The sequence below is a fragment of the Kitasatospora sp. NPDC032757 genome, from assembly GCF_055579305.1.
The window spans coordinates 1-226008 of sequence record NZ_JBVINN010000004.1; the positions used below are offsets into that span (position 1 = coordinate 1).

The 226008-nt window shown below is 73.0% G+C and carries 197 protein-coding genes, 2 tRNA genes and 3 pseudogenes (1 of these 202 only partly in view); 126 read left to right on the top strand and 76 right to left on the bottom strand.

From position 1 onward, the window contains the following. Positions 1–158: pseudogene (locus ACZ5WK_RS07670) on the bottom strand (ABC transporter ATP-binding protein); the annotation flags it as partial. Positions 159–565: 407 nt separating this feature from the next. On the opposite strand from ACZ5WK_RS07670, the gene ACZ5WK_RS07675 reads away from it, so the two are divergent. The 3 genes from ACZ5WK_RS07675 to ACZ5WK_RS07685 all read left to right on the top strand — a co-directional run bounded on the left by ACZ5WK_RS07675 (position 566) and on the right by ACZ5WK_RS07685 (position 2158). After that, a tRNA-Leu gene (locus ACZ5WK_RS07675) sits at positions 566–650 on the top strand. Positions 651–790: 140 nt separating this feature from the next. Further along, positions 791–1699: a Bax inhibitor-1/YccA family protein gene (locus ACZ5WK_RS07680; RefSeq protein ID WP_465545969.1), complete on the top strand. Its 909-nt coding sequence runs from the start codon at positions 791–793 to the stop codon at positions 1697–1699. A gap of 81 nt (positions 1700–1780) precedes the next feature. After that, complete coding sequence (locus tag ACZ5WK_RS07685) at positions 1781–2158, top strand: hypothetical protein (RefSeq protein ID WP_465545970.1); 378 nt, start codon at positions 1781–1783, stop codon at positions 2156–2158. 102 nt (positions 2159–2260) lie between these two features. On the opposite strand, the gene ACZ5WK_RS07690 is transcribed toward ACZ5WK_RS07685, so the two are convergent. From ACZ5WK_RS07690 to ACZ5WK_RS07700, 3 genes are all read right to left on the bottom strand, one after another. Further along, the gene (locus ACZ5WK_RS07690; protein WP_465545972.1) at positions 2261–3214 is read right to left on the bottom strand and encodes a hypothetical protein; all 954 of its coding nucleotides are present in this window, start codon (positions 3212–3214) and stop codon (positions 2261–2263) included. Positions 3215–3534: 320 nt separating this feature from the next. Continuing rightward, positions 3535–4755 carry an acetyl-CoA C-acetyltransferase gene (locus ACZ5WK_RS07695; protein WP_465545974.1) on the bottom strand — a complete coding sequence of 407 codons (1221 nt, stop codon included), beginning with the start codon at positions 4753–4755 and terminating at the stop codon, positions 3535–3537. Between the two features lie 120 nt (positions 4756–4875). Continuing rightward, positions 4876–5979, bottom strand: a complete 1104-nt coding sequence (locus ACZ5WK_RS07700) for an SGNH/GDSL hydrolase family protein (RefSeq protein ID WP_465545976.1) — start codon at positions 5977–5979, stop codon at positions 4876–4878. A gap of 224 nt (positions 5980–6203) precedes the next feature. Here ACZ5WK_RS07700 and ACZ5WK_RS07705 point away from each other — a divergent pair, with 224 nt between their 5' ends. The 6 genes from ACZ5WK_RS07705 to ACZ5WK_RS07730 all read left to right on the top strand — a co-directional run bounded on the left by ACZ5WK_RS07705 (position 6204) and on the right by ACZ5WK_RS07730 (position 12100). Further along, positions 6204–7604, top strand: coding sequence for a cystathionine beta-synthase (locus ACZ5WK_RS07705; protein ID WP_465545978.1), 1401 nt, complete (start codon positions 6204–6206; stop codon positions 7602–7604). Between the two features lie 451 nt (positions 7605–8055). After that, positions 8056–8394, top strand: coding sequence for a hypothetical protein (locus ACZ5WK_RS07710; protein ID WP_396320584.1), 339 nt, complete (start codon positions 8056–8058; stop codon positions 8392–8394). Between the two features lie 196 nt (positions 8395–8590). Further along, positions 8591–9892 carry a L,D-transpeptidase gene (locus ACZ5WK_RS07715; RefSeq protein ID WP_465545980.1) on the top strand — a complete coding sequence of 434 codons (1302 nt, stop codon included), beginning with the start codon at positions 8591–8593 and terminating at the stop codon, positions 9890–9892. Positions 9893–10058: 166 nt separating this feature from the next. Then, complete coding sequence (locus ACZ5WK_RS07720; RefSeq protein ID WP_396320586.1) at positions 10059–10613, top strand: SigE family RNA polymerase sigma factor; 555 nt, start codon at positions 10059–10061, stop codon at positions 10611–10613. After that, the gene (locus ACZ5WK_RS07725; protein WP_465545982.1) at positions 10610–11398 is read left to right on the top strand and encodes a hypothetical protein; all 789 of its coding nucleotides are present in this window, start codon (positions 10610–10612) and stop codon (positions 11396–11398) included. The genes ACZ5WK_RS07720 and ACZ5WK_RS07725 overlap by 4 nt, the downstream gene beginning before the upstream one ends. A gap of 207 nt (positions 11399–11605) precedes the next feature. Further along, a complete protein-coding gene (locus ACZ5WK_RS07730; RefSeq protein WP_465545984.1) occupies positions 11606–12100 on the top strand; it encodes a DUF1203 domain-containing protein in 495 nt (164 codons plus the stop codon). A 19-nt stretch (positions 12101–12119) separates the two neighbouring features. Here ACZ5WK_RS07730 and ACZ5WK_RS07735 read toward each other — a convergent pair whose 3' ends face one another. Together ACZ5WK_RS07735 and msrA are read right to left on the bottom strand one after the other, a co-directional pair. Beyond that, on the bottom strand, positions 12120–12485 hold the full coding sequence (locus tag ACZ5WK_RS07735) for a cupin domain-containing protein (RefSeq protein ID WP_396320589.1): 366 nt from the start codon (positions 12483–12485) through the stop codon (positions 12120–12122). A 106-nt stretch (positions 12486–12591) separates the two neighbouring features. Beyond that, a complete protein-coding gene (gene msrA / locus ACZ5WK_RS07740) occupies positions 12592–13260 on the bottom strand; it encodes a peptide-methionine (S)-S-oxide reductase MsrA (protein WP_465545987.1) in 669 nt (222 codons plus the stop codon). Between the two features lie 130 nt (positions 13261–13390). On the opposite strand from msrA, the gene ACZ5WK_RS07745 reads away from it, so the two are divergent. Then, entirely contained in the window at positions 13391–14548 is a 1158-nt protein-coding gene (locus ACZ5WK_RS07745) for a cystathionine gamma-synthase (RefSeq protein ID WP_465545989.1), read from the top strand. Positions 14549–14604: 56 nt separating this feature from the next. On the opposite strand, the gene ACZ5WK_RS07750 is transcribed toward ACZ5WK_RS07745, so the two are convergent. Beyond that, a complete protein-coding gene (locus tag ACZ5WK_RS07750) occupies positions 14605–15084 on the bottom strand; it encodes a MarR family winged helix-turn-helix transcriptional regulator (protein ID WP_465545991.1) in 480 nt (159 codons plus the stop codon). 122 nt (positions 15085–15206) lie between these two features. Here ACZ5WK_RS07750 and ilvA point away from each other — a divergent pair, with 122 nt between their 5' ends. The 3 genes from ilvA to ACZ5WK_RS07765 all read left to right on the top strand — a co-directional run bounded on the left by ilvA (position 15207) and on the right by ACZ5WK_RS07765 (position 18590). Next, positions 15207–16418 (top strand): threonine ammonia-lyase, encoded by a 1212-nt coding sequence (gene ilvA, locus ACZ5WK_RS07755; RefSeq protein ID WP_465545993.1) that lies wholly within the window; start codon positions 15207–15209, stop codon positions 16416–16418. A 209-nt stretch (positions 16419–16627) separates the two neighbouring features. Beyond that, positions 16628–17731, top strand: coding sequence for an ATP-binding cassette domain-containing protein (locus ACZ5WK_RS07760; RefSeq protein ID WP_465545995.1), 1104 nt, complete (start codon positions 16628–16630; stop codon positions 17729–17731). Between the two features lies 1 nt (position 17732). Then, positions 17733–18590 carry an ABC transporter permease gene (locus tag ACZ5WK_RS07765; protein WP_465545997.1) on the top strand — a complete coding sequence of 286 codons (858 nt, stop codon included), beginning with the start codon at positions 17733–17735 and terminating at the stop codon, positions 18588–18590. Between the two features lie 67 nt (positions 18591–18657). Here ACZ5WK_RS07765 and greA read toward each other — a convergent pair whose 3' ends face one another. Both greA and ACZ5WK_RS07775 read right to left on the bottom strand, forming a co-directional pair. Beyond that, positions 18658–19158 (bottom strand): transcription elongation factor GreA, encoded by a 501-nt coding sequence (greA, locus tag ACZ5WK_RS07770; RefSeq protein ID WP_465545999.1) that lies wholly within the window; start codon positions 19156–19158, stop codon positions 18658–18660. 289 nt (positions 19159–19447) lie between these two features. Further along, positions 19448–19864 (bottom strand): DUF4307 domain-containing protein, encoded by a 417-nt coding sequence (locus ACZ5WK_RS07775; RefSeq protein WP_465546001.1) that lies wholly within the window; start codon positions 19862–19864, stop codon positions 19448–19450. A gap of 258 nt (positions 19865–20122) precedes the next feature. On the opposite strand from ACZ5WK_RS07775, the gene mca reads away from it, so the two are divergent. The 7 genes from mca to ACZ5WK_RS07810 are packed head-to-tail and all read left to right on the top strand — an operon-like array spanning position 20123 to position 26056. Beyond that, positions 20123–21028, top strand: coding sequence for a mycothiol conjugate amidase Mca (mca, locus tag ACZ5WK_RS07780; protein WP_465546003.1), 906 nt, complete (start codon positions 20123–20125; stop codon positions 21026–21028). A 48-nt stretch (positions 21029–21076) separates the two neighbouring features. Further along, on the top strand, positions 21077–21268 hold the full coding sequence (locus ACZ5WK_RS07785; RefSeq protein WP_396320599.1) for a hypothetical protein: 192 nt from the start codon (positions 21077–21079) through the stop codon (positions 21266–21268). Positions 21269–21310: 42 nt separating this feature from the next. Then, entirely contained in the window at positions 21311–23374 is a 2064-nt protein-coding gene (locus ACZ5WK_RS07790; RefSeq protein ID WP_465546005.1) for a thioredoxin domain-containing protein, read from the top strand. Positions 23375–23414: 40 nt separating this feature from the next. After that, a complete protein-coding gene (locus ACZ5WK_RS07795) occupies positions 23415–24347 on the top strand; it encodes a GNAT family N-acetyltransferase (RefSeq protein ID WP_465546007.1) in 933 nt (310 codons plus the stop codon). A gap of 52 nt (positions 24348–24399) precedes the next feature. Further along, positions 24400–25215 (top strand): sterol desaturase family protein, encoded by an 816-nt coding sequence (locus tag ACZ5WK_RS07800; protein WP_465546009.1) that lies wholly within the window; start codon positions 24400–24402, stop codon positions 25213–25215. Next, complete coding sequence (locus tag ACZ5WK_RS07805; protein ID WP_465546011.1) at positions 25212–25436, top strand: hypothetical protein; 225 nt, start codon at positions 25212–25214, stop codon at positions 25434–25436. The genes ACZ5WK_RS07800 and ACZ5WK_RS07805 overlap by 4 nt, the downstream gene beginning before the upstream one ends. Continuing rightward, positions 25433–26056 carry a hypothetical protein gene (locus ACZ5WK_RS07810; RefSeq protein ID WP_465546013.1) on the top strand — a complete coding sequence of 208 codons (624 nt, stop codon included), beginning with the start codon at positions 25433–25435 and terminating at the stop codon, positions 26054–26056. Before ACZ5WK_RS07805 ends, ACZ5WK_RS07810 begins: the two co-directional genes overlap by 4 nt. A gap of 8 nt (positions 26057–26064) precedes the next feature. On the opposite strand, the gene ACZ5WK_RS07815 is transcribed toward ACZ5WK_RS07810, so the two are convergent. Then, positions 26065–26997, bottom strand: a complete 933-nt coding sequence (locus ACZ5WK_RS07815; protein WP_465546015.1) for a hypothetical protein — start codon at positions 26995–26997, stop codon at positions 26065–26067. A gap of 264 nt (positions 26998–27261) precedes the next feature. Between ACZ5WK_RS07815 and ACZ5WK_RS07820 the strand changes: the two genes are divergently transcribed. Together ACZ5WK_RS07820 and ACZ5WK_RS07825 are read left to right on the top strand one after the other, a co-directional pair. Further along, complete coding sequence (locus tag ACZ5WK_RS07820) at positions 27262–27921, top strand: papain-like cysteine protease family protein (RefSeq protein ID WP_465546017.1); 660 nt, start codon at positions 27262–27264, stop codon at positions 27919–27921. A gap of 9 nt (positions 27922–27930) precedes the next feature. Further along, on the top strand, positions 27931–28776 hold the full coding sequence (locus tag ACZ5WK_RS07825) for a hypothetical protein (protein ID WP_465546019.1): 846 nt from the start codon (positions 27931–27933) through the stop codon (positions 28774–28776). Between the two features lie 93 nt (positions 28777–28869). Here ACZ5WK_RS07825 and ACZ5WK_RS07830 read toward each other — a convergent pair whose 3' ends face one another. Next, complete coding sequence (locus tag ACZ5WK_RS07830; protein WP_465546021.1) at positions 28870–29529, bottom strand: TetR family transcriptional regulator; 660 nt, start codon at positions 29527–29529, stop codon at positions 28870–28872. A gap of 8 nt (positions 29530–29537) precedes the next feature. After that, a complete protein-coding gene (locus tag ACZ5WK_RS07835) occupies positions 29538–31181 on the bottom strand; it encodes an MFS transporter (RefSeq protein ID WP_465546023.1) in 1644 nt (547 codons plus the stop codon). Between the two features lie 328 nt (positions 31182–31509). Here ACZ5WK_RS07835 and ACZ5WK_RS07840 point away from each other — a divergent pair, with 328 nt between their 5' ends. After that, positions 31510–32094 (top strand): hypothetical protein, encoded by a 585-nt coding sequence (locus tag ACZ5WK_RS07840; RefSeq protein WP_465546025.1) that lies wholly within the window; start codon positions 31510–31512, stop codon positions 32092–32094. Here the strand turns inward: ACZ5WK_RS07840 and trhA are convergent. Then, the gene (trhA, locus tag ACZ5WK_RS07845; protein WP_465546026.1) at positions 32065–32748 is read right to left on the bottom strand and encodes a PAQR family membrane homeostasis protein TrhA; all 684 of its coding nucleotides are present in this window, start codon (positions 32746–32748) and stop codon (positions 32065–32067) included. The genes ACZ5WK_RS07840 and trhA overlap by 30 nt on opposite strands. 276 nt (positions 32749–33024) lie before the next feature. Here trhA and ACZ5WK_RS07850 point away from each other — a divergent pair, with 276 nt between their 5' ends. Continuing rightward, positions 33025–34866 carry a phosphoenolpyruvate carboxykinase (GTP) gene (locus tag ACZ5WK_RS07850; protein ID WP_465546028.1) on the top strand — a complete coding sequence of 614 codons (1842 nt, stop codon included), beginning with the start codon at positions 33025–33027 and terminating at the stop codon, positions 34864–34866. Positions 34867–35034: 168 nt separating this feature from the next. On the opposite strand, the gene ACZ5WK_RS07855 is transcribed toward ACZ5WK_RS07850, so the two are convergent. Further along, positions 35035–36249, bottom strand: coding sequence for a pyridoxal phosphate-dependent aminotransferase (locus tag ACZ5WK_RS07855; protein ID WP_465546030.1), 1215 nt, complete (start codon positions 36247–36249; stop codon positions 35035–35037). Between the two features lie 100 nt (positions 36250–36349). Beyond that, positions 36350–37105 (bottom strand): hypothetical protein, encoded by a 756-nt coding sequence (locus ACZ5WK_RS07860; RefSeq protein ID WP_465546032.1) that lies wholly within the window; start codon positions 37103–37105, stop codon positions 36350–36352. A gap of 128 nt (positions 37106–37233) precedes the next feature. Here ACZ5WK_RS07860 and ACZ5WK_RS07865 point away from each other — a divergent pair, with 128 nt between their 5' ends. Next, positions 37234–37947 carry an A24 family peptidase gene (locus ACZ5WK_RS07865; RefSeq protein WP_465546034.1) on the top strand — a complete coding sequence of 238 codons (714 nt, stop codon included), beginning with the start codon at positions 37234–37236 and terminating at the stop codon, positions 37945–37947. Between the two features lie 133 nt (positions 37948–38080). Here ACZ5WK_RS07865 and ACZ5WK_RS07870 read toward each other — a convergent pair whose 3' ends face one another. Next, positions 38081–39661, bottom strand: coding sequence for a chitinase (locus ACZ5WK_RS07870; protein WP_465546036.1), 1581 nt, complete (start codon positions 39659–39661; stop codon positions 38081–38083). A gap of 405 nt (positions 39662–40066) precedes the next feature. Here ACZ5WK_RS07870 and ACZ5WK_RS07875 point away from each other — a divergent pair, with 405 nt between their 5' ends. The 4 genes from ACZ5WK_RS07875 (at position 40067) to ACZ5WK_RS07890 (ending at position 45624) form a co-directional block, all read left to right on the top strand. Beyond that, positions 40067–40861: an isoprenyl transferase gene (locus tag ACZ5WK_RS07875; RefSeq protein WP_209417189.1), complete on the top strand. Its 795-nt coding sequence runs from the start codon at positions 40067–40069 to the stop codon at positions 40859–40861. A 320-nt stretch (positions 40862–41181) separates the two neighbouring features. Further along, on the top strand, positions 41182–42516 hold the full coding sequence (locus ACZ5WK_RS07880) for a PhoH family protein (protein WP_396320617.1): 1335 nt from the start codon (positions 41182–41184) through the stop codon (positions 42514–42516). Between the two features lie 447 nt (positions 42517–42963). Further along, complete coding sequence (locus tag ACZ5WK_RS07885) at positions 42964–43704, top strand: aggregation-promoting factor C-terminal-like domain-containing protein (RefSeq protein ID WP_465546039.1); 741 nt, start codon at positions 42964–42966, stop codon at positions 43702–43704. A 474-nt stretch (positions 43705–44178) separates the two neighbouring features. Next, positions 44179–45624, top strand: coding sequence for an AI-2E family transporter (locus tag ACZ5WK_RS07890; RefSeq protein WP_465546041.1), 1446 nt, complete (start codon positions 44179–44181; stop codon positions 45622–45624). A gap of 219 nt (positions 45625–45843) precedes the next feature. Here the strand turns inward: ACZ5WK_RS07890 and ACZ5WK_RS07895 are convergent, their stop codons facing one another. Continuing rightward, on the bottom strand, positions 45844–46386 hold the full coding sequence (locus ACZ5WK_RS07895; protein ID WP_396320620.1) for an alkyl hydroperoxide reductase: 543 nt from the start codon (positions 46384–46386) through the stop codon (positions 45844–45846). 5 nt (positions 46387–46391) lie between these two features. Further along, on the bottom strand, positions 46392–46943 hold the full coding sequence (locus tag ACZ5WK_RS07900; RefSeq protein ID WP_148643114.1) for a peroxiredoxin: 552 nt from the start codon (positions 46941–46943) through the stop codon (positions 46392–46394). Between the two features lie 191 nt (positions 46944–47134). On the opposite strand from ACZ5WK_RS07900, the gene ACZ5WK_RS07905 reads away from it, so the two are divergent. Beyond that, positions 47135–48085: a LysR substrate-binding domain-containing protein gene (locus ACZ5WK_RS07905; RefSeq protein ID WP_465546044.1), complete on the top strand. Its 951-nt coding sequence runs from the start codon at positions 47135–47137 to the stop codon at positions 48083–48085. A gap of 9 nt (positions 48086–48094) precedes the next feature. On the opposite strand, the gene ACZ5WK_RS07910 is transcribed toward ACZ5WK_RS07905, so the two are convergent. Further along, on the bottom strand, positions 48095–48721 hold the full coding sequence (locus tag ACZ5WK_RS07910) for a TetR/AcrR family transcriptional regulator (RefSeq protein ID WP_465546046.1): 627 nt from the start codon (positions 48719–48721) through the stop codon (positions 48095–48097). Between the two features lie 156 nt (positions 48722–48877). On the opposite strand from ACZ5WK_RS07910, the gene ACZ5WK_RS07915 reads away from it, so the two are divergent. Next, positions 48878–51064, top strand: a complete 2187-nt coding sequence (locus ACZ5WK_RS07915) for an MMPL family transporter (RefSeq protein WP_465546048.1) — start codon at positions 48878–48880, stop codon at positions 51062–51064. A gap of 184 nt (positions 51065–51248) precedes the next feature. Here the strand turns inward: ACZ5WK_RS07915 and ACZ5WK_RS07920 are convergent, their stop codons facing one another. From ACZ5WK_RS07920 to ACZ5WK_RS07930, 3 genes are all read right to left on the bottom strand, one after another. After that, positions 51249–53087, bottom strand: a complete 1839-nt coding sequence (locus ACZ5WK_RS07920; RefSeq protein WP_465546050.1) for a SpoIIE family protein phosphatase — start codon at positions 53085–53087, stop codon at positions 51249–51251. Between the two features lie 56 nt (positions 53088–53143). Then, positions 53144–53920, bottom strand: a complete 777-nt coding sequence (locus tag ACZ5WK_RS07925; RefSeq protein ID WP_465546052.1) for a class I SAM-dependent methyltransferase — start codon at positions 53918–53920, stop codon at positions 53144–53146. Between the two features lie 583 nt (positions 53921–54503). Next, positions 54504–57482 carry an AfsR/SARP family transcriptional regulator gene (locus ACZ5WK_RS07930; protein ID WP_465546054.1) on the bottom strand — a complete coding sequence of 993 codons (2979 nt, stop codon included), beginning with the start codon at positions 57480–57482 and terminating at the stop codon, positions 54504–54506. 220 nt (positions 57483–57702) lie between these two features. Here ACZ5WK_RS07930 and ACZ5WK_RS07935 point away from each other — a divergent pair, with 220 nt between their 5' ends. Further along, positions 57703–57957 carry a hypothetical protein gene (locus ACZ5WK_RS07935; RefSeq protein WP_465546056.1) on the top strand — a complete coding sequence of 85 codons (255 nt, stop codon included), beginning with the start codon at positions 57703–57705 and terminating at the stop codon, positions 57955–57957. A gap of 465 nt (positions 57958–58422) precedes the next feature. On the opposite strand, the gene ACZ5WK_RS07940 is transcribed toward ACZ5WK_RS07935, so the two are convergent. Then, the gene (locus tag ACZ5WK_RS07940; RefSeq protein WP_465546058.1) at positions 58423–58740 is read right to left on the bottom strand and encodes a hypothetical protein; all 318 of its coding nucleotides are present in this window, start codon (positions 58738–58740) and stop codon (positions 58423–58425) included. Positions 58741–58998: 258 nt separating this feature from the next. Here ACZ5WK_RS07940 and ACZ5WK_RS07945 point away from each other — a divergent pair, with 258 nt between their 5' ends. Next, on the top strand, positions 58999–59757 hold the full coding sequence (locus ACZ5WK_RS07945) for a GntR family transcriptional regulator (RefSeq protein WP_465546060.1): 759 nt from the start codon (positions 58999–59001) through the stop codon (positions 59755–59757). A gap of 122 nt (positions 59758–59879) precedes the next feature. On the opposite strand, the gene ACZ5WK_RS07950 is transcribed toward ACZ5WK_RS07945, so the two are convergent. Next, entirely contained in the window at positions 59880–61571 is a 1692-nt protein-coding gene (locus tag ACZ5WK_RS07950) for a fumarate hydratase (protein WP_465546062.1), read from the bottom strand. 214 nt (positions 61572–61785) lie between these two features. On the opposite strand from ACZ5WK_RS07950, the gene ACZ5WK_RS07955 reads away from it, so the two are divergent. After that, positions 61786–62475: a DUF1707 SHOCT-like domain-containing protein gene (locus ACZ5WK_RS07955; RefSeq protein ID WP_465546574.1), complete on the top strand. Its 690-nt coding sequence runs from the start codon at positions 61786–61788 to the stop codon at positions 62473–62475. Positions 62476–62744: 269 nt separating this feature from the next. Continuing rightward, entirely contained in the window at positions 62745–63125 is a 381-nt protein-coding gene (locus ACZ5WK_RS07960) for a WhiB family transcriptional regulator (RefSeq protein WP_465546064.1), read from the top strand. 114 nt (positions 63126–63239) lie between these two features. Here the strand turns inward: ACZ5WK_RS07960 and glpX are convergent, their stop codons facing one another. Further along, positions 63240–64280 carry a class II fructose-bisphosphatase gene (gene glpX / locus ACZ5WK_RS07965; RefSeq protein WP_148643103.1) on the bottom strand — a complete coding sequence of 347 codons (1041 nt, stop codon included), beginning with the start codon at positions 64278–64280 and terminating at the stop codon, positions 63240–63242. A gap of 236 nt (positions 64281–64516) precedes the next feature. On the opposite strand from glpX, the gene ACZ5WK_RS07970 reads away from it, so the two are divergent. Further along, positions 64517–65032 carry a DUF4245 domain-containing protein gene (locus ACZ5WK_RS07970; protein ID WP_396320634.1) on the top strand — a complete coding sequence of 172 codons (516 nt, stop codon included), beginning with the start codon at positions 64517–64519 and terminating at the stop codon, positions 65030–65032. A 129-nt stretch (positions 65033–65161) separates the two neighbouring features. On the opposite strand, the gene ACZ5WK_RS07975 is transcribed toward ACZ5WK_RS07970, so the two are convergent. The 4 genes from ACZ5WK_RS07975 to ACZ5WK_RS07990 form a co-directional block, all read right to left on the bottom strand. Continuing rightward, positions 65162–65764 (bottom strand): malonic semialdehyde reductase, encoded by a 603-nt coding sequence (locus ACZ5WK_RS07975; protein ID WP_396320636.1) that lies wholly within the window; start codon positions 65762–65764, stop codon positions 65162–65164. A gap of 137 nt (positions 65765–65901) precedes the next feature. After that, entirely contained in the window at positions 65902–66153 is a 252-nt protein-coding gene (locus ACZ5WK_RS07980) for an exodeoxyribonuclease VII small subunit (RefSeq protein ID WP_396320637.1), read from the bottom strand. Between the two features lie 37 nt (positions 66154–66190). Next, a complete protein-coding gene (gene xseA, locus ACZ5WK_RS07985; RefSeq protein ID WP_465546068.1) occupies positions 66191–67405 on the bottom strand; it encodes an exodeoxyribonuclease VII large subunit in 1215 nt (404 codons plus the stop codon). A gap of 40 nt (positions 67406–67445) precedes the next feature. Beyond that, positions 67446–68789 carry an APC family permease gene (locus ACZ5WK_RS07990; RefSeq protein WP_465546070.1) on the bottom strand — a complete coding sequence of 448 codons (1344 nt, stop codon included), beginning with the start codon at positions 68787–68789 and terminating at the stop codon, positions 67446–67448. 87 nt (positions 68790–68876) lie between these two features. On the opposite strand from ACZ5WK_RS07990, the gene ACZ5WK_RS07995 reads away from it, so the two are divergent. Further along, the gene (locus ACZ5WK_RS07995; protein WP_465546072.1) at positions 68877–69851 is read left to right on the top strand and encodes a 4-hydroxy-3-methylbut-2-enyl diphosphate reductase; all 975 of its coding nucleotides are present in this window, start codon (positions 68877–68879) and stop codon (positions 69849–69851) included. A gap of 175 nt (positions 69852–70026) precedes the next feature. Next, a complete protein-coding gene (gene ppgK / locus ACZ5WK_RS08000) occupies positions 70027–70773 on the top strand; it encodes a polyphosphate--glucose phosphotransferase (protein WP_465546074.1) in 747 nt (248 codons plus the stop codon). A gap of 168 nt (positions 70774–70941) precedes the next feature. Here the strand turns inward: ppgK and ACZ5WK_RS08005 are convergent, their stop codons facing one another. After that, complete coding sequence (locus tag ACZ5WK_RS08005) at positions 70942–71649, bottom strand: DUF6542 domain-containing protein (protein ID WP_465546076.1); 708 nt, start codon at positions 71647–71649, stop codon at positions 70942–70944. 113 nt (positions 71650–71762) lie between these two features. Between ACZ5WK_RS08005 and ACZ5WK_RS08010 the strand changes: the two genes are divergently transcribed. The 6 genes and pseudogenes from ACZ5WK_RS08010 (at position 71763) to ACZ5WK_RS08035 (ending at position 76440) form a co-directional block, all read left to right on the top strand. Then, positions 71763–72155: a VOC family protein gene (locus ACZ5WK_RS08010; RefSeq protein WP_465546078.1), complete on the top strand. Its 393-nt coding sequence runs from the start codon at positions 71763–71765 to the stop codon at positions 72153–72155. A 75-nt stretch (positions 72156–72230) separates the two neighbouring features. Beyond that, the gene (gene ychF, locus ACZ5WK_RS08015) at positions 72231–73304 is read left to right on the top strand and encodes a redox-regulated ATPase YchF (protein ID WP_396320643.1); all 1074 of its coding nucleotides are present in this window, start codon (positions 72231–72233) and stop codon (positions 73302–73304) included. Positions 73305–73501: 197 nt separating this feature from the next. Then, positions 73502–73783, top strand: coding sequence for a type II toxin-antitoxin system Phd/YefM family antitoxin (locus ACZ5WK_RS08020; RefSeq protein WP_280725467.1), 282 nt, complete (start codon positions 73502–73504; stop codon positions 73781–73783). Further along, the gene (locus ACZ5WK_RS08025; RefSeq protein ID WP_280668157.1) at positions 73780–74034 is read left to right on the top strand and encodes a Txe/YoeB family addiction module toxin; all 255 of its coding nucleotides are present in this window, start codon (positions 73780–73782) and stop codon (positions 74032–74034) included. The genes ACZ5WK_RS08020 and ACZ5WK_RS08025 overlap by 4 nt, the downstream gene beginning before the upstream one ends. 545 nt (positions 74035–74579) lie before the next feature. Beyond that, positions 74580–74888: pseudogene (locus ACZ5WK_RS08030) on the top strand (SCO7613 C-terminal domain-containing membrane protein); the annotation flags it as partial. 235 nt (positions 74889–75123) lie between these two features. Next, on the top strand, positions 75124–76440 hold the full coding sequence (locus ACZ5WK_RS08035) for a M20 metallopeptidase family protein (RefSeq protein ID WP_465546081.1): 1317 nt from the start codon (positions 75124–75126) through the stop codon (positions 76438–76440). Between the two features lie 46 nt (positions 76441–76486). Here ACZ5WK_RS08035 and ACZ5WK_RS08040 read toward each other — a convergent pair whose 3' ends face one another. Both ACZ5WK_RS08040 and ACZ5WK_RS08045 read right to left on the bottom strand, forming a co-directional pair. Beyond that, positions 76487–77161 (bottom strand): HAD-IA family hydrolase, encoded by a 675-nt coding sequence (locus tag ACZ5WK_RS08040; RefSeq protein ID WP_465546083.1) that lies wholly within the window; start codon positions 77159–77161, stop codon positions 76487–76489. A gap of 65 nt (positions 77162–77226) precedes the next feature. Next, positions 77227–78362: pseudogene (locus tag ACZ5WK_RS08045) on the bottom strand (dihydrofolate reductase family protein). A gap of 170 nt (positions 78363–78532) precedes the next feature. Between ACZ5WK_RS08045 and ACZ5WK_RS08050 the strand changes: the two are divergent. The 23 genes from ACZ5WK_RS08050 (at position 78533) to ACZ5WK_RS08160 (ending at position 111972) form a co-directional block, all read left to right on the top strand. Continuing rightward, positions 78533–79915, top strand: a complete 1383-nt coding sequence (locus ACZ5WK_RS08050; RefSeq protein WP_465546085.1) for a hypothetical protein — start codon at positions 78533–78535, stop codon at positions 79913–79915. Between the two features lie 154 nt (positions 79916–80069). Next, positions 80070–80885 (top strand): methyltransferase domain-containing protein, encoded by an 816-nt coding sequence (locus ACZ5WK_RS08055; protein ID WP_465546087.1) that lies wholly within the window; start codon positions 80070–80072, stop codon positions 80883–80885. A 365-nt stretch (positions 80886–81250) separates the two neighbouring features. After that, positions 81251–82693 carry a DUF4190 domain-containing protein gene (locus tag ACZ5WK_RS08060; RefSeq protein ID WP_465546088.1) on the top strand — a complete coding sequence of 481 codons (1443 nt, stop codon included), beginning with the start codon at positions 81251–81253 and terminating at the stop codon, positions 82691–82693. A gap of 265 nt (positions 82694–82958) precedes the next feature. Next, the gene (locus ACZ5WK_RS08065) at positions 82959–83543 is read left to right on the top strand and encodes an NUDIX domain-containing protein (protein ID WP_465546090.1); all 585 of its coding nucleotides are present in this window, start codon (positions 82959–82961) and stop codon (positions 83541–83543) included. A 380-nt stretch (positions 83544–83923) separates the two neighbouring features. Further along, the gene (locus ACZ5WK_RS08070; RefSeq protein WP_465546092.1) at positions 83924–86593 is read left to right on the top strand and encodes a SpoIIE family protein phosphatase; all 2670 of its coding nucleotides are present in this window, start codon (positions 83924–83926) and stop codon (positions 86591–86593) included. A 221-nt stretch (positions 86594–86814) separates the two neighbouring features. After that, on the top strand, positions 86815–89427 hold the full coding sequence (locus tag ACZ5WK_RS08075) for a SpoIIE family protein phosphatase (RefSeq protein WP_465546094.1): 2613 nt from the start codon (positions 86815–86817) through the stop codon (positions 89425–89427). Positions 89428–89548: 121 nt separating this feature from the next. Then, positions 89549–91330 (top strand): ABC transporter family substrate-binding protein, encoded by a 1782-nt coding sequence (locus ACZ5WK_RS08080; protein ID WP_465546096.1) that lies wholly within the window; start codon positions 89549–89551, stop codon positions 91328–91330. A 263-nt stretch (positions 91331–91593) separates the two neighbouring features. Then, positions 91594–93462, top strand: a complete 1869-nt coding sequence (gene typA, locus ACZ5WK_RS08085) for a translational GTPase TypA (RefSeq protein WP_148643081.1) — start codon at positions 91594–91596, stop codon at positions 93460–93462. Between the two features lie 429 nt (positions 93463–93891). Next, positions 93892–95526: a peptide ABC transporter substrate-binding protein gene (locus ACZ5WK_RS08090; protein ID WP_465546099.1), complete on the top strand. Its 1635-nt coding sequence runs from the start codon at positions 93892–93894 to the stop codon at positions 95524–95526. Positions 95527–95615: 89 nt separating this feature from the next. Then, the gene (locus ACZ5WK_RS08095; RefSeq protein WP_396320656.1) at positions 95616–96560 is read left to right on the top strand and encodes an ABC transporter permease; all 945 of its coding nucleotides are present in this window, start codon (positions 95616–95618) and stop codon (positions 96558–96560) included. After that, positions 96553–97494 (top strand): ABC transporter permease, encoded by a 942-nt coding sequence (locus ACZ5WK_RS08100; RefSeq protein WP_396320657.1) that lies wholly within the window; start codon positions 96553–96555, stop codon positions 97492–97494. The genes ACZ5WK_RS08095 and ACZ5WK_RS08100 overlap by 8 nt, the downstream gene beginning before the upstream one ends. Positions 97495–97513: 19 nt before the next feature. Next, complete coding sequence (locus ACZ5WK_RS08105) at positions 97514–98563, top strand: ABC transporter ATP-binding protein (RefSeq protein ID WP_396320658.1); 1050 nt, start codon at positions 97514–97516, stop codon at positions 98561–98563. Then, the gene (locus ACZ5WK_RS08110; RefSeq protein WP_396320659.1) at positions 98556–99575 is read left to right on the top strand and encodes an ABC transporter ATP-binding protein; all 1020 of its coding nucleotides are present in this window, start codon (positions 98556–98558) and stop codon (positions 99573–99575) included. The genes ACZ5WK_RS08105 and ACZ5WK_RS08110 overlap by 8 nt, the downstream gene beginning before the upstream one ends. Before the next feature lie 173 nt (positions 99576–99748). Continuing rightward, positions 99749–101371 carry a peptide ABC transporter substrate-binding protein gene (locus ACZ5WK_RS08115; RefSeq protein ID WP_465546102.1) on the top strand — a complete coding sequence of 541 codons (1623 nt, stop codon included), beginning with the start codon at positions 99749–99751 and terminating at the stop codon, positions 101369–101371. Positions 101372–101548: 177 nt separating this feature from the next. Beyond that, a complete protein-coding gene (locus ACZ5WK_RS08120) occupies positions 101549–102475 on the top strand; it encodes an ABC transporter permease (RefSeq protein WP_396320661.1) in 927 nt (308 codons plus the stop codon). Between the two features lie 76 nt (positions 102476–102551). Further along, entirely contained in the window at positions 102552–103466 is a 915-nt protein-coding gene (locus tag ACZ5WK_RS08125; RefSeq protein ID WP_465546576.1) for an ABC transporter permease, read from the top strand. Positions 103467–103481: 15 nt separating this feature from the next. Further along, entirely contained in the window at positions 103482–104534 is a 1053-nt protein-coding gene (locus ACZ5WK_RS08130) for an ABC transporter ATP-binding protein (protein WP_465546105.1), read from the top strand. Beyond that, positions 104524–105777, top strand: a complete 1254-nt coding sequence (locus ACZ5WK_RS08135; RefSeq protein WP_465546107.1) for an ABC transporter ATP-binding protein — start codon at positions 104524–104526, stop codon at positions 105775–105777. The genes ACZ5WK_RS08130 and ACZ5WK_RS08135 overlap by 11 nt, the downstream gene beginning before the upstream one ends. 413 nt (positions 105778–106190) lie before the next feature. Continuing rightward, positions 106191–107834 carry a peptide ABC transporter substrate-binding protein gene (locus ACZ5WK_RS08140; RefSeq protein WP_465546109.1) on the top strand — a complete coding sequence of 548 codons (1644 nt, stop codon included), beginning with the start codon at positions 106191–106193 and terminating at the stop codon, positions 107832–107834. 93 nt (positions 107835–107927) lie between these two features. After that, entirely contained in the window at positions 107928–108872 is a 945-nt protein-coding gene (locus tag ACZ5WK_RS08145; RefSeq protein ID WP_396320666.1) for an ABC transporter permease, read from the top strand. After that, entirely contained in the window at positions 108865–109854 is a 990-nt protein-coding gene (locus ACZ5WK_RS08150; protein WP_396320667.1) for an ABC transporter permease, read from the top strand. The genes ACZ5WK_RS08145 and ACZ5WK_RS08150 overlap by 8 nt, the downstream gene beginning before the upstream one ends. Positions 109855–109868: 14 nt before the next feature. Continuing rightward, on the top strand, positions 109869–110960 hold the full coding sequence (locus ACZ5WK_RS08155) for an ABC transporter ATP-binding protein (protein WP_465546112.1): 1092 nt from the start codon (positions 109869–109871) through the stop codon (positions 110958–110960). Continuing rightward, positions 110953–111972: an ABC transporter ATP-binding protein gene (locus ACZ5WK_RS08160; protein WP_465546114.1), complete on the top strand. Its 1020-nt coding sequence runs from the start codon at positions 110953–110955 to the stop codon at positions 111970–111972. Before ACZ5WK_RS08155 ends, ACZ5WK_RS08160 begins: the two co-directional genes overlap by 8 nt. Positions 111973–112030: 58 nt before the next feature. Here ACZ5WK_RS08160 and ACZ5WK_RS08165 read toward each other — a convergent pair whose 3' ends face one another. From ACZ5WK_RS08165 to ACZ5WK_RS08185, 5 genes are all read right to left on the bottom strand, one after another. Further along, a complete protein-coding gene (locus ACZ5WK_RS08165; protein ID WP_465546116.1) occupies positions 112031–113746 on the bottom strand; it encodes an ABC transporter family substrate-binding protein in 1716 nt (571 codons plus the stop codon). Between the two features lie 160 nt (positions 113747–113906). After that, positions 113907–116207: a peptidoglycan binding domain-containing protein gene (locus tag ACZ5WK_RS08170; RefSeq protein WP_465546118.1), complete on the bottom strand. Its 2301-nt coding sequence runs from the start codon at positions 116205–116207 to the stop codon at positions 113907–113909. A 239-nt stretch (positions 116208–116446) separates the two neighbouring features. Next, positions 116447–116908: a DUF6113 family protein gene (locus ACZ5WK_RS08175; protein WP_396320672.1), complete on the bottom strand. Its 462-nt coding sequence runs from the start codon at positions 116906–116908 to the stop codon at positions 116447–116449. Beyond that, the gene (gene mshB, locus ACZ5WK_RS08180) at positions 116905–117891 is read right to left on the bottom strand and encodes an N-acetyl-1-D-myo-inositol-2-amino-2-deoxy-alpha-D-glucopyranoside deacetylase (protein WP_465546121.1); all 987 of its coding nucleotides are present in this window, start codon (positions 117889–117891) and stop codon (positions 116905–116907) included. The genes ACZ5WK_RS08175 and mshB overlap by 4 nt, the downstream gene beginning before the upstream one ends. A 31-nt stretch (positions 117892–117922) precedes the next feature. Then, entirely contained in the window at positions 117923–118117 is a 195-nt protein-coding gene (locus ACZ5WK_RS08185) for a DUF2304 domain-containing protein (RefSeq protein WP_465546123.1), read from the bottom strand. Between the two features lie 313 nt (positions 118118–118430). Here ACZ5WK_RS08185 and ACZ5WK_RS08190 point away from each other — a divergent pair, with 313 nt between their 5' ends. The 4 genes from ACZ5WK_RS08190 to ACZ5WK_RS08205 all read left to right on the top strand — a co-directional run bounded on the left by ACZ5WK_RS08190 (position 118431) and on the right by ACZ5WK_RS08205 (position 123740). After that, positions 118431–120584 (top strand): S9 family peptidase, encoded by a 2154-nt coding sequence (locus tag ACZ5WK_RS08190; protein WP_405361245.1) that lies wholly within the window; start codon positions 118431–118433, stop codon positions 120582–120584. A gap of 209 nt (positions 120585–120793) precedes the next feature. Beyond that, complete coding sequence (locus ACZ5WK_RS08195) at positions 120794–121750, top strand: ABC transporter ATP-binding protein (protein ID WP_465546126.1); 957 nt, start codon at positions 120794–120796, stop codon at positions 121748–121750. Continuing rightward, positions 121747–122469 carry an ABC transporter permease gene (locus tag ACZ5WK_RS08200; RefSeq protein WP_465546128.1) on the top strand — a complete coding sequence of 241 codons (723 nt, stop codon included), beginning with the start codon at positions 121747–121749 and terminating at the stop codon, positions 122467–122469. Before ACZ5WK_RS08195 ends, ACZ5WK_RS08200 begins: the two co-directional genes overlap by 4 nt. Before the next feature lie 8 nt (positions 122470–122477). Next, entirely contained in the window at positions 122478–123740 is a 1263-nt protein-coding gene (locus ACZ5WK_RS08205; RefSeq protein ID WP_465546130.1) for a sensor histidine kinase, read from the top strand. On the opposite strand, the gene ACZ5WK_RS08210 is transcribed toward ACZ5WK_RS08205, so the two are convergent. Beyond that, entirely contained in the window at positions 123737–125155 is a 1419-nt protein-coding gene (locus tag ACZ5WK_RS08210; protein ID WP_465546132.1) for a sensor histidine kinase, read from the bottom strand. The two genes, ACZ5WK_RS08205 and ACZ5WK_RS08210, sit on opposite strands and share 4 nt — an antisense overlap. A gap of 2 nt (positions 125156–125157) precedes the next feature. Then, the gene (locus ACZ5WK_RS08215; protein ID WP_465546134.1) at positions 125158–125823 is read right to left on the bottom strand and encodes a response regulator transcription factor; all 666 of its coding nucleotides are present in this window, start codon (positions 125821–125823) and stop codon (positions 125158–125160) included. Positions 125824–125963: 140 nt separating this feature from the next. Here ACZ5WK_RS08215 and ACZ5WK_RS08220 point away from each other — a divergent pair, with 140 nt between their 5' ends. Together ACZ5WK_RS08220 and murJ are read left to right on the top strand one after the other, a co-directional pair. Then, on the top strand, positions 125964–127121 hold the full coding sequence (locus ACZ5WK_RS08220) for a lipid II:glycine glycyltransferase FemX (RefSeq protein ID WP_465546136.1): 1158 nt from the start codon (positions 125964–125966) through the stop codon (positions 127119–127121). 62 nt (positions 127122–127183) lie between these two features. Continuing rightward, complete coding sequence (gene murJ, locus ACZ5WK_RS08225; protein ID WP_465546138.1) at positions 127184–128770, top strand: murein biosynthesis integral membrane protein MurJ; 1587 nt, start codon at positions 127184–127186, stop codon at positions 128768–128770. 62 nt (positions 128771–128832) lie between these two features. On the opposite strand, the gene ACZ5WK_RS08230 is transcribed toward murJ, so the two are convergent. Then, positions 128833–128967, bottom strand: a complete 135-nt coding sequence (locus tag ACZ5WK_RS08230) for a hypothetical protein (protein WP_465546140.1) — start codon at positions 128965–128967, stop codon at positions 128833–128835. A gap of 91 nt (positions 128968–129058) precedes the next feature. Between ACZ5WK_RS08230 and ACZ5WK_RS08235 the strand changes: the two genes are divergently transcribed. Then, entirely contained in the window at positions 129059–129409 is a 351-nt protein-coding gene (locus tag ACZ5WK_RS08235; RefSeq protein WP_465546142.1) for a hypothetical protein, read from the top strand. 38 nt (positions 129410–129447) lie between these two features. Here ACZ5WK_RS08235 and ACZ5WK_RS08240 read toward each other — a convergent pair whose 3' ends face one another. Further along, positions 129448–130107, bottom strand: a complete 660-nt coding sequence (locus ACZ5WK_RS08240; protein ID WP_465546144.1) for an HAD family hydrolase — start codon at positions 130105–130107, stop codon at positions 129448–129450. 282 nt (positions 130108–130389) lie between these two features. Here ACZ5WK_RS08240 and ACZ5WK_RS08245 point away from each other — a divergent pair, with 282 nt between their 5' ends. Beyond that, positions 130390–130902, top strand: a complete 513-nt coding sequence (locus tag ACZ5WK_RS08245) for a hypothetical protein (protein ID WP_465546146.1) — start codon at positions 130390–130392, stop codon at positions 130900–130902. 90 nt (positions 130903–130992) lie between these two features. After that, complete coding sequence (locus tag ACZ5WK_RS08250) at positions 130993–131628, top strand: response regulator transcription factor (protein WP_465546148.1); 636 nt, start codon at positions 130993–130995, stop codon at positions 131626–131628. A gap of 25 nt (positions 131629–131653) precedes the next feature. On the opposite strand, the gene ACZ5WK_RS08255 is transcribed toward ACZ5WK_RS08250, so the two are convergent. Then, entirely contained in the window at positions 131654–132523 is an 870-nt protein-coding gene (locus tag ACZ5WK_RS08255) for a transglutaminase family protein (protein ID WP_465546150.1), read from the bottom strand. 106 nt (positions 132524–132629) lie between these two features. Beyond that, positions 132630–133649, bottom strand: a complete 1020-nt coding sequence (locus ACZ5WK_RS08260; protein WP_465546152.1) for a GNAT family N-acetyltransferase — start codon at positions 133647–133649, stop codon at positions 132630–132632. A gap of 132 nt (positions 133650–133781) precedes the next feature. On the opposite strand from ACZ5WK_RS08260, the gene fdxA reads away from it, so the two are divergent. Next, entirely contained in the window at positions 133782–134108 is a 327-nt protein-coding gene (gene fdxA, locus ACZ5WK_RS08265) for a ferredoxin (protein WP_030061559.1), read from the top strand. Positions 134109–134128: 20 nt separating this feature from the next. Further along, positions 134129–135289 carry a succinyldiaminopimelate transaminase gene (gene dapC, locus ACZ5WK_RS08270; protein WP_465546154.1) on the top strand — a complete coding sequence of 387 codons (1161 nt, stop codon included), beginning with the start codon at positions 134129–134131 and terminating at the stop codon, positions 135287–135289. Positions 135290–135359: 70 nt separating this feature from the next. Here dapC and ACZ5WK_RS08275 read toward each other — a convergent pair whose 3' ends face one another. Then, positions 135360–136124 carry a hypothetical protein gene (locus ACZ5WK_RS08275; protein ID WP_465546156.1) on the bottom strand — a complete coding sequence of 255 codons (765 nt, stop codon included), beginning with the start codon at positions 136122–136124 and terminating at the stop codon, positions 135360–135362. Between the two features lie 429 nt (positions 136125–136553). Next, a complete protein-coding gene (locus ACZ5WK_RS08280; protein WP_465546158.1) occupies positions 136554–137585 on the bottom strand; it encodes a VldE C-terminal domain-containing protein in 1032 nt (343 codons plus the stop codon). A gap of 140 nt (positions 137586–137725) precedes the next feature. Here ACZ5WK_RS08280 and dapE point away from each other — a divergent pair, with 140 nt between their 5' ends. Both dapE and ACZ5WK_RS08290 read left to right on the top strand, forming a co-directional pair. Then, positions 137726–138799, top strand: a complete 1074-nt coding sequence (dapE, locus tag ACZ5WK_RS08285; RefSeq protein WP_465546160.1) for a succinyl-diaminopimelate desuccinylase — start codon at positions 137726–137728, stop codon at positions 138797–138799. 111 nt (positions 138800–138910) lie between these two features. Beyond that, positions 138911–139720: an LOG family protein gene (locus tag ACZ5WK_RS08290; RefSeq protein WP_465546162.1), complete on the top strand. Its 810-nt coding sequence runs from the start codon at positions 138911–138913 to the stop codon at positions 139718–139720. A 33-nt stretch (positions 139721–139753) separates the two neighbouring features. Here ACZ5WK_RS08290 and folP read toward each other — a convergent pair whose 3' ends face one another. Beyond that, entirely contained in the window at positions 139754–140566 is an 813-nt protein-coding gene (gene folP / locus ACZ5WK_RS08295) for a dihydropteroate synthase (protein ID WP_465546578.1), read from the bottom strand. A 157-nt stretch (positions 140567–140723) separates the two neighbouring features. On the opposite strand from folP, the gene ACZ5WK_RS08300 reads away from it, so the two are divergent. Both ACZ5WK_RS08300 and ACZ5WK_RS08305 read left to right on the top strand, forming a co-directional pair. Further along, entirely contained in the window at positions 140724–141143 is a 420-nt protein-coding gene (locus ACZ5WK_RS08300) for a DivIVA domain-containing protein (RefSeq protein ID WP_465546164.1), read from the top strand. After that, positions 141140–141730: a DNA-3-methyladenine glycosylase I gene (locus ACZ5WK_RS08305; RefSeq protein WP_465546166.1), complete on the top strand. Its 591-nt coding sequence runs from the start codon at positions 141140–141142 to the stop codon at positions 141728–141730. Before ACZ5WK_RS08300 ends, ACZ5WK_RS08305 begins: the two co-directional genes overlap by 4 nt. 51 nt (positions 141731–141781) lie before the next feature. Here ACZ5WK_RS08305 and ACZ5WK_RS08310 read toward each other — a convergent pair whose 3' ends face one another. Beyond that, positions 141782–142582, bottom strand: coding sequence for an enoyl-CoA hydratase-related protein (locus ACZ5WK_RS08310; RefSeq protein WP_465546168.1), 801 nt, complete (start codon positions 142580–142582; stop codon positions 141782–141784). Between the two features lie 297 nt (positions 142583–142879). Between ACZ5WK_RS08310 and ACZ5WK_RS08315 the strand changes: the two genes are divergently transcribed. Then, positions 142880–143047 (top strand): DUF3117 domain-containing protein, encoded by a 168-nt coding sequence (locus ACZ5WK_RS08315; RefSeq protein ID WP_014137929.1) that lies wholly within the window; start codon positions 142880–142882, stop codon positions 143045–143047. Between the two features lie 124 nt (positions 143048–143171). Here ACZ5WK_RS08315 and ACZ5WK_RS08320 read toward each other — a convergent pair whose 3' ends face one another. Continuing rightward, positions 143172–143780, bottom strand: coding sequence for an O-methyltransferase (locus tag ACZ5WK_RS08320; RefSeq protein ID WP_241002579.1), 609 nt, complete (start codon positions 143778–143780; stop codon positions 143172–143174). Between the two features lie 356 nt (positions 143781–144136). Between ACZ5WK_RS08320 and sigE the strand changes: the two genes are divergently transcribed. The 4 genes from sigE (at position 144137) to ACZ5WK_RS08340 (ending at position 147384) form a co-directional block, all read left to right on the top strand. Next, positions 144137–144871 (top strand): RNA polymerase sigma factor SigE, encoded by a 735-nt coding sequence (sigE, locus tag ACZ5WK_RS08325; RefSeq protein WP_396320950.1) that lies wholly within the window; start codon positions 144137–144139, stop codon positions 144869–144871. Further along, a complete protein-coding gene (locus ACZ5WK_RS08330; RefSeq protein WP_465546170.1) occupies positions 144868–145896 on the top strand; it encodes an anti-sigma factor family protein in 1029 nt (342 codons plus the stop codon). The genes sigE and ACZ5WK_RS08330 overlap by 4 nt, the downstream gene beginning before the upstream one ends. 143 nt (positions 145897–146039) lie before the next feature. Next, a complete protein-coding gene (locus ACZ5WK_RS08335; protein ID WP_396320698.1) occupies positions 146040–146489 on the top strand; it encodes a sec-independent translocase in 450 nt (149 codons plus the stop codon). A 211-nt stretch (positions 146490–146700) separates the two neighbouring features. Beyond that, positions 146701–147384, top strand: coding sequence for a hypothetical protein (locus ACZ5WK_RS08340; protein ID WP_465546172.1), 684 nt, complete (start codon positions 146701–146703; stop codon positions 147382–147384). A 70-nt stretch (positions 147385–147454) separates the two neighbouring features. Here the strand turns inward: ACZ5WK_RS08340 and ACZ5WK_RS08345 are convergent, their stop codons facing one another. From ACZ5WK_RS08345 to ACZ5WK_RS08360, 4 genes are all read right to left on the bottom strand, one after another. Then, positions 147455–148615 carry an Mrp/NBP35 family ATP-binding protein gene (locus ACZ5WK_RS08345; protein WP_465546174.1) on the bottom strand — a complete coding sequence of 387 codons (1161 nt, stop codon included), beginning with the start codon at positions 148613–148615 and terminating at the stop codon, positions 147455–147457. Positions 148616–148671: 56 nt separating this feature from the next. Then, complete coding sequence (locus ACZ5WK_RS08350; RefSeq protein WP_465546580.1) at positions 148672–149262, bottom strand: DUF1003 domain-containing protein; 591 nt, start codon at positions 149260–149262, stop codon at positions 148672–148674. A gap of 49 nt (positions 149263–149311) precedes the next feature. Continuing rightward, positions 149312–150595: a magnesium transporter MgtE N-terminal domain-containing protein gene (locus ACZ5WK_RS08355; protein ID WP_465546176.1), complete on the bottom strand. Its 1284-nt coding sequence runs from the start codon at positions 150593–150595 to the stop codon at positions 149312–149314. Positions 150596–150853: 258 nt separating this feature from the next. Continuing rightward, a complete protein-coding gene (locus ACZ5WK_RS08360; protein ID WP_465546178.1) occupies positions 150854–151402 on the bottom strand; it encodes a hypothetical protein in 549 nt (182 codons plus the stop codon). Between the two features lie 187 nt (positions 151403–151589). Here ACZ5WK_RS08360 and ACZ5WK_RS08365 point away from each other — a divergent pair, with 187 nt between their 5' ends. Next, positions 151590–152534 (top strand): DMT family transporter, encoded by a 945-nt coding sequence (locus ACZ5WK_RS08365; RefSeq protein ID WP_465546180.1) that lies wholly within the window; start codon positions 151590–151592, stop codon positions 152532–152534. A gap of 25 nt (positions 152535–152559) precedes the next feature. Here ACZ5WK_RS08365 and corA read toward each other — a convergent pair whose 3' ends face one another. Continuing rightward, positions 152560–153684: a magnesium/cobalt transporter CorA gene (gene corA, locus ACZ5WK_RS08370; protein WP_465546182.1), complete on the bottom strand. Its 1125-nt coding sequence runs from the start codon at positions 153682–153684 to the stop codon at positions 152560–152562. Positions 153685–154143: 459 nt separating this feature from the next. Here corA and ACZ5WK_RS08375 point away from each other — a divergent pair, with 459 nt between their 5' ends. After that, positions 154144–154803: a suppressor of fused domain protein gene (locus ACZ5WK_RS08375; RefSeq protein WP_465546184.1), complete on the top strand. Its 660-nt coding sequence runs from the start codon at positions 154144–154146 to the stop codon at positions 154801–154803. Between the two features lie 69 nt (positions 154804–154872). Here the strand turns inward: ACZ5WK_RS08375 and ACZ5WK_RS08380 are convergent, their stop codons facing one another. The 5 genes from ACZ5WK_RS08380 to ACZ5WK_RS08400 all read right to left on the bottom strand — a co-directional run bounded on the left by ACZ5WK_RS08380 (position 154873) and on the right by ACZ5WK_RS08400 (position 160011). After that, positions 154873–155733, bottom strand: coding sequence for a PHP domain-containing protein (locus ACZ5WK_RS08380; RefSeq protein WP_465546186.1), 861 nt, complete (start codon positions 155731–155733; stop codon positions 154873–154875). A 62-nt stretch (positions 155734–155795) separates the two neighbouring features. Further along, positions 155796–156434: a DUF6758 family protein gene (locus ACZ5WK_RS08385; RefSeq protein WP_465546188.1), complete on the bottom strand. Its 639-nt coding sequence runs from the start codon at positions 156432–156434 to the stop codon at positions 155796–155798. Positions 156435–156749: 315 nt separating this feature from the next. Beyond that, positions 156750–156896, bottom strand: a complete 147-nt coding sequence (locus tag ACZ5WK_RS08390) for a hypothetical protein (protein ID WP_153882781.1) — start codon at positions 156894–156896, stop codon at positions 156750–156752. A 327-nt stretch (positions 156897–157223) separates the two neighbouring features. Next, the gene (locus tag ACZ5WK_RS08395) at positions 157224–158105 is read right to left on the bottom strand and encodes an alpha/beta fold hydrolase (RefSeq protein WP_465546190.1); all 882 of its coding nucleotides are present in this window, start codon (positions 158103–158105) and stop codon (positions 157224–157226) included. A gap of 166 nt (positions 158106–158271) precedes the next feature. Next, complete coding sequence (locus ACZ5WK_RS08400; protein WP_465546192.1) at positions 158272–160011, bottom strand: DEAD/DEAH box helicase; 1740 nt, start codon at positions 160009–160011, stop codon at positions 158272–158274. A 729-nt stretch (positions 160012–160740) separates the two neighbouring features. Between ACZ5WK_RS08400 and ACZ5WK_RS08405 the strand changes: the two genes are divergently transcribed. Beyond that, positions 160741–161469 (top strand): ferritin-like fold-containing protein, encoded by a 729-nt coding sequence (locus ACZ5WK_RS08405; protein ID WP_396320710.1) that lies wholly within the window; start codon positions 160741–160743, stop codon positions 161467–161469. Between the two features lie 42 nt (positions 161470–161511). Here the strand turns inward: ACZ5WK_RS08405 and ACZ5WK_RS08410 are convergent, their stop codons facing one another. The 3 genes from ACZ5WK_RS08410 to ACZ5WK_RS08420 all read right to left on the bottom strand — a co-directional run bounded on the left by ACZ5WK_RS08410 (position 161512) and on the right by ACZ5WK_RS08420 (position 162990). Then, positions 161512–161829 carry a hypothetical protein gene (locus tag ACZ5WK_RS08410; RefSeq protein WP_465546201.1) on the bottom strand — a complete coding sequence of 106 codons (318 nt, stop codon included), beginning with the start codon at positions 161827–161829 and terminating at the stop codon, positions 161512–161514. A 142-nt stretch (positions 161830–161971) separates the two neighbouring features. After that, the gene (locus ACZ5WK_RS08415; RefSeq protein ID WP_396320712.1) at positions 161972–162199 is read right to left on the bottom strand and encodes a DUF3107 domain-containing protein; all 228 of its coding nucleotides are present in this window, start codon (positions 162197–162199) and stop codon (positions 161972–161974) included. Positions 162200–162330: 131 nt separating this feature from the next. Beyond that, on the bottom strand, positions 162331–162990 hold the full coding sequence (locus ACZ5WK_RS08420) for a TetR/AcrR family transcriptional regulator (RefSeq protein ID WP_465546204.1): 660 nt from the start codon (positions 162988–162990) through the stop codon (positions 162331–162333). Positions 162991–163212: 222 nt separating this feature from the next. Between ACZ5WK_RS08420 and ACZ5WK_RS08425 the strand changes: the two genes are divergently transcribed. The 5 genes from ACZ5WK_RS08425 (at position 163213) to moeZ (ending at position 169870) form a co-directional block, all read left to right on the top strand. Continuing rightward, complete coding sequence (locus ACZ5WK_RS08425) at positions 163213–164142, top strand: alpha/beta fold hydrolase (protein ID WP_465546206.1); 930 nt, start codon at positions 163213–163215, stop codon at positions 164140–164142. Positions 164143–164528: 386 nt separating this feature from the next. Then, positions 164529–166133, top strand: a complete 1605-nt coding sequence (locus ACZ5WK_RS08430) for a DUF3492 domain-containing protein (RefSeq protein WP_465546208.1) — start codon at positions 164529–164531, stop codon at positions 166131–166133. 98 nt (positions 166134–166231) lie between these two features. Continuing rightward, entirely contained in the window at positions 166232–167344 is a 1113-nt protein-coding gene (locus ACZ5WK_RS08435; RefSeq protein ID WP_465546210.1) for a hypothetical protein, read from the top strand. 82 nt (positions 167345–167426) lie between these two features. After that, positions 167427–168428 (top strand): NAD-dependent epimerase/dehydratase family protein, encoded by a 1002-nt coding sequence (locus tag ACZ5WK_RS08440; RefSeq protein ID WP_465546212.1) that lies wholly within the window; start codon positions 167427–167429, stop codon positions 168426–168428. A 263-nt stretch (positions 168429–168691) separates the two neighbouring features. After that, on the top strand, positions 168692–169870 hold the full coding sequence (gene moeZ / locus ACZ5WK_RS08445) for an adenylyltransferase/sulfurtransferase MoeZ (protein ID WP_465546214.1): 1179 nt from the start codon (positions 168692–168694) through the stop codon (positions 169868–169870). Between the two features lie 86 nt (positions 169871–169956). Here the strand turns inward: moeZ and ACZ5WK_RS08450 are convergent, their stop codons facing one another. Further along, positions 169957–172713 (bottom strand): flippase-like domain-containing protein, encoded by a 2757-nt coding sequence (locus ACZ5WK_RS08450; protein ID WP_465546582.1) that lies wholly within the window; start codon positions 172711–172713, stop codon positions 169957–169959. A 143-nt stretch (positions 172714–172856) separates the two neighbouring features. On the opposite strand from ACZ5WK_RS08450, the gene ACZ5WK_RS08455 reads away from it, so the two are divergent. The 4 genes from ACZ5WK_RS08455 to ACZ5WK_RS08470 all read left to right on the top strand — a co-directional run bounded on the left by ACZ5WK_RS08455 (position 172857) and on the right by ACZ5WK_RS08470 (position 181462). Then, positions 172857–173213: an MGMT family protein gene (locus ACZ5WK_RS08455; protein WP_465546216.1), complete on the top strand. Its 357-nt coding sequence runs from the start codon at positions 172857–172859 to the stop codon at positions 173211–173213. Positions 173214–173326: 113 nt separating this feature from the next. Continuing rightward, a complete protein-coding gene (locus ACZ5WK_RS08460; RefSeq protein WP_465546218.1) occupies positions 173327–176677 on the top strand; it encodes an ATP-dependent helicase in 3351 nt (1116 codons plus the stop codon). A 139-nt stretch (positions 176678–176816) separates the two neighbouring features. Next, on the top strand, positions 176817–180059 hold the full coding sequence (locus ACZ5WK_RS08465) for a UvrD-helicase domain-containing protein (RefSeq protein WP_465546220.1): 3243 nt from the start codon (positions 176817–176819) through the stop codon (positions 180057–180059). A 191-nt stretch (positions 180060–180250) separates the two neighbouring features. Beyond that, positions 180251–181462: a PP2C family protein-serine/threonine phosphatase gene (locus ACZ5WK_RS08470; protein WP_465546222.1), complete on the top strand. Its 1212-nt coding sequence runs from the start codon at positions 180251–180253 to the stop codon at positions 181460–181462. A 21-nt stretch (positions 181463–181483) separates the two neighbouring features. On the opposite strand, the gene ACZ5WK_RS08475 is transcribed toward ACZ5WK_RS08470, so the two are convergent. Next, positions 181484–182455: an endonuclease/exonuclease/phosphatase family protein gene (locus ACZ5WK_RS08475; RefSeq protein WP_396320723.1), complete on the bottom strand. Its 972-nt coding sequence runs from the start codon at positions 182453–182455 to the stop codon at positions 181484–181486. A gap of 78 nt (positions 182456–182533) precedes the next feature. On the opposite strand from ACZ5WK_RS08475, the gene ACZ5WK_RS08480 reads away from it, so the two are divergent. The 6 genes from ACZ5WK_RS08480 to ACZ5WK_RS08505 all read left to right on the top strand — a co-directional run bounded on the left by ACZ5WK_RS08480 (position 182534) and on the right by ACZ5WK_RS08505 (position 190684). Then, on the top strand, positions 182534–183187 hold the full coding sequence (locus ACZ5WK_RS08480) for a PadR family transcriptional regulator (RefSeq protein ID WP_465546225.1): 654 nt from the start codon (positions 182534–182536) through the stop codon (positions 183185–183187). Between the two features lie 73 nt (positions 183188–183260). Further along, entirely contained in the window at positions 183261–184034 is a 774-nt protein-coding gene (locus ACZ5WK_RS08485; RefSeq protein WP_396320725.1) for an ABC transporter ATP-binding protein, read from the top strand. After that, positions 184031–186913, top strand: a complete 2883-nt coding sequence (locus tag ACZ5WK_RS08490; RefSeq protein ID WP_465546227.1) for an ABC transporter permease — start codon at positions 184031–184033, stop codon at positions 186911–186913. The genes ACZ5WK_RS08485 and ACZ5WK_RS08490 overlap by 4 nt, the downstream gene beginning before the upstream one ends. 186 nt (positions 186914–187099) lie before the next feature. Next, on the top strand, positions 187100–188524 hold the full coding sequence (locus ACZ5WK_RS08495; protein ID WP_465546229.1) for a dipeptidase: 1425 nt from the start codon (positions 187100–187102) through the stop codon (positions 188522–188524). Positions 188525–188592: 68 nt separating this feature from the next. After that, positions 188593–189534 (top strand): NAD(+) diphosphatase, encoded by a 942-nt coding sequence (nudC, locus tag ACZ5WK_RS08500; protein WP_465546231.1) that lies wholly within the window; start codon positions 188593–188595, stop codon positions 189532–189534. A gap of 289 nt (positions 189535–189823) precedes the next feature. Further along, the gene (locus tag ACZ5WK_RS08505) at positions 189824–190684 is read left to right on the top strand and encodes a GntR family transcriptional regulator (RefSeq protein WP_465546233.1); all 861 of its coding nucleotides are present in this window, start codon (positions 189824–189826) and stop codon (positions 190682–190684) included. A gap of 50 nt (positions 190685–190734) precedes the next feature. On the opposite strand, the gene ACZ5WK_RS08510 is transcribed toward ACZ5WK_RS08505, so the two are convergent. Further along, positions 190735–190992, bottom strand: a complete 258-nt coding sequence (locus tag ACZ5WK_RS08510; protein ID WP_396320730.1) for a mycoredoxin — start codon at positions 190990–190992, stop codon at positions 190735–190737. A 268-nt stretch (positions 190993–191260) separates the two neighbouring features. Here ACZ5WK_RS08510 and ACZ5WK_RS08515 point away from each other — a divergent pair, with 268 nt between their 5' ends. The 4 genes from ACZ5WK_RS08515 to ACZ5WK_RS08530 all read left to right on the top strand — a co-directional run bounded on the left by ACZ5WK_RS08515 (position 191261) and on the right by ACZ5WK_RS08530 (position 195135). Further along, positions 191261–193429 (top strand): ATP-dependent DNA helicase UvrD2, encoded by a 2169-nt coding sequence (locus ACZ5WK_RS08515; RefSeq protein WP_465546584.1) that lies wholly within the window; start codon positions 191261–191263, stop codon positions 193427–193429. A gap of 294 nt (positions 193430–193723) precedes the next feature. Next, positions 193724–194203 (top strand): hypothetical protein, encoded by a 480-nt coding sequence (locus tag ACZ5WK_RS08520; RefSeq protein WP_465546235.1) that lies wholly within the window; start codon positions 193724–193726, stop codon positions 194201–194203. A 168-nt stretch (positions 194204–194371) separates the two neighbouring features. Beyond that, positions 194372–194740, top strand: coding sequence for a WhiB family transcriptional regulator (locus ACZ5WK_RS08525; RefSeq protein ID WP_465546237.1), 369 nt, complete (start codon positions 194372–194374; stop codon positions 194738–194740). After that, positions 194737–195135 (top strand): hypothetical protein, encoded by a 399-nt coding sequence (locus ACZ5WK_RS08530; protein WP_465546239.1) that lies wholly within the window; start codon positions 194737–194739, stop codon positions 195133–195135. Before ACZ5WK_RS08525 ends, ACZ5WK_RS08530 begins: the two co-directional genes overlap by 4 nt. 84 nt (positions 195136–195219) lie before the next feature. Here ACZ5WK_RS08530 and ACZ5WK_RS08535 read toward each other — a convergent pair whose 3' ends face one another. After that, positions 195220–196626: an ABC1 kinase family protein gene (locus ACZ5WK_RS08535; RefSeq protein ID WP_465546241.1), complete on the bottom strand. Its 1407-nt coding sequence runs from the start codon at positions 196624–196626 to the stop codon at positions 195220–195222. 431 nt (positions 196627–197057) lie between these two features. On the opposite strand from ACZ5WK_RS08535, the gene ACZ5WK_RS08540 reads away from it, so the two are divergent. Continuing rightward, positions 197058–197654 carry a dihydrofolate reductase family protein gene (locus ACZ5WK_RS08540; RefSeq protein WP_465546243.1) on the top strand — a complete coding sequence of 199 codons (597 nt, stop codon included), beginning with the start codon at positions 197058–197060 and terminating at the stop codon, positions 197652–197654. A 147-nt stretch (positions 197655–197801) separates the two neighbouring features. On the opposite strand, the gene ACZ5WK_RS08545 is transcribed toward ACZ5WK_RS08540, so the two are convergent. Continuing rightward, positions 197802–198200 carry a MerR family transcriptional regulator gene (locus ACZ5WK_RS08545; protein WP_465546245.1) on the bottom strand — a complete coding sequence of 133 codons (399 nt, stop codon included), beginning with the start codon at positions 198198–198200 and terminating at the stop codon, positions 197802–197804. A 92-nt stretch (positions 198201–198292) separates the two neighbouring features. Here ACZ5WK_RS08545 and ACZ5WK_RS08550 point away from each other — a divergent pair, with 92 nt between their 5' ends. Beyond that, positions 198293–199033 carry an SDR family NAD(P)-dependent oxidoreductase gene (locus ACZ5WK_RS08550; protein ID WP_465546586.1) on the top strand — a complete coding sequence of 247 codons (741 nt, stop codon included), beginning with the start codon at positions 198293–198295 and terminating at the stop codon, positions 199031–199033. A gap of 47 nt (positions 199034–199080) precedes the next feature. Here the strand turns inward: ACZ5WK_RS08550 and ACZ5WK_RS08555 are convergent, their stop codons facing one another. Further along, the gene (locus tag ACZ5WK_RS08555) at positions 199081–200169 is read right to left on the bottom strand and encodes a ThiF family adenylyltransferase (protein ID WP_465546247.1); all 1089 of its coding nucleotides are present in this window, start codon (positions 200167–200169) and stop codon (positions 199081–199083) included. Positions 200170–200568: 399 nt separating this feature from the next. Between ACZ5WK_RS08555 and ACZ5WK_RS08560 the strand changes: the two genes are divergently transcribed. Further along, a complete protein-coding gene (locus ACZ5WK_RS08560) occupies positions 200569–201174 on the top strand; it encodes a M48 metallopeptidase family protein (RefSeq protein ID WP_465546249.1) in 606 nt (201 codons plus the stop codon). A gap of 69 nt (positions 201175–201243) precedes the next feature. On the opposite strand, the gene ACZ5WK_RS08565 is transcribed toward ACZ5WK_RS08560, so the two are convergent. Then, on the bottom strand, positions 201244–201831 hold the full coding sequence (locus tag ACZ5WK_RS08565) for an NUDIX hydrolase (RefSeq protein WP_465546251.1): 588 nt from the start codon (positions 201829–201831) through the stop codon (positions 201244–201246). Continuing rightward, positions 201828–203417, bottom strand: coding sequence for a zinc-dependent metalloprotease (locus tag ACZ5WK_RS08570; RefSeq protein WP_465546253.1), 1590 nt, complete (start codon positions 203415–203417; stop codon positions 201828–201830). Before ACZ5WK_RS08570 ends, ACZ5WK_RS08565 begins: the two co-directional genes overlap by 4 nt. A gap of 209 nt (positions 203418–203626) precedes the next feature. On the opposite strand from ACZ5WK_RS08570, the gene ACZ5WK_RS08575 reads away from it, so the two are divergent. From ACZ5WK_RS08575 to ACZ5WK_RS08590, 4 genes are all read left to right on the top strand, one after another. Next, the gene (locus ACZ5WK_RS08575) at positions 203627–204775 is read left to right on the top strand and encodes an NAD-dependent epimerase/dehydratase family protein (protein ID WP_465546255.1); all 1149 of its coding nucleotides are present in this window, start codon (positions 203627–203629) and stop codon (positions 204773–204775) included. Between the two features lie 170 nt (positions 204776–204945). Beyond that, a complete protein-coding gene (locus ACZ5WK_RS08580) occupies positions 204946–205386 on the top strand; it encodes a molybdenum cofactor biosynthesis protein MoaE (RefSeq protein ID WP_465546257.1) in 441 nt (146 codons plus the stop codon). A gap of 182 nt (positions 205387–205568) precedes the next feature. Then, positions 205569–205757: a hypothetical protein gene (locus ACZ5WK_RS08585; protein WP_396320743.1), complete on the top strand. Its 189-nt coding sequence runs from the start codon at positions 205569–205571 to the stop codon at positions 205755–205757. A 42-nt stretch (positions 205758–205799) separates the two neighbouring features. Next, positions 205800–206882, top strand: coding sequence for a YlbL family protein (locus tag ACZ5WK_RS08590; protein ID WP_465546259.1), 1083 nt, complete (start codon positions 205800–205802; stop codon positions 206880–206882). Between the two features lie 40 nt (positions 206883–206922). Here the strand turns inward: ACZ5WK_RS08590 and ACZ5WK_RS08595 are convergent, their stop codons facing one another. Then, positions 206923–207486 carry a PPA1309 family protein gene (locus ACZ5WK_RS08595; protein ID WP_396320745.1) on the bottom strand — a complete coding sequence of 188 codons (564 nt, stop codon included), beginning with the start codon at positions 207484–207486 and terminating at the stop codon, positions 206923–206925. A gap of 211 nt (positions 207487–207697) precedes the next feature. Here ACZ5WK_RS08595 and ACZ5WK_RS08600 point away from each other — a divergent pair, with 211 nt between their 5' ends. The 3 genes from ACZ5WK_RS08600 to ACZ5WK_RS08610 all read left to right on the top strand — a co-directional run bounded on the left by ACZ5WK_RS08600 (position 207698) and on the right by ACZ5WK_RS08610 (position 213171). Further along, on the top strand, positions 207698–210682 hold the full coding sequence (locus ACZ5WK_RS08600) for a UPF0182 family membrane protein (RefSeq protein ID WP_465546262.1): 2985 nt from the start codon (positions 207698–207700) through the stop codon (positions 210680–210682). A 73-nt stretch (positions 210683–210755) separates the two neighbouring features. After that, positions 210756–210829 (top strand) — tRNA-Met (locus ACZ5WK_RS08605). 356 nt (positions 210830–211185) lie between these two features. Next, positions 211186–213171 (top strand): tetratricopeptide repeat protein, encoded by a 1986-nt coding sequence (locus ACZ5WK_RS08610; protein ID WP_396320747.1) that lies wholly within the window; start codon positions 211186–211188, stop codon positions 213169–213171. Positions 213172–213241: 70 nt separating this feature from the next. Here the strand turns inward: ACZ5WK_RS08610 and ACZ5WK_RS08615 are convergent, their stop codons facing one another. Further along, a complete protein-coding gene (locus tag ACZ5WK_RS08615) occupies positions 213242–213661 on the bottom strand; it encodes a Fur family transcriptional regulator (protein ID WP_465546264.1) in 420 nt (139 codons plus the stop codon). Between the two features lie 106 nt (positions 213662–213767). Here ACZ5WK_RS08615 and ACZ5WK_RS08620 point away from each other — a divergent pair, with 106 nt between their 5' ends. Then, positions 213768–215246 (top strand): catalase, encoded by a 1479-nt coding sequence (locus ACZ5WK_RS08620; protein WP_465546266.1) that lies wholly within the window; start codon positions 213768–213770, stop codon positions 215244–215246. Between the two features lie 120 nt (positions 215247–215366). Here ACZ5WK_RS08620 and hisN read toward each other — a convergent pair whose 3' ends face one another. The 5 genes from hisN to ACZ5WK_RS08645 form a co-directional block, all read right to left on the bottom strand. Further along, on the bottom strand, positions 215367–216164 hold the full coding sequence (hisN, locus tag ACZ5WK_RS08625) for a histidinol-phosphatase (RefSeq protein WP_465546268.1): 798 nt from the start codon (positions 216162–216164) through the stop codon (positions 215367–215369). Between the two features lie 197 nt (positions 216165–216361). Further along, entirely contained in the window at positions 216362–216685 is a 324-nt protein-coding gene (locus tag ACZ5WK_RS08630; protein WP_396320751.1) for a DMT family transporter, read from the bottom strand. Positions 216686–216804: 119 nt separating this feature from the next. Then, complete coding sequence (gene rsgA / locus ACZ5WK_RS08635) at positions 216805–217857, bottom strand: ribosome small subunit-dependent GTPase A (protein ID WP_465546271.1); 1053 nt, start codon at positions 217855–217857, stop codon at positions 216805–216807. Positions 217858–217873: 16 nt separating this feature from the next. Next, the gene (aroA, locus tag ACZ5WK_RS08640) at positions 217874–219205 is read right to left on the bottom strand and encodes a 3-phosphoshikimate 1-carboxyvinyltransferase (RefSeq protein ID WP_465546273.1); all 1332 of its coding nucleotides are present in this window, start codon (positions 219203–219205) and stop codon (positions 217874–217876) included. Between the two features lie 196 nt (positions 219206–219401). Then, the gene (locus tag ACZ5WK_RS08645) at positions 219402–220118 is read right to left on the bottom strand and encodes a M50 family metallopeptidase (protein WP_465546275.1); all 717 of its coding nucleotides are present in this window, start codon (positions 220116–220118) and stop codon (positions 219402–219404) included. A gap of 154 nt (positions 220119–220272) precedes the next feature. Here ACZ5WK_RS08645 and ACZ5WK_RS08650 point away from each other — a divergent pair, with 154 nt between their 5' ends. The 6 genes from ACZ5WK_RS08650 to ACZ5WK_RS08675 form a co-directional block, all read left to right on the top strand. Beyond that, positions 220273–221025, top strand: coding sequence for an SOS response-associated peptidase (locus ACZ5WK_RS08650; RefSeq protein ID WP_465546277.1), 753 nt, complete (start codon positions 220273–220275; stop codon positions 221023–221025). A gap of 22 nt (positions 221026–221047) precedes the next feature. Beyond that, a complete protein-coding gene (locus ACZ5WK_RS08655; RefSeq protein WP_465546279.1) occupies positions 221048–221683 on the top strand; it encodes an alpha/beta hydrolase family protein in 636 nt (211 codons plus the stop codon). A 302-nt stretch (positions 221684–221985) separates the two neighbouring features. Then, positions 221986–222729 carry a sigma-70 family RNA polymerase sigma factor gene (locus ACZ5WK_RS08660; protein WP_465546588.1) on the top strand — a complete coding sequence of 248 codons (744 nt, stop codon included), beginning with the start codon at positions 221986–221988 and terminating at the stop codon, positions 222727–222729. Beyond that, entirely contained in the window at positions 222726–223130 is a 405-nt protein-coding gene (gene rsrA / locus ACZ5WK_RS08665; RefSeq protein ID WP_465546281.1) for a mycothiol system anti-sigma-R factor, read from the top strand. Before ACZ5WK_RS08660 ends, rsrA begins: the two co-directional genes overlap by 4 nt. 308 nt (positions 223131–223438) lie before the next feature. Next, the gene (locus ACZ5WK_RS08670) at positions 223439–224869 is read left to right on the top strand and encodes an HD-GYP domain-containing protein (protein WP_465546283.1); all 1431 of its coding nucleotides are present in this window, start codon (positions 223439–223441) and stop codon (positions 224867–224869) included. A gap of 107 nt (positions 224870–224976) precedes the next feature. Beyond that, positions 224977–226008, top strand: the 5' portion of a protein-coding gene (locus tag ACZ5WK_RS08675; RefSeq protein WP_465546285.1) for an HD-GYP domain-containing protein. It continues 267 nt past the right edge of the window; only the first 1032 of its 1299 coding nucleotides appear in the window; it begins with the start codon at positions 224977–224979; its stop codon lies off the right edge, out of view.

Consider the following 226008-nt stretch of genomic DNA (forward strand, 5'->3'; position numbering starts at 1 on the left):
GGGCCCATGATGGCGGTGAACTCGCCCTGGGGGAACGTGACGCTGACGTTGTCGAGGGCGACGACGCGGGTCTCCCCCTCCCCGTAGACCTTGTTAAGGCCGGTGGCGCGGGCGGCCGCCCGGCCGGTACGGACGGCGGTTGCGGTCGGCGTGGTCACGGGGGTGCTCCTTGGGGTCGCGGGGAGGGGGCTGCGGACGGCGCCGGCGGGCGGCGGGAGGTCGTCGGACGGCCGGGCCCCGGGGGGATTCCGGCCGTACCTCCATGCTCGGCCACGTGATCACGGATATTCGTCGCTCCGCCGGACGGTTGGCCTGACCACCGCTGGGCGTACGCCCAGGTAAAGCCCTCATCCTCCGGTATGACACCGACCCTGATCGGATCTCCGTGGCCGGATAGCGCGCTTCGCATGGCCAAATCACGAACTGTTCGTCAGATGGCAAGGAAACATGACAACTTCCCTGGCTGGGAACATGCGAAAGGGCGATGCGGGCGACTAGGCTCAGGGTCGGCCCGGACGGAGTCGGAACAGCACCACCCGTCACCGCCGGAGCCGGTCCACGGGACGCCCGGATGGTGGAACGCAGACACGGGCAGCTTAAAACTGCTTGGCCGCGAGGCCGTGCCGGTTCGAGTCCGGCTCCGGGCACCAATCGACCCGCGGGGGCGCCGATCCGGCGTCCCCGCCGGGTGTCGTTCACCGCATCCTCCTCGCGGCGTATCCCTATTTCTTTGCCAAGCCATTACCCTTGTGGTTCGGGCGGTGCAGCACCGCCACGGAGGGAATGAGCAATGAGAAGCAGCAACCCGGTCTTCTCGCGGGAGGGGTCGTTCACCCGCGAGCCCGGCTACGCGGGTTTCGGCACCACGCAGGCCCCGCCGGCCGGGAGTCCGTACGCGGCCAACCCCTACGGCGGCAGCCCGTACGGCAACAATCCGTACGGCAACAACCCGTACGCCCAGCAGGCGCCGGGGCAGCAGCAGCTGACGGACGACCAGCTGGTGGAGATGTACACCGCGCCGTCGGCCGCTCCGGCGGCGATGGGCCGGATGACGCTCGACGACGTGGTCGCGCGGACGGCCATGACGCTGCTCACCCTGGTGGCCTTCGGCGCGCTGGCCTGGTTCGCGCTGCCGGCCGAGAAGTACGGTTTCGCGCTGGGCGCCAGCCTGGTGGCCTTCTTCGTCGCCATGGCGGTCTCCCTCAAGCGGAGCGTCAGCCCGCCGCTGATCCTGCTCTACGCGGCGCTGGAGGGCTTCGCGCTCGGCGCCGTGACGCACGTCTTCGACATCCTCCTGCCGGGCATCGCGATCCAGGCGGTGCTGGGCACGGCGGCGGTCTTCGCGGCGATGCTGATCGCCTACAAGACCGGCCGGATCAGGGTCACCCCGCGGTACACCCGGATCGGCATCGCGATCGCCATGGGCTTCGTGATGCTGATGATGATCAACCTGGTCGCGTCCATGTTCGGCGCGGACATGGGGCTGCGCTCCGGTCCGCTGGGCATCGTGGTCGGCCTGGTCGGCATCGGCCTGGGCGCGTTCTTCCTCTCGCTGGACTTCGCAGCCATCGAGGAGGCCATCGCGCAGGGCGCTCCGCAGAAGGAGTCCTGGCGGGCCGCCTTCGGGCTCACCCTCTCGCTGGTCTGGATCTACATCGAGATGCTGCGGTTGATCGCGATCCTGCGCGGCGACGACTGATCACCGCACCGCCGAAGCGTTGCCGCCGGGCCCCGGAGCCGTTCGCTCCGGGGCCCGGCGGCTTTTGGCTAGGCTCGTCGCATGCCCGATGCACAGCCCCTGGTCGAAGCCGTCGACTCCCTGGCGGACCGTTTCCGCTCCATGCCGCAGAGCCGCCTGCTGGGCGCCGTGCCCGGCCACCCCTCGCGGGCGGCGGCCGCGCTGGCCCTGGCCGCTCGGCTGGCCGCGACGGCGCAGGGCGCCGAGGGCGGGCCGGTGCGGGAGTTCCCGGACGCCGGGGCCTTCGCGGCCGGCGACCAGCTGGCGGTGGCCGGGCACGACCTGGCGGCCGCTCTGGCGGCGCTGCCGGACACGGCGGTGGTGGCGCTCCCGGAGGCACTGGGCGGGCTCTCGCCGGCCGCGGCGGTGCTCGCCGGGGCGCTGGCCGAGGTGGCCGCCACGGCCGCGCTCTGCGCCTGAACTCCTCGGCGGGGAACGCCGAAGGCCGACCGGATCGGTAACCCCTTGATCCGGTCGGCCTTCTGGTGTGCGGTCAGCCGCCGGTGGTGCCGGCGGGCGGCGTCAGATGCTGGCGACGACCCGGTCGGCGAGCACGTAGACGGCGTCCTCGTCGGTGGAGAAGGTCAGCGAGTACGAGCCGGAGAACCGCGAACCGCCGAGCAGCCGGACGTCCTCGCCGGCCCGGACGGCGTCGATCAGCCGGTAGGCGGCCTCACGGTCGCCGGGGGCGACGCAGAGCGTGGTGCCGTCGGCGAAGGCGTACACGTCCAGGGTGCCGAGCGGGCCGGGGCGCACGTCCACCAGGGCCACGCACTCCTCGGCGAGGGCCGTCAGCCGGGTGTCGGTCCAGTCCCGGGACGGCGCCTGGCTCGGCACGAAGTCGGGGTGCGAGGGGTGGCGGCGCGGGTCGGGTGCGGCCGCCGGCGCCTCCTCGACGGCCGGCTCGGCGTCCAGCAGCCCGGCCTCCAGGCCGGTGGCCAGCAGGTCGGCCTCGCGCCGGGCCCGGGCGTCGCCGCCGGCCTCGGCGGACGGGGCGCCCGCCGGGTGGCCGGGGCGCAGCGGGGCGCCGCCCTCGGGGCCGGGCCCGGCCGGGCCGGTGCCGCCGTCGTTGATCAGGTCCTCCAGCGCGGAGCGCAGCGCCTCGCCGAACTCCGGGTCCATGGTGCCCGCGTTGTCGGCGGCGTCCTGCGGCCCGGTCGGCCGGGGGAAGAAGAGCGGCCACTCGTCGGTGGTGCCGAGCACGCCGGCGAACGGGGAGTCGAACAGTGGCGCGTCCTCGGCCGCGCGGGCCTCCTGCTCGGCCCAGAAGGCCCGGGCCTCGGTGATCTCCCGCTCGCGGTCGGCGGCGAGCGCGTCGGTGACGGCCCGGCGTATCGCAGCTTCGTCGATCGGTGCGGGCGCGGCGGGGGCCGCGGCCTGCGCGTCCAGCCGGCGGGAGAGTCCCCGGAGGCGGAGCAGGACGGCGGTCGACACGGTGATCAGGATCAGCAGCAGGATGGTGTAGACGGCGCTCACGGAACGTACTCCTAGGGAGGAGCGGAACGGGGTTACCTCTCCACACTGCCGCATGCGGGGCTGTTACCGCAGTGGCGAATGTCTAATTTGTCCGAGACTTTCGCTCTTGTCCCCAAATTGTTAGGTAACACCGTTCTACGCTGCGGAGTTGATCCGCTCCGCACTGTCGATTTCCGGTCCGGATTCGGAAGAAAAGAGGGCCGGATCGACCTCTCGGTGTGATCCGGCCCTCAATTACGCAGTGTCACTCCACATGGGTGCTCCGGACCCTTCGGGATCGGTGCTCCGGTGCCGACCGCAGGACGGCCGGCGTCCGCGGTTCAGCTGAGCCGCTCGATGACCATCGCCATGCCCTGGCCGCCGCCGACGCACATCGTCTCCAGGCCGAACTGCTTGTCGTGCCACTGCAGGGAGTTGATCAGGGTGGTGGTGATCCGGGCGCCCGTCATGCCGAAGGGGTGGCCGACCGCGATCGCACCGCCGTTGACGTTCAGCCGGTCCAGGTCGATGCCCAGGTCACGGTAGGAGGGGATGACCTGCGCGGCGAAGGCCTCGTTGATCTCGACCAGGTCGATGTCGCCGATCGACAGCCCGGCGCGCTTGAGCGCCTGCTTCGAGGCCTCGACCGGGCCGTAGCCCATGATCTCGGGGGAGAGGGCGCTGACCCCGGTGGAGACCACCCGGGCGAGCGGGGTGATGCCCAGCTCGCGGGCCTTGGTGTCGGACATGATGACCAGCGCGGCGGCGCCGTCGTTCAGCGGGCAGCAGTTACCGGCGGTCACCGTGCCGTCCGGGCGGAACACCGGCTTCAGGCCGGAGACGCCCTCCAGGGTGACGCCGGCCCGCGGGCCGTCGTCGGTGCTGACCACGGTGCCGTCCGGCAGCGTGACCGGGGTGATCTCGCGCTCCCAGAAGCCGGCCTTGATGGCCGCCTCGGCGAGGTTCTGCGAGCGGACGCCGAACTCGTCCTGGTCGGCGCGGGTGATGCCCTTGAGCGCGGCGAGGTTCTCCGCGGTCTGGCCCATGGCGATGTAGGCGTCCGGCACCAGGCCGTCCTCGCGCGGGTCGTGCCACTCGCCGCCGCCCTCCTCGGCGCGCTTGGCGGTACGGGCCTGGGCCTCGTCGAAGAGCGGGTTCATGGTGCCCGGCATGCCGTCCGAGGTGCCGTTGACGCTGCGCGAGACAGTCTCCACACCGGCCGAGATGAAGACGTCGCCCTCGCCCGCCTTGATCGCGTGCAGCGCCATCCGCGTGGTCTGCAGCGAGGAGGAGCAGTAGCGGGTGATGGTGGTGCCGGGCAGGTAGTCCATGCCCATCTGGACGGCCACGATACGGGCCAGGTTGTGGCCCTGCTCGCCGCCGGGCAGGCCGCAGCCCAGCATCAGGTCGTCGATCTCGCGGGGGTCGAGCTGGGGCACCTTGGCCAGCGCGGCGCCGATGATGTGCGCGGTCAGGTCGTCCGGGCGGACGTCCTTGAGCGAGCCCTTGAACGCCCGGCCGATCGGCGAACGGGTGGCGCTGACGATGACGGCTTCGGGCATGGCGGGCTCCTCGCTGAGTGACCTTCGTACTGTCCTTCGGACTGGGGCGCCCGGGCGGCCGGCCGGCCGTGGGGCCCGGTCGGACGCGGACGTCCGGGAGGAAAGTTACCGCCTGGTAGTTCAGGCGTCACCCGCCCCGGCGTGTGAGCTGGCCGACGTATTCCCGTCCCCTGCCACCGGTTCTGCCGCCGCCGGCGGTTGTACCGGTGCCACCGGGGCTCCGGTCGGTTCCTCCATCGCCCACGCGCCCGGCAGGCCGACCCGCAGCCGGTGCCGCAACAGCGCCCAGCGCCCGGCACCGACCGCCGTCACCTCGCTGCCGGCCCGGCCGGCCGCGGCCGCCGCGGCCACCGCCACCGGGAGCACCGTCTCGCCCGGCACCGGTCCGGCCGGGCGCTCCTCCTCTGGCCAGAGGCCCAGCACGGCGCAGAGCGAGGGCAGCACCGCCATCGCCGCCGTCGCGTAGCCCTGGGCCGAGGGGTGGTAGCGGTCGGCGGCGAACATCTCCGGGCGCGCCGCGAACTCCGGCCCGAGCAGCGAGCCCAGCGACACCGTCCGGCCGCCCGCCTCCACCACGGCGATGGTCTGCGCGGCCGCCAGCTGCCGGCTCAGCCGGCGGGCCACCCAGCGCAGCGGCGGGCGCACCGGCTTGATCGTGCCGAGATCCGGGCAGGTGCCGACCACCACCTCGCAGCCGTTGGCGCGCAGCGCCGCGACCGCCTCGCCGAGCTGGCGCACCGCGAGCTGGGCAGGGCTGTGCCGGGTGACGTCATTGGCGCCGACCATGATCACGGCGATGTCCGGGCGGTGCGGGAGGGCCAGCTCCAGCTGGCCGGAGAGATCGCCGGAGCGCCCGCCGGAGCGGGCCACGTTGACCAGCTGCACCGGCCGCTCGGCCACCGAGGCCAGGCCCGCCGCCAGCAGCGCGCCCGGGGTCTCGCGGGCCCGCAGCACGCCGAGGCCGGCGGCGGTCGAGTCGCCGAGGAAAGCCAGGACGAGGGGCGGCTGCGGGTCGGCGCCGTCGGCGAAGGCCTCCCCGTAGACGCCGTCGGCCTTGGGCGGGTCGCCGTCCAGAATGCCGATGGCCTGGACGGCGAGCCTGCTCTCGGTCACCAGCAGGCCCACCAGACCGACCCCCAGCAGGCCGAGCCCTCCGCCGCCGTACGCCGCCGCCGTGGCGATCCGGCGGGCCACCCGGGCCCGCGACTCCTGTGCCCCTGGCATCCGGTGCCCCCTTCGCGTCCTCGTGCCGCCCCCGGCGGGGCCTCTCCAGCGCACCTGTACACCCCTCCTACCCGCGTTGGCGGCGCGCTACGACGGGGGTGGGCCATCCGTGGCGGAGGGGCGGGCGGGAGGTGAGTGGCGCGAGGGCGGGCTGGGGCCGGTGGCACGCCCTAGGCTTTGCAGTACCGAAAGCACTCGCATGCCCACATCCCGGGAGGACCCCCGTGCGGTACAGCAACTCGATCATCGACCTCGTCGGCAACACGCCGCTGGTCAAGCTGAACAAGGTCACCGAGGGCATCAGCGCGACAGTGCTGGCGAAGGTCGAGTACTTCAACCCCGGCGGCTCGGTCAAGGACCGGATCGCGATGCGCATGATCGAGGCCGCCGAGGCCTCGGGCGCGCTGAAGCCCGGCGGCACCATCGTCGAGCCGACCTCCGGCAACACCGGCGTCGGCCTGGCGATCGTGGCCCAGCAGAAGGGCTACAAGTGCATCTTCGTCTGTCCGGACAAGGTGTCGACCGACAAGATCAACACGCTGCGCGCCTACGGCGCCGAGGTGGTCGTCTGCCCGACCGCCGTCGCCCCGGAGCACCCGGACTCGTACTACAACGTCTCCGACCGCCTGGTCCGTGAGACCCCCAACGCCTGGAAGCCGGACCAGTACTCCAACCCGGACAACCCGGCCTCGCACTACCACTCCACCGGCCCGGAGCTGTGGGAGCAGACGGAGGGGAGGATCACCCACTTCGTGGCGGGCGTCGGCACCGGCGGCACCATCTCCGGCACCGGCAACTACCTGAAGGAGATCTCCGGCGGCAAGGTCCAGGTGGTCGGCGCCGACCCGGAGGGCTCGGTCTACTCGGGCGGCACCGGCCGGCCGTACCTGGTCGAGGGTGTCGGTGAGGACTTCTGGCCGACCGCCTACGACCGCAGCGTCGCGGACGAGATCGTCGCCGTCTCCGACAAGGACTCGTTCCAGATGACCCGCCGCCTCGCCAAGGAGGAGGGCCTGCTGGTCGGCGGCTCCTGCGGGATGGCCGTGGTGGCCGCGCTGGAGGTCGCCAAGCGGCTCGGCCCGGACGACGTCGTGGTCGTGCTGCTGCCGGACGGCGGCCGCGGTTACCTGTCCAAGATCTTCAACGACGACTGGATGGCCGACTACGGCTTCCTGCCGTCGGCCACCGACGAGGCGCACATCGGCGAGGTGCTGGCCCGCAAGGACGCCATCGAGCACGAGGGCATCCCGCAGTTCGTCCACATGCACCCGAACGAGACGGTCGCCGAGGCGGTCCGGGTGCTGCGCGAGTACGGCGTCTCGCAGATGCCGGTGGTCTCCCCGGGCGCCGGGCACCCCGACATCATGGCCGGCGAGGTGATCGGCTCGGTGGCGGAGAAGCTGCTGCTGGAGGGCGTCTTCGCCGACGAGATCCAGCTGACCGACACGCTGGACAAGGTGATGTCCAAGCCGCTGCCGGTGGTCGGCTCGGGCGAGACGGTCACCAACCTGATGAGCGTGCTGGAGAAGGCCGACGCCGCGGTGGTGCTGGTGGAGGGCAAGCCGCAGGGCATCGTCACCCGCCAGGACCTGCTGGGCTTCCTGGCCGGCCGCAGCGCGCACTGACGCCGGCTCAGCCCTCGTGACTGCCGCGGCGGCTGAGACTTCGTCCACGGGCGAAGTGGTACACCGACGTCACCTGCGCGCAGCACGCGCTTAACAACGCCGGGGCATCGTGGTGGTCAACGGCAAGACGCCGAGCGAGGCGACGACAACCGTCCGGGAGCGGCTCCCCGGCGACCGTGGTCGTCTCCGGACACGTCGGTCGGCCCTGACCCGGCCGGCCGTGTCCTCTCCGTAGGGGGCGCCGTCGTCCCGCCCCTGTCCGGCTCCGGCCGGTCGACAGGGTGCGGCGGCTCCTGCGGTCACCACCGCGCCGCTTGGCGCGTCTCCGCGGCTCCCGGGTGGGGGAGCCCCGGCGGAGAAGGCGGGCCGGTCCCTCCCCGGAGGGGCCGGCCCTTCCCGTGTCCGCTTCCCGTGTCCGTTCCCGGGGCCCGTTTCCCGTACGCTCGCACGCATGACCAGCACTGAAACGACCGGCCAGGACGCCCCGCGCTACGTCCGGCTCAGCATCGAGCTCATCGCCGAGATCACCGACGAGGGGGCGCTCAAGGCGGCCGCCCTGAAGCAGGTGGCCGACGACGAGTACCTCGACGACGAGGAGCGCGCCCAGTCCGTCGAGGCCATCGAGGTGGACCCGTCGGGTTCGCTCGCCCACTTCATCGACCCGGTCGCCCTGCTCGGCGACGTCCCGGGCGTGGAGCTCGCCTCGGCGACCTGGGAGTCCGCGCAGACCGAGTTCGACCCCGAGGGCGAGGGCTGGGACGAGTACACGGTGGAAGAGTCCGCCGAGTAGTCACCGCTCTGCCGCCCACCTCCGTCACGGTTGGTGACCGCCCGGTCTGCTGTCTGCAGGCCGGGCATTTTGTCCATATTTGGTGGGAAATTGGGTCATCTCATACGATCGATTTCCGTCGGTGATGGAACCGTGAAGGGGTGGTTTGCGTTTCTGTATCCGTAATGCCCGGGATGATCAGCAGGGAGAACGCGACGTGACGGCACGGGACGCGCAGGGGCGGACGGGCGGAAACAGCTGGAGCCGGCGTGGCGTGCTGGCCGGCCTGATCGGTGCGCCGGTCCTGCTGCTGGCGGCCTGCAACGACACCAAGAGCGGCGAGAGCGGCAACGCCGGCGGCGGGGCCTCGCCGGGCGCGGGCGCGGGCGCTGGGAGCGACTCCGGCGGCGGGAACGCCGTGAGCGCGAGCAGCTCGCCGAAGACCTCCGTGGCCGTCATCACCGTGACCCCCGCCGACGGCGCCACCGCCGCCAGCTTCAGCGACCCGGTCAAGGTCACCGTCGCCGGCGGCACGCTCGGCTCGGTCAAGGTCACCGACTCCACCGGCCGGGCACTCGCCGGCGAGCTCTCCGCGGACGGCACCGGCTGGGCCTCCGCCGCCGCACCGGCCAGCGGCACCAAGTACACCGTCACCGCCTCGGCCACCGACAAGGACAAGCTGGAGGCGGCCGCCAACGCCACCTTCACCACGGCGACCCCCGCCAACACCTTCGTCGGCTACTTCACCCCCGAGGACGGCTCCACCGTCGGCGTCGGCATGCCGGTCTCGATCAACTTCAGCAAACCGGTCACCGACCGCAAGGCCGTCCAGCAGGCGATCACCGTCATAGCCGAGCCGGGCGTCGAGATCGTCGGGCACTGGTTCTCCAGCACCCGTCTCGACTTCCGGCCGCAGGAGTACTGGGCCAAGGGCACCAGGGTCACCGTCAAGCTCCGGCTCAAGGACGTCCAGGGGGCGAAGGGCGTGTACGGCACCCAGTCCAAGGACGTCCGCTTCACCATCGGCCGCGCGCAGACCAGCGTCGCCGACCTCGCCACCAAGAAGCTCACCGTCACCACCGACGGCCGGGTCAGCGCCGTCTACGCGATCTCCGGCGGCGCACCGGACTACCGCACCTGGGGCGGCAGGATGGTCATCTCCGAGCAGTACCAGCAGACCCGGATGAACTCGCAGACCGTCGGCCTCGGCAGCGAGTACGACATCGCCGACGTGCCGCACGCCCAGCGGCTCACCACCTCCGGCACGTTCATCCACGGCAACTACTGGTCCCCGGCGTCGATCTTCGGCGGCCAGAACACCAGCCACGGCTGCGTCGGCCTGAAGGACGCCAAGGGCGGACAGGACCAGAGCGTCGACGGCTACAGGTTCTTCAAGAGCTCGATGATCGGCGACGTGGTCGAGGTCGTGAACTCCGGCGACAAGACCGTCGAACCGTCCAACGGCCTGAACGGCTGGAACCTGGGCTGGGCCGCGTGGAAGGCCGGCAGCGCGCTCTGAGCCTGCTGCGGGGCCCGTCGAACGCCCTGAGCCCCTGCCTGTGCGGGCCCGCCGGGCGCCCTGAACCGCCGCGTGTACAGCGCCCGCCGGGCGCCCTGAACCGTTTCGCCGAAAATTCTCCCCGGGCGGACCGAACCTCATCGGGCGCCCGAGGAGTCGGGTGGGTGTGAAACGCGAGCAGAGACAGCGCCAGGACGCCGAATTCAGCGCGTTCGTCGCCGGCAACAGCCGTCAACTCATCAGGCTGGCCGAGCTGTTGACCGGCGACCCGCACCGGGCCCGGGACATCGTGCAGTCCGCGCTGGAACGCGCCTACCTGCACTGGCACCGGATCACCGCCGACGACCCGACCGCGTACGTCCGGCGGATCGTGGTCAACCAGCACCGCGACTGGTGGCGGCGGCTGCGCAACCGCGAGCTGCCGACCGACCGCACGCCCGAGCGGCCCGGCCGCGAGGACCTCGCCGAACGGCAGGCCCAACAGGCCCTGCTGCAGCAGGCGCTGGCCACCCTCACGCGGCGGGAGCGGTCGGTGGTGGTGCTGCGCTACTACGGCGACCTCAGCGAGGCCGAGACCGCCGCCGAACTGGGCATCGCCCCCGGCACGGTCAAGAGCACGCTCCACCGGGCGCTGTCGAAGCTGCGCGCGCGACCCGAACTCGCCGACCGCGACGGTGGTGCGGCGGGTCTGAACCCGAGGAACATCGAGGTGAAGGTGTGAGCTTCGACAAGCGGCTCGGCGAGCTGCTCAAGGACGAGAACCGGGAGTACCGGGAGGCGGCCGGGCTGGCGCCCGGGCCGATCATCGCGCGGGCGCGCCGCCGCCGGGCCCGGCGGACGGCGGGGGCGGGTGCGGCGGCCATGGCCGTGGCGCTGGTCTGCGGCGTCACGGCGGTCACGGCCGGCGGCGCCCGGCAGACCGGGCAGGTGGCGGGGGCCGCGGGCGTGGCGCTGACGCCGTCGGCCGGGGCGGCCGCCGCCTCGGCACCCACGCCCACACCCACGCCGACCTCGACGGCGTTGCCGCGGTCCCCGGTCCGGCAGCTGGCCCCCGGCGAGAAGTTCGAGTACACCGACGGCGAGCGGATCTGGGTCACGGCGACCGAGAAGTGCGAGGAGTCCCGGGGCGTGGACGGCGTCTGGAGCTCGGGCACGGGGTGCCGGGACTCCACCAGCGACAACCTGGACCACGAGAAGCCCACCATCGGTTACCAGGGCTCGCTCGGTCAGGACCGTGCCGTCCTGACCGGCCTCTACCTCGGCCCGGTGCCCACCCGGGTCGTGGCCTTCACGGGCGGGAAGCCGACGGTCGCCACCGTGGTCACCACCACCGGCATGGAGGGTTGGAGGGCCTACTACGTGGTGCTGCCGGGCGCTCCCGCGCTCGCTGACGGCCGCTCCAGCAGCCCGGCCGTCGCCGCCTACGACGCCGAGGGCAGGCTGCTGGCCGAGCTGCCGGGCCGTGGCGCGGACGGCGCCCAGGAGAAGGCCCCGGCCCGGCTGTAGCACCCGGGGCCTGCCGGAGCGGGTGGAGTCGGCGGGCTCCCGGCGGGCGGCGGTGACGGTCCGACGCACGTCCGGAACGCGACGGCCGAACGCGACCGGCCGGAGGACGCCCGAACGGACGGCCGAACGCGACCGGCCGGAGGACGCCCGAACGCGACGGCCGAAACCCGCCGGACTCGGCGCGGCCACGGCGGCAGGGTGGGCCGTATGACGACAACCACCACGCCCGCCCCGGCCGTCCGCCCGGTCGACGCGGCCGTCCACCGCTCCCTGCTGGTGCGCGACGACGCGGGGCGCCCGCCCGTCCGCTCGACCGACGAGACCGGCGGCGCCCCGCTGCGCTGCTGCCTCACCCGGGCGCTGCCCGGCGACCGGATCGCCCTCGTCGCCTACGCCCCGCTCCGGCGCTGGGCCGCCGAGACCGGGGCCGACCCGGGCCCGTACGACGAGGTCGGCCCGGTCTTCGTGCACGACGGCCCGTGTGCCGGCGCGGGCCCGGCCTGGCCGGCCGCGTTCCACACCGGTGACCGGGTGCTGCGCGCGTACGACCGGCGGGGCCACATCCTCGGCGGCATGCCCGTCTCCCCCGAGACCGCCGAGGCGGGCGCCGCCGCCCTGCTCGCCGACCCGGAGGTGGCCGTGGTGCACGTCCGCGCACTGCAGTTCGGCTGCTTCATGCACGAGGTCCGGCGGGCGCGGTGAGCCCGGTCCGGCCCGGGGCTCAGCGCTTGGCGTAGTCGACGAAGCCCTGCCAGTCGAGGGCGACGCAGGGCTCGTCGCCCACCACCCAGGCGTCGTGACCGGGCGGGCAGATCATGAAGTCGCCGGGGCCGTACTCGGCCTCCTCGCCGTCGTCCATCACGATCTTCATCCGGCCGGAGATCACGTACCCCAGGTGGGAGGCCTGGCAGCTGTCGGTGCCGGCGATCGGCTTGATGTGCTGGGACCACCGCCAGCCGGGCTGGAAGACCGCCCGCCCGACGGCGCCGCCCTCCAGGTTGACCAGGCGCAGTTCGCCCGTGCCCGCCTCGAAGGGGCGGACCTCCTCGGCCTGGTCGTCGAAGTTCCTGCGGATGAGGCCGGCCATCGGTACTCCTCGGGACACGGCCGGCCCCCGTCACCGGGGCTCGGTGACGGGGGCCGGCCCGCTGGTCCTTCCAGTCTGCGCCCGGCCGGGAGCAGCCGCGCAGCGATCAGTCCTGCGGGGTGCGGGCGACGCCGATCGGGCAGCTGGCGCCGGTGCCGCCGAGACCGCAGTAGCCGTTCGGATTCTTGGCGTCGGACAGGTACTGCTGGTGGTACGGCTCGGCCGGGTAGAAGGGGCCGGCCGGGGCGATCTCGGTGGTGACCGCGCCCAGGCCGAGCGCGGTCAGGGCCGGCTGGAAGGCGTCCCGGGTGGCGACCGCGGCCGCCGCCTGGGCGGGCGAGTGGGTGTAGACGGCGGAGCGGTACTGGGTGCCGACGTCGTTGCCCTGCCGGTTGCCCTGGGTCGGGTCGTGCGCCTCCCAGAAGGTCTTCAGCAGCCGCTCGTACGGGATCACCGCCGGGTCGAAGACCACCCGGACCGCCTCGGTGTGCCCGGTCAGCCCGCTGCACACCTCGTCGTACGTCGGGTTGGGGGTGTACCCGCCCTGGTAGCCGACCAGTGTCGTCCAGACGCCGGGCAGGCGCCAGAACGTCCGCTCCGCGCCCCAGAAGCAGCCCAGCCCGAAGTCGGCCACCTCCAGCCCCTCCGGGTACGGCCCGGTGAGCGGGTGGCCGAGCACGGTGTGCGGCTCGCTCAGGGCGAAGGCCGGCGTCTCCCGGCCGGGCAGCGCCTGGCCGGCCGGGACGAGTGAAGTCTTGTGGCGGTTGAACAGCACGGCCTGCTCCAACTGGTCGGAAAAGGTGGCAAGGGTGACGCAGGGTGCAACGCGGACGGCGGCCCCCGGATTCCGCGGGCGTCGGGGATTCCGGAAGGCACCCCGCCGTTCGCCCACTACGCTCGGAGGCATGACCGAGCACCAGCTTCCCCAGGGCTTCGAGACTCTCGCCATCCACGCGGGTCAGGAAGCAGACCCCCAGACCGGGGCCGTCGTCACGCCGATCTACCAGGTGTCCACCTACAAGCAGGACGGGGTGGGCGGCCTGCGGGGCGGCTACGAGTACAGCCGCAGCGCCAACCCGACCCGCACCGCGCTGGAGGAGTGCCTCGCGGCGCTCGAAGGCGGCGCGCGCGGGCTCGCCTTCGCCTCCGGCCTGGCCGCGGAGGACACCCTGCTGCGCACCATCCTCAAGCCGGGCGACCACATCGTGATCCCCAACGACGCCTACGGCGGCACCTTCCGGCTCTTCGCCAAGGTGCTGACCCGCTGGGGCGTCGAGTTCTCCGTCGCCAACACCCAGGACCTCTCGACCGTCCGCGAGGCGCTGCGCCCGAACACCCGCGCGGTCTGGGTGGAGACGCCGTCCAACCCGCTGCTGGGCATCACCGACCTGGCCGCGCTCGCCGAGATCGCGCACGGCGCCGGCGCGCTGCTGGTGGTGGACAACACCTTCGCCAGCCCCTACCTGCAGCAGCCGATCTCGCTGGGCGCGGACGCGGTCGTGCACTCGACCACCAAGTACATGGGCGGCCACTCGGACGTCGTCGGCGGCGCCCTGGTGCTGGCCGACGCCGCCCTCGGCGAGGAGGTCGCGTACCACCAGAACGCGATGGGCGCGGTGTCCGGCCCGTTCGACGCCTGGCTGGTGCTGCGCGGCATCAAGACCCTGGGTGTCCGGATGGACCGCCACAGCTCGAACGCGGAGAAGGTCGCCGAGCTGCTGGCGGGCCACCCCAGGGTGAGCCAGGTTCTCTACCCGGGCCTGCCCGAGCACCCCGGCCACGACATCGCCGCCAAGCAGATGAAGGCGTTCGGCGGCATGGTCTCGTTCCGGGTCAACGGCGGCGAGGAGGCGGCGGTCGAGGTCTGCAACCGGGCGCAGCTGTTCACCCTCGGTGAGTCGCTGGGCGGTGTCGAGTCGCTGATCGAGCACCCCGGCCGGATGACCCACGCCTCGGTGGCCGGCTCCGCCCTGGAGGTGCCCGCCGACCTGGTGCGCGTCTCGGTCGGCATCGAGTCGATCGACGACCTGCTGGCCGACCTCACGCAGGCGCTCGGCAAGTAGCGGCCGGGTCCTGTCCGGCCGGTCGCGTCGATCCGCCGAGATCGGCCGGACAGGACCTAACCGCCCTGCCGGCCCGCCGTGTACGACTCCATGGAGTGGTTGAAGCGGGCCAGCAGGGCGCAGAACGCGCGCTGCTCCTCGGGTGGCCAGCCGGCCATCAGCCGGCGGGCCAACTCGGCTCGCCCGGCGCTGACTTCGGCCAGCCGTCGGGTGCCGACCGGGGTCAGCGCGAGCCGGACGGCGCGGCGGTCGGCCGGGTCCTGGACCCGGCCCACCAGCCCGGCCGCGACCAGCGGGGCGACCTGCCGGGTGACGGTGGAGGAGTCGACGCCGAGCGCGTCGGCCAGGGCCTTGACGTTGACGGGCCCGTGCCGTTCCAGCCGGTCGAGCAGCAGATAGGCGGCCCGGTCCAGCGCGCCCACCGCGTCGGAGCTGCGGACCTGTTCCATTCGCCGGGCGAACACCGCCAGCTGGTACTGGAGTTGGGTGTGCACGGGGTCGGTGCGGTCGGTGGCCTGGGGCGAGGTCGTCGTCATCGCGGCTCACGATCGTCGTGCGGTGAGGGAGGCTCAGGACCAGCAGCGTACGCGGGCCGGGCGGGCCCGGGAACAGGCCCGACATCCCGGGTTGGCGGCGTCACCCACCGTAGGCTGGCGGTATGCACAGCTGGCCGATCACCATCGACGATGTCCGCGGCGCCCAGAAGATGCTCGCCGGGGTCGCCCGGGTGACGCCGATGGAGGGGAGCCGGCACCTGTCCGCGATGATCGGTGCGCCGGTCCACCTGAAGTGCGAGAACCTGCAGCGCACCGGCTCGTTCAAGCTGCGCGGGGCGTACGTGCGGATCGCGGGACTCTCGCCGGTGCAGCGGGCCGGCGGGGTGGTCGCGGCAAGCGCCGGCAACCACGCCCAGGGGGTGGCGCTGGCGGCGTCGCTGCTCGGGGTCCGTTCGACGGTCTTCATGCCGGTGGCCGCGCCGCTGCCCAAGGTCGCGGCGACCCGCGAGTACGGCGCCGAGGTCCGGCTGCACGGCGCCAACGTGGACGAGGCCCTGCAGGCCGCGCAGCGGTACTCGGAGGCGACCGGGGCGGTGTTCATCCACCCCTTCGACCACTGGGACGTGGTCACCGGCCAGGCCACCGTCGGCCTGGAGATCCTGGAGCAGTGCCCGGAGGTGCGCACCATCCTGGCCGGCGTGGGCGGCGGCGGGCTGCTGGCCGGGATCGCGGCGGCGGTGAAGCCGCTCCGCCCGGACGTGCGGGTGATCGGTGTGCAGGCGGCGGGCGCGGCCGCGTACCCGCCCTCGCTGGCGGCCGGGCGGCCGGTGACGCTGGAGCACTTCGCCACCATGGCGGACGGGATCATGGTCGGCCGGCCCGGGGACATCCCGTTCGAGGTGGTCAACACCCTGGCGGACGGCGTCCGTACGGTGTCCGAGGACTCGCTCTCGCGCGCCCTGCTGCTGGGCCTGGAGCGGCTGAAGCTGGTGGTGGAGCCGGCCGGGGCGAGCCCGGTGGCGGCGCTGCTGGAGCAGCCGGAATCCTTCGAGGGCCCGGTGGTGGCGGTGCTCTCCGGTGGCAACATCGACCCGCAGCTGATGCAGCGGGTGCTGCGGCACGGCCTGGCGGCGGCCGGTCGCTACCTGTCGCTGCGGGTGCGGCTGGCGGACAAGCCGGGATCGCTGGCGGACCTCCTCGGGGTGCTGACCCGGGTGGACGCCAACGTGCTGGACGTGGCGCACGTGCGGATCGACCCGCAGCTGGGGCTGACCGAGGTCGAGGTGGACCTCCACCTGGAGACCAAGGGGCCGGAGCACTGCGCGGCGGTGCTCGGTGAGCTGCGGGACGCGGGGTACGTCGTCTCCCGGTAGGTCCCGCGGCTCGCGCGGGCCGGGGAACCGTCAGTGACCTCCGTCGCCACGGCGGAGCCATGCCTCTTGACGCGATGTATCGCGTGCTACCAGACTCGCGATACATCGCGTCCTGTCGCCGTGTGGCCGGAAATCGAGTCGCCCGCACGGCTTGATACGGGGCAGAGTGGGACAGATCGCTCATATCGCCCGAGGAGATGAGGCAGGCCATGGCGCCAGCCATCCAAGCCGAGAACCTGGTGAAGACCTTCGGCGACGTACGAGCCCTGGACGGCGTCAGCCTCGACGTTCCCGAGGGCACGGTGCTCGGGCTGCTCGGCCCGAACGGCGCCGGCAAGACCACCACCGTGCGCGTCCTCACCACCCTGCTCCGACCCGACTCCGGCCGCGCGGTGGTCGCCGGCGTCGACGTTCTCCAGCACCCCAACCAGGTCCGCAGCATGATCGGGCTCTCCGGCCAGTACGCCGCCGTCGACGAGTACCTCACCGGCTTCGAGAACCTGCAGATGGTCGGCGAGCTCTACCAGATGAGCGCCCGCGAGGCGAAGGCACGGGCACTGGAACTGCTGGAGTGGTTCAACCTCACCGAGGCCAAGGACCGCACCGCCAAGACCTACTCCGGCGGCATGCGCCGCCGCCTCGACCTCGCCGCCGCCCTGGTCGTCCGCCCGCCGGTGATGTTCCTGGACGAGCCGACCACCGGCCTCGACCCGCGCAACCGGCTCGCGCTCTGGGAGGTCATCGAGACCCTGGTCGAGCAGGGCACCACGCTGCTGCTCACCACCCAGTACCTGGAGGAGGCCGACCGCCTCGCCCACGACATCGCCGTGGTCGACCACGGCCGGGTGATCGCCCGCGGAACCGCCGACCACCTCAAGGCGCAGATCGGCGGCGAGCGGATCGAGGTCGTGGTGCACCGCGCCGACCTGGTCGGCGACGCGGTGGCCGCGCTCTCGGAGTTCGCCCTGGGCGAGCCGGCCGTCGAGAAGAACACCCGGAAGATCACCGTCCCGGTCAGCGGCGGCGCCCGGGTGCTCGCGGACGCCATCCGCGAGCTGGACGCCCGCTCGATCGAGATCGACGACATCGGCCTGCGCCGGCCGACCCTGGACGACGTCTTCCTCTCGCTCACCGGCCACGTCACCGAGGCCGAGGAGGAGGAGAAGGGTGCCGCCGGCAAGGGCGGCAAGGGCGGCCGGGGCCACGGCGGACGCGGCAGGGGCCAGACCGGGAAGGACGACGACGACGGCGCCGCCGGCGAGGGCGGCCGGGGCCCCGGCCAGCAGGCCGTCCCGGCCGGCAAGGAGCTGTGAGATGACGACCGCCACCGAGCACGCCATCGGCGGCGCGGTCCCCAAGCAGCGCCGGGGCGCGGCCGCCACCCTGCACGACTCCTGGGTGGTCGCCAAGCGCAACCTGCGCCGGATGACCCGGATACCCGAGATCGTGGTGTTCGGGCTCATGCAGCCGGTGATGTTCGTGCTGCTGTTCTCGTACGTCATGGGCGGGGCCATCCAGATCCCCGGGACGCAGGCCAGCTCGTCCACGTACATCCAGTTCCTGATGGCCGGCATCTTCGCCCAGACCGTCACCTTCGCCACCGCCGGCGCCTCCGCCGGCATCGCGGAGGACATGACCAAGGGCCTGGTGGACCGGTTCCGCTCGCTGCCGATGGCCCGCTCGGCCGTCCTGGTCGGCCGCACCCTGGCGGACCTCGTCCAGACCGCGTTCACACTGGTCGTGCTGGCCCTGGTGGCACTGGCGGTCGGCTGGCGCATCCACAACGGGGTGCTCAGCGCGCTCGGCGCGTTCGGGCTGCTGCTCCTGCTCGGCTACGCCTTCTCCTGGATCGGCGCGCTGATCGGCCTCTCGGTGCGCAGTCCCGAGGCGGCCACCTCGGCCGGGCTGATCTGGCTCTTCCCGCTGACCTTCATCTCCAACGCGTTCGTGCCGATCAGCTCGATGCCGGGATGGCTCCAGGGGATCGCCTACTGGAACCCGTTCAGCGCCACCGTGCAGGCCTGCCGCGACCTCTTCGGCAACCAGGTCGGCCCGGTGGACAGCGCCTGGCCGATGCAGCACGCCGCGCTGGTGTCGGTGCTCTGGTCGCTGCTGATCACCGCGGTGTTCTCCTGGCTGTCGGTGCGCAAGTACCGCTCCGCCGTGGGCTGACGCCCGGCGTGCACGTGCGAGGGCGGCCGTGGGGTCCCTCCACGGCCGCCCTCGGTGCGTCGGCGGGTCAGCCGTTGTGCGGCTTCACCTCGGTGATCGTCACCGAGGCCTGCTTGCCGTTCGGCAGCTCGTACGTCGCCTCTTCGCCGACCTTCTTGGTGTCGATGGCGCGGCCCAGCGGCGACTGCGGGGAGTAGACGTCCAGGTCGTCGCTGCCGGCCATCTCGCGCGAGCCGAGCAGGAAGGTCATGGTGTCGTCCTCGTCGCCGTCGAAGGCGACCGTGACGACCATGCCCGGGGCCACCACGCCCGAGTCCGCCGGGGCCTCGCCGACCTTGGCGCGCTCCAGGAGCTGGGTGAGCTGGCGGATCCGCAGCTCCTGCTTGCCCTGCTCCTCCTTGGCCGCGTGGTAGCCGGCGTTCTCCTTGAGGTCACCCTCTTCGCGCGCCGCCTCGATCTTCTGGGCGATCTCGATGCGCCAGGGGCCGGTCAGGTGGTCCAGCTCGGCCTTGAGCTGGTCGTAGCCGGACTGAGTGAGCCAGGTCACGTGGTCGCTGGTCTGGGTCACAGGTGCTCCTCGTAGGTGCTGGGGCTGTGCTGAGGGTGTGAGTCGTCAGCAGGGGTGGTGGTGGAGATATCGGTCGTAACTACAAAGCAACGCCCGCTCCCGTACCTCTTGGTGCGGAAGGGGCGAAACCACGAGCCTAACAACTCCCGCCGACAAGCGGGAGAGTCGTTGGCGCGTCATTGACGACAGCATTGCGCCGAGGTGTACAGGACCGGTGTGGCAGGACTCCTCTACGGATTCCCGCTCTCCAGATCGAATATGCGCCCGGGCGTGCCGCGATCGCCAGTCATTACTTCGCCGGCGTGCATCCCAGCAGCTCGGCGGTGGTGCCGCGGGCGGTGGTCCGCAGGCTCACGGTGGCGTCGTAGCTGCCGCCGTCCTTCGGGACGGGGAAGTCGGCCATGCCGACCACCGCGCCGTCCTCGCCCTGCGAGCGGACGGTACAGCTGCCCGCCGTGCCGTCGCTCTTGCGCACCGCCAGGTGCAGCTTCATCTCGCCGTCCGAGACCGCCTCGAAGGAGGGGACGGTGCCGTTGATGGTGGTCTCGCGGATCAGGTAGGAGCCGCCCAGCCAGGCGAGCAGGCCCAGTGCCAGGACGCCGCAGACCGCGCCCACCACCTTGAGACGGCGGTCGGCCTCGCGGTCGCCGTGCCGTCCGTAGCGCCCCTCGGGCAGCTGTGCAGCGGTGGTGGTGCCAGAGCTCATCGAACTCAGTCCTCTCGTGGGAGGCCCGCCTGGGTGGTGCGGGGAATGCGACGCTCCTCCAGTCCGTCACTATAGGAGGGGCACGCCCGCGGCCGGTCCGGCGGGGGCGGGGCTCGGCCGTGTCGGCGGCGTGGCGATGTGGCGCCGCGGCGTACCGGGCGGCCGGTCCCGCGGTGACGTGGTCCCGAACCGAACGGCTCGGACGGTGGGCAGACCGGACTTCGCGGGAGCCCAGACATTGTGGAAGGAACGCAGGCGTTGACTGAGCAGTTGCGACTCATGGCGGTGCACGCCCACCCGGACGACGAGTCCAGCAAGGGCGCGGCCACCATGGCCATGTACGTCGACCAGGGGGTGGACGTGCTCGTGGCCACCTGCACCGGGGGGGAACGCGGGTCGGTCCTCAACCCGAAGCTTCAGGGGAAGCCGGAGATCGAGGAGAACATCCACGAGGTCCGGCGCAAGGAGATGGACGAGGCCCGCGCGATCCTCGGGATCAAGCAGGCCTGGCTGGGCTTCGTCGACTCGGGCCTGCCGGAGGGCGATCCGCTGCCCCCGCTGCCCGACGGCTGCTTCGCCCTGCAGGACGTCAAGGAGGCGGCCGAGCCGCTGGTCCGGCTGATCCGCGAGTTCAAGCCGCAGGTCATCACGACCTACGACGAGAACGGCGGGTACCCGCACCCGGACCACATCATGACCCACAAGATCACCATGCTGGCCTTCGACGCCGCCGGTGACCCGGACGCCTACCCGGACGCCGGCGAGCCCTGGCAGCCGCTGAAGCTCTACTACAACCACGGCTTCCCGATGGGCCGGATCCGCGCGCTGCACGCGTACCTCACCGAGCACGGCCACGAGTCGCCGTACGGCGAGTGGATCGAGGGGTGGGAGAAGAGCGGCCGCAAGGAGCGCGAGATCACCACCCGGGTCCGCTGCGACGACTGGTTCGAGACCCGGGACCGGGCGCTGATCGCGCACGCCACCCAGATCGACCCCGACGGCCCCTGGTTCCGCGTGCCGCTCGAGGTCCAGCGCGAGGTCTGGCCGACCGAGGACTACGAGCTCGCCCGCACCCTGATCGACGCCGACCTGCCGGAGGACGACCTGTTCGCCGGCCTGCGCACCCCCACCCTGGCGGTCGAGGCCGCCGACACGCGCGACTGACCCACCCCCGATGGCCCGGCTCCCCGTGAGCCGGGCCACCATAGAGATATGAGCGCCCCCGTGAACCTCACCCACATCGCCGCCGAGCTCGCCCTCGACGAGACCAAGGTGACCCCCGGCCTGCTGGGCTTCGTGGTCTTCGCCGCCCTCGGCGTGGCCACCTGGTTCCTGGTCAAGTCGATGAACAAGCAGTTCAAGCGCGTCGACTTCGTCGAGGAGCCGGAGACGCCGAAGGAGTGAGACGGGGCCCCCGTCCGCGCGCCGATGCGCAAGGATGGGGGCATGCCGAACCGTCTCGCGGACGCGACCTCGCCCTACCTGCTCCAGCACGCCGAGAACCCGGTGGACTGGTGGCCGTGGGGCCCCGAGGCGTTCGAGGAGGCGGAGCGGCGCGGGGTGCCGGTGCTGCTGTCCGTCGGCTACGCCGCCTGCCACTGGTGCCACGTGATGGCGCACGAGTCCTTCGAGGACGAGGCGCTGGCCGGGTACGCCAACGAGCGGTTCGTCGCGGTGAAGGTCGACCGCGAGGAGCGCCCGGACGTCGACGCCGTCTACATGGAGGCGGTGCAGGCGGCGACCGGGCAGGGCGGCTGGCCGATGACGGTCTTCCTCACGCCCGACAAGGACCCGTTCTACTTCGGGACGTACTTCCCGCCGGAGCCCCGGCACGGGATGCCGTCCTTCCGCCAGGTGCTCGAAGGAGTCGACGCCGCCTGGCGCGACCGCCGGGACGAGGTCGGCGAGGTCGCCACCCGCATCCGGGCCGACCTGGCCGAGCGGGCCTCGGTCTACTCGGCCGGCGCCCACCACCCGCCGGCCGAGGCGGACCTGCACCAGGCGCTGGTCACGCTCAGCCGGGACTTCGACGCCCGGCGCGGCGGCTTCGGCGGCGCGCCCAAGTTCCCGCCGTCCATGGTGATCGAGTTCCTGCTCCGCCACCACGCCCGCACCGGCTCCGAGGCGGCCCTGGAGATGGCCGTCCGCACCGGCGAGGCGATGGCCCGCGGCGGCATCCACGACCAGCTCGGCGGCGGCTTCGCCCGGTACTCGGTGGACGCCGGCTGGGTGGTCCCGCACTTCGAGAAGATGCTCTACGACAACGCGCTGCTGCTCCGCGCCTACCTGCACCTCTGGCGGGCCACCGGCGCACCGCTCGCCCGGCGGGTGGCGCTCTCCACCGCCGACTTCCTGCTGCGCGAACTGCGGACCCCGGAAGGCGCGTTCGCCTCGGCACTGGACGCCGACAGCCTCGACCCGGCCACCGGGAAGCCGGCCGAGGGGGCGTACTACGCCTGGACGCCCGGGCAGTTGGCCGAGGTGCTGGGGGAGGCCGACGCCGCGCTCGCGGCAGAGCTGTACGAGGTGACGGCGGAGGGGACGTTCGAGCACGGCGCCTCGGTGCTGCAACTGCTCGCCGACCCGCAGGACGAGGAGGCCGCCGAGCGGATCCGGGCGAAGCTGTTCGAGGCCCGCGCAGGCCGGCCCGCCCCCGCCCGGGACGACAAGGTGGTCGCCGCCTGGAACGGCCTCGCCATCGCCGCACTCGCCGAAACCGGCGCCCTGCTGGACCGCCCCGACCTGGTCGAGGCCGCCGAGCGCGCCGCCGACCTGCTGCTCGCCGTCCACCTCACCCCCGAGGGCCGGCTGCTGCGCACCTCCCGGGACGGCCGGGCCGGTGCCAACGCCGGCGTCCTGGAGGACTACGCCGACACCGCCGAGGGCTTCCTCGCGCTGTACGCCGTCACCGGCGAGGCGGAGTGGCTGGAACTGGCCGGCGGCCTGCTGGACACCGTGCTCAGGCACTTCGCCGACGAGGCGTCCGGCGCGCTGTACGACACCGCCGACGACGCCGAGGAGCTGATCCGGCGGCCCCAGGACCCGACCGACAACGCCACCCCGTCCGGGTGGACGGCCGCCGCGGGCGCGCTGCTCACCTACGCCGCGTACACCGGTTCGGCGCGCCACCGCACCGCCGCCGAGCGGGCGCTCGGCATCGTCGGGGCACTGGCCACCCGGGCACCGCGGTTCATCGGCTGGGGCCTGGCCGTCGCCGAGGCGCTGACGGACGGCCCGCGCGAAGTCGCCGTGGTCGGCCCGGCAGGGGCGACGGCGACGGCCGCACTGCACCGGGCGGCACTGCTGGGGACGGCGCCGGGCGCGGTGGTCGCACTCGGCGGGCCGTCCGGGGAGGACGGGGTGCCGCTGCTGGCCGGCCGGCCGCTGGTGGGCGGGGAGCCCGCCGCGTACGTCTGCCGGCACTTCGCCTGCGACGCGCCGACCACCGATCCGGCGGCGCTGGCCGAGCGGCTCGGGGCACTGCCGGAGCTGAGCGGCCCGGTCGGGTAATTCGGTTGGTCCCGGTCCGGCGGGCGGGCCAGAATCGGGCATGACCTGGACATTGACGACCTCCCTCGACGAGTTCCGCGCCCGGGCCGGCGACTTCCTCGACGCCCGCCCGGCCGAGAACACCGTGCTGCTCACCGTGGTCGACCGGCTGGTCAGGCGTGGGCTGCACGTCTTCGGGGAGAGCGCGCCGGTCTTCGGCTGGTGGAGCCGCGAGCCGGGCGGCCCGGTCGAGGGCGCCTTTCTGCGGACGCCACCGTTCGAGCCGCGACTCGGCGTGATGCCGGACGCGGCGGCCGCCGCGCTCGCCGGTGAACTGGCCGCGGCCGGGCCCGGGTTCGCCGAGGTCCCCGGGGTTTCCGGCGGCGAGTCGGCGGTCCGGGCGTTCACCGCCGCCTGGCAGGCCGCCACCGGCGCCACCGCGTCCCTCCGGTTCAAGCAACGGCTGTACCGGCTGGGCGAGTTGACCGACCCGCCGCGCCCGCCCGCCGGCCGCCACCGGGTCGCCACGCCGGCCGACCGCGAGGTGCTGATCGAGTGGTACGAGGCGTTCGCGGTCGAGGCCACCGTCGAACTCCCCAACATCCCGGGCACGGTGGACGAGCGCATCGCCGACGGCCTGCTCCACCTCTGGGAGGACGGCGGCCGCCCCGTCGCGATGGCCGGGAACAGCCCCGTGGTCGCCGGCATGACCCGGGTCGGCCCGGTCTACACGCCCGTCGAGGCACGCGGGCACGGCTACGCCAGCGGCGTCACGGCGGCCGCCTCGGCAGCCGCCCTCGCCCGGGGCGCGGCCGAGGTGCTGCTCTACACCGACCTCGCCAACCCGACCAGCAACTCGATCTACCAGAAGATCGGGTACCGGCCGGTGGAAGACTGCCTGACGCTGGACTTCGCGGACTTCGCGGACTTCGCGGACTTCGCGGACGTCCCGGATGTCGCGGATGTGCCGGACGTCGCGGACTTCGTGGGCTGATCGGGTCTGCGGGCCGGTGGGGCCGGGTAAGCCGGGTGAGGGGGTGACCGCGATGGGGGACGGGCTACTCGTCCGGGCAGGCAGGCTGGGCCCGGGGGAGGTGGTGGCCGGCGCGCTCGCCGCCAACCTGGGACTGCTGGTGGTCTCACTGGTCGCGGGCGGGCTGCTCGTCCGGCGGTACGGCGAGCGGCGGGTGACACCGCCGCCCCCGCCGCCCGACCGGCGCGAGGTGCTGCTCGCGGCCACCGCCGTCCTGCTCAACTCCGTCGTCGGCGTGGCCGGCTGGGCGCTCTGGCGGGCCGGCTGGATCCGGCTCTCCGCGGACACCGGACTCCGCGCCGCGGCCGACCTGGTGGTGTTCACCCTGGTGATGGACGGCCTGATGTACGGCGGTCACTGGCTGGCCCACCGCCGCCGGCTCTACCGGCTGGCCCACGAACTCCACCACGGCTACCCCGACCCGCGCCCCGCCACCCTCTTCGTGCTGCACCCGCTGGAGGTGCTCGGCTTCGGCGGCACCTGGCTCGCGGTGCTCTGCGTTCGGGAGATGTCCGCCGTCGCCCTGCTCGGGTACATCGGCGTCAACCTGGTCTTCGGCCTGCTGGGGCACCTCGGCGTCGAACCGTTCCCCGCCCGGATCCGGCGGCGCGCGGTCTTCCGCTGGGTCGCCCTGCCGATGTTCCACGCCGGCCACCACGCCGACCCGGCCGTCAACCTGGGCTTCTACACCACCCTGTGGGACCGGCTGTTCGGCACCATCGACCCGGCCTACGACACCCGCCGCACCACCGAATGGCCGGCACCCGCCGGCCGTCAGTCGATCGCGCGGACCCCGGGCGACAGCTCGGCCCGGCCCTGGCAGTCGTGAAGCACGACCTGCTCAACCCGGACGAGGGCTGGTACGGGAGGGACCCGGCCAGCGCGTCGTTCGGCGCCCAGCGCTTCGCCGTGGACGACTTCGGCCAGACGACGGACATCATCGGGGCGCACACCAAGTACCTGACCCCGGAGGGCGGCGGCCCCTCGCTGGGGAACATCGCCTCCATCGTGACCCGCGGCTGCGACGTCGTGCGGGTGGAGGGTCGATGAGGTTCCGCTGGAAGGTGGTCGTCCCGCTCGTGGTGGTGGTCTCCGTGCTGATCACCGGAGTGGGATTGTTCTACAACGGATACGGGCCCATGGCATTGCGGGACAAGCGTGTCCTGCACCTGAAGGACCCGGCGGTGGCGAAGGACCGGATCGACGAGTTCCTGCGCGCCACCATGGCCGGAATCTCGCCGCACGTGGCCTTCCTCGGCGGCGACTACCAGGTGACGCGCGAGGAGGACCACTGGGACGGCGAGCCGAGCCTGAAGTCGCGGCTCTTCGGAGCAGTCGCCATCCGTACCCGGATATCGCAGGTGAAGCTCCCGGGCTTGCTCGACCAGATCAGCCGGAACTGGGAGAGCCTGGGATGTGGCCCGGTGGACCGGACGGAGACCGGGCAGTACAGCCCGGGACTGGCCTCCCTCGGCTGCGCGACCTTCGACGACCTGTTCGTGGGGCTCAGCGCGTCCTCTGACGGGTCGTACAACAGTATCTCCTTCAGTGCGGAACTCGACTTCGTGCGGTACCGGCCCGCTGATGAGTACGGGCCGATGCCGTCACTGCCCCGGGGGTCGACAGGCGAGCGCGGCGGCGACCTGGACGACCCCTACTGGTCCCACTGACCTCTCCGCTACTCCCAGTCCCACCGGACGCCCAGCAGGCACGGCTGCAGGGCGGAGGCCACCAGGTGCACGCACCGGTGGCCGTCGAGTGTCAGCTCCTCCGTCTCGTACGGCTTCTCGCCGGGTGAGTGCAGCGCGAAGCGGTGGCAGCGGACGGGGAGGGCGGCGGGGTGGAAGGTGACCTGGAGGACGTACTGGCCGGCGCCGGAGTTGAAGCCGCGGACGTACTCGCTGCTGGGGGTGGGGGTCGGGGCGTCGTCGAAGCCGTAGCCGAGGAGGTGGGTGTCGCCGGCGCGGAGGCGGCGGTCGAGGAGGAGTTCGGCGACGAGCAGGTCGTGGGCGGGGTCGCGGCGGATGCGGCCGGGGCGGCAGTTCTCCTCGGCGCGGACGCCGACGCGGTCGATGTCGCAGCCGGGGTCGCCCTGGTAGATGGCGAGGTAGCGGTCGATGCCGTCGCGGTGGGCGCGCAGGGCGTGCTGGGAGTCGCGGCGGACGAGGTGGCGGTCGGGGCCGATGCGGATGCGTTCGATGTGGGTGATGGTGTGCAGGCCGGTGTCGCGCGGGCTCGCGATGGTGGCGAGCAGGTCGTCGACGGCGGTGGCCGGGGTGATGAGGTCGCGGTAGGGGCGGACGGGTGGGCCGGCCGGGTCGGCGGGGGTGGCGCGGCGGGGGCCGAGGAGCCGGGTGAGGGAGTGTGCGGGGAGGTCGAGGACGTCTTCCAACGCTCTCACCGCGCGGAGGGATTCGGCGCGTTCGGGGCGGCGGCGGCCCTGCTGCCAGTAGCTGAGGCTGGTGATGCCAACCTGGACGCCGCGTTGGGCGAGGTGTTCGCGGACGCGGTGCAGGGCGAGGCCGCGGGCGGCGATGGCGGTGCGCAGGGCGAGGTGGAACGGGCCGGTGCGCAGGGCGGTGGCGAGGTCCGCCTGTTCGCTGCGTTGCATGGCGGCCTCCTCGGGGGCGGGCCGGGCAGGTTCCGGTTGGTCGTGAATATTCACATGCGGAGGGCGGTTTGTCACCGGCGGTGGCGTGCCGCGCGGTGGTTCCGGGGGTGGCGTTCACACCTGGGCGGGGTCGTTCACACCTGTGGACGGGGATCGCGAGGGCCGTTGACCAGGTTCTGTCAACGGCGGGATGCTCGGTGACGCGATCCGGACCGCACCCCCACACTTCTCCACTCCTCTGCCTGTGCAAGGAGGAACGCCCCCATGTCAGTTCCACGGATACGCCTGCGCCGTGCGGTCTCGGTGCTCGCGCTCGGCGTGCTCGGCCCGGCGCTCACCGTCGCGGCCGCCGCCCCGGCCTCCGCCGCCCCCAACGGCGCGCCGGCCCCCACCGCGCACGTCCGCCCGGCAGGTGCCTCGGGCAGTACGGCCGACCTGGCCGGCACGTACAAGAAGCTCAACATCACCATGCAGCAGCAACAGCAGACCAACTGGTGCTGGGCGGCGAGCGGCAACACCATCGCCACCTGGTTCGGCTACAGCTACAGCCAGAACCAGTTCTGCAACGCCGCGTTCGGCCGGTCGACCAGCTCCAGCTGCCCCAACAGCCAGGCCACGCTGGGAGATGTGCAGAACGGCCTGAGCTGGGTCGGCATCAACCCCGGTTCGTACGTCACCGGGTACCTGCGGTACAGCACCGTGCAGACGGAGGTGAACGCCGACCGCCCGGTCGAGACCCGGATCCAGTGGAGCTCCGGCGGCGGTCACATGCACGTGGTGTACGGGTACGACACCTCGAACAACTGGGTCTACTGGGGTGACCCGTGGCCGTCCAACTACCGCTACAACTGGGCGGACTACAACTACTACGTGTCCAACGGCACGTTCTCCTGGACCCACTCCCTGTACCGGATCGGCGCGTGAGGGGCGACCATGACCAGCATCCGTAACGCGGCCGTGGCCGTCCTGATCGCCGCCGGCCTCGGTCTGGCCGTCACCCCGGCGGCGTACGCCGGCGGCGGGGCCGGTTCTCCCGCACCGGTCACCGGTGCCGAGCTGGCGCAGGCCCGGGACGCGGCCCAGAACCCCGCCGTCCTGGACCAGTTGGGCCACTTCTTCGCCCGCAAGGGCGTGCCGCCGACCAAGCAGCTGACCATCGGCGCGGCCGAGGAGGCGCAGGCGGCGAGCGCCGCCGCGCCGAGGCTGTCCGGCGACACCGTGCCGGTCTACACCCTGGACGCGGCCTTCGTGGCCGGGACCCCGGGTGCGCCGGTGGCCAGGGCCGAGTTCACCGCCAGCAAGGCCGTCTCGGCGGACGGCCAGGTGGCCTCGGTCTGGACGGCGAAGCAGGGCAACACCTGGCGGGTCGTCAACATCGCCTCGGGCGGCGACGAGAGCGACTACGCGGCGCAGGCGGCCGGCGGCGGCGGCGGGACGGCGTTCCGCGAGCCGCAGCTCAACGCCTGGTACGTGCTGCGGGACGGCCGGGTCCTGCCGTTGGACGACGAGGCGCGGCGCTCGGTGGGCGCGGCCGGGGTGAGCCTGGCGGCGTACCAGAAGCTGGTCCAGCAGCGGTACGGGGACAAGCTGCCCGGTTCGGCGTACGACCGGGCCGGGAAGGGCGGCGGCTACCAGCCGGACGCCACCGTGCGGGAGGCGGCTGCGGAGGGCGGCGGTACCGCGCTGCCCACCGTCACGGCGGCCGCGGCCCTGGGCGTCACCGCGCTCGCGGGCGCGGGTGTCGCGCTGCGGCGGCGGGCGGGTGCCCGGCGCGGGTAGCGCCACCGGGTGAGGGGCGGCGGGGTCCGGCGCGGCAGCCGGGCCCCGCCGTCGCACGCCCGGCCGCACGGCCCGCCCGGACCCCCGCGCCGGCTACAGCCCGGCGAACCCGCGTTCCAGGAAGGCGAAGGTGTCGTCGACGAGGTCCGCGAGGTCCAGCGTCCCCTCGCTCTCGGCCCATCGCAGCGCCGCCTCGGTGGTGGCCGCGCCGATGGCGGCCGCGGTGATCCGCATCTCGAAGGTCGGCTCCTCGACGCCGGTCCGGCGGGTCAGCACGTCCAGGTAGAGCAGCTGTGGGTTGCTGGCGTCCTCGTGCATCCGGGCGCGCAGCGCGGGCACGTCCTTGACCAGCCGCATCCGGATGAGCAGTTCGTCCTGCTCGTGCTGCGACAGTTCGCGGATCAGCCCGATGAGGGACTCCCGGCAGGAGTGCAGGAACGGTTCGTCGGAGGGGCGGGCCAGCAGCGCGGTGACCATCGCCGGGTCGTACTCGTCGGTGAGGACGAGGTCCTCCTTGGTGCCGAAGTACCGGAAGAAGGTGGACTGCGAGACCTCGGCCGCCGCTGCGATCTGCTCCACGGTGGTGTTCTCGTAGCCCTGTTCGGCGATCAGCCGGTACGCCTCGCGGCGGATCGCCTGGCGGGTCTTCAGCTTCTTCCGCTCGCGCAGCGACAGCGGCGCCTCCAGCATCGCCTGGACCGGGTTGGCCGGTCCTGCTGCCGGGGGTGCCGTTGTCGGCCGCGTTGCGTTCATACCTTCGATTATCCGTGATCGGAGGCCGGCACGGAGGCCGTCCCGGACGGTGACCCCGGCTGCGACCCCGCATCGGCGGCGGCCGCCTCCCGCACCTCGGCCGCCTGGGCCGCGGCCTCGGCCGCCTCCTGCGCCTCCGCCGCCGCGCGCGGCTCGGCGCTCGGCATCCTCAGCGCGACCAGCACCGCCGACAGCACCGCGATGGCCCCGGAGGCCAGCAGCACCACCGTCATGCCGTGGACGTACGCGGCGTGCGCGGAGGCGGCCAGCGCCCGGTCCCCGGTGGCGGTGGCCACGGCGTCGGCGGCGACCACCGACTGTTCGGCCTTGTGCGCGGCCTCGGCGGGGAGCGCCGCGGTGTCCAGCGAGCCGCGGTACGAGCCGGCCAGCAGGCTGCCGAAGACGGCCACCCCGATCGCCCCGCCGACCTGGCGCAGGGTCTGGATCAGCCCGGAGCCGACGCCGGCCCGGGCGGGCGGCAGGGTGAGCAGGGCGGAGGCCTGGGCGGTGATCAGCGACAGGCCCATGCCCAGGCCCAGCAGGGTGAGCCAGACCGCGGCCAGACCGTAGCCGTCGGAGATCGCGGTGCGGCTGCCGAGCAGCAGGGCGGCGGCCAGTACGGACAGCCCGACGGAGATCACCGCGCGGGCGCCGATCCGGGTGACCAGCCGGTCGCTGAGCTTGGCGGCCACCATCAGCCCGAGCATCATCGGCATCAGCCGCAGGCCGGTGCCGAAGGCGTCGGCGCCGAGCACGCTCTGGAAGTAGAGCGGCAGGACGAAGAAGGCGCCGAACAGAACCAGCGAGACCAGCGTCGCGGCCACCGCCGACCAGCGGAAGGTCGGGTCGGCGAGCAGGGTGAGGTCGAGCATCGGGTCCCGCTGGCGGCGGCTGCGCCGTACCAGGGCGGTGAGCGCGACCAGCGAGCCGCCGAGCATGCCGAGCACCAGCGGGTCGGCCCAGCCGCGGTCGGGGCCCTCGATGATGCCGAAGGTGAGTGCGGCCAGGCCGCCCGCGCCGAGCACGGCGCCGAGCAGGTCGATCCGGGGCGCGGCGGGGTTGCGGGTCTCCGGGAGCAGCAGGACGCAGGCGACGATGCCGATGGCGGTCAGCGGGATGTTGATCAGGAAGACCGAGCCCCACCAGAAGTGCTGGAGGAGGAAGCCGCCGATCAGGGGGCCGAGCGGGGCCCCGGCCGCCAGTGAGGCGGCCAGGACCGCCGTGGCGCGGCGCTGCTCGCCGGACGGGAAGAGCCCGGGGATCACCGCCATGGACATCGGCATGACCAGCGCGCCGGCCATGCCCATCGCCGCGCGGGCGGCGATCAGGGTGCCGGGGCTGTCGGCGAGCATGCCGACCGCGGAGGAGAGGCCGAACAGGGCGAGGCCCACGGTGAGGGTCCGGCGGCGGCCGAACCGGTCGCCGATCAGTCCGGCCGGGAGCATCGCGGCGGCGAAGACCACGGTGTACGAGTCGACGATCCACTGCTGCTGCCCGGTGCCGGCCTGCAGTTGGGAGGCCAGGGTGGGCAGGGCCACGTTGAGGATCGTCATGTCGAAGCTGATCACCAGGACGCTCAGCGCGACGGCGACCAGCGCCAGCCAGCGCCGCGGGTGCGGCCCGGGCGGGGCGGGGGCGGGAGCGGCGGACACGGGCAACCTCCGGAAGCCGGTCGGAAGGGCGTGAAAGGTTCTCTCAAATGACAGTAACTCCCAAAAGATGGCGACCGTCAAGACGTCGGGATGTGGCCATTGCGTCACGCTCCGTCATGTGTCCTGGAAGTGCTGGTTCCGCACATGGAATTGACGCAACGTTGATCTGTCGTTCGCCGCTTCGGGGCGCCTGCGGGTGACTGTCGGTAGATACGATGTGGCAATCGGTCAGTGCAGGCCGACGCGTGCCGAGAGCGGAGAAGGGGTGGGGCGGCAGGAGCCGACCACTGGCCCGGCGCAGGAACCGGCGCGGGGAAGGGGAGTCCGAATGGCAGACAGGGAGTCGACCGCCCAGATCTGGGGCGCGGCGGTGGTGGTGGGATCGGCGCTGGCCGTGGTCGCCGCCTATCTGATCAACGGCGCCCCGCTGGTGCTGGCGGTCGCCGGGGTCGAGGTGCTGCTGCTGATGGCGTACGTCGGCCGCCGCTGGCGGTTGCTGCGCCAGCCCGTCGCGCCGCGTGGCCACCAGTCGGCCGGCGGGGCCCCGGACGCGGCTCACTGCGAGCGCTGCCGCCGGGCCCGCGAGGCACTGGACGCCCGGCAGGCCCGGCAGGCCCGCTCCCGCCCGTCCGTCGACGGCCCGTACGTCGACTGCTCCGGCGCCGACCGTCCCTACGCCGACCGCTCCAGCGCGTCGCCCGAGCACGCACCGCGTGAGGGTGTACCGCGCGAGGGCGCACCGCACGAGCGGGTCACGCGCGAGCGCTCGGCGGACGCCCGCCCCGACCACGGCCACCCGCCGCGCCCCGCCTCGGAGTGGACGGCGGAACGGGCGGCCACCCGGTCATCGGACCGGCCGGCCGCCCGTCATGGCGTTCCCGGCTCAGCCGGCCGCGCTGTACGCCACCAGTGAGACCCCGACGTACTGCACGATGAAGGCGCCGAGGGTGAAGGCGTGGAACACCTCGTGGAAGCCGAACCAGCGCGGTGACGGGTTGGGCCGCTTGAGCCCGTACACGACCCCGCCGACGCTGTAGAGCACCCCGCCGACGACCATCAGCACCACCACGGCGACCCCGCCGGTGTGCAGGAACTCCGGCAGGAAGAACACGGCGGCCCAGCCCAGCGCTATGTACACCGGTGTGTACAGCCAGCGCGGTGCGCCGACCCAGAAGACCCGGAACGCGATCCCGGCCAGCGCCCCGCCCCAGGCCACCCAGAGCAGCACCTGCTTCGCGGCACCGTCCAGCAGCAGGATGGTGAACGGGGTGTAGGTGCCCGCGATGATCAGGAAGATGTTCGCGTGGTCGAGCCGGCGCAGGACGGCGTCGCCGCGCGGGCCCCAGGTGAAGCGGTGGTAGACCGCGCTGACCCCGAACAGCAGCCAGGCGCTGACCGAGTAGATCGCGCAGGCGGCCTTGGCGGACGTGGAGCCGGCCTGGCAGATCAGCACGATCCCGGCGGCCACCGTGGCGGGGAACATCGCGGCGTGCAGCCAGCCGCGCCATGTCGGCTTGCTCTCCGTACGCTCCGTGATCTCCACGAGCTCAGCAGTCATGAGCAGCATGCTACCTGCTACCTACGGAGCCGTAGGTTACTGCCGCGTAGGAAGTGGTGCTCATCACTACTTGGACGTTTTGGAGTGTTCGACTCCAGGGTGCGGGTGCCCCGACTGGGCCGAAGGCGATGCCTTACTCGCCAGTAACCAGACTGAATGTAGTAAAAGATGCGTCAATTTCACCGCTGTGCCGTATTCGAGCCTTGAGGCCGGAGCTACGCTGCAAGCACCCTCAAACCCCCGCTACGCCGCCTCCCTGCCGAGATGGCGTGAAACGGAGCGATCGTGTCGTACGAGAACCTCGCTCTCAGCGCATCCGCGCCCACCCGCCACAAGCGTCTGCTGGCTTGGGTGAGCGAGATCGCGGAGCTCACCCAGCCGGACCGCATCGAGTGGTGCGACGGTTCCGAGGACGAGTACCACCGCCTCGCGGACCTGCTGGTGGCCCAGGGCACCTTCAAGAAGCTCAACGAGGAAAAGCGCCCCAACTCCTACTACGCCGCCTCGGACCCCACGGACGTGGCGCGCGTCGAGGACCGCACCTACATCTGCTCCGAGCAGGAGAAGGACGCCGGTCCGACCAACAACTGGAAGGCCCCCGCCGAGATGCGGGCCGTCTTCCAGGGGGAGAACGGTCTGTTCCGCGGCTCGATGAAGGGTCGCACCATGTACGTGGTGCCCTTCTCGATGGGCCCGGTGGGCTCCCCGCTGGCCGCGTACGGCGTCGAGATCACCGACTCCGCCTACGTCGCCGTGTCGATGCGCGTGATGACCCGCATGGGCCAGGCCGTGCTGGACCAGCTCGGCGAGGACGGCGACTTCGTCAAGGCCGTGCACACCGTCGGTGCCCCGCTCGCCGAGGGTCAGGCGGACGTGCCGTGGCCGTGCAACAGCACCAAGTACATCTCGCACTTCCCGGAGACCAGGGAGATCTGGTCCTTCGGCTCCGGCTACGGCGGCAACGCCCTGCTCGGCAAGAAGTGCTACGCGCTGCGCATCGCCTCGACCATGGCTCGCGACGAGGGCTGGCTGGCCGAGCACATGCTCATCCTCAAGCTCACCCCGCCCGCCGACGACAAGGGCCAGGCAGAGCCCAAGTACGTCGCGGCCGCCTTCCCGTCGGCCTGTGGCAAGACCAACCTGGCCATGCTCCAGCCGACCATCCCGGGCTGGAAGGTCGAGACGATCGGCGACGACATCGCCTGGATGCGCTTCGGCGCCGACGGCCGCCTGTACGCCATCAACCCCGAGGCCGGTTTCTTCGGCGTCGCCCCCGGCACCGGCGTGGACACCAACGCCAACGCCATCGAGACGCTCTGGGGCAACACCGTCTTCACCAACGTCGCCCTGACCGACGACGGCGACGTGTGGTGGGAGGGCCTCACCGACGAGCCGCCGGCCCACCTGACCGACTGGCGCGGCAACGACTGGACGCCGGAGTCCGGCACCCCGGCGGCCCACCCGAACGCCCGCTTCGCGGTCCCGGCCGCGCAGTGCCCGACCATCGCCCCCGAGTGGGAGGACCAGGCGGGTGTGCCGATCTCGGCCATCCTCTTCGGTGGCCGCCGCGCCACCGCCGTCCCGCTGGTGACCGAGTCCTTCAACTGGCAGCACGGCGTCTTCCTGGGCGCCAACATCGCCTCCGAGAAGACCGCCGCCGCCGAGGGCACCGTCGGCGAGCTGCGCCGCGACCCGTTCGCGATGCTGCCCTTCTGCGGCTACAACATGGGTGACTACTTCGCCCACTGGCTGAAGGTCGGCGCCCAGGCGGATGCCGCCAAGCTGCCGAAGATCTACTACGTGAACTGGTTCCGCAAGAACAGCGAGGGCAAGTTCGTCTGGCCCGGCTACGGCGAGAACAGCCGCGTGCTCAAGTGGATCGTCGAGCGCCTGCAGGGCGCCGGCGAGGGTGTCGAGACCCCGATCGGCGTGCTGCCGACGGTCGAGGGCTTCGACCTGGACGGCCTGGAGCTGTCGAAGGAGGACCTCGACCTGCTCTTCACCGTCGACGCCGACATCTGGCGCCAGGAGGCCGCGCTCGTCCCGGCCCACCTGGAGCTGTTCGGCGACCACACGCCCACCGAGCTGTGGGACGAGTACCGAGACCTGGTCGCGCGCCTCGGCTGAGCCTGAGCCTCAGCCGAGAGCAATCGGCGGTGCGTGGCACGAATCGCGCACCGACCGAGCGACAGGACGGCCGGAGCCCCGCCGGACGATCTTTCCCCGACCAAGGAGATCGTCCGGACCGGGACTCCGGCCGTAGCGTTTTCACCGAGGAGTGCCGCAGCGGCGCCGTCAGGGCTGGGTGTAGCCGCCGAGGAAGTCGCCGATGCGGGTGACGGCGTCGGTGATCTCCTCGGCGCGGGGGAGGGTGACCACCCGGAAGTGGTCCGGCTCGGGCCAGTTGAAGCCGGTGCCCTGGACCAGCAGGATCCGCTCGGCGCGCAGCAGGTCCAGCACCATCTGGGCGTCGTCCTTGATCTTGTAGACCTTCGGGTCCAGCCGGGGGAAGGCGTAGAGCGCGCCCTTCGGCTTCACGCAGCTGACCCCGGGGATCTCGTTGAGCAGCCGCCACGCGGCGTCCCGGGACTCCAGCAGCCGGCCGCCGGGGAGGACGAGGTCCTTGATCGACTGCCGCCCGCCGAGCGCCGCCGCGACGGCGTGCTGGGCCGGCATGTTGGCGCAGAGCCGCATCGAGGCGAGCACCGTCAGGCCCTCGATGTAGCTGCGGGCGCGGTGCCGGTCGCCGGAGAGCACCATCCAGCCGGAGCGGAACCCCGCGACCCGGTACGCCTTGGAGAGACCGTTGAAGGTGACGCAGAAGAGGTCCGGGGCCAGGGTGGCCAGCGGGATGTGCTCGGCGTCGTCGTAGAGGATCTTGTCGTAGATCTCGTCCGCGTAGACCACCAGTTTGTGCCGGCGGGCGATCTCGACCAGGCCCTCCAGGACCTCGCGCGGGTAGACCGCGCCGGTCGGGTTGTTCGGGTTGATCACCACGATCGCCCTGGTCCGGTCGGTGACCTTGGCCTCGACGTCGGCGAGGTCCGGGTACCACTCGGACTGCTCGTCGCAGCGGTAGTGCACGGCGGTGCCGCCGGCCAGCGAGACCGAGGCGGTCCAGAGCGGGTAGTCCGGCGCCGGGACGAGCACCTCGTCGCCGTCGTCCAGCAGCGCCGTCATGGCCAGCTGGATCAGCTCGGAGACGCCGTTGCCGAGGAAGACGTCCTCGACGGTGAGGCCGTGCAGGCCGCGGTCCTCGTAGTGCATCACCACGGCGCGGCGGGCCGCGAGCAGGCCCTTCGAGTCGCCGTACCCGTGCGCGGACGCGAGGTTGCGCAGGATGTCCTGGAGGATCTCCGGGGGCGCGTCGAAGCCGAACACGGCGGGGTTGCCGGTGTTGAGCTTCAGGATGCGGTGGCCCTGCTCCTCCAGCCGCATCGCCTCGTCGAGCACCGGGCCGCGGATGTCGTAGCAGACGTTGGCGAGCTTGCTGGACTGGATGACCTGCATGTCTGCCTACTTTAGGGGCACCGCGGGGCGGCCCGGCGCGCATGCGGGGAGACGCGCCGGACCGCCCGGGAGGGGCCCCTTCGATCGAGAGGCGAAGCTGTCAGCCGACCTTCCAGATCAGGGGCTCGGTGTCCAGAACGCTGCCGAAGACGAGGAACTTCGGCGGGGTGTTGGTCGGGACGAGATAGACGGCACACTGCTGCTGGGTCTGGCCGTCCGCCAGGGTGCCGGGCTTCTTGCCGGAGTCGCACTGCGGGATCGACTTCAGGATGGTCGGGGCCGGCAGGGCGCCGCCGGTGCCCGACGCGTCGGACTTCACCTTGAACCGCATCATGAAGTACTCGTCGGTGAGCGGGGCGCCGGTGCGGTTGGTGAAGGAGACGGTCACGTAATACGGCGTCCTGCCCTCCACGTCGGCCGGCTTGAAGTTGAACGACGCGATCTCGGCGGCGGTGCCCTTGACCACGGAGACCGGGGTGACGTCGGCCTTGGTCTTGCCGAGGTAGCTGCCGGTGGCGGTGGGTGCCAGCGGGTTGTCGTAGCTGATCTTGCTGCCGCTGCCGCCGCCGGCCCCGCCGATCGGGTTGCCGCTGGTGGCGGCCGAGGGGACGGGGTTCGGGGTCGAGCCGCCGCCGCCCGTGCCCGCGCCGCCGCCCGCGGTGCCGGCCGGGTCCCCGCCGGTGGCCGACGGTGCCCCGGTGGCGGCCGGGGTGCCGGTGACGGCCGCGGTCGCGCCGCCGGTGCCCGCCGCGCCCGGGTCGGCCGGGTCCGCGTTGTCCGGCCCGCAGGCCGTCAGCAGCAGGGCCAGGGCCGCGAGCGGGACGGCCGCGCGCAGCGTGTTCTGAGTGTTGGTCACAGTGATTCCCCGTGGATGATGTGGTCGGTGCGGTGCCCGGACTCCGATGGCACCGCAGGGGTCCGACGCCGATGAGCGCGGACCGGTTCCCGGAGGGCCGGTCCCGGCGGTGAGCGAGAGGGGGCACCGTGGCCGTCACGGTACTCGGTGCGGTGCTGGCCGGTCTGCTGGTGGCACCGGCGCTGCGCGGGCTGGTGGTGCGGTACGCCGTGCCAGAGGGCCAACCGTGGTGCACCGCCTGCCCGTTCTGCGCCCGGGAGCTGCGCGGCCTGCCGCCGACCGGGCGCTGCCCGGGCTGCCGGGAGCGGCTGGGCCCGCGGTCCTGGCTGGTCGAGGCGGTGACCGCGGCCTCGGCCTCGGCCGCGCTGAGTGCGGCCCACCCGGGCGACGCCCTGCTGCTGCTCTGGGCGGCCGGGCCCGGTGTGGTGCTCGGCTTCACCGACGCCCGGGTGCGCCGGCTGCCGTACCCGCTGAGCTGGACGCTGGCGGCCGGACTGGCGTTGCTGCTGGTGGTGCTGGAGCTCGTGGACGGCCGCCCGGGCGTGCTGCTGCGCTGCCTGCTGGTGGGGCTGGCCGCCGCCGCGCTCTTCGAACTGCCCGGCTGGTTCGGCCTGATGGGCGCCGGGGACACCGTCCTGGCGCTCGGTCTCGGTGCGCTGCTCGGCCGGTACGGCTGGTCGGCGGCCTTCACCGGGCTGTTCTCGGCCGCGTTCCTGGCCGGGCTCTGGGCGATCGCCCGGGCCGTGGCCGCCCTGGTCCGGCGGCGGCCGGTGCGCGGCCTGGACCTGCCGATGGGGCCCTTCCTGCTGCTCGGCACGCTGGCCGCAGTACTTCTCCGGTAGGACCGGCAGGAAGCGTGCGGGGAAGCGGACGGGCCCGCCGTACCGGTCAGGTACGACGGGCCCGTCGGCGGCGCGCGGGCCCCACCCTCAAGGAGCGGCGCGCCGTGGGTCCGTCAGCGACGGACCCCGCCGGTTACGGCATCTGGTGGACGAACGGGCCGACCGCGTTGGAGAACGCGTTCCCGTTGTTGGCGTCCCAGTTGGTGGACCAGGTCATCGCGCCGCGGATGGTGGGCCACTTGGCCGGCGGGACGAAGCTGCCGCAGTTCTTGCCGGTGGCCAGGCAGTCCAGCGCGTTGTTCACCACGGTCGGCGAGACGTAGCCGCCGCCCGCCGCCTTGCTGGAGGCCGGGAGGCCGATGCCGACCTGGTCGGGCCGCAGACCGCCCTGGATGTGGGTGCAGACCTGCGAGGTGATGAAGTCGATCGTGCCCTGGTTGTAGACCTTGCCGTCGCAGCCGTTCATGCCGCCCGAGTTGTAGAACTGGGTGTTGACGACGGTCAGGATGTCCTTGGTGTTGAGCGCCAGCTGGAAGTAGGCGCCGGCGGTGCTGTACATCCCGATGGTCTCCGGGGCCATCGTCAGGATGAAGTTCGGGCCGACCTTGGCCTGCAGGCTGTGCAGCGCGTTGGCGAGGTAGGTCGCGTTGACGCCGTTCTCCAGGTCGACGTCGATGCCGTCGAAGCCGTAGTCCTTGATGATCGCGTAGGCGCTGTCCACGAACGCGGCCGCGGCGGTGGCGTCGTTGACGGTGATCGCGCCGTTCTGGCCGCCGATGGAGAGGATGACCTTCTTGCCGGCCGCCCGCTTGGCGTTCACGTCGGCGCGGAACTGCGCGTCGGTGTAGCCGCCGAGGGCCTTGGAGAGCGCCGGGTCGAGGGTGAAGCTGATCGCGCCGGCCCTGGTGGGCACGGCGTCGGCGAAGGAGACCGCGATGATGTCGTACGCGCTCTGGACGTCGCCGAGCTTCTGGACGGTCGCGCCGTTGTCGAAGTTGTGCCAGTAGCCGGTGACCACGTGCTTGGGCAGACCGGTGGCCGGCGGCGGGGTGCTGGTCGCGGTGGCCGTGGGGGTCGGCGTCGCGGTCTGGGTCGGGGTGGCGGTCGCCGTGGGGGTGGCGGTCGCGGTCGGCGAGGCGGTGGGGGTGGGCGTCGCGGTCGGGCTCGGGGTGGAGGTGCCGCCCGGGCCGTTCAGCACGACGTCGTCCGCGAGGTAGGCGCTCTGGCCGTACCAGCCGTGCACGTACAGCGTGATGCTGGTGACGTTGGCACCGGTGGTGAAGGTGGAGGAGAGCTGGTTCCAGCTGTTCTGGTTGGACCAGCTGCTCGGGTCGGTGCCGCCGGTGCCGCGCGCACCGAGGTAGACGTACGGGCCCTGGACCCAGGCGCTCAGGCTGTAGCCGGTGTTGGGCAGCACGCTGACGGTCTGGGTGCACTCGGCGGTGTCCGCGGCGCCCGGAGTGGCCTGGAGCGCGCCGTTGCCGGAGTGGACCGGGGTGGAGACGGTGGTCGCGGCGCCGGTGCACGACCAGCCGCTCAGCGAGCCGGAGTCGAAGCCGCCGTTGGCGACCAGGTTCCCGCCGGCCGCGCTGGCGCCGCCGGCGAAGAGGGCCAGGCCGCTGCCGGCCAGGGCGAGGGCGGTGGCGCCGGCGGCGAGGGCCGGAAGGGTGCTGCGCCCGCGCTTGTGCGCGGGCTGGTTCGGCGTACGGGCCATGGAGGTGGGCTCCTGGGGGAGGAGCGGCCGCCGCGGTGGGGGGCGCGGCGGCCGCGTGTGGGGGAGGGGAGGTCCGCAGTACTGCCTCGGGTGGGGCGGGGATTCGGTGCCTGTTCCGCCCTGGGTCAAAAGCTGGACTAGACCATTGCTGGTCGTCAAGCATCGATCGTCGGCTTACGGATTCCTTAAGGAATCGGATACCGTTCCGTAGCCGTCGCCCCGGCGGCTGTGCGGTGGGCCGGTGGGCGCCTTCCGGCCACCCCCGCCACACCGGTCGCAACAGACTCCGCACAGGACCGTGACCGGACCGCTACCTGCGGCTTTACCCACCGCGTCCGCGCGGGAGTAGGCTGCGCCGGGGGTTGTGACGTACCCCGGTGAAGAGTTACGGAGGGGCCGAAAGCCATGGGTCTGCGCGATGTCGTCGAACGCACGCCGGGTCTGCGCACCCTGCTGGACGGTATGTACGGCCTCTACGGGCGCCGGGTCGAGGTCCACCTCGCCCGCACCCCGCACCACATCGGCGTGATCCTCGACGGCAACCGCCGCTGGGCCAAGGCGACCGGCGGCTCCACCGCCTACGGCCACCAGCGCGGCGCCGACAAGATCAGCGAGTTCCTCGGCTGGTGCGACGAGACGCACGTCAAGGTCGTCACGCTCTGGATGCTCTCCACCGACAACCTCTCCCGGCCCGCCGACGAGCTGGTCCCGCTGCTCGGCATCATCGAGGACGCCGTCACCGGCCTGGCCGCCGCCCGCCGCTGGAAGGTCAACCCGGTCGGCGCGCTGGACCTGCTGCCCCAGCACACCGCGGACGTGCTCAAGAGGGCCGCCGAGGAGACCGCCGGGATCGAGGGGATCACCGTCAACGTGGCGGTCGGCTACGGCGGCCGGCACGAGATCGCCGACGCCGTCCGCTCGCTGCTCCAGGAGCACGCCGGGCGCGGCACCTCGATCGAGGAGCTGGCCGAGATCCTCGACGTCGAGCACATCGCCGAGCACCTCTACACCAAGGGCCAGCCCGACCCGGACCTCGTCATCCGCACCTCGGGCGAGCAGCGGCTGTCGGGCTTCCTGCTCTGGCAGAGCGCGCACAGCGAGTTCTACTTCTGCGAGGCGTACTGGCCGGCCTTCCGCAAGGTCGACTTCCTGCGGGCGCTGCGCGCGTACGAGGAGCGGCACCGGCGGATGGGGCTCTGACCCTGCGGGATTCCCGGGGGGAGTCACCGGGCCGAGCCGCGGGGCGCCGGGGGGCCGAGCGTGGGGAGCATCCGGGCCGAGCCGCGGGGCGCCGGGGGGAGTCACCGGGCCGAGCCGCGGGCGACCGCACCGTAGGAGCTGGCCTACCCGGGCCCGGGGCGAGGCCAAACGTTCACCGGCAATGATCCGTCAGTTCGCCGGGGACGCGAATGCACCGCCCCTCGCCTGGGAATACTCCCGTCAGACCGGCCCCGAGGCCACCGGGGCAGCGGGGGCCGGCTTGCCGCGGATGACGCAGGGTCATCCGCCCTGGAGGCCTAGTGGTCAGTTCCAAGAGCCGCCGGACACCAGACCGGCGCACGTACGTTCTCGACACCAGCGTGCTCCTGGCGGACCCGCTCGCCATGACCCGCTTCGAGGAGCACGAGGTCGTCCTGCCGGTGGTCGTGGTCACCGAGCTGGAGGCCAAGCGGCACCACCCGGAGCTGGGCTACTTCGCCCGCCAGGCGCTGCGACTGCTCGACGACTACCGGATCCGCTTCGGCCGGCTCGACGAGCCGATCCCGGTCGGCGAGCTCGGCGGCACCATCCGGGTCGAGCTCAACCACTCCGATCTGTCGATACTGCCGGTCGGCTACCGGGCCGGCGGCGGCGAGGCGGACGCCCGGATCCTGGCGGTCGCCCGCAACCTGCAGGCCGAGGGGTACGACGTCACCGTCGTCTCCAAGGACCTCCCGCTGCGGATCAAGGCCAGTTCGGTCGGCCTGCTCGCCGAGGAGTACCGGGCCGAGCTGGCGGTCACCTCGGGCTGGACGGGCATGTCCGAGCTGCACGTCCCGGCCGACGACGTGGACGCGCTGTTCGCGGCCGGCCATGACGCCGCGGTGGACATCGAGGGGGCCGCCGAGCTGCCCGTCCACACCGGACTGGTGCTCAGCTCCGAGCGCGGCCGGGCGCTGGGCCGGGTGACCGGCGACGGCAGGGTCCGGCTGGTGCGCGGGGAGCGCGAGGCGTTCGGCCTGCGCGGGCGCAGCGCCGAGCAGCGGGTCGCGCTGGACCTCCTGCTCGATCCGGAGGTGGGCATCGTCTCGATGGGCGGCCGGGCCGGCACCGGCAAGTCCGCGCTCGCCCTCTGCGCCGGGCTGGAGGCGGTGCTGGAGCGGAGGCAGCATCGCAAGGTGATGGTCTTCCGGCCGCTGTACGCGGTCGGCGGCCAGGAGCTCGGCTATCTGCCGGGCTCCGAGTCGGAGAAGATGAGCCCCTGGGCGCAGGCGGTCTTCGACACCCTCTCCGCCGTCACCACCCCGGACGTGATCGAGGAGGTCATCTCCCGGGGCATGCTGGAGGTCCTGCCGCTGACCCACATCCGCGGGCGTTCGCTGCACGACGCCTTCGTGATCGTGGACGAGGCGCAGTCGCTGGAGCGCAACGTCCTGCTGACGGTGCTGTCCCGGATCGGCCAGGGCTCGCGGGTGGTGCTCACCCACGACGTGGCGCAGCGGGACAACCTCCGGGTCGGCCGGTACGACGGTGTGGTGGCGGTGGTGGAGAAGCTGAAGGGGCATCCGCTGTTCGCGCACATCACGCTCACGCGTTCCGAGCGTTCGCCGATCGCGGCGCTGGTCACGGAGATGCTGGAGGACATCCACCCGTGATCCGCCTCGCAGGGTCATAGTCGGACAATACGGTCAATTTCGGGCGTGGGGCCCGCTCCTGACGGGGCGGGCCCCCGCCCCTTTCATCACATCGAGTGCTTTCTGTCCGGAGAACTCCGGTGCGGTGAATGTGAGATGCGCCACGCAACAGGGAATTGCGTCGACAGTGCCCGGTGCGGCATGGTGAGGGTTCTGTCAGGCCCCGCGTACGGCATGACAGGGCTTCCGGGCAACCGGTGGCCCCGTCCGGACGGTCCGCCAACTCCGGTGGGTGGACGCACAATTGAACACCGATGAGTCGTACGCCGCCCGATCTCAACGCCTGGTCGCCTCACGTCGGCCGGCGCCGGGTCAGTACCTCCCGTGACCAGCACCGTACGGAGGGCAGCGCCAAGGGGCATGTTGCGTCCGCACGGTCACGCGTGGGCGATGCTGGAAGGAAACCATGTGACTCGGATCTCGGTCCGGGGAGTTGCTGTGGCCTCCGCCACCGCCGTCACCGCCGTCGGTGCCGTCGTGGGTATGGCCTCGGGCAGCGAGGGCAAGACGACGCAGACGGTCGATGTCGCCGGCGCGACCCTGCTTGCCGAAGTCCCCTCTGGCGCCCAGGCGCAGACCATCAGCGACAACATCGGCACCCAGGCCTCCGCCCAGCAGGCCGCTGCCGACGCCGCCGCCAAGGCCGCTGCGGAGCAGAAGGCCGCCGAGGAAGCCGCGCGCCAGAAGGCCGCCGCCGACGCGCAGGCCAAGGCCGACGCGCAGGCCAAGGCCGACGCGGACAAGGCCGCCAAGGCGGCCGAGGAGAAGCGGAAGGCCGACGAGGCCGCCGCCAACCGCTCCAAGGCCCGCTCGGCGATGGCCGCCACCGACACGTCGGCCCCGCCGGTCTCGGTCAGCCCCGGTTCGGTCCAGGCGCTCGCCCAGCAGATCGTCGGCAGTGACGCGCAGTTCCAGTGCTTCAGCCAGATCGTGAAGCGCGAGAGCGGCTGGGACTACACGGCCACCAACAAGAGCTCCGGCGCCTACGGCCTGGTCCAGGCGCTGCCCGGCTCCAAGATGTCCTCGGCGGGCGCCGACTGGCGCACCAACCCGGCGACGCAGATCAAGTGGGGCCTGGACTACATGAACAGCCGCTACGGCAGCCCCTGTGGCGCCTGGTCGTTCTGGCAGTCGCACCACTGGTACTAGAAGAGCCGGTACCGAAACCGCTGTCCGACGCAGCCCCCGACCGCTCGACTCGCGGCCGGGGGCTGCGTCGCGTTCCCATGCCGGCCGGACCGGCCCGGGGGCGGGCCGCGCCGCCCGGGCTGCGCTGACCAGTGCGCTCGCGGGCGGTGCGGTCCTGGGTGCGGACGCGGGGCGCGGGAAGGGGTCCTGGTTGCTTCCTGCACCTGCCGGTCCGCCGACGGATGGCTCCGGTTCTCGTCCGGAGTCCTCCCCGCTGCCCGGCGCCTGAAACGCCCCGGATCAGGAGGTTTTGTCCTGGTACGGCGCCGAGGTACGCGGCCCGTCCGGCCGTTCGCCCCGGTACCGATCGCGGCCAACCCACCCGCCCGCCGGACTCGCCGGGCACCGGGCGGGTAGTTTCATTCCTGACGGCCGTGGCGGTACACGGCGTACCGCCGGGCACGGCGGCCCAGCGGGGGAGCGGTGGTAGCGAGAATGGCGCGGGGCGGGAAGGCCTTCAAGGCCATGGCCAAGGGCGCGGCCGTGGTGGCGAGCGCGGTCGCCGTGATCGAACGGCGCCGGCGTGCCGCGATCGCGGCCGACTTCCACGAGCCGCCGGTCGAGGTGGTGCCGCTGCCGGCACCGGCCGCGGTTCCGGCCGCTCGGCCGGCACCTCGCGAGGAGGCCGCGCCCTCGGCCCCGGCCGCCCCCGTGGCGCCGGCCGCACCCACCCCCGCACCGGTGCCCGCCCACGGCGCGTTCGGGCGCGAACTCCACCCCGGACGTCCCGCCACTCCGGCCGAGGCCGTGCCGTGGGGCCTGCGGGTGGCCGCCGAGTCGACCTGGCGGCTGCTGCTGCTCGGCGCCGCGCTCTACGTCGTCTTCATGGTCGTCGACATGCTGCGGCTGGTCGCCTTCGCCGCTCTGGCCTCGCTGCTGATCTCCGCGCTGCTGGAACCCAGCGTCTCCTGGCTGCGCCGGCACGGCGTGCCGCGCTCGCTGGCTGCCGGCGGGGTGTTCATGAGCGGCCTGGCCGGGATCGGGCTGGTCGGCTGGTTCGTGGTCTGGCAGGTGACCACCAACCTGTCCGACGTGACCAGCAAGGTCCAGGACGGTGTCGCCACCCTCCGGGACTGGCTGATCACCGGTCCGCTGCACCTGACCGAGCAGCAGATCAAGGACTTCGCCGACCAGATCACCAAGGCGATCAGCACCAACACCGATCAGATCACCTCGGTCGGCCTCACCGGCGCGCAGATCGCGGTCGAGGTGCTCACCACCGTCCTGCTCGCCTTCTTCACCACCTTCTTCCTCCTCTACGACGGCGAGCGGATCTGGAGCTGGGCGCTGCGCGGTCTGCCCCGGCACTCCCGTTACGCGATGGCCGGCGCCGGACCGAAGGCCTGGGCGACCCTCACCGCGTACGTCCGGGGCACCGTCTGCGTGGCCTTCATCGACGCGGTCTGCATCGGCATCGGCATCCAGCTGCTCGGCGTGCCGATGGCGCTGCCGCTCGCGGTGATCATCTTCCTGGGGGCCTTCGTCCCGCTGGTCGGCGCGCTGGTCACCGGGACGGTCGCGGTGCTGATCGCGCTGGTCACCACCTCGCCGTGGACCGCACTGATGGTGCTGGTGGTGCTGGTCGCCGTCCAGCAGCTCGAGGGCCACATCCTCCAGCCGCTCATCCTCGGCCGGGCCGTCCGCGTCCACCCGTTGGGCGTGGTCCTCGGCGTGGCCGCCGGCTCGATCATCGGCGGCATCGGCGGCGCCATCGTGGCCGTCCCGCTGATCGCGGTCACCAACACCGTGGTCACCCACCTGCGCCGCCGCAACGAGGCCGGCCAGGCCGTCTTCACCGCTCTCGAAGCCGCCCGCGAAGCCGCCGTCGCCCGGGCGGGCCACCCGGAGGCGCCGGCCCAGGCCGCCGCCGGCAAGCCCTAGCGAAAAGTGCCGGCGGTGAAGAGGCCGGCGAAGGGCGGCGCGACGACGGCGCCCACCAGAGCCGCCTGACCCGCCGCGGAGGCCTTCACGGCCCGGGCCCAGCGGCGGGCGGGCACGCCCGTCCGCCGGTCGGCGCCGGTGCGGTTGCGGCGCGAAACGCCGACGGGCCCCCGCCGGACGGTCGGTCCGGCAGGGGCCCGCTGGGTGCGGCGTGGGCCGTCAGACGGTGACGGCGGCCAGGGCGGCCTCGGAGTCGAGGACGCCGGCGACGGCCTGGAGGACGGCGGCGATCTTGATCGAGGTCTGGATGACCTCGCGCTCGACGCCGGCCTTGCGGAGCACGGCCTCGTGCGAGTCGAGGCACTGGCCGCAGCCGTTGATGGCGGAGACCGCGAAGCACCAGAGCTCGAAGTCGATCTTCTCGACGCCCGGAGTGCCGATGATGTTCATCCGCAGGCCGGCCCGCATGCTGCTGTACTCCTTGTCGGAGAGCAGGTGCGTGGTCCGGTAGTAGACGTTGTTCATCCCCATGATCGCGGCCGCGCCCTTGGCGGCGTTGTACGCCTCCGGGGAGAGGTTGGCCTTGGCCTCGGGCTCCAGCTCGCGCAGCACGGCGGCGCTGCGGGTGGCCATCGCGCAGGAGAGCACGGTGCCCCAGAGCTGCTGGGCGGGGAGGTCGGAGTTGCCGATGACCGCGCTCAGGTTGAGCTTGAGGTCCTTGGCGTAGTCCGGGAGGGCGGACTTCAGGTCGTCGAGAGCCATGATGGTCAGCCCGCCAGCAGGGCCTGGGCGTCGAGGGTGTCCTCGCCCTTGGTCCAGTTGCACGGGCACAGCTCGTCGGTCTGCAGGGCGTCGAGCACCCGCAGGACCTCCTTGGGGTTACGGCCGACGGAGCCGGCGGTCACCATGACGAACTGGATCTCGTTGTTCGGGTCGACGATGAACACCGCGCGCTGGGCGGTGCCGTCGGCGGCCTCGACGCCGCAGGCGCGCATCAGGTCGTGCTTGACGTCGGCCAGCATCGGGAACGGCAGGTCGCGCAGGTCCTTGTGGTCCTTGCGCCAGGCGTGGTGCACGAACTCGGAGTCGCCGGAGACGCCGAGGATCTGGGCGTCGCGGTCGGCGAACTCCTCGTTCAGCTTGCCGAACGCGGCGATCTCGGTCGGGCAGACGAAGGTGAAGTCCATCGGCCAGAAGAAGACGATCTTCCACTTGCCCTCGTAGGACTTGTGGTTGATCTCGGCGAAGGCGTTCGCGGCGTCCAGGTCGACGCAGGCGTTGAGTTCGAACTCGGGGAACTTGTCACCGATCGTGAGCACGTTCGCTTCTCCTGAAGTGAGACTGAGGGGAGTTTGTCCGGATTGCGGACACGTCCCACGATTCCACATCGTGGACTGATCAGGGAAATAGCTAGACTCGATGTGTCTGATCGGAGAGACCTATCAATACCCCCACGCCTCCCTCCCGCCCCACGCCCCGCAGGCCCGCCGCCCGCAAACCCGAGACGCCTGTGGCAAGCGCCACAGTCCGCAGCCCCCGCCCGCCGACGGTCGCCCAGCTCAGGGCTTTCGTCGCGGTGGCCGAGCACCGGCACTTCCGGGAGGCGGCGGCGGCCAGCGGGACCAGTCAGCCCGCCCTGTCGGGTGCGGTCGCGGCGCTGGAGGAGTCGTTGGGCGCGCAGCTGGTCGAGCGTACGACGCGGAAGGTGATTATCACCCCGCTGGGGGAGCGCGTGCTCGACCATGCGCGCCGGGTACTCGCCTCCGTGCAGGCGCTCACCGAGGAGGTCGACGCCGCCCGCCGGCCGTTCACCGGGCCGCTGCACCTGGGCGTCATCCCGACCGTCGCCCCGTACCTGCTGCCCGACGTACTGCGGCTGGTCCGCGACCGGTATCCGGATCTGGAGCTGCACGTGCACGAGGAGCGCACGCCCTCGCTGCTGGAGGGTCTGGCCGGCGGGCGGCTCGACGTCCTGCTGCTCGCGCTGCCGGCCGGAGGGGGCTCGCCGACCCGGGACATCCCGCTGTTCGACGAGGACTTCGTCCTGGTCACCGCGCCCGACCACCCGCTCGCCGGGCGGACCGGCGTCCCGCGGGACGTGCTGCTCGACCTGGACGTGCTGCTGCTGGAGGAGGGTCACTGCCTGCGCGACCAGGCCCTCGACATCTGCCGCGAGGTCGGCGCCGACGCGGCCGGCTCCACCACCCGGGCGGCCGGCCTCTCCACCCTGGTCCAGCTGGTCGCCGGGGGGCTCGGCGTCACCCTGCTGCCCGCCACCGCGCTGGACGTCGAGGCGGGCCGCACCGACCGGCTGGCCGCCGTCCGCTTCGCCGCGCCCGCGCCCGGCCGCCGGATCGGGCTCGCCACCCGGCCGGGCTCGGCCCGCAGTGCCGAGTACGACCGGTTCGCCGCTTCGCTGCGCGAGGTGCTGGCGGAGCTGCCGGTCCGGATCGTCGAGTAGCCGGCGGCGTCAGCCGGTCCGGGCCGGCGCGCCCAGGCAGAGGCCGACCGTACCGGCGACCAGCAGGTCCAGGGCCCGCAGTGCCTCCTCGTCGGGCTCCACGTGGCCGGGCCGGAAGACCAGATGGCGGCCGCACAGGCCGTCGAAGCCCGCCAGGAACTGGATGGCGATGTCGTGCGCGGGCAGGGCCAGCGTCAGGCCGTGCGCATCGGCGAGGGCGGTGAGCATGTCCGCCGCGATCCGCTCGGTCTCGGCCTGGAGTCCGCGGATGATCTCCCTCAGCTCCGGGTCGCGCATCGCCAGCGTCTCGACCTCGGCCAGCAGGATGCACCGGCCCGGTTCGGCGACGGTGCTGGTCCAGAGCGCGTGCACCAGCGTCCGCACCTGTTCCCCGAACGGTCCGTCGCCCGGGGAGGCGGCGTGCACCTGGTCGATGAAGTCGGCCATCAGCTGCTCGACCACGGCCCGGTAGAGGTCCTTCTTGGTGCCGAAGGTGTAGTGCACCGTCGCCTGCGCGACGCCCAGCTCGGCCGCGATGGCCCGGGTGCTGCCGGCGGCGACGCCCTCGCGGGTCATGAGGTCGATCGCGGCCCGGATCAGCTGCGGGCGTCGTTCGGAGGCGGGGACATGGGCCATTGAGCCAGGGTATCGCCATGGTCAAGCAACCTGGTCGGCCGAATTGGTCGTTCGCTCCTGTCGGTCGACTTTGTCAGGTGAACAACTTGCGCGTACCGTGGGCCGGGACCTGTTCAGGCACCTGCCTGCCCGACCGATCAGACCGAGGGGTCACCCATGGCCACGTACCTCTACCGACTGGGCCGCTACTGCTTCCGGCGAAGGCGGGCCGTGCTGGCCGTCTGGATCGCGGTGCTGATCGCGGTCGGCGGAGCCGCCGGGGCGTTCGCCGGCAAGACCAGCGACGAGTTCAAGGTGCCGGGCACCGAGGCGCAGAGCACCCTGGACCGGATCAAGGACACCTTCCCCGCGCAGGGCCACGGCTCCGCTCAGGTGGTGTTCGCCGCCCCCGGCCCCGGCGGTATCGCCGCACCGGAGGCGGCCAAGGCCGTCACCGAGGCGGTCGGCCGGATCGCCACCGCCCCCGGCGTCTCCGCCGCGCCCGACCCCTACGCCACCGGCGCGGTCTCACCGGACGGCAAGGTCGCGATCGCGCTGGTCTCCTTCGACCGCAAGCTCGGCGACATCACCGAGCAGCAACGCGACGCGGTGAAGGCGGCCGCCGAACCGGCCCGCGCGGCCGGGCTGACGGTGGCCTTCGGCGGCGACGCGTACAACAAGATGGCGCAGGTCGACGGCGGCGAGGCGGTCGGGCTCGCGGTGGCCGGGGTGGTGCTGGTGATCACCCTGGGCTCGCTGGTCGCCGCCGGGCTGCCGCTGCTGACCGCCCTGGTCGGCATCGGCGTGGCGATGGCCGGGCTGCTGGCGCTCTCCGGCTCGTTCGAGATCATCAGCACCGCGCCGGTGCTGGCGCTGATGGTCGGCCTGGCCGTCGGAATCGACTACGCGCTGTTCATCCTCTCCCGGCACCGCCGCCACCTCGCCGAGGGGCTGGAGCCGGGCGAGGCCGCCGCCCGCGCCAATGCGACGGCCGGCAGCGCGGTGGTCTTCGCCGGCCTGACCGTGGTGGTCGCCCTGGCCGGGCTCGCCGTCGCCGACGTGCCGTTCCTGACCGTGATGGGCCTGGCCGCCTCGGGCGCCGTCGTGGTGGCGGTGCTCGTCGCGGTCACCCTGCTGCCCGCACTGCTCGGCTTCGCCGGCCGCGCCATCGACCGGCTGCCGGTCCGGCGACGGGCGCCCGAGCCCTCCGGCCGGCCGACCCTGGGCGAGCGCTGGGCGACCTTCGTGGTGCGCCGCCCGCTGGCCGTGCTGCTCGCCGGCTTGACCGCACTGATCGCCCTCGCGGTGCCCGCGGCGAGCCTCAGCCTGGGACTGCCCGGCGGCGGCTCGCAGGCCGCCGGCACCGACGCCCGCAAGGCGTACGACCTGATCAGCGACGGCTTCGGCCCCGGCTTCAACGCGCCGCTGGTGGTGGTCGTCGACGCGAAGGGCGCCGAGCGGCCGGAGCAGGCGGTGCAGGGTGTGGCGGAGAAGCTGTCCTCGCTGAAGGGCGTGCAGACGCTGCTGCCCCCGGCCGTCGACCGGCCCAGCCGGACGACGCTGCTGACCGTCATCCCGCAGACCGGCCCGGACCACGCCGACACCAAGCGGCTGGTCAACGAGATCCGCGACCAGCGCGACGGGCTGCAGGCCGCGACCGGCGCGCGGATCGACGTCACCGGCACCACGGCCGCCAACATCGACGTCTCCGCCAAGCTCGGCGACGCGCTGCCGCCGTTCGTCGCGGTGATCGTCGGCATCGCGGTGGTGCTGCTGGCGCTGGCCTTCCGCTCGATCCTGGTGCCGCTGAAGGCCGTGGCCGGCTTCCTGCTCAGCATCACCGCCTCGCTCGGCGCCGTGGTCGCCGTCTACCAGTGGGGCTGGCTGGACGGGGTGATCGACGTGCCCAAGGTCGGCCCGGTGGTGAGCTTCGTGCCGATCCTGCTGATCGGGGTGCTGTTCGGGCTGGCGATGGACTACGAGCTCTTCCTGGTCTCCGGGATGAAGGAGCACCACGCGCACGGCATGGCGCCGCGGGACGCGGTGGTCGCCGGGGTGAAGAACGGCGCGCGGGTGGTCACGGCGGCGGCGCTGATCATGGTGTCGGTGTTCGGCAGCTTCGTCTTCGGCCACGACCCGATCGTGCAGCCCATCGGCTTCGCGCTGGCGGTGGGCGTACTGGTCGACGCCTTCGTGGTGCGGATGGCGCTGGTGCCTGCCGCGATGGCGCTGTTCGGCCGGGCGGCCTGGTGGTTCCCGAAGAGCCTGGAGAAGGTGGTGCCGCGGGTGGACATGGAGGGCGAGCAGCTGATGGCCCGGCTGTCGGAGCCGGCCGAGCCCACGAAGGTGCCCGAGCGGGTCTGACCCCGGCGCGCCACCGCCTCACCTCACGACCGCGGCTCCCGGCGGCCTCGCCGGGAGCCGTGGTCGCGTCGCGCCTCGGCGGTTGTTCCATGCGACGCCACGCCGCGCCAAGCCACGGCGGCCGCGCCCAGCACGACGGCCGCTGCGCTCACGGCACCCGCGCCCGCCACGGCGCCCGCCGCCCTCAGGGCAGCCGTTGCTCGAACCAGACCACCTTGCCCGTGCCCAGCCGGGTGGCGCCCCAGCGCTCGGCGCAGCGGGCCACTATCTGCAGTCCGCGCCCGCGTTCGTCCTCCGGCCCGGTCCGGCGCGGCCGCGGCAGCAGCGGGCTGTCGTCCCCGACCTCGCAGCGCAGCCGGGTGGTGCGGACCAGGCTCAGGGTGACCGGCCGGGTGGCGTGCTGGACGGCGTTGGTGACCAGCTCGCTGACCATCAACTCGGTTGCCTCGCTGAGCTCTTCGAGCCCCCAGCGGCGCAGCGTGTGGGCGGCCAGCCGACGCGCTCGCCCCGGGGTCTCGTTGCGCGGCTGGAGGTACCAGTGCGCGACGTCCCCGGCCGGGATGCCGTCGAAGCAGGCGGCGAGCAGCGCGATGTCGTCGCCGCGGTCGCCCGGCGGCAGGATCCGCAGCGCCTCCTGGCAGAGCTGCTCGGGGGCCTGCGGGTGCGCGCTGGCGAGCCGGGCGCGGAGCAGTTCCAGCCCGTCGCTGAGCGGGCGGCTGCGGGTCTCCACCAGGCCGTCGGTGAAGAGCAGCAGCGCGGAGCCGGGCGGCGCGGGCAGCTCGACGGAGGAGAAGTCGACCCCGCCGACGCCGATCGGCGCGCCCGAGTCCAGTTCCAGCAGCTCGGCGGTGCCGTCCGGCCGGACCAGCACCGGCGGCACGTGCCCGGCGTTGGCGAGCACCACCCGGTTGGCGATCGGGTCGTAGACCGCGTACACGCAGGTGGCCAGGTGCTGTTCGCGGCCGAGCCGCTGGGCCTGCTCGTCCAGGTGGTACAGCACCTCGTGCGGCGGCAGGTCGAGGGCGGCCAGGGTCTGGGCGCTGGTGCGGAGCTGGCCCATGATGGCGGCCGAGGTGAGCGAGTGGCCCATCACGTCGCCGACGATCAGCGCCACCCGGTTGCCGGGCAGCGGTACCGCGTCGTACCAGTCGCCGCCGACCTGGGCGCCGCGCTCGCCGGGCAGGTAGCGCTGGGAGAGCCGGACGCCGTGCGACTGGGGGAGGCGCAACGGCAGCATGCTGCGCTGGAGTTCGTTGGCTATCTCCCACTCGCGGGCGTATCGCAGGGCGGTGTCGACGGCCAGGCCGGCCTGGGTGGCGAGGTGGGCGGCGGTCGCGGTGTCGGCGGGGTCGAAGCCGGGGCGGCCGGTCTTCTCGGGCGGCCGCCGGATCAGCACCAGCAGGCCCAGGACGGCCTTGCGCCCGCGCAGCGGCAGGGCGAGCACGGAGCTTCCCGCGCCGAGGCGGGCCAGCCCGCGGGCGCCGTACAGCTCGCGCAGCAGCTCGGTGGTCCGCTCGGTGGCGCGGTCGGCGGGCCCGTCGGGCCCGCGCTCCGCGCCGAGGACGGCTGCCTCGGCGGGGCGCCGGCTGAGCAGGATGTGTGCGAGCGCGCCGCCGCGGATGACCGGGGTGGCCGGCCCGGTGTCGGCCGTGGAGCGCGAACCGTACCGGGTGCCGTGCCGCGAGCCGCGGTGGTCGTCGCCGGTGGTGGGCCGGCCGCGGCGGCCCAGCCGTGTGCCCAGGCTGTGGTGGATCCGCAGCTCGTCGGGGAACCCGGGCTCGCGCTCGACGTTGGGCAGCGGGTCGCGCAGGTGGACGACGGCGGCGTCGGCGAGGGTCGGCACCAGCACCCGGCAGATGTTGCGCAGCGTCGCGGCCAGGTCGAGGGCGCTGTTGATCCGTCGGGTGGCGGAGTCGATGTAGGTGAGGCGCTCGGCGACCTCGCCGGCCGGAAGAGGCGGCGGACGGCGCTGGCCCGGAAGGGCAGGCGGCTGTCCGGCCTCGGGTTTGAGCTGGTCGCGCACGGCTGCCTGTCCTGGGGAGTGGTGTGGGGAGCTGGTCTTTCCGGGGCGAACTGGTCTCAGCCGACGCGTCGACAGCACAGGAACAGTTGCTCCTCCGGCGGCAGCGAGGTGCTGGCCGGAGCGTACGAGTACCCCGACCGATCCTCGACGGCGAACCCGGACTCCACCAGAACCCGTTCCAGATCCTCCCTCAGATACCCGCTGATCCGCAGCTCCCGTCCGAGGAACGGGAGTGGAACGTGATCCAGGTCGGCCTCGACCATGCCGAGCGCCAGCAGCCCGCCGGGCCGCAGGAGCTCGCGCAGCCGGGTGAGCACGACGGGGATCTCGTCCTGGGGGAGCAGGATGAGGGAGAAGAAGGCGGTGACGGCGGCGAAACCGCCCCGCCCGCCGGGGCCGAGCGCGGGGAGGTTCCAGGCCTGGCCCGCCCGGTCGGTGGCCAGGTCGTACATGTCGATGCGGTGGAAGACGGGGGCGTACGGCGCGAGCGGCCCGCGGCGGGCCCCCTCGCGGGCCAGTGTCAGCATCACGTCCGAGAGGTCCACGCCGGTGACGCGCATCCCGGCGGTGGTCAGCTGCCGGACGGTCGGGTCGCCGGTGCCGCAGCCGACGTCCAGCACGGCGGCACCCGGTTCGAGCTGCGCCAGCAGCCGGCGCCCGCAGGCGAGCTGCCCGCCCTTGGCCGGGAACGCCTCGCCGTACCCGGCGCCGATGGTGTCGAAGGCGACGGCCTGCAGGGCGCGCTCGGCGCGGCGGCGCAGGACGTCGGGCTCGTCCCCGCCGTCCGCGTCCTCGTCGAGGGGGAACGGGTCGGATATCTGTCCGGTCGTCACGATTGAGAGGCACCTTTCCACCCGGGCCTCCGGTCGGCTGTACTCGGCGTACGAGGCCGGGCCGCCGTTCGTCCCGGCGCCCGTGCTGCCTCGCCGGCCCGCTGCCGGTGGCGGTACGTCACGCTCCCCGCGTCACACTGACTGCACTCAGACACGCTGCACAGAGACACTCTGCACCGTGGGAGCACCGCCGCGCTGCCGTTTCCGGATGCTCGACCGGACAAGTGCACTCGTGTGTACTGGCATCTGAGAATATGCGTGATCACTCCGCCATGGGGTCCGTTTCCGGCCAACTCGCGACAGTTGGGCGCTGTGACCCGGGTTGCGGAAGCACGAGGTCGCGGCCCGGGGTGGTGCGGCCGGTGCCCGCGCGCCGCACGGCGCGTCGGCTCTGCGCGTCTGACCTGGGGTTTTCCGCCTCCCGGCGCCGACAAGCCGACGTTTATCGAACGTCAATCGGTCCGGTGCACAGTGGAATCCAGCGCCGGGGAAGCGTTGAGGGTGCTCCCGCAGCCGGGGGGCTGCGGGGGCACCAACGCTGACGGGGGAGACTCCGCGGGGGACACGGGGGAGTGGCGGAGGTCTACGGCGCGGGGGGAGAGAGGGGCTCGGTGTGCTGCTGGGAGATGAGGTCCGCCACGGGGGAGGCCTCCGGCACACCGAGCCGCGTGAAGATCGCGTGGGCCTCCTGCAGACACGCGAGGCCACGGGCCGGCTGGGCGAGGCCGAGCAACGCCTCGCCCAGCGCGGCATTGGCGAGGCCCTGGCAGTAGGCCCCGTCGATTTCCTGGGCGATGGCCAGCGACACACCTGCCGCCTCCGCCGCCTCCGCGATCCGCTCGCTCGCCAGCAGACTCACCGACAGCCGGGCGAGCGCATAGCCCTCGCGCAGCCGGTTCTGCTGGGACTGGTAGAGGGCGTGTGCCTCGCGCAGATGCTCCACCGCCTCGGCCGGTGACCCGGTCGAGGACAGGACCACGCCGAGCTGGTAGAGGGTGTCCGCGAGACAGGGACCGTTGGCGGAACGCCGGGCGGTGACCGCTGCTTCCTCCACCGATCTGACCGCGGCCTCACTCTGACCGGCGTTGAGCTGGGCACGGGCGATGTTGCCGAGCAGCCTGGCCTCGCCGATGGGGAAGCCGATGACCCGGCTGATCGCGAGGGCCTGTTCGAAGAACGGCAAGGCCTCGGACGCGCGGTTGGAGACGCTGAGGACGATTCCGAGGATGTTGGCCACCATCGAACGCAGCACGGAGACGTCGTTCGCACCCTGCAGATCCAGACTCGCCCGCAGCGAGTGCTCGGCGCCCTGGAAGTTGTTGGCGAAGTACTCCAGCGTCCCCAGGGCGAAATGGACCCGGGCCAGGGCCTGGGTGTCGCCGTGCGACCTGGCGTTGGAGTTGGCGGTCTCCAGCAGGCGGCGCGTCCGCGGGCCGTGCGTCGGGTCCTCGACAATGCTGTTGAGCGCAATCAGCAGGTCGAGAGCGGGCCGCAGAAGCCTGGACGGCCCGTTGACGGCGGCCTCCACCGTGCTGAGCATCATGCCGACCTCGGTGCGCAGCCACTGCTGAGCCGTCGCGCCGGTCGTCAGGGCGAGACCGGGCGTCTTCAGACCGTCGAGCGGCTCGGGCAACTGGTCGTCCGGCTCGATGGCCTGGGCCGCATTGCGCATGGTCGGCAGGACGTGCTCCAGCAGCCGGAGCACGGCCCGCTCCTGCTCGGCCACGTCGGCCGACTTCTCGTTCTGCCGCTGGGCGTAGAGCCGCAGCAGGTCGTGATACCGGTAGCGGCCAGGGGTGAAGCATTCGAGCATGTTCGCTTCGACCAGCGACTCCGCCAGGTGCTCGGCGTACGTCTGGTCCTCCCCGAGGAGCGCGGCCACCGCGTCGAGCGGGAGATCCGGGGTGTCCACGACGGAGAGCAGACGGAACGCGCGGGCCTCGTCGGGCCGGAGCTGGCCGTAGCCGAGGCCGATGGTCGTCTCGACCGCGAGATTGCCTAGCTGCAGCTCGTCGAGCCGGCGCCGTTGGTCCGCTAACCGCCGGGCGAGGTCGGAGACGCTCCACCTCGGTCGGCTGGCGAGCCGTGCCGCTGCGATGCGGACCGCGAGCGGAAGGAAGCCGCAGGATGTGACGACGGCCAGTGCCGCTTCCGGTTCGGCGGCAACACGCTGTTCGCCCACGATGGCGGAGAAGAGCGCCAGGGCCTCCCGCGGAGTCATCTCCTCGACGTCGACCAGGTGGGCACCCGGGATTCCGGCGAGCCGGGAGCGGCTGGTGGCGAGCACGGCGCAGCCGGAGACGCCCGGGATCAGCGGCATCAGCTGCTCCGCGTCCTGCGCGTTGTCCAGCAGGATCAGCATGCGTCGGCCGGCCAGCAGGGACCGGTAGAGCGCTGCACGCTGCTCCAGCGAATCGGGCAGTTCGGTCGCGCCCATGGCGTGCAGGAAGTCGCCGAGCACGACAGCGGGGTCCGCAGGCGACGCGCCGGCGCCCCGCAGGTCGACGTACAGCTGGCCATCCGGGTAGTCGGACCGCACGCTGTGTGCCACGTGCACGGCCAGGGTGGTCTTGCCCACGCCACCGATGCCGGCCAGCGAGGTGACCACGACGGCCTGGCCTGTCCCACTGCACAGGGTGGCGCGCAACTCATGGACGAGCGCGGCTCGTCCGCTGAAGTCCGAGACGTCGGCCGGGAGCTGTGCCGGGGCCGGGACGGACACGGCGGCGTCGTCCTGGTGCCGGGCCTGCGGCCGCTTGGGAAGGGGCGGCGTCAGCGAGGGGTCCCCGGCGAGGATCCGGGCGTGCATGGCCGAGAGGCCGGCGCCGGGCTCGACACCGAGCTCATCGATCAGGAGCTTCCGTGTGTCCGTGTAGACGCCGAGCGCCTCGGCCTGGCGGCCACAGCGGTAGAGCGCGAGCATCAGCAGTTCGCGAAGCCGCTCCCGGAGCGGATGTTCGGCGGTGAGCGAGGTCAGCTCGGAGACGACCTCGGTGTGCAGGCCGATCTCCAGGGCGGAGGCGCAGCACTCCTCCCACACCGAGACGTGACGCTCGGCCAGGCGGACCCGCTGGGTGTCGGCATAGGGCCCCGGCATTCCGGCGAGGGCCCGGCCGCTCCACAGGTCCAACGCGGACACCAACAGGCGGTGGGCCTCGAACAGCTCGCCCTCGGTCCTGGCCGTGGCGGCCTGCGAAACCGTGCTCTCGAAGACCGAGAGGTCGAGCGCTTCGGGCGGGATTCGCAGGGCGTAGCCGTCTGTCACCGAAATGAGGATCTCCGCAGGTGCGCGAACCTCACGATGCGGTTCGATGACCGCCCGGAGACGGGACACGTAGGTGCGCAACGCGGCGATGGCCTGTGGCGGGGGGCGGTCCCCCCAGAGGCCGTCGACCAGATCCTGTGTCGCGACCGGACGGCCCTGCTGGAGCAGGAGCGAGGTGAGCACCGCTTGCTGCTGCGGGGAGCCCAGCGCGAGCGGCTGCGAGCCGCGCCATGCCTGCACCGGACCGAGCACCCGGAAGCGCAGCGCTGAACTGTGCGGCGTTTCCTGAGGCTCCATGAATTCCCCCGATGACCTGTGGCGGTGCCTTGCACGTACAAGGCGTTCGGCGGTCCCGCTGCGGTCGCATCAGCTTAGGCGGACGGCTGCAAACGCCGGAGATCAGGACCAGCGTCGCGGTGTTTATAGGACATTTAACGGCTCCTACGATACTGTCCCGGCGCCTAGGTCGAGTCGGTCGGGCGCGAGTAGATCCCGATGACCTGAAAGGCAGCCAGCCATGGCCGAGATTGAGCCCACCAACGCCGCGACCCCGTCGGCCGACACGAAGACCGCCGAGGCTGCGGCGACGAAGACGGCCGACGCCCAGGTTGTCGCCGAGGCCGCGGGTGAGGTGGCCGGGTACATCATCCCCGCGGACGAGAAGCACGAGGACCCGCAGGAGCCTTTCGGCGGCGAGGTCACCGAGCCCGAGCACGCGGACGGCAAGCCGGGCGAGACCGTCCCGCTCGGCGCGATCAACGCGCACCCGTAGTCCCGGCCACGCCGGCGCCCGCCCCTCACCCCCCGCTCCACGCGGGGTGGGGGGCGGGCTGCTGTCCCCGTACCTCCGCTGGGGCGGGAGGCTCATCGGCTCGTCCGGGGACGGGCCGGACGGCCGCGTGCTTGTTCGGGCCGCCATGGATCGGGCACACCTCAGACTGCTCACACGCGCAATGCGCGGATGACGGGCGCCGGAATTCGTATGCTCCGGGCGGTACGCGTGGGTGGCCGCGGTTCTGGGAAGTTCCCGCTTGCGGTCGCGGTCAATCGGGCGTGATTCGTCAGAAACATCGACTTCATCCCCAGAGATATCCGGTTGACCGGATTCTGGCGAATGATCACCAATGGCCTCGGAGGCCGGAAGGCTGGTGGTCAGGCCGAGTCGTCGTCCCTGCCGGTTCTGCCCTTGGCGGGCGGAGCGGCGGTCGTCGGGCATGGCGCCACAGCCGCCCCCGCGTCACGCCACCTGGCCCTCGTTGAGGCGGGAGTCCCGGTTGCGGGCGGCGAGCCGGGCGTGCAGGCGGGCGTGGTCGTCCGCCGCCGGGGCCCGGGCCGGGGCCGGGTCGGGGTCTGCGGGGTCTGCGGGGGGCTCGGCGGGCGCCGGGGAGACGTGGTCGGGCCGGGTGGTCCACTCGCGGCCGCCGCCCGGGGGGCGCAGGTAGAGCTCGCCGCCGAGGGTGTCCATGTAGATGCCGGTGCGGCCGGTCCTGGCGTCGAGGACGAGTTCACCTGTATGCGGCCGGTAGGCCGCGGCGTTGCGCTTACGGGTGCTCACCGCAGTGCTCCTTGCTCTGGCACGGGCGCGGCGGTGGATGCGCCGGCCCTGGTCGCTGTCGGTGCTCGTGTTCTGCTCGGCGACTACCCAGCATCTCTAGAGAAGCTAATATCTCTAGAGATGTCAACGCCCTGACCGGTCTGACCGTCTGACCGGTCGGACCGGCGTACTGGCGCGTACCGGCGTACTGGCGCGTAGCGGCTTACCGGCGCCCCCCGGGCGCGCCTACGATTTCTGGCGAGGAAGAGGGAGCGAGCGATGGTCGGCAGCAGTGGCGGGAAACAGCCCAAGTACCAGCGGATCGCCGACACGCTCAAGGCGGCCATCGACGCCGGCGAGTACCACGCCGGCGACCGCCTGCCCGGCGAGAACGACCTCATGGACGCGTACGGCGTCGCCCGCATGACGGCCCGTCAGGCGCTCGGCGTGCTGCAGAGCGAGGGCATCGCGGAGGCCCGGAAGGGCGCCGGGGTGTTCGTCCGGGACTTCCGGCCGCTGCGGCGGCGCGGGATCCAGCGCCTCGCCCAGGGGCAGTGGGGGTCCGGCCGGTCGATATGGTCCGCGGACATCGACAACCGGACGCTGGTCGTCGACCAGGTCTCGGTCACCGAGCAGGCCGCGCCGGACCATGTGGCGCGGGTCCTGGGGGTCGACCCCGGGGCGCCGATGTGCGTGCGCCACAGACGCTTCGTGCTGGACGGCAAGCCGGTGCTGCTCTCCACCTCCTACCTGCCGGCCGGGCTCGTCGCCGGGACGGCCATCACCCGCGAGGACACCGGCCCGGGCGGTACCTACGCGCGTCTGGCGGAGATCGGCGCCAAGCCGGTGCACTTCCGTGAGGAGGTCCGCTCCCGGATGCCCAGTGCCGAGGAGAGCACCCGGCTGGAGCTGTCGACGGGCACGCCGGTCATCCTCATCTGCCGGACGGCCTTCGCCGACGAGGGCCAGGTCGTCGAGCTGAACGAGATGACCCTCGACGCCGCCTCCTACGTCCTGGAGTACGACTTCGACGCGTGAGACCGACGGCCGGCGTCTGGCCGGGTACGGGTGCCAGTGGCCGGCCGAATCGGCCTGCCCGACGGAACCGCCCCGGTCGCGGGCGGGCGACCGGGGCGGCAGGTGTCGGAACGGAGCGGGGACTACTCCTTGGAGCGCACCCGCAGGCTGGTGATGAGCGGGCCCTCCGTGGTCTCGCGGAAGAAGTCGTTGCCCTTGTCGTCCACCACGATGAAGGCCGGGAAGTCCTCGACCTCGATGCGCCAGACGGCCTCCATGCCCAGCTCGGCGTACTCCAGGACCTCGACCTTCTTGATGCAGTCCTGGGCGAGGCGGGCCGCGGGGCCGCCGATGGAGCCGAGGTAGAAGCCGCCGTGCGCGGCGCAGGCGTCGGTGACCTGCTTGCTGCGGTTGCCCTTGGCGAGCATGACCATGGAGCCGCCGGCGGCCTGGAACTGGTCGACGTAGGAGTCCATCCGGCCGGCGGTGGTGGGGCCGAAGGAGCCGGAGGCGTAGCCCTCGGGGGTCTTGGCGGGGCCGGCGTAGTAGACCGGGTGGTCCTGGAGGTACTTGGGCATGCCCTCGCCGGCGTCCAGGCGCTCCTTGATCTTGGCGTGCGCGATGTCGCGGGCGACGACCAGCGTGCCGGTGAGCGAAAGGCGGGTCTTCACCGGGTACTTGGACAGCTCGGCGCGGATCGAGGACATCGGCTGGTCGAGGTCGATGCGGACCGCGTCGTCGGCGCCCCCGGCGGAGCCGCTGACCAGCAGGTGCTCGTCCGTGGTGTCCGGCAGGTACTTCGCCGGGTCGGTCTCCAGCTGCTCCAGGAAGACGCCCTCGGCGGTGATCTTGCCCAGGGCCTGGCGGTCGGCGGAGCAGGAGACGGCCATCGCGACCGGCAGCGAGGCCCCGTGGCGCGGCAGGCGGACGACGCGCACGTCGTGGCAGAAGTACTTGCCGCCGAACTGCGCGCCGATGCCGATCTTCTGGGTGAGCTCGGTGACCTTGGCCTCCAGCTCGAGGTCCCGGAAGCCGTGGCCGGTCTTCGCGTTGCCCTCGGTCGGCAGGTTGTCCAGGTAGTGCGCGGAGGCGTACTTGGCGGTCTTCAGCGCGAACTCGGCGCTGGTGCCGCCGATCACGATCGCCAGGTGGTACGGCGGGCAGGCGGCGGTGCCGAGGGAGCGGATCTTCTGCTCCAGGAACGAGAGCATGCTCGCCTCGTTCAGGATGGCCTTGGTCTCCTGGTACAGGTACGACTTGTTGGCCGAGCCGCCGCCCTTGGCCATGAAGAGGAACTTGTAGGCGTCGCCGTCGGTCGCGTACAGCTCGATCTGCGCCGGAAGGTTGTTGCCGGTGTTCTTCTCGTCCCACATGGTGACCGGGGCCATCTGGGAGTAGCGCAGGTTCAGCTTGGTGTACGCGTCGTACACGCCCCGCGCGACGGCGGCCTCGTCGCCGCCCTGCGTCAGCACGTTCTGGCCGCGCTTGCCCATGACGATGGCGGTGCCGGTGTCCTGGCACATCGGCAGGATGCCGCCGGCCGAGATGTTGACGTTCTTCAGCAGGTCCAGCGCGACGAAGCGGTCGTTGGGGCTGGCCTCCGGGTCGTCCAGGATGCGGCGCAGCTGGGCGAGGTGGGCCGGGCGGAGGTAGTGCGAGATGTCGTGCATCGCCTCGGCGGTGAGCAGTCGCAGGGCCTCGGGCTCGACCTGGAGGAAGGTGCGACCGCCGGCCTCGAAGGTGGAGACACCCTCGGAGGTCAGCTTGCGGTACGGGGTCGGGTCAGCGCCCAGGGGGAGGAGGTCGCTGTACTCGAAATCCGGCGTGGGAGCCATGGGGGCGGTCCTTAGTGTTCCAGTGTGTCCGGCTGCGTCGGCGAAGCACCCTCAAGGGTAGGACCCGGCGAAACGTCGCACGCGGACAGGTCCGCCTGCGTGACCAGGGTCACTCGGACATGCGTACGGGGCTTGCCCCGATGGCTAGTCTTGGCCCGTGGACAACTCGCCGTCGAGGGACGACCAGGACGACCAGGGGCAGGCGCCCGTACCGATGACCAAGCCGGAGCCGGCGCAGCCCGCCCGGGCCGGCCACGCCCCGGTGGCGGAGGCCGAGATGCGGGCCTCGGACGCCGACCGTGAGCGGGTGGCGGAGCTGCTGCGCGACGCCTACGCCGAGGGCCGGCTGGACGCGGAGGAGCACTCCGAGCGGATCGAGGCCGCGTACGGGGCCAAGACCCTGGGTGACCTCGTGCCGCTGACCAGGGATCTGCCGGTGCACCGGTCGATCTCCTTCGACAAGACCCCGCTGGGCGAGCCGGGCCGGCGCCCGGACGGCCCGGTGCGGCTGCCCGCGCGGCAGGAGGCGCCGACCATGGTGGCGATCTTCGGCGCCGCCTCCCGCAAGGGCCGCTGGCGGGTGGGTTCGCAGCTGCGCGCGGTGGCCGCGTTCGGCGGGGTCGAGATCGACCTGACGGATGCCGTCTTCGAGTCGCCGGAGGTGGTCATCGACGTGGTGTCGATCTTCGGCGGGGTGGAGATCAAGGTGCCCGAGAACGTCAGCCTGGTCGGCCACGGCGTCGGCATCTTCGGCGGTTTCGACGTCAAGGAGCAGACCGCCGCCGACCCGTACGCGCCGGTCGTCCGGGTCAAGGGCGTGGCGGTGTTCGGCGGTTGCGAGGCGCGGCCGCGCAAGGGCAAGAAGCTCAAGGAGTGGGTGCGCAAGCAGCTCGGCACGGAGTAGACCGGGCCGGCCCAGCGGCCGGAAGGGTGCCCGGGTGGGAGCAACTCCCGCCCGGGCACTCGTCGTTGCGTCGGGTGCACTCTGTAGTCGATTGCGTGCAGTGTGCATGAATCACGGTGCGGCGGGGTAGTTCCTCACGCACATCGCTTCTTGTACGGCTGCGCACCGGAGGCGGCCTGAGGCCGGCCCGGGGGGTGTATCGCGGGGGCTCGCAGCCGGGCAGGGGTGCGAGCTTCCCCGTGTCCGAGAGCCTCGTCAGGAGTACGGCCGTGCTGCATCCGATCGAGTCCCGCCCCACATCGTCCGTTGCCGCCGCCCAGGTGCTGGAGCGCCGGCCCGGTGCCCAGCCGCAGGGTGACGACGACCCCTGGCACACCGGCGCGGCGTGCCGCAGGGACGAGGTGGGGCTGTTCTTCGCACCCTCCAAGGAGCCCACGGCGGCCCGGCTTTCGCGGGAGGAGCAGGCGAAGCAGGTCTGTGCGCGCTGCCCGGTGCTACTGGAGTGCCGGGAGCACGCGCTGGCGCAGCCGGAGCCGTACGGCGTCTGGGGCGGGCTGACGGCCGCCGAGCGCCGGGTGGTGCTGGCCCGCCGCCGGCGCCGGGAGACGGAGCTGCGCGAGGCGGCCCGCCCCAGCCGGATAGCGGGCTGAGCGGGGCGCGACGGCCGGGCCGTCGGCGACGCACGCACACGCGAACGCCCGCGGCCTCGGCGAAGGGGGATTTCGCCGAGGCCGCGGGCGTGGCCGACGCGGGTGCGTCCGGGATCAGTTGGCGCGGTCGAAGTCGATCGCGCTGTAGGCCCGCAGCTTGGACAGCTTGTGGGTGGAGTGGATCTCCCGGATGGTGCCGCTCTTGGAGCGCATGACCAGCGAGCTGGTGGTGGCGGTCTCCTGGCGGTAGTGGACGCCGCGCAGCAGCTCGCCGTCGGTGATGCCGGTGGCGACGAAGAACACGTTCTCGCCGCTGACCAGGTCGTCGGTGGTGAGCACGCGGTCCAGGTCGTGGCCGGCGTCGAGGGCCTTCTGGCGCTCGGCCTCGTCCTTGGGCCAGAGCCGGCCCTGGATGACGCCGCCCATGCACTTCATCGCGCAGGCGGCGATGATGCCCTCGGGGGTGCCGCCGACGCCCATGAGCAGGTCGACGCCGGTGCCCTCGCGGGCGGCCATGATGGCGCCGGCGACGTCGCCGTCGGAGATGAACTTGATCCGGGCGCCGGCCTCGCGGATCTCCTTGACCAGGCCCTCGTGGCGCGGGCGGTCCAGGATGACGACGGTGACGTCCTCCACGGCGCTGCCCTTGGCCTTGGCGACCCGGCGGATGTTGACGGCCGCCGGGGCGGTGATGTCGACGAACTCGGCGGCCTCGGGCCCGGCGACGAGCTTGTCCATGTAGAACACCGCGCTGGGGTCGAACATCGTGCCGCGGTCGGCCACGGCCAGCACCGCGACGGCGTTGTTCATGCCCTTGGCGGTCAGCGTGGTCCCGTCGACCGGGTCCACCGCGACGTCGCACTCGGCGCCCGTGCCGTCGCCGACCCGCTCGCCGTTGTAGAGCATCGGGGCTTCGTCCTTCTCGCCCTCGCCGATGACGACGACACCGTTCATGGAGACGGTGGAGACGAGCGTACGCATGGCCTTGACGGCGGCGCCGTCGGCGCCGTTCTTGTCGCCGCGGCCGACCCAACGGCCGGCGGCCATGGCGGCCGCCTCGGTGACCCGGACGAGTTCGAGCGCGAGGTTCCGGTCGGGAGCCTCGGGCGCGACCTCCAGGGCACTGGGGAGGTTGTGCGGGTACTGCGTGGTCATCGTCGTTACCTCTCTGTACGCGACGGCCAGTGAGCGCCCGACTACTGCCAGGTCGAACGCCGTGGTGAGGGTTCTGCGATCGTATCTGCCCACGAGATGACTGTCTGTGGCGCGGGTCGCCACCCCCGGTCGGAAACGGCGGGTTTGCCCCTGTTCACCCGTCCGGGGCCACCCCGGGTGCGGGTGGTCCGGGACGGATGAGTCACCATGTGGGGGTGGCTGGAGAGAGCAGAGGCATGAAGGGCCGGCAGACGGTACGGGACATGGTCCTGTCGATGCTGGCGGTCGGCGCCGTGGTCTGGATCGGGTACCTGTTCCTGCCGCACGACGCGAGCGGCGACGGTGTCCACACCAAGGAGTACCGGGTGGCCGCCGCCTCGGCGAAGCGCGCCGCGCCGTACCCGCTGCTCACCCCGGAGGGTCTCTCCGACCGGTGGCGGGCCACCTCGGTGAGCTACGACCCGGCGTCGCTGGGCAAGGGCAAGGGCAACGCCTGGCACCTGGGCTTCGTCACCCCGTCCGGCCAGTACGCGGCGATCGAGCAGAGCGACGTCGACCGCGCCGTCCTGCTCGACTCGGCGGTGGCCGGCGGCAAGCCGGACGGAACGTCGGAGGTGGCCGGGCAGTCCTGGGAGCGCGTCGCCGGTCCCAAGGCGCGCGCCCTCGCCGTCCAGAGCGGCGGCGCCACCACGCTGGTCACCGGCACCGCCTCCTACGAGGAGCTCGCCGAGCTGGCGCAGGCCCTCAAGTAGGCCCCCGGGCCCCGGGGGAGTGGACGGCACCCGGGGCATCGCAACGAGCGTGAGCGGACGGGAAGGGCCCCGCACCGGTGGAACCGGTGCGGGGCCCTTCCCGTCCGCTCACGCGTCATCGCATCGCGATCAGACGGTGGTGACGACCTCGTCGTAGGCCAGGCGCGGCGAACGCGGGAACCAGGCGTCCTCGCCCGGCTTGCCGATGTTGACCACGGCCAGCACCGAGTGCTCGCCGTCGCCGAAGAACTCCTTGTCGATGCCCTCGGCGTTGTAGCCGGTCATCGGGCCGGCGGCCAGGCCGGCGGCGCGGACGCCGATGATGAAGTAGCCGGCCTGCAGGGCGCCGTTCATCGCGGCCGAGGCCTCGCGGGCCGGGCGCTCGCTGAAGAACATGTCCTTGGCCTGGGGGAAGTGCGGCAGCTGGGTCGGCAGCTCCTCGTGGAACTCGTTGTCCACGGCCAGGATGGCGACCAGCGGGGCGGCGGCGGTCTTGGCCTTGTTGCCGTCCGCCATGTGCTGGACGAGGCGCTCGCGACCCTCGGCCGAGCGGACCAGGACGACGCGCAGCGGCTGCTGGTTGAAGGCGGTCGGGCCGAACTTGACCAGCTCGTAGATGGCCTGGATCTGCTCCTCGGAGACCGGCTCGTCGGTGAAGGTGTTGGCGGTGCGGGCGTCGCGGAACAGCAGGTCCTGAGCGGCGGCGTCGAGTACCAGGGCGTCGGTGGTCATGCTTGTCTGCACCTCATGCGTCATACGGGACAGGGTTCGTGTGGACGACCGACCGTGGCCGATCACCTGTTCCCAACATGTGTGAACATTCAACTGTTCCCGGGTGTCGACGTGATCTCCGTCACCCTTCCGTCCGCCTACTCCCCGGCCGGCTCGCCCTCCTCGGCGGCCAGCGCGGCGTCCAGCCGGGCCCGGGCGCCGTCCAGCCAGCGCTGGCAGACCTTCGCCAGCTGCTCCCCGCGCTCCCAGAGCGCCAGCGACTCCTCCAACGACGTGCCGCCGTTCTCCAGCTGCCGGACCACCTCCAGCAGCGCGTCCCGGGCGTGCTCGTACCCCAGCGCGTCGTCCGGCGTCCCCGGTGCGGCCTGTGCCTCCTGCTGATCTGCCATGGGAGCCAGCGTAGGGGCTGGGGCCGACAGCGGGCCGCTACGGCCGGGGATCGGCCGTCACACCGAAGCCGCCGCCCGCCACCCGGGCGTGCAGCGCGTCGCCGGCCGCGACCTGCGCCGGGTCGGTCACCACCGAGCCGTCCTCCCGCTGGAGCACCGCGTAGCCGCGCTCCAGGGTGGCCGACGGGGAGAGCGCGACCACACGGGCCAGGGTGTGCCCGAGGTCGCTCTGCGCGTGGTCCAGCCGGTGTCCGAGGGTGCGCCGGGCGCGCTCCACCAGGGCCGCCACGTCCTGGCCGCGCCCGTCCAGCATCCGGTGCGGCGCGGCCAGCGCCGGGCGGCTGCGGACGCCGTCCAGCCCGTGCTGCTCCCGGTCGACCCGGCCGAGCACGTGTCGCCGGGCCCGGTCGCGCAGGTTGCGGACCTTGGCCAGCTCCTCGCCGACGTCCGGAACCACCCGTTTGGCGGCATCGGTCGGGGTGGACGCGCGCAGGTCGGCGACGAAGTCCAGCAGCGGCTGGTCCGGCTCGTGGCCGATCGCACTGACCACCGGCGTCCGGGCCGCCGCGACCAGCCGCACCAGCCCCTCGTCCGAGAACGGCAGCAGGTCCTCGACGCTGCCGCCGCCGCGGGCCACGATGATCACGTCCACCTCGGGGTGCTCGTCAAGCTCCCGCACCGCCGCGCTCACCCGCTCCACCGCGCTGACGCCCTGCACGGGGACGTTGCGCACCTCGAAGCGGACGGCCGGCCAGCGCCGCCGGGCGTTCTCCAGGACGTCCCGCTCGGCTGCCGAGCCGCGCCCGGTGACCAGCCCGACGCACTGCGGCAGGAACGGCAGCGGCCGCTTCCGGTCGGCCGCGAACAGGCCCTCCCCGGCGAGCCGCCGCTTCAGCTGCTCCAGCCGGGCCAACAGCTCGCCCAGCCCGACCAGCCGGATCTCCGCCGCCCGCAGCGAGAGCTGGCCGCGCGCCGCGTACCACTCCGGCTTGGCGTGCACGACGACCCGCGAGCCCTCCTGCACCACGTCCGCGACCTGCTCGAAGACCGAGCGGAAGCAGGTCACGGTGAGCGAGACGTCCGCCTGCGGGTCGCGCAGCGTCAGGAAGACCACGCCCGCGCCCGGCCGCCGGCTCAGCTGGGTGATCTGCCCCTCCACCCAGACCGCGCCGAGCCGGTCGATCCAGCCGCCGATCAGCGCGGAGACCTTGCCGACCGGGAGCGGGGCTTCGGGAGAGCTGGTGTTGGCCATGCGTACGAGGCTAGCGGCGCAGGCCGACAGCGCGGTCGGTTCAGCGGCGGATGCCGACCGCGGAGGCTCCCTGGACGACGAGCACCAGGAGCCCCACCCCCAGCCAGACCGCCCCCGCGATCTGCGCCGTGGGCGAGGCCTCGTAGACCACCGCCCCGATCACCGCGATGCCCAGCACCGGTACCACCACGTGCCGCAGCCAGTCCCGCGAGCCGTGTTTCACCACGTACCAGCCGATCACCGAGGCGTGCAGCAGCGCGAAGGCGGTCAGCGCGCCGATGTTCACCACCGAGGTGAGCCGGTCCAGGCCGTCGTCCCGGCCGGCCGCCCAGACCGCCGCGCCCATCGTGATCACCGCCGCCACCAGCAGCGCCCGGCGCGGCACCGCGCTGGCCGGGTCCACGGTGCCCAGGGCCCGGGGCAGCCGGCCGTCCCGGGCCATCGCGTAGACCAGCCGCCCGGCCGCCGCCTGCCCGGCCAGCGCCGCGAACGCCGCGCCGATCGCCTTGGCGGCCGCGACCAGCACGTGCAGCCAGCGCCCGATGCCGCTCTCCACGGTGTCGTAGAAGGCCGAACCCTGGGCGGCCGGGTCGGCGGCCAGCTGCTGCGGGGTCGTCGGCTCCAGCAGCGCCGCCAGGTAGGTCTGCGCCATGAACAGGACCCCGGCCAGCAGCAGGCACCAGAGCACGGCCCTGGCCACCGCCGCCGACGAGCCGACCGCCTCCTCCACGAAGGTCGCGATCGCGTCGAAGCCCAGGTAGGAGAGCACCGCCACCGAGACCGCCGAGATCACCGCCGTCAGCGAGAAGCCGCCGACCGCGGTGAAGGGGGTGTCCCAGCCGCGCTGCGCGCCGTCCCGCACCAGCACCACCACGGCCGCCACCAGGAACACCGCCAGCACCGCGATCTCCATCGCCAGCACCGCGAGGCCGACCGCCGCCGCCGTCCGCACGCCGGCCAGGTTGAGCGCGGTGGTCACCACCACGGCCAGCGCCGTCCACACCCAGCGCGACACGTCCGGCACCAGCGAGTGCAGCGCGATGCCGGAGAACAGGTACGCCACCGCGGGGATCAGCAGGTAGTCGAGCATCGCCATCCAGCCGGCGATGAACCCCGGCCCCTCGCCCAGACCGGCCCTCGCGTAGGCGAAGACCGAGCCGGTCTGCGGCACCGCGCGCACCATCTGGGCGTACGAGAAGGCGGTGAAACCCATCGCGACCGTCGCCGCCAGGTAGACCGAGGCCACCGCGCCGTGGCTCTTGGCGTCCAGCACGCCGAACACGCCGACCGGCGCCATCGGGGCGATGAACAGCAGCCCGTACACCATCAGATCGCGGACACTCAGGCTGCGCCGCAGGCCGCCGGCGTCGACTCGCTCGCTCATAGATTCCACATTTGAGCATCGGCGGCCGGTTCCGGTCCGAAAGCGCCTCCCGTCGGCGCGGCTCGCCTCCGCCCGTACGATGGAGCCATGTCCAACACCGCGCAGCGCCGTGTCCTGCTCGCCGCCCCCCGGGGCTACTGCGCGGGCGTCGACCGCGCCGTGATCGCCGTGGAGAAGGCCCTGGAGCAGTACGGGGCGCCGATCTACGTCCGCAAGCAGATCGTCCACAACAAGTACGTGGTGCAGACCCTGGAGAAGCAGGGCGCGATCTTCGTCGACGAGACGGAGGAGGTGCCCGAGGGTTCGATCGTGGTGTTCTCCGCGCACGGCGTCGCGCCGTCCGTCCACGACGAGGCCAAGGCCGGCAAGCTCGCCACCATCGACGCCACCTGCCCGCTGGTCACCAAGGTGCACAAGGAGGCCGTCCGCTTCGCCGACGAGGGCTTCGACATCCTGCTGGTGGGCCACGACGGCCACGAGGAGGTCGTCGGCACCATGGGCGAGGCACCGGACCGGATCCACCTGGTGGACGGCGCCGAGGACGTCGCCAACGTCGAGGTCCGCGACGAGTCCAAGGTGGTCTGGCTCTCCCAGACCACGCTCTCGGTGGACGAGACCATGGCCACCGTCGGCGAGCTGAAGAAGCGCTTCCCGCTCCTGGTCAGCCCGCCCAGCGACGACATCTGCTACGCCACCCAGAACCGGCAGGTCGCCGTCAAGCAGATGGCGCCCGAGACGGACCTGCTGATCGTGGTCGGCTCCAAGAACTCCTCCAACTCCGTCCGCCTGGTCGAGGTCGGCCTGGAGTACGGCGCCAAGGCCGCCCACCTGGTGGACTTCGCCGACGAGATCCAGGAGGCCTGGCTGGAAGGCGTCACCACGGTCGGCCTGACCAGCGGCGCCTCGGTGCCGGAGATCCTGGTCGAGGGCGTCCTGGACTGGCTGGCCGCGCGCGGCTACGGCGACGTGTCGACCGTCAAGACGGCCGAGGAGCACCTGACCTTCTCGCTGCCCAAGGAGCTCCGCCGCGACCTGCGGTCCGAGGCCGCGGGCAAGCTGTAACCGCGGCATCCGGAAAACCCGGCCCCCTGTGGGGTGCCGGGTTTTCTGCTGTGCGCGGCCGGGTGTGCTCTCGTAGTTTTGTGCCCAGGTGTGCACAGGCCTGTGGACAACGCCGACCGTGGCGCCCGGCCGGCCCGTGCGCGACGGTTTCGGGTTACGGCGGAGGGCGGTCGTCATGACGGCGGTATTCGGTGTGGACATCGGCGGTTCGGGCATCAAGGGCGCCCCCGTCGACCTCGGCCGGGGCGTGCTCGCCCAGGAGCGGTACAAGGTCCTCACCCCGCAGCCCTCCGCCCCGGAGGCCGTGGTCGCCGCCGTCCGCGAGGTGGTCCGGCACTTCGGCCACCGGGGCCCGGTCGGGCTGACCTTCCCCGGAGTGGTGGTGAACGGCCAGACCAGAACCGCGGCCAACGTCGACAAGGGCTGGATCGGCCTCGACGCCGAGGGGCTCTTCCGCGAGGCGCTCGACCTGCCGGCCACCGTCCTCAACGACGCCGACGCCGCCGGCTTCGCCGAGCTCAGCCACGGCGCCGGGCGCGGTCAGGCGGGCGTGGTGCTGGTCCTCACCTTCGGCACCGGTATCGGCAGCGCCCTCTTCGTGGACGGCACCCTGGTGCCCAACACCGAGCTGGGCCACCTGGAACTGCGCGGCAAGGACGCCGAGCGGCGCGCCTCCTCGGCGGCCAAGGAGCGGCACGGGCTGACCTGGGAGCAGTGGGCGGGCCGGGTCGACGAGTACCTCGACCTGGTGGAGATGCTGTTCTCACCGCAGCTGATCGTGATCGGCGGCGGGGTGAGCCGCAAACACGAGAAGTTCCTGCCGTTGCTGCGCGAGCGCGAGGCCCGGATCGTCCCGGCGGAGCTGCGCAACGACGCCGGGATCGTCGGGGCGGCCATGGCGGCGGCCCGCGCGTCCGCCTGACCCGGTTGCCGGGGTCCTCGCGAGGGGCCGGTCCTGGGTGAGGGCCGGTGCTGTGCGCAGAGGGGCTGTGGTGCGGTGCGACGAGGGTGGCTGTGGTGCGGCGAGCGCTGGTGCCGTGCGCCGCGTGCCGGTGCCGTGCGCCGAGGGGGTGGCCGGGTGGCCGCCCCCTCAGCGCACCCGGTGGAGCCGCCGCTGCGCCACAAACCGGGCGAGGACGATCACCGCCGCCAGACCGGTGCCGGAGAAGAGCCAGCCGGCCCGCAGCGCCAGGCCCGTCGCCAGCGCCACCACCTGCGCGGTCACCCCCGAGGAGGCGACCGGGCCGAGCAGCAGCAGCGAGACGGCGAAGGCGATCGGCCCGCTGATCGGCGCGGCCAGCAGGTCGGCGAAGCGCACCCGGACGGCCAGCTGGAAGCAGACCACCAGGTAGCCGATGCCGAACAGCACCCCGAGCCCGCCGAAGACCAGCCGGTCCAGGCCGGCCACCGCGACGGTCGCGACCAGCGCGGCCACGCCGGTGCCGACCGCGGTCAGCCGGGTCGGCCGCCCGGTGCGCCGGCGCCCGTAGAGGCGGCCGTTCGGGCGGCCGCCACCGCGTTCGCCGGTGCGTTCGGAGGTCTGCCCGTCCGCGCGCTCGCCGGTCCGTTCCCCGGGGCGCGCACCGAACGGCAGACGCAGCCGGGGCCGGGTGCCACCGGGGCGTAGCCGGTCGGGCGCGCCGGCCACGGGGCGTAGCCGGGAGGCGGGGGCGGCGGCGGCCCCGGCCGGCTCGGCGGTCTCGGGGGCCCGCCCGGGCCCGGGGACGGCGGCCCCGGCCGCGCCGTTCGGCGGACGGCGTCTGGGCCCTGGCGGCTGGGTTCGGATGCTCTGCTCCACCCACCCAACGTACGGTCCGATCATCGCCACACTGTGTAATGGTCGTCGGGACCTTGCTCCGTGTCTTCGAACGGAGTACTGATGTGATCGTCGCTCAACTCCACCGGGGACGTATGACCAGCGAGTTCGCCTTCGAACGGCTGCACCACGTGCAGCTGGACATCCCGGCCGGCGCGGAGGACGAGTGCCGGGCCTTCTGGCACGGCGTGCTCGGCATGACCGAGCTGGCCAAGCCCCCGGTGCTGGCCGCGCGCGGCGGCTGCTGGTTCCGGGGCGGCGGGGTCGAGGTGCACCTGGGTGTGGTGCGGGAGTTCCGGCCGGCCCGCAAGGGGCACCCGGGCATCCAGGTGCGGGCGCTGGACGCGCTCGCCGAGCGGCTGGCCGCACATGGTCATGAGGTCGTCTGGGACGACAACCTGCCCGGGCACCGCCGCTTCCACTCCAGCGACCGCCTCGGCAACCGCCTGGAGTTCCTGGAGCCGCTGCCGGCGGCGGCCGGCGCCTGATTCGCTGCCCGTAGACTGGGGGATCGGCCCGCACGGTGCCGACCCAACTCCTCCAAGCCCACGGGACTGCGCTTCATGTCGCTCACGATCGGAATCGTCGGCCTGCCGAACGTCGGCAAGTCGACCCTGTTCAACGCCCTGACCAAGAACGACGTGCTGGCGGCCAACTACCCGTTCGCCACCATCGAGCCGAACGTCGGCGTCGTCGGCGTCCCCGACGCCCGACTGGCCAAGCTCGCCGAGATCTTCGGCTCGCAGCGGATCCTCCCGGCGACCGTGGACTTCGTGGACATCGCCGGCATCGTGCGCGGCGCCTCGGTCGGTGAGGGCCTGGGCAACAAGTTCCTGGCGAACATCCGTGAGTCGGACGCGATCTGCCAGGTCATCCGGGCCTTCGTCGACCCGGACGTGGTGCACGTCGACGGCAAGGTCTCGCCGAAGGACGACATCGAGACCATCAACACCGAGCTGATCCTCGCCGACCTCCAGTCGATCGAGAAGGTGCTGCCCCGGCTCCAGAAGGAGGCCCGCCTGAAGAAGGAGTCGGCCGCCACGCTGGCCGCCGCCGAGGCCGCCCAGAAGATCCTGGAGACCGGCAAGACCCTCTTCGAGGCGGGCTTCGACGCCTCCTCGGTGCGCGAGCTGCACCTGCTCACCACCAAGCCCTTCCTCTACGTCTTCAACGTCGACGAGGACGAGCTGGTCGACGAGGAGTTCAAGGAGGCCCAGCGCGCCCTGGTCGCCCCCGCCGAGGCGATCTTCCTGAACGCCAAGATCGAGTCCGAGCTGATCGGCATGGACGAGGACGAGGCGCTGGAGCTCCTCCAGTCCATGGGCCAGGAGGAGACCGGCATGGCCACCCTCGGCCGGGTCGGCTACGAGACCCTCGGCCTGCAGAGCTACCTCACCGCCGGCCCCAAGGAAACCCGCGCCTGGACCATCAAGAAGGGCGCCACCGCCCCCGAGGCCGCCGGTGTGATCCACACCGACTTCCAGAAGGGCTTCATCAAGGCCGAGGTCATCTCCTTCGACGACCTGGTCGAGACCGGCTCCATCGCCGAGGCCCGCTCCAAGGGCAAGGCCCGCATCGAGGGCAAGGACTACGTCATGCAGGACGGCGACGTGGTGGAGTTCCGCTTCAACGTGTGACGATTTGCATACTTTGCGCTAGATGACCTGTCGACTGTGCAGGTCAGATGGGGTCCACTCTCTCGGGGGTGGGCCCCTGACTTGTTCCCGTGCTGACCTGGTGCTGACTTCTCCGGGTCGGTATCGCACTGAATGCCCCACTGGCGATCGCCGTGAGTGGTACGTTATTCGGTACCACTCTCGAAGGGTTTCCTGCCATGTCCATCACTGCGAGCGAGGCCCGCAAGGATCTCTTCCCGCTCATCAAGAAAGTCAATGACGATCACGAGGCCATCGAGATCGTCTCCAAGCACGGGAATGCCGTCCTCGTATCCGCCGAGGACTACGCCGCCCTGCGCGAGGGCTCCTATCTGCTGCGCTCGCCCGCCAATGCCCGTCGCCTGCTCAAGGCGTACGAAAACGCTCTCGGTCGCATCAACCTCGCCGAGCGCGAACTGATCGACCCCGATGCGGCGGATGCGGGGCAGGGCGCCGCGTGAGGCTCGTCTTCGAGGATCAGGGCTGGGAGGACTACACGTCCTGGCTCAAGAGCGACCGCAAGATGCTCGCCCGGATCAACAAGCTCATTGAGGACGCTCGCCGTGATCCCTTCGCCGGGATCGGCAAGCCCGAGCCGCTGAAGTACCATCTGGCTGGCGCCTGGTCACGGCGGATCGACGACGAGCATCGCCTCGTCTACCTGGTCACGGATGAGGAGATCATCATCCTCGCTGCTCGCTATCACTACTGATCGTCCTCTGGTGAAGGTCGTCCCACCGTGCTGATTCCGTGCTGACTTGGACCGCCAGGATCAACGTTTCCGCAGGTCGCAGCGTTGTGGTGGAAGTTCCGCTTCAACGTCTGATCGCGCGTGCGCCCCGGGAGGGGGCGGGGCTCCGGGGGAGCGCCGCCCCCTCCCGTGTGCTCCGGCAGGCGGGGCGGGGCAGATGAGTATGCGTACTCATGTGCCGGGCGGGGCCGGTCGGCAGACTCCGGGATATGGAGAGTCAGCCTTCGGACCGGCCCGAACAGCCCGGTGACGGGTCGTCGTTCGCCGGGGTGCCCGGCCAGGATCCGGGGTGCCCCGACTGCGGTGCGGGGCTCGGCGTGCGGCCGCCCGTGCGCTGTCCCGCGTGCCGGCTGCCGCTGCGCGGCGCGGTGGCGGGGCGGCTCTGGCAGGTGGAGAAGGGGCTGGAGGCGGTCGAGCGGCGGCGGCTGGTGCTGCTGGAGGAGCGGGCCGGGCTGCTCGACCAGCTCCGCGCGCGCCGCTACGGGCCCGAGCCGGAGCCCGGCGCGCCCGGTGTGGTCGCGGTGTGGGCCGACGGGCACTGGCTGCGTCCGCTGCTGCTGGGTGCCGCCGCGGCGGTGGTGACCCTGCTGGGGGTCAGGTACCGGTTGCAGGGCCCGCTGCTGCTGGGTGGTGCGGCGCTGCTGCTGGTCGGCGTGCACGAGCTGGCGCCGACCGTCGTCCAGGTGCTGGGCCTGCTGCCGCGCTGGGTGCCGCTGGCCGTCGTGGGGCTGCTGCTGCTCGCTGTGGGGGCGACGTACGAGCAGCGGCTGCGGGATGCCCGCCGCCTGAGGGCGAGGCTCGGCCGGCTGGGCTGACGGGCCGGGTGCCGGCGGAGGGCCAAAACGGAACACTATCTCTCACTTTGCCTCCACCGCAGGCGAGTTGACTATTTCATGTGATCATTTGAGTGGCTGCTGACCGGCATCTCGGGGGCGGGCGTCCGGCCGTGACCGCACCGGCGTCGTCACCCCGGGCGGTTGCCGTCCGTGCCCTCACCGCTCGTCGTCGCGACGCGCGGGCAGCTACTCAGCACGATCACAGGGGGAAGTCATGACTCGTTCGCACAAGCCTGCCCTGAGCCGCCGCACGTTGCTGGGCGGCACCGCGGCCGCCGGGGTCGGCGCCGTCCTGGCGTCCGGCACCGATGCCGTGGCGGACTCGGGCCGCCGCCGCAACCCGATCGACCAGGCCGCGGTCGACGCCGTCGCCGCCCGGCTCGACGCCGACCTGATCGCACTGCGGCGCGAGTTGCACCGCAACCCCCAGACGTCGGGGGAGGAGAAGTTCGCCGCAGGGGCGGTGGCCGACCGGCTCCGGGCGGCGGGCCTGAGCGTCGAGTCGGTGGCCGGGACCGGGGTGGTCGCGGTGCTGAAGGGCGCGCGCCCGGGGCGGACGGTGGCCTACCGGGCCGACATGGACGCGGTGCCCGGGGACGGCATCACGCCCCCGCTCCGGGACCGCCCGGCGGCGCACGTCTGCGGCCACGACATCCACACCACGGTGGGGGTCGGCGTCGCCCAGGCGCTGGCGAGGCTCCAGCCGCGGCTGAGCGGCACGGTGGTCTTCCTCTTCCAGCCCGGCGAGGAGTCCCTGAAGGGCGCCCAGGCGATGATCGACGCCGGGGTGCTGGAGCGGAAGGGCGTCGAGGAGATCCACGCCCTGCACTGCGGGCCGTACCCGGTGGGGCAGTTCGCCGTGACGCCGGGCAGCGGGCTGCCGGGCCAGGACTGGGCCACGGTCACCCTGACCGGGCCGGACGCGGTCGCGGCGGCGGGCCGGCTGAAGGCCGAGATCGGCGGGCTCTCCACGGTGGCCCCGCCGCCGCTGCCGCCGGCTTCGTCGGACGCCTATCTGGAGCAGATGGTCGCGGACGTGCAGACGCCGGACGGGCCGCTGGCCCGGTTCGTGGTGATCCGCGGCAGGGCGGCGGACAAGCCGGACGCCGAGGGCCGGGTCGCGGTCGACGTGACGTTCCGCTGCTGGCCCGAGCAGCGCAACACCGAGATCCGGGAGGAGATCCGCCGGCTGGCGCAGCCGTACGGCGGGGCGGTGACCTTCCCCAAGCCGCCGTTCCCGGCCCTGGTCTGCCCCGCGGACGACGCCAACGCGCTGGCCCGGCACCTGCGCTGTGAGCTCGGCCCCGGCTCGGTGACGGTGAACCGCGCCGCGTTCCCGTTCAACGGGGAGGACTACGCACTGTTCCTGGACCGCGTCCCGGGCACCTACACGTTCCTCGGGGTCCGCACTCCCGGCGCCGCGATCACGACCAGCTACCCGCACTACGAGACCTTCACGCCGGACGAGCGGGCCATCGGCGTCGGCGTCCGGGCGATGGCCGGCTGGCTCGCCACCCGCACCCGCCGGTAGGCGGTCGCGGGGCCGGCGCACCGGCGCCGGCCCCGCGGTGGGGCCGTCAGGCGATGCGGACGGTCAGGGTGCCGTCGCCGGACGCCGTGACGGTCACGCCCTCCAGGGTGGCGGCGTGCGCGGTCGGGCGGTGGGCGGCGGCGCGCGGGCCGACGCCGACCACGGGGATGCCGGCGGCCCGGGCTGCGGCGATGCCGGCCTCGGAGTCCTCGAACGCGAGGCAGTCGGCGGGCGCGAAGCCGAGCGCGGCGGCGCCCTTGAGGAAGCCCTCCGGGTCGGGCTTGCTCGCGCCGACCGACTCGGCGGTGACCAGGACGGACGGGAGCGGCAGGCCGGCGGCGGCCATCCGGACCCGGGCGAGCGGCTGGTCGGCCGAGGTGACCAGGGCGTGCGGGAGGCCGGCCAGGCCGGCGAGGAAGGCGGGCGCACCGGGGACCGGGACGACGCCCTCGGTGTCGGCCTTCTCCTCGGCGAGCATGCGCCGGTTGTCGGCGAGGTTGACGGCGGCCGGGCGCTCGGGCAGCAGGACGGCCATGGTCGCGTGGCCCTGGCGGCCGTGGGCGATCCGGAGCACCTCGTCCGGGTCGAGGTCGTGCTCCTGGGCCCAGCGGCGCCAGCAGCGTTCGACGACGGCGTCGGAGTTGACCAGGGTGCCGTCCATGTCCAGCAGGAGGGCGCGGGTGGTCAGCACGATGGGGGCGACGGTGGCGGCGACGGGCATGGGGCGGCTCCTCGCGGGCGGGGCCCAGAGAGTGCAAGTGAATTGTTCAATTCAGATACAAAATATCAGCCCAGCAGGTGGGCGTTGACCGCGCGGGCCTCCTCGGCCAGCTCCGGCAGCTCCACCACCTCGACCCCGGCCGCCTCCAGCAGCGCCGTCCCCTGGGTCTCGGCGACGAAGGTGTCCGGCTCACTCCAGGCGACCACCACCCGCGGGACGCCCGCCGCCAGCAGCAGCCGCGCGCAGGGGTGCGGCCGGGAGGCGCGCTGCCCGCAGGGCTCCAGGGAGCTGTAGACGGTCGCGCCGCGCAGTCGCGGGTCGCCGGCCGGGAGCTTGGCCAGGGCCGCCTCCTCTGCGTGATCGTGCGGGTCGGACTCCCGGCTCCAGCCCTCGGCCAGCACCTCGCCGTCCGCGCCGACGATCACCGCGCCGACCGAGAACGCGGTCTCGGAGGGCGGGCAGCGGCGGGAGAGCTCGACGGCCCGCCGCAGGAACCGGAGGTCGGTCGGGTCGGTGGTCACGGGGCGGGCTCCTTCGGGGCGTACCTGAGCAGGACGACGTCGCCCACCGTACGTGCCTCCAGCAGCCGCATCCGGCGGGCCGGGCCACCGGGGAACGCGGCGGGGTGGACGAAGCGGGGCGCGTCCGCCTGTCCGACCAGCAGCGGGGCGACGGCCAGCTGGAGCTCGTCGGCCAGGCCCTGGGCCAGGAACTGGGTGTGCACGCTGCCACCGCCCTCGACCATCAGCCGGCGCACCCCGCGGGCGCCGAGGTCGTCCAGCACCGCACCCAGCCCGACCGCGCCGCCCAGCGCCACCACCTCGGCCAGGCCGTCCAGTTCCGGGCGCAGCACCGCGGCGCCCGCGTCGGTGGTGTAGGCGAGGCGGTCGCCGCCGGTGTGCCAGAAGCGCAGCGACCGGTCGAGCCCGCCGCTCGCGCTGAGGGTGACCTTCAGCGGGTACTCGGGCCGGCCGGCGGCGAGCCGGGCGGCCCGCCGGGCGGGGTCGTTGACCAGCAGCCGGGGGTTGTCCGCGCGCAGCGTGTTGCCGCCCACCAGGATCGCGTCACTGGCGGCGCGCTCCTCGTCCACCCGGTCGAAGTCGGCCGGGTTGGAGAGCAGCAGCCGCTCGGGGGAGGCGTCGTCGAGATGCCCGTCGAGCGACATCGCGGCGCTCAGCAGGACGAAGGGGCGGCCGGGCATGGGGGAGACCGTTCTCTCGGGGGCCCGTCCACCGTACGGCCCGGGCACGGCCGGTGGTCCGTCGAGGGCTGCTGTTCGTCCGGCGGCCCGCTGCCGGAGGGGCGGCGTTCGCCGAGGGGCTCCACCCTGGTCCGGACCTCGCACCGCCCCCACGTCGAAGGGCTGTCCCCGTGTCCCGTCTCTCCCGCGGCCTGCTGCCGCTGGCCGTCGCCGTCGCCGCACTGCCGGTGCTCGCGCTGCCCGCCGGTTCCGCCGCCGCCGTGACGTACGGAACCCCCACGATCACCCTCTCGGCCGGCTACCTCTCCGGCGCGGTCGGCGCCACCGGCGACCCGATGGTCACCGTCACCGTCGCGCAGAGCGGAGCTTCCGCCTCCGCGCTGTCGGTGGCCGCCTCGGCGAGCAGCCGCAGCTCGGTCGCCCGCACCGGCGACGTCACCGTCACGGGAACCACCGGCACCCGCACCCTCGCGGTCGCCGCGCAGGGCGTCGGCTACACCGACCTGACCGTCAAGGTCACCGGCCTCGGCGGCAAGACCGCGACGAAGACGCTGCACTACGCGGCCTCGTCCGCGGTCCAGTTCTCCGCCGCGAGCCGGTACTTGACCGGCTCCAGCGACGCCTCGGCGGCGGTGGACGCGGGCGGGGGCTACGTCGTGGTGGCCGACGACGAGTCCAACGTGCTGCGGCTGTACGACCGCAACGCCTCGGGCGCGCCCGTCCGCACCTGGGACTTCAGCTCGGCGCTCGGCGTCTCCAAGGAGATCGACATCGAGGGCGCCACCCGGGTCGGCAACACCGTCTACTGGACCGGCTCGCTGGGCAACAACAAGGACGGCGAGATCAAGGCCGACCGGCGCACCGTCTTCGCCACCACCGTCACCGGCGCGGGCGCGGGCACGCAGCTCACCCTGGCGGGCAAGTACACCGGCCTGCGCGACGACCTGATCGCCTGGGACCGCGCCAACGGCAACCGCTACGGCTTCGCGGCGGGCGCGGCGGCCGGCCAGGCGCCCAAGCAGATCGACGGATTCAACGTCGAGGGCCTGGAGTTCGCCCCGGGCAGCTCCACCACCGCGTACGTGGGCTTCCGTGCGCCGCTCACCCCGGCGGTCACCGGGGGCCGGGCGCTGATCGTGCCGGTCACCAACTTCTCCTCCCTGCCCGGCGGTTCGGCGCGCGCCACGTTCGGCACCCCGATCGAGCTGGACCTCGGCGGGCTCTCCGTCCGCGACCTGCGGCGCAACGCGCTCGGCCAGTACCTGATCGTGGCGGGCTCCTGGGCGGCGGACGACAACTCCGACCCGTACGCGCTCTACCGCTGGGACGGGCAGCCCGGTTCGCAGCCGGTCAAGGTGCTGGACCTGCCGACCACCGACGCGGGCGGCTGGGAGGCCGTGCCGGACTTCCCGGACCTCACCGCCCCCGGCGCCCGGGTGCAGCTGATCACCGACGACGGCTCCGCCGACCTGTACGGCGACGGCACCGAGGCCAAGGACCTCACCCACCCGGAGTGGAAGAAGTCCCGCAGCACCTGGTTCACCCTCAACTAGGCGTACCGGCAGGGCGAGAGCCTCCGACCGCAGGCCGGCCGGGGGCTCTCGTGCATCCTAGGGTGACCGTCATACGAGACGAGCCTTCTCGTCATGCGGGACGGATAGTAGCGTCGGAGGCGTCGGAGAACCGAGATCTTCTCAGGGGGACGTCATGACCGGACCGCAGCCCGCCGCCTACACGCACGGCCACCAGGAGTCCGTGCTGCGCTCGCACCGCTCCCGTTCCGCCGCCGACTCGGCCGCCTACCTGGTGCCCCACCTGCGGCCCGGCCAGGCCGTGCTGGACGTCGGCTGCGGGCCGGGCACGATCACCGCCGACCTGGCCCAACTGGTCGGCCCCGCCGGGCGGGTGGTGGCCGTGGACACCTCGGCCGAGGTGCTGGAGACGGCGGCCCGGCACGTCGCCGGGCGGGGTCTGTCCAACGTGCGGTTCGAGGTCGCCGACGTGCACGGACTGCCGTACGCGGACGGGGAGTTCGACGTGGTGCACGCCCACCAGGTGCTGCAGCACGTGACCGACCCGGTGGCCGCGCTGCGGGAGATGCGCCGGGTGACCGCGGAGGGCGGCCTGGTCGCGGCCCGGGACGTCGACTACGAGAGCATGACCTGGTACCCGCAGGTGCCCGAACTGGACCGCTGGCTGGAGCTGTACCGGCGGATCGCCCGGAGCAACGGCGGTGAGCCGGACGCCGGCCGGCGGCTGCTGTCCTGGGCCCGGGCGGCGGGCTTCGCCGAGGTCACCGCCTCGTCCAGCACCTGGACCTTCGCGTCGCCGGAGCGGCGGGAGTGGTGGGGCGGCATGTGGGCCGACCGGACGGTGGCCTCCAGCACGGCCGGGACGGCGGTGGCCGAGGGGTTCGCGGACCAGGCGGAGCTGGAGCGGATCGCGGCCGGCTGGCGGGGGTGGGCGACGGCCGAGGACGGCTGGTTCGCGATGCTGCACGGGGAGGTGCTGGCGCGCGGGTAGCCGGGCTCGGCGGCCAGGGAAAAGGGCGGGAAGGCGTTCGGCAAGATCGGGTAAAGTCGCGCGTCCGTTCCCATCGCAGGGGTGTGCTCCGCCGGCGGAACGTTCGAGTCGAACTGCCGAGCTGATGCCCGTGACCGCCGGGCGGGGGAGTCCACGTGTCCAAGCCCGATCCCGACGCTCCCGTCCCTGTGCCGGACGTTCCCGGGGAGGCCGTTCCCGACGCGCCCGTCCCTGCGCCTTCCGTTCCCGCGCCGGACGTCGCTGCGCCGGACGCTCCCGCGGCCGAAGGCCCGGGTCCGGACGTTGCAGCGGCTCCTGCCGAGACTGTTCCTGCCCAGCCTGTTCCGGCGACGGACGCCCCCGCCATGGACGCCCCCGCCATGGACGCCCCCGCCATGGACGCCCCCGCCATGGACGCCCCCGCCGCGGATGCTCCGGCGCCGGCCGACCGGGTGGAGCTGACCAAGCCGGCCACGGCGGACGCGGAACCCCCGGCCCCGTACGCACCCGCAGTGCCCACCGCACCCGCACCGCCCACCGCACCCGGGGCGCCCACCGCCCCCACCGGATTCGCCGCACCCGCGGACCCCTGGGCCGCCCCCGCCCCGGCCATGGCAGGCGCCCCCGCCGGCGCCCCGGCGCCGCCGCCGCCGTTCCCGGGCCCGCCGCCGGCCGCCTCCGGCTGGGCCGCCGTCCCGCCCGGCTCGATGTCCGGCTTCCAGCCCGGCTACGCCTACCCGCAGGCCCCCGGGGCCACCAACGGCTTCGCCGTCGCCGCGCTGGTCACCGGCCTGTTCTGCATGTGGCCGATCGCGCTCGTCCTCGGCATCGTCGCGCTGGTCCAGATCCCCAAGCGCAACGAGCGCGGCCGCGGCATGGCCGTGGCCGGCGTGATCCTCGGCGTCCTCGGGGTGCTGGCCACCCTGCTGGCCTTCCTCGGGGTGCTGGCCGCCGGCGTCGACGCGTCCGACCGCGCCGACCGCCCGGCCCGCGCCCCGAAGGCCCCGCCGGGGGCCGTGCTCTGGTCCTCGCTCAAGGCCGGCGACTGCTACAACCCGCCCGGGAACGCCGCCGGCTCCGCCCCCGAGGACGGGGACCAGACGGTCTTCTGGGTGCTGAAGGTGCCCTGTGCGGTTCCGCACCACGGCGAGGTGGCCGGCACCGCCCGGATCCCGGACGGCGACGGCCCGGCCTATCCGGGCGAGACCCGCGTCCGCGACCTCGCCGCCGACCTCTGCGGCCCGGTGCTCGACGACTACGCCCTCGACTACTGGGCCGTGCCGGACGGCATGGAGGAGGTCTACCTCTACCCCAGCCGCGGCAACTGGAAGTCCGGCGAGCACGACGTCACCTGCACCTACGAGGACCGTGACGCCCAGCACCGCGGCAGCGTCCGGACCGACCGCGCCGGCCTGAGCCCGGCCCAGCTCGCCTACCTGGAGGCCGCCCGCGCCTTCAACACCGCGTACTGGAACGAGCCGGACGGCGAGGTCGCCGGGTCGCGCTCCGAGTACCTGGCGTGGGCCCGGCAGATGGCGGACGCCTCCCGCAAGGAGGCCGACGAGCTCTCCAAGCGTTCGACGGCCTGGCCGGAGGGCGCCAAGGCGAAGGTGGCCGAGTTGGCCGCCGCCCAGCGCGAGGCCGCCACCGCCTGGGACACCGCGGCCAAGACGGCCGACGGCGCCGCGCTCGAACGCGAGGTGCGGCGGGCGAAGGCGATGGTGACCAAGTCGGCCAAGCTGACCTTGGACATCCGCCGCGAGCTGGGCCTGTCGACGGGCGAGCAGGTCGGCGACATCCAGGTCTGACCCCGCGCCGCCCGCGCCCCTCCCGGCCGGGAGTGCCGCCCACCGGTGGCCCCGGCCTGCCGGAGCGGCCCTCACCGGCCGTGCTTCCTTACCCGCCGTTAACAGGGACCGTACCTGCCGGTAGCGAGCCGGGCGTAGCGTCCGGTGGACGCGGCCCCCGACCCGACCCCCACGCGGGCCGGGGCCGCTTCCGCGACGCGGGCCGGGCCACTCCCCTCGACCCGCGCCTGCGAGCGCCCGGGGAGTACCCCCTACGCTCACCGGCATGGACACCTTTCGGGTGATGCGGCAGGACGACAACGGCAACCGCTTCCTGGTCGCCACAGGCCTGGACCGGGCCGAGGCCGAGCGGATGGCGGCGGAGTTCGAGGCGCGCGGTCACAAGCAGCTGTACTGGGTGGAGAGCGCGGGCCCGACGAGCGCAGGTCCTAAGGTCGGGGCCATGGAGAACCGGATCGTCGTCGGCGGCGCGCTCATCCACCGCGGCCTGGTGCTGGCCGCCCGCCGCAGCGCACCGGCCGAGGTGGCCGGGCGCTGGGAGTTCCCGGGCGGCAAGGCCGAGCCCGGCGAGACCGAGGTGCAGGCGCTGGAGCGGGAGCTGCTGGAGGAGCTGGGCGTCCGGGCGAGGGCCGTGGAGCGGCTGCCCGGTGCGTGGCTGGTCCGGCCGGGCCTGGAGCTGCACCTCTGGGTGGCCGAGCTGCTGGCGGGCGACCCGCGGCCGCTGGAGGACCACGACGAGCTGCGCTGGCTCGGCCCGGAGCAGCTGGACGGCGTCGACTGGCTGGACCACGACCGGGCCGTCCTCCCGGACATCGCCCGGCTGCTCGAAGCGGCGCATACGGCCCCCTGACCGCGCGCGGCCGCCCCTTGACCGCGCACGGCCCCCGGCCGGGCCGCCGTACGCCTGCCGCCCGTCCGTCGGCCAACCCGCCCGCCACCCGCCCGCGCGAACGCCCGGACGGGAGCCCGAGCAGCCGGCGCCGCGACGCGCAATACGCCAGGTAGGTCAATCGGAAAAGCCGACCCGGAAGCCGGGATAGCCTGGGTTCTGCTGGGTATGTCACTTTTCGGCACTATTCGTCACCATCGGTGAGCCGCCCCAGCCGGCGCCGCCGATCCCGACCAGAGCCGGAGGCCCCGTCGGTGTCGAATACCGGTAACGGCGGCGGGGGAGCGCGGCGCACGGGCACCGGGGGGAGCGCAGCCGCGCGCGCCCGGCTGCGTCGTGGCGTGCGCCCAGCGCCGCCGCAGCCGCCGGTCGGCCGCCGCCGCGGCGGGGAGAACGCGGCCCCCGACGCCCCGCCGCCGGACCAGCCCGCGCCGTCCCTGGTGGTCGCCGACGCGTCCCCTCCGGCGGGAATCCGGAGCCGCCCCGGGCGGCCCTTCCCCGGGGGCCCCGGCGGGGAGCCGGGCGGCCCCGACGACCGCACCGAGGGCACCCTGCTCGACGTGGTCAAGGTCGCCATCGCGATCCTCGACACCGCCGGCCGGGTGGTCCTCTGGAGCCCGGCCGCCGAGGAACTGCTCGGCTGGCCGAACGAGCTGCTGGTGGGCCGCCGGATCGACGAGCTGATCCCGGACGAGGAGCAGGTCGCCCGGATCCGCGCGGCGATCCAGGACACCCTGCGGCACGGACGCTGGGCCGGCCCCGCCGAGCTGCGCGACCGCGACGGCGCCCCCGTCGCCCTGGACGCCCGGATCTCCCTGCTGGTGGACGGCGACGGCACCCCGTTCCTCCAGGTCAACCTGGCTGAGGCGGCCGCCGTCCGGGCCGTCGAGCGCGACCTCGCCGTCCGCGACGCGCTGTTCGAACAGTCCCCGCTGGGCATCGCCGTCCTCGACACCGAGCTGCGCTACACCGCCGTGAACCAGACCCTGGCCGCGATGAACGGCATGAGCACCGAGGACCACGTCGGCCGCACCACCGGCGAGACCCTGCCGGAGCGGGCCGCCGACGAGATCACCGCGATCCAGCGGCAGGTGCTGGCCACCGGCGAGCCGGTCATCGACGTCACCCTCGCCTCCCCCGTCACCGCCCGCTCCGGCTACCGCTCGATCTCCTACAGCCGGATGACCGACCGGGCCGGCCGGGTGCTCGGCATCTCCGGCACCGTGATGGACGTGACCGAGCGGTACCGGGCGGTGGCCAAGGTCGAGCACGCCCGGCGCCGGCTCTCGCTGCTCAACGAGTTCGGCTCCCGCGTCGGCGACCTGCTGGACGCCTCCCGGATCGCCCAGGAGCTGGCCGGCGCCGTCGTCCCCCGGCTCACCGACCACTCCGCGGTGATCCTGCTGCAGGCCGTCGCCCACGGCGACGACCTGCCCCGCCACGGCCACGACCGTCGCACCTCGCTGCTGCAGCTGGGCACCGCCTCCGTCCAGGACGGCCCCGAGGTGGAGGTGATGCTGCGCCGCGGCGCCCGGATCACCTTCGCGGAGGACTCCGCCTGCGGCCGGGTGCTGCGCACCGGCGTCCCGGAGCTGCTCTCCGGCGCCGACCAGCTGGACGACGTCACCTACCCCGGCGACCCGAAGATGCAGGCCGCCCACGACCTGGGCGTGCACTCGATGCTGGTGGTGCCGCTGCGTGCCCGCGGCATCGTGATCGGGCTGCTGCTGGTCAGCCGGGCCGGCTACCGCGAGGGCTTCGACCGCGACGACCTCGCCTTCACCGTCGAGCTGGCCGACCGGGCCGGCAGCTCGCTCGACAACGCCCGGCTCTACGCCCGCGAGCGCACCGCCGCGCTGACCCTGCAGCGCACCCTGCTGCCGCAGCAGGTCCCGCAGCCCACCGGCGTCGAGGTCGCCTACCGGTACGTGCCCGGCAGCAGCGGCACCGAGGTCGGCGGCGACTGGTTCGACGTCATCCCGCTGCCCGGGGACCGCACGGCGCTGGTGGTCGGCGACGTGATGGGCCACGGCCTGCGGGCCGCCGCCACAATGGGCCGGCTGCGCACCGCCGTCCGCGTCCTGGCCGCCCTCGACCTGCCGCCGGACGTGCTGCTGCGCCACGTCCACGAGCTGGCCGACGACCTCGCGCAGGGGCCGGACGAGGCGCTGCTGGCGACCTGCATCTACGCCGTGTTCGACCCGGCCACCGCCCGGCTGACGGTCGCCAAGGCCGGCCACATCCCGCCGGTGCTGATCGTGCCGGGGGAGGGGGCCGAGGAGCCGACCCGGACCGGGGGGCCGCTGCCCGGTGGCGCCGGCCGGATCCTCGACCTGCCCTCGGGCGCCCCGCTCGGGGTCGGCGGCGTCCCGTTCGAGGCGGTCGAACTGAAGATTCCCGAGGGCAGCCTGCTCGCCCTCTGCACGGACGGCCTGGTGGAGTCCCGGGACAAGGACCTCGATGTCGGCCTCGGCCGGCTGATCACCGTCCTCCAGCAGCCCCAGGCCTCGATCCAGGCGGCCTGCGAAGCGGTGCTGGACACCATGGAGCAGGGCCGCGAGCCGGACGACGTGGCGCTGCTGCTGGCCCGTCTCGGCCACGGCCAGGCCGGCACCCCGACGGCCGGCTGGACGCTGCCCGCCGAACCGACCGCCGTCTCCCGGGCCCGCCGGCTGGTCCGCGCGACGCTCGCCGAGTGGAGCGTCGAGGAGCTGACCGACACCGCGGAGCTGCTGGTCAGCGAGCTGGTCACCAACTCCGTCCGCTATGCGAGCGCACCCATCGGCGTACGGTTGACGCTGGGCGAGACGCTGCTGGTCGAGATCTCCGACCCGCTGCCCGACCCGCCCCGCGAGCGCCACGCGGCCGAGGCCGACGAGGGTGGCCGGGGCCTGGAACTCGTCCGCCGGCTCGCGCTCCGCTGGGGCGCCCGGGCGGAAGGCATGGGCAAGGTCGTCTGGTTCGAGCAGCCGCTGCCGGGTAATGAGCCCGAGGAGCCGGGAGACGAGTAGGACGCGAGTAGAACGGGGCTGCATATGCCATCGGGAGGCCGGGGGGAGCGCGCACTCCGGCAGGGGGCGCGAGCGTGGCATTGTGGTTGCGCGGGCGGTAGGACAAAAACCTTCGCCCGATCTGATGTTGTGATGTTGAGGGCGTGTGAACGTACCCCTCGATGATGAATACTCGGTCTTCTCGGCATCCGGACGGTCGCGGGTTTGGAGGGGTCGGTCCGTTGAACAGCACCCCGGCGCGTAATGCGCCGAGCAGCAGCGGTCATGCCGCTGTGCCCGGGCAGGCCGGTTCCCCACACCTGCCCGCCCCAGCGGCCCCCCGGGCCGCACCCGCCGGGCAGGGCCGTGCCGCCCGCCCCGGGGTCGGCGCCGACCAGTGGGGCGCCGGGGACCCAGGCTCGATCTACGAATACATCCGGGTCGCCACCTTCGCGATCGGCCCCGACGGCCGGATCAGCCAGTGGAGCGACCGGGCCGCCGAGTTCTTCGGCCTGCCCGCCGCCGAGGCGGTCGGCTCCGACCCGATCACCACCTTCGTGCCACGCGAGCTCTGGCAGCGCGGCCGCGCCCGGCTGGAGCGCACCCTGGCCGGCGAGGAGTGGGTGGGCACGGCGCCCTACCGCGACGCCACCGGCGGGGAGGGGCTCGCCGAGCTCTACCTGATGCCCGACAGCGCGCTGCCCACCGCCGGCGCCACCTGTCTCGCCGTCGACCTCGGCCGGCTGCGCCGGATCGAGACCGACCTCGCCGCCTCCGAGGCCGTCTTCGGGCAGACCCCCACCGGCTTCATCCTCTTCGACGACCGGCTCCGGCTCCAGCGCGTCAACGACGCCTTCGCCTCCGGGATGGGCCTCGCCCCCACCGACCTCGAAGGCCTCACCGCGCACGACCTCTTCCCGCAGTCCGAGGCCGACCGGCTCACCGCCGCGCTGCGCAAGGTCGTCGCCACCGGCCAGCCCGTCTTCGACCTGCGCTTCCACTCGGCCGTCCCCACCCGCGAGGGCAACCGGCTCTGGGCCGTCTCGCTGTACCGGCTGAACGGCTCGGCCGGCCAGCCGATGGGCGTCGCCGGCCAGGTCTCCGACGTCACCAGCCGGCACGTCGCCGAGCGCGAGGCCGACGGCGTCCGCCGCAACCTCGCCCTGCTCAACGAGGCCAGCGCCCACATCGGCTCCACGCTCGACCTGGAGACCACCGCCAAGGAGCTGCTGGACGTCGTCGTCCCGCCGTTCTGCGACCTCGCCACCGTCGACCTCTACACCGCGCTGCTCTCCGGCGAGACCGTCCCCAGCGCCGGCCGGTACGGCGACGGCGTGCTCACCGACGGCAGCGGCGAACTGCGCCGGGTCGCCGTCTCCAGCGTGGTCGGCGGCGCCTCCTCGGTGCTCGGCTCGGTCACCGGCCTGCCCATCGCCGAGGCCGGCGGCACCCTCTGCTACCCGCGCCGCTCCCCGCACGCCCGGGCGCTGCGCACCGGCCGCAGCGTCGTCCCCGAGCCCGGGCCGGACCCGCTGCTGCGCTCCACCCTGATCGTCCCGCTGGTCGCCCGCGACCAGGTGCTCGGGCTCGTCCAGCTCTCCCGGGCGATCGGCAGCGAGCCCTTCGACGCCCGCGACGTCGCCATCGCCGAGGAGCTGGTCGCCCGGGCCGCCGTCTGCATCGACAACGCCCGGCTCTACCGCCGCGAGCACGAGCGCGCCCTGATCCTCCAGCGCAGCCTGCTGCCCCCGGGCAACCCGGCCGCCAGCGGCCTGGAGATCGCCTGCCGCTACCTGCCCAGCAACAACAACACCGAGGTCGGCGGCGACTGGTTCGACGTCATCCAGCTGCCCGGCAACCGCACCGCCCTGGTCATCGGCGACGTGATGGGCCGCGGCCTGCGTGCCGCCGTCGCGATGGGCCAGCTGCGGACCGCCGTCCGCACCCTGGCCATGCTCGACCTCGACCCCGCCGAGGTGCTCACCGCCCTCGACGAGATCGCCCGCGGCCTCGGCGACGACTCCGCGCCCGCGAGCTCACCCACCCCGTACGGGCGGCTCACCTCGACCGCCGACGAGGAGGCCCGCGAGGTCTACCTCGCGACCTGCGTCTACGCGGTCTACGACGCCGTCACCCGCCGCTGCGTCTTCGCCAACGCCGGCCACCTGCCGCCCGTCCTGCTCAGCCCCGGCGAGCCCGCCCGGATGCTCGACGTGCCGCCCGGCCTGCCGCTCGGCGTCGGCGGCGAGCCGTTCGAGGAGGTCGAGCTGACCCTGCCGGACGGCGCCGTGCTCGGCCTCTACACCGACGGTCTGGTGGAGAGCCGCAAGCACCAGCTGGACGAGGGCCTGCGCGCCTTCCGCACCGCGCTGTCCGCCGATGGCAAGGGCCTGGAGGACCTCTGCGACCACGTCCTCGGCGAGCTCAACCCGCACCACGGCGAGGACGACATCGCCCTGCTGATGGCCAAGGTGCACGCCTTCCCCGACGACGCCGTCGGCAACTGGTTCCTGCCGCCCGAGCCCACCTCGGTGGCCAAGGCCCGCGAGCTGGCCTGCAGCTGGCTGCTGGCCCGCGGCCTGGACGAGCTGGTGGACACCACCGAGCTGCTGGTCAGCGAGCTGGTCACCAACGCGCTCCGGCACGGCCGCGGCGAGATCCGGCTCCGGCTGCTGCGCGACCGCTCCATGGTCTGCGAGGTCTGGGACGACGGCTACGCCCAGCCGCGGCAGCGGCGCGCCCAGGAGACCGACGAGGGCGGGCGCGGGCTCCAGCTGGTCAGCCTGCTGGCCGAGCGCTGGGGCAGCAGGCGCACGCCCAAGGGCAAGATCGTCTGGTTCGAGCTGGCCCTGTAGGCGGCAGCCCCACGCCCCGGAGGCGCGCGGGCGGGTCACAGTTCGGCTGTCCGGGTGCAGTCGCCCGGCGGCCGCCGTGTCGCCGGGCCGGGCCGCGCCCCGGCGGCGTTCCATGGCCGCCATGCGCGTCCGCCAGCTCACCGCCCCAGCCGCCGTCGCCGCGCTGGTGCTCGCCGCCGGGGCCCTGGCCGGCTGCTCCGGCGCCCCTGCCCCGGCCCGCACCCCGGCGCCCGTCCCGGTGTCCGCCGCCCCCACGGCCGTCACCGGCGACGTCAGCCCGCCCGACCGCAGCGCCGTCGGGGACGGTGGCACGCTGCGCTGGGCGCTGGACGGCGTCCCCGCCACGCTGAACCTCTACCAGCCGGCGGCGACCGCCGACTCTGCGCTGCTCGCGCACGCCCTCTACCCCGCGCTGTTCCGGCCGGACGAGCACGGCCGGCTCGTCCCCGACCCGGACTACCTGGCCGCCGCCGAGTCCACCCCGCCCGGGCAGCTGCCACAGGTCGTCACCTACCGGCTCAACCCGCACGCCGTCTGGAGCGACGGCACCCCGCTCTCGGCCGCCGACTTCACCGCCCAGCGGGCCGCCCTCTCCGGCCTCGACCCCGCCTACACCGGCAGCCGCCCCGCCGGGTACGACGCGATCGACTCGATCACCCCGGGCGCGGACCCGTCCGAGATCAGGATCGTCTTCCGGCGGCCGTACGCCGAGTGGCGGTCCCTCTTCGGCCCGCTCTACCCCGCCGCCGTGACCTCCTCCCCGGCCGCCTTCAGCCGGCCTCTGGCGGGCGGTCCGCCGGCGACGGCGGGTCCTTTCGTGATCTCCGGGCCGGGCGGGTACGACGCGGCGGGCGGGCGGGTCACCCTGGTGCGCAACCCGCTCTGGTGGGGCGACCCGCCCAAGGCCGACCGGATCGACTTCCTCGCCACCCCGGCCGAACGGCGGCTGGACGCGCTCGGCCAGGACCTGCTCGACATCGCCCCGCTCACGGCGGCGGTCGACCGGGCCCCGGCGCCCGGCACCTCGGCCGACCGCGCCGAGGCCGCCGACCAGGCGCTGCGCCGGGCCGAGGCACTACCCGGGATCACCGTCCACCGGGCCGCCGCCGCCTCGCTCACCCAGCTCACCCTCAACGCCGGCCGGGAGCCGCTCACCGACCCGGCCGTCCGGCAGGCCCTCGCCCGGGCCGTCGACCGGCGGCGGGTCGCCGACGCGGCGCTCACCCCGCTCGGGCTCGCCGCCGCCCCGCTCGGCAGCCACCTGCTCGCCGGCGACCAGGACGGCTACCGGGACAACAGCAGCGCCCTCGGCACCGCGGACCCGGGCCGGCTGCTGGACGCGGCCGGCTGGAAGCGCCCGAAGGGCGGCGGCACCCGGACCAGGAACGGGCACGAGCTCTCGCTCTCCCTGCTGATCCCCTCGGGCTCCGCCACCGCCCGGCGCGCCGCCGACGCGCTGGCCGCCGACCTCGCCGGGACGGGCATCGCCGTCCGCCCGGTGGCGCTCCCCGCCGAGGCCCTCGTCCGCACCGGCCTGGCCGCCGGCGACTACGACCTCGCCCTCTTCTCCTGGCCGGCCGGCCCCAACCCGGCGGTCGACCAGCGCCCCGTCTACGCCAAGCCCCGGCCCGGAGCGGACGGCGCCCTGGAGACCGGCACCAACTACGGCCGCACCGGGACGGAGGAGATCGACCGCCTCTTCGACCGCGCCGCCGGGGAACTCGACCCCGCCGCCCACCTCGCCCTGCTCCAGGAGGCCGACACCCGGATCTGGCAGCTGGGCCACTCGGTGCCGTTGTTCCAGCGCCCGGAGCTGGTCGCCGTCCGGGAGGGTGTGGCGGGCGCCGGGGTCTGGGGTTTCGGCTGGCCGCGTTTCCAGGACGTGGGCCTCCTCACCGGCTGACCGGGGCGCCCGATCCGGGCACGCGCACGGCGTCCGCCGGGTGAGCGGCGTGTGATCCACCTGTGATCTTGATCCCGACCGACCTGCTCGTTTCTGCCCACCTGGGCGGTTCCCCGTACGATAGGAGGAAGCCGTGGCATGTCCTGCCCGGCGGGTGGACCGGTAGTAGCAGGCGGAACGGGCGGCGGCGATCGACAGGGATCGCCGGTCGGCGTCTCGCGGCCGGGCGCCGTAACCCACGATTCCGGGAGAATCCGCTCCGCATGCCCACGCGCAATGACATCCGCAACGTTGCCATCGTCGCCCACGTCGACCACGGCAAGACCACGCTGGTCGACGCCATGCTGAAGCAGGCCGGCGCCTTCGCCGCCCACCAGCACCTCGACGACCGGATGATGGACTCCAACGACCTGGAGCGCGAGAAGGGCATCACCATTCTCGCGAAGAACACCGCCGTCAAGTACCACCCCAAGGAGGGTGGCGCGCCGATCACGATCAACATCATCGACACCCCGGGCCACGCCGACTTCGGTGGCGAGGTCGAGCGCGGTCTGTCGATGGTCGACGCGGTCGTGCTGCTGGTCGACGCCTCCGAGGGCCCGCTGCCGCAGACCCGCTTCGTGCTCCGCAAGGCGCTGACGGCCAAGCTGCCGGTCATCCTCTGCATCAACAAGACCGACCGCCCGGACTCCCGGATCGACGAGGTCATCAACGAGACCTACGACCTCTTCCTGGACCTCGACGCCACCGAGGACCAGATCGAGTTCCCGATCGTCTACGCCTGTGCGCGTGACGGCGTCGCCTCGATGACCAAGCCGGAGAACGGCACCGTGCCGGCCGACAGCGACTCGCTGGAGCCGTTCTTCTCCACCATCCTGGAGCACGTCCCGGCCCCGACCTACGACGAGGACGCGCCGCTCCAGGCCCACGTCACCAACCTGGACGCCGACAACTTCCTCGGCCGCATCGCGCTCTGCCGGGTCGAGCAGGGCGAGCTGCGCAAGGGTCAGCAGGTCGCGTGGATGAAGCGGGACGGCTCGGTCCAGCAGGTCAAGATCACCGAGCTGCTGATGACCGAGGCGCTCACCCGCAAGCCGGCCGAGGTGGCCGGCCCCGGCGACATCTGCGCCGTCGCGGGCATCCCGGAGATCATGATCGGCGAGACCCTGGCCGACCTGGAGAACCCCGTCGCGCTGCCGCTCATCACGGTGGACGAGCCGGCCATCTCGATGGTCATCGGCACCAACACCTCGCCGCTGGTCGGCAAGGGCGGCAAGGGCCACAAGGTCACCGCCCGCATGGTGAAGGACCGCCTGGACCGCGAGCTGATCGGTAACGTCTCGCTCCGCGTGCTGCCGACCGAGCGTCCGGACGCCTGGGAGGTCCAGGGCCGTGGCGAGCTGGCGCTGGCCATCCTGGTCGAGACCATGCGCCGGGAGCTGTTCGAGCTGACCGTCGGCAAGCCGCAGGTCGTCACCAAGGTCATCAACGGCAAGACCCACGAGCCGGTCGAGCGGATGACCATCGACAGCCCCGAGGAGTACCTCGGCGCGATCACCCAGCTGATGGCGACCCGCAAGGGCCGCATGGAGACCATGACGAACCACGGCTCCGGCTGGGTCCGCATGGAGTTCATCGTCCCGTCGCGCGGCCTGATCGGCTTCCGGACCCAGTTCCTGACCGACACCCGCGGCACCGGCATCGCGCACAGCATCTTCGAGGGCCACGAGCCGTGGTTCGGCGAGCTGCGGATGCGCAACAACGGTTCGCTGGTGGCGGACCGCGCGGGCGTCGTGACGCCGTTCGCGATGATGGGCATCCAGGAGCGCGGCACGCTCTTCGTCGAGCCCACCACCGAGGTGTACGAGGGCATGATCGTCGGCGAGAACTCGCGCCAGGACGACATGGACATCAACATCACCAAGGAGAAGAAGCTCACCAACATGCGTGCCGCTTCCTCCGACACCACCGAGAACCTGGTGCCGCCGCGCAAGCTCTCGCTGGAGCAGTCGCTGGAGTTCTGCCGCGAGGACGAGTGCATCGAGGTGACCCCGGAGACCGTGCGCATCCGTAAGGTCGTCCTCGACCAGAAGGAGCGTGGCCGTTCGGCTTCGCGCGCCAAGAAGGCGTGATCCCGGGTTTAAACAGCCTTTGGCCTGAATCGATCGCCCCCCTTTCCAGTGGAGAGGGGGGCGATCGTTTTCAACTACTCCAAGTTGTCGACGCGCGTATAAACGGAATAGCGCTTACCACGGCAAGGTGTCCGCTGAGCGAACGTGACAGTCCGTCATTCATGACGACTGTCCGTTTAATGCCTGTCTGAGTATGTCTTATATGTCCGATTTTCGAAACTTACCGACCGTTCATGTGACCTAATTGAGATCGGCATTGGTCACTTTCGTGTCCGTGCGTGACACATAGTGGGTGCAGTCAGGCTCGGGTCAAGGGTTAACGCGCAGGGGTGCGCGCCGAAACCACGAGCGCGGACGGCACAACGGAAGCGGCGTCAGCCGCCCGCGGTGCTCTCCTCGTTGGAAAGTCGATTTCAGGAGGCATCCCCCATGCGCGGTGCAACCCAGACCAAGTGGCTCGTTGCGGCGACCGCGATCGCCCTTGCGGCGACCGCTTGCAGCACCAGCTCGAAGAGCAATGACAAGGCTGCTTCCGGCGGCGGCTCCATCGCCGTCCAGCTCGGTGAGCCGCAGCACGGTCTGGTGCCGCAGAACACCGCGGAGTCCGAGGGCACCGAGGTCGAGAACGCCCTCTTCGCCGGCCTGGTCGACTACGACTTCAAGACCAACGCCCCGACCCTGCGCGTGGCCGAGTCGATCGAGTCCGCCGACAGCAAGGTCTGGACGATCAAGCTGAAGGACGGCTACACCTTCCACAACGGCGAGAAGGTCACCGCCAAGTCCTTCGTCGACGCCTGGAACTGGGGCGCCAACCAGGACAACGCCGCCGAGGGCCTCCCGTTCTACGCGAAGATCGAGGGCTCCGAGGAGCTGGCTCCGGGCAAGGACAAGAAGCCCACCGCCAAGGAGCTCAAGGGCCTGAAGGTCGTCGACGACAAGACCTTCACCGTCACCCTGTCGGCGCCGTTCTCGCAGTTCAAGACGATGCTCGGGTACAACCCGTTCTACCCGCTGCCGTCGGCGTTCTTCGCCGACCCGAAGGCCTTCGGCGACAAGCCGATCGGCAACGGCCCGTTCGAGATGGACGGCAGCTGGGAGCACAACAAGCAGATCAAGGTCAAGCGCTACGAGAACTTCCCGGCCTCGGACGGCAAGGCGAAGCTCCAGGGCGTCACCTTCAAGATCTACGACAACCTGGACACCGCGTACAACGACCTGCGCGCCGACAACATCCAGGCCACCGACAAGCTGCCGATCTCGGCCATGTCGACCGTCAAGAGCGAGTTCGGCGACCGCTACATCTACAAGCCGGAGTCCGGCGTCGGTTACATCGGCTTCCCGATCTCGACCAACCCGGCCGCGTACGGCAAGCCGGAGATCCGCAAGGCGATCTCGATGGCGATCGACCGCGAGGCGATCACCAAGACCATCTTCTCGGGCACCCGCGTCCCGGCCGACGACTTCGTCAACCCGCTGATCCCGGGCTACCGCAAGGGCGCCATGGGCGACGCGGCCAAGTACGACCCGGTCAAGGCCAAGGAGCTCTTCACCCAGGCCAACGGTGTTCCGAACAACACCATCGAGCTGGGCTACAACGCCGACGGTGGCCACAAGGAGTGGATCGAGGCCGTCGGCAACCAGCTGAAGAAGAACCTGGGCGTCGAGGTCACCTTCAAGCCGTTCGAGAAGTTCGGCAAGATCCTGGACGACCTGCAGGCCAAGCAGTACTCGGGCGCCTTCCGCATGGCGTGGTCGATGGACTACCCGTCGATCGAGGACTACCTGCGCCCGATCTTCTCCAAGGTCGCGATCGAGAACGGCTCGAACTACGGCGGTTACGTCAACGACAAGTTCGAGACCCTGCTGGACCAGGCCGACCAGGCGAAGACGGACGACGAGGCCATCAAGCTGTACCAGCAGGCCGACGACATCCTCGTCCAGGACCTGCCGTACATCCCGGTGTACACCTACATGTCCTCCGCGGCCTACACCAAGAAGATCAAGAACTTCGACACCGACGCCCAGGGTCGCATGAACCTGGCCAAGGTCGAGCTCGCCGGCTGATCCGGTAGTCAGACGATCGGGGGCGGGTGGACCGGACTACAGTCCGAGTCCTCCCGCCTCCCTTCCTTGTCCGAAAGTATGGAGGTCTGATGGGCCGCTATGTCATCCGCCGACTGATACAGGCAATCCCTGTCCTGCTCGGCGCGACGCTGCTGATCTACGCGCTGGTTCACTACCTGCCCGGTGACCCGGTGCAGGCACTGGCCGGCGAGAAGCGAGCCGACCCGATCGTGGCGGAGATGATCCGCCAGAAGTACCACCTGAACGACCCCTTCCTGCTCCAGTACTGGAACTACATCTCGGGGGTCTTCCAGGGGAACCTCGGTGAAAGCCTGACCGGTCGCTCCGTGACCGACATGATCAGTGAGGCGTTCCCGTACACCGTCAACCTCGCCTTCGTCGCCTTCATCATCGAAGCGGTCATGGGCGTGCTGGCGGGTGTCATGGCGGCCCTTCGCAAGGGCAAGTTCATCGACCAGCTGGTCCTCATCAGCACCCTGTTCGTGATCTCGATCCCGGTCTTCGTCACCGGCTTCGTCCTCCAGCTGCTGCTGGGCGTGAAGCTGAAGAACGACTACGGCTTCGACTTCTTCCCGGTCTCCTTCAACGAGGAGGACGGACTGCGGGCGTACCTGCTGCCGGCCTTCGTGCTGGCGTCCACCTCGCTCGCGTACGTCGCCCGACTGACCCGCACCAGCCTGATGGAGACCATGCGCGCGGACTACGTCCGTACCGCGGTCGCCAAGGGCCTGAAGCGCCGTCGGGTGATCGGCCGTCACGCCCTGCGCAACGCGCTGATCCCGATCGTCACCTTCCTCGGTGCCGACCTGGGCGGCCTGATGGGTGGCGCGGTCATCACCGAGAAGATCTTCAACATGCACGGCATCGGCGGCCTGCTCGCCCAGTCCGTGTACCAGAAGCAGGGCACGGTGATCGTCGGCATGGTCACCCTGCTGGTGATGATCTACCTCATCACCACCCTGCTCGTGGACCTGCTGTACGCCGTGCTCGACCCGAGGATCCGCTATGAGTGACACCATCACCGTGGGCAGCGAGGCCCCGTCCGAGGACAACAGCCCGAAGACCTCCCCGGAGAAGAAGCAGAAGCCGGAGCGGGTGGCCAGCCTCTGGACGGACGCGCTGCGCGACCTGCGCCGCAACCCGGTCTTCATCATCGGTGCCGCTCTGGTGCTGTTCCTGCTGGTCATGGCGGCCGTTCCGCAGCTGTTCACCGACGGCAGCCCGACCGCGAACGGTGCCTGCGACCTGGCCGACTCCCTGAAGCGCCCGAGCGCCGAGCACTGGTTCGGCTTCGACGTGCAGGGCTGCGACGTCTACACCCGCACGGTGTGGGGCGCCCGCAACTCGATCATCGTCGGTGTCCTGACCACGCTGCTGGTCACCGTGGTCGGCTCGCTCCTCGGCCTGCTGGCCGGTTGGAAGGGCGGGATCACCGACTCGATCCTGTCGCGCTTCACCGAGATCTTCTTCTCGATCCCGCTGCTGCTCGGCGGCATGCTGATCATGTCGATGCTCGGCAAGGGCAACGCCTACACCGTGTCGCTGGTCATGGCCGTCCTCGGCTGGCCGCAGATCTTCCGCATCATGCGTGCCTCGGTGATCTCCAACAAGCACAACGACTACGTGATGGCGGCCCGCGCGCTGGGCGCCAGCAGCGGTCGGATCACCTTCCGGCACATCCTGCCGAACGCCATCGCGCCGGTCATCGTGGTCTCGGCGATCAGCCTGGGCGTCTACATCGGTGCCGAGGCGGCGCTGTCCTACCTCGGCATCGGCGTGCAGTCCCCGGAGATCTCCTGGGGCCTGATGATCAGCGATGCCTCGGTCCGCTTCCTCGCGGCCCCGCACGTCCTGCTCTTCCCGTCGGCCGCGCTGAGCATCACCGTGCTGGCCTTCATCATGCTCGGCGACGCGGTCCGCGACGCCCTCGACCCGAAGCTCCGCTGAGAGAAGAGGTGACGACCCGATGACCACCGTGATCGAGAAGAACCAGAAGAGCGGCCGGCTCGAAGTTGGCACCCCGCTGCTGGAGGTCCGCGACCTCCACGTGGAGTTCCACACTCGGGACGGCGTCGCCAAGGCCGTGAACGGCGTCAACTACTCCGTCGCCGCCGGTGAGACCCTGGCGGTGCTCGGCGAGTCCGGCTCCGGCAAGTCGGTGACCGCCCAGACCATCATGGGCATCCTCGACATGCCGCCCGGCAAGATCAGCCAGGGCCAGATCCTCTTCCGCGGGCAGGACATGCTCGCGATGAAGGAGGAGGAGCGCCGGCTGATCCGCGGCCAGAAGATCGCGATGATCTTCCAGGACGCGCTCTCCTCGCTGAACCCGGTGATGACCGTCGGCGCCCAGCTCGGCGAGATGTTCCGGGTGCACCGCGGCGCCTCCAAGAAGGAGGCCCGGGAGAAGGCCATCGAGCTGATGGAGCGGGTGCGCATCCCCGCCGCCAGGCAGCGCGTGGGCGACTACCCGCACCAGTTCTCCGGCGGCATGCGCCAGCGCATCATGATCGCCATGGCGCTCTCCATGGAGCCCGACCTGATCATCGCCGACGAGCCCACCACCGCCCTGGACGTCACCGTCCAGGCCCAGGTGATGGACCTGCTCGCCGAGCTGCAGGACGAGTACAACATGGGCCTGATCCTGATCACCCACGACCTCGGCGTGGTCGCCGACGTCGCGGACAAGATCGCCGTCATGTACGCCGGCCGGATCGTCGAGACCGCCCCGGTGCGTGACCTGTACGCCAACCCGGCGCACCCCTACACCAAGGGCCTGCTCCGTTCCATCCCGCGCCTGGACCAGAAGGGCCAGGAGCTGTACGCGATCAAGGGTCTGCCCCCGAACCTGCTGAAGGTCCCGGCCGGCTGCGCGTTCAACCCCCGCTGTGACGTCGCCACCGACCTGTGCCGCACGGAGATCCCGAAGCTGCACCAGGTGACCGACAAGGACGGCAAGGAGCTCACCGGCCGCCGCAGCGCGTGCCACCTCTGGAAGGAGACCCTCCATGGCTGAGCCCATCCTGGAGGTCAAGGACCTGGTCAAGCACTACCCGCTGACCCAGGGCATCCTCTTCAAGAAGCAGGTCGGCGCGGTCAAGGCGGTCGACGGCATCTCCTTCGAGCTGGCGAAGGGCGAGACCCTCGGCATCGTCGGCGAGTCCGGCTGTGGCAAGTCCACGCTGGCCAAGGTGCTGATGAACCTGGAGCGAGCCACCTCCGGCGAGGTCCTGTTCAAGGGCGAGGACATCTCCAAGCTGTCCGGCGCGGCCCTCAAGGCCGTCCGCCGCAACATCCAGATGGTGTTCCAGGACCCGTACACCTCGCTCAACCCGCGCATGACGGTCGGCGACATCATCGGCGAGCCGTTCGAGATCCACCCCGAGGTGGCTCCGAAGGGCGACCGCCGCAAGGCCGTCCAGGACCTGCTGGACGTCGTCGGCCTGAACCCGGAGTACATCAACCGGTACCCGCACCAGTTCTCCGGCGGCCAGCGCCAGCGCATCGGCATCGCCCGCGGCCTCGCGCTCAAGCCCGAGATCATCATCTGCGACGAGCCGGTCTCCGCCCTGGACGTCTCCGTCCAGGCGCAGGTGATCAACCTGCTGGAGCAGCTGCAGAGCGACTTCGAGCTGTCGTACATGTTCATCGCGCACGACCTCTCCATCGTCCGGCACATCTCCGACCGCGTCGGCGTGATGTACCTGGGCAAGATGGTCGAGATCGGTACCGACGAGGAGATCTACGACAACGCGACGCACCCGTACACCCAGGCGCTGCTCTCCGCGGTGCCGGTGCCGGACCCGACGGCGCGCGAGAGCCGTGACCGGATCATCCTGACCGGCGACATCCCCTCGCCGGCCAACCCGCCGTCCGGCTGCCGGTTCCGCACCCGCTGCTGGAAGGCGGAGGAGCGCTGCTCCACCGAGGTCCCGCTGCTGGCGGTGCCGGAGGTGCTGAGCGGCCCGGCCAAGCACCAGTCGGCGTGTCACTTCGCCGAGGTCCGGGAGACGGCCGCCGCCGTCTGATCCCGAGGCGTTTCCCGGAAGGGCCCGCAGCCGTCGTGCTGCGGGCCCTTCCGGCGTTCCGTCAACTCCACGCAGGGCCTGCTGCACCCATCCGGGGGTACCCGGCTCGCGCCGCCGCGCGGGCGCGCTTCTCATGGGGTGTGATGCGACACACACCTTGAGGAGGGACCTCCATGCCCGCAGCCCCCCGTGCTCGATGGGTCCTCGCCGGTGCGACATCCGTGGCCCTGGTGGCCAGCGGGTGCAGCAGCAGCGGCGGAGGCGGAAGCAGTTCGTCGGACAGCAGCAAGACCTTCAGCTACCAGAGCAGTGAGCCGCAGAACCCGCTGCAGCCGGCGAACGCCAACGAGACCGGCGGCGGGCGCATCCTGCAGAACCTCTTCAAGGGCCTGGTCGACTACGACCCCAGCAACGCCCAGATCCGGATGCAGGTCGCGGATTCGATCGACACCAGCGACTCGCAGACCTTCAACGTCACGCTGAAGAGCGGCTGGACGTTCCACGACGGCACGCCGGTCACGTCGACCAACTTCGTCGACGCCTGGAACTGGGGCGCGACCACCACCAACAACCAGATCAACAGCTCCTGGTTCTCCGACATCGAGGGCTATCAGGACGTCCACCCCGCCAGCGGCCAGCCGACCGCGACCAAGATGTCCGGGCTGACCGTCGTGGACAACACGCACTTCACCATCAAGCTGCGGGGCAAGGTCTCGTACTTCGAGTACAAGCTCGGGTACATCGCCTTCTCGCCGCTGCCGTCCGCCTTCTTCAACGACCCGACCGGGTACGGGCAGAAGCCGGTGGGCAACGGCCCGTACCAGTTCGTCAGCTGGGACCACAACCAGCAGGTGGTCACCAAGGCCTACCCGAACTACCAGGGCGTGGACAAGCCGAAGAACGGCGGCGTCGTCTTCAAGATGTACAGCACCGCCGAGGCCGCCTACGCCGACCTGCAGTCCAACAACCTGGACGTGATGGACCAGGTGCCGCCGTCGGCGCTGGCCACCTACAAGAGCGACCTGGGCGACCGGGCGATCGACTCCCCGCAGGGTGCCATTCAGAACGTCGGCTTCACGCTGTACCAGGCGGACTGGGCCGCGCCCGAGAAGGCCCAGGTCCGCCAGGGCATCTCGATGGCGATCGACCGCGACACCATCACCAAGACGGTGCTCCAGGGGTCGCGCGCGCCCGCCAGCGCCTGGGTCGCCGAGGGCGTCGAGGGGTACAAGGCGGGCCAGTGCGGTGAGTTCTGCACGTTCAACCCGGACAAGGCCAAGCAACTGATCGCCCAGGGCGGTGGCATCCCGGGCAACAAGCTGACCATCACCTACAACGCGGACGGCGGCCACAAGGAGTGGGTCGACGCCGTCTGCAACTCGGTCCGACAGAGCACCGGGGCGGACTGCACCGGTGACCCGAAGCCCGACTTCAAGACCGCCCGGGCGGCGATCACCGGCCACCAGATCGACGGCATGTTCCGGACGGGCTGGGTGCAGGACTACCCGCTGAACGCCAACTTCCTCGCCGACGTCTACCGCACCGGCGCGGCGTCCAACGACTTCGGCTACAGCAGCCCGCAGTTCGACAAGCTGTCCACCCAGGCGGACCAGGCGGACAGCGTCCAGGGCTCGGTGACGGGCTACCAGCAGGCGGAGGCGGTGCTGGCGACCGACATGCCGGCCATCCCGCTCTGGTACTACCGCACCAACTCGGGCTACTCCAACAACGTCCAGAACGTGACGTTCGACTCCTTCGGCAACCCGGCCTGGACCCAGGTCGAGGTCAAGGGCTGATCCCCCCTCCCCGCCCGGCACCGGGCTGCGGCACCTCCCGGCCGCCAGGCCGGGGGCGAGGGGCCCGGCCCCGCGCGGCCCCGCCCTCCCCGCACGGGGGGCGGGGCCCGGGCACTCGGTCCAACGGCCCGCCGCACCCGGTCACGGGCCGACCCGTCACCTAGGAAGGAGGCTCGGATGGGAAGTTACGTGCTGCGGCGGGTGCTGCAGATGATCCCGGTGTTCTTCGGCTCCACATTCCTGATCTTCCTGATGGTCTACACGCTGCCGGGCGACCCGGTCGCGGCGCTGTTCGGGGACAAGGCCGCCGACCCGGCGGTGGTGGCCAACCTGAAGCACCGGTACTACCTCGACCAGCCGCTGTGGAAGCAGTACCTGCACTACATGGGGAACCTGTTCCAGGGTGACTTCGGGACGAGCTTCACCGGCCGCTCGGTCACCGACATCATGGCGGACGCCTTCCCGGTCACCATCCGGCTGGCCCTGATGGCCTTCGCCTTCGAGCTGGTCGTCGGGCTGGCACTCGGTCTGATCTCCGGCCTCAGGCGGGGCAGCATCGAGGACACCCTGGTGCTGGCCCTGACCCTGGTGGTGATCTCGATCCCGGTGTTCGTGCTCGCCTACATCGCCCAGACGATCTTCGCCACCAACCTGGGCTGGGTCACCCCGACGGTGCAGGACTCCACGGACCTCTCCCAGCTGATCCTGCCCGCGATCGTGCTGGGTTCGCTCTCCCTCGCGTTCGTCGCCCGGCTCACCCGGACGTCGATCGGGGAGAACCTGCGGGCCGACTACATGCGCACCGCGGTCGCCAAGGGCCTGCCGCGGCGGACCATCATCTCCCGGCACCTGCTGCGCAACTCGCTGATCCCGGTGGTCACCTTCCTCGGCACCGACCTCGGCGCGCTGATGGGCGGCGCGATCGTGACCGAGGGGATCTTCAACGTGCAGGGCATCGGCAACGTCCTGTACCGGGCGATCAACCAGAAGGAGGGCCCCACCGTGGTCGGCATCGTGACCGTCCTGGTGATCGTCTACCTGGTCGCCTCCCTGATCGTCGACCTGCTCTACGCGGTCCTGGACCCGAGGATCCGCTATGCCTGACCTGCATGACGAGGGCGAGTTCAAGCCGCATTCGGTGCCCGGTGTCGACCACCTCGACTACGCCGGCGAGCAGGGCATGGCGGTCGAGCAGGAGACCCTGGTCGAGGGCGACCCGGCCAAACGGGAGGAGGCCCGCAGCCTCTGGGGCGACGCCTGGCGGGACCTCCGCCGGCGGCCGGTCTTCCTGATCTCGGCGCTGCTGATCCTGCTGCTGATCGTGATGTCGATCTTCCCCTGGGCGTTCACGGACGCCAACCCGCGCAAGGCCGACCTGATCCACGACTTCCTCAAGCGCCCGGACTGGACGGACTTCTTCGGCGCCGGCTGGTTCGGCTACGACGGCCAGGGCCGGTCGATCTACGCCCGGGTGATCTACGGGGCCCGGGCCTCGATCACCGTCGGCATCTTCGTGACCCTCGGGGTCACCCTGCTCGGCGGGCTGACCGGCATGGTCGCCGGGTACTTCGGCGGCGCGGTGGATGCCGTGATCTCCCGCGTCGTCGACATCTTCTTCGGCATCCCGCTGCTGCTCGGCGCGCTGGTCCTGCTGGGCGCCTTCTCCGCCCGCACGGTGTGGAGCGTGGTGATCGCGCTGGCGGTCCTCGGCTGGACGCAGATCGCGCGCGTCATGCGCGGCGCCGTCCTGACCGTCAAACAGGCCGACTACGTGATGGCCGGCCGAGCACTGGGCGCGGGCACCGGGCGGCTGATGCTCCGGCACATCCTGCCGAACGCGGTCGCGCCGGTGATCGTCGTCGCCACCATCGCCCTGGGCGGCTACATCGCGACCGAGGCCACCCTGAGCTTCCTGGGCATCGGCCTGCAGGACCCGACCATCTCCTGGGGCATCGACATCGCCTCCGCCCAGAAGGTGATCCGGACGGCCCCGTACGTGCTCTTCTTCCCGGCCGCGGCGCTCTCCATCACGGTGCTGGCCTTCATCATGCTGGGCGACGCGGTCCGCGACGCCCTCGACCCGAAGCTTCGCTGAGCGAGGGGACTCATCGTGACCACAGCTGTCGACACCGGCAAGCCGAAGCGGGAGGAGCCCTACGAGGGGCCGCTGCTGGACGTCCGCGACCTGCACGTCGAGTTCGTCACCCGGGACGGGGTGGCCAAGGCGGTCAACGGGGTCAACTACAGCGTCCGGGCGGGGGAGACGCTCGCGGTGCTCGGCGAGTCCGGCTCGGGCAAGTCGGTGACCGCGCAGGCGATCATGGGCATCCTGGACATGCCGCCGGCCCGGATCCCCCGGGGCGAGATCAGGTTCCGGGGCCAGGACATGCTCAAGATGGGCAAGGAGGAGCGGCGGCAGATCCGCGGGCAGAAGATCGCGATGATCTTCCAGGACGCGCTCTCCTCGCTCAACCCCGTGCTCACCGTGGGGTTCCAGCTCGGTGAGATGTTCCGGGCCCACCAGGGGACGTCGCGCAAGGAGGCCAAGGAGAAGGCCGTCGAGCTGATGGAGCGGGTGCGCATCCCCGCGGCCAGGCAGCGGGTGAACGACTACCCGCACCAGTTCTCCGGCGGTATGCGCCAGCGCATCATGATCGCGATGGCGCTGGCCCTGGAACCGGACCTGATCATCGCCGACGAGCCCACCACCGCCCTGGACGTGACCGTCCAGGCGCAGGTGATGGACCTGCTGGCCGAGCTGCAGGCCGAGTTCCACATGGGCCTGATCCTGATCACCCACGACCTCGGCGTGGTGGCCGACGTCGCGGACAAGATCGCGGTGATGTACGCGGGGCGGATCGTCGAGACGGCGCCCGTGCACGAGCTGTACGCGCGGCCGGCCCACCCGTACACCCGCGGCCTGCTGGACTCCATCCCGCGCCTGGACCAGAAGGGCCAGGAGCTGTACGCGATCAAGGGCCTGCCGCCCAACCTGCTGCGGATTCCGCCGGGTTGCGCGTTCAACCCGCGCTGCCCGCGGGCCCAGGACATCTGCCGGGGCCAGGTGCCGGAGCTGTTCCCGGTCACCGAGGACGACGGCCGGGAGATGGCCGGGCGGGGCAGCGCCTGCTTCTTCTGGAAGGAGACCCTCCATGACCGCTAACGGGGCCAGCGCACTGGGGCCGGCGGTGCCGGAGGACGTCGCGTTCGCACGGGAGGTGGCGCCCGGCGAGCCGATCCTCCAAGTCCGGGACCTGATCAAGCACTTCCCGCTCACCAGGGGCGTAGTCTTCAAGAAGCAGGTCGGCGCGGTGAAGGCGGTGGACGGGGTCTCCTTCGACCTGGTCCAGGGGGAGACGCTCGGCATCGTGGGGGAGTCCGGCTGTGGCAAGTCCACGCTGGCCAAGGTGCTGATGAACCTGGAGCCGGCCACCGGCGGGTCGGTGCGCTACAAGGGTGAGGAGATCTCCCGGCTCTCCGGTGCCGGGCTGAAGGCGGTGCGGCGCAACATCCAGATGGTGTTCCAGGACCCGTACACCTCGCTCAACCCGCGTATGACGGTCGGCGACATCATCGGCGAACCCTACGAGATCCACTCCGAGGTGGCGCCAAGGGGGGACCGCCGCAAGGCCGTCCAGGACCTGCTGGACGTGGTGGGTCTCAACCCCGAGTACATCAACCGGTATCCGCACCAGTTCTCCGGCGGCCAGCGCCAGCGCATCGGCATCGCCCGCGGCCTCGCGCTCAAGCCGGAGGTGATCATCTGTGACGAGCCGGTCTCCGCGCTGGACGTCTCCGTCCAGGCGCAGGTGATCAACCTGCTGGAGCAGCTCCAGGGGGAGTTCAACCTCTCGTACATGTTCATCGCGCACGACCTCTCGATCGTCCGGCACATCTCCGACCGCGTCGGTGTGATGTACCTCGGCAGGCTGGTCGAGATCGGCTCCGACCTGGAGATCTACGACCACGCGACCCATCCGTACACCCAGGCGCTGCTCTCGGCGGTGCCGGTGCCGGACCCGACGGCGCGTGAGTCGCGGGACCGGATCGTGCTCACCGGGGACGTGCCCTCGCCGGCCAACCCGCCGTCCGGCTGCCGGTTCCGCACCCGCTGCTGGAAGGCGCAGGAGCGGTGCACGGTGGAGGTGCCGCTGCTGGCCGCGCCGGTGTGGCTGGAGGGGCTGGCCCGGCACGACTCGGCGTGTCACTTCGCGGCGGAGCGCGACATCGAGCACGGCGCGGCGGAGCGCGACATCGAGCACGGCGCGGCGGAGCGCGAGACCGGGCCCCGAGCGAAGGGGCCCGAGGCGGGGCCCAGCGCGGCCGAGCCCGATGCGGGCCAGCCCGGGACCGGCCGGAGCGAGGACGGCGGGGGCCCGACCCCGCCGGCGCCGGAAACCGGTTGACACCACCGTCCAGATCCCGAACCAAGGGCGCGCCCTCCCAGCGGAGGGCGCGCCCTTGCGTTGTCCTGCGGAAACACCGGAATTCCTCCGGCCGAATTTGATCATTACGCTCCGTAAAGCATCGAATACCGGAGAATATTGTTCGTTATCCGGAAAGTGGAGTGCGGGACTCCGTGCGCGATATGCAGGAATTTGGCGAGCAATGTCACGACTTGGTCTGAGCATGTAATTGAAAAGAGATGTGACGTGGATTCCGCCGGAGGGGTCCGGTGATCGATAGTTGCTCTGCGCGTATCAGTGGTCACCTCGCCAACTGTGCGGATCGGCCCTGAGATGTCGACCTTCGCCATGCCCGGCACACCGACTGGCGGGGCGCCGTTCGTTCGTAAGCCCCTAAATCGAGGAGCAGTTGAATGAGGCTCACCAAGACGATGCGTTGGACCGCGCTGGCGGCCTGCACCGCGCTCGCGATCTCCGCGTGCAGCACCGGCAGCGACAAGAAGTCCTCGGACCAGGCGAACGGGTCCGGCAAGAAGGGCGGCTCGATCAGCATCGAGTCGGGTGAGCCGCAGCACGGACTGGTGCCGCAGAACACGGCCGAGTCCGAGGGGGCCCAGGTTCTCGCGGCACTCTTCGCCGGCCTGGTCGACTACGACAACAAGGACAACTCGCCGAAGCTGCGGGCCGCCGAGTCGATCGAGAGCAGCGACGCCACCACCTGGACGATCAAGCTCAAGGACGGCTACACCTTCCACAACGGTGAGAAGGTCATCGCGCAGAACTTCGTCGACGCCTGGAACTACGGGGCGAACCAGGACAACGCGCAGGAGGGGCTGCCGTTCTTCGACAAGATCCTCGGTTCGGACGAGCTGGCCCCGGGCAAGGACAAGAAGCCCGCCGCGGACAAGCTCAAGGGCCTCAAGGTCGTCGACGACAAGACCTTCACGGTCACTCTCAAGGCCCCGTTCTCCCAGTTCAAGACCATGCTCGGCTACACCGCGTTCTACCCGCTGCCGAAGGCGTTCTTCGCCGACCCGAAGGCCTTCGAGGACGCGCCGATCGGTAACGGCCCGTTCCAGATGGACGGCAAGTGGGAGCACAACAAGCAGATCAAGGTGAAGCGGTACGAGAACTTCCCGGCGGCCGACGGAAAGGCAAAGCTGGATTCCGTCACCTTCAAGATTTACGACAAGCTGGAGACCTCGTACAACGACCTGCGCGCGGACAACATCCAGATCACCAACAAGCTCCCGATCTCGGCGATGTCGACCGTCGCGCAGGAGTTCGGTGACCGCTACATCTACAAGCCGGAATCCGGGGTCGGCTACCTCGGATTCCCGATCTCGACCAATCCGGCGTTCGGGAAGCCGGAGATCCGCAAGGCGATCTCGATGGCGATCGACCGCGAGGCGATCACGAAGACCATCTTCTCGGGCACCCGCAAGCCCGCCGACGACTTCATCAGCCCGATCATTCCGGGTTACCGGCAGGGCGCACTCGGCGACGCCGCCAAGTACAACCCGGCGAAGGCGAAGGAGCTCTTCACCCAGGCCGGCGGCCTGCCCGGGAACACGCTGGAGATCGGCTACAACGCGGACGGCGGCCACAAGGAGTGGATCGAGGCCGTCGGCAACCAGCTGAAGAACAACCTCGGCGTCGACGTCACCTTCAAGCCGTTCGAGAAGTTCGGCGCGATCCTCACCGCACTGGGCGACCACAAGTACGCCGGGGCCTTCCGGATGGCCTGGCAGATGGACTACCCGTCGATCGAGAACTACCTGCGGCCGATCTTCTCCAAGATCGCGATCGACAACGGGTCCAACTACGGCGGCTACGTCAACGAGGACTTCGAGGCCCTGCTGGCCCGGGCCGACAGCGCGAAGACCGACACCGAGGGCATCAAGCTCTACCAGCAGGCCGACGACATCCTGATCAAGGAACTGCCGTACATCCCGGTCTACACGTACATGACCTCGGGTGCCTACACCAAGGCCGTCAAGAACGTCGTCATCGACGCCCAGAACCGCATCGACCTCGCCAACGTCGAACTGGCCTGACCGCGACCCAGCTGACCGGCACGAGCTGACGGGCGGCGCGGGTGATCCCCGCGCCGCCCGCCACCGGCGTGCCCCGAGCCACGAGGAGGCCGCATGGGCCGCTATGTGGTCCGCCGGATCATCCAGGCCATACCGGTGATTCTCGGCGCGACGTTCCTGATCTACGCACTGGTCTTCCTGCTGCCTGGCGATCCCATCACGGCACTGGCCGGTGAGAAGCGCCAGGACCCTGCCGTCGTGGCGGTGCTGCGCGACCGCTACCACCTGGACGACCCGTTCTTCGTCCAGTACTGGGACTACCTGGTCGGCCTGTTCAAGGGCGACTTCGGCGAGGACTACCGCGGCAACCAGGTCGTGGACGTCATGAAGACCGCCTTCCCCTACACCATCAACCTGGCGGTGACCGCGCTGGTCATCGAGATGGTGGTGGGCATCACCGCGGGCGTGGTCGCCGCACTGCGGCGCGGCAGGTTCATCGACAACGTGGTGCTGATCTCGACCCTGATGGTCATCTCGATCCCGGTCTTCGTGATCGGCTTCGTGCTCCAGCTGATCCTCGGGGTGAAGCTCAACACCGACTACGGCATCGACTTCTTCCCGGTCTCGTTCAACGAGGAGGCGGGCTTCCGGTCCTATCTGCTGCCGGCCTACGTCCTCGCCTCCACCTCGCTGGCGTACGTCGCCCGGCTCACCCGGACCAGCCTGATCGAGGTGATGCGGGCGGACTACGTCCGGACGGCGGTCGCCAAGGGGCTCAGCCCGATGCGGGTGGTGGTCAGGCACGGACTGCGCAACGCGCTGATCCCGATCGTCACCTTCCTGGGCATGGACCTCGGCGGGCTGATGGGCGGTGCGGTGATCACCGAGGGCATCTTCAACATCCCCGGGGTCGGGCACCAGCTCTTCCAGTCCGTCTACCTGCGCGAACGCACCATCGTCGTGGGCATCGTGAGCGCCCTGGTGCTCGTCTACCTGTTCGCCAACCTGGTGGTCGACCTGATGTACGCCGTCCTGGACCCGAGGATCCGCTATGAGTGAGCCGACGAAGAGCGAGGACACGAGGGTGTCGGTCCCGGGGCAGCCCGGCTCCGGGTCCGCCGCGAGCGGGCCCGCGGCGGAGGCCGCCACGCTCACCAAGGACGGGAAGGGCGGCAAGGGCGGCGAACGGGTCGCCAGCCTCTGGACCGACGCCTGGTACGACCTGCGGCGCAACCCGCTGTTCCTGATCGGCGGGTTCCTGGTGCTGTTCATGGTGGCGCTGGCCGTCGCCCCGCAGCTGTTCACCGACGGGGACCCGAGGGCCGGCGGCTTCTGCAACCTGGCCGACTCGCTGAAGCGGCCCAGCGCGGACCACTGGTTCGGCTTCGACGTCCAGGGGTGCGACATCTACACCCGGACGATCTGGGGCGCCCGCAACTCGATCATCGTCGGCATCCTGACCACCACCCTGGTGGTCGCGGTCGGCGGTCTGCTCGGCCTCTGGGCCGGCTGGATCGGCGGTCTCTGGGACAGCGCGCTCTCCCGGGTCACCGAGATCTTCTTCGCCATCCCGCTGCTGCTCGGCGGCATGCTGATCATGTCCACCTGGGGCAAGGGCAACGCCTGGACGGTCTCGGCGGTGATGGCCGTGCTCGGCTGGCCGCAGATCTACCGGCTGATGCGTTCGGCGGTGCTCTCCAACAAGCACAACGACTACGTGGTCGCGGCCAAGGCGCTCGGCGCCGGCACCGGACGGATCGTCACCCGGCACATCCTGCCGAACGCGGTCGCCCCGGTGATCGTGGTCTCGACCATCAACCTGGGCGTCTACATCGGTGCCGAGGCCGCGCTCTCGTACCTCGGCATCGGCATCCAGTCCCCGGCGATCTCCTGGGGTCTGATGATCAGCGACGCGCAGTCCCGCTTCCTGACCGCGCCCCATGTGCTGCTCTTCCCGGCCGTCGTGCTGAGCATCACCGTGCTGGCGTTCATCATGCTCGGCGACGCGGTCCGCGACGCCCTCGACCCGAAGCTGCGCTGAGGAGGGCCGCGGAGATGAGTGACGCGACGAAGCTGTCGAAGGGTGCGGTACCCCGCCAGAACGCGGTGGAGGTGGTCGGTGGCGGCCGGGAGAGCCTGGTGCCCGGCACTCCGCTGCTGGAGGTCGAGGACCTGCACATCGAGTTCCACACCCGGGACGGCGTGGCCAAGGCCGTCAACGGGGTGAGCTACGCGGTGTCGGCGGGGGAGACCCTGGCGGTGCTCGGCGAGTCCGGTTCGGGAAAGTCGGTGACCGCGCAGGCGATCATGGGCATCCTGGACATGCCGCCGGGGAAGATCACCTCCGGGTCGATCCGGTTCCGGGGCGAGGAACTGCTCACCATGAGCCCCAAGGCGCGCCGGGCGGTGCGTGGCCGGAAGATCGCGATGATCTTCCAGGACGCGCTCTCCTCGCTGAACCCGGTGCTCAGCGTGGGCTACCAGCTCGGTGAGATGTTCCGGGTGCACCAGGGGGCCTCGCGCAAGGAGGCCCGGGAGAAGGCCGTCGAGCTGATGGAGCGGGTGCGCATCCCCGCGGCCAGGCAGCGGGTGAACGACTACCCGCACCAGTTCTCCGGCGGTATGCGCCAGCGCATCATGATCGCGATGGCGCTGGCCCTGGAACCGGACCTGATCATCGCCGACGAGCCCACCACCGCGCTCGACGTGACCGTCCAGGCCCAGGTGATGGACCTGCTCGCCGAGCTGCAGGCCGAGTTCAACATGGGGCTGATCCTGATCACCCACGACCTCGGCGTGGTGGCCGACGTCGCGGACAAGATCGCGGTGATGTACGCGGGCCGGATCGTCGAGACGGCCCCCGTGCACGAGCTGTACGCGCGGCCGGCCCACCCGTACACCCGCGGCCTGCTCAACTCGATCCCCCGGCTGGACCAGAAGGGCCAGAACCTCTACGCCATCCAGGGCCTGCCGCCGAGCCTGCTGCGGATCCCCGAGGGCTGCGCCTTCAACCCCCGCTGCGACCGGGCGGTGGACCGCTGCCGCACCGAACTCCCGCGGCTGGTACCGGTGCTGGACGCCGACGGGGCCGACCTGCCGGGCCGCCGCAGCGCCTGCCACCTCTGGAAGGAGACCCTCCATGGCTGAGCCCATCCTGGAGGTCCGGGATCTGGTCAAGTACTACCCGCTGACCCAGGGGATCGTCTTCAAGAAGCAGGTCGGCGCGGTGAAGGCGGTGGACGGGGTCTCCTTCGAGCTGAAGAAGGGGGAGACGCTGGGGATCGTCGGCGAGTCCGGCTGTGGCAAGTCCACGCTGGCCAAGGTGCTGATGAACCTGGAGCGGGCCACCTCCGGCGAGGTCCGGTTCAAGGGCGAGGACATCACCCGGCTCTCCGGTGCCGGGCTGAAGGCGGTGCGGCGCAACATCCAGATGGTGTTCCAGGACCCGTACACCTCGCTCAACCCGCGTATGACGGTCGGCGACATCATCGGGGAGCCGTTCGAGATCCACCCGGAGGTGGCGCCGAAGGGGGACCGCCGCAAGGCCGTCCAGGACCTGCTGGACGTGGTGGGCCTCAACCCCGAGTACATCAACCGGTATCCGCACCAGTTCTCCGGCGGCCAGCGCCAGCGCATCGGCATCGCCCGGGGGTTGGCGCTCAAGCCGGAGGTGATCATCTGTGACGAGCCGGTCTCCGCGCTGGACGTCTCCGTCCAGGCGCAGGTGATCAACCTGCTGGAGCAGTTGCAGAGCGAGTTCGAGCTGTCGTACATGTTCATCGCGCACGACCTCTCGATCGTCCGGCACATCTCGGACCGGGTCGGCGTGATGTACCTCGGCAAGCTGGTCGAGATCGGGACGGAGGACCAGATCTACGCCCATCCGACCCATCCGTACACCCAGGCGCTGCTCTCCGCGGTGCCGGTGCCGGACCCGACCGGGCGCGAACAGCGTGAGCGCATCCTGCTCAGCGGGGACCTTCCGTCGCCGGCCAACCCGCCGTCCGGCTGCCGGTTCCGCACCCGCTGCTGGAAGGCGGAGGAGCGCTGCTCCACCGAGGTCCCGCTGCTGGCGGTGCCGTCCGTGCTGACCGGGCCGGCCGCGCACGAGTCGGCGTGCCACTTCGCCGAGGTGCGGGACGTGATCGGCGCGGGCTGAGCGCCGTCCGGTGGCCGGGCCGGGCACCGGGGTCGTACCGACTCCGGTGCCCGGCCTGTCACTTGGTGAAGCCGACGTTCTCCCAGACGATGTCGGACAGGCCCTGCGCGCCGATGTTGGCGAGGTCGGCGCGGGCGCCGTACAGCTGCGGGCGCTGGTAGAGCGGCAGGACGCCGGCCACCTTCCACAACTCGCCGTCGGCCTGGTTGATGGCCTCGAAGGCGGTGGCGGCGTCGGTCGCGCCGGAGGCCCGGTCGAGGGCGGCGTCGACGGCCGGGCTGCCGGCCTGGGACTGGTTGGTGCCGCCGTTCTGGGCGAAGTTGGCCCGGTTGCCGCTGGCCGGAAACGGCGTGCCGAGCAGCGAGTAGGCGGCGAGGTCGAAGTCGTGGCGGTTGACGTACTTGTCGAAGAACTCGTTCGGGTTGGCGGTCACCGTGGTGACCTTGACCCCGACGTCCTTGAGCATCCTGGTGGTGACCTCGGCCTCGGTCTGGGCCTGGGTGACGCCGGCCGGGATGACCATCCGCAGGTTGAGTTCCTTGCCGTCCTTCTTCCGGACGTCGCCGTCGAGCTTCCACCCGGCCGCGTCCAGCTTCCGGACGGCCTCGGCCGGGTCGTAGCGGCTGAGGCCGAGGGAGTTGTCCCGGTAGGCGTTCTGGTTGGCGACCAGCAGGTGGTTGTTGAGGGTGACGGTGGGCCAGTCCAGCCCGTTGAGGTCGGAGCGGGTGATCGCGTCCCGGTTGATCGCCTGGAAGACGGCCTGGCGGACGGCCGGGTCGGTCAGCAGGGGGCTCCTGCTGTTCAGCGTGAACTGGCGGAAGTCCGGCCCGCCGGCGCGGCGGACGGCGGCGCCCTTGGTGCTCTTGATCAGCTGGTAGCCGGCCACGTCCGGGCCGTTGTTGAAGAGGTCGATCTGCCCCTTGGCGAAGGCCGCGGCCATCGCGTTGGGGAGCACGGCATGGAAGACGATCCGGTCCAGCAGCGGCTTCTCGCCCCACCAGGCCGGGTCGGCGACCAGGGTGACGGTCTGCGCGGCCTTGTCCAGCTTCTCGACCTTGAACGGTCCTGCGGTGACCGGGATCGCGTCCAGGTAGGCGGTGTTGAACAGCTCCGGGGTGGCGAGCCGGCTCGCCGGCATCAGCGGGGCGTTGGCGGCGCCGTTGAACATCGACTGCCACTCGGAGAACGGCCGCGCGAAGGTCATCACGGCCTGGAAGTCGTCCTTGCCCCTGTCGACCGCCGCGACCAGCTCGAAGCCGGTGCTGCTGGACGCCTTGTAGGCCGGGTCGGTGCCGTTCAGCGCCCGCCAGTTGGCCTCGATGTCGCGCCAGGTGATCGGGGTGCCGTCGGACCACCGGGCCTTCGGGTTGAGCGTCCAGGTGACGACCTGGCGGCCGTCCCGGACCTCGGAGCGGGCGTCCTGCAGATAGGCCGGGTTGACGGTCTGGGTGCCGGCCGCGTCGGAGCGGAAGAAGGTCGGCATCAGCGGCTTGGTGACGGTGATGGTGGAGGACTCGCTGCCGTCGGCCTGGACCGGCGACCACTGGCTGGAGAGCTGGGCGATCGCGACGTTCAGGGTGCCGCCCTGGCGCAGCTCCCCGCGGTCGTGCGGGTTGACGTCGACGGTGGTGAGCTTGGGCGTCTCCAGCGTGGTCGGCAGTGCCCGGGAGCCGTCACCGCTGTCGGCTCCGGAGCCGCAGCCGCAGAGCGTCAGCGAGACGGCGGTGAGGCAGGCGAGCAGGGCCGTGCGGCGTGACAGGGGGCGGCGGCCCATGGCGGTTCTCCCGGTTCAGGTGTGACAGGCGGTGCGGGTGGTGTGGCGTCACATCTTGCTGACCGGGGAGCAGAGTTGTCGAGGGGCGGGACCGGCCCCCGGTGACTCCACGGGCCGGCCCGCCCCTCGGCGGTGCCTGTTCAGGCGGTGGTGGGACCGCTCAGGCGACGGTGAACTTGAAGGTGCGGTCCTTGTCGCCGGTCTTGTCCAGCACCGAGGTGATGGCGTCGGCGACGTCCTGCGGGGTGATCGCGGCGGTCTGGCCGTTCTTCTTGATCTTCACCTTGTCGAACACGGTGCCCAGCTGGCCGCCCAGCGCGTCGAGGTCCCACTTGGGCACGATCTTGCCGGAGGCGTCGGGCACCAGGGTGAGCGTCTTGGGGGCGGTCTTCGGGCCGAAGTCCCAGGTCTTGACGCCGGCCATGATGTGGATCCTGCCGTTCACCGCGGACTTGCCGAGGCTGTCCGCGGCGGCCTGGAGGGCCTGCGGGGAGATCTTCGGCTGGGCGGCCGTGACGGTGAGCGTGACGGGCTGCTCGGGCTTGCCGGCGGCGCGGTCGCGATAGGCCTGCTCGACCTGGTCGACGGCGGAGGCGGAGTCCACCGCCTGGCCGGCCTTGCCGGGCACCACGATCGGCTCGCCGTTGTCGCCGAACTTGACGTAGCCCTCGGCCAGGCCCTGCCCCGAGCCGGCGGCCAGCGCCTCCAGGGCGGCCTTGAGCTTGGCCCGGTCCACCTTGACCTCCGGCGGTACGGCCTTCTCGTCGCCCTTCAGCGAGGTGATCACGTCGACCGGGCTGTACGAGTGCTGGGTGAGCTTGTCCACGGTGGCCGTGGTGTCGAAGCCCAACCCGGCGACGGCCGGGTCGAGGTCCAGGGTCTGGTCGCCGACCTTCAGCTTGACCGGCTGCTGGCCGGCCTTGCCGACGCTGTCGTCGAGCTGGTGGATCGCCTGGTCGCGGTTGCTGCCGCCGATGTCCGTGCCGAGCACCACGGTGCCCTTGGGGATGTCGGACTGGTTCAGCATCAGGCCGGTGCCGTACGCGGCGGCGCCCAGGAAGAGCACACCGCCGACGCCGTAGACGCCGAGCTTGACGAGCTTCTTGCCGGTGCCGCCCCGCTTGGCCTTGGCCGCCCCGGTCTTGGGGGCCGCCGGCTTGCCGGGCGCGTCCGGCCGGGGGCCGGGCGCGGGGACCGGCACCGCGGCGGGGCCGGCGGGGGCTTCGCCGTCGGGGCCGCCGTGTGCGCCCGGGCGCGGCTGGGCGGGGGAGGTGTTGAAGGGGTCGGCCGGGGCTGCGGGCTCGCCCTGGCGGCCGGGGGCGCCGGGGAAGAGGCCGCCGGGGGCGGCGCTGCCGTACGGCTCGGCGCCGGCCGGGGGCCGCTGGACCGCGAACGGGTCGGTGCCGGCCGGGGCCGAGGCGAACAGGCCCTGCTGCGGGCGGCCGTTCTGCGGGGCGCCGTGCGAGGGCAGGCCGTTCTGGGGCAGGCCGGATATGGCGCCGGGCGGCGGGGTGTCCTCGCGGATCGGCTCGAAGCCGTCGACCGAGGTGTCCTCCGGGTTCGCCGCGGCCGGCGCACCGCCGGCCGGCCGGCCCTGGCCCTGGGGCTGCGGACGGCCGCCACCCTGGGGGTTGCGGCGCGGAAGGTCGCGGCTGGGGGCGAAGGGGTCGGCGGGCGCACCGGGGGCGAACGGGGCGTCCTCGTACACACCGGCGTCGTCGGCCGGGGCGTCGCTGCCGCCGCCGAACGGCGAGGCGGGCGCACCGGTGGGGCGCGGGGCGGGGGCGGCGGCCTGGGCGGGCAGCGGGCGGCCGCCCTGGCGGGCCGCACCGGGGCCCTGCTGCTGGCCACGGCCGGCGTTCTTGGGGCGCGCGCCGTTCGGGCGGGCCTCGGTGCCGGCGGCGGGCGTGGCCGGTCCGGCGGCGGGGGCGCCCGGGGCACCGGCCGGGACCGCGGCGGGGGCGGTCTCGGCGGCCGAGCCCTTCTTCTGGCGCGGCCGGAACCAGGCGCCGGTGGACTCGGACTCCGAGGTGGCCGGCGGGATCTCCCACTCGGGCGGCAGGTTCGGCGGGGTCGCCGTCCGGGCGCTGCCGTCCATCACCCCGAGCACGGGGGAGGCCGGTGCGGCCGAGCGGTGCCGGGGACCGGCCGGCTCGGGGGCGGCCGGCGGGTTCTCCTCGCCGGGGCCGTCCTCGTTCTTGACGGTGGAGCGGACCACCACCGGCGGGATCGGACGCGAGCCGGGGATGTTGATCCGGACCCGCGTGGTGAGCGTGGTCTCGGTCTTCGGGGCCTCGTCCTCGTCACCCGGCGCCGAACCCTCGACGGCACCGGCACCGGCACCAGCACGGTCGCCGCCGGGGAATCCCGGTGTGCCGTAGGGCGGGGTGCCCGACGGGTAGGCGTCCGGGCCCGTGCGCCGAGGCGTCGGGTGGGCGTTCTCAGATTCGCGGCTGCTCAATGCTGCTCTGCTCCGGGTTCGCGGGCGGGCCGTGCGGCGCGACCGCGGTTCGTGGGCGCCGGGCCTGGCGGGATCGGCGGTCGGGTACGGCGTTCTGCCGCACCACCATACTGGGAAGAACTGAGCGGTGAACCGGTTCGGATAGAACCTGATACGTCCGGTTCCTCCGGTATGAGAGTACGGCCGTGTGGTCCTGACTGCTCGTCCTACGCGGTACGGTACGCGGCCCCGCGGGGCGGTCAGCGCGGGGGGCCGGGCACCCCGGGGAACCAGCTGCTCCGGGTCGGCAGGGTGGCACAGATCACGCCCAGGATCGATCCGACGAACAGCCAGGCGAGCGACGTGGCATTGGTCCAGAGCACATTGTCCCCTTCCGGGCGAGGGACCATCAGGAGCAGCAGGGCGAGGAACCAGCCGGCCGCCGGCGCTGCCGCGCCGAGCCGGGTGCCGGTCACCCGCAGGCCCGCGTAGAAGGTCGCGGCGGTCGCGGCTAGCGCCAGCAGGACTCCCACGGGCGGCCACAAGGCCTGCACAAATGCTCCGCAGACCGACACCGCGATGCCCAGCAGAAAGAACAGGACATAAGCCGCGATCCGCCCGGCCCGAGGGGGCTGGGGCTCCTTCAGGCGCTCCGCCCGGGTGCCGAGGACGGTCACCGTGATCGAGCGGCGGGGCGCCTTCGTCTCGGTCGGCTCGGTCATCGGGCGCTCTCCTCGACGGTGTGGGCTGCGGTGCTGTCGTTCGCGGTGCTGTGGGCCGCGGTGCCGTGGTCCGTGGGGGTCCCGTCCGCGCTGTTGTCGCCGGCGGTGGTGTCCAGGCCGGCGAAGAGGTCGTCCTCGGGCCGCTCCGGCCCGGCCTGGCCGCGTACCAGCTGGTAGTACTCGGTGGCGATCAGCGGCTGGCCGAGGTTGTTGGAGAGCGCGAACGACGCGCCGTCCACGGTGATCTGGGTGGCGTGCGCGGCCATCGCCGCCGCCTTGGGGGCGGCGTAGGCGGAGCCGTCCAGCACGGTGGTGACCACGGCGTCGTCCACCACGCCGGGGACGTCGGCCTGCTGCGCGACGCCGGGGTGGCGCGCCTCGGCGGCGGTCTTGGCGAGGCCCTGCTCGATCACCGAGCGGGGCATCCGGTTCCAGTACACCTTGGCGATCCGCCAGGCCGGTCCCAGCCCGGGCCGGTACGCCGGGTCGGCGGCCAGCTCGTACGCGCGCATCGCGACCCGGTGCGCCTGGATGTGGTCCGGGTGCCCGTAGCCGCCGTTCTCGTCGTAGGTGACCAGCACCTGCGGCCGCACCTCGCGGACCACCGCGACAAGGTGGCCGGCGGCCTCGTCCACATCGGCCTGCCAGAAGCAGCCGGGCGCCTCGTTGTCGGGGACGCCCATCATGCCGGAGTCGCGGTACCGGCCCGGGCCGCCGAGGAAGCGGAAATCGGCGACGCCGACCGCGCGCATGGCGTCGGTCAGCTCGCCGATCCGGTGCGGGCCGAGGGTGTCGTCCCGGTCCGCCGTGAGGTGGGCCAGCTCCGGCGGGATCACCTCGCCGCCCTCGCCGAGGGTGCAGGTCACCAGGGTGACGTGCGCGCCCTCGGCGGCGTACCTGGCCATCGTGGCGCCGTTGCCGATCGACTCGTCGTCGGGGTGGGCGTGGACCAGGAGGAGGCGGCGGCCGGTAGTCACGGTCATGGGAGGAAGCCTAACGACCGGCGGCAGGGAGCTAGAGCTTCAGGCCGTTGATCATCCCGGCGAGGTTGCTGGTGACCTGGCTGATCGAGGGGGCGATGGAGCTGGACGCCAGGTAGAAGCCCAGTAGTGCGCAGACGATCGCGTGCGAGAGCTTCAGGCCGGAGCGGCGGATCAGCACCACCACGATGACCAGCATCAGCATGGCTGCGGAGATGGACAAAGCCATGTCGGTTCACACCCCTTCTCGGGTGCGCCACCCCCTCGGGGAGGCGGCGGTCGGGACCGTGGGGACCTGCGGTCGGGTGACCGCGGCCCGGGACGGGGCTTGACGATCACTCGTTGGACCAGTCATACCCGATGGGTGAGGGGCGCATTACGTTCAGTGAGTCTGCACGCGCCGGGGCATTGTTGTACGGCGGGGGCGTACGGGCCGGTCGGAAGGGGTGCGGGCCCGTTCGGTGCACACTTCCGGGCGATGCTCCGAACGAGTGATCACAATCCGCCGGCGGTGGCACCGGAACGTCATAAGGTCTGGTGCCATGACCTCCCACACCCCTGCGGACACCTTCCCGAGGCAGTACGCGCGCACCCTGCGCTACACCGTCGGCGCGCCCCGGTCGTTCTCCGTCGCATCCGACGGTTCCCGGGTCGTCTTCCTCCGTTCGCGCTCCGGCAGCGACCGCGCCAACCTGCTCTGGACCCTCGACACCGCCACCGGCGAGGAGCGCATCGCCGCTGACCCGGCCGTCCTGCTCGGCGGCGGCGAGGAGGACCTCTCGCCGGCCGAGAAGGCCCGCCGCGAGCGCAGCCGCGAGGGCTCGGCCGGCATCGTCGGCTACGCCCTGGACGGTGCCGGCGCGCTGGCCGCCTTCGCCCTGTCCGGCCGGCTGTTCACCGCCGACCTGGTCGCCGGCACCAGCACCGAGCTGCCCGCCGAGGGCCCGCTGCTGGACCCGCGGCTCTCCCCGGACGGCACCTTCGTCGCGTACGCCAACACCGCCGGCGAGCTGCGGCTCACCCGCACCGACGGCACCGCCGACTGGGCCTTCGCCGAGCCCGACGGTGCGAACGTGAGCTGGGGCCAGGCGGAGTTCATCGCCCAGGAGGAGATGGGCCGCGACCGCGGCTTCTGGTGGTCCCCCGACAGCGACCGGCTGCTGGTCGAGCGGGCCGACGACAGCCCGGTGCGCCGCTGGTGGATCGCGGACCCGGCCAACCCCGGCAGCGAGCCCGCCGAGATCGCCTACCCGGCCGCCGGCACCGCCGACGCCGAGGTCGGGCTCTGGTCCCTCGGCCTGGACGGCACCCGGGTCGAGGTCGACTGGGACCGCGCGGCCTTCCCCTACCTGGCCCGGGTGCACTGGTCGACGGGCGGCGTGCCGCTGCTGCTCGTCCAGGCCCGCGACCAGCGCAGCCAGCAGATCCTCGGCGTGGACGTGGAGACCGGCGCCACCGAGGTGCTGCACGAGGAGCGCGACGACGCCTGGCTGGAGCTGTTCCAGGGCGTCCCGGCCTGGACGCCGGACGGCAAGCTGGTCCGGATCGGCGACGAGGGCGGGGTGCGCGCGCTGGTGATCGGCGACCACGCCGTCACCGGGGCCGACCTGCACCTGCGCTCGGTGCTCGCCGTGACGGCCGAGGAGGTCTTCTTCACCGCCTCCGGCGGCGCCGAGGAGACCGACCCCGAGCCGGGCTGGATCGCCGCCGGCCGGATCGGCCACGACGGCAAGCGGCTCGGCTGGGAGGCTTCCAACGGCCGGCCGTTCACGTCCGTCACCACCGCCGTGCACGCGGGCGGGATCACCGTCCGTGCCACCGCCGAGCCCGACCTGCCCGGCACGCTGGTCCAGGTCGCCCGCGACCTGCCGGAGGGCGTGGTGGTCGACGACGTCGCGACCATCGAGTCCTACGCCGAGACCCCGGTGATCACCGCCCGCCCGGTCTTCCGCTACGCCGGCGAGCGCCGCATCCCCGCCGCCGTCTTCCTGCCCACCGGCTACGACCGGGAGCGGGACGGCCTGCTGCCCGTCCTGATGGACCCGTACGGCGGCCCGCACGGCCAGCGCGTCGTCCAGGCGCACAATCCGCACCTCAACTCGCAGTGGTTCGCCGACCAGGGCTTCGCGGTGATCGTCGCCGACGGGCGCGGCACCCCCGGCCGCGGGCCGGCCTGGGAGAAGTCGATCGCCTTCGACTTCGCCGGTGCCACCCTCGACGACCAGGTGGACGCGCTGCACGCGCTCGCCGAGGAGTTCCCGCTGGACCTCGAGCGGGTCGCCATCCGCGGCTGGTCGTACGGCGGTTACCTCTCCGCGCTGGCCGTGCTGCGCCGCCCGGACGTCTTCCACGCGGCCGTCGCCGGCGCCCCGGTGACCGACTGGGAGCTGTACGACACCCACTACACCGAGCGCTACCTCGGCCACCCCGCCGAGCGGCCCGAGGTGTACGCCGCCAACTCGCTCAGCGGGTACGCGGCCGGGCTGGAGCGCCCGCTGATGATCATTCACGGCCTGGCGGACGACAACGTGGTGGCCGCGCACACCCTGCGGCTCTCCTCGGCCCTGCTGGCGGCCGGCCGTCCGCACACCGTGCTGCCGCTCTCCGGCGTGACGCACATGACCCCGCAGGAGGAGGTCGCGGAGAACCTGCTGCTGCTCCAGGTCGACTTCGTGAAGAAGTCGCTGGGGATCTGACCCCCCCCGACCCTGCTGACCACCACCCCTGCTACCCCCCAACCCTGCTGACCTGCGGCTTCGGCGGCCGGTGCCCGTGACCCGGGTACCGGCCGCCGGCATGACATCCGTCATGCGGAAGCCACGACGGCGGGCACTGCCGCCGTACCGGGCCGGCGCGGGACGCTGAGGTGGTGCGAACGACACCAGCAGGGGAGAGGACCGGGGCGATGGTCACAGAGGTGGCTGCCTTCCGGGGCGTCAGCAAGAACTACGGGCGGGTGCGGGCCGTCGACGGCCTGGACCTGGTGCTGAGGCCGGGAGAGACCGTCGCCCTGCTCGGCCCGAACGGTGCCGGCAAGTCCAGCAGCCTCGACCTGCTGCTCGGCCTGCGCGAGCCGGACCACGGCACCGTCGCGCTGTTCGGCGGCGCCCCGCGCGACGCGATCACGGCCGGCCGGGTCGGCGCGATGCTGCAGAGCGGCGGGCTGATGGCCGACGTCAAGGTCCGCGAGCTGGTGAAGCTGGCCTGTGACGTCCACCCCCGCGGCCGGGCCGTCACGGAGGTGCTGGCCGACGCCGGGATCACCGAGCTGGCCGAGCGCCGGGCCGACAAGCTCTCCGGCGGCCAGGAGCAGCGGGTGCGCTTCGCCCTGGCGATCGCCGGCGCCAACGACCTGATCGTCCTGGACGAGCCCACCACCGGCATGGACGTCTCCGTCCGGCAGGCGTTCTGGGCGAGCATGCGGGCGCAGGCCGACGCCGGGCGCACCGTGCTGTTCGCCACCCACTACCTGGAGGAGGCGGACTCGATCGCCGACCGCGTCCTCGTCCTCCACCGGGGACGGCTGATCGCCGACGGCACCTCCGCCGAGATCAAGGCGAAGGCCGGCGCCCGCCGGATCACCTTCGAACTGCACGACGTGGACGGCCCGTTCGAGGAGTCGCTGCTGCGCACCCTGCCGGGCACGCTGGCGCTGGACGTCAGCGCCCGGGTGCCGGGGGTGCGGACGGTCCGGATCCGGACCGCGGACGCCGACGCGGGCGTCGCCGGGCTCTACCGCGCGGGCCTGTACCCGCGCGGCCTGGAGGTCACCGGCCTGGGCCTGGAGCAGGCCTTCCTGACCATCACCGGCGAGCAGGACGCCGCCGGCACCAACCGGTTCGCGACGGAGGCCGTGCGATGACCACCCTGATCCAGCTGGAGATCACGCGCACCCTGCGCAACAAGAAGTACCTGCTCTTCACGATCCTCTACCCGGCGCTGATGTACTTCTTCTTCATCAACGCCTACGGCACCGACAAGGTCGCCGGCGGCCTGCCGGTGAAGACCTACTTCATGGTGTCGATGGCCACCTTCGGCGCGGTCGGCTCGGTGCTGACCGGCAGCGCGCAGCGGATCTCGCTGGAGCGCAGGAGCGGGTGGACCAGGCAGCTGCGGCTGACCGCGCTCCCCGGCCGGGCGTACACCGTGGCGAAGATCGCCTCCAGCGCGGTGACCACCCTGCCCGCGATCCTGGTGGTGTTCGCGGTCGGCGCGACCCAGGGCGTGCGGCTGAGCGCGGGACAGTGGGCCGGCCTGGCGGCCGCGCTCTGGCTGGGCAGCTTCGTCTTCGCGGCGCTCGGGGTGGCGTTCGGCTACGCGGCGGCGCCGGACTCGGTGCAGACCATCGTGATGATCGCCTACATGGCGATGGCGCTGTTCGGCGGGACGTGGTTCCCGGTGACCGGCACGCTGGAGAGGTTCGCGCGGTTCGACCCGGTGTACCTGTACAACAGGCTCGCCACCTTCACCCAGCCCGGGCACTCGCTCGACCTGGTCGCGGTCGCCGGGCTGGCGGCCTTCCTGGTGGTCTTCGTCGCCGCCGCGGCCGGGCTGTACCGCCGTGACGCCCGGCAGGCATGATGACCCTCATGCCCGACACGCCCCGTACCCACCGAACCGACGAACAGCCGGAGGCGGGGACGGGGCGCGTGTCGTTCATGAACGTCCCCGGCGCTCCGGTGGAGACCAGGCGGCAGCTGCTGGTCAAGGTCAGCTGGATGCTGCTCTGGATGGTCTACCTGGCCTACCCGGTGGGCGACCTGCTCCAGCACAAGCACGGGACGGTCGCCACCCTGGCCGGCTGGATCGCCCTGGCCGCCTTCGTCGCCGCCTACGTCAGCCTGGTGGTCTTCCGCTCCCGGCCCGGCTCGCCGCCGCGCGCCGCCCAGGCGGTGGTGGCGATGATGGCCGTCATCGCGGTGGTCACCGCCTTCGGCCTCGGCACCTCCTGGCTGACCCTGTTCACCTACGCCTCGGTGGCGGTCGCGATCATCGCGCCGCCGCGGTACGGGATCGCCGGGGTGGGCGGGATGGCCGGGCTCACCGTGGCGGTCGGGCTGCTCAGCCACGCCGACCCCGGAGCGATCCCCACCATCGCGCTCACCGCCTTCCTCTCCGGCGCCGCCATGACCGGGCTGCAGCGGCTGGTCACCACCATGCGGGAGCTGCGCGAGGCGCGGGCCGCCGTCGCCCACCTCGCCGCGTCCGAGGAGCGGCTGCGGCTCGCCCGGGACCTGCACGACCTGCTCGGGCACTCCCTCTCGCTGATCACGCTGAAGAGCGAGCTGGCCGGGAGGTTCATGGACGGCGGCAAGGACGAGGCGGCGCGGGCGCAGGTCGCCGACATCGAGAAGGTCGCCCGGCAGTCGCTGATCGACGTCCGGGAGGCCGTGACCGGGTTCCGCCGGCCCACCCTGCCGGTCGAACTCGCCGCCGCCCGCACGGCGTTGGCGGCCGCGCAGGTCCGGCTGGAGGCGGCGCCCGAGCTGGTGGACGCCTGGCCGGGGCTGGCCACCGAGGAGGCGGGCGCGCTGGCCTGGGCGCTGCGCGAGGCGGTCACCAACATCGTCCGGCACGGCGAGGGCGCGACGCTCTGCACCGTGCGGGGGGACGAGGCGTGGGAGGGCGGCGGTGAGCGGTACGCCGTCCTGGAGATCACCGACAACGGGGCCGGGCCGGGCAAGTCGGCGCCGGGGAACGGGCTTTCCGGCCTGGACGAGCGGTTGGCGCTGGTCGGCGGCCGGCTGGAGACCGGGCCGGGCGAGCGCGGGAGGGGCTTCCGGCTGCGGGCGCTGGTGCCGTTGCGGACGGTGTCGGCCCCCACCGTGGGTCAGGCGACCAACATCTCCTAGGGGTCGGGGAGTTCGAGGAGGAAGCGGGCGCCGCGCGGGGATGGCGCGACCCGCAGGGTGCCGCCGTGCCGGGTGGCGATGTCGGCCGCGATGGCCAGCCCGAGGCCGCTGCCGCCGGCGTCCCGGCTGCGCGCCTCGTCGAGCCGGGTGAACGGTTCGAAGATCCGCTCGCGGTCCTGCGGCGGCACGCCCGGCCCGTCGTCGCGGACCTCCAGGACGCAGCCGTGCGCCGTCCGGCGGGTGGCCAGCACGATCTCGGACGTGGCGTGCCGGCGGGCGTTGTCGAGCAGGTTGCGGACCAGCCGGTGCAGCCGGAGGCGGCTGCCGCGCACCGGCAGCGGGTCGGGCGCGTCCACCACCAGCACCGGCCGGCTGCCGATCACCGGGCGGTACTGGTCGGCGAGTTCGCGCAGTACGGCGGAGAGGTCGACGGTGGTGTCCGGGCCGGTCGCGGCCGGGTGGGCGCCGCGGGCCAGGAAGAGCAGGTCCTCGGTGAGCCGCTGGAGCCGCTCGACCGAGGTCAGCGCCTCCTGGGTGGCGGCCGGCCAGTCGGTGCGCTCGGGGTGGGCCAGCGAGACCTCCAGGTTGGTGCGCAGCGCCGCGATCGGGCTGCGCAGCTCGTGCGAGGCGTCCGCGACGAACCGCTGCTGCTGGACGGACGAGCGCTCCAGCCGGTCCAGGGTGGCGTTGGTGGTGGTCGCCATCCGGGCGATCTCGTCCCCGGACTTCGGCACCGGCACCCGGCGGTCCAGCCGGTGCTCGCCGATCTCGGCCAGCTCGGCGCGGATCGCCTCCACCGGCCGCAGCGCGCGGCTGGTCGCCACCCAGGCGATCAGGGCCACCAGCAGCGCGGCGGCCGGCACGCCCGCCCGGAGCACCGGGTCGATGGTGTGCAGGGCCGCCTCGGCGGCGAACGGGGTGGCCAGCACGTACACGGTGACCGGGCCGAGCGGGGGCGTGGTGGGGCCGGTGGTGTCGGTCACCCGGTAGTACATGCTCCAGCTGCCCATCGCGGCGAAGGTGCGCCCCGAGTACCGGTTGGCGGCGGCCGGGCTGGCCGGGCCGACGGTGATCCGCTCGCCCTCCGGCTGCCAGTCGGCGGGGGCGAGCGCCGGGGCCACCGGCGGCAGCGGGGCGGCCAGGCGCTGGGTGGTGAGCGGCCCGCCCAGGGTGAGCAGCCGGCCGTCCTTGTCGAGCACGAGGTAGGGCATCAGGTCGCTGTCCGGCAACTGCTGGCCGAGCGTGAAGGCGCGGCCGATCTCCCGCGCCTGGTACTGAGCCTCCGACTCGGCGGCGGCCAGCTGGGCGTCGTACATGTGGCCGCGCAGCCACCAGGCGCCGACGCCGAGCAGCAGCAGCGCGGCCAGGCCGGCCGCGAGCGAGGTGCGGACCCGGGTGGAGAGCCGGCCCAGCACCGTCAGGCCTCCAGCCGGTAGCCGGCGCCGCGGACGGTGCCGATCGAGTGCCGGCCGAAGGGCGCGTCCACCTTGCGGCGCAGCATGCTGATGTACACCTCGACGATGGACTCCTCGCCGTCGAAGGCGATGTCCCAGACCTCGTCGACGATCCGGCGCTTGGACAACACCTCGCCGGGGTGCTGGGCCAGGAACCGCAGGACGGCGAACTCGCGTTCGGTGAGCGTGACTTCGGCGTTTCCGCGGCCGCAGCGGCGGGCCGCCGGGTCCAGCCAGAGGTCGCCGACCCGCAGCAGCGCGCCGGGCGTCTGGCTGCGGCGGAGCAGGGCGCGCAGGCGGGCCAGGAAGACCAGGTAGGAGAACGGCTTGACGAGGTAGTCGTCCGCGCCGGTGTCCAGGCCCTCGGCCTCGTCGTACTCGCCGTCCTTGGCGGTGAGCATCAGGATCGGGGTGGTGTCGCCGCCCTCGCGCAGCGCCTCGCAGACCTTGTAGCCGTTCAGGCCGGGCAGCATGATGTCGAGGACGATCGCCCGGTAGGCGTGCCGCTGTGCCAGCCGGAGGCCGGTCAGGCCGTCCGGGGCGAGGTCGACGGTGTAGCCCTCCGCCTCCAGGCCGCGGCGGACCGCGGCGGCGACCTGGGCGTCGTCCTCCACCACCAGAATCTCCATGCGGATCAGGATGCCACCCGGCCGCGGAACGTTCCTTAAGCGGTCTTCAGCTTTCTCAGCCTCGCTTCAGGCACCCCGGCGCATGCTCTCGCCGTCCGCCGGCGCTCCCCGCCGGCGCCCTGAGCGAGAGGGGATCGCCGATGACCGTCGTCGTCCCGGAGGCCGCTGCCGCCTGTCCGGCGGACACCGGACCGCTGCGGGTGGTGCCGATACCGGCGGCGGAGCACGCCGCCTGGATCGCCGCCCACGGCGGCACGACCTTTCTGCAGTGCCCGTCCTGGGCCCGGGTGAAAGCGGGCTGGCGGGCCGAGAGCCTGGCCTGGACCGGCGCCGAGGGGCGGACGGTCGCCGTGGCGCTGGTGCTGTACCGGGACGTCCGCGGGCTGGGGCGCAGCTTCGCCTACCTGCCGGAGGGCCCGGCGATGGACTGGGCCGGGCCGGACCTCGGCCGCCGGCTGGATCCGCTCGTCGACCTGCTGCGCTCGCGCGGCGTCTTCACGGTGCGGATCGGCCCGCCGCCGGCCCACCGGATCTGGGAGGCGGCGACGGTCCGGGCGGCGGTGCGGGGCGGCTCGGTCTCCCGGCTCTCCGAGGTGCTGCCGGACGCCGTCGACCCGGTCGGTGCGGCGACCGGCGAGCGGCTGCGGGCGCTCGGCTGGCAGCCGGCCGGACGGGACACCCAGCCCCGGTTCACCTTCCGGCTGCCCCTCGCCGGGCGTGAACTCGGCTCCGTCTGGGAGGGGTTGAGCCCGGAGTGGCGGCGCAACGTCCGCCGGGCGCGGGCGGCGGGCGTGTCGGTCGCCGAGGGCGCGTTCGAGGATCTGGAGTGCTTCTACGCACTGGTGCAGGAGACCGAGCGGCGCGGCTGCTTCGACCTCGGCCGCGGACTCGCGTACTACCAGCGGCAGTTCACTGAGCTCAACGCCGAACTGCCCGGCCGGATGCGGCTGTTGCTGGCCCGCCATCGTGGTGAGGTGCTGGCCGCGCACACCCTCGTCACGGTCGGCCGGCGGGCCTGGTACCTGACCGGTGGATCGGCCACGCAGGGGCGGCAGGTGCGGCCCGGCAACGCCCTGCAGTGGTCGATGATCCAGGCCGCCCACGGGCTCGGTGCCGACGTGTACGACCTGCGCGGCGTCCAGCCCTCGCTGGACCCCTCCGGGCCCGACTACGGCCTGCTGCGCTGGAAGCTCGGCGCCGGCGGACAGGTCGTGGAGGGCCTCGGGGAGTGGGAGCTGCCGCTGAACCGGCCGCTGCACGCGGCGTTCCGACGCTACCTGGCACGGCGGCAGGGGTGAGTCGTTTGAACGCAACTCTGGCCGAGCACACCGTAGTTGGGGCCGACGGGGGGAGGCCGCCCGTGCAGCGTCTGCGCCACCGCAAGCCGCGCCGTCGGATACCGCCCAGTCTGGTGATGGCCGCCGGCACCATCGTCTCCCGGGCCACCGGCTTCGTCCGTGCGGCGCTCGTCGTCGCGGTCCTCGGCTCCGGCCTGCCGGCGGACGGCTACAACGTCGCCAACACCGTGCCCAACATCCTCTTCGTGCTGCTCATCGGCGGTGCGCTGAACACCGCCCTGGTGCCGCACCTGGTCAAGGCGGCACGGGAGTCCGAGGACGGCGGGGCGGCCCACATCAACCGGCTGGTCAGCCTGCTGGTGACGGTGCTGGTCGTCATCACGGCGGTGGTCGTGCCGGCCGCGCCGCTGATCGTCCGCGCCTACACCTCGTACGGCGGCGAACAGTTGGACCGCACCGTGCTGCTGGCCTACCTCTGCCTGCCGCAGGTGTTCTGCTACGGCCTGTTCACCGTGCTCGGCCAGGTGCTCAACGCCCGGCAGCGGTTCGCGCCGATGGCGTGGGCGCCGGTGCTCAACAACCTCGTGGTGATCGCCGTCTTCGGCTCGCTGCTGGGGACCGGCTCGCCGACGCAGGCGCAGCTGGCGTTCCTGGGCGCGGGGACGACGCTCGGCGTGGTCGTCCAGAGCGCGGCGCTGCTGCCCTGCCTGCGCGCCGCCGGGGTGCGGCTGCGCCCGCGCTGGGACTGGCGCGAGGCCGGGCTCGCCGACCCGCTGCGCGCCGCCGGGTGGACGCTGCTGCTCGTCCTGACCGACCAGGCGGGCTACTGGGTGGTGACGCGGCTCTCCACGGCGGTCGGCGCACACGCCGAGGCGGCGGGCGTGGCCGGGGGCGTCGGCTACACCGCCTACAGCAGCGCGTACCTGCTCTGGATCGTGCCGCACGGCGTGATGACGGTGTCGCTGGTGACGGCCGTCCTGCCGGGCATGAGCGCGGCGGCGGCCCGGGGCTCGCTGTCGGAGGTGCGTGACCTGGCCTCGCGGGCACTGCGGACGGTGGCCGTGGTGACGGTGCCCGCCGCGTGCGGACTCGCCGTACTTGCGCCGCAGTTGGCGAAGGTCGCATTCGGGCACGGGAAGGCCGGGGAGGCGGACGTGCGGGCCATCGGATGGATGCTGACGGCCTTCGCGCCCGGGCTGGTGCTGTACTCGGCGGCCTACGCGCTCACTCGCGTCCTCTACGCGATGCGGGACAGCCGGACGCCGTTCCTGCTCAACCTGCTGCCCGTCGCGGCGGCGGCCGCCGGCTCGCTGCTCTGCTACGCGTGCCTGCCGCTGCGCTGGGCGGTGACGGGCATGGCGGCCTGCTACGGGGCATCGTTCCTGCTGGCGGTGGGCGGGGCGGCGCTCCTCCTCCGCCGGCGACTGGGTGCCCTGGGCTCCGCGAGGATCCTCGGCACGCACGCCCGGCTGCTCGTGGCCGCCCTGCCTGCGGGCGCGGCCGCGTGGGCGGCGTCGCGGGCGGTCGGGCCGGCGTGGGCGGGCCTGGCGGTGGGAGGTCTGGCGCTGGCCGCGGTGTTCCTCCTCCTCGGCCGGCTGCTGCGCGTGGAGGAGGTGGCCGTGCTGACCGCGCGCCTGCGCCGTCGGTAGGGCCGCTCGACCCGGCCGGGGCCGCCCAGGCGGCCCCGGCGCCGTTGTGCCCCCGTCGCCGCTCAGGGCTCGATCACGGGCGCGCTGAAGACGTGGGCGACGGCGGCGTTGCTCACGGTCTCGGCAGTCCAGCGGAGGGCGTCATCGGAACCGCCCGCGGCGAGCCAGTCGGGGCTCCCGTCGAGCGGTGCCGGCATCCGCGACGGTGGGTGTGCGGCCTTCGGTGCACTGTGCCGGAGGGGAGCGCCGCCCCCGGAACCATGCGGCTGGACGAGGCGTGTACCGATCATGTCCACTGCTCTCGTTCTTGGAATCGACCCGCACGCCGTCCCAGGCACGGACGGCGACGCCCTTCGCGCAGCCCTCGACGCCGAGCTCGCCCGCTTCGGCGACCACGGCATCGACGCCGCCATGACACTGATCGCCCTGGACGAGTCCGCCGAAGCCACGGTGATCGCGGCCCTGACCTCGCGTGAGTGGGACGTCGTGGTCATCGGCGGCGGCATCCGCAAGACCGAACAACTCCTCCCGCTCTTCGAGCAGGTCGTCAACCTGACCCGCCGCCATGCTCCGAGTGCCGCGATCGCCTTCAACACCAACGGGGGCACCAGCGTCGAGGCCGCCGAGCGCTGGCTCTAGCGGTGCCGGCGGAGTAGGAAGTCGGCCAGTCCGACTTCCTACGCCGCTCCCCCTCCCGCGAGCAGCTCCGGCAGCTTGCGCATGTCGTGGAACACCACCGTCCCCGGGCCCTCCAGCAGCTCGGCCGCCGTCAGGCCGCCCGCGTATCCGAAGGCGCGCATGCCGGCGGCGCGGGCGGCCTGGACGCCGGGGCGGCTGTCCTCGACCACCGCGCAGGCGGCCGGGTCGACGCCCATCTGCCGGGCGGCGTGCAGGAAGAGGTCCGGGGCGGGCTTGCCGTGGGTCACTTCGGTGGCGCTGTAGATGCGGCCGGCGAACCGCTCGTAGAGGCCGGTGCGGCCCAGGGTGTGGCGCATCTTCTCGTGCGAGCCGCTCGACGCGACGCAGGTCGGCAGGTCGATCGCGTCCAGGGCCTCGGGCAGTCCCTCGATCGCCTCCAGTCGGGTGTCCACCTCTTCCTGGTGGAGTTGCTCGAACCGCTCGCACCAGAGCGCCGCCGTCTCCGCGCCGAGCCGCTCCGCGACCTGCGCGCCGATCGACGCCTGGGACCGCCCGATGAACCGTGCGACGACCTCCGCCTCGGTGAGCGGCCACCCCAACTCGGCGCCTAGCGCGACCTGGACGCGGGCGGCGATGCGCTCGCTGTCGACGAGCACACCGTCGCAGTCGAATATCACGAGTTCTATCGGCTTGATCATCCCCGCAGCCTAGAACGCCCGGACTCCGTGGGCTCGCAGCGCCCGGGTGAACCACTCGGACATTGCAACGTGCGGTCGTCCATGGCTCCACCTTCGCGTCTCCCCCCACGGGAGACTCAAGCGGATCCGCCGGGCGAACGAGTCCGGTGTTCGGGCGGGCGGCGACCACGGCGGGGGGTGCCCGCCGGCCGGTCGGTGAAGACGGGCCCGGACACCCTGGTGACGGCGCCGGCCCCGCAACCGATCTTGTCTCCGGCTGCCGGACGTCCCTAGGCTGACCCGATGGGCCTCTTCGACGCATTGACCGGCACCAAGCACCCCGGCGGCGGTGTCGCACCGCGTTCCGCCGAGGACGTCCGGGCGGCGCTGCTCGGTCTGAACGGGCCCGACGTGCCGTACGTCGTGCGGAGCGGCACTGCTGCCGAGGGTGCCGACCTGGTGGCGGAATGGCGGATCAGGGATCCTGCCTGGCGTACGTTCTTCGCCCGGACCCAGCCGGACCGGGTCGTCCGGACCCGGATGCGTCTGGTCCCGGCGCGCCACGAAGTCCGCGCGCTCGACGAGCAGCTGGAGGTCACGTGGGTCGGGGACACACCGAGGCTGGCGCCGTCGCGCGAGTACTCCCGTGGGCAGGTCACCGCGGTTTCCCGGGAGTGGAAGGTCGAGCGCGGGGCTGACGGCCGTCCGCGGACGACCGAGGTGTTCCGCTTCGACTCCGCGGAGATGAAGGACCCCTTGCGGGCTGCGGTTCTCGGCGCGGGGTGGACGTGGCGCGGAGCGGTCTTCAGGCTGTGACCGGCCTGCGGGAGGGGCACGCGGCCGCGGGCCGGCGCCGGAGCGCAGGCCCGGCTCCGGTCCGACCGGGCACTACTAGGGTCAGATCCCATGACTGAGATTCAGAACGATGCCGCTCCCTCCGTCCGCGTGCTGCTGGCGGAGGACCAGGGCATGGTCCGGGAGGCGCTGGCCGCGCTGCTCGGGCTGGAGGGGGACATCGACGTCGTCGCACAGGTGGGCCGGGGCGACGAGGTGGTGGCGGCGGCGGTCGCCAACGACGTGCAGGTCGCGGTGCTGGACATCGAGATGCCCGGGATGACCGGCATCGAGGCGGCGGCGCTGCTGAAGAAGGAGCGGCCGCAGACCAAGGTGGTGATCGCGACCACCTTCGGGCGGCCCGGCTACCTGCGGCGGGCGATGGAGTCCGGCGCGGACGCCTTCCTGGTGAAGGACGCCCCGGCGTCCGAGCTGGCCCAGGCGATCCGCCGGGTGCTGCGCGGCGAGCGGGTGATCGATCCGGCGCTGGCCGCCGCGGCGCTCGCCGAGGGGGCCAACCCGCTGACCGCCCGCGAGCGGGACGTGCTGGCGGCCGCCTCGGACGGCGCGGTGAACGCGGACATCGCCCGGCGGCTGCACCTGTCCGAGGGGACGGTGCGCAACTACCTGTCGATGGCGATCCAGAAGACCGAGGCCCGCAACCGCACCGAGGCGGTCCGGATCGCCCGCGAGAAGGGCTGGCTGTAGGAGTCCGGGGCGGACGGGCCAAGCCCTAGTTCAGCCGGTGCCGGGCCGCCCGGGCGTCCAGGCGGACCCGGGCCGCGGTGTCCGGGTCGAAGGCGTCCAGGATCTCCGCGTACGCGTCCATCTCGGCCGAGCCGGCGAGGAAGTCGCCGGTGCGGACCAGCAGCTCGGCCCGCTCCAGCCGGAGCTGGGCCGGGTGGCGGGGGAGGAGCAGGGCGAGTTCGGTGGCCCAGAGCTGGGTGCGGGCGTGTTCGGGGCGCTCGGCGGCCCAGGCCCGGATGTTGCCCAGCACCCGGTGGACGATGTCCAGGGGCTGTGCGGGGGTGAGCATTTCGGGCGTGAACGGGTGCCCGGTCCGGCCGGCCAGGGCGGCCGCGTCCTCCGGGTCGAGCAGCCGCCCGCCGTGGAACGGGTCGGCGAGGACGTAGTCGTCGCCGCCCGGGCCGCCGACCGCGACGATGAAGTGGCCGGGCAGGGCGACGCCGTGGACGGTCAGCCCGGCCCGCCGGGCGACGGCCGTCCACACCAGCGAGAGCATGATCGGCAGCCCGCGCCGCCGCCGCAGCACCTCCGGCAGCAGCGAGGACTCCAGCCGCCGGTAGTCGGACTGCCGCCCGTGGAACCGCTCGCGCCCGCCCAGGACGGCGGCCAGCAGCGCGGCGGTCTCCTCCGGCCCGGCCGGCGCGCGTTCGGCGACGGCCAGCCGGACGGCGGCGGCGTGCCGCTCCAGCGCGGCCTCGCAGGCGGCCAGCAGGGCCTCCAGGGTGGGAGGGTCCTGCGGGTCGTCGGGGTCCGGGGCGGGGGTGTGTTCGGCGGCGGCGAGCAGGCAGAGCAGCACCGGATCGGGGTGCTCGGCCCGGGCCTCGGTCCGGAAGCGTGCTCTGCTCTGCTCGGTCACGGTGGCTGCGACGGCTTTCGTACGACGGGCGGACAACAGACGGGCGGACAACGGGCGGACGGGAAGGCAATCGGACGGACGGGCGGACGGAACCCCCGGGGGAGTCCTACCCCTGGGGAAGGCGGGCGTAGTGGTAAGTGTGACTGGTCGTGAAGCCAAGTCCGTCATAGAGCGCGTTCGCACCGTCGTTCTCGGCCTCGACCTGGAGGTACGCGCCGGTGGCGCCCTCCTCCGCGGCCCGGGCGGCGAGCACGGCCATCAGCGCGGTGGCCAGGCCCGCGCGGCGGGCGTACGGGGCGACCTCGATCGCGCCGAAGCAGGCCCAGGGCCCGTCGATGACGCAGCGTCCGATCGCCAGCGGCGGCTGCCCGGGGGTGCCCGGCACGGTGGCGAACCAGACCGACGGGCCGCCGTGGATCACCCGGCGCGCCGCCTCCTCCACCGCGGGGTCGTCCGTCACCCGCCGGTACAGCGACATCCACTCGGCGCCGGCCGTGCGTGCGAGCCGGACCCGCTCCACCGCGGAGGAGGCCCCCAGCCGGGCCAGCGGCGCCAGCCCGGCGACCCGCACCAGGGTCGGTGAGTACGCCGCGCCCCGCCGGTCCAGCTCGGCCCGCAGCGCCTCGGGCGAGCCGGGCGTGGAGACCTCGACCCAGGCCGGCAGCCCGCGCGCCGCGTACCACTCCTGCACCGCGGTGAGCGCCACGCCGAGCGGCATCCCGGGGTCGCCGAGCGCCTGGACGGAGTTGGCCCGCCGGGTGAACCCGGACGAGGCGCGCAGCGTCCACGCGCCGAGCGGCTCCTGCTCGACGGCCGGCCAGCCGCGGGCGGCGATCCGCTGGAGCTCGACCGGCGTGGTGGGCGGCAGGGGGGCGCGCCGGGCCGGGAAGAGCGGCACCACTTTGCCCGCGACCAGCAGTTTCTCGTCGAAGGAGACCGGACCGCCGCTGCGCGGGGCGATCGTCAACCCATGATCGTCCCACGATGTGAGCACGCCGATCGCATCCCGGAACATCGGCCGGCCGTCCACGAACTCCGCGACACGCCGGATGGACACGCGTCGTCCCACGTCAGAGCGATCTATCCGGACCTCCGGGCGATCCTGGACCGGTCCTCCAGCCGCCATCTGGGCACCTCCTGTGCATTTGCCGTCTCCGACCCGCGATACTAGGGGCGGGCATCGACGACGCCGCGCTCACCCGCGCACGCGAGCAGAACAGAATGGGCCGCCAGGGCCCTTCCGAGGAGGAACGACAGCGTGACCTACGTCATCGCGCAGCCTTGTGTCGACGTCAAGGACAAGGCGTGCATCGAAGAGTGCCCGGTTGACTGCATCTACGAGGGCGAGCGATCGCTCTACATCCACCCGGATGAGTGTGTCGACTGTGGCGCTTGCGAGCCGGTCTGCCCGGTCGAGGCGATCTTCTACGAGGATGACACTCCGGAGGAGTGGAAGGACTACTACAAGGCGAACGTCGAGTTCTTCGACGACCTCGGTTCGCCCGGTGGTGCCTCGAAGCTCGGCCTGATCGAGCGCGACCACCCGTTCATCGCCGCTCTGCCGCCGCAGAACGCCGACCACTGACGATCGGTGGCAACTGAGCTGTGAGCACCAACGACAGCACGCACGCGCCGTTCCCGGGTCACCCGGGGGCGGCGCGCCGCGTTTCCGACCTCCTGCCGGTCTTCCCCTGGGACAAGCTGGAGCCGTACAAGCGGACCGCGCTCGCCCACCCCGGCGGGCTCTGCGACTTCTCCGTGGGCACCCCGGTGGACCCGGTCCCCGAGGTGATCCAGAAGGCGCTGGCCGCCGCCACCGACACCCCCGGGTACCCGACGGTCTGGGGCCCGGTGGAGCTGCGCGAGGCGATCGCCGGCTGGCTGCGCCGCCGGGTCGGCGCCGAGATCGGCCCGCAGGCCGTCCTGCCGACCGTCGGCTCCAAGGAGCTGGTGGCCTGGCTGCCGACCCAGCTCGGCCTCGGCCCCGGCGACCAGGTCGCCTACCCGCGCCTCGCCTACCCGACCTACGAGGTGGGCGCGCGGCTCTGCGGCGCCGAGCCGGTCGAGTACGACTCGGTGGACGAGCTGGACGGCTCGAGGGTGCGCCTGCTCTGGGTCAACTCGCCCTCCAACCCGACCGGCCGGGTGCTCGGCAAGGACGAGCTGCGCCGCGCGGTGGAGTGGGCCCGGGAGCACCGGGCGCTGCTGGTCAGCGACGAGTGCTACCTGGAGCTGGGCTGGGAGGCCGACCCGGTCTCCGTCCTGCACCCGGACGTCTGCGGCGGCCCCGACGACGGAAGGCAGCACGAGGGCCTGCTGGCCGTCCACTCCCTCTCCAAGCGCTCCAACCTGGCCGGCTACCGCGCCTCCTTCGTGGCGGGCGACCCGGTGGTGGTCAGGGAGCTGCTGGAGGTCCGCAAGCACGGCGGCATGATCGTCCCGGCGCCGGTCCAGGCGGCGACGATCGCGGCGCTCGCGGACGACGCGCACGTGGCCGAGCAGCGTGAGCGGTACGCGGCGCGGCGCTCGGCGCTGCGGGCGGCGCTGGAGGCGTACGGATTCCGGGTGGAGCACTCGGAGGCGAGCTTGTACCTGTGGGCGACCCAGGACCGGCCCTGCTGGGAGACGGTGGCCGAACTGGCCGGGCTGGGCATCCTGGTGGCGCCCGGTGACTTCTACGGGCCGGCCGGCGAGCGGTTCGTCCGGGTCGCGTTCACCGCGACCGACGAGCGGGTCGCGGCGGCCGTGGAGCGGCTGCGCGGCTGAGCACCCGCACAGTGAAGGGGGCCGGCGTCCGGAACGGGACGCCGGCCCCCTTCACGTCGGGGCGGGAGGATCAGCCGATCGGCAGGCCGCCGAGGCCGCCGCCGCCGATGGCGCCGAGCAGGCCGGTGGTCGGCGAGAGGCCGGACAGCGGGGAGTTCGGGCCGAGGTCGGTGCCGCCGAGGCGGTTGGCCGAGCCGTGCTCGGCCAGGCCCAGCACGTCGGCGCCGGGCAGGGCGGAGGTGGCCTCGGTCGGCAGCGCACGGTCGAGCGCGCCCAGCGGCAGCGCGTCGGTGACGTCGGCGCCGGGGACGGTACCGGTGAGCGCCTCGGTGCCGGGCAGCCCCTGGGTCAGGCCGGCGGTCTGGGAGAGCCCGCCGACGGGGTTGGCGCCGGCCCCGGCGCTGCGGCCGGCCGCGCCGTGGTCGCCGGTGACGGCCTCACCGAGCTTGCCGGCCAGCGTGGACGTGGCCTTCGGGGTGATGGCGGAGAGCTGGCCGGTGGTGGCGGCGGTCTTGTCGACCGGAGCGGTCAGCGGGCCGGCCTTCTCGTTCGCCTCGGGGAGCTGGTGGGCGACGATGTTGCCGGTGGCGTCGGCGGTGGCCGGGACGCCCGCGGCGACGCCGGTGTCACCGGCGGCCTGGCCGAGCTCGTGGGTGGTGTGCTGCAGGGTGGACCCCGCGTCGGTGTCGGTCAGCTGGCCCAGCGGGGCGGCCAGGTCCGACTTGGGCAGCAGGGCGTCGGCGGCGGACGCGGAGCCGGCCGCGACCAGCGGGGTCGCGCCGGCCGCCACGAGCAGCGCGGCCTGGGCGATCCGACGCGTGAGGGGGTGAGACATGGGGCTCCTCGAAGGGTCTGGGTCCGTCCCGTCCGCCGGGCGGACGAGGTTATTACCGCTTGAGAAGCCAGAAGGTTTCGGCCGGAGCAAGGAAAAGGACCGGCCGACGATCGGATCGTATGTGCGACGCCGGGGCGCGACGGCCGGCCTGCCGGCGAGGTGAAGACGGTGCGGGCCAAGGGCAGAGACGGTTCTGCACCCCGGCCTGCCGCAACGGACCGGTCGTCCAGCGAAGTTGACCGCAATCACCCGTTCAGCGGCAACCCGGACACCAGTGCGTCAACGCCCGGGGAGCGCCGTCACCGCGCCACCATCCACCGCACCACCGTCCGCCGGGCCACCGCCGCCCCGGCTCCCGAGCCTGCGGGGCCGCTACGCCCGGACAGGCCGTTACGCCCGCGCGCACCGCCGCTGAGCCTCCGCGCGCCGCTACGCCTTCGCCGGCGCAGCCAGCGAGACCAGCACCAGCTTGGTCGAGGTGCCGGTCGGCTGCGGCTTCCAGCCGTCCTCGGACTTGGCCTTGCGCCAGATCTTCCCGTCGTACGCGACCGTCTCGATGCCCAGCTGCTGGGCCTGCGTCACCGCCCAGTGCGCCACAGCCCAGCCGTTCTGCCGCTCGGCCTCCGGGCCGGCGTCGGTGCTGGCGGCCGGGTCCGGGGTGAGCGAGACGGCGCTCTCGGCGCCCTTGATGGAGGAGCTGTAGCCGGTGGCCGGCGTCACCGTCCGGCCGAACTCGCGGCGCACCCGGTCGCTCAGCACCTGCGCCCGGTCCGGCCGCAGGGCCGGGGTGGCGGAGGCCGCGGCGGCGGGGACGGCCGAGGCGGCCGGCGAGGCGGTGTCGTCCGCCTCCTCAGGCGCGGCGAAGTCGTGCACCACGCAGTTGAGCGCGGCCGGCTCGCGGCCGGTCAGTGCGGAGGCCAGCAGGGTCGCCTTGGTCTCGTGCTTGGCGTAGGCCTGCGGGTAGCCGCTCTTCTGCACCTGCTGGGCCGCGTCGGTCAGCGGCAGCCGGGTGTAGCCGGGGACCTTGACCAGGCCGTCGAGGAACTTGTTGGTCGCGTAGACCGGGTCCATGATCTGCTGCGCCGTGCCCCAGCCCTGCGAGGGCCGCTGCTGGAACAGGCCGACCGAGTCCCGGTCGCCGCCGGACAGGTTGCGGATCTTGGACTCCTGCATCGCCGTCGCCAGCGAGATGGTCACCGCGCGGTCCGGGAGGCCGCGTGCGTGCGCGACGGCGGCGATCGTGGCCGCGTTGGCCGCCTGCGGCACCTCCAGCGTGCCCTCGCCGGCCGGCGTCTTCACCGCGCAGCCCTCGGGGGCCAGCAACTTCTGGTCGCGCAGCCAGAACAGGCCCACCGCGACGACCGCGAGCACCAGCAGTCCGATCAGCACCGCGCGCAACGGCCTGCGGCGCCGCCCGGGCGTCGCGTCGCCGCCCTGCTCGCCGCTCTTCTTCCTGGCCACCGCCGCCCCTCTCCACCGTGCTTCTGATCCGTTACCGTACCCACTCGGACGGATGTGCGGCGCCCGCGGTTCTCCGATTCGCGCCCGCACCCGCCCGTGGTCCACGGCCGGACCGGCCCGCAGGACTAGGCTGGACGACCATGAGCAGCCCGAAGACGCCCCTGGACCTCACCCTCGACGGCGGTGCGCTGACCGCACGGCTCGTCGACTTCCCGTCGGTCAGCGGCGACGAGCAGGCGCTCGCCGACGCCGTGGAGGCCGCCCTGCGCGCCTACCCGCACCTCACCGTCGACCGGCACGGCAACAACGTGGTCGCCCGGACCACCCTGGGCCGCGCCGAGCGCGTCCTGCTCGCCGGCCACCTGGACACCGTGCCGATCGCCGACAACCTGCCGTCCTACGTCGAGGGCGACCTGCTCTACGGCTGCGGTACCTCTGACATGAAGTCCGGTGTGGCCGTCCAGCTCCGGCTGGCCGCCACCCTGACCGAGCCCAACCGCGACCTCACCTACGTCTTCTACGACTGCGAGGAGGTGGAGGCCCACCGCAACGGCCTCGGCCACCTCGCCGCGCAGCACCCGGACTGGCTGGCCGCCGACTTCGCCGTGCTGATGGAGCCCAGCGGCGCCACCGTCGAGGGCGGCTGCCAGGGCACCCTGCGGGTGCAGATCCGGCTGACCGGTGTGCGCGCCCACGCGGCCCGCAGCTGGCTCGGCGACAACGCCATCCACCACGCCGCCGAGGTGCTCGGCCGGCTCACCGCGTACCGGCCGCGCCGGGTGGAGATCGACGGCCTGGAGTACCGCGAGGGCCTGAACGCCGTGCGCATCGACGGCGGCGTGGCCGGCAACGTCATCCCCGACGAGTGCGTGGTGACGGTCAACTTCCGCTACGCGCCGGACCGCAGCGAGGCGGACGCCGAGAAGCACGTCCGGGAGGTCTTCGACGGCTTCGAGGTGACCGTCACCGACTCCTCCCCGGGCGCGCTGCCCGGGCTCTCCCAGCCCGCCGCGCAGGCCTTCCTGGCCGCGACCGGCGGCGTCGCCCGGGCCAAGTTCGGCTGGACCGACGTCGCCCGCTTCAGCGCGCTCGGCGTCCCCGCGGTCAACTACGGCCCCGGCGACCCGAACCTCGCGCACAAGCGGGACGAGCACTGCTCGCTCGCCGCCATTGCCGAGACCGAGAACCGGCTCCGCGCCTGGCTGACCAGCTGACCGGTCCGATGGGCGGACCGGAGGATCAGCAGCTGAACGCCATCTTCCGGTCGCCCAACCGACCTTCCACCGTTGCCTGAAAACGGGGATCAACGGGCGTAGGGTTTCGTCATGACAGGCACTGGAGACGAAAAGCACTACGGTCACGGTCCCGAGCAGGTGGGCGGTCCGCGCCCGAAGAAGGCATGGCCCGAGAAGCAGAAGGGCCCGGTGCTGGTGCGCCGGGACCAGGTCGGCGAAAGCACGACGGACCAGCGCCTGCTGGACACCACCGGCCCGACCGACTGGCTCCACACCGACCCGTGGCGGGTGCTGCGGATCACCTCCGAGTTCGTCGAGGGATTCGGCGCGCTCGCCGAACTCCCGCCCGCGATCAGCGTCTTCGGCTCGGCCCGGACGTCGGTCGACTCGCCCGAGTACGCGGCCGGCGTGGCCATCGGCCGGGCGCTGGCCGAGGCCGGCTACGCGGTGATCACCGGTGGTGGCCCGGGCGCGATGGAGGCGGCCAACCGCGGCGCCTCGGACGCCGGCGGCCTGAGCGTCGGCCTCGGCATCGAGCTGCCCTTCGAGCAGGGGCTCAACGAGTTCGTCGACCTCGGGCTGAACTTCCGTTACTTCTTCGTCCGCAAGACGATGTTCGTGAAGTACGCGCAGGGCTTCGTGGTGCTGCCCGGCGGCCTCGGCACGCTGGACGAGCTGTTCGAGGCGCTGACCCTGGTCCAGACGAAGAAGGTCACCCGGTTCCCGGTGATCCTGTTCGGCAGCGAGTACTGGGGCGGCCTCGTCGACTGGCTGAAGAACACCCTGGTCGCGCAGGGCAAGGCGGCCCCGCACGACCTGGAGCTGTTCCACATCACCGACGACATCGACGAGGTCATGAAGATCCTCGCCGACGCCCGCCGGCCGGTGAACGAGATCTAGTGAACGAGATCTAGGTGAACGAGGTCCAGCGGTTCACGCCAGCCCCCGGCGGGCCACCGCCGGGGGGCGGGTGCCCCGGATCGAGGCGACCATGTCCAGCACCTGCCGGGTCTGCGCCACCTGGTGCGCCCGGTAGACCTGCGCGCCCAGCCAGGCCGAGACGGCGGTGGTGGCCAGCGTGCCGAGCAGCCGCTCGTCCACCGGCTTGTCCAGCGTCTCGCCGACGAAGTCCTTGTTGGAGAGCGAGACCAGCACCGGGAACCCGGTCGCGGTCATCTCCGGCAGCCGCCGGGTCGCCTCCAGCGAGTGCCGGGTGTTCTTGCCGAAGTCGTGCCCCGGGTCGATGATCACCGCGTCCCGCCGCACGCCCAGCCCCACCGCCCGTTCGGCCAGCTCGACGGTCACCCGCAGGATGTCCGCCATCACGTCCTCGTAGCCGACCCGGTGCGGCCGGGTGCGCGGCTCGGCGCCGCCCGCGTGGGTGCAGACCAGGCCGACGTCGTGCCGGGCGGCCACCTCGGCGAGCTTCGGGTCCACCCCGCCCCAGGCGTCGTTCAGCAGGTCCGCGCCGGCCTCGCAGACCGCCTCGCCGACCTCGTGCCGCCAGGTGTCCACGCTGATCACGGCCTCCGGGTGGCGCTTGCGCAGCTCCGCCACGAACGGCACGGTGCGGCGCAGCTCCTCCTCGACCGTGACCTCGTCGCCCGGCCCGGCCTTCACCCCGCCGATGTCCAGGATCGCGGCGCCCTCGGCCATCGCGCGGTCGGCCGCGGCGAACGCGGCCTCGTCGGCGAAGGTGGCGCCCTTGTCGAAGAACGAATCCGGGGTGCGGTTGACGATCGCCATGATCACCAGCTCGTCGTCACCGAATTCCCGTGGTCCCAGGCGCAGTGCCACCGATGTCTCCTCCACAGCTGCTGCGGGTGCGATGATGGCCCCCGGCCTCTCGGGAACCATGATCCCACCAGTACGGGGGCCGGCCGGGAAGTCGGGAGGACAGCACGTGTTCTGGGTGATCGTGGTGGCCATGGCCGTGGTGGTCGGCGGCGCCGCGCTGGTGGCGCTCGGAGGGGGCGGCTCGCTGCCGGAGGCGGTGCAGGACCGGATCGCCGCCCGGTTGCCGCAGGACCGTCCGTTGAGCCGGGACGACGTGGACGGCATCCGGCTGCCGATGGCCGTCCGCGGCTACCGGATGGACGAGGTGGACGACGTCCTCGACCGCCTGGGCGCTGAACTCGCCTACCGGGATGCCCGGATCGCCGAGCTGGAGGCCGTCGCCACGGTGCGCGGCGCCGTCGAGGCGACCGCCGGCCCGGACGCCGGCGCCGAACCGCTGCCGGGCCTGGAGGAGTTCGCCAAGGTGGTCGAGCCGGCAAGCCTCACCAAGCACCCGGAGGGCACCGGTCCGGCGGCCGACCAGTGAGCGCGGACGGCGCCGTGATCGGCCCGGACGGCCTGCGCCGCTGCGCCTGGGGCGACTCGACGGACGACTACCGGGTCTACCACGACACCGAGTGGGGCCGCCCGGTGCACGGCGACGACGCGCTGTTCGAGCGGGTCTGCCTGGAGGCCTTCCAGTCCGGCCTGTCCTGGATCACCATCCTCCGCCGCCGCGAGGGCTTCCGGTCCGCGTTCGCCGGCTTCGAGATCGGCAAGGTCGCCGAGTTCGGCCCGGCGGACGTCGAGCGGCTGCTCGGCGACACCGGGATCATCCGCAACCGCGCCAAGATCGAGGCGTCCATCGCCAACGCCAGGGTCGCCCGAGAACTCGACGGCGGCCTGGACGCGTTGATCTGGCAGTACGCCGGCGACCCGGACCGGCCGGCCCCCCGCAGCCTGGCCGAGGTGCCGGCCGTCACACCCGAGTCGACGGCGCTGGCGAAGGCGCTCAAGAAGGCGGGCTTCCGCTTCGTCGGCCCGACCACCGCGTACGCCCTGATGCAGGCCTGCGGCCTGGTCGACGACCACCTGGCGGACTGCCACGTCCGCCAGGCGCTCCGCCGCCCTTAGGACGCGCCCGACGCTCAGCGCCGGGCGCGGAACGTCGGACGTGCCCGGGCCCTAGCGGCCCAGGTACGTCGGCTTCTCCTTGGCGATGAAGGCGCGGACCGCGATCCGGTGGTCCTCGCTCTCGCCCGCCAGGGTCTGCAGCTCGTCCTCCTTGTCGAGCAGCTCGTCCAGCGAGTGCGAGGCGCCGTACGCCAGCGACTCCTTGAGCGCGCCGAGCGCCACCGTCGGGCCCTCGGCCAGCTCCTTGGCGAAGACCCGCGCGGTGGCGGCCAGCTCGGCGGCCGGCACCACCTTGGTGGCCAGGCCCAGCTCCATCGCCTCGGTGGCCTTCACCGTGCGCGGCAGCATCAGCAGCTCGGTCGCCTTGGCGTGCCCGACCAGCCGGGGCAGTGTCCAGGAGGCGCCCGAGTCGGCGGTCAGCGCGATCCCGGCGAAGGCGGTGTTGAAGCCGGCCGTGTCCGCGATGATCCGGAAGTCGCAGGCGAAGGCCAGCGAGGCGCCCGCGCCCGCCGCCACGCCGCCGACGGCCGCCACGGTCGGCTTGCGCATCCCGGCCAGCGCCCGCACCAGCGGGTTGTAGTGCTCGGCGACGGTCTTGAGCGCGCCCTCCCCGGTCTCCTCGGCCCGCTTCAGCAGGCCCAGGTGCTCCTTGAGGTCCTGCCCGACGCAGAAGGCCCGCTCGCCGGCGCCGGTCAGCAGCACCGCCCGCACCGCCCGGTCCTCGGCGGCGGCGGCCACGGTGTCCCGCAGCGCCACCTTGGTCGAGACGTCCAGGGCGTTCATCGCCTCCGGACGGTTGATGGTGATGACGGCCAGGCCGCCGTCCAGCTCGTACAGCACGGAATCGGACATGGGCGAGGGGCTCCCTTGTGATCGTCGCGGGTCGGTCGTGTGTCAGGATGCCGGAGCACACGGCCGGGTGGGGAGTGTGAGGTATCGCACCTTTCGGTGGCGTGCGGACCGGCGCCGCGCCGGGGCTTATGGCTGGAAATGTGCCGCTTGAGGCCGGTCCGGCCCTGGTTGCACCGAGAGTGATGTTGGTCATCAGGCCGTGGCATGCGGGATAATGGCTTCCGATCAATGCGTTCGATACCGGCGGTGGACGGACTGCCGGTGCGTAGCTGAGCGGTTGCAGGAAGGGGAACGAGCATGGCGGCCATGAAGCCGCGGACGGGTGACGGCCCGCTCGAAGTCACCAAAGAGGGGCGGGGCATCATCATGCGCGTTCCGCTCGAAGGCGGCGGACGCCTTGTGGTGGAGCTCACGCCTGACGAGGCCGACGCCCTCGGCGAGGCCCTGAAGAAGGCCTGCGGCTGACCGCAGCGGGTGCTCGCCATCTCCTTGAGATGTGCTGCCGGGCCCGGGTACGACGAATTCGTCTGCCCGGGCTCTGTGGTTCCCGGGGCCGACCTGGAGTGCTCCCTGGCCCGACAGGGGGTGCTCAGCGCTTCACGGCGCAGAGCAGCCCGTCCGAGACCGGCAGCAGCGCCGGCAGCAGCGACTCGCTCTCCCGGACGTCCCGGACCAGGTCGCGCACCGCGTGGGTCTGCGGGTCCTGGAGCTCCGGCTCGGCCAGCCGGCCCTCCTGGAAGACGCCCTCGAAGCAGACCATCCCGCCCGGCCGCAGCAGCCGCATCGACTCCGACAGGTACTCCCGGGACTCCGCCGGGTCCCCGTCGCAGAACACCAGGTCGTACTGGCCGTCCGCGAGCCGGGGCAGAACCTCCAGTGCCCGGCCCGGTATGAACCGCGACCGGTTGGCCGCGAATCCGGCCGCCTGGTAGGCCTCCCGGGCCAGCTGCTGGCGCACCGGCTCGGAGTCCACCGTGGTGAGCACGCCGTCCGGCCGCATCCCGCGCAGCAGGTAGACCCCGGAGACGCCCGTCCCGGTGCCGATCTCGGCCACCGCCTTGGCGTCGAGCGCCGCCGCCAGCAGGCGCAGACAGGCCCCGCCGCTCGGTCCGATCGCCTTGATGCCGGTCCGCGCGGACTGTGCCCGGGCGTACGTCAGCACCGCATCCTCGCCGACATAGGTGTCGGCGAGGGCCACGCGGGCGGGCCCGAACTCGCTGATGGCTGCCTCTTTCGGAGCCCCGGGCGGTGGCCCGGCGCGGAGCGGATGTCGAAGCGGATGTCGATATTTCCTGCCACAGATTACTGGCCGGGCGGGAACCGCGTACGGCGGCGGGCCGTTGGGTGGAGCAGGGACCGGGTGAGCCGACATCCCCGGGCCCGCAATCCGGGCTTGACGGCCCCGGGCACTTTTATCCGGGCTTGACGGGTGAGGTGGATATGGTGGTGGCCCTGCTGGGCAGAAGAGCCGACCGAGGAGGTGTGGCCGAGGGCGACGTCCCTGTGCGGCGGCACATCCGCAGCACCACGTCGGCCCGTACGCCGAAGCCCGTGATGAACCAGCCTGCGCACTCCCCCCTGGACCAGCCGGCCGCCGCGACGCCGGCCGCCGGTACCACCGAGGCCCCCGCCGCCCTCGCGAGCTTCGCCGAGGGTCCCGACGCGCAGACCTGGACTCCGCCCACGTGGGAGGAGATCGTCGAGGCCCACAGTGCCCGCGTCTACCGCCTCGCCTACCGTCTGACGGGCAACCAGCACGACGCCGAGGACCTCACCCAGGAGGTCTTCGTCCGGGTGTTCCGTTCGTTGTCGACCTACACCCCCGGCACGTTCGAGGGCTGGCTGCACCGGATCACCACCAACCTCTTCCTGGACATGGTCCGCCGCCGCCAGCGCATCCGCTTCGACGCGCTCGGCGAGGACGCGGCCGAGCGGCTGGCCTCCCGCGAGCCCAGCCCGGCCCAGCACTTCAGCGACACCCACTTCGACGCCGACATCCAGCAGGCGCTGGACACGCTGGCCCCCGAGTTCCGTGCCGCCGTGGTGCTCTGCGACATCGAGGGCCTCTCCTACGAGGAGATCGCGGCCACGCTCGGCGTCAAGCTCGGTACCGTCCGCAGCCGGATCCACCGCGGTCGCTCGCACCTGCGCGCCGCGCTCAAGCACCGCGCTCCCGGCGCGGCCCCCGGCCGCGAGCGCCGGGGCGGCTCCGAGGAGCCGGTGCCGGTCGGCGTCGCCGCCGGCGAGGCCCCCGGAGCGCCGGGCGGGCGCGGACGGAGGCGATCGTGAGCGGAACCGGCCGGTCTGGGCCGGGCCGGTCGGACGCGACCGGCAAGGCCGCCAACCGCCGGGGCGGCTGGCCCCAGCTGGGCCGCCGCGGCCAGGACGGCACCGACGTGCCCGTGCCGCCGGCCACCGCCCTGCCGGGTGATCCCGCGCTGCGCGCGGTCGCCGTCCGGCCCACCGAGCACACCGAGGAGCACCACCTCGGGGAGCGGCTCTCCGCCTTCGTCGACGGCGAACTCGGCCACGACTCGCGCGACCGCGTCCAGGCCCACCTGGCGACCTGCCCGCAGTGCCTCGCCGAGGCCGACGAGGGCCGCGCCGTCAAGCACCTGCTGACCCGTACCGACACACCCGGCCCGTCCTCGGGGCTGATGGCCCGGCTGATGGCCGTCGGCGCCCTCCCGGACGACGTCCCGGACGAGCGGCCGCCCGCCGCCGACCGGTCGCGCCGGGACGACGACGACCTGCCCGGCGGCGGCCTCCCCGCGACCGGCGGCACGCTCGGCGGCAGCCGGCTGAACGGCGGCTCCTTCGGCCGCGGCGCCGGCGCCTCCTTCGGCGCGGGCGCGCTCGGTGCCGACGCGCCGGTGCCGGGCATCGACCCCCGGGCGTTCGGCCGCGGCGGTTCGGTGCTGCGCCCGCTGATGGGCCGCCGCAGCGGCCGCCCCGAGGCCTCCGCCCGTCCCGAGCCGGCCGCGGCCGCCGCGAGCCCCGCCGTCGTCCGGCAGGCCCCGCCGCGCGGGCGCCGGTTCGTCTTCGCCGCCGCCGGGGCCTTCTCGGTCGCCGCGGTGACGCTCGGCGGCGTCGGCGGTTTCACCGCGCAGAGCGAGGACCAGCACGGCACCTCGGTCAGCCCGGCGGTCGGCGGCACCGGCCGCAGCGGCGGGCTGGTCCCGATGACCGCGCAGGTCCCGGTGGACTTCCCGGTCCGCCCGGTGGCGGCCACCCGCGGCGCGACCCCGCCGTTCGACGCTCCGGACCGCACCCCCAGCTCCGGCCTGGCCGGTCTCCACCACGAGACCCGTTAGGCACACCGGGTCACCTCGGCCTCGGTCGCCGGCCACGGCCATCGGCGGGTCTTCACCACGGCTTCATCACATCGTGGGCCGTGGAACCGCCGGTGGCCATTACGCTGTTAGGAACCGTTGTCCGACGAGCTGAGGGAGCTTAGGTGTTCAGCGACGTAGGCGGACTGGAGATCCTGACCCTGGTCATCATGGCCATCGTGATCTTCGGCCCGGACAAGCTGCCGAAGCTGATCCAGGACACCATGGGCTTCATCCGCAAGGTCCGGTCCTTCGCCGACAGCGCGAAGGAGGACATCCGCAGCGAGCTCGGCCCCGAGTTCAAGGACTTCGAGTTCGAGGACCTCCACCCCAAGACCTTCGTCCGCAAGCAGCTCATGGGCGACAACCCGGACCCGCTGGGCCTCAAGGAGATGCGGGACTCCCTCGACATCCGCTCGGTGCTGGACGACAAGCCCGCCGCCGCGGTGAACGGCCACGGCCGCACCGGCACGGTCAGCATGGACAAGTCCTCCGCCGCCGCCCCGGCAGCCGCCTCGGCGGGTGCTCCGCTCGAGCCCGGCGAGCGCCCCCCGTTCGACCCCGACGCCACCTGATCGCGCGTCCGCACCACGACACCACCGCCCCGCCCGGCCGCACGGCTGAGCGGGGCGGCGGCGTCCGCGCCGCTATTGTGCTGATTGTTCCCGCTGTGCCGTCGGTCACTTCCGGTCCCCTTCGGACCGAAGACGCACGGCGGAGACGCCGCGGTGCGCCACCATGGGAGCGCGCTGCGGCAGGAATACGTGCGTTTGAGGAGGCCCGGGGATGGACGCGACGAGTCATGCGGTGGGGACGGCCACGGCCACGGCCGGTGGCCGGGTGGTCGGCGGCCAGGCCGGCCCGGCGGACCCGCTGGTGCCCTACCTGTCGGCGGACTTCCCCTGGTACGGCCTGGACGACGGCTGGGCCGGCCACCGCTACCTGATGCAGGCCGGCGCGGGCGGCCCGCGCACCGGATCGGCCCCCGGCAGCGTCGACTACGGCTCCCTCGGCCACGGCGAGGAGCCGGCCCGGCAGTACGAGCCGCGCGACATGCGCAAGTTCGCGGTCGTGGTCACCGTCGCCCGCCGGGACAGCCGCCGCAGCGCCGACAACACCGGCACCCTGGAGGCGACCTCCGCCTCCTCCGCCGCCTGGCTGGCCGGCTCCGGCCTGCTCGCCTCGACCTGGCCGGGCCAGCTGGACCGCACCCTGCGCCAGGACTGGCTGGACCAGCAGTCCGCCCTTGCCTGGGACCTCGCCGACGACCTGGCCGGCCCCGACTGGTCCACCCTCAGCCTCCCGGTGAACGGCCTGCCGCAGCCCTTCCGCTACCGCGAATCCGAGTACGGCTGGGTGCTCGCGGGCGAGGCCCCCGGCGTCCTGCTCGGCGCCTACGGCCGCGGCGTCAGCGCCTACGGCGCCGGCTTCTCCACCGTCCCCGACCTGACCGCCTACACCCGCTCGTAGCCCGGACGGCACGAGGGGCCGGACAGCACGAAGGGCCGGGCGCAGGCCCGGCCCTTCGAGGTGTGTCCGATCAGAACTTGTTCTTCGGGGTGAGCCCCAGGGAGAGGCCGGAGAGGCCGCGCTGGCGGCCGCCGAGCTTGCCGGCGACGGCGCGCAGGGCGGCGCCGGCCGGGGAGTCGGGGGCGGCGAGCACGACCGGGCGGCCGTCGTCGCCGCCCTCGCGCAGGCGGACGTCGATCGGGATCGAGCCGAGCACCGGGACGGTGGCGCCGACGGTCCGGGTGAGCGCGTCGGCGACGGTCTGGCCGCCGCCGGTGCCGAACACGTCGATCATCTCGTCGCAGTGCGGGCACGGCATGCCGGACATGTTCTCGATCACGCCGACGATCTTCTGGTGGGTCTGCACCGCGATGGTGCCGGCCCGCTCGGCCACCTCGGCGGCGGCCATCTGCGGGGTGGTGACGATCAGGATCTCCGCGTTGGGGACCAGCTGCGCCACCGAGATCGCGATGTCGCCGGTGCCGGGCGGCAGGTCGAGCAGCAGGACGTCGAGGTCGCCCCAGTAGACGTCGGCCAGGAACTGCTGCAGCGCGCGGTGCAGCATCGGGCCGCGCCAGACCACGGGGGCGTTGCCCGGGGTGAACATGCCGATCGAGATGACCTTCACGCCGTTCGCCTGCGGCGGCATGATCATGTCCTGGACCTGGGTGGGCTTGCCCTCGACGCCCAGCATCCGCGGCACGCTGTGGCCGTAGATGTCGGCGTCCACCACGGCGACCTTGAGGCCGTCCGCGGCCATCGCGGCCGCCAGGTTCACCGTCACCGAGGACTTGCCGACGCCGCCCTTGCCGGAGGCGACCGCGTAGACGCGGGTCAGCGTGCCGGGCTTGGCGAACGGGATCTCCCGCTCGGGGGCCCCGCCGCGCAGCAGCTGGGAGAGCTCCTTGCGCTGCTCGTCGCTCATCACGTCGAGCTCCACCTCGACCCCGGTCACACCGGGGACCCTGCCGACCGCCTCGCGGACGCGGGTGACGATGGTGTCGCGCATCGGGCAGCCGGAGACCGTCAGGTAGACCGCGACGCGCACCGCGCCGCCCTCGGCGATCTCGACCGATTTCACCATGCCGATCTCGGTGATCGGGCGGTTGATCTCCGGGTCGTTGACGGTCGCCAGCGCCTGGCGTACGGACTCCTCCGTGACGCCGGCCGCGACCTCTGTCTCGTTGGCCATGCCTTGATGGTACGGCTCCGGGCGTACCGGTTAACCCGGCGGTAGCGTGCCGCCGGTCACAGCACCTCGGACGTCTCCCGGCGCTCGTCGATCTCCTTGAGCAGGGACTGCAGTTCGGAGCGGATACTCCCCAGCTCCGAGGCGATGAAGGCCCGGGTGGCGACCTCGCCGAGGCCCTGGCGCAACGCGGCCACCTCGCGGGTCAGGTACTCGGTGTCGGCGATGTTGCGGTCGCTGCGGGCGCGGTCCTGCTCCATGTTGACGCGGTCCCGGTCGTCCTGGCGGTTCTGCGCGAGCAGGATCAGCGGCGCGGCGTACGAGGCCTGGAGCGAGAGCATCAGGGTGAGGAAGATGAAGGGGTAGTCGTCGAAGTGGACCTGGTCCGGCAGCACGGTGTTCCAGCCCACCCAGATGACCACCACGATCGTCATCCAGACGATGAACCGCCCGGTACCGAGGAAGCGGGCGATCCGCTCCGAGAGCTTGCCGAAGGCCTCCGGGTCGTACGTCGGCAGGGTGATCAGGCCCGGGCGGGTCGTCCGCGGCTGGTCGAGCCGGGAGCGGGCGGGGCCGCCGGCCGAGGGCTCGCGCCGTTCGCGGGCACCCTCCCGGGCGCGCAGTTCGCGCAGCTGGCGCAGTTGCCGCAGCTCGCCCTGCAGGCGCTGGCGGGGACTGTCGTCCCGCCGGCCCTTGCGGTCAGCGTCCACCGGTGACCTCCCTCTCGTCGGCCGGCCCGTGCAGGGCGGCCTCGCGCCAGTCCTCGGGCAGCAGGTGGTCGAGCACGTCGTCGACGGTCACCGCACCGACGAGGTGGTCGGCCTCGTCGACCACGGGGGCGGCGACCATGTTGTACGTCGCGAGGTAGCTGGTGACCAGCGTCAGCGGGGTGTCCGGCGGCAGCGGGTCGAGGTCGTCGTCCACCAACGAGCCGACCAGGGTGTACGGGGGCTCGCGGAGCAGCCGCTGGAAGTGCACGGTGCCCAGGTACTTGCCGGTCGGGGTCTCGTTCGGCGGGCGGCACACGAAGACCTGCGCGGCCAGGGCCGGCTTGTTGTCGGAGACCCGCACCCGGGCGAGCGCCTCGGCCACGGTGGCGTCCGGCTCCAGCACGATGGGTTCGGTGGTCATCAGACCGCCGGCGGTGTTCTCCTCGTACTTCAGCAGGCGCCGGACCGGCTCGGCCTCCTCCGGCTCCATCAGCTGGAGCAGCCGCTCGGCCTCGTCGCCGGGCAGTTCGGAGAGCAGGTCGGCGGCGTCGTCCGGGTCCATCGCCTCCAGGACGTCGGCGGCGCGCTCGTCCTTCAGCTTGCCGATGATCTCGACCTGGTCGTCCTCGGGCAGCTCCTCCAGGACGTCGGCGAGCCGCTCGTCGTCCAGCGCGGCGGCCACCTCGGCGCGGCGCTTGGAGGAGAGGTGGTGCATGACGTTGGCGAGGTCGGCGGCGCGCAGCTGGTCGAAGGTGGCGAGCAGGTTGGCGGCGCCCTGGTTCTCCTCGGGGAGGGCGAAACCGGTGACGTCCTTCCAGTCCACGGTGATCGTCTCGCCCTTGGCCTTGCGCAGCCGGCCGACCCGGCCGACCTGGACGAAGACCTTGCTGATCTCCCACTCGCGCAGCCGGGACTGCACCATCGCGACGTCCAGGACGGTGACCTCCTGGCCGGTCTTGTTCCAGGTGACGGTGCGGTCCAGCAGCTCGCCCAGGACGAGGGTCTCGGACGGGCGCTGCTCGAAGCGGCGCATGTTGATGACGCCGGTGGTGAGCACCTGGCCGGACTCCAGGCTGGTCACCCTGGTCATCGGCAGGAAGATCCGGCGCCGGCCGATCACCTCGACCACCAGCCCGAGCACCCGGGGCGGGCGGCCGCCGAGGCGGAGCGAGACCACCACGTCACGGACCCGGCCGACCTGGTCGCCGTTCGGGTCGAAGACGGCGACGCCGGAGAGGTGCGAGATGAAGACCCGGCTGCCTGCCCCTGCCATGGACTCCCTCGCCTCGTTCGACCTGCTCGGCGCCCGCTTCGACCTGCTCGGCGCCCGCACGGGCGCGGGGGAGCGCCCCGCGGCCAAGGCTACCCGGGCACTCCGGGCCCGGCCCGGCGAGGCACGGCCCGCGGCCGGGGCGCGTGACCTGCGGGGGAGCCGGCTCCGCGGCCGCACAGGGGGCCGGCCCGGCCGGCTTCCTGCCGCGGGGGGATCCAGGGGGCCCAGGGGAATCCGGGAGGATCCAGGGGGTGGGGCTCAGCCCTTGCGGCGCTTGAGGAGCAGCTTGGGCAGCCCGGCCGGGATGGGCATCCGGGTGGTCGCGGGGGTGGGCATCGGGGCGGCGGCGTGCGAGGTGTCCGGCATGGCCCCGGGGTGCTCGGCCAGCGCGCCGGCCGGCTCCAGCCGCAGCACCCGGCACTCGCGGGCCCAGCGGTCGGCGATGGTGTCGGTGTCGGGCGCGTTCAGCCGCTTGCCCTTGAGCTCCTCCACGGCGCCGAGCCAGGCCTCGCCGCCCGGCGTCAGCTCGGTGACCCGGGCCGGCCAGCCGGTCAGCCGGCCGCCCTTGTCCTTGCTGCGCACGGTGACCACCGCGCCGACTCCGGCGGCGAGCCCGTGCAGCGGCTGCTCGCCGCCGTCGCCGACCACCACCACCGCGCCGTCGTACCAGGCGTGCCAGAGCGCCCGGCTCTGCTCCTGGCCGTCCGCGCGCACCCAGAGCAGGCCGGACTTCTTGGCGGCCTCCTCCAGCAGAGCCCGGTCGAGGAAGTCGTCGGCGGTCACGGCTGCGGCAGGCGTACGGTCCATGGCGGACAGCGTAAGGCCTGGGGGCGTGTCGTCGGAGTACTGCCTGCCTGGCGGACACCGCTGCCCCGGCGACGCGCCCGCAGGACGCCCACGAGACGTCTCACTCGTCGGGCGACAGTGCCATGGCGGCCCCATGGGCCTTACCTTAGGATCCGCCCACACCCTCACGACGAGCCAGAGGAGCGCCGTGCCCGCCGCCCGGCCCGAGACCGCCGCCCCCGCCGATTCCGGCCGCACCGCCACCGCGGCCGGCCGGGCGCCCTCGCACCCGCTCCCCAAGCTCGACCTGCTGCTGCTCGCCGTCTCCGTCTCCGGCATCTCGCTCTCCGGGCCGCTGATCAGCGCCACCGCCGCCCCCGCCCTGGCGATCGCGTTCTGGCGCAACGTCATGTCGGTGGGCGTGCTGGGCCCGTACGCGCTGCTGCGGCACCGCGCCGAGCTGCGCGGGATCGGCGGACGGGCGCTGCTGCTGGCGGTGGCGGCCGGTGCGCTGCTCGCGGTGCACTTCGCGCTCTGGATGCCCAGCCTGCGGATGACCTCGGTGGCCTCGGCGACCGCGCTGGTGACCACCACCCCGCTCTGGACCATCCTGCTGATGCGGCTGTTCGGGGTGCGGGCGCCCAGGCTGGTCTGGACCGGCATGTCGGTGGCCTTCGCCGGCGTGCTGGTGCTCACCGGCGTCGACATGTCGCTGTCCCCGCGCGCCATGCTCGGCGACGCGCTGGCGCTCGGCGCCGGTCTCGCGGCGGCCGGGTACATGCTGCTGGGCGCCGAGGTCCGCAGGACCGTCAGCACCACGGCGTACACCCTGGTCTGCTACGCCACCACGGCGGTGGTGCTGCTGGTGATCTGCCTGGCCGCCGGGACGACGATGAGCGGCTGGCCGGCCGGGGTCTGGTGGCAGATCGTGCTGCTGATGGTCACCGCCCAGTTGCTCGGCCACTCGCTGAGCAACCGGGTGGTGCGCACCCTGGGCCCGTCCGTCACCTCCACCGCGATCCTGCTGGAGACCCCGGGGGCCGCGCTGATCGCCGCGCTCTGGCTCGGCCAGTGGCCCCCGGTGGCCGCCTACCCGGCGGTGGTGCTGATCCTGCTCGGCCTGGTCCTGGTCGCCCGCGGGGGCCGCAGGTAGCGCTCCGGCGGCCCCGGGCGGGGCGCTACAGCCAGCCGTTGCGGCGGAAGCCGCGGTACATGCCGATGCAGATCAGCACGACGCTGCCGAGCACCATCGGGTACCCGTACTTGTGGTGCAGCTCCGGCATGTAGTCGAAGTTCATGCCGTAGACGCCGGTGATCATGGTGGGCACGGCGAAGATCGCCGCCCAGGCGGTGATCTTGCGCATGTCCTCGTTCTGCGCCACCGAGACCTGCGCCAGGTTGGCCTGGAGCAGCGAGTTGAGCAGTTCGTCGAAGCCGTGCACCTGCTCGGTGACCCGGGCGAGGTGGTCGGCGACGTCCCGGAAGTACTTCTGGATGTCCGGGTCGACCAGCCGCTGCAACGGCTCGGAGAGCTGCTGCATGGGCCGCAGCAACGGCGCCACCGCCCGCTTGAACTCCAGCACTTCGCGCTTGAGCTGGTAGACCCGGCCGACGTCGGTGCCCCGGCCGCCCTTGTTGGAGAAGACGTCGAACTCGATCTCGTCCACGTCGGTCTGCAGCCGGTCGGCGACCAGCAGGTAGTTGTCCACCACCTGGTCGGCGATCGCGTGCAGGACCGCGGACGGGCCCTTGGCGAGCAGCCCGGAGCCGTCCGCGTCGGCCTCCAGCCGGTGCCGCAGCTCCTGCAGCGAGCTGTGCCCGCCGTGCCGGACGGTGATCACGAAGTCCCGCCCGGCGAAGACCATCAGCTCGCCGGTCTCGACCACCTCGCTGGTCGGGGTGAGCTGGTCGTGCTCGACGTAGCGGATCGTCTTGAAGACGGCGAACAGGACGTCGTCGTACCGCTCGACCTTGGGCCGCTGGTGCGCGTGGACGGCGTCCTCGACCGCCAGCGGGTGCAGGCCGAAGCGCTGGGCGATGCCCTCGAACTCGGCCTCGGTCGGCTCGTGCAGCCCGATCCAGCTGAACGATCCTGCACCGTCCGGCAGTTGCTGCGAGGCCTTGACGAGGCGGGCCGCCTCGCGCGGGCTGCAGCTCTCGCCCTGTCGCCGGCCGTGCTGGTAGACGGCGCAGTCCACCACCGCCGAGGTGGACGCGCCCGGGTGGATCGAGTCGAACAGGCCGGCCGCCGAGCGGCGGCGGTTGGTGCGGACGGCGGCGCGCAGGCTGTTGATCATCGACATGGCAGGCTCCCTGGGGCAGGAGCCGCCGCACGGCGGCGCGGTGACAGAAGTGGCCGTGGTGCGACGGCGAAGGAACACCGGTGGAAGGGCGCCTGCGGTCGGTCCTCGGCCTTGCTGGGGCACGCGCTGGAACGACCGGACGCCGGTGAGGGTGCTCTCCCGGGCCGGCCCGACACTGCCTCGGTCGTCTCGACGGACGCGGCGGGCCCAGCTACTGCTGGGGCTGTTTCAGCCTGCGTGACGAGGGGTACGGGGAAGGCGTCCGGGCCGGGTAGAGCTGCCGGTACTGCATGGTCGGCTGGTATCCACCGCAACCACCTCCTTCACGCCGCTGCCCCGGAGGAGGTAAGCATCCCCGGTGGCCAGTCGCTCACACTAACATCTGACCGGGCATTGCCGCTGCGGCGTTCCCGTGACGCTCGTGACAACCGGGCGGGTGCCCCGGGTTACGCTCACGGCATGGCGCACGACTTCCCGCTCTTCGGCGACCCTTCCTCGGCTTCCGGCGGCGGTTCCCACGACCCCTCCGGACTCTCCCGGGAGGCGGTGCTGGCCGCCGTCGAGGCCCGGCTGCTGACCGCCTTCGGCGAACCGAGCGGCCGCGCGGCGGTCACCTTCCTCGGCGCGGACCGGATCGAGGTGCTGCGCTTCGGCCCGGACGCCGACGGCCTGGTCCGCTATGCCACGCTCGGGATGGCCGCCGCACCGATGGCCGACCCCACCGCGACCGTCGCCGACCAGGTCCGGGGCCCGCGCGCCGAACTGGTCCTGACGGTCCGTGGGGCGCGCGACAGCGTGCTCAGGACCTTGGCCACCTTCGCCGCGACCCCGCAGGTGGAGGGCCTGGTGGTGGCCCCCGGCGGCTCGTTGGACCTCGGCTCCCCGCTCTGGGACGGCGCGCCGTTCACCTCGGTGCTGGCCGCCGAGCCGGGCGGCCTGGTGCCCGATCTGGAACTGGACGAGCCGGCCGACCCGGTCCGGTTCCTGCCGTTGCTGCCGATGACGCCCAACGAGGCCGGCTGGAAGCGCGTGCACGGCGCGGCCGCCCTGGAGGAGCGCTGGCTCCGGCACGGCGCCGACCTGCGCGACCCCGACCGCCGCGCGGTACCGCTGGACTGACACCGGCTCAGGCCTGGCCCGGCGAGCGTCCGGGCGCTTCCGTACCCCGGCTCGCGCGCCGGGGAGGGCCTACCCCCCGATCGGCTTCGCGCCGGTGGCCTGCGCCACCAGCGCCTCGTAGACGGCGGGATCGGTGGTGTGCTCGCCGAGCCGGACGGTCTTGCGGCTGCCGTGGTAGTCGCTGGACCCGGTGGTCAGCAGGCCGAGCTCGGCGGCCAGCCCGCGCAGGTGCTCCCGGGCCGGCTCGTCGTGGTCGACGTGGTCGACCTCCAGTGCGGCCAGCCCGGCCGCCGCGAGGTCCGCGATCACCCGGTCGGAGACGGTCCGCCCGCGCTTGACCGCGCCCGGGTGCGCGAAGACCGGCACCCCGCCGGCCGCCCGGACCAGCCGGACCGCCTCGACCGGGTCGGTCTCGTGCTTGCGGACGTCCGCCCGCCCGCCGTTGGCCAGCCACTGCGGCGTGAACGCGTCCGAGACGGTGGCCACCACGCCGGCCTCGACCAGCGCGCTGGCGATGTGCGGCCGGCCCACCGAACCGGCGCCCGCGATCCGCTCGACCTGCTCCCAGCTGATGTCCGCACCCAGGGCGCGGCACCGCTCGACGATCGCCCGTCCGCGCCGGAACCGGTCGGTGCGCACCAGCTCGCGCTCCTGCGCGAACGCCGGCTCGGCCGGGTCGAACAGGTAGGCCAGCAGGTGCATGCTGATGCCGTCCACGACGCAGGACAGCTCGGCGCCCGGGACGAGGGTCAGCCGCGTGCCGGCCGGCAGCGCGTGCACCGCCTCGGCGGCCTCGGCATGGCCCCCCACCGTGTCGTGGTCGGTCAGCGCCACCACGTCCAGACCCGCGGTGACCGCCGCCGCGACCAGCTCGGCCGGGCTGTCGGTGCCGTCGGAGGCGTTGCTGTGGGCGTGCAGGTCGATGCGCACGGAAGTCGGCTCCTGGGGTGGGCGGCGGGGTGCCGCCCAGGATAGTGCGGCCCCCGCGGGGCTCAGCCGAGCAGGCGGGGGGAGAGGGCCCCGCAGGGGAGCAGGTCCAGCTCGGCGCCGGCCTCGCGCAGGTCGGTGATGACCAGCTCGTCGTACATCACCAGCGCCGACTGTTCGGGCCAGGCCACCGCCCAGAGCCAGAGCCCGCGGGCCTCGCCGACGAAGACCGCGCGGTCGGGCGGTGCGTCCGGGACGTGGAACATCGGGGTGGGCCGCCCGGCCGCCATCAGCTTGGCGTCGGCGGGCTTGTAGAGGGCGACGGACTCGCCCGGGTCCGGGCCGGCCAGCCCCGCGTAGCGGGCGCCGAGCCCGACGCCCAGCTCCTCGGCGACCAGCACCAGCTCCCCGAAGCCGCCGAGCGGCGCCGGGCCGGAACAGGCGACGGCGGTGGCTCGGGCGCCCGAGACGTCGTCACCGACGTGCGCGATGCCGGTGTAGAGCCAGCCGACCGGGAGCGGCCAGGGCAGCCAGACGGGGACCTGTGAACGGGCGACGGCGACGCCGAGCGCTTCCACGCTCGGGGGCAGCACCGGCTGCATCGGGTGCACGTCCCCGTGCCGGTCACACTGCCAGGTGTCTGAGAACAGACCGGGGGCGCGGACCCGACCGGCGCACCTCGGGCAGCTTGGCTCGCCCCTCATAGCCGACAACGCTCCTCCCTCCGGACCGCCGCGTCAAGGACGATCACCCGTACGGAGGGCGCCGCGGCACCTGTCGGTGGCGGGCGTCCGTCCGGCGCCGGGTGGGCGCGGTGCGGGCGGCTCCCGGTAGGGAATGTCCAGCGGCGGGCGGCGGCAAACGTCCGTCCCGCGGGCCGGGGAGGCCCGGACGCACTGACGCCCCGTCATCGGCGTTCGCGGCGACGGGGCGTCAGTCGGGTATCGGAACGTCGGTATCGGACGTTCCCGGGTCTTCGGCGGCGGGTGAGGGCTCCCGGTCGGAGGCGCCGCGCTGGGTCAGACGGTCGGGCACGGACGGATGAGCAGGCGCTCGCCGGTGCGGGCGGCGGCCTGGACGAACTCGCGGACGGTCTCGGCGTCGGCGATCAGTCGGTCGGTGGCGGTGCCGTTGGCGTCGTCCAGTCGGAGGATCTCGAAGCGCATGGGCGTCTCCTTTCCTGGCCCCGCGGTGCGGGGCGGTTGTGGCTGAGTCGGTATCAGCCCTTTCGGGGTCTGTCGCGTCGAACGGTCGACGGTCTGCTGCGGCAAAAGGGCTCCCCCCTGCTTGCCCAGGACCTCCGGTCCCGCGTGAACCACGGTGTCGTGGTGCTGCTACCGGGTCATTGCTCGCCCGTAAAGTCCTGGTTTCGGCTGATTCGCGCCGACGTCGGGGTCGACGATGATTCCCGGACAGAATCAAATATTACCGTAACTAACGAATTTTGTCCCGTGCTGACCGCCGGCCGGGCCGGTGGGAAGCACCGGAACCTGCTAGGCCAGGCTCCAGAAGCCGGCCAGCGCCTCGGCGGTGGCGGCCGGCTGCTCGGCGTTGGGGGAGTGGCCGGCGTCCTCGACCACCACCCGGCGGGCGCCCAGCCGTTCGGCCATCTTCGTCTGCTCCGGGACCGGCCAGGCGTAGTCCCGGACGCCGGAGAGCACCAGGGCGGGCAGCGCCCCGGCCGCCGCGGCCAGCTCGTCCACCCGGTCCGGCGCGTCGACCAGGTGGCCGCCGGTGGTCATGAGCGCCTGCGGCACGTTGGCCAGCCAGCGGCGGTGCAGGAACCCGGTGACCTCGGGGGTCCGGTGGCGGGCCGGGTCGCCCGAGCCCTCCTCCATCTGCTGGAGCACCTGCCAGATCTCCTCCAGGCTCATCGTCGGCAGTACCGAGATCAGCAGCTTGGTGCGCTCCGCCTCGCCCGGCTCGATCGCCCCCGGCCCGGTGGACATCAGGGTCAGCGACCGCCAGGGCAGCGGCCCCTCGGCGGCGGCCGCCAGCACGGCCTCCCGGACCACCTGGCCACCGAAGGAGTGGCCCAGCAGGTGCAGCGGGCCGCCGTCGGCGGCCAGCACGGCGGAGAGCGCCCGGACGTCCGCGCCCAGGGCGTCGACGGCGTAGGCGGCGGGGTCGTCGGGGCCGCCGGTCTCGAACTGGCCGCGCTGGTCGACCGCGGTCACCCGGTAGCCGGCCGCCGCGAGCGGCTCCAGCAGCGCGATGAAGTCCTCCTTGCTGCCGGTGAACCCGGGCACCAGCAGCGCCGACCCGCGTACCGCGCCGGCCGGTTCGGCCCGCAGGGCGGCGAACTCCCCGCGGGCGGTGGCCACTCGCAGCGCACGCGCACAACGGGGGAGGGTGAGGAACGGCGGCGTGCTCATGGGCGGATCTCCTGTGGCTCTCCTGTGACCCGGACGGACTGACCGGCCGGTAACCCTGAGCCTAGGGGGTGGGCGTGACGCACCCCGGGGCGTGAAACGCCGGAGGGGGTGGCCCGCCCCGACGTGCGGGACCGGGCCGCCCCCTCCGGGCGGTGCCTCAGGTGCGTCAGCTCTCCGGCGTCGCCTCGGTGGCCTCGGCGGCCGGGCGGCGGGCCCTGGTCCGGCGGCGCGGGGCCGGGGACTCGGCCGGGGCGTCCGCGGCGGCCTCGGGCGCCGCAGCGCCCTCGGCGGCCGGCTCGGCCTTCGCCTTGGCCCGGCTGCGGGTGCGGCGGGCCGGCTTCTCCTCGGTGGCGGTCGCGGCCGTGGCCGTCTCGGCGACCGCGGCCGGAGCCTCGGCCACCGCGGCGACGGCGCTCTCGCCGGCGGCGGCGCTGCGCGGACGGCGCCGGCGGCGGCGCGGAGCCGCGGCCTCGCCCTCGGCACCCTCGACGGCCGGAGCCGCAGGGGCCGCCGGGGCATCGACCACAGCGGCGCCCTCGACGGGCGCGCCCGTCACCGCGTCGGCCGCGAGCGCGCTGCCGGCACGGGTGCGGCGGCGCTCACGGGTCCGGCGGGCCGGCTTCTCCTCGGGGGTCTCGACGGCGGCGGGCTTGCCGGAGCCGCCCTTCGCGGCGGCCCGGCCACGGCCGCCGGCCGAACGCGAACCGCGTCCGCCGGTCTCGCCGAGGTCCTCGACCTCCTCCGCGCCGAGCCCGGCCCGGGTCCGCTCCGACCGCGGCAGGACACCGGTGGTGCCCTTGGCGATCTTCAGCAGCTCGTACAGGTGCGGCGAGGTGGAGTAGGTCTCCTCCGGCTCGTTGAACTTGAGGTCCAGCGCCTTGTTGATCAGCTGCCAGCGCGGGATGTCGTCCCAGTCGACCAGGGTGACGGCGGTGCCGGAGGCGCCGGCCCGGCCGGTGCGGCCGATCCGGTGCAGGTAGGTCTTCTCGTCCTCGGGGCACTGGTAGTTGATGACGTGCGTGACGCCCTCGACATCGATGCCGCGGGCCGCGACGTCGGTGCAGACCAGCACGTCGACCTTGCCGCTGCGGAAGGCCCGCAGCGCCTGCTCGCGGGCGCCCTGGCCGAGGTCCCCGTGGACCGCGCCGGCCGCGAAGCCGCGCTGGGTCAGCTGGTCGGAGACGTCGGCGGCGGTGCGCTTGGTCCGGCAGAAGATCATCGCCAGGCCGCGGCCGTCGGACTGCAGGATGCGCGAGACCATCTCCACCTTGTCGAGCGAGTGCGCCCGGAAGATGTGCTGGGTGGTGTTGGCCACGGTGTGGCCGGTGTCGTCCGGCGCGGCGGCCCGGATGTGGGTCGGCTGGCTCATGTACCGGCGGGCGAGGCTGATGACCTGGCCCGGCATGGTCGCCGAGAACAGCAGGGTCTGCCGCTTGGCGGGCAGCATGGTGATGATCTTCTCGACGTCGGGCAGGAAGCCCAGGTCGAGCATCTCGTCGGCCTCGTCGAGGACCAGCGCGCGGACCTTCGACAGGTCCAGCTTGCGCTGCCCCGCGAGGTCGAGCAGGCGACCCGGGGTGCCGACGATGATGTCGACGCCCTTCTTGAGCGCCTCGACCTGCGGCTCGTAGGCGCGGCCGCCGTAGATCGCGAGCACGCGGACGTCGCGGACCTTGCCGGCCGTCTGCAGGTCGTTGGTGACCTGGGTGCACAGCTCACGGGTCGGGACAACGATCAGCGCCTGCGGGCCGTCGGAGAGCTGGTCCTCGGTGGCGCGGCCGGCGTCGATGTCGGCGCGGACGACGACGCGCTCGATCAGCGGGAGGCCGAAACCGAGGGTCTTGCCGGTGCCGGTCTTGGCCTGGCCGATGACGTCATGGCCGGTCAGCGCGACCGGGAGGGTCATCTCCTGGATGGGGAAGGGGTGGATGATGCCGACGGCCTCCAGGGCCTCGGCGGTCTCCGGGAGGATCCCCAGGTCCCGGAAAGTGGTCTTGGTGGGTTCAGCGGTGGTGGACAGGGTGCTGCCTCTTCCGTGTGGTGGGGCCGAGAGCGAGAGAGCGGCGGGCAGCCGCGCGGCTGCGTACGGGCCAGGGGCCCTGAATACAGCTGCGCGGACGCACAACCGCGCCGGTCCCTGCGGCCGGCCGGTGCGCGCGGCCCGGTCAAGGGGCGCGTCTCCGGCGGCGTCGGGGAGGATTTCCCGTGAGGGACCTGCGCGGGACCTTGCGCCGGGCGGCGCGGTCCGCGGCGGCCCTCGCTCGGCCACTGATGCGGTGCCAAGGCTTGAAGTCCAAGCCATGGTCGGAGCCGATCGGCTCTCCGACCGGGCATCCGCGTACGTGAGTACCCGGCTTCCGGTACGGACACGTCCTGAGGGACGGTCCCGCTACGGAGCGGGCTTGCCCGGCGCACCGAGACGTCGGTGACACCGTGCGAGCACTACGGGCCTCCCTACCACCATACCGTGACGGGCCGACTCGAACACGTGACGCGCATGACATCGCTGCTCGGAGGGCCTGCGGGGCGGCGGGAGGCCTGCTCGCGCGGTGCGCGGCGGCCGGGCCCGGGGCCGGGGCGGCCGGTGGCGCACCATGCGTGTGCGGGAGGGCGGTCGGCACTAAGGTGGCAGGTCATGGAGACCCATGGTGAGACGCAGGACGACGGGGCCGGTTCGATCGGGGACTGGGCGAGCTGCTCGGCCGACCCCGGCTACCGGGCGGCCGTGCTGGATCTGCTCGGCGCCCTCGCCTACGGCGAGCTGAGCGCCTTCGAGCGGCTCGCCGAGGACGCCAAGCTCGCGCCGGACCTCGCCGACAAGGCTGCGCTGGCCCGGATGGCCTCCGCCGAGTTCCAGCACTACCAGCGGCTGCACGACCGGCTCGACGAGGTGGGCGCCGACCCGCAGGAGGCGATGCGGCCGTTCGTCGAGCCGCTGGAGCTGTTCCACCGGATGACCGCGCCGTCGGACTGGCTGGAGGGCCTGGTCAAGGCCTACGTGGGCGACGCGATCGCCACCGACTTCTACCGCGAGGTGGCCGTCCGATTGGACGACGACACCCGCGACCTGGTCCTCGGCGTGATGTCGGACACCGGGCACGCGCAGTTCGCCGTCGACAAGGTGCGGCAGGCCATCGAGGCCGACCCGCGGGCCGGCGGCCGGCTGGCGCTCTGGGGCCGGCGGCTGATGGGCGAGGCGCTGAGCCAGGCGCAGCGGGTGGTCGCCGAGCGGGACGCGCTCTCCAACCTGCTGGTCGGCGGTATGCACGTACAGGGCTTCGACCTGGTCGAGGTCGGCAAGATGTTCAACCGGATCACCGAGGCGCACACCAAGCGGATGGCCGCGCTGGGCCTCGCGTCCTAGGCCTGGTGGATCGCGGGCCCGGCGGGATCGGGCCTGCGGCCGTCAGGCGGGCCGGTGCCGGCGGTGGGCCCCGGCGCGGTGCGGGTGGTGCCGGTGGGCGGGCTGGCGCCCGGCGGCGAGGTCGGGCCGGGCCAGCACCGAGGTGAGCAGGGCCGAGGCGACCGCCGAGACCGCGATGCTGACCGCCGGGAAGCCGCCGTCCATCGTGAAGTGCGCGATCACCCCGGCGAGCAGCGCCGAGACCAGAGCCGTCCCCATCGTCAGCCCCCGCCCGGCCGGGAAGTACGCGGGCAGTGAAAGCAGCGCGGCGGCGCCGACGATCAGGCCGACGAGGGCGAAGGCGAGCATCTCGACCAGCAAGGGTGCCTCCCCGGGGCGGGTGTGCGGCGCTCGGGCGGCCGCACTGTCGCCGTACCCCGGTCCTCCCGGCCGTACACGCCGATGCCGCAGAACGCAGCGGTGCCCCGTTCCCAGGGGAGGGAACGGGGCACCGCGGTACAGCTCAGAGCGTGCCGAACCCGACCTTGCGGGCGGCCGGCTCGCCGATCTCCACGTACGCCAGGCGCTCGGCCGGGACGATGACGCGGCGGCCGTGCTCGTCGGTCAGCGCGAAGAGCTTCGAGGGGCCCTCCAGCGCCTTGGCGATCGCGCTCTCGACCTCATCGGCAGTCTGCGAGCTCTCGATCACGATCTCGCGCGGCGCGTTCTGCACGCCGATCTTGACCTCCACGGCTTCCGTCCCTCCGGGGTTGCAGCCATCCACGCGCGGTTCCGGACCGCCTGGGACAGGCGATCGCGGCGACCGCGCCGTACGGCTTCACCATAGAGCACCGGATCAAGGCCGAGGCGAAGGTCGATGGATCACTGCTCGGCGGAGCCCTCGGCCTGCTCGGAGCCGGGGTGCATCGGGAAGCCCTTCAGGCCGCGCCAGGCCAGGCTGGCGACCAGCCGGACCGCCTCGTCGCGCGGGATCTCCAGGCCCTGGGAGAGCCAGTAGCGGGCGGTGATCTGGGCCAGGCCGCAGACGCCGGCGGCGAGCAGCTTGGACTCGGCCTCGGGGAGGTCGGTGTCCTCCTGGATGACCTTGCTGACCAGCGTCGCGCTGGCCTCCGAGGCCCGCTCGACGCGCTCGCGCACGGCCGGCTCGTTGGTCAGGTCCGACTCGAAGACCAGCCGGAAGGCGCCGGACTCGCTGGAGACGTAGTTGAAGTACGCCTCCATCGTCGCGGCGACCCGCAGCTTGTTGTCGGTGGTCGTCGACAGGGCGTCGCGGGTGGACTCGACCAGGGCGTCGCAGTGCTTGTCCAGCAGCGCCAGATAGAGCTCCAGCTTTCCGGGGAAGTGCTGGTACAGCACCGGCTTGCTGACCCCGGCGCGATCGGCGATGTCGTCCATGGCGGCCGCGTGGTAACCCTGCGCGACGAACACCTCCTGGGCGGCACCGAGCAGTTGTTCACGGCGGGCGCTTCGCGGCAGGCGGGCACCGCGCGGGCGCTCCTGCGCCTCCTGGATGGCCGTCACGGCGCTCCTCACTTCACGGGTTGTTCGGGGCTGGCAAGATGACCGATTCTACTTTTCGGTAACCGCGTTCGCGCTTGGCGAGCGGAAGAAAAGCACGGAGCCCCCTTGTCAGGAGCCCACAATACGGCGCTGACCATGGGCAACGGCAGTGGTGTGACAAGAGCTGAGACGGTCGGTCCCGCCCGGGGCCCCGCCGCCGGGGGCTCACTACCATCGTCCACCATGAGCAGCGCTGAGCAGCAGATACGCACAGAGGCGGGGGAGCCCGCACCGTTCCGTACGGTCGAGGTGCCCGGTGCGGCGCTGGCGGTCCACCGGCCCGCCGCGGACGCGGGCACGGCCGAGGGGCGGGAACCGGCCCTCTTCGTCCACGGGCTCGGCGGCTCGGCCGGCAACTGGACGGCGCTGATGGCCGCACTCTCCGGCCTGGTCGACGGCGAGGCCGTGGACCTGCCCGGCTTCGGCCACTCCGCGCCGCCCGCCGACGGCAACCTCACCGTCTCCGGGCACGTCCGGGCGGTGATCGGCTACCTGGAGGCGGCCGGGCGCGGCCCGGTGCACCTCTTCGGCAACTCGCTCGGCGGCGCCGTCTCCGTGCGGCTCGCCGCGCTCCGGCCGGACCTCGTGCGCAGCCTCACCCTGATCTCGCCGGCGCTGCCCGAGCTGCCGCCGCAGCGCACCGCCTGGCCGACCGGCCTGCTCGCGGTCCCCGGCGTCCCCGCGCTGCTGCGCCGGCTGCCGGCGAACGGGCGGAGCGCCGAGGACGCCACCGAGGGGCTGCTGCGGCTGATCTACGGCGACCCGCTGGGCCTGTCGCCGGCCACCCGGGCCGAGGCGGTGGCGGAGTACCGCCAGCGCAGCGAGGTGCCGCACGCGATGGAGGCGCTCATCGGCTCGGCGCGCGGGATCGTCTCCGCCTACACCGAGCGCGGGGACCAGGCGCTCTGGCGGCAGGCCGGGCGGGTGACGGCGCCCACGCTGCTGGTGTACGGCCTGCGGGACAAGCTGGTCTCCTACCGCTCGGCGCGGCGGGCCTGCAACGCCTTCGCGGACGCCCGGCTGCTGGTGCTGCCGGAGTCGGGGCACGTGGCGATGATGGAGCACCCGGAGCAGGTGGCCCGGGCGGTGCGGGAGCTGCTCGCGCGGGCCTGAGGGCAGGCGGGGGCGCCTCGGGGCGGACCCGGGAAACCGGGCGACCAGGGCGTGGGTGAGGGCGCGGACCGGGCACAGCGGTCCGCGCCCCGGTTTTTTGGTGCGCTGTAACGCCCCGGCCCGGGGCAAGGTCACGCCGGTTCACTCGTTCAGGTGGCAGCCAGGCATGTGACCGATGGATCGCCGGAGGCCGGTCCTACCTTTCTGCTGTCGGACCGAACACATGTGGGGGAGTCGCGGCCGCCGAGCATCCGGAAGGCGGCCGCAAGCAGGGGTACCGGCGTGCGGCTCCGCGGTCCTCATGCCCATTCGAGCAGCAAGCCCTTGCCTGCACCGCCCCTGTTGAGGGGGCAAGCCCCGGCAAGGGGTAGCAAAGGAGGTCTCCCGTGCGCGTCGCCCTGCTCACCGAAGGTGTCCGCATGAGTCCGGAGCGTGGCACCGGCACCTGGTTCGACCGGCTGGCCGAAGGCCTGCAGGAGCACGACTTCGAGTTGTACGTGCTGGCGGGCTCGGGGGTCGGGGCCGGTGCCCGGGGCCGCTGGCTCGGGGTGCACGAACTGGCCCTCTGGGGACGCCGGCCGGTTGGCCGGCTGCCGGGGGCCCTGCGCAGACGGCAGTACGGGCGGGCGTACGAGGAGCTGGTCCGGGCGCTGGTCATGCCGGGGGAGCGGACCGCGTTCGGCGCCGGGCTGTACCGGCTGGCGGCGCTCGCCAGGGAGGACGGCGCGCTGCCGGCGTTCCTCGCCTCGGCGCACGCGCGGCGCACGCTGGAGCGGGTGTGGCGCTCCCCGGGCGCCGACACCTCGGCCGGGCAGCCGCTGGTCTGCGACGTGCTGGTCGCGGCGGACCTGCTGGAGCAGTGTCTGCGGCCGCTCTCCGCGCCCTGGTACGGCGCCGGACCGGGCGGCCTCGGCGGCGCCGATCTCTGCCACGTGGTCGGCGGCGGCCCGGCCGCACTGCCCGCGCTGGTGGCCAAGCAGATGCACGGGGTGCCGTTCGTCGTCACCGAGCACGGTCTGCACCTGCGCGCGCAGTACCTCGGTTACCGCGAGGCGCCGTACCGGTGGCCGGTCCGGGCGCTGCTGCTCTCGTTCTTCCGGGCGCTCACCGAGGAGACGTACCGGCAGGCCGCGATACTGACCCCCGGCAGCGCCCACGACCAGCAGTGGCAGCGGCGCTGCGGGGCCGACCCGGCGCGGACCAGGGTGGTCCACGAGGGCACCCCGGCGGTGGCCCGGGCGGCGGCCGGCCCGGAGCCCGCCGAGCCGACCCTGGTCTGGGCGGGCGCACTGGAGCCGGGCCGTGACACCGAGCTGATGCTGCACGCCTTCGCGCGGGTCCGGGCCGAGCTGCCCGCGGCGCGGCTGGTGGTCCACGGCGAGGAGGCCGTCCGCGGCTACCGGGCACACTGCGAGGCGGTCGCCGGGCGGCTGGGGGTGGCCGGTGCGGTGGAGTTCGCCGGGCGGCCGGAGTCGACCGCACGGGCCTGGGAGGGCGCCACCGTGGTGGTCTTCTCGGCGCTCTCCCAGCGCAGCCCCCGGCTGCTGGCCGACGCGATGCTGAGCGGCCGGGCGGTGGCCTCGACCGATGTCGGGGTGGTCCGGGAGGTGGTCGGGCCGACCGGGCTGCTCGTCCCGCCGCGTGACCCGCAGGCGCTGGCCGGTGCCTGCCTGGCGCTGCTGCAGGACGAGGAGCGGCGGGCGCGGCTCGGCCTGGCGGGGCGGCTGCGGGCGCAGGAACGCTTCGCCGTCGAGCCGGTGATCGCGGCGTTCCGGGAGATCTACCTGGAACTGGTCTCGCAGTGGCCGGCCTTCCCGGCCGCGGCCGGCGGTGCGGCGGGCGCGCAGCCGCGCCCGTTCGCCCGGCCCGCCGAGTACTGGCTGGCGGACCGCCGGGGCGAGGGCCTTGAGGGCGCGGAGTGTGCGGAGGCGGCCGGGGACGCTCCGGAGGCGGCGGCCGACCGGCCGGGCGCCCTCGCGGAGGCGGTCTGATGGCGGGCGGCGGTCCGGCGGCCGGGGCCACCGGGGCTTCAGCGGTGCCCGGGGCACCCGCGGCGCCGGGGCTCTGCGGTGATCCGGTCCGGGAGGTGATGGCGGAGCACCGGGAGCTCTGCGAGTCGGCTGTCGACCCGCTGGACCTCGCCGTCCGGCTGGAGGAGGCCGGTCTGGGCCAGGAGGCGGCGGCGCGCTGCCGGCACGCGGATCTGTTCGGGCTCGCCGAGGAGCTGTACGCCCGGGTGCCGCGCCGACCGGCCGCGGCCCCGGCGGCCGACGAGGCGGAGGAGGGCCGGCCGAGGCGCTACGGCGCGGCGTTGCGGGCGTCGGTGTGCGCGGGGCTGCCGGTCGCGGCGGCGGCCGTACTCGGTGGCCGGTGGCCGGTGCTGCTCCCGGCGGCCGCCGCGCTCACGCTGCTGCGGGCGGGATCGGCGTTTTCGGCGGCGGGACCGGCGGGACCGGCGGCGTCGGAAGCTTCGGAGGCGACACCCTCTGCACCCGGCCCCGTCACCGCCACCGCCGTCGACCTCGGACCCGGCCCGCCCCCCGCCTCCTGGCAGGGTGCGCCGCACCCGGCCGGGCCGCGGCGGTGGCGGCCGGACGCCCTGGGCCACGGGGCCGGGGTGGCCGGGCTGCTGCTGCTCCCGCTCGCCGGGGCGACCGGCGGGGCCGGGGACGGCCGGGTGACGGCCGCGCTGGTGCTGGCGGCGGCACTGTCGGCCGGGTCGGCCGAGTGGGCAGGGGGCTGGTTCCGGCACATCGGCCGCGGCCATCTGCGGACGGCGGGCACGCTCGCCGAGTTCCGCGCCCGGATGCGGCCGGTGCTGCCGGTGGCCGTGGTCCTGCACCTGGCCGTGCTGGCGGCGCTCAGCTTCGCCGCGCTCGCCGTGCTGACCGCCGTCGCCCCGCGTCCCGGGCCGGGCCACGACGGCGGGCTGCTGCACCTGGTGGCCGAGCGCGCCGGTCCCGTCCAGTGGGCGGCGCAGGGCGTGCTGGGCCTGCTGCTGGTGCTGCCCGCGGTGCTGGCACACTGCGGCCGCGGCGGCCTGGCCGCACTGGGCGCGCTCGCCGGGGCGGTGGCCGCCGGCGTCCCGCTCGCGCTGGGCCGGTCCGCGGCGGCGGCCGGGCTGCTCGGCGGCGGGGCCGTCGCGCTGGCGCTGCTGGCGTACGCGTGGCCGGTGCTCGGCCGGGCCGGGGCGCACCGCTGACTCTTCCTGCTCGTCAACGCTCTGTCCGTCAACTCTGTCCGCCAGGTCGTCCCCGACCTCGCTTCGTGGAAGGACACCCCCGATGAGGGTGCTGCTGCTGGGTGCCGACGGCTTCATCGGCCGCCGGGTCACCGATCGTCTGCTCGTGGACCAGGAGTTGCAGGTGACGGTGCTCGGTCGGCGTGACTCGGCCGACATCCGCTTCGACCTGACCGCCGGCAGTCCGGGCGCGCTGGCCCGGTTCCTGGACGCGGTCGCGCCGCAGGTGGTGATCAACTGTGCGGGCGCCACCTACGGCAGCTCCCGCACCCTGATCCGGGCCAACACGCTGGCCGTCGCCACCGTCTGCGAGGCGATCCGGCGCAGCCGGGAGCCGGCCCGGCTGGTGCACGTCGGGTCGGCGGCGGAGTACGGGCCGGTGCCGGGCGGGGTGCCGGTGTCGGAGAGCGCCGAGCCGCGGCCGGTCGGCCCGTACGGGGTGTCCAAGCTCGCCGGGACGGAGCTGGTGCTGGCCTCGGGGCTGGACGCGACGGTGCTGCGGGTGTTCGACGTGGTGGGGCCGGGGGCCCCGACGGCCTCGCTGTTCGGGCGGCTCGCCGAGGGGCTGCGGCGGGCGCTGGAGCGGGACGAGCCGCAGGTGCGGATGCCGGACCTGTCCGGATACCGGGATTTCGTGGACGTCCGGGACGTCGCGCGGGCGATCCGGGCGGCGGCGGTCTCGGCGGCCACCGGAGTGATCAACATCGGCAGCGGGCACGCCGTCCGGGCCCGGGAGGCGGCCCAGCTGCTGGTCCGGGCATCCGGCTTCGAGGGGGCGATCGTGGAGGAGAACCGGCAGGTCCTGCTGCCCGCGCAGGCGGGCGGGCCGGTCGAGCACGGCGTCCCGCACCTGGGGCAGCACCACCTGCCGGGGCACCGCTCGCCGGAGCCCCGGCAGGCCGAGGGGCGCGGCCCGTCGGGCGAGCCGGTGCCGTGGCGGCAGGCGGACGTGCGGACCGCCCGAGACCGTCTCGGCTGGCGGACACAGGTGCCGCTGGAGGAGTCGTTGGGGGACGTCTGGCTGGAGACGGCCTGCCGGGTCTGACCTCCGGCGGCCGGCGCGGCAGGGGGCGGCAGGGGGCGCCAACGGCCCAGCGGTGGCGGGCCGCAGCGCCGCTGACCGGCCCGGGAACGGTGCGACCGGCCGGTCCCAGCATCCGACGCAGCCCGTCTCGCCAGTCGGACGGACTGTCTCGGAATACCGGGGCGGCATGACACTGTTGGCGTAGCAGAGCCACCTCGGTGGCGTCGCAACAAGCCACAAGAGGTTGGCCCTGGCCACCTGAACCGACGACCATCGGAGTCCCCGTGTCGCTGCCACCCCTGGTCGAGCCGGCCGCCGAGCTCACCGTCGACGAGGTCCGCAGGTACTCCCGCCACCTGATCATCCCCGACGTGGGCATGGCCGGGCAGAAGCGGCTGAAGAACGCCAAGGTGCTGTGCGTCGGCGCCGGCGGCCTCGGTTCGCCCGCGCTGATGTACCTGGCTGCGGCGGGCGTCGGCACGCTCGGCATCGTCGAGTTCGACGTGGTGGACGAGTCCAACCTGCAGCGTCAGATCATCCACGGCCAGTCCGACATCGGCCGCTCCAAGGGCGAGTCGGCGCGGGACTCCGTCAAGGAGATCAACCCCTACGTCGACGTGATCCTCCACGAGGAGCGCCTCGACAACTCCAACGTCATGGAGATCTTCTCCGGCTACGACCTGATCGTGGACGGCACCGACAACTTCGCCACCCGTTACCTGGTGAACGACGCCGCGGTGCTGCTCGGCAAGCCGTACGTGTGGGGCTCGATCTACCGCTTCGACGGCCAGGCCAGCGTCTTCTGGGCCGAGCACGGCCCCTGCTACCGCTGCCTCTACCCGGAGGCCCCGCCGGCGGGCATGGTCCCGTCCTGCGCCGAGGGCGGCGTGCTGGGCGTGCTCTGCGCGTCCATCGGTTCGATCCAGGTCACCGAGGCGATCAAGCTGCTGGCCGGCGTCGGCGAGCCGCTGGTCGGCCGGCTGATGATCTACGACGCCCTGGAGATGAACTACCGCCAGGTGAAGGTCCGCAAGGACCCGAACTGCGCGCTCTGCGGCGAGAACCCGACGGTCACCGAGCTGATCGACTACGAGGCCTTCTGCGGCGTCGTGTCGGACGAGGCGCAGGCCGCCGCCGCCGGTTCGACGATCACCTCGAAGCAGCTCAAGCAGTGGCAGGACGACAAGGAGGACATCTTCCTGGTCGACGTCCGCGAGCCCGGCGAGTACGAGATCGTCAACATCCCCGGCGCGGTGCTGATCCCGAAGAACGAGTTCCTGATGGGCGACGCCCTGGAGTCGCTGCCGCAGGACAAGAAGATCGTGCTGCACTGCAAGTCGGGCGTGCGCTCGGCCGAGGTGCTGGCCGTGGTGAAGTCGGCCGGCTTCGCCAACGCCGTCCACCTGGGCGGCGGCGTGCTCGGCTGGGTCAACCAGATCGAGCCGCACAAGCCGGTCTACTAGAGGACCCGGCCGGTCTGCCAAGACCGCGGTACCACCCGGGAAGGGCCCGCTCCGGCGGGCCCTTCCTCGCGTTCGCGGCCGGCCGGCTAGAGCGCGCCCCTGCGCTGGAGCACGTTGTAGGAGATCCAGCCGGGCAGGACCGGCAGCCAGAAGGTGAGCGCCCGGTAGAGGAAGACCGCCGGGGTGGCGACCGCCGGGGGCACGTCGGCGACGGTGAGCGCACCGATCAGGGCGACCTCGACCGGGCCGATGCCGCCGGGGGTGGGGATGGCGGAGCCGGCCGCGTTGGCGGTCAGGAAGACCACCGCGACCGCCGAGAAGCTGATCGAGCCGCCGAAGGCCTGCACCGAGGCGTCCAGGCAGGCGGTGAAGGAGAGGGTCAGCAGCAGGATGCCGCCGAAGCCGGTGACCAGCTTGCTGGGCGTCTGCATCAGGTCGAGCATCCGCGGCACCACGCCGAAGAACAGCGAGCGCAGCCGGTTCAGCACGAACCGCCGCAGCGGGGCGACGGCCGCGACCACCAGGGCGAGCACGGCGGCGGTCAGCACACCGATGATCACCGCGCGGGAGGCGGAGAGGTCCCCGTTGGTCTGGCTGCCGGTGATGAGGCCGAAGCTGAACAGCAGCAGCAGGTGCCCGGTCAGGCCGGCCAGCTGGGAGGCGCCGACCGAGGCGACCGCCTGCCCTGAGCGGATACCGGCCTTCTGCAGGTAGCGGGTGTTCAGCGCGATGCCGCCGATCGCGGCCGGTGCGACCAGCTTGACGAAGGACCCGGCCAGCTGGGCGGCGACGGTGCGCCGGAACGGCAGCTTCTCCGGGACGAAGCCGGTCAGGCTCATCGACGCGGCCACGTAGCTGAAGGCGGCCGCGGCGAGGGCCACCGCGGCCCAGGCCCAGTTCATCTGGGACAGCTTGAGCTGGGCCGGCTTGATGGTGGTCAGCGCCAGGTAGGCGGCGAAGGTGAGCGCGATGACCATGATCAGGGTCTTCGGCTTCAGCCGCTCCAGCTTGGCCGTCTCGGTCGGCGCCTCCGGGGCGATCTGGAGGATCTGGCCGCGGATCCGGCTGAGCAGGTCCTCGCCCGCGGTCGCGATGTCCTCCTCGGCCTGCTGCTGGGTGCGCTCGCCGGCGGCGACCTGCTCCAGCGCCCGGGCCCGGGCGGCGGTCTTGCGCTCCTTGGTGAGCTTCCTCAGGTCGACGCGGGTGGAGCGGCTCATCCCGACCGGCTGGAGCAGCGGCAGCGCCTGGGCGACCCGGTCGGCGCCGAGCACGGCGTTGGCGGTGGCGACCGCCCGCTCCGGGCCGATCCGCAGCGCGAAGGTGGTGAGCAGCTGAGCGACGTCGATGCGCAGGGTCAGGTCGGTGGCGGCGATGTCGCCGCCGGAGAGGTTGACCAGGCAGGCCGTCTTCTCGTCGACGACCAGCAGCGACTCGCCGGTGAGCCGGCGGTGGGCGATCCGGCGCTCGTGCAGGGCGCCGACGGACTCCCAGAGCGAGGCCATCACCTGGTCGGTGACCTCCTCGTCGGCGAGGTCGTCCAGGGGGCGGCCCTCGACGTTCTCGTACACCAGGATCGCGGCGTCCGGGCCCAGCTCGGAGGTGGCGACCAGTTGCGGGGCGCGGGCGCCCGAGGCGGCGGCCGCGTAGGCGATCAGCGCCTCCTGCTCCAGCGCCTGGCGCAGCGACTGGGGGCTGCGGCGGACGGCCACCGAGCGCAGTCGCAGGCGTCTCCAGGCCCGGTAGAAGAAGCCGGAGGCCTGCTGTTCGCGGTCGATGATGTGGACGTCCAGCGGCGGGCCGCTCTGCTGGGCGACGAAGTAGCGGCGGGTGCCGCCGGGCGCGTCCGCGGCGCGGTGGGCGCTGGCCGGGGTGAAGCCGACCTTGCGCAGCCCGATCATCAGGTGCTGGCCGGTGGGCCGGATGTTCGGCGAGCCGATCGCGTACAGCGTGCCGTAGGCGACGGACCAGCCGATGAGGACGGTGAGCAGCAGCGAGAGCGGCGTGGTGTAGCCGCCGAGCAGCTCGGTGATCCCGCTGAAGACCACCACCACCCAGAGGGCGACCCGCCAGCGCGGCCGGCTCGACATGCCGACCGCCGTCATGTAGGCGATCACCGGGGCCAGGTAGCCGTGCACCGGGTCGGTGAGGGTGCCGTTGCTGTCCAGCGGGAGCCGGGTGAGGGCGTCCCGGATGTGCTCGGAGGCGCCCTCGGCGACCCACCAGTCGATGCCCAGCGAGACGCCGTAGGCGAGCACCGAGGCGAGCACGCCGTCGGCGACCCGCAGGCCGTCGCGTTTGATCAGCCGCTCGACCGCGAAGGCGAGCGGGACGGCGAGCACCGCGACGCTGGAGACCAGGCCGGTGATGGTGGAGAGCACCGGGGAGAAGCGGGGCGCGTTGGAGGCGATGTCCAGCTCGATGCCGGTGGTGGTCGAGGTCGCCACGCCGGCCAGGACGAACACGGCGACTATGCCGAAGACGCCGGCCAGGAAGCGGATCAGGTCGGACGGGCGGTGCGCGCGGGCGGCGAGCAGCGGCTCGTCGACGTCCAGGTGCGGGGTGTCGTCGTGGGCGTCAGCGGCCTCGGCGGCCTCGGGGGCTTCTTGCCCGTCGAGCGGCGTGGGCTGCTGGGCCGGGACGCCGGTCGGCGTAGGCTCGGCCGCGGGGGCCGGAGCGTGTTCGGGCGCCTCGGCCTCGGCGTCGGTCGGCTGCGGGGTCTTGATCGTCCGGTCCTTGATCAGGGAGACTTCCGGGGACGGCTCGGCGGCGGGCGTACCGCCGGCACCTGCGGGCATGGCGTCGGAGGACTCGTCGGAGTCCTCGTCCACGCCCACGTCGGCCATCCCGGTCATCTGGTCTTGTCCTCGTATCACCACTCACCGCCCCGAAGATGGTGGCATGCCGCGGCGCCCCGTGCTGGACAGGGGGCGGATCGGGCGCGGCGGATCGTTCGCACGGGTCCGCGCGTCCGCTCCTATAAGGAAGGATGCCGCAGGTGACGGACGCTGACGACGACGGCGACCGGGGCGCACTCCCGCCCTTCGCCGAACTGGTGCTCGACCTGGCCGAGCGGATTCCACCCGGCCGGGTGATGACGTACGGGGACGTTGCCGAGTACCTCGGCCAGGGCGGCCCCCGGCAGGTCGGGCGGGTGATGGCCCTCTACGGCGGCGCCGTGCCGTGGTGGCGGGTGATCCGTGCGGACGGCCGGTTCCTGCCCGGGCACGAGCACCGCGCACTCGCCCACTACGGCGAGGAGGGCACCCCGCTGCGCGAGCTCGCCGACCCGCCCCGGGTCGACCTCCGACGGGCCCGCTGGGACGGCGGGTCCGCGGGGGATTGAGCCGAACCCGGTGCGCGGGCGGGAATGACGGGGCAGGATCGTAGGCTCGATACCGACGGGTCCCGAGCGGGCCCGCCTTTCCGTGGCCCGCAGCACAACCCCCCAGGACATTCGTGAGCTCCCCCTACCGTCTGGTGCGCAGCCCTCTCGCACAGCCCGCCCCTCCCGTGCTGGACGAGTACCAGCGCGCCGTGGTGGAGCACGCGGGCGGCCCGCTGCTGGTGCTCGCCGGGCCGGGGACGGGCAAGACCACGACGCTGGTGGAGGCCGTCGCCCGGCGGATCGAGCACGGCACCGACCCCGAGCGGATCCTGGTGCTCACCTTCAGCCGCAAGGCCGCGATGGAGCTGCGGGACCGGATGTCCGCCCGGCTCGGCGCCGCCTCCGGGCACCGGGCGAGCGCCCCGCAGGCCACCACCTTCCACTCGTTCAGCTACGCCCTGCTCCGCGCCCACCAGGACCCGCGGGACTACGCCGAGCCGCTGCGGCTGCTCTCCGGCCCCGAGCAGGACGTCATGGTCCGCGAGCTGCTGGCCGGCGGCGCCGAGGACGCGCGCCTCGCGGCAGCCGCCGGCGGCGCGGCCGCGGGCGGCAGGATCGCCTGGCCGCTCGACCTGCGCGCCTGCCTGACCACCCGGGGCTTCGCCGACGAGGTCCGCGCCGTGCTCGCCCGCAGCCGCGAGCTGGGCCTGGGCGAGGGCGAGCTGGAGCGCTTCGCCGAGGGCGTCCAGCGCCCCGACTGGGCCGCCGCCGCCCACTTCCTCGCTGACTACCTGGACGTGCTCGACCTGCGCGGCGTCCTCGACTACGCGGAGCTGGTGCACCGCGCCGTCCTCCTCGCGGAGCGCCCCGAGGTCGGCCAGGAGCTGCGGCAGCGGTACGACGTGGTCTTCGTCGACGAGTACCAGGACACCGACCCGTCCCAGGTCCGGCTGCTGCGCCGGCTGGCCGGCGAAGGACGCGAGCTGATCGCGGTCGGGGACCCGGACCAGTCGATCTACGCGTTCCGCGGCGCCGACATCAACGGCATCCTGGAGTTCCCGCACACCTTCCGGCAGGCCGACGGCGGCCCCGCCGACGTCAAGGTGCTCCGGGTCTCCCGCCGCTCCGGCGCCGTCCTGCTCGCCGCGTCCCGGGAGCTGGCCCGGCGGATGCCGATGGGCCGGCTGCCCGCCGGGAAACTCGCCCAGCACCGCGCCCTGCTGCCCTCCCGCGAGGGCGGCCGGGTCGAGGTCTACACCTACCCCACCCCCGGCACCGAGCTGGACTCGATCGCCGACCTGCTGCGCCGCGCCCACCTGGAGGACGGCGTGCCGTGGGGCGAGATGGCCGTCCTGGTCCGGGCCGGCGCCCGCTCCATCCCGGGCGTGCGGCGGGCGCTCGGCTCGGCCGGCGTCCCGCTGGAGATCGACGGCGACGACCTGCCGCTGCGCGAGGAGCCGGCCGTCGCCCAGCTGCTGCTGGCGCTGCGGGTCTGCGCCGAGCAGGCCCACCGCGACAGGCACGCCCCCGACGTGCCGGACCCGCTCACCACCGACCTGGCCCACACCCTGCTCACCGGCCCGCTCGGCGGCATGGACGGCTCCGACCTGCGCCGCCTCGGCCGCGTCCTGCGCGAGGAGGAGCGGGCCGCGCTGCGCGCCGACGGCCGGCCCGCCGCCGTACCGCGCCCGGCCGGCGAGCTGATCCGCGAGGCCCTCGCCGAACCCGAGCGGCTGATCGCCCTCGACCCCGCCCACGCCCGGCGCGCCCGCGACCTCGGCACCCTGCTGCGCAAGGTCCGCGAGCGCCTCGCCGGCGGCTGCACCGCCGAGGACGCGCTCTGGGAGCTCTGGGACGGCAGCCGCCGCTGGCGCGAGCGCCTGGAGCGGGCCGCACTGCGCGGCGGCGCCGCCGGCCGCAACGCCGACCGGGACCTCGACGCGCTCTGCGCCCTGTTCGAGACCGCCGCCCGCGCCGAGGAGCAGGTCACCGGCCACCGCAGCGCCCTCGACCTGCTGGCCGAGCTGGAGGCCCAGGACATCGCGGCCGACACCCTCACCGTGCGGGCCGTCCGCCCGGAGGCCGTCCGGCTGATGACCGCGCACCGCTCCAAGGGCCTGGAGTGGCGCCTGGTCGTCGTCGCCGGCGTCCAGGAGGGCCTCTGGCCGGACCTCCGCCGCCGCGGCTCGCTGCTGGAGGCCGACCGGATCGGCCGCGACGGGCTCGCCGAACCGCTCTCCCCGGCGGCGCTGCTCGGCGAGGAGCGCCGGCTCTTCTACGTCGCCGCCACCCGGGCCAAGGAACGGCTGATCGTCACCGCCGTCAAGGCGCCCGCCGACGACGGCGACGAGCCCTCCCGCTTCCTGCGCGAGCTCTACCGCGAGGACGTCGACCCGCGCACCGGCCGGGTGCTGCGCCGCACCCCGCCGGCCACCGTCGAGGACGTCACCCACCGGCCGCGCCGGCCGCTCTCCGTCCCCGCGCTGGTCGCCGAGCTGCGCGCGGTCACCGTTGACCCGGCCCGCGCGCCCGAGCTGCGCCGCGCCGCCGCCGAACGCCTCGCCACGCTGGCGCTGGCCGCCGACGAGGACGGCCTGCCGCTGGTGCCGGCCGCCCACCCGGACCGCTGGTGGGGCCTGGACGACGCCACCGCCGCCCCCGACCCGTTGCGCAGCGCCGACCTGCCGGTCCGGCTCTCCGGCAGCGGCCTGGAGCAACTGGAGAACTGCTCGCTGCAGTGGTTCCTGGACAAGGAGGTCAAGGCGCGCGGTTCCTCGTCGGCCGCCCAGGGCTTCGGCAACGTGGTGCACGCCCTCGCCGACGAGGTCGGCTCCGGCCGCACCCCCGCCGACCTCGCCGTCCTGATGGAACGGCTGGACACCGTCTGGGACGCGCTGGCCTTCGACGCACCGTGGAAGTCCCACCAGGAGAAGACCGAGGCACGGGCCGCCCTGGAGCGGTTCCTGCACTGGCACGTGCTCCAGCGCGGCCGCGACGTGGTCGCCACCGAGCACGGCTTCGACGTCACCCTGGACGCCGGCGGCGTCGCCGTGCGGATCCGCGGCTCGATGGACCGGGTCGAGAAGGACGAGGCCGGGCGCGCCTACGTGGTCGACTTCAAGACCGGCAAGGAGGCGCCGACCGACAAGTCGCTGCCCGAGCACAAGCAGCTGGCCGTCTACCAGCTCGCCGTCCGCGCGGGCGCGCTCAACGAGCTGCCCGGGTTCGACGGCCGCGCCCCCGAGTCCGGCGGCGCCGAGCTGGTCCAGCTGCGCAAGCCCGACAAGGGCACCCCGGACGCGCCCAAGGTGCAGCGGCAGGACCCTCCGGAGGGCGAGCCGTGGATCGAGAACCTGCTGGCCGACGCGGCCGGGCGGGTGCTCGCCGAGCGGTTCGTGCCGCAGACCGGCGGCGGCTGTGACCGCTGCTCGTTCCGCCGCAGCTGCTCGGCCCAGCGGGACGGCGCCCAGCTCGTGGAGTAGCCGGCCGGGCAGGGTGGTCCGCCGGACCGGATGGTCTGCCGGACCGGCCGGCTCCTCGGGCCGGGGAGTGCGGGCCGAGTAGTGAGGGTCACCCCGGCCGGGCGCCCGACCTGTCGGTACCCCCCGTTAACGTTGCGGGGTGACCGCCGTGCTCGACCACCCCGACCAGCTCAAGGAGCTGCTCGGCATCCCCTTCAACCGGGAGCAGATGGCGGCCATCGGCGCCCCGCTGGAGCCGGCCGTGATCGTGGCCGGCGCCGGCTCCGGCAAGACCACCGTGATGGCCGCCCGGGTCGTCTGGCTGGTCGGCTCCGGCGCGGTCAGGCCCGAGGAGGTGCTCGGCCTCACCTTCACCAACAAGGCCGCCGGCGAGCTCGCCGAGCGGGTCCGCTCCGCCCTGCGTCTCGGCAGGCCGGGGGTAACCCCGGCCGAAGGCTGGGGGAGAGCCGCCGAACCGGACGAGGAGCCGCTCGGCGAGCCGGAGATCTCCACCTACCACGCCTTCGCCGGCCGGCTGCTCAAGGAGCACGGCCTGCGGATCGGCATCGAGCCGGACGTCCGGCTGCTCGCCGACGCCACCCGGTTCCAGCTCGCCGCCAAGGTGCTGCGCACCGCCCGCGGGCCCTTTCCGGCCCTCACCGGCACCTTCGCCAACCTGGTCGCCGACCTGATCGCGCTCGACGGCGAACTCGCCGAGCACCTGGTCGAGCCGGACACCCTGCGCGCCTTCGACGAGGAGCTGCTCGACACCCTCGCCACGGCCAAGCTCACCAACGACGACCTGCGGGCCGTCCCCGGCGCCGCCCGGGCCCGGCTGGAGCTGCTCCGCCTGGTCGAGGACTACCGGCGGCGCAAGGCAGCCGCCGGGCTGATGGACTTCGGCGACCAGATAGCGGCCGCCGCCCGGCTCGCGCAGCAGCGTCCCGAGGTCGGCGAGCTGCTGCGCGGCCAGTTCCGGGTCGTCCTGCTGGACGAGTACCAGGACACCTCCGTCGCCCAGCGGCTGATGCTGGCCGGTCTCTTCGGCGCCGGCCCGGACGGACGGGCCACCGGCCACGCGGTCACCGCCGTCGGCGACCCCTGCCAGGCGATCTACGGCTGGCGCGGCGCCTCGGTGGCCAACCTGGACGAGTTCCCCCGGCACTTCCCGAGGGCCGCGGGCACCCCGGCCGCCCGGTACGCGCTGAGCGAGAACCGCCGCAGCGGCGGGCGGCTGCTCGCCTTCGCCAACGAGCTGGCCGCCCCGCTGCGCGCCATGCACGAGGGCGTCGAGGCGCTGCGCCCGGCCCCCGGCGCCGAGCTGGACGGCTTCGTCCGCGCCGCACTGCTGCCCACCCACGCCGAGGAGATCGACTGGCTGGCCGACTCGGTCGCCCACCTCGTCCGTACCGGTACCGCGCCCGGCCGGATCGCCGTGCTCTGCCGGGGCGGCGCGGCCTTCCCCGACATCCACGCGGCGCTGGTCGCCCGCGAGGTGCCGGTCGAGGTGGTCGGCCTCGGCGGGCTGCTCCAACTGCCCGAGGTGGCCGACCTGGTGGCGGTCTGCGAGGTGCTCCAGGATCCGACCGCCAATGCCGCGCTGGTCCGGCTGCTGATCGGCCCGCGCTGGCGGATCGGCCCGCGTGACCTGGCCCTGCTCGGCCGGCGCGCCGCCGATCTGGTCCGCACCGCCCGGCCCGAGGGCGTCGAGGCGCTGGCCGTCGCCGTCGCCGAGACCGACCCGACCGAGGTCGTCTCGCTGGCCGACGCACTGGAGACCTTCCTCGACCCTGACCAGCCCGACGAGCTGGCGTTCTCCGCCGAGGCCAGGCTGCGCTTCGCCCGGCTCGCCCGGGAGCTGCGCGAGCTGCGCCGCTCGCTCGCCGACCCGCTGATGGACGTGCTGCACCGGGTGCTCGCCGTCACCGGCCTGGAGGTCGAACTCGCCGCCTCCCCGCAGGCGTTGGCCGCCCGGCGCCGGGAGACCCTGCACGCCTTCCTGGACGTCGCGGCCGGCTTCTCCGACCTGGACGGCGACCCGGGCCTGTCGGCCTTCCTCGGGTTCCTGCGCGCGGCCCAGGAGTACGAGCGCGGCCTCGACAGCAGCCTGCCCGGCGGCGAGGACACCGTGAAGGTGCTCACCGCGCACAAGTCCAAGGGCCTGGAGTGGGACGTCGTCGTCGTTCCCGGCCTGGTGAAGGGCGCATTCCCGTCGTCCACCGCGCGCGAGCGCTGGACCAGCACCAAGCGTGTGCTCCCGCACGCCCTGCGCGGTGACACGGCCACCCTGCCCGACGTGCGGGGAGGCTGGAACAGCAGGTCGATGGCCGCCTTCAAGCAGGCACTGGCCGAGCACTCCGGCACCGAGGAGCTGCGCCTGGGCTACGTCGCCTTCACCCGGCCGCGCTCGCTGCTGCTGGCCTCCGGGCACTGGTGGGGGCCCAGCCAGAAGACGCCGCGCGGCCCGTCCGCCTTCCTGGAGCAGCTGCGCGAGCACTGCGAGCAGCCCGGCGCCGGTGAGATCGAGCACTGGGCCGAGCAGCCGCCCAAGGGGGCCGAGAACCCGGCGCTGGCCGCACCGGTCGAGCGCCCCTGGCCGCTGCCGCTGGACCCGGCCGCGCAGCACGCCCGCCGCCGGGTCGCCGAGGTGGTGTACCGGCGGCTGGCCGGGCAGCCCGCCCCCGAGCCGGAGCCGATGGCCGCCGAGGACCGCCGCCAGGTGGAGTCCTGGGACCGTGATCTCACCGCGCTGGTGGGCGAGTTGGAGCGGTCCCGGCGCAGCGTGCGGGAGGTGCCGCTGCCCGCCGCGCTCTCCGCGACCCAGCTGCTGCGGCTCGCCGCCGACCCGGACGGCTTCGCGCACGACCTGGCCCGCCCGATGCCGCGCCCGCCGCAGCCCGCCGCCCGCCGGGGCACCCGGTTCCATGCCTGGGTGCAGTCCCGCATCGAACCTCTGCTGCTGATCGAGCCGGGCGCCCTGCCCGGCGCGGACGACGACGGCATCGAGGACGAGCAGGACCTGGAGCGGCTCAAGGAGGCGTTCCTGCGCACTCCGTACGCGAACCGGGAACCGTACCGGGTCGAGGCACCGTTCCAGCTGGTGCTGGCGGGCCGGGTGGTGCGCGGCCGGATCGACGCGGTCTACCGCGAGAGTGACGGCCGGTCAGAATCGGGCGGCGCGTCACGCTATGAAGTGGTGGACTGGAAGACGCACCGCGAGGAGACCGCCGACCCGCTCCAGCTCGCGGTCTACCGGGTGGCCTGGGCCGAACAGTTGGGCGTCCCGGTGGAGCAGGTCACGGCGTCGTTCCTGTACATCCGCAGTGGTCGGATCGAACAACCCGCAGGACTTCCCGGCCGAAAAGAGTTGGAACGGCTCCTGATCGGGAACAGTGAAGAATGAGTCACGGAGAGCATTCAAGTCATCACGGCAACGGGCGAAACCTGTGCGTAGTGCACGTTTCGTGCCTATTGTGGGGTCGGTAACCGGTCAACCCCCGTACTCCGGCCGCCAGCGAGGCCCGCATTCCCTAACCCTCAGTCATCACCGCAGGTGCCCACGGGCATCGGCGTCTTCTGCTGGAGAGACCGAAGTTGAGCGCGACCGGATGGATCAGAGAGCGGTTCGCCGGGCCGACCCCGGGGGCCGCTCCGGGCGCGACCGGCACCTGGCCGAGGACGGCGCTGTCGCTGCCGTTCATCGGCATGGCGCTGGTCGTCGTCCTCGACTACTTCACTGACGCCGCGGTGACGGTCGAACCGGCCCTCACCGCCGTCCCCGCGCTGGCCGCCGTGGTCAGCCGCCGAACCTGGTACCCCCTCGCGATCGGCCTCTGCACCGAGGCCGCCGCCTTCCTGATGGCCTTCCACAACGACGTGCTCGGCGAGTCCGTGCACAGCGCCACCGTCTTCGCGATCGTGCTGGTCGCCGCGATCGGCTGGGTCAGCGCCACCCTGCGGCTGCGCCAGGAGAAGGCGCTCGCCGACGCCCAGCTGGTCGCCTCGATCGCCCGCCGGGTGCTGCTGCGGCCGGTCCCCGACCGGGTCGGCACCGTGCGGGCCGCCGTCCACTACGAGGCCGCCGCCGCGCACGCCCGGATCGGCGGCGACCTCTACGAGGTGGTGAACACCCGGCACGGGGTCCGGGCCGTGGTCGGCGACGTCCGCGGCAAGGGCCTGGGCGCGGTGGAGACGGCCGCCGCCGTGCTCGGCGCCTTCCGCGAGGCCGCCCACCAGGAGCCGGCGCTGGAGCGGGTGGCCGGCTGGCTCGCCGTCAGCCTCGACCGGGCCCTGCACGAGAACGACCACCCCGGGGTGGAGGAGGAGTTCGTCACCCTGGTGCTGATCGGGGTCCGGCCCGACGGCACCGCCGAGATCGTCAACTGCGGGCACCCCTCGCCGCTGCTGCTGCGCGGCGACGAGCCGGTCCGGCCGTTGGAGCTCGCCGAGACGGTGCCGCCGCTCGGCGTCCTCGACCCGGCCGACGTCCGGCCGCCGGTGCACCGGATCCCGCTGCGGCACGGGGACCGCGTGCTGCTCTTCACCGACGGCGTCATCGAGGCCCGCAACCGGGCCGGCGCCTTCTACCCGCTCGCCGAACGGCTGCCGCACTGCGCGGACGGCCGCCCGGCGGACGTCCTCCAGCGCCTGCACGAGGACGTGGTCCGCCACGTCGGCCGCCAGCTCGGCGACGACGCGGCCATGCTGCTGCTCCAGTACGACCCTCCCCCCGCCTTCGGCCGGGGGGACCCGCGGGCGGCCGGGGCTCAGCTGCCGCACCAGAACGGCCTGCTGACCCGGCACTGACGGTTCGCTCCCGAGGCCGCCCTACAGCGACACCCGCACCACCAGCGGGCGGTGGTCCGAGACCGCCGTCCGCGGGGCGGCCGCCGGGCCGACGGCGGTCCGCGGCACGCCCACCGCCAGCACGTGGTCGAACTGCACGGCCGGCCGGTGCGAGGGGTAGGTGGGGGTGCGCGCCAGGTCGTACCAGCCCTGGAGCCGGGCGCGCGGCTCCCGCACCCGCCGCCGGCGCGGCTCCACCAGGACCGGCCGGGCCCGCCGTGCGGCCCGCAGCTCGCGGACCCGCGCCCGCGGCGCCGTCCGGTCCAGCGCGGTCGCCCCGCCGAGCACCGTCCGGGGCACCGCGCCGATCAGGTTGAAGTCCCCCAGGACCAGGTACGGCTGCGGCAGGTCGGCGATCCACCGCCGGATCCCGGCCAGCTGCGCCATGTTCCAGCCCGGCACGAACGACAGGTGTGCCGCCACCACCGTGAACGGTCCGCGCTCGCCCTCCAGTACCGCTGCCAGGGCGGCCCGAGGCTCGTCCGGGACGGGCGTCAGCCCGCGCCGCCCGGCCACCCGCAGCGGCAGCCCGAACGGCGCCGGGGCGAACCGGCGGGCCCGCCAGTGCCGCACCGGCAGCCGGGTCAGCAGCGCGGTCCCGTACGCGGGCGGGGCGTCGTCGCCGAGCTCGCCCGGCCCGTACACCTGGATCCCGGCGGGCTCCGACGGCTCCCGCACCCAGCCGGCCACCGGCGCCGGCCGGCCGTGCAGGGCGGCCGCGAACCGCCAGTCCGCGGCGCCCATCGCCTTGGCGGCGACGGCCGTCTGGTCGGTGGTGCCGGAGCGCGGCTGGTACCGGTCCACCTCCTGGAGCGCCAGGACGTCGGCGTCCAGCGCGGCCACCGCCTCGGCCAGCGGCCCGCCGGCGTCGGCCGGGTAGGGCCGTGGGGCGCCGTCCGGGGCGAGCGGCTGACCGTGCAACAGATTGAAGGTGGCGATGCGCAACTGGCTCACACCGCACGACGGTACCCGCTCGCCGGGGGAGGGGGCGCCGCTTGAGCCCGACGGGCATACCGGGTATACATACTCGGTATGTCGATCCGCCACGGTCTGCTCGCCCTGCTCGACCAGGGCCCCCGCTACGGCTACCAGCTGAGAACCGAGTTCGAGGCGCGCACGGGCGCCACCTGGCCGCTCAACGTCGGCCAGGTCTACACGACGCTGTCCCGGCTGGAGCGCGACGGCCTGGTCGAGCCCGCCGGGGAGGACGACGAGGGCCACCAGTTCTACGCCGTCACCGACGCCGGCCGCGCCGAGCTGCGGGCCTGGTTCGACACCCCGGTGCCCCGGACCAGCCCGCCGCGTGACGAGCTGGCGATCAAGCTGGCCATGGCGGTGACCGTCCCCGGGGTGGACGTCCCCGCCGTCGTCCAGGGCCAGCGCCGCCACAGCGTCAAGGCGCTCCAGGACTACACCCGGCTCAAGGGCCGGGCGCTGGCCGGCGAGACCCGCCCCGGCGGCCCCGGCCAGCCGGCCGGCCCCGGCGCCGACCTCGCCTGGCTGCTCGTCCTCGAACAGCTCATCTTCCAGACCGAGGCCGAGATCCGCTGGCTCGACCACTGCGAGACCAGGCTCGCCCAGCAGGCCGAGATCGAGCAGGCCAGGGCCGCCGAGGCCCGCAAGGCGGAGCCCGAGCCCCGGTCCGGGCCCACCGCCCGGATCGGGCGCCGCCGCTCCAAGGCCTGAACCCCGTCCCGACCTCACGAACCACCGGCCCCGGCGGTCAACCCGCCCCGGGCCCAGAACAGCAGGGGGAAGCGTGTCCCACACCGATCCGACCAGGAGCGCCACCCAACCGGTGCTGCACCTGGACCACGTCACCCGGGTCCACGGCCAGGGAGCGGCCGAGGTGCAGGCGCTGCGCGGGGTCGACCTCAAGGTCCACCCCGGTGAGTTCGTCGCCGTGATGGGCCCCTCCGGCTCCGGCAAGTCCACCCTGCTGACCCTCGCGGGCGGCCTGGACAGCCCGACCGAGGGCCAGGTCCTGGTCGAGGGCGTCGCCCTCGGCGGCCTCAACCGCAAGAAGCTCGCCGAGGTCCGCCGCCGCTCGGTCGGCTACGTCTTCCAGGACTACAACCTCATCCCGGCGCTCACCGCCGCCGAGAACATCTCGCTGCCCCGTGAGCTCGACGGCCTCTCCGGCCGCGCCGCCCGCCGCGAGGCCCTCACCGCCCTGGAGGAGCTCGGCATCCCCGAGCTCGCGGACCGCTTCCCCGACGACATGTCCGGCGGCCAGCAGCAGCGCGTCGCCATCGCCCGCGCCCTGATCGGCGACCGCCGCCTCGTCCTCGCCGACGAGCCCACCGGCGCCCTCGACTCCACCACCGGCGAGGCCGTCCTCGCCGTCCTGCGCGCCCGCTGCGACGCCGGCGCCGCCGCCATGATGGTCACCCACGAACCCCGCCACGCCGCCTGGGCCGACCGCGTCGTCTTCCTGCGCGACGGCCGCATGGTCGACGAGAGCGTCAGCCAGGACGCGGGCAGCCTGCTCGTCTCCGCGGCCACCAACGCGATGGGCCCGGTGGCGGAGTGAGGCTCAGCGCCTGGCGGGTCGCCCTGCGTATCGCCCGCCGTGACGCCCTGCGCGCCAAGGGCCGCAGCGCCCTCGTCGTCGCCATGGTCGCGCTGCCCGTCCTCGGTGTCACCGGCGCCGACGTGGTCTTCCGCAGCGCCGAACTCGACCCCGGCGAGCGGATCGTCCGCACCATGGGCCGGTCCGACGCCGAGATCCGGATGATCGAACGCGGCTCGGTCATCCTGCAGGCACCGGACCCGGACGACGCCTTCAAGCACACCAGCGCCGACGACGCCCAGAAGGGGAACGGCCGGCCCACGTACACGCCCGAGCAGCGCCGCAGCCTCGACACCGAGCCCGCCGAGCTCGTCAAGCAGCTGCTCCCGGCCGGCTCCACGCTCGTCCCGGTGCGCCAGGGCCCGTACACCGCCACCAGCACCGCCGAGGGCCTGCTCAGCGTGCAGACCGTCGAGGCCGACCTCAACGACCCGGTCTGGAAGGGCCGGATCAACGTCGTCGAGGGCCGCGCCCCGAGCGCCGGCCACGAGGCCGCCGTCACCCGGGACTTCCTCGACCGCTCCGGCCTCAAGCTCGGCGACCGCACCTCCCCGCGCGGCCTGGAGGCCACCCCCTTCACCATCACCGCCGTCGCCGAGTACCCCGGCGAGCTGAAGGCCACCGGGCTGATAGCCCGCCCCGGCACGCTGGTCGACCAGCTGATGAAGCTGCCCGGCGCGGGCAAGGGCATGGGCCGGTCCAACCTGGGGGAGGAAAGCCGCTGGATGGTCAAGCTCCCGTCCGGGGCGGCGATCGACTGGCCCAAGGTGACCGAGCTCAACAAGTACGGCTTCACCGTCGCCTCCCGCAGCGTCCTGCTCGACCCGCCGGCCCGCTCCGAGGTGCCGCTCTACGCCCACGAGGACCAGGAGACCGGCGGAACCCGGTACCTCGACAAGACCTCCGTCGTCATCCTCGCCACCGTCGTCGGCATGGCGCTGCTGGAGATCGTGCTCCTCGCGGGCCCCGCCTTCGCCGTCGGGGCCCGGCGCTCCCGGCGGCAGCTCGGCCTGCTGGCCGCCGGCGGCGGTGACCGCGCCAACGTCCGCGCCGTCGTGCTCGGCGGCGGCATCGTCCTCGGGGTGACCGGCGCCGCCCTCGGCCTGGCCGTCGGCGTCGGCCTGGTCGCGCTGCTGCGCACCCGGGCCGAGAGCTACTCCGGACAGCGGTTCGGCCACTTCGACCTGCAGCCGCTCGACCTGCTCGGTGTCCTGGCGATCGGCCTGGTCACCGGCCTGCTCGCGGCCGTCGTCCCCGCCGTCCAGGCCTCCCGCCAGGACGTCGTCGCCGCGCTCACCGGCCGCGACTCGCTCAAGCCGCCGAGCCGCAAGCTCGCCCTGCTCGGTCTGGTGATGCTGGCCGGCGGCGCCGCGCTCGCGCTGCTCGGCGCGACCAGCGGCTTCGGCAACCGCAGCATGGCCGTGCTCGGCGGCTCGGTGATCGCCGAACTCGGCATGGTCGCCCTGACGCCCTACCTGGTCGGCCTGTTCGGCCGGATCGGCCGCTGGCTGCCGCTCGGCCCGCGCCTCGCCCTGCGCGACTCGGTCCGTCACCGCGGGCGCACCGCCCCCGCCGTGGCCGCCGTGATGGCCGCCGTCGCCGGCTCCGTCGCCGTCGGCATCTACACGGCGAGCGATGACGAGCAGAACCGGCGGGAGTACATCGCCGCCGGCCCGGCCGGCGCGGTCACGCTCAGCAGCGGCTGGGGCTCGGCCTCCGACGGCAAGCTGTTGCCCCAGCTGCGCGGCGCCGTCGAGACCAGCATCCCCGACCTCGGCCCCCGCGCCGACGTGCAGCGGGTCGACCTCCCGGGCGACTGCGACAGCACGAGCGCCAGCTGCGGCTACGTCAGCACCGCGATGCCGAAGGAGCTGCGCTGCCCGCTGTACGAGAAGGGCAGCGACTCCATCCCCTTCGAGGAGGCCGTCCGGCTCCGCAAGGACGACGCGCGCTGCAAGGAGGACATCTCCTACTGGGTCAACCCGTTCAGCGCCGCGATCGCGGGGGATGCCACCCTGCTGCGCAACCTGTACGGGGTGACCGACCCGGCCGTCGGCCAGGCGCTGGCCGCGGGCAAGGCGGTCGTGTTCGACCCCCGGTACATCAAGGACGGCAAGCTCATCGTGCGCGTGACCGAGCCGACGGACCCGGCCGCCATGAAGCCGGGGGAGAACCACGAGGCGCCCAGCCACGAGATCGGCGTCGACGCCGTGCTGGCCACCGCGGCGGCCCCGGCCGGCGGCCAGGCCGTGATGAGTCCGGACACCGCCCGCCGGCTCGGGCTGGGCACCAGGGACGCCGGCTCGGTCTGGCTGCCCGCCGGGGCGCCGTCCGACAGCGCCGAGCAGAAGGCGGCGGGTGCGATCGACAAGCTCGCCGACGGCACCCGGTTCAACGTCGAGCGCGGATACCACTCCAACAACGACCTGGTCAGCCTCGGCCTGACCGGCTTCGCCGCCCTGGTCGCGCTCGGCGCGGCCGGCATCGCCACCGGCCTCGCCGCCGCCGACTCGCAGCGCGACCTGACCACCCTCGCGGCGGTCGGGGCGGCGCCGCGGATCCGCCGTACCCTCTCCGGCTTCCAGTGCGGGGTGATCGCGGCGATGGGCGCCGTGCTCGGCGTCGTCGCCGGGGTCGTGCCGGCGGTGGCCCTGCGCAAGGTGGAGGGCGTGGCGGTCTCCTACCCGGGGATGTCCCCCGAGCAGTTGGCCGACCGGAGCGTCATCGTCTTCCCGTGGCTGAACGTCGGGGTCACCGTCGTCGTCCTGCCGCTGCTCGCGGTGGCGCTGGCGGCCGTGCTCACCCGCTCGCGGATCTCGCTGCTGCGCCGCTCCGGCTGACGCACCGCTCCGTCCCGTCACCCCCGGCCGCCCCCTGGTGCGGCCGGGGGTGACGCCTGTCAGCACCGGGGACGGGACCCACTCCTGATCGGCTGACCGAATGGTGACGGACGTTACAGGCCCGTCGGTGAGCGGTGGACGGACCACCGGGGCGGGCACCCGCATGGGCGAACTAAAGTCGTCCGTATGACGAGAACCCCGGACAGCGTCGTCCGCTCCTTCATCGACCAGCACCAGGCCGCGTTCCTGGCCGACCTCTCCGACTGGCTCGGCATCCCCTCGGTCTCCGCCGACCCCGGCCGGGCCGGCGACGTCCGCCGCTCCGCCGAGTGGCTGGCCGCGAAGCTGCGCGAGACCGGCTTCCCGGTGGCGGAGGTCTGGGAGACGGACGGCCTGCCGGCGGTGTTCGCCGAGTGGCCGTCCGGGGACTCGTCCGCGCCGACCGTGCTGGTGTACGGGCACCACGACGTGCAGCCCGCCGCGAAGGAGGACGGCTGGGCGACCGAGCCGTTCGAGCCGACGGTGGTCGGCAAGCAGCTGTTCGCTCGCGGCGCCGCCGACGACAAGGGCCAGGTGTTCTTCCACACCCTCGGGGTCCGCGCCCACCTGGCCGCCACCGGGCGGACGGCGCCGGCCGTCAACCTCAAGCTGCTGATCGAGGGCGAGGAGGAGTCCGGCTCACCGCACTTCGCCGACCTGGTCCGCCGGGAGGCCGGGCGGCTGGCCGCCGACGTGGTGATCATCTCGGACACCGGCATGTGGTCCGAGACCACGCCGACGGTCTGCACCGGCATGCGCGGCCTGGCCGACGCCCAGATCGACCTCTACGGTCCGGACACCGACATCCACTCCGGCTCCTTCGGCGGCGCCGTCCCCAACCCGGCGGCGGTCGCGGCCGACCTGGCGGCCGGGCTGCACGACGCCGACCGCAGGGTGGCGGTCCCGGGCTTCTACGACGGTGTGATCGAGCTGACCGAGCGCGAGCGCGAACTCTTCGCCGAGCTGCCCTTCGACGAGGCGCAGTGGCTGAAGGTCGCCAAGTCGTACGGCACCCTGGGCGAGGCCGGCTACTCCACCCTGGAGCGGATCTGGGCCCGGCCGACCGCCGAGGTCAACGGCATCTGGGGCGGTTACACCGGCCCCGGCGGCAAGACCATCGTGCCGTCCTCCGCGCACCTCAAGCTGTCCTTCCGGCTGGTCGCCGGCCAGGAGGTGGAGAAGGTCCGGGAGGCCGTCCGGGAGTGGGTGGCCGAGCGGGTGCCCGAGGGCATCCGGTACGAGCTGGTGTTCCCGGGCGCGACCCGGCCCTGCCTGACCCCGCTGGACCACCCGGCGCTGCAGTCCACCGTCCGGGCGATGGGGCGGGCGTTCGAGCAGAAGATCCTGTTCACCCGTGAGGGCGGTTCCGGCCCGGCCGCCGACCTGCAGGACGTGCTCGGCGCTCCGGTGCTCTTCCTCGGCATCTCGGTGCCCTCGGACGGCTGGCACTCGGTCAACGAGAAGGTGGAGCTGGACCTCCTGGCCAAGGGCGTGGAGACGGCCGCCTACCTCTGGGCCGACCTGGCCGAGAACTGGCGGCCGGGCGGCGAGGATGCCGGCGAAGGTGCCTGAGGGCGCCCCGCCCGTCCCGGCGGGCAGACCACCGATCCAGACGACTCATCACGTGGGGATGGAACGAAGTGAGCACCGTGCCTGAGACCGAACGCCCGAGCAACCTGGCACTGGCCCGGGCCGGGGTCGACCGGGCGGCCCAGCACCGGTTCGACGAGCCGTGGCTGGCGGCCGCCTGGAGCCACCCGAGCACCCAGGTGCTGCCGATCGCCGGCGGCGAGGCGTTCGTGGTGGACACCGGGAGCGGCACCGAGCTGGTCCTGCTGCCCTCCTTCGAGGCGCCGCAGACCGGGGACCGCTACTTCCTGGGCACCGACGAGGACGGCGTCTCGTACTTCGCGCTGGCCGGCGAGAGCCTGCCCGGGCGGCTGGACGGCGACGCCCGTCCGGCCGGGCTGCGCGAGGTCGGAGCACTGCTCTCCGACCGGGACGCCGGGCTGCTGGTGCACGCCGTCGCGCTGGAGCACTGGCACCGGCTGCACAGCTTCTGCTCGCGCTGCGGGCACCCGACCGAGAAGGCCGGGGCCGGCCACGTGCGGCGCTGCACCTCCTGCGCGGCCGAGCACTACCCGCGCACCGACCCGGCGGTGATCATGATGATCACCGACGAGCAGGACCGCTGCCTGCTCGGGCGCCAGGCGCTCTGGCCCGAGGGGCGCTGGTCGACCCTGGCCGGCTTCGTCGAGCCGGGTGAGTCGATCGAGCAGGCGGTGGTCCGCGAGGTGTTCGAGGAGGCCGGCGTGCGGGTCGCCGAGGTGTCCTACGTGGCCAGCCAGCCGTGGCCGTTCCCGTCCAGCCTGATGCTCGGCTTCATGGGCAAGGCCCACCCGGACGGCACGGCGATCACGGTGGACGGCGAGGAGCTGGCGGAGGCCCGCTGGTTCTCCCGGGAGGAGCTGAAGGCCGGGATGGCGGCGGGCGAGATCCTGCCGCCGTCGGGGATTTCGATCGCCCGTCACCTGGTCGAACTCTGGTACGGCGGTCCGCTGCCGTCGGCGGCGCGCTGGTAATTCCGTCCAATGGGGGCGTGCGGCATATTGCCGTGCGCCCCCATTTCTCTTTCATGCCCTCTTTCACTTCGACTTCAGAGGGGTCCTCCTCGGCTGAACGGGTGGCCACCACCGATTTCCCGCAGGCCGGGCGCTCTGATGTTCGTATCCGGAGGGGCCCTGTCCCGGCGCTTCTCCCCCGCCCGGGCCCGGTCCGCCGTCGGCGCCCCGGGGACGGCCGCGGCCTATGCGCGCCGACATTGACCGAATCGGCTGAAACGGTGTCACCGTGCTCGCTACATTCACTCGGGTGACAATCCCACGGGGCACCGCCCAATCCCCCAAATACCAGCGTCTCGCCGCCGACCTGCGCCGCCGGATCGCCGAGGGCGAGTTCACCGCGCAGGCCGCGCTGCCCGTCGAGAGCGAACTGGAGCGCCAGTACGGAGTGGCCCGCAACACCGTCCGGCTGGCCGTCGACGTCCTGGTCAACGAGGGCCGGCTGGTCCGGCTCCAGGGCAAGGGCACCTACCTGCGGGAGCACCCCGTCCTGGACCACCGCGCCTACGGCCCCACCCTGCGGCCGGTGCCGCGCGACCCCCACGGCGGGCCGCGGGACTGCCTGGCCGCACCCACCACCGTCTACCTCGGCGAGGCCGCCGAGGCCGGCCGGGAGCTCACCGTCGACTTCGAGATGATGATCGTCCGGGCCCGGGTCGACATCGCCGAGCGGCTCGGACTGCGGCCCGGTGAGGCCATCGTGGTCCGCCGCCAGCTGCGGCTGCTCGACCGCGAGCCGTACTCGATCGAGGAGAGCCACTACCGGGCCGGCCTCGCCGCCGGCACCCCGCTGATGGAGCCCGACCAGATCGACGGCGGCGACGAGGCGGTGCTCGCCGCGCTCGGCCGCACCGAGGTCGGCGCCGTCGACCACCTGCTGGCCCGGATGCCCGGCCCCGAGGAGGCGCAGTGGTTCCAGGGCGGCCCCGGGGTGCCGCTGATGGTCCAGACCCGGGTGACGTACGACCGGCGCGGGCCGGTCCGGGTGATCGAGACCCGCTACTCCGCCGACCGCAGCCGGCTGGTCTACGGGGTCGGCGACCTCGCCGCCCGTGCGCTGCTGCCCGCCCCCGCGGCACCCGTCGACCCGGCCCGGGCCGACGCGCCGTGAGGCGCCGGCCCGGGCCCGGGTGTGCGCCGGGGCCCGGCGTCAGCCGTGGGTCAGGCCGCCAGGGCCTTCTTGACCTGCATCAGGCTCGGGTTGGTCATCACGACCTGCTCGCCGCCGCCCTCCGGCTTCACCAGCACCGTCGGCACCGTCTGGTTGCCGTTGTTGACCGACTCGACGAAGGACGCCGACGACGGGTCCTCCTCGATGTTGATCTCGGTGTAGCCGATGCCCTCACGGTCCAGCTGGCTCTTGAGCCGGTTGCAGTAGCCGCACCAGGTCGTGCTGTACATCGTGACGCTGCCGGACATCGAGGGGGCTCCTTAGGGAAGGGGGCGTGCGGTCTCCGGGGAGAACGCCCGCCGTGCATCGGTCATTCCGCGGCCGCCCGGCGTGAGAGGGACCTCGTACGCCCGGCCGCGCAGCGATCATCCTGCGATCGCACCGCACCTGTGGACAACTTTGCCCGGGTTGTCGCACCGGGCTGAGAAGATGGAACGCATGCAGGAAGACCTCTTGAGCGGCAGCCCGTCCGACAGCTACCAGGCGGGCCACCCGGCCGCGTCGGGCCCCGACGCGGTGCTCGCCGGGCTCGACCCCGAGCAGCGGGCCGTCGCCACCGCCCTGCAGGGGCCCGTCTGCGTCCTCGCCGGCGCCGGCACGGGCAAGACGCGCGCCATCACCCACCGGATCGCCTACGGTGTGCGCAGCGGCGTCTACCAGCCCGCCCAGGTCCTCGCCGTCACCTTCACCGCCCGCGCCGCCGGCGAGATGCGCGGCCGGCTGCGCGAGCTCGGCGCCGAGGGCGTCCAGGCCCGCACCTTCCACTCCGCCGCCCTGCGCCAGCTCCAGTACTTCTGGCCGCGCGCCGTCGGCGGGCCGGTGCCGCAGCTGGTGGAGCGCAAGGTCCAGCTGGTCGCCGAGTCCGCCGGCCGCTGCGGCCTGCGGGTCCAGCGCACCGAGCTGCGCGACCTCACCGCCGAGATCGAGTGGGCCAAGGTCACCCAGATCGGCCCCGACGACTACCCCGCCGCGGTCCAGAAGTCCGGCCGCGAGGCCCCGCGGGACCCTGCCGAGACCGCCCAGGTCTACCGCGTCTACGAGGAGACCAAGAGCCGCCGCGGCGTCATCGACTTCGAGGACGTCCTGCTGCTGACCGCCGCCATCCTGGAGGACCGGCCGGACATCGCCGACCAGGTGCGCGCCCAGTACCGGCACTTCACCGTCGACGAGTACCAGGACGTCTCGCCGCTCCAGCAGCGGCTGCTCGACCGGTGGACCGGCCCCGGCGGCGGCGCCAGCCTCTGCGTGGTCGGCGACGCCAGCCAGACGATCTACTCGTTCACCGGCGCCACCCCCGACTACCTGCTGAACTTCCGCAGCCGCCACCCCGAGGCGACGGTCGTCAAGCTGGTCCGCGACTACCGCTCCACCCCGCAGGTCGTCCACCTCGCCAACGGGCTGCTCGCCCAGGCCCGCGGCGAGGCCGCCCGGCACCGGCTCGAACTGATCTCCCAGCGCGAGGCCGGCCCCGAGCCGGTCTACGCCGAGTACGAGGACGAGCCGACCGAGGCCGAGACCACCGCCCGCCGGATCCAGGAGCTGCTCGCGGCCGGCGTGCGGGCCAGCGAGGTCGCCGTGCTGTTCCGCACCAACGGCCAGTCCGAGGTCTACGAGCAGGCGCTCGCCGACGTCGGCGTCTCCTACCAGCTCAAGGGCGCCGAGCGGTTCTTCGAGCGGCCCGAGGTGCGCGACGCCGGGGTGCTGCTGCGGGGCGCCGCCCGGGCCGGCTCCGACCCGCTCACCGACGGCGCCCCCGGCCTCGCCGCGCAGGTCCGCGCGGTGCTCGCCACCCGGGGCTTCACCCCCGAGCCGCCGGCCGGCTCCGGCGCGGTGCGCGAGCGCTGGGAGTCGCTGGCCGCGCTGGTCCGGCTCGCCGAGGAGTTCGAGCGCACCCGGACCGCGGCCGGGGAGAGCGCCGACCTCGCCGCGTACGTCGCCGAGCTGGACGCCCGCGCCGCCGCCCAGCACGCCCCCGCCGTCGAGGGCGTCACGCTGGCCTCGCTGCACGCCGCCAAGGGCCTGGAGTGGGACGCCGTCTTCCTGGTCGGCCTCACCGAGGGCACCATGCCGATCATCTACGCCAAGACCGACGAGCAGGTCGAGGAGGAGCGCCGGCTGCTGTACGTCGGCGTCACCCGCGCCCGCAAGCACCTCTCGCTCTCCTGGGCGCTCTCCCGCTCCCCGGGCGGCCGGGCCAGCCGCAAGCCCACCCGCTTCCTGGACGGCCTGCGGCCGGGCTCCGGCGCGCCGGGGGCACGCGGCGGGAGCCGGGGCGGGCGCGGCGGCGTCGAGCCGGGCGAGCGCTCCGCCGGGCGGCGGGTCCGCGGGCCGGTCAAGTGCCGGGTCTGCGAGCGGGTGCTCACCGAGGCGGTCGAGCGCAAGCTGCGGCGCTGCGAGAGCTGCCCGTCCTCGATGGACGAGGCGCTGTACGAGCGGCTGCGCGAGTGGCGGGCCGGGCAGGCGAAGAAGCAGGGCGCGCCGGCCTACGTCGTCTTCACCGACGCGACGCTCATGGCGATCGCCGAGGACGTTCCCTCGACCCGGCAGGAGCTGGCGGTGATCTCGGGGGTCGGCGCCATGAAGCTGGACAAGTACGGGGCCGCCGTGCTGTCGTTGTGTGCGGGGGAGGAGCCCGAGGAGGATCCGGTCGACGTCGAGGACGGCGATCCGGGCGAACCGGCCTGAGCCGGTCCGGGGCGTTGGGAGCAGGCGCTTCGAGGCGCTTCGGAACTCGTCGGGGAACTCGCCGGAAAAATAGTTTGCGCGCTGTACCGGGAGCGCAATAGCCTGCCGGAGCGGTCAAGGGGACGCGATCGCACGGGGTGACGCCTGTGCCGTGTTCTCCTGCGCCTAACAGCGTGCACCGCACCATTCAGCTTCATCTGCACCACGCTTCACCTGCACCACCGAGACAGACATCCGAACAGTTCGGAGCCCGGGAGACCAGGCTCCGCGAGACGCCGAGAGGAGGCGAAGACAGTGGAAACCATCATGATCACCAAACTGACTGGCCAGACCGTCGTCGCTGCCTCCCTGCGTGCCGCCCGCCTGCGGGCCCTCGCCGAACTGGGCGGAACCGGTCTGGGTCTCGACGCCACCGGTGTCTCCGTCGTCCCCGCTTCCCTCGGCTCCGCTGTCAGTGGTCTTGGACACACTGATCTCTGCAGCACGGGCCTCAGGGGCGGTATCGACGGCACCTCTGTCGAGACCGGTCTGTCCCGTGACTGGGCGTCGGTCGGCACGTCGCGCTCCCTGCGTGATGAGCGACCGACCAAGGCACCGAAGGCGGCCGTAGCCGCCGCCATTCATGGCGGCTATGCGCAGGTCATCGGTGCCGGAAACGCCCAGAAGCAGAACGAGCAGCAGATCAACAAGCAGGCCATGGCCGCCTTTACGGGCGCCACGGCCATCCGGATGCGGGCCTTCCGCGGGCCTGAACCCTGGAGAGAACGAACCTGAGTCAGCCTCAGGTCGGCACCTCCAGGGCCGCGGAACCCGTCACACCGGGATCCGCGGCCCTTCTGTTTTGTCCGGTACGCAAGACCACCCAGGCCCCCCGGGGCCTCCGGCCCAGCCCCACCAGCCAGCTGAGCCGGACCCACTGAAAAGACGAGGAAGACGCCCACAGTGTCCACGGTCATCACGCCGCCCATCCCGTCCGTACCGCCGACAGACCAGACCACCAAGGCCGACCAGGCCGACCCCCCGGAGGTATCCCTGATGCAGCTCACCTCGATCGACCAGGCCGAGGCGCTCGGTCTTCCCATCCCGTGCCGCGCCTTCGACCCGGAGGTCTTCTTCGCCGAGACGCCCGCCGACGTCGAGTACGCGAAGTCCCTCTGCGGCACCTGCCCGGTCAAGGAGGCCTGCCTGGCCGGCGCGCTGGAGCGGCGCGAGCCGTGGGGCGTCTGGGGTGGCGAGCTCTTCGTCCAGGGCGTCGTCGTGGCCCGCAAGCGGCCGCGTGGCCGTCCGCGCAAGACCGAGGTCGCGGCGTGAACCCCGTGCTCGGAGCCAAGGCCGTCCGCCGGGGAGAGCAGCCCCCGCTGGACAGCGTCCTTCGCCGCTCCGTGCGAACCGCCGCCGCCAAGGCTGACGCAGCCCGCACCGTCCACTTCCCCACGTCGCACCACGAGCAGGACCACCACATGACCGCCGCCGCCATCGATCCGACCGTCCGCGCCGAGCAGACCAACGAACTTCAGATCCAGAACAGGACCCTCGAAATGCAACTTCTCCACGAATCCCTGGCCCGGGCGCATATGCAAGAGCGCCTCCAGGAGGCCGAGCACGAACGGCTCGTCTCCCGGGTCGCCAAGGCCCAGCGGCTCAGGCAGAAGGCCGAGCGGGCCTCGCTGCGGGCCCGCAAGGCCATCGCCGTCGCGCTGATGTAGGCGCCGGCGCAGTACCGCTTCACCCCCGTCGTGCCGCAGGCCGCCCCCCATCCGGGGAGCGGCCTGCGGCCGTTGGGGCCCGGCTCAGCCCTTCTTCGCCGGCTCGCTCTTCCTGGCCGTGGCGCGCTTCCTCGGCGACGCGGGCTGCGCCTGCCCGGCGGGCTGCTCCGCGAACTCCGGCAGCCACCGCAGCATCTCCGCCCGGAAGGGTGCGTTGGCGCCGAGCTGGCAGAGCACCCCGATGGTGCTCAGGGTGACCCGGTGGATCAGCAGGTACGCCGGGGGCAGGTTGAGCTGCTTGCCCAGGTTGTAGGCGGGCGAGCGCGGATCGGCGATCCGGGCCGCCTGGGCCCGCATCCACGTCCGGGTGAAGTGGAAGGTGTCCACCGCGGCCGGCTCGATGATCGGCACCAGGTAGTCCAGCACCGCGTCCGGGTCCAGCTCGATCGAGGGCTTGACGAAGCCCTCCTCGCGCAGCATCTCCAGCACGCCCGCCGCGTCACCCGCCAGCGCCATCCGCAGTGAGGCCCCGATCGGCGCGGGCAGCCCGCCCGGCAGCCGGTCGACGGTGCCGAAGTCCAGCACGCCGAGCCGCCAGCCGGACGCCGGTCCGTCGTCCTTCAGCAGGCGGAAGTTGCCCGGGTGCGGGTCGGCGTGGAGCAGGCCGGTCCGCGACGGACCCGCGAAGAGGAAGCGGGCCAGCAACTGCCCGGCCCGGTCGCGCTCCTCCTGGGTGCCGTCCGCGATCACCTCGGCCAGCGGGGTGCCGTCCATCCACTCGGTGACCAGCACCTGGTCGGCCTGCGCCACCACGCCGGGCACCGCGATGTCCGGATCGCCCGCGAACTCCTCGGCGTGCCGGCGCTGGGCCTGCGCCTCCAGCTCGTAGTCCAGCTCCTCCGAGACGCGCTCGCGCAGCTCGATGATCAGCGGCTTGATGTCCAGACCAGGGATGAGCGGGCCGAGCAGCCAGGCCACCCGGCTCAGCTGGGAGAGGTCCGCCAGCAGCGCGTCGCCCGCGCCCGGGTACTGGACCTTGACCGCTACCTCGCGGCCGTCGTGCCAGATCGCCCGGTGCACCTGGCCGATCGACGCGGCGGCGGCCGGCCGGTCGTCGAACTCCCGGAACAGCTCGCGCCAGTTCTCGCCCAGCCGCTGGGTGAGCGCCGTGTGCACCTTGGCCGCGGGCATCGGGGGAGCGGCGTCCTGCAGCTTGGTCAGCGCGGCCCGGTACGGCCCGGCGACCTCCTCCGGCAGTGCGGCCTCGAAGACGGACAGCACCTGCCCGAACTTCATCGCCCCGCCCTTGAGCTCGCCCAGGACCTTGAACAGCTGGTCCGCGGTGGCCTGCTGGAGCTCGGCCGTCACCACGTCCGCCGAGCGCCCCCCGATCCGCCTGCCCAGCCCGAGCGTGGCCCGGCCGGCGATCCCCAGCGGCAGGGCGGCGAGTCGTGCCGTGCGGGTCACTGCCTTGCGCGGAAGATCGCTCACCCGGGTCTCCAATTCACACGCCGTCGGCACCCCGCCGTCGGGGGCCGACCGTCACTACGCCATTGTGCCCGTTCGTCACGCCGGTCCCGGCCGCATTTCCTGACCCGTTCGGCGCGGCCCGCCGGCCCGGGCGGCCCGGCGTCGGTGCCCGTCATCGGCCGGGGCCGGCCTGCTCCCGGCCGGGGCCGCGTCCCACACCGCCGTGAGCGCCCGCCGTCGAAGGCGTCGCCGACGGCCCGGTGGCAGCCCGGTTCACCCCGTCCAGGGGTGGCCGGCGCAGCCCCGACCAGGCCGTTGCCGCGGGTGGTCCGCCCAATGCGCCGCCATGTGATCCAGGTCACCAGAAAGAAGTCCGGTGGGAGCGATGATTTCCGGGCGGCGCGACGGTCTTCATTGCCGTAAGTCCGAAGCGAGAGAGAAGCGAGCCCCCCATGCGCATCGTGATCAGCGAGTTCATCAGCCTCGACGGCGTCGTGCAGGCGCCCGGCGGCCCGCAGGAGGACACCGACGGCGGCTTCGCCCACGGCGGTTGGACCCACCAGTTCTTCGACCCGGAGGTGATGGGCGGTGTCATCGGCGAGGCGATGGCCGGCACCGAGGCCCTGCTGTTCGGCCGCCGCACCTGGCAGACCATGGCCGGCGCCTGGCCCGAGCGGGCCGGCGACCCGTTCGCCGACCAGATGAACGCCATTCGCAAGTACGTGGTGACCGGAACGCTCGCCGACTCCGAGCTGAGCTGGAGCAACACCACCCGCATCGCCGGCGACGAGGCCGTCGAGCGGATCCGCGAGCTGCGTGCGACCGCCGGCGGTGACCTGTCGGTCATGGGCAGCCCCACCCTCGTGCGCACCCTGCTGAGCGAGGGCCTGTTCGACGAGCTGCGCCTCATGATCATGCCGGTCGTCCTCGGCGGCGGAAAGACGATCTTCCCGGCCGACGGCACGCTCCGCACCCTCGAACTGGTCTCCACCATCACCAGCAAGACCGGCGTCAACATCTGCACCTACCGGCCGGTGGCGAACTCCTAGGTTCTGGCCGGGGGCCGGGGGCCGGGGGCCGGGGGCCGGGGGCCGTGCCCCCGGCGTGCCGGTGTCGCCCGCACGGTTGACCGGGCAACACCAAGGGGCGCCCGCCCGCCGGTTGAGGGGTCGGGCCGCTCCTCCCCGTCGGGGCCCTCAGCCCTGACGCGCGAGCGGGGCCGGGCGGCCGGTGGTCGTGCTCTCCGACGCCGTGTCGATCACCTCGTCCAGGACGTCGCGGGAGCGCACCAGATCGGTGATCATGCGGTTGATGCGGTCGCGCTCCGCGGTGAGCTCGTCGACCAGCTCCGGAGTGGCGATCTCGTTCGGCCGGCCGTCCGCATCCCTCATGCAGGGCAGCAGTTGGGCGATCTTCCTGCTGTTCAGGCCTGCGGCGTAGAGCGTCTGGATGCGTACGACGCGGTCGACCGCCCAGTCGCCGTAGTCCCGGTGGCCGCCGGGGGTGCGCTCCGCACGCAGCAGTCCCTGCGTCTCGTAGTAGCGCAGGGAACGCTCGCTCACCCCGCTGCGTCGGGCCAGCTCACCGATCCGCATTCCTCGCCCCCGTATGACGACTTGAATCTGACGCTGATGTCAACTTCTACCATGCCGGCATGACGAGCACACCGGCTATGAAGGAGACGGCGATGAGCGACCTGACCGGCAAGGTGGCACTGGTGACCGGGGGCAGCCGCGGGATCGGTGCGGCGATAGCAAAGCGGCTGGCCGAGGAGGGGGCGGCGGTCGCGCTGACCTACGTCCGGGCGGCGGACCAGGCGCGCGAGGTCGCCGGGCGGATCGAGGCCGGCGGGGGGAGGGCCGCGGTCATCCAGGCCGACCTGGCCCATCCTGACGCCGCGGCGCAGGCGGTGGAGCAGACGGTACGGAAGCTGGGCCGCATCGACATCCTGGTGAACAACGCGGGCTTCCTCACCTACGGCCCGCTCGCCGAGGTGTCCGCCGCGGAACTGGACCGGGTGCTCGCCGTGGACGTCCGGTCCGTGTTCCTGGCGGCCCAGGCCGCCGCCCGGCACATGGGCGACGGCGGGCGGATCATCAGCATCGGCTCGTGCTTCAACGGGCGTGTCCCCGGCTCGAACTTCGTCCTGCAGGCGATGGCCAAATCCGCGCTCGTCGGGCTGACCAGGGGGCTTGCCCGGGAGCTGGGGCCGCTCGGGATCACCGCCACCATCGTGGACCCGGGCCCGATCGACACCGGCATGAACCCGGCCGACGGCGAGAGCACCGGCTTCCAGCGTTCCCTCACCGCCCTGGGGCGGTACGGCGAGGCCGAGGACGTCGCCGCCGCGGTGGCCTACCTGGCGGGGCGCGGCGGCCGCTACGTCACCGGCACCGCCCTCGCGGTGGACGGCGGGTACACCACCTGACGGCAAGGCTCCCAACCGATCCACGCGGTCGGCCGGTTGGCTCCGCCTCACCCCGGTGGCAGCGGCTGCCAGAGGCAGCCGCAGTCGGGGTGCCCCTTCAGCCGCAGACGGCGGCTCATCCCGTCCGCGGCCGAGACCTCGCACCAGCCGTCCACGCTCGGGGGCCGGATGCCGTCGAGGTGGAGCTGGACGTGGAGGGCGGCGAGGCCGGCGACGGTGGTGGCGAGGGCGGTGTCGCCGGCCGGGGTGCGGGCCCGGCCGGGGCCGTCGTCCGCGAGCTGGGCGAGCACCCGGGGCCAGGCGGCGTCCTCGTCCTCCCGCGCCAGCACCAGGCAGTGGCCGCAGGCCGAGGCGCCGGGGAGCACCAGCGGGCCGACCACACCGATCTCCTCCACCACCCCGACGTACAGGTGCGGGATCCCGGAGCGCAGCAGCTCCTTGGCCGCGTACGTGCCGCCGGCGAAGGCGCCGCTGCCGTCCCGGGGTGCCAGCACCACGAGGTCGGGCGGCCGCTGCTCCCGGCAGCGGCGCGCGTTCGGCACGAGCCGACGGCCGGAGGCCCGGTGGACGGCCTCACCGGCGGCGGTGGTGCGCAGCCGCCCGACGTCGGAGGGCGGGAGCCCGGCGGGGGAGCAGTCGCCGGGGCTGACCCGGCCGCTGTCCGTGACCCTGACCGTACCCGCGCCGCCCGCCGCGAGGACGGCGGCGATCGCGGCCCCGACCCGGCCGGCGCCGCGGACCTCGATCCGCCGGTCGGCCCGCCGGGCGAGGACGGCGGGCCCGGCGCCGGGCCCGGAGTGGACCAGGGAGAGCGAGGCGAGGTCGGGCCCGAGCAGCTCGCGCAGTGGCTGGGGGAAGCGGGCCAGTGCGGCGCCGGTGGCGTCGGCGTCGTCGAGCAGCCCGGTCTGCTCCAGCGTGTCGAGCAGCGTCTCGGCGGGCTCGCGCCCGAGGCCGACCCGTTCGCCGGCCTCCAGCAGCGAGGGCCGGTCGTGCGTCCCGTCGAGCAGCCCGAGGAAGTCGCAGAGGGTCTTGTCGGCGTGTTCGAGCACCCCGGCGAAGCGCTGGACGGTACCGAACTGCAAGGTCTCGGAGTCCCGCCAGCTGCGGGAGAGGGCGGGCTTCAGCAGAAGGCGCACGGCAGTTTTCCTTCCGATCGTTTCCGGACGGCCGACGGCAGCATGCCCGATCGGCCGGACATCGTGCGGTGCGTTGTCCACAGGCGCAGCCCCATGATCGGATGATCTGTTCGCACCCCTTGTGGATAACTTTCCGTCCGGGCCAGGGTCGGATTCCGGACACCTTCTGTCGGCCTTTCGTTCCCGATCACTCCACGAAAGATTTCGGCCATGGCAGCGGACTTCTGCCAGTGCTACCGGGTAACGTCGTGTGCCATGGCAGCCGAACGGGACTCCCATCCCCCGGCGTCGCGTCGGCGTGCCCGTGCAGCGTCCGGGTCGCAGGTGGCGGCGCCGAGCACGCGCGGGCGCCCGGACCAGCGGCCGACGTCCTCGGAACCACCGCAGCCCCCTCCGCGGGTGGAGGGGGCTGCGGAGAGCCGTGGCGAGAAGCCGCACCTCGACCGCTCGCGGGTCGAGGTCCGCCGCAGCGCCCGCCGCAGCCGGACGGTCTCCGCGTACCGCGAGGGAGACCGCACCATCGTGCTGATCCCGGCCCGGATGTCGCATGCGGAGGAGCAGCGCTGGGTCGCCCAGATGCTGGAGAAGCTGGCCGCCCAGGAGAGCCGGCGGGTGCTGGGCGACGACGCGCTGGCGGCGCGGGCGCGCGAGCTGTCCGCCGCCTATCTCGGCAACCGGGCCAAGCCCGTCCAGGTCCGCTGGGTCACCAACCAGAACTCGCGCTGGGGCTCCTGCACCCCCAGCGAGCGGACGATCCGGCTCTCGCACCGCCTCCAGGGCATGCCCGAGTACGTCGTCGACTACGTGCTGCTGCACGAGCTGGCCCATCTGCTGGTGCCGGACCACGGCCCGTCGTTCTGGGCGCTGCTGGAGGCCTATCCGCGGACGGAGCGGGCCCGCGGCTACCTGGAGGGCGTGGTCTCGGCGGCCCGGCTGCCGCACATCCCCGGGGCCCGGCACGCGGGCTGCCCGCCGGAGCCCGACCCGGCCGGCTCCTGCGGCTGAACGCCCAGCAACGAGAAGGGGGCACGGACCTGACGGTCCGCGCCCCCTCGTCATGCCTTCACACCAATCTCAGGCGGTCAGCTTCCGCGCCCGCGCGACCAGGTCGCGCACCGAGTGATCGGTCAGCTCGGGCAGGCGGTCGTAGTCGAACCAGCGCAGGTCCAGCGACTCCTCGCTGATCAGCTCCTGTGCTCCCGGCGGGGCCACCGCGATGTACTGGACGTCCAGGTGGGTGTTCTCCGGGCGGTCCTTGCCGGTGCAGCGGACCTGGTGCCGGTCGAGCTTGGCCGGCACCGGCAGGCCGTCGACGGTCAGCAGGGCGAGGTCCGGGATGCCGGACTCCTCGGTGGCCTCGCGCAGCGCGGCGGCGGCGAGGTCCCGGTCGCCGGGCTCGCAGTGGCCGCCCATCTGCAGCCACATGCCGACCTTGGGGTGCAGGGTCAGCAGCACCCGCCCGGCGGCCGGGTCGACCACGGCCGCGCTGGCGGTGATGTGGGCGGGCAGGCAGGACCGGAACAGGCCTTCGGGCTGTTCGGCCAGGTGGTTCAGGTAGTCGCGACGCAACTGCTCCTGGTCCGGGTCGGCGGGCTGCCAGTGGCTCAGGGTGCGGACGGCGTCCGCGTGCAGGGCGGACGCGCCCGTCTCGGTGAGCGTCATGCGGTGGGCTCGCCCTTCCCGTTCTCGTCGTCGTTCTTCTGCTCGGGGCCGGGCTTCTGCTCGGGGCCGGGCTTTGCGAGGTCCGGCTTCGAGCCGCCGGCGCCACCGGCGGCCCCGCCCGCGGCCGCCTCGCCGAGCAGCTTGTCGATCGCGTCGAAGTCGATGCCGCCCTCCAGGCCGCCGGCCGTGTCCCGGTGCACGAAGGCGTCCGGGTCGTCCAGGTCGGCGGCGGTGGGGAGCATGTCGGGGTGCTGCCAGAGGTCGTCGCGGCCCTCGACGCCGCGGGCGTCGGCGAGCAGCGCCCAGAGCCGGGCGGCGTCGCGCAGCCGGCGCGGGCGCAGCTCCAGGCCGACCAGGGTGGCGAAGGTCTGCTCGGCGGGCCCGCCGGCCGCGCGGCGGCGGCGGACGGTCTCGCGCAGCGCGCCGGCCTGCGGCAGGTGCGGCTCGGCGGCGGCGTGCACGACGGCGTCGACCCAGCCCTCGACCAGCGCGAGCGCCGTCTCCAGGCGGGCGAGCGCGGCCTTCTGCTCGGGGGTGTCCTCGGGCTGGAGCAGGCCGCCGGCCAGCGCCTCCTGGAGTGCCTCGGGGTTGCTCGGGTCGAGCTGGCCGGCCAGCTCCTCCATCCGGGAGGTGTCGACCTTGATGCCGCGCGCATAGGCCTCGACGGCGCCGAACAGGTGGGCGCGCAGCCACGGCACGTGGGCGAAGAGGCGCTGGTGGGCGGCCTCGCGCAGGGCCAGGTAGAGCCGGACCTCGTCGGCGGGCACGTTCAGGCCCTCGCCGAACTCGGCGATGTTCTGGGGCAGCAGCGCGGCCTTGCCGGCCGGGGCGAGCGGCAGGCCGATGTCGGTGGAGCCGACCACCTCGGCGGCGAGCGCGCCGAGCGCCTGGCCGATCTGGGTGCCGAACATGGCGCCGCCCATCGAGCGCATCATGCCCATCAGCGGGCCGGCCATGGACTGCATCTCCTCGGGCAGCACGCCGCCCATGGCGTTGCCGACCCGCTCGGCGACCGGGTCGACCAGGTCCTTCCAGACCGGGAGGGTGGCCTCGATCCACTCGGCCCGGCTCCAGGCGACGGCGGTGCCGGCGCCGGAGGGGAACTCGGTGGCGCCGTCCAGCCAGAGGTCGGCGAGCCGGACGGCCTCGGCGACGGCCGAGCGCTCGGCGGCGCCGACCGACCGGTCCTTGGACTTGCCCTCGGCGGGTTCGGCGACGACGGTCTGGCGGGCGATGTCCTTGGCGAGGTCCCAGTTCACCGGGCCGCCCTCGAAGGAGAGCATCTGTCCGAGCTGCTGGAAGGCGGCGCCGAGGTCGTTGGGGTTGAGCCCGCCGAACATCGCGGCGAACGGGTTGTCGGCGCCACCGGGCGCGCCGGGGACACCGGGGCCGCCGGGCATTCCCATGCCGAACAGCGCGCCGAACGGGTTTCCGGCGAAGCCGAAGGACTGCGGGCCGCCCTGCTCCCCGCCCTGGTCCTTCTTCGCCGGCTCCTCGCCGGGCTTGCCCTTGGCGTCCTCGGGCTTGGCCTTGCCGTCCTCGGGCTCCTCTGGCGGAACGCCGAATCCGAAGGGAAGGTCGCTCACGGGGTCCTCGATCCGGTCGGCCGTCATGCGGGTGGTGGCGGGAAAGTCTGCACGCCCGGGGCGGTCGGCGGAGTGGGGGACTCCCGGCCGGTGGGCGGCTCCCGCGAGGCTGGTCCGCGCCGGGTGCACCGCCGGGCCTTAGCCTCGGGCAGGATGGACGTACGTGACACACGTACGTACGCACATAAGCTAACCGTGGAGGATGGCCGGTGAGTTCCCCGCCTTCGGACGTTCGCTCTGGGCTGACCGGAGGAGAGGACGCCCCGGACATCACGGCGTCGCCGCCTCCAGCCTACGGCGGCAAGCCGCTGACCGTGGCAGTGACGGGCGCCGCCGGCGTCCTGGGTGAGCGGGTCGCGGCCCGCCTCGTGGCCTCGCCGGGGGTGAAGAAGGTCCTCGCGGTCGACGACCGCCGGGGCGAGGTGCCGGGCGTGCAGTGGCGCGTCCTGGACGTCCGCGACCCGGCGGTGGCCGAGCGGCTCGCCGGGGTGGACGTGGTCGTCCACCTGGCGATGGACCTCGGCATGGAGTCCGACCCGCGCGCCCGCAGCGCCTACAACGTGCGCGGCGCGCAGACCGTGCTGACCGCGGCCGCGGCGGCCGGCGTGAACCGGGTGGTGCTCTGCACCTCGGCGATGGTCTACGGCGCGCTGGCCGACAACGAGGTGCCGCTGGCCGAGGACTCGGAGCTGCGGGCCACCGAGGAGGCCTCGCTGGTCGGGGACCTGCTGGAGATCGAGCGCCTGGCCCGGCGGGCCCCGCGCGCCCACCCGGGGCTCCAGGTGACGGTGCTGCGTCCTGCCGTGGTGGTCGGGCCGGGCATCGACACCGTGCTGACCCGGCACTTCGAGGCGCCGCGGCTGCTGGTGGTGGCCGGCTCCCGGCCGTGCTGGCAGTTCTGCCACGTGGACGACCTGGCGGCGGCGCTGGAGTACGCGGCGCTGGGCCTGGTCGAGGGCGAGGTGACGGTCGGCTGCGACGGCTGGCTGGAGCAGGAGGACGTGGAGCGCCTGTCGGGAATCCGGCGGATGGAGCTGCCGGCCTCGCTGGCGCTGGGCACCGCGGCCCGGCTGCACCGCCTCGGCCTGACCCCGGCCCCGGCGGGGGACCTCGCGTACACCATGTACCCGTGGGTGGTCTCCGGCAGCCGGCTGCACGAGGCGGGCTGGCGGCCGGCCTACACCAACGAGCAGGTGCTGGCCGAGCTGCTGGCGCAGGTCTCCGGCAAGCACGCGGTGGCCGGGCGGCGGCTGGGCGGCAAGGAGGCCGCCACCAGCCTGGGCGCGGCCGGGGCGACGGTGGCGCTGGTCGGTACGGCGGCGCTGGTCCGCCGGGCGCGCAAGCGGCGCCGCTTCTGAGACCGCCGGGGCGGCGGGAATCCCGGGAGCGTGGCGTCCGGGCCTGCCCGCACGCCTCTGGCCCCGGCGCCATGGGCTGACCAACGCCACTTTCTCACGATGCGAAATTTCGCAATCGTGATACGGAAGCCCCTTGCCCGAAACCACTCGGGATGGGGAATCATGGGGTCATGTCCGAGAACCACGACCCCATCCGCCTGCTCGCCATCCGCGACACCCCGCTCTCGCTCGACGAGGTGTACGAGGCGGTCGGCGACGACGCGGCCGGCGGTACGACCGTCTTCGTCGGGACGGTCCGTGACCACGACGGCGGCAAGTCGGTCGCCGCGCTGGAGTACAGCTGCCACCCCACGGCCGAGGCGGAGATGCGCCGGATCGCCGAGAAGATCGTCGCGGACTTCCCGGTCCGGGCGCTCGCCGCGGTCCACCGGATCGGCCGGCTGGAGGTCACCGACAAGGCCGTGATCGTGGCCGTCTCCTGTGCCCACCGCGGTGAGGCGTTCACCGCCGCCCGCCGGCTGATCGACGACCTCAAACACGAGGTGCCGATCTGGAAGCACCAGGTCTTCGCCGACGGCGAGGAGGAGTGGGTCGGTGCGGGCAACTGCTGACCTGCTACAACACTGCTGACACGCAGGCGCGCCGTGCTCTCACTCGAACGGGTGTGGTCCGGTACGCCGAATACTCCCTGGCAGTGAGCCGATCGGCTGTCCCGTAACCCGGATGGCGCCGCCCGCGTTGTCCGCCGGGGTGGTTAATCTGCTCATAGGCACGACGAGCTGGGAGTACTGACATGGCTGCGCTCGCCTGGTTGATCATTCCGGTTGTCGCCGCCCTGCTCGCCACGGTGTGGGCGGGCTGGGCCCAGCGGGCCCCGAGGGCCACCGGGGACCCCGCCTCACTCGCGGAGCACCGGCGCTTCATGGCCGCGATGGAACGCAGCACCGCCGGTGCCGGCCAGGGCGAGGGCTCCGGCCGGTAGCCCGGCGGGCGCCGCGTCAGCGGCGTCCCGTACTGTCGATGCATGCCACGCCGCTCTGCGACGATGCTCGCCGCCACCCTGCTGCTCATAGCGCTGCTCTGCGCCTCGGTGCTGATGAAGGTGCCGTACACGGAGATGAGCCCGGGCCCGACGTACAACACGCTCGGCGTGCAGGAGAAGACGGGCACGCCGGTGATCACCATCACCGGCCACGAGTCGTACCCGGTCAGCGGGCACCTCAACATGACGACCGTCCAGGTCACCGGGGCGCGGTACGAGCCGAGTCTGGTCAACGCGGTGGTCGGCTGGCTCCGGGACGACGTCCTGGTGGTGCCGCACGACAACGTCTACCCCCAGGGGCAGAGCGACGCGGAGGCCAAGAAGCAGAACGCCGAGGAGTTCGCGCTCTCCGAGGACCACGCGCGGACGGCGGCGCTCACCCAGCTCGGCATCCCGATCGGCAGCGAGCTGATCGTCCAGTCGGTCACCGCCGGCGCCCCCGCGGAGGGCAGGCTGCACGCCGGCGACCGGATCATCGCGGTCGACGGCACCCCGGTCAGCGACGCGGACGGCGTCGCCAAGGCGGTCACCAAGCACCAGCCGGGCGAGTCGGTGGTCTTCACCGTGGTGCCGATGGTCAAGGACGGCGGCAAGGCCGACCCGGCGGCGGCCCGGACCGACATCACCGTGCCGACCGTGAAGTCCCCGGACACCGGCGGCGCGATGGTCGGCATCCGCCCCGGGATCCGGCACACCTACCCGTTCCAGATCGACATCGGCCTGCAGGACGTCGGCGGGCCGAGCGCCGGGCTGATGTTCTCGCTCGGCATCATCGACAAGCTGACGCCCGAGGACCTCACCGGCGGCAAGTTCGTCGCGGGCACCGGCACCATCGACGACAGTGGCAAGGTCGGCCCGATCGGGGGGATATCGATGAAGCTGATCGCCGCCCGCGACGCCGGCGCCGAGTACTTCTTCACCCCGGCCGCCAACTGTGCGGAGGCGGGCAAGAACACCCCGTCCGGGCTGACCCTCGTCAAGGCCGAGACGCTGGACGGCGCGATGAAGTCGCTGGAGCAGATCCGCTCCGGGCAGACCTCCGCGCTGCCGTCCTGCGCCAAGTAGCGGCCGCCCCGCACCGAGCGGGGGCGGCGCGCAGGAGCGACTAGGAGAAGGTCGCCAGCAGGGCCTCGGTCAGGCCCGGGACCAGGTCGGGGCCGGTCAGCACCTCGCGGGCGACGTCCTTGGACCGCAGCCGCAGCGCGATCTCCCTCTTGCCGTTGCGCAGCACGGCGGCGGTGATCCGCACCTCCTCGCGCTTCGGGTGGTTGGCCACCCACTCGGCGAGCTGGGCGTCGGACGCGTTGCGCGGGCGGGACTGCTCGGAGCCCGGCGGCAGCATCAGCCGCTCGACCACCAGGGCGCAGCCGGCCACGGCGTCGGGCCAGGCGATGGTGCCGAGGAACTTGTCCAGTTCCATGCCGGCCGGCAGTTCGTCCTGCTCGACCGGGGTGAGACCGGGCTCCTCGCTGTCGCCGAGGCCGAGCTGTTCGGCGATCCGCGGGTCGGCCTTGCGCAGCGCGGCGCTGTCCACCAGGGCGAACAGCCGGGCCGGGAGGTCCCAGCCGAGGGTGGCGGCGTACTCGTCGATCTCCAGGGCGGCCCGGGTCAGCGGGGTCGCGGCCGGGAGCTTGGAGACGTCGTCGGGGGAATTGGTGGCATCGGACATGTCCCAATCCTCACATGCCGGGCGCCCCGGGCGGTGCCACCGGCGGCTCGGGGTGGTGGTGACGCCGTCGCGGCGGCCGCCGCCGGGGGCGCCCGCCTAACGCTGTCGTAACCGTCTGCTAACGGCGGGAACTCGGCTAAAGCCTGGTTAAGTTGCACTGACGACCGACCGATTCCAGACGACACAGCTGAGGTGCCCCGTGGTATTCCAGATGCCGGAACGCTCAGGGCCGGGATTCCGGCGCAGGGTAGGCCCGCCCTCCCGGCGCGCGCGGGTGCTCCTGCTGACCCTGGGCGTACTCGCGGTGCTCTTCCTGCTGTTCGTCATGTTCGCCGGATTCTGGACGGACTGGCTCTGGTTCAGGTCGGTCCACTACTCCTCGGTGTTCACCACCCAGCTGTGGACGAAGATCGGCCTGTTCGCCGTCTTCGGCTTGCTGATGGCGGTGATCGTCGGCTTCAACGTCTGGCTGGCGCACCGGCTGCGGCCGCCGCTGTCGGCGATGTCGGCGGAGCAGCAGAGCCTGGACCGTTACCGGTCCGGGCTGGCGCCGTTCAAGCGCTGGGCGCTCATCGGGGTTTCGCTGGTGATCGGCCTGGTGGCGGGCGCCGCGGCGTCCGGCCAGTGGCGGACGTGGCTGCTCTGGACCAACGAGACGTCCTTCGGCGTCAAGGACGCCCAGTTCGGCATGGACGTCTCGTTCTACGCCTTCGAGCTGCCGTTCTACGAGTTCCTGCTGGGCTTCGCGTTCAGTGCGGTGATCGTCTCGCTGCTGGCCTCGGTGCTGGTGCACTACCTGTACGGGGGCCTGCGGCTGCAGGGACCGGGCCGCCGGGCCAGTGCCGGCGCGCAGGGCCACCTGGCTGTGCTGCTCGGCGTGTTCGTGCTGCTGAAGGCGGTCGCGTACTGGCTGGACCGGTACGCGCTGGCGGTGAAGACCGGCTCGTACAAGGGCGTCACCGGCTGGACCGGGCTGCGCTACGTGGACGCCAACGCGTTCCTGCCGGCCAAGACCATCCTGTTCTTCGTCGCGATCATCTGCGCGGTGCTGTTCTTCCTGACCCCGGTCCGCCGCACCTGGGCCCCGGCCCTGATCGGCCTCGGGCTGATGGTGCTCTCGGCGGTGCTGATCGGCGGCGTGTACCCGGCGATCGTGCAGCAGTTCCAGGTCAAGCCGAACGAGCAGGCCAAGGAGACGCCGTACATCCAGAAGAACATCGACGCGACGCGGAAGGCGTACGGGATCGCGGACAGCGAGGTCACCACGTACGAGCCGGGGAACGCGACCAACGCGGACGCGTTGAAGCCGGACGCCCAGACCATCGCGGACATCCGGCTGCTGGACCCGAACGTGGTCGGCCCGACCTTCCAGCAGAACCAGGCGCTGCGGAAGTACTACGCCTTCCCCAAGTCGCTGGACGTCGACCGGTACGGCGCCCAGGACACCGTGCTCGGCGTGCGTGAGCTGGACCTCAACGGCATCCAGCGGAACTGGATCAACGACCACTTCAACTACACCCACGGCTACGGCCTCATCGCGGCCAAGGGCAACCAGGTCGACGCCAACGGCAACCCGGTCTACACCGAGTCCGCGCTGCCGACCAAGGGCGCGTTCGGCCCGTACGAGCAGCGCGTCTACTACGGCGAGAAGACGTCGACGTACTCGATCGTCGGCGGCGGGTACCAGGACATCGACTACACCGCGGAGGACGGCACCCCGGTGCACTTCTCCTACGACGGTGGCAGCGGTGTCTCGCTGGCCAACCCGCTCACCCGGGCCGCGTACGCGGTGAAGTTCGCCGAGCCGCAGATCCTCTACTCGGACGCGATCAAGGGCGGCGCCAAGGTCATCTACGACCGCACCCCCAAGGAGCGGGTGGAGAAGGTCGCCCCCTGGCTGTCGATCGACGCCGACCCCTACCCGGTGGTGCAGGACAACAAGCTGGTCTGGGTGCTGGACGGTTACACCACCTCGGACGGCTACCCCTTCTCGTCCAAGACGACCCTGGGCGACGCCACCAAGGACTCGCTGACCAACCAGCGCGGTGAGCTGCTGACCGCCTCCAACAAGGTCAACTACATCCGCAACTCGGTCAAGGCCACCGTGGACGCGTACACCGGCGAGGTGACGCTCTACCAGTGGGACGAGAGCGACCCGGTGCTGAAGACCTGGATGAAGGCGTTCCCGGACACCGTCAAGGCGAAGGCCGACATCCCGGCCGCGCTGATGCCGCACCTGCGGTACCCGCAGGACATGTTCAAGGTGCAGCGCGACCTGCTCGCCGAGTACCACATGACCGACGCCGGCGGCTTCTTCAACGGCACCGACATCTGGCAGGTGCCGGCGGACCCGACCACCAACACCAACGAGGTTCAGCCGCCGTACTACCTGACGGTCCGGATGCCCGCGGCGCAGGCGGCGACCTTCTCGCTCACCACCAGCTTCGCGCCGAGCGGGCGGGACAACCTGGCCGCCTTCATGTCGGTCAGCGCCGACCCCGGCCCGGACTACGGGAAGATCCGGATCGCCAAGATGCCGACCGGCTCCGGGGCGCTCGGGCCGAAGCAGGTCCAGGCGAAGTTCAACTCGGATCCGACCGTCGCCAACCAGCTCACGCTGCTGAAGACCGGCACCGACTCCGACGTCGAGTACGGCAACCTGCTGACCCTGCCGGTCGGCGGCGGTCTGCTCAACGTCGAGCCGGTGTACCTGATCGGCCGCAGCGCCAAGGTGCCGGTGCTGAAGAAGGTGCTGGCGACGTACGGGAACGAGAACGCCGTCGTGGCCGTGGAGGACAACCTGGAGAAGGCGCTGGCCAAGGTCCTCGGCGGCGCGGTGACGGGTGCGCCGGTCACGCCCACCGCCCCCGGCACCACGCCGACCAACCCGACGACGCCCACCACGCCGACCACGCCGACCAGTCCGACGACGCCGACCACCCCGGCGCCGGGGGGCACCGTCACGCCCGAGTTGCAGAAGGCGATCGCGGACGTGGTGAAGGCGCAGAACGACGTCGACAACGCCCTCAAGGCCGGTGACCTGGTGGCCCTCGGTCAGGCGCAGAAGGCGGCGAGCGACGCGGCCAAGGCGCTGGCCGTGGCCCAGCAGAAGGCCGGCCTCTCCCCGGCGGCCACGCCGTCGTCGGCGGCGACGGCGACCGGCTCGCCGAGTGCCACGCCGACCACCGGCCCCTGAGCCGCCCGGGCCTGTGAGCTGCGATGGCCGATTTCTGCCCCACCCCGCGACCGTGCTACAGTTCAACTACCGACGCGGGGTGGAGCAGCTCGGTAGCTCGCTGGGCTCATAACCCAGAGGTCGCAGGTTCAAATCCTGTCCCCGCTACTCAGTAGCAGCAGAGGCCCGGAGGATCATCCTCCGGGCCTCTGGCGTTTCCCCCGGGGGTGTGTGGGTCCGCTCCGGTAGTATCGACCGTCGCCAACGACGCCGGCATCGGGGTTTGTAGGGCCGAAGTGTCGGGAAATCGACAAAGCGTCGAAGCAATTTCGTCGGCTTCGGTTCCGCCTCGCCGAAATCGGCCGGGGCAGGTGTACGCGGGTTGCGGGTGATGCGACGATGGGACACGTGGGGGACGGTGCACGGCTGCTGATCGGCCGTCGGATCCGGCGCGTCCCCTGGGGGTCCCCCCGGCCGAAGGCCGGGGGCAAATGCCGCGGCACTCTGGGGGAGCGGGAGTCGGCATGAGGCTGATCGGCAGGAACGGACCAGGAGCCAAGCCCGCTGCGGCCACCGAGGCGGACACCGACGCCTGGGCGGAGAGCCCCGAGAACCACCCCGGCGCACTGCCCGCCCAGCGCACCAGCGGCCTGACCGAGCGCCGGCCCTCCGGCGGCTACGGCCCCGACAGCCTGGTGCACGTCTCCGCCCGTCAGTTCGCCGCCGCCATCGGCCCGTACGGCGCCATGACCGAAGCCGCCGACGGGGAGGACGGCCGCGACCCGGCCGCCCCCGACGCGGCCGGATTCGACTCCGCCAGCTTCGAGACCGCGCTGGCCGCCCGCGAGCAGGCCGCCCTGGAGTCTCGGCACCGTCAGGCCGCCGACGACGGCGACCCGGACGCCGCCGGCCGCCTCGGCACCCTGCTGCTGCGCCGCGGCGACCTGGAGGACGCCGAACCGTACCTGCGCAGCGCCGCCGCTGCCGGGCTGCGCGCCGCCGCCAACAACCTCGGCGTGCTGCTGCACCAGCAGGGCCACCGGGCCGAGGCCGCCCAGTGGTGGCGGCAGGCAGCGGTCGCCGGCAGCGCGCCCGCCGCGCACGCCCTCGGCCTCCAGCTGCGCGACCAGGGCGAGGAGGAGGCCGCCGAATACTGGCTGCACTTCGCCGCCGACCACGGCCACCCGCTCGGGGCCTACGCGCTGGGCGACCTGATGGAGCACCGGCGCGACGTGCGCGCCGAGCGCTGGTTCAAGGTCTCCGCCGACGCCGGGCACCGGGAGGCCGCCTACCGGCTGGCCCGGATGCGCGAGGCCGCCGGGGACAAGGAGACCGCCGAGACCTGGTACCGCACCGCCGCCGCCCGCAGCCACGCCCGTGCCGCGCTGCGGCTCGGTGTGCTGCTGGAGGAGCGCGCCCGCACCGACCAGTCGCTGCTCGACGAGGCCGCCCGCTGGTACCGGCAGTCGGCCCAGAACGGCGAGCCGCGTGCCGCCTGCGCGCTGGGCTTCCTGCTGCGCGACTCCGGGGACGTCACCGCCGCCGCCGAGTGGTGGCAGGAGGCCGCCGAGGCCGGTGACGGCAACGCCGCCAACGCCCTCGGTGCGCTGCACGCCTCCCGCGGCGAGGCCGCCGAGGCCGAGCGCTGGTACCGGAGCGCGCTGGACGCCGGCGACCAGAACGGCGCCTTCAACCTCGGCCTGCTCTGCGCCGGTGCCGGCCGCGACCAGCAGGCCGAGCAGTGGTACCGCCGCGCCGCGTACGCCGGTCACCGGGAGGCCTGCAACGCGCTGGCCGTGGTGCTGCTCCAGCGCGGCGACGAGTCCGGCGCCGAGCCGTGGTTCTCCAAGGCCGCCGAGGCCGGCAGCGTGGACGGCGCCTTCAACCTGGGCGTCCTGCACGCCGGGCGCGGCGAGCACCGGCAGGCGCAGGAGTGGTACGCGCGCGCCGCCGCCGAGGGACACGGCGAGGCGGCGCTCCAGCTGGCCGTGGTCCAGGAGCAGCGCGGCAACCTGGCGGGAGCGCTGGAGCGCTACCGGCAGGCGGCGGCGGGCGGTTCGGCGGAGGGCGCGTTCCGGCTGGCCTCGGTACTGGACCGGCGCGGCGACGCCGACGAGGAGGCCGAGCACTGGTACGCGGTCGCGGCCGACGCCGGCCACCGGCGGGCGCAGGTGCGGATGGGCGTGCGGGCGGCGGAGCGCGGGGCGCTGGAGATCGCGGAGAGCTGGTACCGGCGGGCGGCCGAGGCGGGCAGCCGCAGTGCGGCGTTCAACCTGGGGCTGCTGCTGGCCCGGCAGGACAGCGAGGCCGAGGCGATGCTCTGGTACACGCGGGCCGCGGACGCGGGCCACGGCCGGGCGGCGCTGCGGCTGGCCCTGCTCGCGCTGCGCCGGGGCGAGCCGGTGCAGGCGGAGAACTGGTGCCGGCGGGCCGCGGACTACGGCCCGGCCGAGGTCGCGGAGCGCGCCGGGCGGCTGCTGGGCGCGCTGCACGCGGAGTTGAGCGCGTAACGGACGCGCGCGACGTGCGGGGCCGGGTGTCGCGACGGACGGTGCGCGACGTGCGGGGCCGGGCGGGGCGTCAGCCCCTGTTCTTACAGTCCGGGCAGAGGCCCCGGTAGGTGATCTCGGCGCCGGAGAGCGTGAAGCCGAACCGCTCGGAGGCGGGCAGGGCGGCCAGCGGGTCGCCCAGCGGGTGGACGTCACGGATCGCGCCGCAGCCGGAGCAGACCAGGTGCTGGTGGGCGTGGTGCGCGTTGGGGTCGTAGCGCTTGGCCCGGCCGTCGGTGGCGACCTCCAGGATCTCGCCGAGGCCGACCAGCTCGCCGAGCGTGTTGTAGACCGTCGCGCGGCTGATCTCGGGCAGGCGCGTCACGGCGCGGGCGTGCACCTCGTCCGCCGTGAGGTGGACGTGCTCCCCGTCGAGGACCTCGGCCACGACCCGGCGCTGCGAGGTCAGCCGCCATCCGCGGCCGCGAAGTCGTTCCAGCAGGTCACTCATGGGGACAGGGTAAGTGACACTCCGAGTCTGGTTCCAGTGTTGACTTAGACAAAGTCCAAGTTAGGATCGAGTCCGTCACGGACCGGACCACGCGGAGGCACCTCTTATGACGACCCAGGACGAGCTGCGCCCCACCCTCACCACGGAGGCGGGTGCCCCCGTCGCCGACAACCAGAACACCGAGACCGCCGGCATCGGCGGTCCGGCGCTGATCCAGGACCAGCAGCTGTTCGAGAAGCTCGCGCACTTCAACCGCGAGCGCATCCCGGAGCGCGTGGTGCACGCCCGCGGCGCGGCGGCGTACGGCACCTTCACGGTGACCGCCGACGTCACCGCCTACACCCGGGCGGGCTTCCTCTCCGAGGTCGGCAAGCAGACCGAGACCTTCCTGCGGTTCTCCACCGTGGCCGGCAACCTCGGCTCCGCCGACGCCGTCCGCGACCCGCGCGGTTTCGCGCTGAAGTTCTACACCGAGGAGGGCAACTACGACCTCGTCGGCAACAACACCCCGGTGTTCTTCATCAAGGACGCCGTCAAGTTCCCCGACTTCATCCACACCCAGAAGCGGGACCCGTACACCGGCTCGCAGGAGGCGGACAACGTCTGGGACTTCTGGGGCCTCTCGCCCGAGTCGACCCACCAGGTGACCTGGCTCTTCGGTGACCGCGGCATCCCGGCCACCTACCGCCACCTCAACGGCTACGGCTCGCACACCTACCAGTGGCAGAACGAGGCCGGCGAGCACTTCTGGGTCAAGTACCACTTCAAGACCGACCAGGGCATCAGGAACCTGACGGCCGAGGAGGCGGCGAAGCTCGCGGGCGAGGACCCGGACAGCCACCAGCGCGACCTGCGCGAGGCCATCGAGCGCGGCGAGTTCCCGACCTGGACGGTGCAGGTCCAGATCATGCCGGCGGCGGACGCGGCCCAGTACCGCTTCAACCCGTTCGACCTGACCAAGGTCTGGCCGCACGCGGACTACCCGCCGATCGAGATCGGCAAGCTGGAGCTGAACCGCAACCCCGACAACATCTTCGCCGAGGTCGAGCAGTCGATCTTCTCCCCGGCGCACTTCGTGCCCGGCATCGGCCCGTCCCCGGACAAGATGCTGCAGGGCCGCCTGTTCGCCTACGCGGACGCCCACCGCTACCGCGTCGGCATCAACGCCGACCACCTGCCGGTGAACCGCCCGCACGCCACCGAGGCGCGCACCAACAGCCGCGACGGCCACCTGTACGACGGCCGTCACGGCCGTCAGAAGAACTACGAGCCCAACACCTTCGGCGGCCCGGTCCAGACCGGCCGTCCGCTCTGGGCCCCGACCGCCGTCACCGGCGCCACCGGCACCCACGAGGCGCCCTCGCACAGCGAGGACAACGACTTCGTGCAGGCCGGCAACCTGTACCGGCTGTTCTCCGAGGACGCGAAGCAGCGCCTGATCACCAACCTGGCCGGCTTCATCGCCAAGGTCTCGGCCGACCGCGACGACATCGTCGAGCGGGCGGTCGAGAACTTCCGCAAGGCCGACGCCGACTACGGCCTGCGGCTGGAGGCCGCGGTGCGGGAGCTGCGCAAGCAGCAGTAGCGGCACCCCGATGAGCAGCGGGCCCGTCCCGGCCGGATGACCGGTCGGAACGGGCCCGCACCCATGTCCGGGGCGCCGGGCCGCCCGCTCCGGCCGGGGCCGGGCGGGCGAGGCGCAGCGTCAGACGCTGAGGCGGCGCAGCGCCTCGTCGTGCAGCAGGCCGTTGGAGGCCACCGCGTCGGCGCCGCCCGGGCCCGGGACGCCGTCCAGGCCGGTGAAACGGCCGCCGGCCTCCTCGACGATGACGCAGTTGGCGGCCATGTCCCACAGGGAGAGCTCGGGCTCGGCGGCGATGTCCACCGCGCCCTCGGCGACCATCATGTACGACCAGAAGTCGCCGTAGGCGCGGGTGCGCCAGCAGGCCCGGGTGAGGTCCAGGAACGGGTCGAGCCGGCCGCGGTCCTCCCAGCCGGAGAGCGAGGAGTAGGAGAACGAGGCGTCCTCGATCCGGGAGACCCCGGAGACGTGGATCCGGCTTGCCTTGGCCAGGCTGCGGCCGGCGAAGGCGCCGAGGTCCTTGGCCGCCCACCAGCGGCGGTTCAGCGCGGGGGCGGAGACGATGCCGACCACCGGGCGCTCGACGCCGTCCGGGCCGTCCTCCAGCAGTGCGATCAGGGTGGCCCAGACCGGCACGCCGCGGATGTAGTTCTTGGTGCCGTCGATCGGGTCGATCACCCAGCGGCGCGGGCCGGAGCCCTGCAGACCGAACTCCTCGCCGAGCACCGCGTCGCGCGGCCGGGCGCGCTGGAGCACCCCGCGCACCAGCTCCTCGGCGGCCTTGTCGGCGTCGCTGACGGGGGTGAGGTCGGGCTTGGTCTCGATCTTCAGGTCGAGGGCGCGGAAGCGCTCCAGGGTGACCGAGTCGGCCGAGTCGGCGAGGACATGGGCGAGTCGGAGATCGTCGTGGTAGTCGGCCATGGCCAAGACCCTAGCGAGCCCGCCCGGATCGGCCCAGTCGGGCTCGCGGAGCGGACGGAAACGTTCCGCGGCGAGTCGAAGGGCCGCCCCGAAGCCGCGCCCCCGAGCGCCGGGAGCCGCCCAGCCCGCTCCCCGAGCCGAAGCCCCGCCCGGAGCCGCCCGGAGCCGCCCGAGCCCGGTCCGTCGGCGGGCGGGACTCAGTGCGCCGAGCCGCTGAGCTGCAGTCCGATCACGCCGGCGATCACCAGCGAGATCGACACCAGCTTGAGTACCGACGTGGTCTCGTCCAGGAAGACCATGCCGTAGATCGCGGTGCCGGCCGCACCGATGCCGGTCCAGACCGCGTACGCGGGGCCGACCGGCAGGCTCTTGAGGGAGAGGGTGAGCAGACCGAAGCTGCTGAGGGCGAAGACGCAGAAGCTGATGGTGGGCCAGAGCTTGGTGAAACCGTCACTGAGCTTGAGGTTGATCGCGAAGCCGGTCTCCAGGAGGCCGGCCAGGATCACCAGGGCCCATGCCATCGCTTGCTCTCCCTGTCGATCGACGGGTCGGGCGGTGATCCGGCCCGACTTTCCTATGATCACCAGGCTGGCCCGCTCCGACACCTCGAACGCGCGAAATCGGCCGGGGCCGCCCGCCGTCAGTCGCCCTCGCCCTCCTTGCTCGCGAGCAGGCGGCGCAGCGAGTAGAGCCGGGCGGGATCGGCGTGGCCGTCCGCGACCCAGGCGTCCAGCGCGCAGTCCTGCTCGTCGTGGCTGCACGCGCGGGGGCACTCGGTGGTGCCCGGCTCCAGGTCGGGGAAGGCGTGGATGACCCGGGCCGGGTCGATGTGCGAGAGGCCGAAGGAGCGGAACCCCGGGGTGTCGATCACCCAGCCCGGGTCGAGCGCCTTCTTCGAGCCCGGCTTGGCTCCCGGGGGCGGCGGCAGCCGCAGCGCCAGCGCCGAGACGGTGGTGTGCCGGCCGCGGCCGGTCACCGCGTTGACGTGCCCGGTGCTCCGCTGGTGCAGCGGTACCAGCGCGTTGACCAGCGTGGTCTTGCCCACCCCGGAGTGCCCGATGAAGACCGTCGAGCGTCCGCGCAGGTGCGTGCGGACCGCCTCGGCGCCCTCGGTGGCCAGCTCGTCCCGCCGGGTCACGACGTAGTTGATGCCGAGCGGGGCGTAGGACTCCAGCAGCGGCCCGGCCGGGGCGAGGTCGGACTTGGTGAGCACCAGCAGCGGCTCCATGCCGGCGTCGTACGCGGCCACCAGACAGCGGTCGATCAGCCGGGGCCGGGGCTCCGGGTCGGCCAGCGCGGTGACGATGGCCAGCTGCTCGGCATTGGCGACGACGATCCGCTCGTACGGGTCGTCGTCGTCCGCGGTGCGCCGCAGGACGGAGCTGCGCTCCTCGACCCGGACGATCCGGGCCAGGGTGTCGGCGTCCCCGGAGAGGTCGCCGACGATGTTGACGATGTCACCCACGACGACGCCCTTGCGGCCCAGCTCACGGGCCTTCATGGCGACGATCTCGCGCTCCTGCTTCGTCCCGGCGTCCAGCAGGCAGGTCAGCCGGCCGCGGTCGACGGTGAGCACCATCGCCTCGGCCGCGTCCTCGTGCTTGGGGCGGATCCGGGTCCGCGGCCGGGATCCCCGGCGCGCGGGGCGGTTGCGGATGTCGTCCTCGTCGGCGTCCTTGCCGTAGCGGCGCATGTGCCCAGTCTCCCGCTCAGCCGCCCGCCACTGTCCCGGTGAGCAGCTCGTCCCACATCTTCGGGAAGTCCGGCAGGGTCTTGGCCGTGGTGGCCACGTTCTCCACCTGGACGCCCTCGACGGCGAGGCCGATCACCGCGGCGGCGGTGGCCAGGCGGTGGTCCTCGTAGGTGTGGAAGATGCCGCCGTGCAGCTTGCGGGGGCGGATCCGCAGGCCGTCCTCGGTCTCGGTGACGTCGCCGCCGAGGTCGTTGATCTCCTTGGCGAGCGCGGCCAGCCGGTCGGTCTCGTGCAGCCGCAGGTGGGCGATGCCGTAGAGGTGGGACTCGGTGTCGGCGAGGGCCGCGACGGCCGCGATCACCGGCGTCAGCTCGCCGACGTCGTGCAGGTCGGCCTCGATGCCGTGGATCCGGCCGGTGCCGGTGAACTGCAGGCCCTCGTCGGTGAACTCGCAGACGCCGCCCATCTGCGTGTAGATGTCGCGCAGCTGGTCGCCGGGCTGGGTGGTGTGCTTCGGCCAGTCGCGGACGGTGACCCGGCCGCCGGTGACCAGCGCGGCGGCGAAGAACGGCGCAGCGTTGGAGAGGTCCGGCTCGACCACCATGTCGCGGCCGATCAGGGCGCCGGGGGTGACCCGCCAGACGTCCTTCTCGCCGCCGTCCTCGGGGGCGTCGACCTGGGCGCCGGCCAGCCGCAGCATCTCGACCGTCATCCGGATGTGCGGCAGCGAGGGCACCGGGCCGCCGACGTGGCGGACCTCCACACCCTGGTTGTAGCGGGCCCCGGACAGCAGCAGGGCGGAGACGAACTGGGAGGAGGACGAGGCGTCCAGCTCCACCGGGCCGCCGTCCAGCGCGCCGGTGCCGTGCACGGTGAGCGGGAAGGCGCCGCGGCCGCCGTCGTCGATCCGGGCGCCGAGCGCGCGCAGGGCGTTGATCACGCCGTGCTGCGGGCGCTCGTAGCTGCGCGGGTCGCCGTCGAAGTGGACCGGGCCGTCGGCGAGGACGGCCAGCGGGGGCAGGAAGCGCATGACCGTTCCGGCGTTGCCGACGTCCACCGAGGCCGGGCCGCGCAGCGCGGGCGCGGGGATGACCCGCCAGGCCTCGCCGCCGCCGGTGCCGCCGGCGTCGTTGTTGACCTGCTCCTCGATGCCGACACCGAGGGCCCGCAGGCCGTCGGCCATCAGCTGGGAGTCGCGGCTGCGCAGCGGGCGCCGCACCCAGCCGGGCTCGTCGGCGAGCGCCGCCAGCACCAGGGCCCGGTTGGTGACCGACTTGGAGCCGGGGATGGTGACGGTGGCGTCAACAGGGGTGGTCGCGACGGGGGCGGGCCACAGGGTCTCGGTCATGGGGCAAGTTTAGGGGCCGTGCGGGAACTGTCCGCGCGGCGGCCGGATGGCGGGACGGTGACTCGCCCGCCCGCCTCCGGGCGCTCGGACCCGGCGCCGGCGCTCTCTCCTGCGTCGGTCGCTTGTCGCTCATCACCTTCGGCACCGGCGCGCCCTTCGGCTCGGGACGGTGACTCGCCCGCCCGCCTCCGGGCGCTCAGCCCGTGGGCAGCAGCCAGCTCGCGCCGAGGGCCAGGCAGGCCAGGGCGGTGACCAGGAAGAGGGTGACCCAGGCGAGGCCGGGGACGCCGGTGAGCCGGGCCAGCTGGTCGGCGTCGGAGTCGCGGGCCTGGCCGCGCCGGCGCTGGTACTGCAGCTCCAGGACCGGCCGGACGGCGCCGAGCAGCAGGAACCAGGTACCGAGGTAGGCGAAGCCGGCCTGCACCCCGGCGGTGCCGAACCAGGAGACCAGGAAGAACGCGGCGCCGGCCAGCAGGACGCTGAGGAAGCCGAAGGCGTTGCGGATCCGGACCAGCAGGGCCAGCAGCAGTGCGATGGCCAGCCAGAGCAGCAGGGTGATCCGGCCGGTGGCGAGCAGTGCGGCGAAGCCGAGGCCGAGCAGGGCCGGGGTGGTGTAGCCGGCGGCGGCGGTGAGCACCATGCCCGGGCCGGTGGGGCGGCCGTAGGAGAGGGTGAGGCCGGAGGTGTCGGAGTGCAGCCGGATGCCGGCCAGCTTGCGGCGGGTGGCGCGTGCGGCCATGCCGTGTCCGCCCTCGTGGGCGATGGTCACGGCGTTGCGGGCGATCCGCCAGAGCGGGCGGACGGTGACCAGGAGCAGGGCTGCGGCGCCGGCGGCCAGGGCGAGCCAGCCGGGCGGGCCCGGCTGGGTGCCGGTGACGCGGTCCCACACCTCGCCGATGTTCTGTACGTCCATGTCCCTCTTCGCCTCCGTCCGGCCGTGCCCGGGCCGGCCGCGTCGCGGTCGCCGGGGGTGGCAGCCTCCCATGCGGGGACGGCCGGGCGGGAGGCCGCGGTTCGCTCCGTGGGATGAGGAAGTGGTGAGAACGGGGGCATGGCAAGCTGACGGCATGTGCGGTCGCTTCGCCTCCAGCAGCAAGCCCGAGGACCTTCTGGAGCTCTTCGGCGTCCGGCAGTGGGACCCGGCCGAGACGCTGGCCCCCAGCTGGAACGTCGCCCCCACCGAGAGCGCCTTCGTGGTGCTGGACCGGGTGCCCAAGGGGGAGGCGGCGCCGGTGCGGCAGCTCCGGGTGCTGCGCTGGGGCCTGGTGCCGGCCTGGGCGAAGTCGCCGGAGACGGCGGTGAAGATGATCAACGCCCGCTCGGACACGGTGCACGAGAAGCCCTCGTACCGGCAGGCCTTCGCGTCCCGGCGGTGCATCCTGCCGGTCGACGGCTACTACGAGTGGCAGACGCTGCCCGGCGAGCGCGGCAAGCCTAAGAAGAAGCCGTTCTTCGTCTCCCGGGCGGACGGCGCCCCGCTGGCGCTGGCCGGGCTGTACGAGTTCTGGCGCAACCGGACGGTGCCCGCCGGCCACCCGGAGGCCTGGCTGGTGACCTGCACGATCGTCACCACCGAGGCCGAGGAGCTGCTCGCCCCGATCCACGAGCGGATGCCGCTCTTCCTGGACCGGGAGTCCTTCGACGACTGGCTGGACCCGGGGCTCAGTGACCCGGACGAGCTGCGCCGGCTGCTGATACCCCCGCGGCCCGGCGCCCTGCTGGCCACCCCGGTCTCACCGGCGGTCGGCAGCATCCGCAACAACGGCCCCGAGCTGACCCGGCCGTGGGACGAGCCCGAGTACGAGACCACGCTGTTCTGAACTCCCCTGGAGCACCTGCACGATGACCACCGAACTCGTCCCGACGCCCGCCGGGGACGCCCGGATCACCTGGCACCGCGCGGCCGCCCCGAGGGCGGTGGTGGCGCTCGGGCACGGCGCCGGCGGGGGGATCGGGGCGCGCGACCTGGTGGCGCTGGCCGCCGCGCTGCCGGCCCGGGGGATCACCGTGGCGCTGGTCGAGCAGCCCTGGCGGGTGGCCGGGAAGCGCCTCGGGCCCGCGCCGAAGACGCTGGACGCGGCCTGGACCCCGGTCGCCGGGCTGCTGGCCGGCCAGGGGGTGCCGCTGGTGGTCGGCGGGCGCAGCGCCGGGGCCCGGGTGGCCTGCCGGACGGGTGCGGCGACCGGCGCGGCCGGGGTGGTGGCGCTGGCCTTCCCGCTGCATCCGCCGGGCAGGCCGGAGAAGAGCCGGGCGGAGGAGCTGCTGGAGTCCGGGCTGCCGACGCTGGTGGTGCAGGGCGCGGCGGATCCGTTCGGCGCCCCGGACGAGTTCCCGGAGCTGCCGGCGGGGCACACGCTGGTGCCGCTGCCGTACGGGAATCACGGCTTCGAGGTGCCGAAGCGGGCGCCGGTGGGGCAGGACGAGGTGCTGGATCTGATCACCGGGGCGGTCGGCGACTGGGTGCTCGGGCTGGTCTAGCCGCACTGCCGGGCAGCGCGGACGGGCCGGTGCCGCGCCCTCACCCGTGCGGGTGAAAAGCCGCCGGAGGGCGGGAATGCGGGCGCCGTCGCCGTGGTTGACACCCCTGTCAGCTTGAGTCCGGGTGGAAGGCAGCACAGATGGGTTCGATCGCGTGCCCCGAGCGGCCGGAGGAGCGCGAGGCCGCCGCGGCCTTCGCCCCTGCGTGGTCCGACTGGATTGTCGCGGGCGAGAAGCCCGTCAGCCCGATATCCTCCATTTCGGGGCGGCCCGCGGTGGGTCGCGCCCGCCATGGCGAGGAGGTGGGTCCGGTCGTCGGGACCGAGCACGAGGCCGAGCCGGGCCGGGGCCCGGAGGAGAGCCTGCCCGTGGGGGAGGCGCTCACCGGTGAGGAGCTGGCCGAGGCGATCGGTGAGGACACCTTCCGGGTGTCGGCGGAGGAGAGCGAGGAGGCCCGGCGGGAGCGCTTCGAGCGCGACGCCCTGGGCTACCTGGATCCGATGTACTCGGCGGCGCTGCGGATGACCCGCAACCCGGCCGATGCGGAGGACCTCCTCCAGGAGGCGTTCGCGAAGGCGTACGCGTCCTTCCACCAGTTCCGTGAGGGCACCAACCTCAAGGCCTGGCTGTACCGCATCCTCACCAACACGTTCATCAACTCGTACCGCAAGAAGCAGCGGGAGCCCCAGCGCACCGCCGCCGAGGAGATCGAGGACTGGCAGCTGGCCCGGGCCGAGTCGCACATGTCGACCGGTCTGCGCTCGGCGGAGACCCAGGCGCTCGACCACCTCCCGGACAGCGACGTGAAGGACGCCCTCCAGGCCATCCCGGAGGAATTCCGTATCGCCGTCTATCTCGCGGACGTAGAGGGCTTTGCGTACAAGGAGATCGCGGACATCATGGGTACTCCCATCGGTACGGTGATGTCCCGACTGCACCGCGGCCGCCGGCAGCTGCGCGGCATGTTGGAGGACTACGCCCGGGAGCGCGGGCTGGTCCCGGCCGGCAGCGGGGCAGGGCAGGAAGCGAAGGGCTCGGGTTCATGAGTTGCGGCGATCCGCACGACACCGAGTGTGGCGAGGTCCTCGACCACCTCTATGAATTCCTCGACAACGAGATGGCCGAGGGTGACTACGCCAAGTTGCGAGTGCACTTCGAGGAGTGCTCGCCGTGCCTGGAGAAGTACGGGCTCGAGCAGGCCATCAAGGCGCTGATCAAGCGCTGCTGCGGGTGCGACGACACCCCGGCCGACCTCCGCGGCAAGGTGCTGGCCAGGATCGACTCGATCCGGGCCGGGCAGCGGTCCGGAGAGGCGGTCGTCGCCGTCGACCCCACGGTCGAGGCGCACGGCGAGGCCGGGCAGGGCCGGAAGGCCCCGGTAGAGGAGACCGCCGAGCCGGCGGCCAGGCCGGGCACCCCGGTCGAGGCGGGCGCTCCGGCGGAGTGAGCGGGCCCGCCCGTCGTACGGCGGACGGTTCACCTGAGGACCAGACGGCCCCCGGAGCACGTGCTCCGGGGGCCGCCCCCTTTCTGCTCGCGTGCGCCGTCACTCGTTCGAGTGAGTTGGCGGTGCGCCAACTGCGGCATTCCGCGATCATGCGTCGCTGTGCCGGAACGGCGGCCTATCCTCCTGACGGACACTCACCGCCGGTTGCCCCGGCGCGCTGAGCGCAGAGCGGGCCAGGACGCGGGGAGGTCGAGATCGCTACCGACAGTGGAGACGCGGACCTGCCCCCGGGCGCGGCGCGCTACCTGGTGGCCGTCCCCGTGGCGGCGGTCTGCTGCCTGTTGCCGCTGCTGGCCGCACCGCTCCCGCCGGGGGTGCCGGGCTGGCTCGGCGCACCCGTCGACTGGCCCAAGGTCGGGCTGCTGGCCTTCCTGCACGGGTGCTGGGAGTCGCTCGCCCAGGGGCTGCCCACGCCCTGCCTGAGGCTGGTCCGCATCCTGCTGCGCCGGCCGCTGCCCGACCGGGCCCCGGCCCGGCCGTGCGCCAACGCCTTCTTCCCGGTGCTGTTCGCCGGGGTGCTGATGCTGCCGCCGGCCGCCGCCGCGCTGGTCGCGGTGGTGCCCTCGCTGCTCGGCCCCGTCGAACCGGACGGCCGGCGGCGGCAGTTCTGGAACGGTTCCCAGCTCGCACTCTCCGCCTTCGCCTCCTCGGTGGTCTTCCGCCTGCTCGCCGGGCCGCAACTGCTGCTCGGCTCCCGGTTCCCGGCCGCGCTGCTGCCCGGATTCGCCGCGCTCGCCGTGTTCTGCCTGGTCAACGGTGTGCTGGTGGGCGGCATGCTGGTCCTGGCCGAGGGCCGGCAGCCGGTCGTGCTGCTGCGCGGCCCGGCCGCCGCGATCGGACTGCCGGTGCTGGTGCACGCGGCCGGCGGGCTGATGGTCGCGGTGCTCTGGCAGGGCCCCTACGGGGCCTTCGCGGCGCTGCTGGCACTGCTGCCGCTCTCCATCTCGGCCTGGGTGTTCGCCCAGGGCCACCGCGAGCGGGACGCCCACCAGGCCACCGTCCAGGCGCTGGTCCAGGCCGTCGAGATCAAGGACGCCTACACCCGCGGGCACAGCGAACGGGTCGGCAGGGCCGCGGTGCTGATCGCCGATCAGCTCGGCATGGAGTCCGAGCGGCTGCGCACCCTGCGGTTCGCGGGCATCCTGCACGACGTCGGCAAGCTCGGGGTCGCCACCGAACTGTTGCGCAGAAACGGTCCCCTCACCGAGGTCGAGCGGCGGGCCGTCGAGGTGCACCCGGTGCACGGGTACGAGCTGGTCCGCGGGATCGCCTTCCTCGGGGAGGCGCACGCGGGGATCCTGCACCACCACGAGCGGATGGACGGCCGGGGCTACCCGAGCGGGCTGGTGGGCGAGCAGATCCCCGAGTTCGCCCGGATCATCTCCGTCGCCGACGCCTTCGACTCGATGACCTCCACCCGCTCCTACCGCCGCGGCCGGCCGGTCGCCGAGGCGATGGCCGAGCTGGAGCGCTGTTCGGGCAGCCAGTTCGACCCGGTGATGGTCCGGGCGCTGGTCGACGCGCTCTCGGTGCACGACTGGCAGCCGGTGCTGCCGCCGCCCGGCGACTGCATCCGGGCGGTGCCGGACATCCCGCTCGGCGTCCCCGAGCCGGCCCGGGCGGCCCCGCGACGGGTGCCCGTCCAGGGCGGCACCGTGCCGACGGCCGGTCCGTCGTGATCGCGGCGACCGGCGGCGCGCGGCCGCACCGGCGGGCTCACCGGAGAGGAGCGCCGGGCGGGCCCCGGCTGCTGCGGCCCGGCGGGCCCCGCCCGGGGGCGGGGGCGGTGCACGGGGGCACGCTGGCGGTGCACGGCGGGGCGCTCGCGCTGCTGGCCCTGGCGTTCGCGGCGGTGGCGGTGCGCGGGATCGCCGAGCCCGGGGTGGCCGTGGCCTTCACGGTGCTGATCGCGCTCGGCGAGTGCGTCCGGATCACCCTTCCGGGCGACCGCGAGCAGGCGCCGATCGGGGCGGCCGGCGCGCTCGCGTACGCGCTGCTCGGGCCGCTGCGCGGGCTGCCGACCGCGCACGGGGTGCTCCAGGTGGTCGCGGTGACCGGGGTCGGACTGCTGCTCGCGCTGCTGCCGGCCGTCGTCCTGCCGCACGGAGCCCGGCGGCACCGGCACGCGCCGTGGCGGGACCGGGCGCGGCGCGACGGCGCCGCCCGGCGGCTGCTCGGCGCGGGCTTCGCGGCCGCGATCTTCCAGCCCCTCTACACCAGCGGACTGGTGGACCGGATCTCCGCGGACGGCCCCGCGTACGGGGTGTTCCTGACCCTGGTGGCCGCGCTGGCCGCGCTCTGGGACGCCACCCTGGCGGCGGTGCTGCGGCGGGACCGGAGCAGGCTGCGGTTCCCGGCGGCGCTGGAGGACGAGCTGCGGTCGCTGTTCGGGATCGGCACCGCGATCACCGCCACCGGGTTGCTGGTCAGCCTGGCCGCGGGCGAGGTCGGGCTCTGGGCGCTGCCGCTGTTCTGCACGCCGCTGCTGCTGGCCCAGGTCTCGTTCCGGCGGGCCGCCGCCGTCCGGGCCACCACCGGGCAGACCATCGCCAGCCTGGCCCGGGCCACCGAGGTGGCCGGCTACACCCCGCCCGGCCACGCCCGGCGGGTCGCCGACACGGCGTGCGCCGTCGGGCGCGAGCTGGGGCTGGGCACCCGTGAGCTCGCCCTGCTGGAGTACGCGGCGCTGATGCACGACGTCGGCCAGCTGTCGCTGGTCGAGCCGGTGCCGGACGGGGCGACGGCGCTGCTGCCGGAGGAGGAGCAGCAGCGGATCGCCCGGCTGGGGAGCGAGGTGATCCGGCGGACGGGGGTGCCG

Excerpts from the sequence above, each read along its gene's own strand:
- ACZ5WK_RS07745 (WP_465545989.1), top strand. The coding sequence starts at position 13,391 with ATGACCGAGCACCAGCTTCCCCAGGGCTTCGAGACTCTCGCCATCCAC.
- ACZ5WK_RS08385 (WP_465546188.1), bottom strand. The coding sequence starts at position 156,434 with ATGAGGGGCGAGCCAAGCTGCCCGAGGTGCGCCGGTCGGGTCCGCGCC.
- ACZ5WK_RS08375 (WP_465546184.1), top strand. The coding sequence starts at position 154,144 with ATGGCGCACGACTTCCCGCTCTTCGGCGACCCTTCCTCGGCTTCCGGC.
- ACZ5WK_RS08355 (WP_465546176.1), bottom strand. The coding sequence starts at position 150,595 with ATGGCAGGGGCAGGCAGCCGGGTCTTCATCTCGCACCTCTCCGGCGTC.
- ACZ5WK_RS07855 (WP_465546030.1), bottom strand. The coding sequence starts at position 36,249 with ATGCAGGTCATCCAGTCCAGCAAGCTCGCCAACGTCTGCTACGACATC.
- dapE (WP_465546160.1), top strand. The coding sequence starts at position 137,726 with ATGAGCAGCCCGAAGACGCCCCTGGACCTCACCCTCGACGGCGGTGCG.
- ACZ5WK_RS08150 (WP_396320667.1), top strand. The coding sequence starts at position 108,865 with ATGAGTGAGCCGACGAAGAGCGAGGACACGAGGGTGTCGGTCCCGGGG.
- ACZ5WK_RS08240 (WP_465546144.1), bottom strand. The coding sequence starts at position 130,107 with ATGATCAAGCCGATAGAACTCGTGATATTCGACTGCGACGGTGTGCTC.
- ACZ5WK_RS07830 (WP_465546021.1), bottom strand. The coding sequence starts at position 29,529 with ATGAACGCAACGCGGCCGACAACGGCACCCCCGGCAGCAGGACCGGCC.
- ACZ5WK_RS08360 (WP_465546178.1), bottom strand. The coding sequence starts at position 151,402 with ATGGACCGTACGCCTGCCGCAGCCGTGACCGCCGACGACTTCCTCGAC.
- ACZ5WK_RS08185 (WP_465546123.1), bottom strand. The coding sequence starts at position 118,117 with ATGGCTTTGTCCATCTCCGCAGCCATGCTGATGCTGGTCATCGTGGTG.
- ACZ5WK_RS07870 (WP_465546036.1), bottom strand. The coding sequence starts at position 39,661 with ATGGCCCGTACGCCGAACCAGCCCGCGCACAAGCGCGGGCGCAGCACC.
- ACZ5WK_RS08095 (WP_396320656.1), top strand. The coding sequence starts at position 95,616 with ATGGGCCGCTATGTCATCCGCCGACTGATACAGGCAATCCCTGTCCTG.
- ACZ5WK_RS07760 (WP_465545995.1), top strand. The coding sequence starts at position 16,628 with ATGGCGCCAGCCATCCAAGCCGAGAACCTGGTGAAGACCTTCGGCGAC.
- ACZ5WK_RS08145 (WP_396320666.1), top strand. The coding sequence starts at position 107,928 with ATGGGCCGCTATGTGGTCCGCCGGATCATCCAGGCCATACCGGTGATT.
- ACZ5WK_RS07915 (WP_465546048.1), top strand. The coding sequence starts at position 48,878 with ATGGCCACGTACCTCTACCGACTGGGCCGCTACTGCTTCCGGCGAAGG.
- ACZ5WK_RS07950 (WP_465546062.1), bottom strand. The coding sequence starts at position 61,571 with ATGGCTCCCACGCCGGATTTCGAGTACAGCGACCTCCTCCCCCTGGGC.
- ACZ5WK_RS08395 (WP_465546190.1), bottom strand. The coding sequence starts at position 158,105 with ATGAGCACGCCGCCGTTCCTCACCCTCCCCCGTTGTGCGCGTGCGCTG.
- ACZ5WK_RS08035 (WP_465546081.1), top strand. The coding sequence starts at position 75,124 with ATGACTCGTTCGCACAAGCCTGCCCTGAGCCGCCGCACGTTGCTGGGC.
- xseA (WP_465546068.1), bottom strand. The coding sequence starts at position 67,405 with ATGGCCAACACCAGCTCTCCCGAAGCCCCGCTCCCGGTCGGCAAGGTC.
- ACZ5WK_RS08630 (WP_396320751.1), bottom strand. The coding sequence starts at position 216,685 with ATGGCATGGGCCCTGGTGATCCTGGCCGGCCTCCTGGAGACCGGCTTC.
- ACZ5WK_RS07975 (WP_396320636.1), bottom strand. The coding sequence starts at position 65,764 with ATGACCACCGACGCCCTGGTACTCGACGCCGCCGCTCAGGACCTGCTG.
- ACZ5WK_RS07810 (WP_465546013.1), top strand. The coding sequence starts at position 25,433 with ATGAGGTTCCGCTGGAAGGTGGTCGTCCCGCTCGTGGTGGTGGTCTCC.
- ACZ5WK_RS08645 (WP_465546275.1), bottom strand. The coding sequence starts at position 220,118 with ATGGACGTACAGAACATCGGCGAGGTGTGGGACCGCGTCACCGGCACC.
- mshB (WP_465546121.1), bottom strand. The coding sequence starts at position 117,891 with ATGACCGTGACTACCGGCCGCCGCCTCCTCCTGGTCCACGCCCACCCC.
- ACZ5WK_RS08040 (WP_465546083.1), bottom strand. The coding sequence starts at position 77,161 with ATGCCCGTCGCCGCCACCGTCGCCCCCATCGTGCTGACCACCCGCGCC.
- ACZ5WK_RS07680 (WP_465545969.1), top strand. The coding sequence starts at position 791 with ATGAGAAGCAGCAACCCGGTCTTCTCGCGGGAGGGGTCGTTCACCCGC.
- ACZ5WK_RS08510 (WP_396320730.1), bottom strand. The coding sequence starts at position 190,992 with ATGTCCGGCAGCGTCACGATGTACAGCACGACCTGGTGCGGCTACTGC.
- ACZ5WK_RS08550 (WP_465546586.1), top strand. The coding sequence starts at position 198,293 with ATGAGCGACCTGACCGGCAAGGTGGCACTGGTGACCGGGGGCAGCCGC.
- ACZ5WK_RS07990 (WP_465546070.1), bottom strand. The coding sequence starts at position 68,789 with ATGAGCGAGCGAGTCGACGCCGGCGGCCTGCGGCGCAGCCTGAGTGTC.
- ACZ5WK_RS08060 (WP_465546088.1), top strand. The coding sequence starts at position 81,251 with ATGGACGCCCCCGCCATGGACGCCCCCGCCATGGACGCCCCCGCCATG.
- ACZ5WK_RS08195 (WP_465546126.1), top strand. The coding sequence starts at position 120,794 with ATGGTCACAGAGGTGGCTGCCTTCCGGGGCGTCAGCAAGAACTACGGG.
- ACZ5WK_RS08340 (WP_465546172.1), top strand. The coding sequence starts at position 146,701 with ATGGACGCGACGAGTCATGCGGTGGGGACGGCCACGGCCACGGCCGGT.
- hisN (WP_465546268.1), bottom strand. The coding sequence starts at position 216,164 with ATGGCCGACTACCACGACGATCTCCGACTCGCCCATGTCCTCGCCGAC.
- ACZ5WK_RS08405 (WP_396320710.1), top strand. The coding sequence starts at position 160,741 with ATGGAGACCCATGGTGAGACGCAGGACGACGGGGCCGGTTCGATCGGG.
- ACZ5WK_RS08200 (WP_465546128.1), top strand. The coding sequence starts at position 121,747 with ATGACCACCCTGATCCAGCTGGAGATCACGCGCACCCTGCGCAACAAG.
- ACZ5WK_RS08620 (WP_465546266.1), top strand. The coding sequence starts at position 213,768 with ATGACGACCCAGGACGAGCTGCGCCCCACCCTCACCACGGAGGCGGGT.
- ACZ5WK_RS08450 (WP_465546582.1), bottom strand. The coding sequence starts at position 172,713 with ATGGCCGACGTGGGCGTGGACGAGGACTCCGACGAGTCCTCCGACGCC.
- ACZ5WK_RS08220 (WP_465546136.1), top strand. The coding sequence starts at position 125,964 with ATGACCGTCGTCGTCCCGGAGGCCGCTGCCGCCTGTCCGGCGGACACC.
- ACZ5WK_RS07945 (WP_465546060.1), top strand. The coding sequence starts at position 58,999 with ATGGTCGGCAGCAGTGGCGGGAAACAGCCCAAGTACCAGCGGATCGCC.
- ACZ5WK_RS08275 (WP_465546156.1), bottom strand. The coding sequence starts at position 136,124 with ATGTCTCACCCCCTCACGCGTCGGATCGCCCAGGCCGCGCTGCTCGTG.
- ACZ5WK_RS07930 (WP_465546054.1), bottom strand. The coding sequence starts at position 57,482 with ATGGAGCCTCAGGAAACGCCGCACAGTTCAGCGCTGCGCTTCCGGGTG.
- ppgK (WP_465546074.1), top strand. The coding sequence starts at position 70,027 with ATGACGGCGGTATTCGGTGTGGACATCGGCGGTTCGGGCATCAAGGGC.
- ACZ5WK_RS08400 (WP_465546192.1), bottom strand. The coding sequence starts at position 160,011 with ATGACCCTCCCGGTCGCGCTGACCGGCCATGACGTCATCGGCCAGGCC.
- ACZ5WK_RS08205 (WP_465546130.1), top strand. The coding sequence starts at position 122,478 with ATGCCCGACACGCCCCGTACCCACCGAACCGACGAACAGCCGGAGGCG.
- ACZ5WK_RS08230 (WP_465546140.1), bottom strand. The coding sequence starts at position 128,967 with ATGCCGGCACCGCTCGACGGGAGCCCCGACTGGCTCGCCGCGGGCGGT.
- ACZ5WK_RS08090 (WP_465546099.1), top strand. The coding sequence starts at position 93,892 with ATGCGCGGTGCAACCCAGACCAAGTGGCTCGTTGCGGCGACCGCGATC.
- ACZ5WK_RS07935 (WP_465546056.1), top strand. The coding sequence starts at position 57,703 with ATGGCCGAGATTGAGCCCACCAACGCCGCGACCCCGTCGGCCGACACG.
- folP (WP_465546578.1), bottom strand. The coding sequence starts at position 140,566 with ATGGCGATCGTCAACCGCACCCCGGATTCGTTCTTCGACAAGGGCGCC.
- ACZ5WK_RS07980 (WP_396320637.1), bottom strand. The coding sequence starts at position 66,153 with ATGGCAGATCAGCAGGAGGCACAGGCCGCACCGGGGACGCCGGACGAC.
- ACZ5WK_RS08310 (WP_465546168.1), bottom strand. The coding sequence starts at position 142,582 with ATGTCCGATTCCGTGCTGTACGAGCTGGACGGCGGCCTGGCCGTCATC.
- ACZ5WK_RS08175 (WP_396320672.1), bottom strand. The coding sequence starts at position 116,908 with ATGACCGAGCCGACCGAGACGAAGGCGCCCCGCCGCTCGATCACGGTG.
- ACZ5WK_RS08655 (WP_465546279.1), top strand. The coding sequence starts at position 221,048 with ATGACCACCGAACTCGTCCCGACGCCCGCCGGGGACGCCCGGATCACC.
- ACZ5WK_RS08010 (WP_465546078.1), top strand. The coding sequence starts at position 71,763 with ATGACCAGCGAGTTCGCCTTCGAACGGCTGCACCACGTGCAGCTGGAC.
- ACZ5WK_RS07795 (WP_465546007.1), top strand. The coding sequence starts at position 23,415 with ATGACCTGGACATTGACGACCTCCCTCGACGAGTTCCGCGCCCGGGCC.
- ACZ5WK_RS08545 (WP_465546245.1), bottom strand. The coding sequence starts at position 198,200 with ATGCGGATCGGTGAGCTGGCCCGACGCAGCGGGGTGAGCGAGCGTTCC.
- ACZ5WK_RS08260 (WP_465546152.1), bottom strand. The coding sequence starts at position 133,649 with ATGGCGGCTGGAGGACCGGTCCAGGATCGCCCGGAGGTCCGGATAGAT.
- ACZ5WK_RS08135 (WP_465546107.1), top strand. The coding sequence starts at position 104,524 with ATGACCGCTAACGGGGCCAGCGCACTGGGGCCGGCGGTGCCGGAGGAC.
- ACZ5WK_RS08190 (WP_405361245.1), top strand. The coding sequence starts at position 118,431 with ATGACCTCCCACACCCCTGCGGACACCTTCCCGAGGCAGTACGCGCGC.
- ACZ5WK_RS07970 (WP_396320634.1), top strand. The coding sequence starts at position 64,517 with ATGAAGGGCCGGCAGACGGTACGGGACATGGTCCTGTCGATGCTGGCG.
- ACZ5WK_RS08080 (WP_465546096.1), top strand. The coding sequence starts at position 89,549 with ATGCGCGTCCGCCAGCTCACCGCCCCAGCCGCCGTCGCCGCGCTGGTG.
- ACZ5WK_RS07890 (WP_465546041.1), top strand. The coding sequence starts at position 44,179 with ATGGCGCGGGGCGGGAAGGCCTTCAAGGCCATGGCCAAGGGCGCGGCC.
- ACZ5WK_RS08125 (WP_465546576.1), top strand. The coding sequence starts at position 102,552 with ATGGCGGTCGAGCAGGAGACCCTGGTCGAGGGCGACCCGGCCAAACGG.
- ACZ5WK_RS08160 (WP_465546114.1), top strand. The coding sequence starts at position 110,953 with ATGGCTGAGCCCATCCTGGAGGTCCGGGATCTGGTCAAGTACTACCCG.
- ACZ5WK_RS08115 (WP_465546102.1), top strand. The coding sequence starts at position 99,749 with ATGCCCGCAGCCCCCCGTGCTCGATGGGTCCTCGCCGGTGCGACATCC.
- typA (WP_148643081.1), top strand. The coding sequence starts at position 91,594 with ATGCCCACGCGCAATGACATCCGCAACGTTGCCATCGTCGCCCACGTC.
- ACZ5WK_RS07750 (WP_465545991.1), bottom strand. The coding sequence starts at position 15,084 with ATGACGACGACCTCGCCCCAGGCCACCGACCGCACCGACCCCGTGCAC.
- ACZ5WK_RS08595 (WP_396320745.1), bottom strand. The coding sequence starts at position 207,486 with ATGTCCGATGCCACCAATTCCCCCGACGACGTCTCCAAGCTCCCGGCC.
- ACZ5WK_RS08425 (WP_465546206.1), top strand. The coding sequence starts at position 163,213 with ATGAGCAGCGCTGAGCAGCAGATACGCACAGAGGCGGGGGAGCCCGCA.
- ACZ5WK_RS08155 (WP_465546112.1), top strand. The coding sequence starts at position 109,869 with ATGAGTGACGCGACGAAGCTGTCGAAGGGTGCGGTACCCCGCCAGAAC.
- ACZ5WK_RS08110 (WP_396320659.1), top strand. The coding sequence starts at position 98,556 with ATGGCTGAGCCCATCCTGGAGGTCAAGGACCTGGTCAAGCACTACCCG.
- ACZ5WK_RS08590 (WP_465546259.1), top strand. The coding sequence starts at position 205,800 with ATGCCACGCCGCTCTGCGACGATGCTCGCCGCCACCCTGCTGCTCATA.
- ACZ5WK_RS08435 (WP_465546210.1), top strand. The coding sequence starts at position 166,232 with ATGGCGGAGCACCGGGAGCTCTGCGAGTCGGCTGTCGACCCGCTGGAC.
- ACZ5WK_RS07875 (WP_209417189.1), top strand. The coding sequence starts at position 40,067 with ATGGGTCTGCGCGATGTCGTCGAACGCACGCCGGGTCTGCGCACCCTG.
- ACZ5WK_RS07955 (WP_465546574.1), top strand. The coding sequence starts at position 61,786 with ATGACCAAGCCGGAGCCGGCGCAGCCCGCCCGGGCCGGCCACGCCCCG.
- ACZ5WK_RS07695 (WP_465545974.1), bottom strand. The coding sequence starts at position 4,755 with ATGCCCGAAGCCGTCATCGTCAGCGCCACCCGTTCGCCGATCGGCCGG.
- ilvA (WP_465545993.1), top strand. The coding sequence starts at position 15,207 with ATGCACAGCTGGCCGATCACCATCGACGATGTCCGCGGCGCCCAGAAG.
- ACZ5WK_RS08455 (WP_465546216.1), top strand. The coding sequence starts at position 172,857 with ATGCCGCAGGTGACGGACGCTGACGACGACGGCGACCGGGGCGCACTC.
- ACZ5WK_RS08120 (WP_396320661.1), top strand. The coding sequence starts at position 101,549 with ATGGGAAGTTACGTGCTGCGGCGGGTGCTGCAGATGATCCCGGTGTTC.
- rsgA (WP_465546271.1), bottom strand. The coding sequence starts at position 217,857 with ATGCGCCGCTACGGCAAGGACGCCGACGAGGACGACATCCGCAACCGC.
- ACZ5WK_RS08165 (WP_465546116.1), bottom strand. The coding sequence starts at position 113,746 with ATGGGCCGCCGCCCCCTGTCACGCCGCACGGCCCTGCTCGCCTGCCTC.
- ACZ5WK_RS07700 (WP_465545976.1), bottom strand. The coding sequence starts at position 5,979 with ATGCCAGGGGCACAGGAGTCGCGGGCCCGGGTGGCCCGCCGGATCGCC.
- ACZ5WK_RS08600 (WP_465546262.1), top strand. The coding sequence starts at position 207,698 with ATGCCGGAACGCTCAGGGCCGGGATTCCGGCGCAGGGTAGGCCCGCCC.
- ACZ5WK_RS08480 (WP_465546225.1), top strand. The coding sequence starts at position 182,534 with ATGTCGATCCGCCACGGTCTGCTCGCCCTGCTCGACCAGGGCCCCCGC.
- ACZ5WK_RS08580 (WP_465546257.1), top strand. The coding sequence starts at position 204,946 with ATGTCCGAGAACCACGACCCCATCCGCCTGCTCGCCATCCGCGACACC.
- ACZ5WK_RS08495 (WP_465546229.1), top strand. The coding sequence starts at position 187,100 with ATGACGAGAACCCCGGACAGCGTCGTCCGCTCCTTCATCGACCAGCAC.
- ACZ5WK_RS08235 (WP_465546142.1), top strand. The coding sequence starts at position 129,059 with ATGTCCACTGCTCTCGTTCTTGGAATCGACCCGCACGCCGTCCCAGGC.
- aroA (WP_465546273.1), bottom strand. The coding sequence starts at position 219,205 with ATGACCGAGACCCTGTGGCCCGCCCCCGTCGCGACCACCCCTGTTGAC.
- ACZ5WK_RS07765 (WP_465545997.1), top strand. The coding sequence starts at position 17,733 with ATGACGACCGCCACCGAGCACGCCATCGGCGGCGCGGTCCCCAAGCAG.
- ACZ5WK_RS07735 (WP_396320589.1), bottom strand. The coding sequence starts at position 12,485 with ATGGCCGGCCTCATCCGCAGGAACTTCGACGACCAGGCCGAGGAGGTC.
- ACZ5WK_RS07785 (WP_396320599.1), top strand. The coding sequence starts at position 21,077 with ATGAGCGCCCCCGTGAACCTCACCCACATCGCCGCCGAGCTCGCCCTC.
- ACZ5WK_RS07800 (WP_465546009.1), top strand. The coding sequence starts at position 24,400 with ATGGGGGACGGGCTACTCGTCCGGGCAGGCAGGCTGGGCCCGGGGGAG.
- ACZ5WK_RS07730 (WP_465545984.1), top strand. The coding sequence starts at position 11,606 with ATGACGACAACCACCACGCCCGCCCCGGCCGTCCGCCCGGTCGACGCG.
- rsrA (WP_465546281.1), top strand. The coding sequence starts at position 222,726 with ATGAGTTGCGGCGATCCGCACGACACCGAGTGTGGCGAGGTCCTCGAC.
- ACZ5WK_RS08250 (WP_465546148.1), top strand. The coding sequence starts at position 130,993 with ATGACTGAGATTCAGAACGATGCCGCTCCCTCCGTCCGCGTGCTGCTG.
- glpX (WP_148643103.1), bottom strand. The coding sequence starts at position 64,280 with ATGACCACGCAGTACCCGCACAACCTCCCCAGTGCCCTGGAGGTCGCG.
- ACZ5WK_RS08615 (WP_465546264.1), bottom strand. The coding sequence starts at position 213,661 with ATGAGTGACCTGCTGGAACGACTTCGCGGCCGCGGATGGCGGCTGACC.
- ACZ5WK_RS08345 (WP_465546174.1), bottom strand. The coding sequence starts at position 148,615 with ATGGCCAACGAGACAGAGGTCGCGGCCGGCGTCACGGAGGAGTCCGTA.
- ACZ5WK_RS07840 (WP_465546025.1), top strand. The coding sequence starts at position 31,510 with ATGGCAGACAGGGAGTCGACCGCCCAGATCTGGGGCGCGGCGGTGGTG.
- ACZ5WK_RS07775 (WP_465546001.1), bottom strand. The coding sequence starts at position 19,864 with ATGAGCTCTGGCACCACCACCGCTGCACAGCTGCCCGAGGGGCGCTAC.
- ACZ5WK_RS08540 (WP_465546243.1), top strand. The coding sequence starts at position 197,058 with ATGCGCATCGTGATCAGCGAGTTCATCAGCCTCGACGGCGTCGTGCAG.
- ACZ5WK_RS07825 (WP_465546019.1), top strand. The coding sequence starts at position 27,931 with ATGACCAGCATCCGTAACGCGGCCGTGGCCGTCCTGATCGCCGCCGGC.
- ACZ5WK_RS07685 (WP_465545970.1), top strand. The coding sequence starts at position 1,781 with ATGCCCGATGCACAGCCCCTGGTCGAAGCCGTCGACTCCCTGGCGGAC.
- ACZ5WK_RS07815 (WP_465546015.1), bottom strand. The coding sequence starts at position 26,997 with ATGCAACGCAGCGAACAGGCGGACCTCGCCACCGCCCTGCGCACCGGC.
- ACZ5WK_RS07910 (WP_465546046.1), bottom strand. The coding sequence starts at position 48,721 with ATGGCCCATGTCCCCGCCTCCGAACGACGCCCGCAGCTGATCCGGGCC.
- ACZ5WK_RS07710 (WP_396320584.1), top strand. The coding sequence starts at position 8,056 with ATGACCAGCACTGAAACGACCGGCCAGGACGCCCCGCGCTACGTCCGG.
- trhA (WP_465546026.1), bottom strand. The coding sequence starts at position 32,748 with ATGCTGCTCATGACTGCTGAGCTCGTGGAGATCACGGAGCGTACGGAG.
- ACZ5WK_RS08610 (WP_396320747.1), top strand. The coding sequence starts at position 211,186 with ATGAGGCTGATCGGCAGGAACGGACCAGGAGCCAAGCCCGCTGCGGCC.
- ACZ5WK_RS08105 (WP_396320658.1), top strand. The coding sequence starts at position 97,514 with ATGACCACCGTGATCGAGAAGAACCAGAAGAGCGGCCGGCTCGAAGTT.
- ACZ5WK_RS07820 (WP_465546017.1), top strand. The coding sequence starts at position 27,262 with ATGTCAGTTCCACGGATACGCCTGCGCCGTGCGGTCTCGGTGCTCGCG.
- ACZ5WK_RS08390 (WP_153882781.1), bottom strand. The coding sequence starts at position 156,896 with ATGCGCTTCGAGATCCTCCGACTGGACGACGCCAACGGCACCGCCACC.
- ACZ5WK_RS08440 (WP_465546212.1), top strand. The coding sequence starts at position 167,427 with ATGAGGGTGCTGCTGCTGGGTGCCGACGGCTTCATCGGCCGCCGGGTC.
- ACZ5WK_RS08565 (WP_465546251.1), bottom strand. The coding sequence starts at position 201,831 with ATGACGCTCACCGAGACGGGCGCGTCCGCCCTGCACGCGGACGCCGTC.
- ACZ5WK_RS08065 (WP_465546090.1), top strand. The coding sequence starts at position 82,959 with ATGGACACCTTTCGGGTGATGCGGCAGGACGACAACGGCAACCGCTTC.
- ACZ5WK_RS08100 (WP_396320657.1), top strand. The coding sequence starts at position 96,553 with ATGAGTGACACCATCACCGTGGGCAGCGAGGCCCCGTCCGAGGACAAC.
- corA (WP_465546182.1), bottom strand. The coding sequence starts at position 153,684 with ATGTCGATGATCAACAGCCTGCGCGCCGCCGTCCGCACCAACCGCCGC.
- ACZ5WK_RS08315 (WP_014137929.1), top strand. The coding sequence starts at position 142,880 with ATGGCGGCCATGAAGCCGCGGACGGGTGACGGCCCGCTCGAAGTCACC.
- ACZ5WK_RS08020 (WP_280725467.1), top strand. The coding sequence starts at position 73,502 with ATGTCCATCACTGCGAGCGAGGCCCGCAAGGATCTCTTCCCGCTCATC.
- ACZ5WK_RS08055 (WP_465546087.1), top strand. The coding sequence starts at position 80,070 with ATGACCGGACCGCAGCCCGCCGCCTACACGCACGGCCACCAGGAGTCC.
- ychF (WP_396320643.1), top strand. The coding sequence starts at position 72,231 with ATGTCGCTCACGATCGGAATCGTCGGCCTGCCGAACGTCGGCAAGTCG.
- ACZ5WK_RS07895 (WP_396320620.1), bottom strand. The coding sequence starts at position 46,386 with ATGGCTCTCGACGACCTGAAGTCCGCCCTCCCGGACTACGCCAAGGAC.
- ACZ5WK_RS08650 (WP_465546277.1), top strand. The coding sequence starts at position 220,273 with ATGTGCGGTCGCTTCGCCTCCAGCAGCAAGCCCGAGGACCTTCTGGAG.
- ACZ5WK_RS08140 (WP_465546109.1), top strand. The coding sequence starts at position 106,191 with ATGAGGCTCACCAAGACGATGCGTTGGACCGCGCTGGCGGCCTGCACC.
- ACZ5WK_RS08245 (WP_465546146.1), top strand. The coding sequence starts at position 130,390 with ATGGGCCTCTTCGACGCATTGACCGGCACCAAGCACCCCGGCGGCGGT.
- ACZ5WK_RS08215 (WP_465546134.1), bottom strand. The coding sequence starts at position 125,823 with ATGGAGATTCTGGTGGTGGAGGACGACGCCCAGGTCGCCGCCGCGGTC.
- ACZ5WK_RS07790 (WP_465546005.1), top strand. The coding sequence starts at position 21,311 with ATGCCGAACCGTCTCGCGGACGCGACCTCGCCCTACCTGCTCCAGCAC.
- ACZ5WK_RS08290 (WP_465546162.1), top strand. The coding sequence starts at position 138,911 with ATGACAGGCACTGGAGACGAAAAGCACTACGGTCACGGTCCCGAGCAG.
- sigE (WP_396320950.1), top strand. The coding sequence starts at position 144,137 with ATGAACCAGCCTGCGCACTCCCCCCTGGACCAGCCGGCCGCCGCGACG.
- ACZ5WK_RS08585 (WP_396320743.1), top strand. The coding sequence starts at position 205,569 with ATGGCTGCGCTCGCCTGGTTGATCATTCCGGTTGTCGCCGCCCTGCTC.
- ACZ5WK_RS07995 (WP_465546072.1), top strand. The coding sequence starts at position 68,877 with ATGTCCAACACCGCGCAGCGCCGTGTCCTGCTCGCCGCCCCCCGGGGC.